Genomic DNA, 223,035 nt, shown 5'->3' with positions numbered 1-223,035 from the left:
TTGGCGGTAATGGCCAGTGATAGGGCGTAGAACAGCGCCGGCCACACCTGTCGGCGCCACAGCAGGCACACCAGCGCGCCGGCGCCGGCCAGCCACAGCAGCGCGGTGGCGTCGTAGGCCGGGAAGAACTGGGTGACGTGGCGGGTTTCCATCCTCGCTGCTGTGCCCCACGCCCCGCCGACGCCGAGATTTTCTTCCGGACGCCAGGACGCCACCTCGCCCGCCTGGGCGGAGCCAGCCAGCACCTGCGGCACGAACATGGCCACACCGGCGACTGCGGGCAGCCCCATCCACAGGGTGTCGGCCAGCCGGGAGCGCTCGGGGCGCACCAGTGTGGAGGTCAGCCAGTACAGACCCACAGCGAGCACCACGATGGTGACCGCGGACGGGTGCACGCACAGCACCGCCACGAACGCCAGCGCGGCAGGAAGTGCGCTGGCGCGGCGGCGGGGCACGGTGATCAGCAGCCAGGAGACGGTGCCGGTCAGCGCCACCGCGAACAGGTAGGGCCACATGCCCACGTAGTCCGGGATCCACAGCAGCTGCGGCGCCGCGTAGCCCATGATGGCGGCGAGTGCGGCCGCGATCTGCGCCGTCAGCCCGGTCGAGCGCAGGAAGGCGAACACGAAGCACGCCAGCGTCATCGGCAGCGCCAGCGCGGGCAGCACCGCGGAGGCGATGTTCAGCGCGGGGATGGGGTCGAGACCGGCCGCCTCCCCGAACAAGGCGATGCCGGCGTGGTAGGCGGACGGGTAGAACAGCTTCAGCTGGCTTTCCACGTTCTGCAGCTCACCCATCCGGGTAGCCGAGGCGATGCCGTCGTCCATGATGAAGCGCACGAGGTTGGCGTGCCACTGCGAGTCCCAGCCCTGCACGATGTTGTAGATGCCGTTCGGCATCCGCTCGAGCCACCGCAGCCTGACGGACGCAGCCATAAAGGCGCCGATACCCACGCCTGCGGCGGGCAGGACCCAGTACGGGTCGGCGATGCTGCCTATGCGGGCGTCACCCGGGTAGAGGGCGCGGCGCCAGCTCACTGCCCCGCCGCGGCGCGCCCGCCGCACGAACATGTACCGCCAGGCCGCGGCCACAAGGACGGCGGCGACCATGCTGACCCCGAAAGTCCACAGGTTGTACGGGGCGCTGGTCAACCCCCAGAACCAGGAGGTCACGCCGAAAAGCCCGAAGGACACCGGCACGGAGGCGGCGGCTGCTGCCGGGGCTTTCATGCCCGCGATCCACGACACCAGGAAGCCGGGGAGGGTGAAAAACACGGCGGCGAACCACGCGGCTGCAACTGTTGTCATGGCACCTCCCTGTTCTGGTGTAACCCAAGCATGCTACATCTCGCGCTTGGCTCTCGTCGCTTCGGCTCGCGCCGCCAACGCGTCTTCTGCTGGGTAGTCCACCCCCACAAGAGTGAGTCCGCGTGCAGGGGCGAGGGGGACGTCGGCGGCGCGGGCGTCGCGAAGCAAAAGCTCCTTAGGCCACTGGGGCGCGCGCCGGCCCTGGCCCACGGTCAGGCAGGTGGCCACGAGTGCGCGGACCATGTTCCAGCAGAAGGCGTCGGCGGTGATTCGCGCCTCGTACAGCATCGGTTCGACCTCGCGCCACGTGAAGGCGTGCACCTCGCGGATCGTGGTGGCGTGTTCCTTCGGGCGGCAGAAGGCGGCGTAGTTGTTCAAGCCGACGAGCGCGTCGGCGCAGGCCTGCACCGCATCCAGCTCGACGGGTTTCGGCCACACGGCGGTATCGCGCGCGCGGGTGGGCAGCGCGCCGGCCGGGTGGGTGGTCACGCGGTAGACGTACGTGCGGGCCAGCGCGGAAAAGCGGGCGTCGAAGCCGGCGGGTGCCTCGCGCACGTCGAACACGCGGACGTCTTCAGGCAGCAGCTTTGCTAAGCGACGCACCAGCCGCCCCGGATCCCCCTCAATCGAGCGCTGGTTCAGCGTTTCGGCGGGGATGTCCGCGTGGGCGACCTGCCCGGCGGCGTGCACGCCCGCGTCGGTGCGGCCCGCCACGGTCAGCGCAACGTCGGTGCGCAGCACCAGCGACAGTGCCTCCTCGATGGTTTGCTGGACGGTGCGCAGGCCCCCTTTTTGGCGCGCCCAGCCGTGGAAGTCGGTGCCGTCGTATGCGATGTCGAGGCGCAGGCGCAGCGTGTCGTCCATGGTCACGAATTGTATCGCCGGGGAACGCGCGCACAGCAAAGCGCCCGGCCGCACTGTCGTCGCAGTGCAGCCGGGCGCATTGTTCAGGGAGGCAGTCGCGTGGACTACTTCTCCTCTGCGGTCTCCTCAGCCGGAGCCTCTTCAACCTTGGCGTCCTCGGCCGGAGCCTCCTCAGCCTTGGCCTCCTCGGCCTGGCGGGAAGCGGCAGCGCGGGCTGCGCGGGTGGCCTCGGAAGACACGGTCTCCTCGAGCACCAGAGAAATCTGGGTCATCGGAGCGTTGTCGCCCGGGCGGTTCTCCAGCTTGATGGAGCGGGTGTAGCCGCCGTCGCGGTTGGCGAACTTCGGTGCGAGCTGGTCGAACAGGTAGGTCACGACCTCCTTGTTCGGCAGCTCGGCCAGGACGGCGCGGCGGTCGGCCACGGTGCCCTTCTTCGCCTTGGTGATCAGCTTCTCGGCGTAGGGACGCAGCTGGCGGGCCTTCGCGTCCGTCGTCTTGATAGCGCCGTGCTCGAACAGGGCCAGGGCCAGGTTGGACAGAATGTGCTTCTGGTGGCCGGCCGAGCCTCCGAGACGGGCGCCCTTCTTCGGGGTAGGCATTTTCGTACTCCTCGTGTGCGTTTAATTGAGCGCGTGCTCTGTGGTGTTACTCGGTCTCGTCCGCGCTGGTGTCGACGTAGTCTCCAGTCTCGGCGTCATAGCCTTCGATCTGGGTCGGGTCGAAATCTTCCGGAGCATCCTTGAGGGTCAGGCCCAAGCTAGCCAGCTTGATCTTGACCTCGTTGATGGACTTCTGGCCGAAGTTGCGGATATCCAGCAGGTCGCTTTCGGTGCACTCTGCGAGCTCACCGACCGTGTGGATGTCCTGGCGCTTCAGGCAGTTGTAGGAGCGCACGGAGAAGTTCAGGTCCTCGATCGGCGTGGAGTACGCGGCGATGTACTCGGTCTCCTGCGCCGACGGGCCGATCTCGATGCCCTCGGCCGCGGTGTTCAGCTCGCGCGCCAGGCCGAAGAGCTCCACCAGGGTGGAACCGGCCGACGCGAGGGCGTCGCGTGCGGTCATGGAGTTCTTGGTCTCCACATCGATGATCAGCTTGTCAAAGTCGGTGCGCTGCTCGACACGGGTCGCCTCAACCTTGTAGGCGACGCGGGTCACCGGCGAGTAGATCTGGTCGACCGGGATACGGCCGGCCTCGCCGCCGGAGTTAGGCATGGCCGGGACGTAGCCGCGGCCGCGCTCGACAACAAGCTCCATCTCCAGGCGAGCCTGCTCGTTCAGCGACGCGATGTGCAGGTCCGGGTTGTGGATCTCCACACCGGCCGGCGGCTCGATGTCGCCAGCGGTGACGTCGCCGGGTCCCTCAACGGCGAGCTGCATGACAACCGGCTCGTCGGAGTCGGAGGACAGCACGATGTCCTTGATGTTGAGGATGATCTCAGAGACGTTCTCCTTGACACCGTTGATCGTGGTGAACTCGTGGAGCACACCGTCGATCTTGATGGAGGTCACGGCTGCGCCCGGGATGGACGACAGCAGCGTGCGGCGCAGGGAGTTGCCCAGGGTGTAACCGAAACCAGGCTCGAGCGGCTCGATGATGAACTTCGAGCGGTTGGTGTCGATGTACTCCTCGGTCAATTCAGGACGCTGAGAGATGAGCATGAACTTCTCCTTTGTCGGCTCCCGCTATTTGAAGCCGGTAGGAATGGATATTCGGGAAGATTCCGTGCACCGAAGGACTGCGCCGATGGTGCGCGGGGTGAAGCAAACTGAAAGTCTACTTCGAGTAGAGCTCGACGATGAGCTGCTCCTGCAGGGGCACCTCGATCTGAGCGCGCTCGGGCAGCTGGTGCACGAGAATGCGCAGGGTGTCCGGAACGACCTGCAGCCAAGCCGGAACGACGGCCTCAAGCAGGTTGTCCTGAGCCTCTTCGAACCACAGCATGCTGCGGGACTTGTCGCGAACATCGATGATGTCGTACTGGGTCACGGCGAAGGACGGGACGTCGATCTTCTTGCCGTTGACGGTGAAGTGGCCGTGGGAGACCAGCTGACGTGCCTGACGACGGGTCTTTGCCAGACCAGCGCGGTAGACGACGTTGTCCAGACGGGACTCCAGCAGCATCAGCAGGTTGTCGCCGGTCTTGCCCGGGCGACGGTTCGCCTCTTCGTAGTAGCGGCGGAACTGCTTCTCCATCACGCCGTAGGTGAAGCGAGCCTTCTGCTTCTCCTGCAGCTGGAGCAGGTACTCGGACTCCTTGATGCGGGCGCGGCCAGCCTGCCCCGGAGGGTAGGGGCGACGCTCGAAGGACATGTCGCCGCCGACGAGGTCGACGCGGAGGCGACGGGACTTACGGGTAGCAGGGCCGGTATAACGAGCCATGTTTCTTTACCTCTTTTCCTTTCAGCCTTAAACGCGACGACGCTTCGGCGGACGGCAGCCGTTGAACGGCTGCGGCGTCACGTCGGAGATCGAAGAGACCTCCAGGCCGGCAGCCTGGAGCGAACGGATTGCGGTCTCGCGGCCGGAGCCCGGACCCTTGACAAAGACGTCGACCTTCTTCATGCCGTGGTCCATTGCCTTGCGGGCAGCGTTCTCGGCAGCCATCTGCGCAGCGAACGGCGTGGACTTACGGGAGCCCTTGAAGCCGACGTGGCCGGAGGATGCCCAGGAGATCACGTTGCCCTGCGGGTCCGTGATGGACACGATGGTGTTGTTGAAGGTGGACTTGATGTAGGCGTGGCCAGCGGCCACGTTCTTCTTGGCGGTGCGGCGTCCGCGACGCGCACCGGAACGAGTCTGAGGAGCCATAGGTTACTTCTTCTTTCCTGCGATGGTCTTCTTCGGGCCCTTGCGGGTACGCGCGTTGGTCTTGGTGCGCTGGCCGCGGACGGGCAGGCCACGACGGTGGCGCATGCCCTGGTAGGAGCCGATTTCAATCTTGCGGCGGATGTCTGCCTGCACCTCGCGGCGCAGATCGCCCTCCACGGTGTAGGAAGACTCGATCGCGTCACGCAGCGCAGCAAGCTGATCGTCGGTCAGATTATCAGTGCGCAGGTCCGGAGAAATGCCCGTCTTCTCGAGCAGTTCCTGAGCGCGGGTTGCACCGATGCCATAGATGTAGGTGAGAGCGATCTCCATGCGCTTGTTGCGCGGGAGATCCACACCAGCTAGACGTGCCATGAGGTACGTGCCTTTCGGGTTGTTACGGTGGTTTTCTCCCCACCCGTCCACGCCATACAACGCTTTGTCCGGGCCGTGCCGGAGATTGGGTTGTGGTTACGCGCGGCTCCGGCCACCGTGGCCAGAGGTGAGCGACCCGCCGTCAGACGGATCTGGGTGAGAAGGCTGAAATGCTTACTTGTAGCGGTAAGTGATGCGCCCGCGGTCCAGGTCGTAGGGAGAAAGCTCCACGACGACGCGGTCCTCCGGGAGGATGCGGATGTAGTGCTGGCGCATCTTGCCACTGATGTGGGCGAGAACCTCGTGCCCGTTGTCCAGTTCGACCCGGAACATCGCGTTCTTCAAGGGCTCGACAATGCGGCCCTCAACCTCGATTGCGCCTTCTTTTGCCATACACTCCACTTCCTACACTGCCCGCATTGCCTGAAAAGGTGCAGGCAGCAGACGTTTTTTACCGATACTTGCGGCGCATGTGCACGATACACAAACACCGCTGGACTACATTAGCCATTTACCTGCGAAAACGCAAAAAGCCCCAGCGCGAGCTGGGGCCTTCTATGCAGACGGTTTAGAACACGTAGACCTTGTCGCCGATCTGCAGGTCGTTGAAGTAACGCTCTGCATCGCCGCGGTACATGCGCACGCAGCCGTTGGACAAGTACTGAGGATCGCCCTGGTGGAACGCGATGCCGTTGTAAGTGAAGTACGTCGCGTACGGCATGGGAGCGTTGCCGAACTCCCAGGAGATCTCGTCTTTGACCTTGCGGTTGACGTAGAAGGTGCCGCGCGGGGTCTCCTGGCCGGGCTTGCCCGGGCCAATCAGACCGGACTGGTAGTACATCACGCCATTGTTCTGCAGCCAGGAGCGGCGGCCGTCGATGTCGACGCAGGCCTTCGCGTCAGCCGGGCACGGGCCGTAGTTGAAGTCGCCGCGCGGGTTCTGCTGCGGCGCCGGCGCTGGTTCAGAGGCCGGTGCCGGCTTCGGTGCGGGAGCGGGTGCCGGTGCGGGCTTCGGCTTCGGCTTCGGGGTCTTCTCCGCGATCAGGCCCGGGAAGAACACCTCGAGGATGTCGTCGATGCGCTGCTTGGCCTGGGCCGGCAGCTCGGGGTTGATCGACGCCAGGGCGTCTGCCTGCTGGCGCAGCTGGGTGCGGATGTTCCACGCGGCGTCACGCGCAGACTTGTCCAGGTTGGCGAAGGAGTTGTTTGCCTGCGTGGACAGCGCGTCCAGGCTGGACATCGCAACCGGGTTCTGCGCGGGCGCAGCCTGCGCGTTCACCGGGGCGGCCAGGGATGCGACGACACCGAGACCGGCGGCGAACGTGGTGGCGCGTCGCTTCAGCGGCGACTGCTTTGCGTGACGGGGGCGGTAAGACATGGCGGAAGTATAACCCTTTTGCCAACAAACGCTCTACAACGCGCCAGCGTTTTTCCCGCGCGGCGTAAGAATCCGCGGCCCTTCGGCGGTCGCTGCGACAGTGTGCTCCCAGTGGGCCGCGGGCGAGCGGTCGACGGACACCACAGTCCATTCGTCCTCGAGCACCTCGGTGTCCACTTCCCCGCCGAGGATGAGCATCGGCTCGATGGCGAGCACGGAACCATCCTGGATCACCGGCCCCCGGTTGGGTTTGCCCTCGTTTGCCAGGTACGGCTCCTCGTGCATCGTGTGCCCGATGCCGTGGCCGCCGTAGCCGTCGACGATGCCCAGGTCCACCCCGAAGCGTTCTTCGGCGGCGTAGGTGGCCCGCTCCAGGGCGTGGGAGACGTCGGTGAGCCTGTTTCCCGGCACCATCGCCTTCAGCCCCTCCGCCAGCACCCACTCCGTGGCCTTGTTCAGGGCATCTACTTCCGGCGCCAGCTCGCCGACGCCGAACGACCATGCGCTGTCGCCGACCCAGCCATCAAAGGTGGCGCCGCAGTCGATCGAGATTAAGTCACCTTCTTTGAGCACGATGCTTGACGACGGAATGCCGTGCACCACAACCTCATTCACCGAAGCGCAGATGGAGCCGGTAAAACCCTGGTAGCCCAAAAACGTCGGTACCGCCCCGTGGTCGCGGATCACTGCCTCGGCCACCTGGTCCAGCTCGAGCGTGCTCACGCCCGGCTTGGCGGCGGCGCGCACCTCTTGCAGCGCCACGCCGACGATGCGGCCGGCGGCCTCCATGGCGTCGAGCTCAGCCGGCGTCTTGGCCGCGATTTTGCGTTTGCGAAACACCATGGGTGGGTCTCCTTTGGTTCGTCGATAAGCAAAAATGCGAAAGGCCGGTGCGAACACACCGGCCTTCAGGTGAAAGGGCTACTTGCCCAGCGCCTCCATGGCGCGCTGGTTGATCTCGTCCACGTCGCCGACCGCGTCGATGGAGATGATCTGGTCGCCGTAGTGCTGGATCAGCGGGGCGGTCTCGTCGCGGTAGACGCCCAGACGGGTGCGGATGGTCTCCTCGTTGTCGTCGGCGCGGCCGCGCGCGAGCATGCGCTCGACCACAACGTCCTCGTCGACCACGAAGTTGAGCACGCCGTCGAGCTTCTCGCCCTTCTTCGCCAGCAGCTCGCCGAGGATTTCCGCCTGCTCCACGGTGCGGGGGAAGCCGTCCAGCAGGAAGCCGTCGGTCGCATCGTCCTGGTTCAGGCGGTCCTCCACCATGCGCGCGGTGACGTCGGTGGGCACGAGCTTGCCTGCGTCGATGTAGCTTTTCGCCTCAACGCCGAGCGGGGTGCCCTCGCCGATGTTGGCGCGGAAGAGATCGCCCGTGGAGATGTGCGGCACACCGAGCTTCTCGGAGAGGATAGCGGCTTGGGTGCCCTTGCCGGCACCGGGAGGGCCAAGGAGAACGAGACGCATTATCGCAGAAGTCCTTCGTAGTTGGATTGCAGGAGCTGGGATTCAATTTGCTTCACCGTGGTCAGGGCCACGGACACCATAATCAGGATGGCGGTGCCGCCGAACGCGCTCATACCCATGCGTCCGGAGCCGGTGATGCCGGCGTCCATGGCCAGGTTCGGAAGCACAGCGATCACGGCGAGGTAGATCGCGCCGACGAACAGCAAGCGGTTCATCACAAACGCCAGGTACTCCGCCGTCGGGCGGCCCGGGCGGATGCCCGGAATGAAGCCACCGTACTTCTTCATGTTCTCCGCTTGGTCCACCGGGTCGTACTGGATGGAGACGTAGAAGTAGGAGAAGAAGATAATCAGCACCACGTAGGCGAGGATGTACTGCCAGGAGCCCGGGTTCTGCAGCCACGCCATGACGTGGTTCATCCACCAGTTGTCCGGCGGGGTGGGCTGGTTCATGGTGACGATCTGGGTGATCAGCACCGGCACGTACATCAGCGAGGAGGCAAAGATCACCGGGATCACGCCGGCCTGGTTAACCTTCAGCGGCAGGTAGGTCGAGGAACCGCCGTACTGGCGGCGGCCCACCATGCGCTTGGCGTACTGCACCGGGATGCGACGCTGGCCCTGCTCGATGAACACGATGCCCACCACAAGCGCGATCAACGCGGCCACGACCAGGGCGAGGGTGACGCCGCCGGACTGCTGGAAGATGAAGGCGCCCTCGGACGGGATCTGGGTGGCGATGCCGGCGAAGATGAGCAAGGACATGCCGTTGCCCACGCCCTTTTCGGTGATGATCTCGCCGAGCCACATGATCAGCACAGCGCCGGAGGTCATCACGATGATCATCATGAGCAGCGTCCAGATGTTGCGGTCCTCCACCAGCACCGGCATACCCTGGCCGAGCAGCTGCTCACGGTCGGCCAGAGCGACGATGCCAGCGGACTGCAGCAGCGCCAGCGCCACCGTGAGGTAGCGCGTGTACTGCGTCATCTTGGCCTGGCCGGACTGGCCTTCCTTCTTCAGCTCCTCGAACTTCGGGATCACCACGGTGAGCAGCTGCACGATGATGGAAGCCGTAATGTACGGCATGATGCCGATGGCGAAGATGGACAGCTGCAGCAGCGCGCCGCCCGAGAACAGGCCGATGATGGAAAACATCGTCGCCCGGTCGCCCTGGGCGATCTCATCCAACCGTTGGTTAATCAAGCCGTAATCCACGCCGGGGGTCGGAATCTGGCAGCCGACGCGGTACAGAATCATCAGCGCAAGGGTGATCAGGATCTTCTTGCGAAGATCAGGGTCCTTGAACACCTGAGCAATAGCGGACACAAAGCCTCCTGGCCCCCGCCGTGCCACGGGCGGGAGGTAGCGGACATTCGACTCCTCGCGCGAGGTTCTCGGGCATGCGAAAACCGGCGGGGCCGTCTTTTGACCCCACTACACTAACAGCCCCCGGTGGAAAGTTGATATTTCAGGTTCCGCATTTGTCCCGCTCCCAGGGTCCCGCCAGGCAATTGGTCGGTGCCGCCAACGCTACGGCGGTGTTGCCGCCGCTGCGCCAATCGCGGCCGAATGCGTCAGGCGGCGCCCAAAACACCAGCTCGGAACTTGCGGCTGCCGGAACCGTCGAAGGCCTACACACTCAACGACGACGAACCCCCGTCCCGGTTGATCCGGAACGGGGGTTCGTTGTAAAGCTAACGCTAGAACGTCAGCTTCGGACTAGTTCTGCGCAGCGCGCTTGGAGAAATCAACGGTGGTGGCGGAACCGCCAGCAGCCTTGATCTTCTCCTCAGCGGACTTGGAGAACTTGTTTGCGGTGACGTTGAGTGCGACGTTGATGTCGCCCTCTGCCAGCACCTTCACCGGCTGCTTCGGGCGCACGAGGCCCTTGGCAACGATGTCGGCGATGGCGATGTCGCCACCCTGCGGGAAGGCCTCTGCCAGATCCGCGACGTTGACCACCTGGTACTCGACGCGGTTCGGGTTCTTGAAGCCCTTCAGCTTCGGCAGACGCATGTGCAGCGGCATCTGGCCACCCTCGAAAGCAGCGGAAACCTGCTTACGAGCCTTGGTGCCCTTGGTACCGCGGCCGGCGGTCTTACCCTTGGAGGCCTCACCGCGACCGACGCGGGTCTTGGCCTTGTTTGCGCCCTCTGCCGGGCGCAGATCATGGAGCTTGATGATGTCAGCCATGTGTTATCTACTCCCCTGCAACTTCTTCAACGGTGACGAGGTGACGCACCTTGAGGATCTGGCCGCGGGTAGCAGCGTTGTCCTTCTTAACCACGGACTGGCCGATCTTGCGCAGACCGAGAGCCTCGAGGTTCTTACGGGTAACCGGCTTCTCGCCGACCTTGCCGTGGTGCAACGTAATCTTCAGTGCCATGGTGCTTAGGCCTCCTGTCCTGCGCGTGCGCGCAGCATGCGAGCCGGTGCAACTTCCTCGACGGACTTGCCGCGCTTGGCAGCCACCTCTTCGGGGCGGACAAGCTGCTTGAGACCAGCGACGGTTGCCTGGACCACGTTCAGCGCGTTGTCGGAGCCGAGGGACTTGGCCAGGATGTCCTGGATACCAGCGCACTCGAGCACCGGACGTACGGCGCCACCGGCGATGACACCGGTACCCGGAGCAGCCGGGCGCAGCATGACGATGCCAGCGGCCTGCTCTGCCTGGACCGGGTGCGGAATGGTGCCCGCGATCATCGGGACGCGGAAGAAGTTCTTGCGAGCTTCCTCTGCGCCCTTCTGGATTGCGGCGGGAACTTCCTTTGCCTTGCCGTAGCCGACACCGACCATGCCCTCACCGTCGCCGACGACGACGAGTGCGGTGAAGGACATGTTGCGGCCGCCCTTGACGGTCTTAGCAACGCGGTTGATGGTGATGACGCGCTCGATGTACTTGTCGCGCTCGTCGTTGTGGTTGTTGCGACGGTCGTCGCGACGGCCACGGCCGCCGCGGCCACCGCGGTCGTTGTTCTTCTGGTTGTCGGCGGAGCGCCCGCCGTCACGCCGTTCACGTTCGGCCATTACGCGATCCTTCCGTTGATGGTGATGTTTGCGGTGATCATTAGAACTTCAGACCACCTTCACGAGCTGCCTCGGCCAGCGCAGCAACGCGGCCGTGGTACTTGTAGCCGCCGCGGTCGAAGACGATTGCTTCGATGCCTGCAGCCTTGGCCCGCTCAGCGACGAGCTGGCCAACCTTGGCGGCCTTGTCCTTCTTGTCGCCCTCCAGGTTGCGAACGTCCGGCTCGATGGACGACGCGGAAACCAGGGTGTGGCCCGCGAGGTCGTCGATGACCTGGACGTGGATGTGACGCGAGGAGCGGTGCACAACGAGACGCGGGGTCTCCGGGGTGCCACGCAGCGTCTTGCGGATGCGGCTGTGGCGACGTGCGCGAGCCTCGCGGCGGCGGGACGAGATGTCCTTGCCAACCGGAGTGCGCTTGGTGTTCTCTGCGGTATTGCTCATGATTACTTACCCGTCTTTCCGACCTTGCGGCGGATCTGCTCGCCGGCGTAGCGGATGCCCTTGCCCTTGTACGGGTCATCCTTACGCAGACGGCGGATGTTTGCCGCAATCTGGCCAACCTGCTGCTTATCGGTGCCTTCGATCGCCAACTTGGTGTTGCCGTCGACGGAGAACGTGATGCCTTCCGGCGCCTCGATCAGGACCGGGTGCGAGTAGCCGAGGGAGAACTCGAGGTCCTTACCCTTCTGCTGCACGCGGTAGCCGACGCCGAAGATCTCCATGTTGACCTTGTAGCCCTCAGTCACGCCCACAACCATGTTGTTGATCAGGGAGCGGGTCAGGCCGTGCAGCGAACGGTTGTCGCGGTGGTCGTCCGGGCGGGCAACCAGAATCTCGTTGTCCTGGACGGAAGCGGTGATCGGCTCCGGCATATCCAGGTCCTTGGTGCCCTTCGGGCCCTTGACCTCGACGTGCTGGCCGTCGATCTTCACCTCGACGTTGTTCGGAATAGCGATGGGTGCGTTACCTACGCGAGACATAAGTCTTTCAACCTCCCTTTACCAGACGTAAGCGAGGACTTCCCCGCCTACACCCTTCTCTTGAGCCTGGCGGTCGGTGAGCAGGCCGTGGGACGTGGAGATGATTGCCACGCCCAGGCCACCGAGCACCTGAGGCAGGTCGTTGGACTTCGCGTACACGCGCAGGCCCGGCTTGGACACGCGGCGCAGGCCCGCGATGGAAGACTCGCGGGTCGGGCCGTACTTGAGGTTGAGGGTCAGCGACTTGCCAACCTTCTCGTCCTCAACTTTGTAGTCTTCGATGTAGCCTTCCTGCTTCAAGATCTCGGCGATGTTCACCTTGATCTTGGAAGAAGGCATGGACACGGAGTCGTGCTGCGCATGTGCTGCGTTGCGCACGCGCGACAGCATGTCCGCGATCGGATCAGTCATGGTCATTGTGGTGACCGTTCCCTTTCTCGTTGCGGTTCCCATCCACCGGGTGACCTGCTGCGCCGGAGCGCAATCGGTCGCGTTTTCCGCGTGGTCTGTCGGGGGCTACTCACGCTGCCCGTGCTCAATAGCGCGGGCCGCTCGCCGCCTCCCTTGCACGCGGTCCGCATCATGGCGGGGGGCCTGCAACAAAGTTGGATGTTCAAATGTACTTCGGCTTGCGCACGCCGAAACGTCGGCGCGCAAGTCCGAGGCGGTAACTTACCTCTTTGCTGGGCAAATGAGCAAATCGCTTCTCGACGGCCACCTTCGGCCCCTCCCCGTCCCGGCGACGCCTGAGACTTCCCTAGACTTCCCTGCATGGGAACTGCTCTTGCACAGCTGGTTGGAACGCTGGACGCCACCCGCGACGAGCGCGAAGCGCTGTACGTGTGGTTCCACCAGCATCCAGAGTTGTCGCTGCAGGAGCTGCAGACGGCGTCGAAGATCCGCTCGCAGCTGGATGCGCTGCAGCTCGCGCACACACAGGTGGGCGAGACGGGCACGGTGTGCGTGCTGGAAAACGGCCCCGGTCCGGTGGTGGCCATCCGCGCCGACATCGACGCGTTGCCGGTGCAGGAGCGCTCCGGCAAGCCGTATGCCTCCACTGCAACGCAGCTCGACGCGGTCAGCGGCCACGAGGAGCACGTCGCCCACGCATGCGGGCACGACTTCCACATCATGGGCGTGCTCGGGGCGCTGCAGGCCTACGCCGCCCACCGCGACTGCTGGAGCGGCACGCTGGTGGCAGTGTTCCAGCCCGCTGAGGAGGCATACACCGGTTCCCGGGTGATGCTGGCCAACGGCATCGGCGAGGCGATGCCCACTCCCGACGTGTATCTGGGCCAGCACGTGCTGCCCATGCTGCCCGGCGGGTGCGTGGGCACGCACCCGGGGCCGTTTATGTCCCAGTCCTTTTCCGCGAAGATTGAGGTCTGGGGCAAGGGCACGCACGGCTCCATGCCGGACAAAGGCGTGGACCCGATCTTGTTGGCCTCCAACATTGTCACCCGGCTGCACACCGTGGTCTCCCGCGAGATAAAGGCGCAGGAGACCGCAGTGCTCACCGTCGGCGCGATCCACTCCGGCGTCAAAGCGAACGTGATCCCGGAGACCGCGCAGCTTTTGGTGGACACCCGGGCGTACACCCGGGAGGTCAGCGACCGGTTGCGCAGCGCGATTATCCGCATCGTGCGCGGCGAGTGCGTGGCGGCGGGCAGCCCCCGCGAGCCGGAGATCACGTTCTACGACGAGTACCCGCTCACGGACAACGACCCCATGATCACCTCGCGGGTGCGCGACGCTTTCGACGCCTATTTCGGCGACGAATCTGTGGAGCTGGACCAGGTGTCTGCCTCAGAGGATTTCTCCATCATCCCCGACGCACTGGGGGTGCCCTACACCTACTGGGGCCTGGGCGGTTTCGCGGACTGGGAGAATGCCCCCAGCAACCACTCCCCCAGCTTCGCCCCGGACCTGCAGCCCACGCTCGACCGCGCTGCTGAGGTGATGATCGTGGCGGCGGCTGCATGGCTGGTGGACGGTTAGAAGGGCAGCGCGGGCCGGGCGCGCACGCGCGTCTGCCCGATGTCGGAGCGCTCGCCCGCCTCGTGGCCCTGGCCGAACGCGTCCGGGTCGAATGAGCGCTTGGACGAGTAGTTGCCAAGGAAGTAGCCCATCTTGGCGGCGAATTCGTCGCGGGCTGCGGTGGCTTTCTGAAAGTCGTCGACAAGCACGAGCCCGTAGTCGCTGTCCGAGTCCTCGACCGTCTTTTCCGCCTGCGCGAGCCGCGCCCCAATGCTGGCCGCAAACCCCGACATGAAGCTGCGCCGGCGCACGACCGCTGATTCGCTCCAGCTGGTGGCGCGGACCTTCTGCGCGTCCGCCAGCATGACGGGCAGCAGCAACGCGTAGAGCATGTCCACGCGCTCCAGGTGGCGGGCGCAGCCGAAAATCACCGCATCTTTGATGCGCGTGGAGTTGTACACGCGCTGCGAAAAGCCCGTGCAGTGCAGGGCCCGCGCGATGGTGAGCAGCAGATTCGCCTGCATCTCCGTGTAGGCGCCCGCGAACTCGTAGGTGCACTGCCCTACCTCGCTGCCGTCGCCGTCTTCAAGGTCTTTCTGCTCGTACCCGTACTCGGCCATGAGCTCGAAGGCGCGGGCGTAAAACGCGTCGCCTTCCGGTGTGCCTTCTTGGTCGCGCGCCTGGTTGAGCAGTTTCTGCAGGCGCTGCTTGATCTTGTCTTCGGTACGCATCGGACGCACCCACCCCTTCCATGTAGTTCGGATTGGTGGGTGTAGTTCTAGCGGGCAACACACCCGCGTGGTTGCGCCCCTGTGAAATTCGCGAACTTAGCCCTGTGGATAACCCGCGTTTACGCAGCTACATTGGCCGTATGGTCGAACCCCGAAAGCAAATGCGCGGCGAGGCGATCCGCTCACTTCTTCCCATGGTCAAGCACTCCAAGCACACCGTGCCGGCCGGACTTGGGCACCTCATCGCCTTGCGCGCGTCCGTGCTCAACGACTGCAAAGCGTGCATCGCCACCCACCGCCGCGACGCACGCGCGGACGGGTTGACGCACGACCGCATACTCGCCGCGGAGGACTGGACCAACCACAAAGCCGAGTTCACCGAAACGGAGCGCGCGGTCCTCGCGCTCACAGACGCGATCACGCACATCGATGGCTACGACTCCGTCCCCGACGAGCTCTGGCACGCCGCCGTTTCCCACTTCGGCGACGAGGGCACGCACGACCTCGTGGTCTCTATCTGTGCCATCAACGCCTTCAACCGAGTGAGTATTGCCACCCGAACCGACCCGCAGCAGGTCAAGGGGACCACCGAGTTCGACCTGGACTTCTCAGCCCGCCGGCGCTAGCTCCACTCAATGATGATCTTGCCCTTCGTCGATAGGCGACCCCCGGCTCCGAGCCACTAGGATCGGTGCAATGAGCAGGACCAAGCGCAGTTTCGCAGTGACCAAGATCGCCGCCGACGGCACCCGCGACACCCGCGCGGGCCAGGTGGAAGTCGAAGAGCCGCTGGAAATCCGAGCTGGCGGCCAATCCGTCGCCACGCTTATGCGCACCCCGGGCCACGACGTCGAGCTCGCCCACGGCCTGCTGCTCGCCCGCGGGCTGATCAGCCGCGTCGACGACGTGGTGACAGCCCGCTACTGCGAGGGCGCGATCGGCGGCGAAAACACCTACAACCTGCTGGATGTCCAGCTCGCGCGCCCGGCCGCGCCCCGGTTCATCGACCCGATCCCCGGCGACGCCTGCGGCATCTCCTCCGAGCAGCGAGTGCGCGAACTCGCCGCGAGCTTGGACGTTCGCCCGGAGTTCGCCGCCGTCGCCCCCGACGCCATTTTCGCGGCCCCTGCGCTTCTTGCCGCACACCGCACTCGGGATCTGCCCACCGCCGTCGCGGGCGATGTGGGCCGCCAGGACCTCGTCGCCGTCAACGCGGTGCACAAGATCGCGGGGCATGTGCTTCTCGACGCCGTCGCGTCCCCCACCATTGCCCTCGACGCACGCGTGACGTTCGAAATCGTGCGTGCCGCCGCCGCAGCAGGCGCGGCCGCCGTGGTCACCACCGCGGGCGTGACCTCGATGGCCGTCGAGCTGGCCCGGGCAACCAACACCGTGCTCGTCGGCGAAGTTACGCCGGAGCGCTTCAGCGTCTACGCCGGGGCTGAGACGCTCTAGCCCCACACGCATCTGGGGCGCCATCACGGCGATCCCCACAGCCCAAAGACGCGAAAATACCCCCACCAACGACAAAACCTCCGGACCCGAGGGGCCGGAGGTATCGTCGTCAAGCAAAATGCGCTTATGCGCGCTTCATCTTGCCGTCCTTGTCGGCGAACGGGAAGCCGAGGTGCGTCAGCAGAGCGCGACCCTCGTCGTCGTTCGTTGCGGTGGTCACGAGCGTGATGTCCATGCCGCGCACGCGATCGATCTTGTCAATGTCGATCTCGTAGAACATGGTCTGCTCGGACAGGCCGAAGGTGTAGTTGCCGTTACCGTCGAACTGCTTGTCGTTCAGGCCGCGGAAGTCGCGAATACGCGGCAGAGCCACGGTGAGCAGGCGGTCCAGGAACTCCCACATGCGGTCGCCGCGGAGGGTGACCTTCGCGCCAATCGGCATGCCTTCGCGGAGCTTGAAGTTAGCGATGGACTTCTTCGCGCGGCGAAGCTGCGGCTTCTGGCCGGTGATGGCGGTGAGGTCCTCGAGCGCGCCGTTGATCACCTTGGAGTCGCGGGCTGCGTCGCCCACACCCATGTTCACGACGATCTTGGTCAGGCCCGGGATCTGCATGACGTTGTCGTAAGCGAACTGGTCGTTCAGCTTGGTGCGGATCTCGTCCTGGTAACGCGTCTTCAGGCGGGGGGTGTACTGAGTTGCTTCAGTCATCTTAGATGTCCTTCCCGTTCGACTTGGCCACGCGGACCTTCTTGCCGTCCTCGTCGAAGCGGTAGCCGACGCGGGTCGGCTTGCCCTCGGAATCCAGGATCATCACGTTGGACACGTGGATCGGAGCTTCCTGGGTGACAATGCCGCCGGACTCGGCGCCGCGCTCGTTGTAGGAGTTAGCGACGTGCTTCTTGATGCGGTTCACGCCCTCGACCAGGACCTTGTCACGCTGCGGGTACGCCTCGATGACGCGACCCTGAGCGCCCTTGTCCTTGCCGGCGATGACCTGGACCATATCGCCCTTCTTGATCTTCATAAGTTAGATCACCTCCGGTGCGAGAGACACGATCTTCATGAAGCGCTTGTCGCGCAGCTCACGTGCGACCGGGCCGAAGATGCGGGTACCGCGCGGCTCGGTGTCGTTCTTGATGATGACGGCAGCGTTCTCGTCGAAGGAGATGTAGGAACCGTCCGGACGACGGGTTTCCTTCCTTGCGCGGACGATGACCGCCTTGACAATCTCGCCTTCCTTGACGTTGCCGCCCGGGGCAGCTTCCTTCACGGTGGCGACAATCGTGTCGCCGATGCCGGCGAAGCGTCGAACAGAGCCGCCGAGGACGCGGATGCACAGCAGCTCGCGTGCACCCGTGTTGTCGGCGACCTTCAGACGCGATTCTTGCTGAATCACAGTTGGTCTCCTGACCTGGATCAATGTGCGCCAGATTTCCGTCCTGCACGCACGTGGTCAATGTTTCTGTCATGCCCATTGCTTATCGACGAACCCCGTACGCTCGTTCCTCGCGCACGAGGTGGACGAAACGCCAACCCTCGCGCACGAGGTGAGCGCCACACGGTCGAAGGGTCTCGGTTGCGCAGCTCGGAAACGCGCGTTGCAACCGACCAGCAGTGGACAACCCGGACATTCAATCATGAGCTGGGCCGATTCCCCAAATCCGGCTCTGGCCCTGCGCCGCACAGGCGCTGCGGGGACACGAAAACGCTACTAGTGTCTGTGAATCTAGACACACACCGCGATATCTTTCCGTTCTCGCAGGTCACAGCTCTACGGACCCCGTTCACAAGTTTCGCACTATGGTATGACCTCTTGTACGTTAAGTAACGTGAGTTTTTACGAAGCCGCCCCTACGGCGATCAAGAACAAGGTTGACCTCTTTTCCACAGAGCCCGCCCGGTTTGCCACTCGTGCAGTCTTGGCGGGCGTGTACCTGGGCATCATGACGGCGTTCGCCGCCTCCACTGCCCAGCTGCTGGACGAGTACGCCCCGGGCTGGGGCAAGTACGCGTTCGGCGCCATCTTCGCCTCCACGCTGTACATCATCATCGTGCTGCAAGGCGAACTCGCCACAGGTGACATGATGTTCATGACCTACGGCGCACTCCACAAGAAAAACACCGTTGTCAAGGGCTTTCTCCTTGTCTTGTTTGTCACCATCTTCAACCTCATCGGTGCAGTGGTCATTTCGTGGCTGATCTCCCGGACCACGATGGGCCACATGGTTGAGGCGGACGGATTCCTCCACGACCTACTGGTGGCCAAGCTGCAAAAGTCCAGTGGAACGCTGTTCGTCGAGGCAATCCTGGCCAACGTCGTGGTCAACATCGCCTTCATGCTGGCTACCCAAGCCGGCAAGGACTTCAGCGCGAAGCTGTGGGGCGTAATCTTGATCATCCCGTCGTTCGCCACCATGAGCTACGAGCACTCCATCGCTAACTTCATCCTCACCTCCCTGGGCGGCTTCACGCTCGGCCCGGACGCGATCGAAGGCTTCACCAACTGGAACGTCATCCGCAACTGGGTTGTGGTGTGGCTGGGCAACTTTGTCGGCGGCGGTTTCATCATGGGCGGACTCTACGGCTGGCTTAATCTGACCAAGACGGACTACAAGGACTAGTCCCCCTCCATCTGCCAGAATGGGACGGGTGAATGCTCCCGTCTCAACGCCAGATGTCCTCAACGCTGTCCGCGACGTGCGCGATGCCGTCGCGGGCACTTCTTTGCCTGTCGACGTCGCTTCCGAAGCCCGCGCCATAGTCAATCAGCTCGACGACTATGTGCTGCCGCGGCTGGCCAACCTTGATGCACCCCTGCTCGCCGTGCTCGGCGGCTCCACCGGCTCCGGCAAATCCACACTGGTCAACGCGCTGCTGCGGGAGCGCGTTTCCAATCCGGGCGTGATCCGCCCCACCACCCGCCAGCCGGTGCTGGTGGCCAACCCGTCCGACGCGGACTGGTTCAACTCCCCGCAGGTGCTTCCGGGCCTCGCGCGCTCCCATGGCGCCGGCGACGAGCGCTCCGCCACGCTGCGGGTTGTGGATACTCCCCGCATCCCCGAGGGCCTCGCGCTTCTCGACGCCCCGGATTTCGACTCCATCGACGACGCCAACCGCGCACTGGCTTCCCAGCTGCTCGCGGCGGCAGACCTGTGGATCTTTGTCACGACCCCGGCGCGCTACGCGGACCAGCTGGTGTGGAACTTCCTCAACGACGCCGCCGGCCGCGGCATCGAGGTCGCGGTCGTGCTCAACCGCCTCGACGACAAAGCCGCCGAGACCGTGCCGGACGACCTGCGCCGCATGATGAACGAGGCCGGCCTTTCCCAAGCCACGGTGTTCACCGTGCCCTTTGTGGCCGATCTCGGCGGTGAGCAGACCGGCGAGTTTCTCAACGAAGAGTTGCTCGCCCCGCTGCACGACTACCTGACCACGTTGGCCGAAGACACCGTCGCGCGCCGCGACGTGGCCGGCAAGACTGTCGCGGGCGCGGTGGAAAACGCACTTGCGCGCGTGGACGCGCTGGTGGGCCGACGCGAGAGCCAGGAAGACTTTGCCAACCAGTTGGACCAGGCCATCCACGAGCTCTACACCGCGGCCAACCGCCACGTCATCGACGCCACCTCCGACGGCAAACTGCTGCGCTCCGAGGTGATGGACCGCTGGCAGGACGTCGTCGGCACCTCCGACGTGTTCCGCGGCTTCGAGCGCTGGTTCTCCAGCGCTATGGACAAGGTGGGCAGCTTCTTCACCGGCGAGCCCGCCCCGTTGCGCGAAGTGGAAACGGAAATCGAGACCGGCCTGCACGCCGTGATCGTGGACGCCGCGGAGACCGCGGCCTCGCGTGCCTGGTCCCACACCGGCGCAGTGGCCCCGCAGCTGCGCGCGGACGCCGACCCGGCGCTGGCCCGCGCCAGCGCGGATATCTCCGATCAGGCCGCCCAGCTTGTACGGGCCTGGCAGCAAGACATGGTCACGCGCATCCAGGACACCGCGGGCGACAAGCGGCAGCGCGCCCGCCTGATGTCCTTCGGCCTCAACTTGGTCACCGTCGCGCTGATGCTGGCGGTGTTCGCATCCACCGCCGGCATCACCGGCGGCGAAGTGGCCATCGCTGGCGGCTCCGCCGTCGTGAGCCAAAAACTGCTAGAGACCATCTTCGGCGAAGACACCGTGCGCCGCATGGTCACCGAGGCCCGAGAGGACTTAAACCAGCGGCTGGGCGAGCTCTTCGCCGCAGAGCGCGACCGCTACCACGTCTTCACCGATCCCCTGCTGGAGGGCGCGTCGGCCGAGCAGCTGCGCGACGCCTCCGCGCAGGCGAAGCGGGCGGTCAACGTCAAGCTCCTCGGCATCGCGGACACGCCGCAGCTGCCCGCAGTGCAGGACGATGTTGCGGAAAGCTTCGAGCGCGGCACGCTGCGCGGCCTGTTCGACCAGCTGCGCGGCAATTTCGGCAAGGGGGACGGCAATGTTTAAGAAAAAGCCGGGACTTTCAGAGCGGCTTGAGGCGCTGGAAGAGGCCGCGCAGATCGGTGCACCGTACCTGTCTTCTACAAACCGCGAGGGGCTTGAGCGCGTGGCGCGCGCCGGCGCGGAGCGGCGTGCGCTGTCCGGCGACCACACCGTTGTCGGCTTCTTCGGTGCCACCGGATCCGGCAAGACCTCCCTGTTTAACGCCGTCGTCGGCGAGGACCTGGGCAAGGCCGCCGCGCGGCGGCCCACCACCTCCTCGCCGCTGGCCGCCATTTGGGAACCGGACGGGTCTGAAGAGCTGCTGGACTGGCTGGGGGTGGAGGATAGGCGCGCCCGCCCGGGCGAGTTCGCCCGCGGCGCTGGCCCGCTGATCCTGCTGGACCTGCCGGACTTCGACTCCGTGGAGGCGTCGAACCGCGCGGTCGCGGAGCGGCTCGCCGGCCAGGTGGACGTGCTGGTGTGGGTTTCCGATCCGGAGAAGTACGCCGACAGCGTCATCCACGACCAGTTCATCCGCCCCCACGCCAACCACTCCGCGGTCACGCTCGCGGTGCTAAACAAGTCCGACCTGCTCGCCGCCCACGACGTGGGCACCGTTGCGGACTCATACGCGGGGCTGCTGCGTGACGACGGCCTGTCCAACGTCCAGGTCGTCGCCACCTCCACCCTTTCCGGAGCGGGCGTCGAGGACCTGCGCGGAGCAATCGCCCGGGTGGCCAAAGCGCACACCGCGCAAACGGCTCGCATCGAGGCAGACATCCGTTCGGTGGCGCAAGGTTATGCCGGCGCAAGGGGTGCCGGAGGCGTCGACAAGCACGCGAAGCGCGACATGGACGCCGTGCTCGCGCAGGCGGCCGGCGCCGAGCGCATCGCAGACACCACAGCGGCGGCCTACCGCAAGCGGCTGCGAGAGCGCACCGGCTGGCTGCTCACCTCCTGGATTACCCGCTTCAAGCCCGACCCGCTGCGCCGGCTGGGGCTGCGCGAAGCACCCGACGAGCTGGGCGTGCACCGCACCTCCATGCCAGAGCTCGACGCCGCCTCCAAGGCCGTGGCCAACCGCGGCGTGCGCGACTACGCAGCCGAAGTGGCCGACGGCCTGCCACAGGAGTGGTCCGCCGCAGTGGCCGACCGCGCCGAAGAAGTCTCCACCGGGCTTCCGGCAGAGCTGGACCGCGCCGTCGCCCGCGCCTCGCTGCCCGCGGAGCCGTCGAAGGGCTGGTCGCTTTTGACCGTGGTCCAGTGGTTCGCCCTGCTCGCCGCGCTGGTGGGCGTGCTGTGGTACCTGCTGGTCGCATTCGTGCCGGGCGTGCTCACTCCCCTGCTGGGCACCGACCTTGTCCCCGACGTGGAGGGCTGGCCCATCCCGACGCTGTTGATCATGGCGGGCCTGCTCACCGGACTGATCATCGGGCTGATCAGTGCGGTCTTCGGTGGGATGCTCGGTGCCGGGGTGAAGCGGCGCACTCGCTCCGCAGTGCAGAAGCAGGTCGCGGAGGTCTCCCAGACCGCGGTGGTGGATCCTCTCCTGGCGATTCGTCAGGACTACTCGCGCTTCGCCGAACGTATCGCCCTCGCCGCCGGATAGTTTGGCGGTACGGTCGGCGGGCATGGCACGCATCCCGAGAGTTTTGTCCATCGCCGGCACCGACCCCACCGGAGGGGCAGGTGTCCAGGCCGACCTGAAATCCATCGCCGCCGCCGGCGGCTACGGCATGAGCGCCATCACCGCGCTGGTAGCGCAGAACACCCAGGGAGTGCGCGAAATTCACACGCCCCCGCAGCAGTTCCTGCTCGCGCAGCTCGACGCGATCTTCGACGACGTCGAGGTCGACGCGGTGAAAATCGGCATGCTGGGCGACGCGCAAACCACCCGCACCGTCGCCGAATACCTGGCAGCCCACCCCGTGCCGGTCGTGGTGGTGGACCCGGTGATGGTGGCCACCTCCGGCGACCGGCTGCTCACCGAAGATGCCGAGGAGGCGCTGCGCCAACTCATCCGCGACCACGCCACCGTAGTCACCCCCAACCTGCCGGAGCTGGCCGTGCTCACCGGCGCGGCGGTGCCTCATTCCTTCGGCGAAGCAGTCGCCGCCGGGCGCCAGTACGCCACTAAGGCTGGCGTGCAGGTACTGGTCAAAGGCGGCCACCTCAACGGCGACCGCGCCTCCAACGCGCTCATCTCCCCCGACGGCGAAACCCATGTCGCCGAGGTGGCGCGCGTGGACACGAAAAACACCCACGGCACCGGGTGCTCGCTATCGTCCGCGCTGGCCACGCGTATGGTGCTCGATACCACCCCCGATGCGCTCGCCTGGGCTTCGCAGTGGCTGCACGAGGCGATCGCCCACGCGGACGAGCTCAGCGTCGGCCGCGGCCACGGCCCCGTGCACCACTTCCACCGCCTCTACCGCCTGGCCGGCGGGGTGTAGCCGGCGGTTTCAGCGCTTTTTAGACCGCGGTCGAGCCCGCCGCGTCTTTGGCCTCGCCCTGCGCCACCGGCTTCGGCTCCACGGCGAACAGCGGCTCGCCGGCGGCCACGTCGCCAGGCAGCAGCAGCGCCGGGATGACGTCGCCGACCTTCTTGGATTTCGAGACCACCACCGGCGTGGTCGTTTCATAGCCCGCCGCCTCAATGGCCTCAATGTCGAAGGTGGCCAGCAGCTGGCCCGCGCTGACCTCGTCGCCCTTGTTCACATGCGCCGTGAAGTGCTCGCCCTTCAGGTTCACGGTGTCGAAGCCGATGTGCATCAGCACATCCACCGGCTTGCCGTCGCGGCCTGTGCCGCGGATGGCGTAGGCGTGGCCGGACGGGAAGGTCACCGCCACCTTGCCGTCGATCGGCGAACGCAGCTCGCCTATCGACGGCCTGACGGCCACCCCCTCACCGAGCTTGCGCTGCGCGAACATCGGATCCGACACGTCGGACAGGGCCACGGCCTCGCCGGTCAGCGGGGAGATGACGGGCAGCGCATCCGTAGATGCCTCGCGCGGGGAGTCGTCCAAGGCGGCTGCCGCGGCCGCATCGGCGCGCGTGTCGCCCGTGGTGTCCGGGTCGATGGAGCCACGCTGGTGCACCAGCTGGCGGCGCGCGGGCTCGACCGCAGCGGGATCGCCGCACTCGGCGAGGACGACTGGCGCGCGATCTTGTCCTTCGCGGCGCGCGCTGCGGCAATCACCGTCTCACGCACCGGCGCCCAGCCCCCGTATTTGAGGGAGCTGGGCGCCGAGTAGACCGCAGTTCGGTGGTGCTTACTCCACCGTCACGGACTTAGCCAGGTTGCGCGGCTGGTCCACGTTCAAGCCGCGGGCTTCTGCCACCGAGCAGGCGAAGATCTGCAGCGGGATGGTGGACAGCAGCGGCTGCATCAGGCCGGCGGACTGCGGGATGCGGATGATGTGGTCGGCGTAGGCCTCCACGTCCGTGTCGCCTTCCTCCGCGATCACGATGGTCACGGCGCCGCGGGCACGAACCTCCTGGATGTTGGAGACGACCTTGGCGTGCAGGTTATTGCGGGAGCGCTTGGACGGCACGATGATGAACACCGGCTGGCCTTCCTCCACAAGCGCGATCGGCCCGTGCTTGAGCTCGCCGGCCGCGAAGCCCTCGGAGTGCAGGTAGGCGACCTCCTTGAGCTTTAGAGCGCCTTCAAGAGCGACCGGGAAGCCCACGTGGCGGCCCAAAAACAGCACGGACTTCGCGTCCGCCATGTCCTGGCCCAGCTGCTTGACCTGGTCTTCGTTGTCCAGGACGCGCTGGATCTTGTCCGGCATCTCCTGCAGCTCGTCCACAATCTGGCGGATCTCGTCGGCGTATTTGTCGCCGCGCACCTGCGCCAGGTAGAGGGCCAACAGGTACGCGGCCACGATCTGGGAGATGAACGCCTTCGTCGAGGCCACAGCGATCTCCGGGCCCGCGTAGGTGTACAGGGAGGCGTCCGCCTCGCGCGGGATGGACGAGCCCACGGTGTTGCAGATGGCAATCACCTTCGCGCCCTGCTCGCGGGCGTGGCGCACCGCCATGAGGGTGTCCATGGTCTCGCCGGACTGGGACACGGCCACCACGAGGGTGTGCTCGTTGACAATCGGGTCACGGTAGCGGAACTCGTGTGCCAGCTCCACCTCCGTCGGGATGCGGCACCAGTGCTCGATGGCGTAGCGCGCCACCTGACCTGCGTAGGAGGCGGTACCGCAGGCGACGATGATGATCTTGTTGATGGAGCGCAGCACCGACTCGTCGATACGCAGCTCGTCGAGGGCGAGCTTGCCCTCCTCGTCGTAGCGGCCGTAAAGGGTGTCGCGGACGGCGGAAGGCTGGTCGTGGATCTCCTTTTCCATGAAGGAGTTGTAGCCACCCTTCTCGGCTGCGGTGACGTCCCACTCGACGGTGAACGGCTTTGCGGTGGCCGGGGTGCCGTCGAAGTCGCAGACCTCGTAGCTGTCGGCGGTGAGGGTGACAATCTGGCCGTTGTCCATCTCCACGGCGTCGCGGGTGAACTCGATGAAGCCGGCGACGTCGGAGCTGAGGAAGTTCTCGTCCTCGCCCACGCCGATGACCAGCGGAGAGTTCCAGCGCGCGGCGACGATGCGGTCCTGGTGGTCCGCGTGGATGGCCAGCAGCGTGAAGGCACCCTCCAGGCGCTGCGCGGTCAGCTGCATCGCGCGGGTCAGGTCGCCGTCGGTCTCCTTGTCGTAGATGTCCAGCAGCAGCGTGCCGGCAACTTCGGTGTCGGTTTCAGACTTGAAGGTGTAGCCCTTCTCTACGAGCTCCGCCTTGATGTGCGCGAAGTTCTCGATGATGCCGTTGTGGACGACTGCCAAACGGCCGTCGCCGACGACGTGCGGGTGGGCGTTGGCGTCCGTCGGGCCGCCGTGGGTGGCCCAGCGGGTGTGACCGATGCCCAGGTTGGATGCCGGAATGGGATTGTCCGCAATCTCAGCTTCCAGGTCAGCGACCTTGCCCGCTTTCTTCCGGCATTCGATTGTGCCGTCGTTGACCACGGCCACACCCGCCGAGTCGTAACCGCGGTACTCGAGGCGGCGAAGGCCCTCGATAATGACATTTTTGGCGTCGCGCTCATTCGCTCCGACGCCTACGTATCCAACGATTCCACACATGAGTCAAAAGTTTACAGAACGTGCGGCGAAACTCTGTGGTCGAGAACCCGGTAGGCGGGGTAAAAACTAGGTAAACAACGGCGAAACCCCGCCTCCGAGCCAACCGAAAGGCGGGGTTTACAGAGCGAAGAGGGGTGCTTAGGCCTTTTCCATACCGATCTTCTGACCGTCAGTGCGGAACACCTGAGCAACCGCCGGGCGCGGAACAGCGTTGCCGCCGTCCGGCCAGTGGGAAGCCGGCTTTTCAAAGGTGGCGTCGTCCGCCTCGCCCGGGTGCTGGACGTTGACCATCACGAGCTCGTCGGTCACGATCGGGCCGCAGGTCTCCGCCGCCACCGGCACGGTGAGGAAGCACAGCACCTGTCCGCGGTTCTCCCCCTCCAAACCCACGGCGTACAGGCCATCGTTAGTGCCGAGCGCGTTGCCGTCGGTGGAGATCCACAGGTTGCCGTGAGTGTCGAACGCCAGGTTGTCCGGGCAGGAAATCGGGGAAACCTGCTCCTTGGGGAAGCCGCCGAAGTAGGTCGACGCCGCCTTCGGGTCGCCGCATACCAGCAGCAGGTTCCACTTGAACTCGGTGCCCGCGTAGTCGTCGTCGAACTCCATGACCAGGCCGTTCTTGTTCTCGCGGATCGGCGCGTACTCGGTGACGTCTTCCTTGCTCTTCTTGGCGTTCTCGCCTGCAGCGCCGCGGTACTTGTTGTTCGTCAACGCGACGTAGAGCTTGCCGTTGACCGGATTGACCTGGAAGTCCTCCGGGCGGTCCATCTTGGTGGCGCCGGCTGCGTCCGCCGCGAAGCGGGTGTAGATCGCCACCTCCTCGCCGGTGAAGCCGTCGACGTGGGACTCGGCGGTGCCGTCCGCGTGTGCGGTCAGCAGCGGAATCCACGTGCCGTTGCCGTCGAAGTTGCCGTCCTTGGGCAGGTCGCCGTCGCCGGTGATCTCGCCTGCCGGCGAGTTGCCCTCCAGGTTGGCCACGTAGAGGGTGCCCTCGTCGAGGATGGTCATGTTGTGCTCGACATCGCCGTCTTTGACCTTCTTGGACGAGACGAACTTGTAGATGTACTCGAAACGGGAGTCGTCGCCGGAGTAGCACACCACGGTGCCGTCCTTGTCCACGTGGACGTTGCCAGCCTCGTGCTTGAAGCGGCCCAGCGCCGTGTGCTTGACCGGGGTGGATTCCGGGTCGTACGGGTTGATCTCCACCAGGTAGCCGAAGCGGTTGAACTCGTTCGGCTCCTTGGCAAGGTCGAACCGGTCGTGCAGGCGCTCCCACTTACGCTGAGACGCCTCCTCCGCCACGCCGAAGCGCTTCACATCTTCGGCAGCGCGCTCGCCGGTGACGGCCTTGGCGTTGGCCCAGTACTGGTCGATGTTCTCCTCGCCGGATAGGAAGGTACCCCACGGGGTCACGCCGCCGGAGCAGTTGTTGAAAGTGCCGAAGACTTTGGTGCCGGTCGGATCAGCGGAGGTCTTGAGCATCTCGTGACCCGCTGCCGGGCCGACGATCTTGAACTCGGTCTCGCCGGTGATACGGCGGTTCAACGGGCCGAACTCGCGCTTGAGCTCGCCAGTCTTGGCGTCGCGGGAGACCTCGAGGACGGTGTGGCCGTGGCTGGCAATGCCGATATTGATCTGCTCGTCCGTCGGGTTCTCCGGATCGTAGTTCGGCAGCATGTGCGGCTCGGTGGAGTACTCGTGGGAACAGACGTAGACCATGCGGTCCTTGTCGGTCGGGTGCTCCATCAAACCAGCGAAGTCATTGTTGAAGCCGAACTGGCGGGCGGCGGCAGCCGCAGTCTGGTTCTGCGGGTCGAACGCGGGAGCGTCCTCGTACACCGGGTCACCCCACGCGATTAGGACGGAGGTGGCGTAGCCGGCCGGAACGACAACCTCGTCCTTTTCGTTCGGCTGCACACCTTCGAAGCGCATGCCCGCAGCCGGGCGAATCTCAGCCTTGGCGGTGGCGGTCGAGGTAGCGGTCTCGGACACGGTGCTGGTGGCCTCCGTGTCCGTGTCGTCGACGCCGCAGGCGGCCAGCAGTGCGCCGCCGCCGAGGGTCACCGTGCCGGCGCCGAAGGCCTTGAGCACGCCGCGGCGTGACATCAGGTCGCCGAAGTACGGGTTGTCGGAGGTGTTGGTGCACTCACCGGCGCAGGCGTTGCCGCACTTGTAGGTGCAGGTCAGTGCAGAGCGCTTCGACTGGAACAACAGGTTCAAACCCTTTAAAGGCATTGCTTCTCCCCGAGAGATACGGAAACAGACATTGACCCACAAGACACTAGGAGACACGTGTTAACGTACGCCGACTTCTAGGTGAACAAAGCGCGAATTGCACCCCAAATACGAAAGCACCCGCCCAACACGGGGTTGGACGGGTACGTCGTCGAAAAGCGCGCTGCGTTTAGCGTGCCTTCTCGATGATCTCGACGAGACGGAAGTGCTTGTCCTTGGACAGCGGACGCGTCTCCTCGATCAGGACGAGGTCGCCGACACCGGCGGTGTTTTCCTCGTCGTGTGCCTTCACGCGGGTGGTCGTACGCACGATCTTGCCGTACAGGGCGTGGGACTTGCGGTCCTCAACCTCGACGACGATCGTCTTGTCCATCTTGTCGGACACAACGTAGCCACGACGACGCTTCTGCACTGCCTTGACCTTGGTGTTCTCAGTCACGTTTGCCTCACTCATGGTTATGCCTCAGCTCCCGTGGACTCCGGGACGACGGACAGGCCGAGCTCACGCTCGCGGAGCACCGTGTAGATGCGAGCGATGTCGCGCTTCACGGTGGAGATGCGGCGGTTGTTGGTCAGCTGGCCGGTCGCGAGCTGGAAGCGCAGGTTAAACAGCTCTTCCTTTGCCTCGGTAAGGCGGGTGCGCAGCTCGTCGTCGTTGAGCTCGCGGAACTCAGATGCGGGGGTACCGGTTGCCATTAGAACTGGTCCTCCTTCTTGATCACGCGGACCTTGCACGGCAGCTTCGCGCCAGCGCGGCGCAGAGCCTCAAGTGCAGTTTCCTCGTTGGGGTAGGACATTTCGAAAAGGATGCGGCCAGGCTTGACGTTGGCCACCCACTTCTCCACCGGGCCCTTACCGGAACCCATACGCACGCCGAGCGGCTTCTGGGTCAACGGACGGTCCGGGAAGATGTTGATCCACACCTTGCCGCCGCGCTTGACGTGGCGGTTGATGGCGATACGTGCGGACTCGATCTGGCGGTTGGTGATGTACGCCGGCTCGAGTGCCTGAAGGCCGTAGTCGCCGAAGGTGATCTTGTTGCCGCCCTTGGAAACGCCCGTGCGGTTCGGGCGGTGCTGGCGGCGGTACTTCACGCGCTTAGGGATGAGCATGAATTAGCCCTCCTTCTTCTGCTCTGCACGCTGACGACGCTGGCCGCCGCGGCGCGGGCGACGGTCGCCTCGGCGATCGTGCTTCGGAGCGTTCAGCTCAGACTCGCGGACACCGCCCACGACGTCACCCTTGTAGATCCACACCTTGACGCCGATGACGCCGAAGGTGGTGTGTGCTTCTGCCGTGCCGTAGTCGATCTCCGCGCGCAGCGTGTGCAGCGGAACGCGACCCTCGTGGTAGCGCTCGACACGGGACATTTCCGCGCCGCCGAGACGGCCGGACGTCATAACCTTGATGCCCTTGACCTGCGGGTTGCGCATCGCGGACTGGATGGCCTTACGCATGGCGCGACGGAACGCGACACGGTTGACCAGCTGCTCGGCGATGGACTGCGCAACGAGCGTTGCGTCGGCATCGATGTTCTTGACCTCGATGATGTTCAGCGCCACCATCTTGCCGGTGAGCTTCTCCAGCTCGCGGCGGATGCGGTCAGCCTCAGCGCCACGACGGCCGATGACGATGCCCGGACGAGCGGTGTGGATGTCCACACGCACGCGGTCGCGGGTGCGCTCGATGACAATGTCGGAGATGCCAGCGCGCTCGAGGTTCTTCTCGAGGTACTCGCGGACCTTGATGTCTTCGGCGACGTAGTCGGCGTAGTTCTTGTCGGCGTACCAGTGGGACTTCCAGTCGGAAGTGATACCCAGGCGCAGGCCGTGCGGGTGAATCTTCTGGCCCATTACTTGGCCCCTTCCTTGGACTCGACAACAACGGTGATGTGGGAGGTGCGCTTCCGGATCTGGAACGCACGGCCCTGGGCGCGCGGCTGGTAGCGGCGCATGGTCGGACCCTCGTTTGCGTAGCACTCGGAAATGACGAGCGTGCGCGGGTCCAGGCCGAAGTTGTTCTCAGCGTTGGCGGCTGCGGAGGCGACAACCTTCGCAACGTCCTTTGCAGCACCCTGCGGTGCGTACTTCAGGATCGCGAGGGCCTCGGCAACGTCCTTGCCGCGGACGAGAGCCAGCACGCGGCGGGCCTTCATCGGCGAGACGCGGACGAACTTGGCAGTCGCGGATGCAGTGGTGATTGTGTCAGCCATTGCTTATCGACGTCCCTTCTCTGCCTTCACGTGACCCTTAAAGGTCTTGGTTGGTGCAAACTCGCCGAGCTTGTGGCCGACCATGGACTCGTCGACGAACACCGGCACGTGCTTGCGTCCGTCGTGGACGGCGAAGGTGTGACCGATGAAATCGGGGAGAATGGTCGAACGGCGCGACCAGGTCTTGATGACCTGCTTGGTGCCTGCCTCGTTCTGAGCGTCCACCTTGTTGAGGAGGTGCTCATCGACGAACGGGCCTTTCTTCAGGCTACGTGGCATGTCTGTTTACCTCCTCTTAGCGCTTCTTCGAGCGGCGGCGCCGCACGATCATGTTGTTGGAATAACGGTTCGGGTTGCGGGTGCGGCCTTCCTTCTGACCCCACGGGGACACCGGGTGACGGCCACCCGAGGTCTTGCCCTCGCCACCACCGTGCGGGTGGTCGACCGGGTTCATGACCACACCACGCACGGTCGGGCGCCAGCCCTTCCAGCGCATACGGCCAGCCTTGCCCCAGCGGATGTTGATCTGGTCGGCGTTGCCGACCTCGCCAACGGTCGCGCGGCAGCGGATGTCCACGCGGCGGATCTCGGAAGACGGCATACGCAGCACTGCGTAGTTGCCTTCCTTACCCAGCAGCTGAATGGACGTACCAGCGGAGCGGGCCAGCTTGGCGCCAGCGCCCGGCTTGAGCTCCACAGCGTGGATGGTCGTACCGGTCGGGATGTTGCGCAGCGGCAGGTTGTTGCCAACCTTGATATCCGCGTTTGCGCCGGACTCGATGACGGTGCCCTGCTTCAGGCCCTTCGGGGCGATGATGTAGCGCTTCTCGCCGTCGTAGTAGTGCAGCAGCGCGATGTTCGCGGTGCGGTTCGGGTCGTACTCGATGTGAGCGACCTTGGCCAGCACGCCGTCCTTATCGGAGCGGCGGAAGTCGATCACGCGGTAGCGACGCTTGTGGCCGCCGCCGCGGTGACGGGTGGTGATGTGGCCGTGAGAGTTACGGCCGCCCTTCTTCGGGAGCGGGCGCAGCAGCGTCTTCTCCGGGGTCGAGCGAGTGATCTCGTCGAACGCGGAAACGGAGCTGGCACGGCGACCCGGAGTTGTCGGCTTGTACTTACGAATAGCCATAGTTGTTCCTTATCTATCGTCCTCTTCGCTGTGCGATAGCCGTTAGGCCGTCGCACCTCCGAAGATGTCGATGGAGTCGCTGCCCTCGCGGAGAGTGACGTAGGCGCGCTTGGTGTCCTTGCGCTGACCGTAACCGGTGCGGGAGCGCTTGCGCTTGCCCTCGCGGTTAGCGGTGTTCACCGAAGCGACGTCGACGCCGAAGATCTGCTCCACGGCAATCTTGATCTGGGTCTTGTTGGCCGACGGAGCGACGAAGAACGTGTAGGTGTTCTGCTCCATCAGGCCGTAGCTCTTCTCGGAGAGCACGGGCGCGATGATGATGTCGCGCGGGTTCGCGATCTTAGCCATTTACTTCTCCTCCTCAGCCGTCGCTGCCGCGCCGGCGGATACAGCCGCGGACTCGCGGTTGATGAAGGTGTGCAGCGCCTCGACCGAGAACACGACATCGTCTGCGTACAGCACGTCGTATGCGTTCAGCTGAGCCGGCTCAATGACGTGGACGCCCGGCAGGTTCCTTGCGGAAAGGCGGGAGTTCTGGTCATCACGGCCGATCACGAGCAGAACGGACTTGCGGTCCGTGAGGCGCTCGATGAAAGCGCGTGCGGACTTGGTCGACGGGGTCTGGCCCGGAACCAGGTCCTCCACGATGTGGATGCGCTCGTTCTGTGCGCGGTTGGTCAGGGCGCCTGCGAGGGCAGCCTTGATCATCTTCTTCGGGGTGCGCTGTGCGTAGGAACGCGGCTGCGGACCGTGCACAGTGCCACCGCCAGCGAAGTGCGGCGCACGGGTGGAACCCTGGCGAGCGCGGCCGGTGCCCTTCTGGCGGAACGGCTTCTTGCCGCCGCCGGAGACCATGCCGCGAGTCTTCGTCGCGTGGGTGCCCTGGCGTGCGGCAGCAAGCTGTGCGTTCACAACCTGGTGCATCAGCGCCACGGAAGCCTCGCGGTCGAAGTACTCGGCCGGGAGATCGACGGAGCCCTTGGTGGCTCCGTCAGCGGTGTGGACGTCAAGCGTCAGGTTCGTCATGCGTGAGCACCGCCCTTCACTGCGGTCTTGACGGTAACAACGGAACCCTTCGCGCCCGGGATGGCGCCCTTGATCAGGATGAGGTTGTTGTCGCCGTCGATGCGTTGGATCTTCAGGTTCTGGGTGGTAACGCGGTTACCGCCCATGCGGCCTGCCATGCGGGTGCCCTTGAACACGCGACCCGGGGTCGCGCAGGCGCCGATGGAACCCACGCGGCGGTGGGCGGCCTGGTTACCGTGAGCAGCACCCTGGCCGGCGAAGCCGTGGCGCTTCATTGCGCCGGCGTAGCCGTGGCCCTTGGTGGTGCCTGCGACATCCACGTAGGTGTCGCCTTCGAAGATGGTTGCGTTGAACTCCTGGCCGAGCTCGTAGCCGGAGGTGTCGTCCATGCGGATCTCGGCAACGAAACGGCGGGGGTTCACGCCGGCCTTCTTAAAGTGGCCGGCCTGGGGCTTCTTAGCCTTACGGGGATCGATGTCGCCGTAGGCGATCTGGATGGCAGAGTAGCCATCGGTCTCAGGGGTACGGATCTGGGTGACCACGCACGGCCCAGCCTCGACGACGGTAACCGGAATGACTCGGTTGTCCTCGTCGAAGATCTGGGTCATGCCGAGCTTCTTGCCCAGAATGCCCTTGATCTGGTTGTCAGACATGTTGTTAGTTCTCCACTACTTACGTTGGGGATTGCTCTACTGGATGTTCACGTCGACGCTTGCCGGCAGGTCGATGCGCATGAGCGCGTCCACCGTCTTGGGCGTCGGGTCGAGAATGTCGATGAGGCGCTTGTGAGTGCGCATCTCGAAGTGCTCGCGAGAATCCTTGTACTTGTGGGGAGAACGAATAACGGCGTACACGTTCTTCTGGGTGGGCAACGGCACCGGGCCGACGACACGGGCACCCGTGCGGGTGACCGTCTCAACGATCTTCTTCGCAGATGCGTCGATCGCCTCGTGGTCGTAGGCCTTGAGCCTGATGCGGATCTTCTGTCCCGCCACGCTTACCTCTTCCTCGCATCCCCACGTTCAACTCTCGCTTCGCTCGAAGTTGAACGAAGTGAAACGAGAGCGAAGCGGTGGGGTTTGTAGCTTCTAGTTTCTCTATAACGTTGTCCGGGCTGGGCCCTTGGCTCAACGCCAGTGTCGTTTCTGACTGCCATGACACGTCCGGAAGGTGACCGAGCAAAAACATGCTGTTCAGTGCTTCCGCCAAGGCACGTTCGCTCAAACGCGCGCGCCTGGGTGTCAGACTCGGAAGGGTGCGTGACCCTTGCGTACTGCCGCTGTGAATTTGCCATGGCCCTTCTCCGGTTCTTCCGGTTGGAAGGTGTCATGTTTGCCGAGCCACCGGCCGGTTCTGCCCGGCCCATGTCAAGGCAACCTGGGTATTAAAACACAAGGTTGCAGGAAACACAAGCCTGCTTATCGACGTTCCTTCGGCCCGCCCCAAACTGTTGCAACTTGATATCACCTGCATTCGTCCCCGGCTCAGCGGAATATATGTGTGTACCCTTTAGACACAGACCGCGCGTTTGCCCTCGAGCACGCGCGGAAATGCACTAATTACCTGTTGAAAGGACCATCATGGCCGACAAGAACGTGAACGAGACCACGAACAACACCGCTGCGAACACCCCGGCTCAGCACTCCACCTCCACCGCTGTGGAGCCGGAGAAGGCCCGCCCGCGCAACGAGAACCTGGAGACCGAGCACGGCTCCACCGTCATCGACGACAACGTTGTGGGCAAGATCGCCGGCATCGCGGCCCGCGAGGTCTCCGGCGTGAACAACCTCGGCGGCGGCGCTGCCCGCATGTGGGGTGCTGTGCGCGAGTCCCTCACCTCCTCCTCCAACGTCCAGCAGGGCGTCAACGTGGCGGTTGAGGACGGTCACGCCTCCGTCGCAGTTGCCATCATCGCCGAGTACGGTGTCGCCATTCACGAGCTGGCAAACGCCATCCGCGAGAACGTCACTGTCGCCATCACCCGCATGACCGGCCTGATCGTGGACCGCGTTGACGTCACCGTCCACGACGTGCACCTGCCGGAGCAGGAGAACGCTGAGCAGCAGGACGAGACCAACGCTAACTACCAGGCTGTCAACCAGCCGCTCAACCAGTAAGCCATGGCGTACACCCCCGTGAGCCGCGAGGTTGCGGAGGGCGTGCGCGATGCTGCCGTCGCCGTCGACGGGGTCGCCGCGTTGCACGGCGGCCGCGTCGGCGAGATCGCGACCTACCTGCCCAATACCCGGATCGAAGGCGTAAAAGCCATATCTAGGGACGGCCGGGAGGGCTTCGAAGTCCACTTCGTCTTCGATGTCGCCTCCGGCCGCAAGGTGCAGGATGTCGCCGAGGACGTCCGCAAAGCGGTGCTCGACGCATCGGACGCGGAGTTCGTCGACGTTGTCGCAGGCGACGCGCAGTAACAGCTTGCGCAGCCACGCTGTTCGCCCAACCTCATAACCCGAAACGTGGTTTTATTATGAATCTTTTCTCTAACAAGGCACTCGCCGGCATCATCATCGGTGCCGTCATCGCCTTCTTTGTCACCTTCGGCGGCTGGCCGGGCCTGCTCTGGCTGCTGCTGTTCACCATCATCGGCGGGGTTGTCGGGGCCCAGCTCGACGGCCGCCTGGATCTGTCCGCGGCCCTGGGTAATGGCACCGGCAGAGGCCGAAGCTAATGGATAACTCCTTCTACCACGTCAGTGAGCGCACCATCGAGCGCGTGGCTGAGGTGGCAGCTGCGGCGGTGCCGGGGTGCCGGACCATCGACGCAAAACTGGCCGGACTCGCGGGACGCAGCTTCCCGCGCATCAACGCCCGGCTGGACCAAGCGACGGGCTCTGTGGCGGTGGACACCGAAATTGCCACCTCCTACCCCGCTCCGGTCGCTGCCATTACCGATGCCGTGCGCGCGACCATCATCGCGCACATTCGCACGCTGGTGGGCTTGGACGTCTCCCGCGTGAAAGTCACGGTGGCCAACGTGGAAACCCTCCCCGACACCGGCCGCGTGACCTGGGACCAGGTGGCGGAGCACGAAGCGTTCGTGATCCCGACCCCCATCGAGGTCTCTTCCACCCGCGTGGAGCACCCCGTGACCAAGCCGCGCGAGGAACTCGCCGAAATTCAGGCGCGCTCCCTCGTGGAAGACATGCGCGGCGTTGTCGTTCCTGCCCCGCTCGAGGTGGCACACCCCAACACACCTGCTCCCGTCCGCGTTGAAGGCGTGGACACTCCGGAGCCGGTGCGCACGTTCTCCCCGGAGGTACCTGAGCCGCAGCGCCTCGCTGCGATCCACACCTCCCCCACCGAGGCGCGCGTGCCGTTCCCGCCCGAGCCGATTCAGCCGTGGGCGCCGCGCTCACGCGAGGTCGTGCCCAGCCACCCGCAGTTGCCGCCGTTGCAGGCGCTCAAGCCGGTGGAGGTCGTGCGCTTCGCCCCGCCGCGCGAGGTACCTGTGCCTCGCCGCGCTCCGCTGAAGCAGATTACGGTCAACCGCCAGCCGCTTAAACCCATCACGGTGGAACCGGTCAAGCGCACGCCGATCGCTTCCGCACCGGCCCCGCAGCCGGTGGTTGTCCCTACGGCGCCCGCGCCGAAGCCGCTTAAGCAGATCACGATTGAACCGGTGGTGAAGTACTATGACCGCTCCCGCTAACGCCACGCCCGCCGTGGCTGAGCAGAGCCGCGCCGTTGGACCGCACCCGGGCGACGAGCCGCTGGGCAACCCGGCGTCCCGTTGGCTCGCGGTGCTGACCAGCCTGCTGCTGCTCGCGCTGTCCGGTGTGGCCGCTCGAGACATCTGGTACCACTTCTACGGGGACGAGTCGCTGGCTGATTCCTGGCTCGGCCGCACGTGGAACTTCCTCGGATCGTTCGCTTCCGACGTCGTGGCGGTGACGGTGGGCATCATCCTTGTGTTGCTCGGTTTGATCCTTCTGTTTTTCACATTCAAGCCGCGTCCGCACGGCTACGTGCGGGTGAACTCTCCCGCCTCTATCTGGACCCGCCCGGTGGACGTCGCCCGCAAGGCCACGTACACCACGCGCGGGGACCTCGGCGGCGAGCAGGTTCAAACGAAGGCGAACCGCAAGTCTGTGAAGGTGCAAGTCGTGGATGACGGCTCCGGCCCCGCCATGCAGGAGCGCGTGACTCGTGCCCTGAACAACGAGTTCCACGCTTTGCGCACTCCGCCAGCAGTATCGGTCAAGTTGCTGTCCAACCCGGCCACGCAGCAGGCAGCGGCACAGCGCAACACCCGCCCGGCGGCGGAGCCCGCCCCGAACACCCCGGAGGTGACGCGATGACTAAGACGCTGAGTTTCTTCAACCGCCTGATCGTCTTCGTGGTGGCTCTGCTGCTCATCGCTGCAGGGCTCATCCCGGTCGCCGAGTATTGGGACATCCCCTACCTCATCGACGCGGCTGAGTACCTCGACCGCACCCGCTTGATCGACCTGGTCGACAGTGAGGCCTACGTCACCGCGCTGATCATCGCGGCGATCGTAGCCGCGGTGCTGGGGCTGTGGATTTTGTTGGCTAACATTCGCTCCCGCGCGTTTTCCAACCGCGGCATCGTGCCGGCGGATCCGGAGCACGGCGAGACGATTGTCAACGTCCAGCGCGTCTCTGAGGCGGCCTGTGCCTCCCTGGAGCACGCGAACGAGATCCAACGCGCGTCCAGCAAGGTGGCGATGGTGGGCCAGCGCCCGACCGCTACGTTCACCGTCGTTGGTAACCCGGACTATCCCTTTGAGGATGCCGTTCGCATGATCGAGGCCGCGGACCAGGACTTCCGCATGGCCAACCACACCATGGAGCTAGACACGGTGTGGAAGCTGCACCTGGACCGAGTGACTGCCTAGCGCTCCAACAGCAGCAGCTCCTGTAATCGCCCCAGCCGACGACGCTTTCCGCCGCCGGCTGGGGCTATCACCATTTCGCGCCCAGGCGCGCATTCCTCGACTCGCTCCCAGGCCGAAGTGGTAAGCACCGTTTCGCGTCCCTGCGTCTGCCAGAGGCGAAGACGCGGTCCAAGGATGCCGCGGGTGCCGTCCGCAAACAGCAGAAGCCAGCGCGAAGACCCAATCTCGTCGCTTGCGAGACCGGAAATCCCTTTCGAGTCCGCGGTGCGGTCTGCAAACGAGCTGGCCATCTCGACGACGCCCAGCCGGTGTTCCACCCCCTCCTCATCCGCGACCACCAACGGACGGCCCGGTCCGGTTGGCCTGAGCGCGGAGTATCGCCACACGGCCGGCATCCGCTGCGGATCCTCCGCGTTGCGCGCCACAAGGCACGGTTGGCCTGCACCGTTCGAATCAGCGCCGAACCGGGTTAGCGTCACCACCATGCGCGGCTGGTCAGTAGTCAGCAGCGTGGGTGCAGCGGGCGGGCTGTCGATGAGAGCGGGATGGGAGCACCGGAGGTCGTCGAGAAGCGCCAAGAGCTCCTCCTCGGACGTCGACCAAGACATCCCGCGGTGGGCCAGCATGCTCAGAAATGCTGGCAGGGAGAGATCGGGCTGCCCCTCCCATGCGTCTTGCAGCGCGGCCATGAGACGGGGAATTCGGGTGGGATCGTGCACCCATCCAACGTAGAGCACCGCGTGCGCAAACGGGCGTCCAGACGGTTCGAACGTTGCAGAAACGACGAAAACGCCGCCATCCCCAGCGGGAAGAGCGGCGTTAAGCGTCAGGCGGTTAAGCCAAGGCTCGAATTAGTCGAGGATCTTGGTAACGCGGCCAGCGCCGACGGTGCGGGAGCCCTCGCGGATAGCGAAGCGCAGGCCCTCGTCCATCGCGACAGCCTGGATGAGCTCAACGCTCATGTCGACGTTGTCGCCCGGCATGACCATCTCGGTGCCCTCCGGCAGCTTCACAACACCGGTCACGTCGGTGGTGCGGAAGTAGAACTGCGGACGGTAGTTGTCGAAGAACGGGGTGTGGCGGCCGCCCTCGTCCTTGGACAGGACGTAGACGGAACCCTCGAACTTGGAGTGCGGGGTGTAAGCGCCCGGAGCGATGACAACCTGGCCACGCTCGACGTCCTCACGCTTCAGGCCACGCAGCAGCAGAGCAGCGTTGTCGCCGGCCTCAGCGGTGTCGAGAAGCTTGTTGAACATCTCGATGGAGGTGACGGTGGTCTTCTGCGCCTTCTCGCGGATACCGATGATCTCGACCTCGTCGTTGAGGTTGAGCACGCCACGCTCCACACGACCGGTAACCACGGTACCGCGGCCGGAAATCGTGAAGATGTCCTCGATCGGCATCAGGAACGGCTTGTCGGTCTCGCGCTCCGGATCCGGGATGGCGTCGTCGCAAGCCTGCATGAGGTCCACGACGGACTGAACCCACTTCTCGTCGCCCTCGAGAGCCTTCAGAGCGGAGATGTGGACGATCGGAGCTTCCTCGTCGTAGTCCTGCTCGGCCAGCAGCTCGCGGACCTCCATCTCGACGAGCTCGATGATCTCCTCGTCGTCAACCATGTCGCACTTGTTCAGCGCAACGAGGATGTACGGAACGCCAACCTGGCGAGCCAGCAGCACGTGCTCGCGGGTCTGCGGCATCGGGCCGTCGGTAGCAGCAACCACGAGGATTGCGCCGTCCATCTGAGCAGCGCCGGTAATCATGTTCTTGATGTAGTCGGCGTGGCCCGGAGCGTCCACGTGAGCGTAGTGGCGCTTCGGGGTGTTGTACTCCACGTGGGAGATGTTGATGGTAATACCGCGCTCGCGCTCCTCCGGAGCCTTATCGATGGTGTCGAAGGCGAAAGCCTTGTTCTCATCCGGGTAAGCGTCTGCCAGCACCTTGGTGATAGCGGCGGTAGTGGTGGTCTTGCCGTGGTCGACGTGACCGATGGTGCCGATGTTCACGTGCGGCTTAGTGCGCTCGAACTTTTCCTTAGACAAGGTATGTCCTCCTGGACTTCAGGTGGCTACGGTCTTCGCAACCACGTGGTTTGTACACGCCCCGGCCCGTATCCGTTGATGGGTACGAAACGGGAGCCATTTCACAATGTGCCAGTTACAAGATCCTAGGTATTCAGCGACCAGTTTTCAAACCGGCGCCGCCGTTTCCCCCGGATCGACCTAGAGGGTAACGGCCGGCTCAAACACCGCCAACACGCTGGCGGTACTTCAGCACAGCCGCTGCCCTCCGGGGCTCCTTCCCCGGGACAATCGCCCTACACCGCTGGCACGCGATGCAGTTGCCCGGGGAGGAAGGGAGGCAACTTACTTGTTGCCGTTGCGCTCGTCGATGATGTCCTGCGCGACGGACTGCGGAACCTCAGCGTAGGAGTCGAACACCATGGTGAAGTTCGCACGACCAGCAGTAGAGGAACGCAGGTCGCCGATGTAGCCGAACATCTCGGACAGCGGCACCTTCGCCTTGACGACCTTCGCGCCGGAGCGGTCCTCCATTGCGTAGACCTGGCCACGGCGAGAAGAGATGTCGCCGTTGACGGTGCCCATGTACTCCTCAGGAGTAACAACCTCGACGGCCATGACCGGCTCGAGCAGAACCGGCTTCGCCTTTGCCACGGCTTCCTTCAGCACCTGGGAGCCGGCGAGCTTGAACGCCATCTCGGAGGAGTCGACGTCGTGGTAGGCGCCGTCCTCGAGGGTGGCCTTGATGTTCACCAGCGGGAAGCCGGCGAGGAAGCCGTACTGCATCGCGTCCTGGATACCAGCGTCCACGGACGGGATGTACTCCTTCGGCACGCGGCCGCCGGTGACGGCATTCTCGAACTTGTAGGAAGCGGACTCGCCCTCTTCCAGCTCTTCCGGGTCCGGGCTGTACGGCTCGATGGTGACGATGACCTTCGCGAACTGGCCGGAACCACCCGTCTGCTTCTTGTGGGTGTAGTCCAGGGACTCGACCTTCTTGCGGATGGTCTCACGGTACGCAACCTGCGGGGAACCGATGTTCGCCTCAACCTTGAACTCGCGCTTCATGCGGTCCACCAGGACGTCGAGGTGCAGCTCGCCCATGCCGCCGATGACGGTCTGGCCGGTCTCGTCGTCCAGCTTGACGGTGAAGGTCGGGTCCTCCTCGGCGAGCTTCTGAATAGCGGTGCCCAGCTTCTCCTGGTCAGCCTTGGTTTTCGGCTCGATGGCCACCTGGATCACCGGATCCGGGAAGTCCATGGACTCCAGGATGATCGGGTGGTCCGGGTTGCACAGGGTGTCACCCGTGGTGGTTTCCTTCAGACCGATGAACGCGTAGATGTTGCCGGCGTCAGCGTGCTCGACCGGGTTCTCCTTGTTCGCGTGCATCTGGAAGAGCTTGCCCACGCGCTCCTTCTTGGACTTCGTGGAGTTGAGCATCTGCTCGCCCGGGATGGCCTGGCCGGAGTAGACGCGCACGTAGGTGAGCTTGCCGAAGAACGGGTGGACGGCGATCTTGAACGCCAGAGCGGAGAACGGCTCCTCCACGGACGGCTTACGGGTCAGGTCCTCGGTGCCGTCGACAGAGGTGCCGTGCACCTCGCCGACATCCATCGGGCTCGGCAGGAAGTCCACAACAGCGTCGAGCACCGGCTCGATGCCCTTGTTGCGGTAAGCGGAGCCGCAGTAGACCGGGTAGATCTCGGAGTTGACGGTGAGCTTGCGGATAGCGCCCTTGATCTCGTCGATGGTCAGCTCTTCGCCGCCGAAGTACTTCTCCATGAGCTCTTCGTCGGACTCAGCAACGCTCTCGAGCAGCTTCTCGCGGTACTCCTCAGCCTTGTCCTTGAGCTCAGCCGGGATCTCCTGGATCTGCGGCGGGGTGCCGGTCTCGACCCTGCCCGGCCACACGAGCGCCTTCATCTCGAGCAGGTCGATGACGCCGTCAAAGTCGTCCTCGGCGCCGATCGGGATCTGCATAACCAACGGCTTCGCACCGAGGCGGTCAACGATGGTGCCCACCGTGTAGAAGAAGTCGGCGCCCAGCTTGTCCATCTTGTTAACGAAGCAGATGCGCGGAACGTCGTACTTGGCTGCCTGACGCCACACCTGCTCGGACTGCGGCTCAACGCCCTCCTTGCCGTCGAACACGGCAACAGCGCCGTCAAGCACGCGCAGGGAGCGCTCCACCTCGACGGTGAAGTCCACGTGGCCCGGGGTGTCGATGATGTTGATCTGGTTGTTGTTCCAGAAGCAGGTCACGGCAGCGGACGTAATGGTGATGCCGCGCTCCTTCTCCTGCTCCATCCAGTCGGTGGTCGCGCCACCGTCGTGGGTCTCGCCAACCTTGCGGTTGATACCCGTGTAGAAGAGGATGCGCTCGGTGGTGGTCGTCTTACCAGCATCGATGTGGGCCATGATGCCGATGTTGCGGACCTTTGCAAGATCCTTAAGCACTTCTTGTGCCACGTTGATTACCCCAACTTTGAAGTCGTCGACGCCTTGCGGCGCCGTTGTCGGTCAGTTGTCCTTTGTCAATTCTGCCACTTCATCTCTGAAACGGCAGCGTGAGGTTCGACTCAGCTGGAAAAACCCGGAAACGCAGTGGCTCGCTCCCTGTGGAAGCGGGTATGCAGTTTCCGGGTGCTCCAGCATCGCCGGGCTCCAGCGATTACCAGCGGTAGTGGGCGAAGGCGCGGTTGGCCTCGGCCATCTTGTGGGTGTCCTCGCGGCGCTTCACGGAGGCGCCGAGACCGTTGGATGCGTCCAGGATCTCGTTGGCGAGGCGCTCCATCATGGAGTTCTCGCGACGCTGGCGGGTGAAGGTGACCAGCCAACGCAGTGCGAGGGTGGTGGAGCGGGCCGGCTTGACGTCGACCGGCACCTGGTAGGTCGCACCGCCGACGCGGCGGGAGCGGACCTCGAGGTCCGGGCGGATGTTGCCGATGGCCTTCTCCAGGGTGCCCACCGGGTCGGTGCCGGTCTTCTCACGGCACTGCTCGAGCGCGCCGTAGACGATGCGCTCTGCGGTGGACTTCTTACCGTCCTGCAGGATCTTGTTCACGAGCATGGTGACCAGCTCGGAGTTGTAAACCGGATCCTTGACTACGGGACGCTTCGGTGCTTGCTGCTTACGCATTGTTTACTGTCCCTTCTTCGCGCCGTAACGGGAGCGAGCCTGCTTGCGATCCTTCACGCCCTGGGTGTCCAGCGCGCCGCGGATGATCTTGTAGCGCACACCCGGCAGGTCCTTCACACGACCGCCGCGCACGAGCACCATGGAGTGCTCCTGCAGGTTGTGGCCCTCGCCCGGGATGTATGCGGAAACCTCGATGCCGGAGGTCAGGCGCACACGGGCGACCTTTCGCAGAGCAGAGTTCGGCTTCTTCGGAGTGGTGGTGTACACGCGGGTGCACACGCCGCGACGCTGCGGGGAACCCTTCAGCGCAGCGGTTGCCACCTTGGTGGACTTGTCGTGGCGGCCCTTGCGGACCAGCTGCTGAATAGTAGGCATTGATGCCCTTTCTGTTGGCGCTTCCCGCACACACTAGGCCATACATGCAAAAATGGGGGCTCTTCTTCGGGGCCCTGCCGATTGCATGAACTACCGTGTGAACGAGTCGCATGGAGTTCGTCGTACTTCGCACCGCAAGATACGGGCGAAACCTCCGCAAAACTACCCCAAAGGTCTGCGGAAAAGCAAATGCGTGGCGACGTCCCTCCGGTTACACTGCTGCCATGACCGCCCCCGCGCTGCGCGATTTCGCCGCGGAAAGCCTTATAATTCCGGCCCGAGCTGCCGTGTTGTTGCTGCGCCACCTGCCCCAGTTGGTCACCGCAATCTGCCTCGGACTTGCCGGGCGCCAAGCCGTGGTCTGGATTGCTGTCTGGGTATCCAGCTACAGCAGCCTCGCCGCCAGCCTGATCATGCCGCTGGCACCGCTGTCGGTGATGCTGTCCATTATTGTTTCGCTCTGGCTGCTGCGGCCCTCCCTGCCGTTTCTGTCGGCAACATTTCCGGACCGGGCGGAGACGTCCACCCGAGTGCGCGTGTTGTCCGCCGGCGGCATGCTCATCTCCTTCCTCACCGTCTACGCCACGCACGGGCTGCTCAAGGAAGACCTCGCCGCCTTCCGGCGGGCGGTCACCAACGACGAGTACTTCAACCAGGGCTTCGACGCCGATTTCTCCCGCGCATTCGTCGACGACACTGCGGCGCTGATCGCGTTGATCGCAGGCACCATCGTGTTGCGCAAAATCATCGGCTACTTCGCGCTGGCGGAAAAGGGACTGGGATTTACTTACCTCGCCGCCTACCTGGAAGTGCTGTGGATGGCCACAGTGTCGGTGTTCATTACCAACCGCCTCAGCGCTGTGCAGGATTGGGCGCTGAGCCGCCGTGGGCTCGCACCAGCGCACCAGCGCTATGAAGAGCTCAAAACGGATCTTTCCGAACACACCGGTGTGCTTGGTAGCGCATGGGACTGGCTCGCCGCCCACCTGTCGGCACTGAACCAGCTGGTGACCATCCCGGTCGCGTGGCTCACGCTCGGTGCGGTGATCTTCGGCACAACCCTGGCAGCAAAAGAGGCTAAGGAGGAGAAGGGGGCACCGGAGGGGTCGACAAGCATGCGCTCCCGCATGCGCAAAGCAGCGCGGGGAGAGGCGAAACACGCGCTCGATGAGGCACTGCAGCCGGTCGCTGGCCCCATCAAGACCACCTGGAAGGGGCTGCGCACCCTCGCACGCGCGGGCCTTGTACCCATGACGGTGTTTTGCATCGTGTTCATGCTGGCAACCAGTGTGGAACTAGGCGTGGTGGAACTTGGCCGGATGGTCGTGGGCCCGCAGGACAGCAACGGTGTTGCGGAGCAGGTGATCGCGTACATCCTCGTTGTGGCGCGCGCGGTGTACCTGCTGGTGGTGGTATGCCTGATCGCTTCCGGGTTGGACTACTTCCTGCGCCGCAGCTACACCCCGGCGGGCGGCTCCGGGTCCACGAAGGCTGCCGGTGCCGGCAGCTCAATCGTGAGGTAGTGGGGAAAATCCCACCCGATGTGCAGCCTTGTCGGCTGCACCCCGTCTGGCAGCGCCCAGGGCGTGACCTTGCGCCACTGCTCCGGGCGCGGCGACCCGGCGTCGAGCTGCATCTCGTCCGTCCCGATGTCTGGCGCGCTCACGGTCGGGCCCTCCTCGCCCGGGGGTGTGCAGCCGTAGCGCGAGCTGAAGTCATCGACGACGGAGCCGAACACGGCATCCGTGCGCTGGTACTCCTTGCCGTCCGAACCCGTCACCCACATGCGGCAGCCAGCGAGCACGGATTCTGCCGGTGCACCCCACTGCGTAAGTACCGCCCAGATGGTGAAGCCGTCCGGGGCGTGCAGGCCGATCTGATGTCCGTCCTCCACGGACTGAAACCCCAGCACCTCAACGTCCGCTGCGTGGCGGGCGCCGTCGAAGTTGGCGACGGGAAGGTCGAAGTTCGCGGGGGCAGAAGCCTCGAACGCGCGCTCCTGCGACCACGACCACGGGCGCACCAGGCTGAAATACGGCTGCGATGAGGCCGCGAGCATGAGCGCGGCCGCGACCGGCGCACTGACCCACCAAAGCTTGTTCACAACCACACCCCCGAACGCACCACGTCTGCCTCCGCGGCCAACTGGCCCAACGGCACCACAAGCTGCGGGCCCATCTGGTTGCTCACGTACAACATCAACTTCGCGCCCTCCGCTTGTTCCGCGGGCATCTCAAAGACAAGCGTGCACTCGCTGCGCATCCCCGGGTAGGTGGATCCGCACGCGTTTCCCACCGTGTTGGCGGAGGCGTACACGGTGCCGTCGGCACTTTCAATCTCCGCGCCGAGCAGCACCTGCTTATCCGGCACGAATTGGTAATCCACCATGACCCAGTCGGCGTCGGTGGCGGTGCCGTTGAAGGTTTTCGCGGCCGCGACGTTCACATCCTGCACAGCGCCGATGATCGGCGCGGTGGATTCGGAGTAAAACGGCGCCGCCGCGCGCTCAGCGGCGCTGGGCAACGCGTCGCGGATTTGCATGCCGCCCACCAGCAGCGCCAGCGCCGCAGCGGTGGCCCACACTCGCCGGGATCTCATCGCAACCTCACTTCGGCCGCGGTATTGCCGGTCAGCCACGTCGTGTTGCCGTCCAGGAAGGACGTGCGGTACTCCATGGAACGCAGCACTAAAGTGTCCGCCTCAGCCGCGGGCTGGGTGCCGGGCTCTGCGCGGAACAGGACCACAACGTCCATGGGCACGCCCGGGTTCAAGGTGAGCGACTCCGACAGCGGGACCTCCTGCAACTGGTCGCCGTCGGTGACGCGATGGTCGGCAACCTGCATTCGCGGCTGCGTTTCGTCTTGCTCGGAGTACTCGAGCTGGAATGCCAAGTGCCACTGCTGCGCGTGGATCGGCCGGTCTGCCGTGTTGGTCAGCCGCATCTCCACTGCCCGTGCGTCGTCGACGACGTAGCTGCGCCGTACCTCCACTTCGAGCGGTGTGACCTGCAGTACCGTCGCTTCCGGCGCCGCGGTCAGCACGACGCCTTCCGGGTCTGCCTCTTCGAAGCCTCCGGCCAGCCCGGTCACTCCGGCAAGGGCGAGCAAGCCGGCTATGGAGGCGTTGGCGCGCGTGCCGATGTCGGAGGCGACCGATTTGGCCAACCCGCGCACCGACTGGCGCTTCGCCGACTTTTCATTCACAGGTGGAATATAAGCAGAGTATGGGCAGCTTCGCGCGGCATTCGCCTGCCGACGCCACCTTCGGCGACTACCGTATTCAATATGGACAACACGCCTGAGCCACGCAAACGCGCTACCGACTCCGACCGCGACAGCACCGCTAAACGCCTACAGGACGCGTTCGCCGACGGTCAACTCTCCATCACCGAGTTCGACGAGCGCTCCCGCGCGGTGTACAACGCCACTTACACTGATGAGCTGCCCGCTCTCACAGAGGACCTCTCCCCCGTCGAACATCCCCACCGCGCGGTGGCGTCCCACGCCTCGCACGCCCAGGTCACCGGGGAGCCCGGCGGCACCGCGTTTTCCGTGTCGCTGATGGGCGGCTCCGAGCGCACCGGCGAATGGCTCGTCGCTCCGGCGCACACCTCGTTGACGCTGATGGGCGGCAACTCCTTGGACCTGCGCGAGGCTCGGTTTTCTGCGCAGGAAACTGTGATCAATGCGGTGGCTTTGATGGGCGGCATCGAGATCATCGTGCCCGAAGACGTCCGGGTGGTGGACAACGGCGCCGCACTCATGGGCGGCTTCGGCATAGAGGACCACCCCTCCTGCACCATCTCCCGCGATGACCTGCCTGCCAACGCCCCCGTGCTGCGTATCCGGGGGTTCGCGCTGATGGGCGGGGTGGGCATCGTCCGCGCAGCCCGCGGCGCCAGGGTGGATTAGACACGGTTTAGACCCGACACAAAAGAAGCGCCCAGCTCCCCGTTAAAGGAGACGCCGGGCGCGTTACGCAGACCTAGCTAAAAGCCAGAAGTGCTGGGCCTTGCGTTTACAGCTCCTCGAAGCCGAACTCGTCCATCGGGACGGAGGCACCGGTGAACTCGCCGTAGCCGTCGTCGCCGTAGATGGAGTCGCCGAACGTCGGGATCGCGTACGCGGCGGAGCGTGCCGCCTCGGTCGGCTTGACCTGGATGTTGCGGTAGCGGGAGATGCCCGTACCGGCCGGGATCAGCTTGCCGATGATCACGTTCTCCTTCAGCCCGATCAGCTTGTCGGAGCGCTTGTTGATCGCGGCGTCGGTGAGCACGCGGGTGGTCTCCTGGAAAGAGGCCGCCGACAGCCAGGACTCCGTGGCCAGCGAGGCCTTGGTGATGCCCATGATCTCGGAGCGCATCTCCGCCGGCTCGCCGCCGTCCGCCACAGCTGCGGCGTTGACCTGGCGTGCCTCGGAGAGGTCAACCAGGGTACCCGGGAGGAACTCGGTGGAGCCCGAGTCGATCACGGTGCCGCGGCGCAGCATCTGGCGGATGATGATCTCGATGTGCTTGTCGTGGATGGACACACCCTGGGTGCGGTACACAGCCTGGACCTCGTCGATCAGGTGCTTTTCCACACCGCGGCGGCCCAGGACCTCGAGCACGTCGTGCGGGTCGGCCGCGCCGCGGAGCAGGCGCTCGCCCACCTCGACGTGGTCGCCCTCGCGCAGGCCGCGCTCGATCATGGCGTCCGGGTTGGACTCCATCGGGCGGCGCACCTGAGCCAGGCCCTGGCGCTTGGACAGCTTCTCGTAGACCACCACGTCGGAGCCGTCGTCCGGGTGGATGGTCAGGGTCCAGAAGTTGCCCTCGTCCTCGAGCGAGATGGTGCCCGCCACGGAAGCGATCGGTGCGCGGTTCTTCGGCACACGGGCCTCGAACAGCTCCTGCACACGCGGTAGACCGCCGGTGATGTCGCCGCCGACACCGCCCTGGTGGAAGGTACGCATGGTCAGCTGCGTACCCGGCTCACCAATGGACTGTGCAGCCACGATGCCCACGGCCTCGCCGATGTCGACGAGCTGGCCGGAGGCCATGGACTTGCCGTAGCACTTCGCGCACACGCCGGTCGGGGTCTGGCAGGTCAGCACGGAGCGGACCTTGATCTGCTCGACGCCGGCGGCCACGAGCTCGTCGATACGCTCCTCGCTCAGCTCGGTGCCGGCCTCGATGATCACCTTGCCGTCGGCGTCGGTGACGTCGGCTGCGACAACGCGGCCGGACACGGAGGTCTCCACCAGGTCGTGGCGGCCGAAACGGGTTTCGTCGCCCGAGCCTGCGAGTGCGACGGCAACCGGAACCTTGACGCCCTGGCGGGTGCCACAGTCCTCTTCGCGGACAATGACGTCCTGCGCCACGTCCACCAGACGACGGGTGAGGTAGCCGGAGTCCGCGGTACGAAGCGCGGTATCGGCCAGGCCCTTACGGGAACCGTGGGAGTTGTTGAAGTACTCCATCACGGACAGGCCCTCGCGGAAGGAGGTCTTGATCGGGCGGGTGATGTACTCACCGCGCGAGTTCACGACCATGCCCTTCATGCCGGCCAGGGTCCAGATCTGGCGCATGTTACCGGCAGCACCGGACTTCACGATCATCGGAATCGGGTTGTCGTCCGGGTACAGGTCCTCCACGGCCTGACCCACCTTGTTGGTGGCATCCTGCCACAGCTCCACGAGACGGTCGTAACGGTTCTCCTCCGTCAGCGCACCCTTCTCCCAGAACTTGCGCTCGATGGCCTCGGCTTCCTTCTCGTACTGCTCGAGTACCTCGATCTTGTTCGGCAGGATGAGCACGTCGGACATGGAGATGGTCACGCCGGAACGGGTCGCCCAGTAGAAACCGGCGTCCTTCATCTTGTCCAGCACCTGCGCGACGGTGATCATCGGGTACTTCTCAACCATGGACTGGATGATGTCGCCGAGCAGCACCTTGCCGGAGCCGCCGCCCTTGCGCACCATGGCGCCTTCCTGGTACGGGAAGTTGAACGGCAGCAGCTCGTTGAACATGATGCGGCCGAGAGTGGTCTCGGTCATCCAGGCCTGGCCCTTGGTCCAGCCGTCCGGGAACTGCTCCTTCTCAATCTCCGGCGTCGGACGCAGGTGGTCGATGCGGACCTTGATCGGAGCCTGCAGGCCGAGCACGCCCAGGTCGTAGGCCATGATGGCCTCGCGGTAGGACGAGTACACGCCGCGCTCCGGGCCGTTTTCGTCGGCAGGCGCGTATGCGCCCTCGCCGCCGATCTCCTGCGGGCCCTTCACCATGGTCAGGAAGTACAGGCCGGTGACCATGTCCAGGCGCGGCATAGCCAGCGGCTTGCCGGACGCCGGGGACAGGATGTTGTTGGAGGACAGCATGAGCACGCGGGCCTCCGCCTGCGCTTCAGCGCTCAGCGGGAGGTGGACAGCCATCTGGTCGCCGTCGAAGTCGGCGTTGAACGCCTCACAGGCCAGCGGGTGCAGCTGAATGGCCTTACCCTCGACCAGCTTCGGCTCGAAGGCCTGGATACCCAGGCGGTGCAGCGTCGGTGCGCGGTTGAGCAGCACCGGGTGCTCCGAAATCGCCTCTTCGAGCACGTCCCACACCTCGGGGCGCTGGCGCTCCACCATGCGCTTGGCGGACTTGATGTTCTGCGCGTAGTCGTTGTCCACCAGGCGCTTCATCACGAACGGCTTGAACAGCTCAAGCGCCATACGCTTGGGCAGTCCGCACTCGTGCAGCTTCAGCTGCGGGCCGACGATAATCACGGAACGGCCGGAGTAGTCCACACGCTTACCCAGCAGGTTCTGGCGGAAGCGGCCCTGCTTGCCCTTGAGCAAGTCGGACAGGGACTTCAGCGGGCGGGTGCCCGGGCCGGTGACCGGACGGCCGCGACGGCCGTTGTCGAACAGGGCGTCAACGGACTCCTGCAACATGCGCTTCTCGTTGTTCACGATGATCTCGGGCGCGCCCAGGTCGATCATGCGCTTCAAACGGTTGTTGCGGTTGATCACGCGGCGGTACAGGTCGTTCAGGTCCGAGGTGGCGAAGCGGCCGCCGTCGAGCTGCACCATCGGGCGCAGCTCCGGCGGGATCACCGGGATCGCGTCCAGGATCATGCCGGCCGGGTCGTTGCCGGAGCGCTGGAACGCGGCCACAACGCGCAGGCGCTTGAGCGCGCGGACCTTCTTCTGGCCCTTGCCCTCGGCGATGATGCCGCGCAGCTCCTCGGCCTCTGCGTCGAGGTCGAAGTTGCGGATCAGGGTCTGGATCGCCTCTGCGCCCATGCCGCCGGTGAAGTAATCCTCGTAGCGGTCAACGAGCTCCTCGTAGAGGTTTTCGTCGATGATCATCTGCTTCGGCGCGAGCTTCTGGAAGGTGGTCCAGATCTCGTCCAGGCGCTCAACCTCGCGCTCGCCGGCCTCGCGCAGGTGCTGCATCTCCTTGTCGGCAGCGTTTTGCACCTTCTTGCGGGCAGCCGCAGTTGCGCCGGAGGCCTCGAGCTCTGCGAGGTCCTCCTCCAGCTTCTGGGCGCGGTCCGCGATCTCGGAGTTGGTGTCGTCCTCGACATCCTTCTTCTCCATCAACATCTCCGCCTCGAGGGTGGACATGTCGGTGTGGCGAGCCTCCTCGTCGACGGAGGTGATGATGTTCGCCGCGAAGTAGATGATGCGCTCGAGGTCCTTCGGCGCCAGGTCCAGCAGGTAGCCCAGGCGCGACGGGACGCCCTTGAAGTACCAGATGTGGGTCACCGGAGCGGCGAGCTCGATGTGGCCCATGCGCTCGCGGCGCACCTTGGACTTGGTCACCTCGACGCCGCAGCGCTCGCAGATGATGCCCTTGTAGCGCACGCGCTTGTACTTGCCGCAGGCGCACTCCCAGTCGCGGGTCGGGCCGAAGATGCGCTCGCAGAACAGGCCGTCCTTTTCCGGCTTGAGCGTGCGGTAGTTAATGGTTTCGGGCTTCTTTACCTCGCCGTGGGACCAACGGCGGATGTCGTCGGCGGTGGCCAGGCCGATGCGAAGCTCGTCGAAGAGGTTTACGTCAAACACGTAAAAATTCCTTTTCTTCTAGGTGTGTGCTGTTCGTTCGTCGTGCCGTCGCAAAGCACTTGCTTTACGACGGCTACCTGGCGCTTAGGCGGTATCCGCCGCTGCACCCTCGTCACGGGAAAGGTTGATGCCAAGCGAGGAGCCGGCCTGATCGAACTCGTCGTCGTCGCCGTCGAGCTCCATCGGTGTGCCGTCGGTGGAGAGCACCTCCACGTTCAGACACAGGGACTGCAGCTCCTTGAGCAGCACCTTGAAGGACTCCGGGATGCCCGGATCCGGGATGTTGTCGCCCTTGACAATCGCCTCGTAGACCTTCACGCGGCCAACCACGTCGTCGGACTTGATGGTCAGCAGCTCCTGCAGGGTGTAGGCGGCGCCGTACGCCTGCATTGCCCACACCTCCATCTCGCCGAAGCGCTGGCCACCGAACTGGGCCTTACCGCCCAGCGGCTGCTGCGTAATCATGGAGTACGGGCCGGTGGAACGGGCGTGGATCTTCTCGTCCACCAGGTGGTGCAGCTTGAGCATGTACATGTAGCCCACGGAGACCGGGTACTTGTACGGCTCGCCGGAACGGCCGTCGAAAAGCCTGGTCTTGCCGTTCTCGTCCACCATCACATCGCCGTCGCGGTTCGGCTTGGAGTTTGCCAGCAAGCCGGCGATCTCCTCGTTGGTCGCGCCGTCGAACACCGGGGTTGCCGTCAGCGAGTCCGCCGGCACGTCGTAGAGGTGCTCCGGCAGGGTCTCCAGCAGCTTGGCGTTTGCCGGGTCGTCCGGGTTGACCGTCCAGCCGGCCTTGGCCAGCCAGCCGAGGTGGATCTCCAGGACCTGGCCGATGTTCATACGACGCGGCACACCGTGGGTGTTCAGGATGATGTCCACCGGGGTGCCGTCAGCCATGAACGGCATGTCCTCCTGCGGCAGGATCTTACCCACGACACCCTTGTTGCCGTGGCGGCCGGCCATCTTGTCGCCGTCCTGGATCTTGCGCTTCTGGGCGACGTAGACGCGGATCATCTCGTTGACGCCCGGCGACAGATCGTCGTCGTCCTCGCGGGAGAAGCGACGCACGGCAATGACCTTGCCCTGCTCGCCGTGCGGCACCTTCAGGGAGGTGTCGCGGACCTCGCGGGCCTTCTCGCCGAAGATGGCGCGCAGCAGGCGCTCCTCCGGGGTCAGCTCGGTCTCACCCTTCGGGGTGACCTTGCCCACCAGGATGTCGCCGTCGCGCACGTCCGCGCCGATGCGGATGATGCCGCGCTCGTCCAGGTCCTTGAGCACGTCCTCGGAGACGTTCGGGATCTCGCGGGTGATCTCCTCGGCGCCCAGCTTGGTGTCGCGGGCATCGATCTCGTGCTCCTCAATGTGCACGGAGGTGAGGATGTCCTCCTCCACCACGCGCTGGTTGAGGATGATGGCGTCCTCGTAGTTGTGGCCTTCCCACGGCATGAACGCAACCAGCAGGTTGCGGCCGAGGGCCATTTCGCCGTCCTTGGTGCCCGGGCCATCGGCGATGACCTGGCCGGCCTCGACGCGGTCGCCCGCGGAGACGATCGGGGTCTGGTTGTAGCAGGTGCCCTGGTTGGTGCGCTCGAAAGTGCGCAGCATGTAGGTGTCGCGGCCGCCCTCGTCGTCCATGACGGTGATGAAGTCGCCGGTGACGTTCTCGATCACGCCGGCCTTCTTCGAGATGACGGTGTCGCCGGCGTCGTATGCGGCGCGCTGCTCCATGCCGGTGGCCACGTAGGCGGCCTCGGCGCGCAGCAGCGGCACAGCCTGCTTCTGCATGTTCGCGCCCATCAGCGCACGGTTTGCGTCGTCGTGCTCCAGGAACGGAATCATCGCGGTAGCGACAGAAACCATCTGGCGCGGGGAGATGTCCAGGTAGTCCACGCCCTGCGGGCCGACGACGCCGATGTCGCCGTCCTTGAGGCGGACCTCGATGCGCTCACCGGTGAGGTTGCCGTCGGCATCCATCGGCGTGGCCGCCTGCGCGATGGCGTAGCGGTCCTCCTCGTCAGCGGTGAGGTAATCGATCTGGTCGGTCAGCTTGCCGTCGTTGACCTTCTGGTACGGCGTCTCAATGAAGCCGAACGGGTTGACGCGCGCGTAGGACGCCAGCGCGCCGATCAGGCCAATGTTCGGGCCTTCCGGGGTCTCAATCGGGCACATGCGGCCGTAGTGGGACGGGTGCACGTCTCGCACCTCGATGCCGGCGCGCTCGCGCGACAGGCCACCCGGGCCAAGCGCGGACAGGCGGCGCTTGTGGGTCAGGCCGGACAGGGAGTTGTTCTGGTCCATGAACTGCGACAGCTGCGAGGTACCGAAGAACTCGCGGATGGCGGCGGAGACTGGGCGCACGTTGATCAGGGACGTCGGAGTGATCGACTCCGCGTCCTGGGTGGTCATGCGCTCACGCACGACGCGCTCCATGCGAGACAGGCCGACGCGAACCTGGTTCTGGATCAGCTCGCCGACGGTACGCAGACGGCGGTTGCCGAAGTGGTCGATGTCGTCGGTGTTGATCGGGATGATCTCGCCCGCCGGCGAGGTCATCTCGGCCTCACCGGCGTGCAGGCGCACGAGGTACTCGAGCGTGGTGGCGATGTCCTCTTCGGTCAGCGTCATCAGACCGTCGTGGTCGCCGCCGAGACCGAGCTTGCGGTTGGTCTTGTAGCGGCCCACGCGGGCGAGGTCGTAGCGCTTGGCCTTGAAGAAGGAGTTCTCTAGCAGGGACTGCGCAAGGTCGCGCGTCGGCTGCTCGCCCGGGCGCTGCTTGCGGTAGATCTCCAGCAGCGCCTCGTCGGTGTTGGACACACCGTCGTTTTCCAGGGTGGACATCATGATCTCGGAGAAGCCGAAGCGCTCCGTGATCTGCTCGGTGGTCCAGCCCAGGGCCTTCAGCAGCACGGTGACCGGCTGGCGGCGCTTGCGGTCGATGCGCACGCCGACGGTGTCGCGCTTGTCCACGTCGAACTCCAGCCACGCACCGCGCGACGGGATGACCTTCACGGAGTGCAGCGGGCGCTCCGTGGACTTGTCAATGGTCTCGTCGAAGTACACGCCCGGGGAGCGCACCAGCTGCGAGACGACGACACGCTCGGTGCCGTTGACGATGAAGGTTCCCTTGTCCGTCATCAGCGGGAAGTCGCCGATGAACACGGTCTGGGACTTGATCTCCTGCGTGTCGTTGTTGATGAACTCCGCGGTCACGTACAGCGGCGCGGAGTAGTTGATGTCTTTGTCTTTGCACTCGTCGATCGTGTACTTCACGTCTTCGAAGCGCGGCTCGGACAGCGTCAGGCTCATGTTGCCGGAGTAGTCCTCGATCGGGGAGATCTCGTCGAGGATGTCCTCCAGGCCGGACGTGATGCGCGCATCGTCGCCGCGGTTGGCCTGCTCGCGTTCGCGCCACTCGGGCGTGCCCACGAGCCACGCGAAGGATTCGAGCTGTACATCCAAAAGTCCCGGGACGGTGATCGGCTCATTAATCTTCGCGAACGAGTAACGTTCGGGAGCCCCGGGGATATCAGCCATGTTCATGGTCTGGTCTGAGACTGCCAAGTTGGGTCCTTCCAGCACCTCTGGCGGAGGCTCGCCACACCGCGTCTGGCTTCGCGGCCCGGCGGCATTTCCGCAGGATAAGTTAGCATTCGGTCTGCTTTAGAAGACCCGCCCCCAGAGACAACAAAATCACCTTGTCAAATCGGATTTTCTCAATCCGTTGCACAAGGCTCTCTACGCGTACTGGAGACGGCTTCCAGCGCAAAGAACAACCATAGAGTAATCTCCCCCGTTTGTAAAGGCCCCCGCCTGCGGTCCGCCGGGTTGCCCGATGCCGTCTGGGTCACTCGTGCGGTTGCTGCCGGAAGCCTACCACCCGTCGTCCGCGCGCGGTCAATCGCGACGCGCCGCACGCCCCGGCCGCAGCGCGCCCGCCAGGCCCGCAAGGGTCAGCGCCGCACCGACCCAGGCCAGCACGCGCCACAGCCCGCGGTCCGCGGCGGCGGTCTGCGCATCATCCACTTTGCGCACAAGCTTCTCGACGTCCTGCCGGTCCATCACCCCGTCATAGGTGACCACGTTCTTCACGCCGTTGCCTTCTGCGTCGGCGTAGTAGTCGTCCACCTTCTCGTCGATGCCCACGACCACGCCGGTTTCCTGATCCACCAGGATTTCGCGCTCGGCGGCGTGGTGCAGGAAGGTGCGCTGCGGCTCGCCGTTGTCGTCCTCGAGCGTGAGCGTGTTGCGCGGGTCGGCGTAGCGCATGGCCACGTTCGTCGGCGCGATGCGTTGGGTATAGCGGTACACCGTACGCCCGGCGATCTCCTCTTCACCGGCAAACTCCGCAGGCGCCGCGCCACGCAGCACCGCGTCGAAGACCTGGACGGTGTCCTGCGGCGCGGGGGCGGGGAAGGTCAACCACGCGCCGTCGATAGGCACCTGTGTTGCGGGCATGCCCATGACCATCAGCGCCTCCGCCGGGCCTTGCGCGGCACCTGAAACGCGGTCCACGGCGTACGACCACGTCGACGCCGTGAGCAGGTCATTGAAGTCGGAACCGGACTCCCCCGCCCGCAGCGTGTCGCCCACGCGCACGCTCGCCGTGTCACCGTCGGACGGCTCCTGGATCTCCATGTGCAGCTGGCGCGTCACCGGCGCCGCCTCGCCCTCGCGGGTGCCGTTCGGGTCCGTGATGGTCCACGTGGCCTCCCCCAGCGCCAACGGCAGGCGGTTGCCGGAAAGCAGCACGCTCGGCGCCAGCAGCCCCGCCACCACCAGCGCAGCACCGACGCCGGCGAGTAGCACGGAAAGAATGCGGGAAGTGGGCAGCATGGTGGGAAAGTGTAGCGCAGCCGGTGGGCGCGCCAGCGCTGCGAACTACCGTTACTGATACAGGACAGGAACCAGCCGCCCGTCGCCAACCTTGCGGTATAGCGAGTGGATCACGTCCATGAACCACTCCGGCTTGTCGGTGAATGCGAGCTCGTGGACATACCGCGCGCCGCGGCTCTCGTCGTAGTCGAGCGAATCGTCGCTACTGAATCCGCTGTTGGAGCTGCGGGACAGCGATGCGTCCTGCGACAGGGCGTCGAAAACCTCGATGGACGCGTACTCGACCTTCTGGTCGGGACTCGCCATCGCCTCCCGAACAACCGAGTACACGTCGTTTGCGACCGACGCCCAATCCTCGACCACCAGCGCCTCGTCCTCCGGGGAAAGCTTCACGCGCTCCATCGGGATGCCCTGGAAACTGACGTTTTCCAGCTTGCACCCGGACAAGTCGACGCCGTCGAGCTGGTCGTAGCGGTAGTGCTCGCCAAAACCGACATTGCGCAGCTCGCCAGTAATCGTCGAATCCAGCACACGCGCGCGAATTGGAAACTGTGCACCGCGCCCCTCGATCACCACATCGCGCAGGGTGGAACCGGTAACGGTGCTCAACCAGTCGGCACGGAAGCCAAATTCTGGGGCCGACAAATCAGTATCTATGAACGCAATATCGTTGACCTTGCCCGGGTTCCCGCGCGGGCGGGTGATGGTGCAGGACTCGAATCGGACCGTCGAAAAGTTGATGTTGTCGACGCTGGGCTCGTCGAACGTGCGATCGTCGTAACGCACAGCATGCAATTCCATGATCTACAGCTCCACCCCGTAGGTGCGCATCCACTCGGCCATGCTGGGATACGGCCCGTCCAGGTACTGCCTGTCCCAGAAGTGGTAGCGGCCAAACTCGACCGAACCGTCGTCGTTGCGGTGGTACACGGCGTACGCGCCATCACCAACGATCGCGACCGGGAACCAGGCGTCAGGGTCGTCTCCGAACGCCTCGGCTTCCTCGCGGACACTGCTCAGGATCGACTTGATACTCAAAGGATCACCCGGCGGAATCTCCGGATAGAGCCACTCGCCGTGTTCGAAATTGAACGAGTTGTACGAGTCGAAAAATTCGCGGTACTCGGACGGCACCCAATCAGGCACACACGACAGTGAGAGCTCGAGCACATCCGGATCGATTGGCCACCTCCACGGAACGACGCGACCAGGTTGCTTTGCCGGGGTATCAGACATCTTTAATCAGCCCTAAGCAGCGGCGCTCAGCGGGTTCGGCAGCCCCAACGTCTCGCACCACAACGCAACGAGGTCGCCGCCGTCGCTGGCCGCGTCGTCAAACTTACTCTCGGTGTCCGTGGACATAATGCGGTACTTGCGCACAAACTCCGCGATGCCGTCCTTCGCCTCCGGGTAACGCTCGGCGAAGAATGCGTCGAACCTCTCGATGTCGTAGTCAGGGACGTGCTCCGGCTCAACCCCGTCCACAAGGGTGGGGTTCGCGCCGAAAAAGTACTCTTTATTACCGTCGGCGGTGCTGATGGTGATGAAACACATGTCCAGATCGGCGACGCTGATCATCCAGTCTTCCTCGGGGCCAATACCCGGATCGCCGATCTCCCAGTCACCGTCGATGTATTCAAACCCTGCATTAATACTCATCTTTAGTCCTCACTTTCTTCAAACGGGTCACGCATGAACTCCGCCCCCGCGTCGCGGTACAACCCCAACAGGTAGTCGTGACTATGCCCCCAGTCGGCCCAGGCATCGAGTTCAAGGCAATATCGGGCGCCACGGGGCCGTGGTGCTTCGTCGTGTTGTCCCCTGAAGTCGTCCTCCATGAAGATCAGCGCCAAGCTCGACTGCTTAAACGCTTCTTCCCCCTGGGAAGACGCCTCATGTAATTCCTTCACCAGCTCCACCACGCGTCCGCGAATATCCTCCCAGTTCAGCACAGTGAGGCGCTGCAGCTCTGCCGGGATTTTCACCTTGCGCATATCCACGTATTTGAAGCTGGCCGTGCCAAATTCAACCTCGCTGAAATCGCAGCCAACGAGCTGATCCCCCTCGACCGTCTCTTCAAGACTGCACTCTTTCCACTTGCCGCTCACCGTCACATTGGTCAACACCGGGTTGTTAAGTCCTCCGCCTACCGGCCCCTTCAACCGCATGTCAATGGCCTGGCAATTGTCGTAGCGCGCTCCCCAAGCAAAGACCTCCGGAAACTTGCACGCCCGAAACACGCAATTAGTCACAGTCGTCTTAAGCCAGGGCATCCTACCTTTCACCGTGCAACGCTCAAACTCGCAGTCAGCCACACTGCCATGCACCCAGTCGGCCACGAAGATCTTCGCCCGCTTAGCGTAACTATTAGTCAGCGTGAATTCTCGGGCTGTAAACGGACTGATCTCCGCATAACTGAGATCAACATTGTCAACCGTCTGCCCGCTGACCGAAAACACCTTCTTCGGAAACCCCCACTTATCCAACGGGTACGTCCAGTGAAAACCACGAAAATCTTCCCGGCCATCAAACAAGCCGAACGGCGACGGGGCGAGCAACATCTCAGGCGTGCAGGCGTCCTCCCAACGCTCCACAAGCTGCTTTCGGGTCGGACCACTCATCGCGTCGGCCTCCTGACGCTCATCGGAATCACACCATTGCGGTCAAGCGTGCCGAAACTCCGCAAAGATTTCCACCGTTTTCGGCAAACATCCTGTTCAGATGGTCCGCCATAACGGCAGTAGTGTCTAATGTTCGGAGCTGATTTGCCCGGGCAGCCAGGTATCGAGGCCGTTGGTATTGGTCTCTCTCGGCTTGTAAGACAAGGCTTTGAGCATATCCAGATCAGCCGCGGTGTTGGCGGTCCGCGCTACCGCATCCCAGTGATGCTGATGCCCCTTCGTGGCAAAGAGGTACTGGAATAAGCCCTTGATCTCTTCGCGTGGGTACGGCGCGTCGACCGTGCGGTGGTCTTGCTCGTAGAGTTCCAACATCTGGTCCAGCAATTCAGGGTCGTGCGCGGTCAGGCGGTCAAGGCACTGGAACATGTGGAAGCGCACTGCGAACCGCGGTTCCGCAAGATAGCAGCGGTAGATGGTGTCGAAGTGCTTCGTATGCCTTGGACGAAGATGCTCATCGACGACTCGGGCCAGGCCGGACACCGCATCTAAGTCACGGTCGGATACCGCGAGTTGATCAGTGAGATCGGAAACAAAGGCATCCAGCTCTTCGTCGCTGACCGTGTCGTATCGAGTAGGTAGTGCCGCCATCGCGAGAATCTCCTCTAGCTGAAGTACACCGCAACGGCGTCGCCACGCTGCGCTGCTGCTGTGTAGAACTCGATGAGTGTTTCCACGGCGTCGGGAGAGTCGAAGTCCTCCGGCTCAACGCTCTCCAACGCCTCGGCGAAGCTGCCTACCTGGTCTGGCGTGTTGATGCGCATCCCGTCGGTCAGGTTTTCGCCGTCCCAATCCGCGGCGCCGAAGACGATGCTGTTGGCAGTTTCCTCATCAAGGCTGGCTTTCAATTCCTCGACAACACCGCCGAAGAACTGGTCAATATCCGCCACCGGACGGTTCGACGTCTCAAGCGCCTCCGTGATCGTGTCCCGGCGTGACTCTGCTTCGGACGCTTGCGCTTGCTCGTATTCGTCCTGGCTAAATGCGACATAAAACGGAATGATCATTGGGGCTCCTAATCCTCAGTAGTGGGTGGGACGCTGATTACGCGTTGCGTGATATCAAGCTCAGGTATCCACGCATTCACACCGCGACGATCCAATTTCTTCTTGAACTTATTGGAGAACAGAACGAGCATCTCGATATCCCGCTGCGTATCCGCGGTTTGCGCGATGAGATCCCAGTGGCGCTGCTTTCCCTTGCGGGCCACCATGAGCTGGAAATACTCTTTGATCATTTCGCTAGTGGACCCGATGCTGCGACGATCCGTCATATACATCTCAAGCATCCGGTCCAGCAATGGTCCCTTCGTCCCCGCCAACCGGTCCAACGAGAAAAACACCTGGTCGCGGGGTGTCAGGGTAGGCACCGCGTAGTAGATCTCTTCAAACTCATCGAAGAAGCGATGATGCCGTGCCTTGAGAAACTCGTTGACGGCACACACCATCTGGTCAACCCCAATTGGCGTGTACTCATTTCGCCGAACAGCCTCCGTCATACCCACGATGTAATGCTCCAGCAAATCATCGGGCATTTCCTCCCAGCGCGACGGCACCGGGGTGTGGAGCCCTACGGATGCTGCGAATTCGTTTACCAACTCGTTCAAAACGCCTCCCTCCAGGCGGGTCACCGTTGCAACCCAGCGTGCCGAAATCCCAGACGGATGTCCAGCGTTTTCCGAAAACGCTCTAGGTGCGGTCCGGGCGGTAGAAGTATGGGTCGCGTTCCACCCTGTTGATGCTTAGCCCGCGGGTGTCGAAGTTCGCCTTCAGCCACTCCGCAAACTGCGGGGTGTAAAACTGCTTCCTCCACAGGTCAGGGTTCGACGGCGTAGTGCGGGTGCGGAACACCGGTGCCTCGGGCGTCTCCTCGTACAAGTTGAAGGCGCGGAACCCGTAGTAAGTGCCGAACTGGCTGACAAACGTCGCCTCCGCAATCTTCGCCCCACCTCGATTTAACGCCTCACGGATAGCGGGTGCCTTCTCTTCATCAGCCACCAATGCCCCCAGTGCCGCCGTCAGGCCATACTGCGGCATGTCCGAACCATCGACTTCCTTCCGGTCCTCCAACACCTCGAACGCCCGGCCGTCGAACTCGCTGAAGTCTTGAGTCTCAGTCACGCGCAACGCGTGGACAGACTCGTCATACATAAAGATGGCCGTTCGAATCGCGGGCAGAATCTCGTAGCAAATCAAAGGTGCACTCCTCCGGGTAGCACGTTTTGCGCCCGAAAATACACGCGTTTCGTCCCCCAGACACGCGAAACCCCCGCCCGCCGGTGTGAATACCGGCGACGGGGGTGTTCGTCGTCAAGCAAAAAGCTCTTACTTGAGGGTGACCTTTGCACCAGCCTCCTCGAGCTTGGTCTTGGCAGCCTCGGCGTCGTCCTTGTTGGCGCCCTCGAGGATTGCCTTCGGGGCACCCTCGACCATTTCCTTGGCGTCCTTCAGGCCAAGGCCCGGAACCAGCTCGCGGACAACCTTGATCACGCCGATCTTCTTGTCGCCAGCGTCCTCGAGAACGACGTCGAACTCGTCCTTCTCCTCAGCGGCAGCCTCGCCGCCAGCGGCCGGAGCGCCTGCAGCGACAGCAGCAACCGGAGCAGCTGCGGTCACGTCGAAGACCTCCTCGAACTCCTTCAGGAACTCGGAGAGCTCGATGAGGGTCATTTCCTTGAACTGCTCGATGAGCTCGTCCTTGGTGAGCTTAGCCATTGTGGCTTCCTTTCTGTTGGTGGGCGTTTACAGCCCGGATGTAAAAGTGTGTTTATGCGGCTTCCTGCTTGTCCTGCAGTGCAGCGACAAGGCGGGCCGTCTTGGATGCCGGAGCCTGGAACAGGCCGGCTGCCTTTGCCAGAGAGCCCTCGAATGCGCCAGCGATCTTGGCCAGGGTGGTCTCGCGGTTGTCCATCTCGGCCAGAGCGTCGATCTGGGAAGCGTCCAGGACGTTGCCGTCCATGTAGCCGCCCTTGATCACGAACGCGTCGTGGTCCTTGTTGAACTTCTTCATCACCTTCGCAGCGTCGACAGCAGCGTCGCCCTTGATGAACGCGACGGCGGTCGGGCCGGTGAGAAGATCATCGAGACCCTCGATGCCCTGCTCGTTCGCAGCGATCTTGATGAGGGTGTTCTTGGCGACGTGGTACTCGACATCGAAGCCCATATCGCCGCGCAGCTGCTGGAGCTGGCCGACGGTCAGGCCACGGTACTCAGTCAGCACGAGGGAATCCGCCTCAGCGAACTTCTCCTTCAGAGCTGCAAGGTCCGCAGTGTTCTTCGGGTTTGCCATGACACACGCCTCCTTCCGATACTTCATGTTGTTCAATCCGCCCGGAGCATATTGCTTGTCGACGTTTGCTTCGCAAGAAGCTGACGTATTCAAACAAAAATGCCCCGTGCAGAAGCACGAGGCATACGTTTCGTAGTGTGCCGCGTTTCTCCTGCGTGGGTCGGCCCCTGGAGTGGAGCACCTTCGACTCCCTCTCGAGAGTGACCGACGGTCTTCGGTGAAACTTGAGCTCGGCCTTTGCGGGCCGTTCAAACTTCGGTAGGGGATGTTAGCGGGTGGTTGGGTGTTTGGCCAAATCGCGAGTGCGGGGCGCGACTATGCGGGTTGTCGTTGGTGTCGCCTGCGCTCGAGGATTTCGTCGAGCTTCATCGGGTACCGCGCCCAGATTGCGCCCTCCTGCTCGGTAAACCCGAGGTATTGGTCCAGCGTCAGGCCCTCACTGTCCGCTGCGCATTCGTGCCAAGCATCCACCCAAGTGTCAATCTCGCTCGGCTTTGCGCTGCCCTCGAGGCACCGCTCAACGAAAGGTTTAAACATCGATCCGTCTCCCCCTCACTGCATCTCCGATTCTTCCTGCTGTTACGGCATCAAACACTCCAATATGTCTCCCTCGCAGGTTATTGCCCTCGACGTGGCCGTGTAAAGGGTCGTACTCAACAAGGAGTCCCTGCTCTACTACGAGCTCCGCTCCACCTTCTTCAACAACCGCGCCGCCGCGACGAACAGCACGCACCCGCCGAGCAGCGCCATGACACCGACGCCGATGGCAAGGCCCGCCCAGAACCCGCCCGCCGTAGCGGAGTTGTCTTGCGGCTCGTTTTGCGGCTGCTGGCCGCTGGTGTCGCTGGAGTCCAAAGACGAATGGATGCCGCCGCCAGCCGCACCACTCGCCGCACCGCCGGTGCTGCTCGGCGCTGCAGCTTGGGTTGCCAGCGCATGTTCCGTGGCCCGCTCGGAGGTAGGCGACGACCCCGAGGACTTCGCGCTGGACTTGCCGGACGCGGAACCGGACGAGCTGCCGTCAGAACGCGACTGCCGCGACGCGCTCCCGCTGCTGCCGGAGGATTGGGCCTGACGCTGCGAGCGCTGCGGGGCGGGCTGGGCTGCCCGATCCTGCTTTGGCTGCGCGGCCGAGGCCGCATCGGTTGCCGGGCGCTGCGGCGGTGCAGCGGGAGGCGCAGCCGCCGTTGCCGGAGCTGCCGGGGCTGCCGGTGCCGGGGCTGCCGGCGTCGGAGCGGCCGAGGACGTCTGCGGGGCGTCCTTCTTCCGTGCGAGCGGGGCGAGGGTGTCGCCGGCCTTTTTGATCTCCTTTTCCAGGGAGCGCAGGCCGGAGGCTAAAGCGTCGGGAAGCGTGAGCTTGCCGCCGCCACCTGCACCAGCGTCGGCCTCCAAGTTGCCATCGCGCGCCGCGGTGACAGCCTCGTCGCCGACGGCGAAGGTGGCCACGAGCTCCTTTGTAAACTCCTCGCCGGACGCCGCAGTGCCGCGGAAGGCAAAGGTGGCGGTGTACACGCCGGGGTCGGTGAATCCGAAGCCCTGGTGGTCGTGGGCGTTGACGGGGTACTTCAGCGTCTTGTTCTCGTCTGCGGAGTCGAGCTCGATGCGCAGCCCCTGCAGGTCCTCGTGCCAGGTAAAGATTCGCCCAGGACCGTTGACGTCGCGCATGCTCACATCGATCTTTGAGCCGTCTGCCAGCGCGTTCGCACCGACGCGGGTGGTGGAAAAGCCCAGCCACGGCAGGCCCTTTTCCTGCGCCTGCGGCAGGATCCACATCGTCTCGGGCTCACCGGGGAAGCTGCCTCGCGCGCTGTCCGGCAGAGTTTTGCGCGCCGCGTCCGGCACGGCGAACACGAACGAGCCGGATTCGCGTTTGGCCTGGTTGTGGGGGTCGGAGTCGTCGATAAGCATGGCGCTTAACTGCGACCCTTCGGCCGCCAACGCCATATCCATGTGGCCCGCCTCGATGAGCGTGCGCTTGTCCGCCGCTGCCGCCGGGCGCGACGTGGTCTGCTTCGGCGCGCGCGAAGTGGTGGGCGGCGCTGAAGTGGTGGTGTTCGACGTCGGCGCAGTCGTCGTCGGCGCAGTCGAGGTCGGCGCAGTCGTCGTCGGCGCAGTCGAGGTCGGCGCAGTCGCGGTCGGCGAGGCGGTCTCCTCCGCAGACTTCGGGGTGCGCAGATCGGTGGTGGTGCCCTCGGGCAGGCCGACGGTGGCGTCGTCGCCGACGAGCCAGTACTGGGTCACCGGCTCGGAGCGCTCCGTGCCGCCGCCGTCGAGCTCGGCGCGGCCCTGCCAGGTCATTTCGTAGATGCCCGGTTCAGAAAACGTCCAGGTGAAGTGGCCGTGGCCGCCGACGTCGTAGGTGATGGTGCGCATGTCCTCCTCGGCGGAGCTAAACAGCCGCTCCGGATCGCCCACGCGCGAGGAGAAAAACACGTTGACGTCGCCGGGGCCGTCCATGTCCACCAGGTCGAAGTGCACGACGTCGTCGACGAAGTTATCCGGGATCTCGCCCGCCTCGTGCGCGGGGTCGAAGGCGCCCAGGCCAGACCAGATGGGCCGCCAGCTGTCGGTCCAGTCCGCGGACTGCGGCGCGGCCCACACGGTGCTGCCGGGCTCGCCGAGGAAGTCCAGGGAGCCGTCCTCAGGCACGGTCAAGGTGGACACGTCGTTGCCGTCGGCGTCGGCGTCCGGGGCAAGGCGGAAGCAGACCTTTTCCTGGTCGGTGACCTGCTGGCCGTCCACCGCCATCACGGTGAGCTTGTCGTTTTTGTAGGTGCCGTAGAGCGCGTCGTTGTGGGAGTGGTAGAGCAGTTTGCGCCCAGCGCATGGGTGGTCGATCTTCCCCAGTTCCACGCTGTGGCCCGGGTCGCCGGGGTTGTGCTCCGCGGCCTGCGCAAGCGGCGCGGCCGCGAGCGTGAGCGCCACTACGGCTGCTGCTGCAACGAATCGCTTCATCGTTTCACCCCCTGAAGCCAGCCAGCGAGTGCACCGCGCTTCGGGGCGAACAGCCAGCTCAGCGCGAAGATGACGGTCACGGACAAAACGATGGTCGCGCCCGTGGGCGAGTCGTAAGACCACGCCAGCCACACCCCCGCCACGCTGCCGGCCACGCCGAACGCGGCGGCGATGCACATCATCGCGCCCAGCTTGTCCGTAAACAGCCGCGCCGCGGCGGCCGGGGTGATCAGCAGCGCCACCACCAGGATGTTGCCCACCGTCTGCACAGCCAGCACCACCGCGAAGGTCACGCACAGGTACAGCGCCAGATCCAGGCCGGCGACCGGCAGGTTCATCGCGCGGGCGGTCTCCCGGTCCAGTGCCACCGCCGTCAGCCACGGGCGAAGCGCCACCACCACGGCCACGATCAACGCGCCGGCGACGGCGTGGATGGCCAGTGTGGCGGAGCTGACGCCTGTCAGCGAGCCGAACAGGAACGAGCTGACGGAGGCGGTGTAGCCCTCCGCCCTGGAGATCACCACCAAGCCGAAAGCGAACGCGGCGGTGAACACGATGCCGATCACCGAGTCCTCTTTGATCGTGCGCCGCTGCGACATCACCGCGATCAGCACAGCGACAATCGCACCGGCCACCGCCCCGCCCAACAACACAGAGACCTGCCACGCAAACGCCACCGCGATGCCCGGAAAGACGGCGTGCGCCACCGCGTCGCCGATAAAGGCCATGCCGCGCAGCACCACAAAACAGCCCACCACCGCGCACAGCACCGCCGCGATTACCGCGGCCGCCAGCGCGCGCGGCAGAAACGCCAGCTGGGGGTTGGCCATGTCGGCCAGGAATTGCACAAACGAAATCTCAGGCACGGACAGCCTCCAAATGCGCTCGCACGCCGCGCAGCCACGGCGAATCCTCGTCGACGGAGAAGGTGCGGGTCCACGGGGCGTCATCGTTAAGCTCATGCGTCGCGGCATCGGCGACAACACCACGGTTGAACAGCACCAAGCGGTCGCAGGAATCGATGGCCTCGGCGATGTTGTGGGTGGACATGACCACGCCGAGTCCCCGGTCCACCAGGCGGCGGAACAGCCGCAGCAGGTGCTCGGTGGTGGGGATGTCCAGGCCGGTAAACGGTTCGTCGAGAAGCAGCATGCCCGGCCGCCGCACCAGGGCGCGCGCGATGAGCACACGCTGGCGCTGGCCGCCGGACAGGTCGTGGATTGGGCGCGCGGCCAGGTCGGTCAGGTTGACCATTTCCAAAGCTCGCTCGGCGGCGCGGTGCTCGCGCTCGCCAGCGCGTTGCCACCACGGGCGCTGGCCCAGGGTGGCGTTGAGCGTGGCGTCGTAGACGTCGATGGGGAAATCCCAGGCCACGTTGTGCGCCTGCGGCACGTACCCCACCACCTTGCGCACCGGGCGCCTGCCGGCGGAGACCGTCCCCGCGTCAGCGGGGATAAGGCCTAGCACCGCACGCATGAGGGTGGTCTTGCCCGCGCCGTTGGGCCCGAGCAGGCCGACGAACTCGCCGCCGCGCAGCGTGAGGTCCACCCCGCGGAACACGTCGCGGCCCGGATACGACACCGCCAGGTCGCGCACCTCAATCCTTCTCATCGGCGGCCCCGCACAACAAACAGCGCAATCAAAGCGAGAAGCAGCACGCCCGCGCCCGCCAGCAGCCCGATTTTCAGGCCGTTGTTCTGCTGCTCTGCGCCGGCCTGCCCCTCAGCCCGGAATTCGCCGAACGTCGCATCCGCCGCCTCCGCCGGGTCCACACCCACGGCGATACGCACGACCTGCTCGTCGGTGTGCACGGTGCCATCTTGGTCCTCCACCGTCGCGCGCACCCCCACCAGGTGGGCGCCCGGCTCGGTGAACACCCAGTTGGCGTGGGTGTGCGTGTTCGGCTCCACCCACATCGACTGCGTGCCGGGTTCCTGCTCGTTCCACAGCTGCTGCGGCTCGTGGAACCCGCCGGGCTGGACAAACAGGGAGAACTGGCCCGGGCCCTCGTGCCCGCCGAACTCCAGGCTCATCCCGTTGGCGGAGCGTTCCAGAAGCGACGGCGCCTGCGAGTTCCACCCCAGCCACGGCACGCCGGCAACCTCAGTCTGCGGGATCACCCACACCTCGGCCCCCGGCTTCGCACCGGTGAACGCAAACTGGTCGGTCTCCGGCAGAGTCTGCTTCGCGCCGTCGCCGACGGCGAAGACCACGTCCTCGAGGTGGCGCCACACGGGCGTGTCCTGCGTGTCGTCGCGCACCAGGAACTGCATTTTGCCGTCGGCGAAGACGGGGCCCAGGTCCGCGTGGCCAGCGTCGATGACGGCGCGCTCGCCCAGCGGGACGACCTGCTCGTCGGCGCCGACGACCTGCTGCAACGCCGGGTCGTTGTCCGGCACCTGCGCGGCAGCGACGGGTGCGGCCGCGATCATTGCGGCGGTGATAATGGCGGGAATCTTCATGGTTGTCCTTTCAAACATTTGCTTATCGACGCCCCATTGGCCCGCACCAGATCCACATACGTCTGCGCAGGCCCCTCCCCCGGCGGGTCCAAGGTGTCGCCCCAGATCGGGCACACCTCAACCCCGTGCGAGGCAGCGGTTTCGTTCAAAACGGGCGTTTCGTCTTCGTTGCCGTGCTCGACGAACACCGCCGGCACACCCAAGTTCTCCAGCGTGCGCGACAACGCCATCAGGTCGCGCGGGCTCGGCTCCACGCTCGGGTTCGGGGTGACAAACCCGGCCACGCGCAGCCCGTACGCGCGCGCCAGATACGCGTATCCGTGGTGGGTGGTGATCAGGTTGCGGTTGGCCTCCGGGACCTGGTCGAGCTGCTCGCGCACCTCCTGCGCCACCTGCTTGAGCTGGGCACGGTAGCGCTCCGCGTTGTCGGCGTACGCGCTGGCGTGGCGCGGATCCGCCGCGGACAGCTCGTCGCGCACCACCTGCACCACCGCGTCCATCGCGGCCGGGTCGTGCCAGATGTGCGGATCCAGCTCCCCGTGGACGTGGCGGCCCAGCACCGCCTGCGGCAGCAGGTACGTCTCCTCTCCCGGGTCGCCGAGGAAGCGGAACTCGCGCTGCGGCGGGATCGGCTGCAGCGTCTTCGACGGCACCACGACCACCGAGCCCGCGGGGTCCAGGTCGCCCTCATCGTCCGTGCGCAGGGTCAGCTGCGTGTTGTCGTTGTCGGCGACCGTGGCAATGTCCACGTGCCCGCGCTCCACCGCATGCTTGCCCGGGGCGGCCTGCGCCGGATCCTGGCCGACAACCAGCGTGACCGTCTGCTCCGCCTCACTGCGCATCGGCGCGCCGACGGCATCGCGCACCGTCGCGTGCAGCCGCAGCTCGTACACGCCGGGGGCCGAAAAAGCCCAGCTGACGTGGGTGTGCGCGTCCACCGGCAGCGTGGTCTCGCCTCCGGTGGAATCAAACAACAGCTCCGGAGTGCCAAACGTGCCCAGGATGAAGGCGGAAGCGGTGCCGGGACCGGAGGCGTCGACAAGCTCAAGCTCCGCCACCGCCGTGCGCGGCAGATCCGCCGCAAACCGCAACCCCAGCCACACCGTGTCCAGACTCGCGTCCTCCACCAGCGGAATCGGCGCGTAGCCGTAGCGCTGCGTCTGCTCCGCCAAAGCCACCACACGCGCCCCGGGCCGCGCCGTCGCATCGATCGTGCGGGTAAGCGACTGCGGCTCCAACAGCAGACCGTTCGTAAACACCGCGTCCGCGTACGCGATATCGCGGGTGTTATGCAGCGTCGGCTCGTAGGCGTGCGGATCCGCGCCGCGGCGCATCAGCGGGGTCACCTCCGCGGCGTCGCCGGCGACGTTGTCCACCACATCCGCAAGAATGCTTGTCGACGCCACCACCTTCACCCGCCCGTCCCCCTCCGCCGGGGACTGCGCACACCCCGCGAGCAGGCCAGCAGCAGCCAGCGCCGCCGCTACGCGTTTCACTGTTGGCCTCCCACAAGGCCGAGCAGGCGGCGGCGCAGCGCGGTATCCAAAAAGCACATCGCCGCGCCAAACACCGCCACACCCAGGCCGAGGACGGCGAACGGGACGGTCATCACCGTCGTGCCGGTCTCGGCGAGCTCGTCCGGGCGGGTGCCCTCGCTCGACAACGCCCCCGGCTGGGCAGGGCCGCCGCCGGCATTCGCGGCCGCCGCGGTGGACGAGGTCGCCGCCTGCGAGGGGGCTGACTTGGCAGCCGTGCTCGCCTTGGGCGCCGTGGTCGACTTGGTCGCTTTGGGCGCGGCCTCCTTTGACGCGGCCGCCTTCGACGTGGGCGTTGCGCTCGACTTGTCAGTGTCGGCGGCGGCCGCAGGCTTCGCCTCCCCATCGCCCACGACCCAGGTGTAGGTGGCCTCGTTGGAGCTCGCGCCGCCGCCGTTGGCCACCACGCGCATTTCGTAGGTGCCGGGCTCGGTAAACAGCCAGTTCGCGTGCACGTGCGCCGGGTGATCCTGCGCGATCACCGAGCCAGTGGCCAAGCGCGGCGAGCCATCCTTGAGCACCGGCTCGAAGGAACCGAAGCTGCCGGTCTGGAACAGGTAGACCTCGCCGGGGCCGGAGACCTCTACAAACTCCAGGTCCACCGCGCCTACATCGCGCGCCTCCTGCGTGTCCCACCCCGGCCAAATCAAATCAGCGCGCTGGGTCTGCGGCAGCATGTAGCCCGCCGCACCGATCTCCGGCACATTCGCCGTCTCCTCAGTGAACGAGTCGGCGCCGACAACTAGCTCCACGTCCGCCGGGTCGTGGCGCACGTGCGAGCCGGTGACATCTTCCTTCAGATCCAGGGTCAGCGCCCCACCGTCCGAGGTGACGTTGAAGGCGTCGATGTGGCCCTGATCCAGGCGTTGCGCCTCGGCCTGCGCCAGCGGAGACGCAACAAGGGCGACGAGCAGCAACGCGACACTAATGAAACCATTTTTCAACACTTAGTGAACATTAATCCCAATAAGAGTGAAGTGCGGAACCGTACCCCCGTGTCGGGGAAACCGCAAGAGGTCTCCCACGGCTGTGGACAACCTTTCAGCCTGCGTCGGGGGTTATCCACAGGCTGGGTCTGGGTGGGGTTGCGGTTGGTTTAGCGTGTGGGCCATGAACCCGTTCGCAGCACTCATCGAAGCGATGTCGACCAAGGCGCTAGCAACCTTGGCCGACTTCGACGTTGACGCTGCCCTCGCCGCAGGCTTCGCACCGGACAAGGCACGCGCGTTCGGCCGGCTGCGCGAGACCTACTACGGGAAAACCACTTTCACCCGCAAGCAAGCCACAGCACTCTCCCGGGCACAAGGCTTCTCCCTGGACGAGCTCGCCCTGATCGAACGCCGCCTCGCTTGCGTGAAGTCCGCTGCTGAGCGGTGGCGGCTGCGCCTGGAACTGCTCCACGTTGAAGGCGGGTACCGCGCCATTGAGCGCGCCGCCCGCAACCTCATCCCCAACAACGACACACCCGCACGCAGACAAGTGGCGTTTTCCGGCTCCCGCAACGGCCGGGCACGCATCACCATCGACACCACCGACCGCAACGCCGCAGACTTAGAGCACCGCCTGCACCAACACATCGACCCCACCCAGCCCGCCGCACCCCAGATGGAAGACGCCCTCTGGCGCATCCTGGACGGCACCGACAGCGGCGTCGTCGCGGCTGTACCCCGGCCGATCGTGATGGTGCCCCTGGATGCGCACACCCGCATCCTTACCGGTAGTGGTGACGACATCGAACTTGTGCTCACCGACGGCACCACCATGACCGGGGTGCCCCCGTATGGATCTCCCCACACGGACACCACATCCGCAACACCACCCGCGGAGCCCTCGACCAACTCTTCGGACCACACTAGAAAACGCAAAACGCCCCAGCCGAAGCTGGGGCGCGACGCGGGGATCGACTATGCCTTGTTGGCGTAGTTCTTCTCCACGGACGGGTCGACCGGGACACCCGGGCCCTGGGTTGCGGAAACCGTGATCTTCTTCAGGTACACGCCCTTAGCGGAAGACGGCTTCAAACGGATGACCTCGTCGAGGAGCGCACCGTAGTTCTCAGCGAGCTGCTCCGGGGTGAAGGAGGCCTTGCCGATGATCGCGTGCAGGTTGGACGCCTTGTCCACACGGAAGGCGATCTTGCCGCCCTTGGACTCCTGGATCGCCTTAGCGACGTCCGGGGTGACCGTGCCGGTCTTCGGGTTCGGCATCAGACCACGCGGGCCCAGCACGCGGGCGACGCGGCCGACCTTGGCCATCTGGTCCGGCGTAGCGATAGCCACGTCGAAGTCGATCTGGCCGGCGTTGATCTGCTCGATCAGCTCGTCGGTGCCGACGATGTCCGCGCCAGCCTCCTGGGCCTTGGTCGCGTTCTCGCCCTCGGCGAAGACTGCCACGCGGACGGTCTTACCGGTGCCGTGCGGCAGGTTGACGGTGCCGCGGACCAGCTGGTCGGCCTTGCGCGGGTCGACGGACAGGCGCATAGCAACGTCGATAGTGGCGTCGTACTTGTCGGAGGAGGTCTCCTTCGCAAGCGCAACGGCGTCGAGCGGGTGGTACAGGTTGTCGCGGTCGACCTTTGCCAGCTGCTCGATGTAGTGCTTGGACTTCTTAGCCATGTTGGATTCCTTTCAGGAGTTGTGGTCAGCGGGCCTGGCTAAAGGCCCTGCCACGTGAACGAGAAGTGTGTTCTTACTTCTCGACGTCAATGCCCATGGAACGGGCGGTACCAGCGATGATCGCGGCGCCGGCCTCGATGTCGCGGGCGTTGAGGTCGTTCTTCTTGGTCTCGGCGATCTCCTTGCACTGCTCCCAGGTGACCTTGCCAACCTTGTCAGTGTGGGGAACGCCGGAGCCCTTCTTCAGGCCTGCAGCCTTCAGCAGCAGGGATGCCGCCGGCGGGGACTTCAGGATGAAGTCGAAGGAGCGGTCTTCGTAGACCGTGATCTCCACCGGGACGATGTTGCCGCGCATGGACTCGGTAGCCGCGTTGTAGGCCTTGGTGAACTCGACGATGTTCACGCCGTGCGCACCCAGAGCCGGACCGACCGGCGGAGCCGGGTTTGCCATGCCAGCTTCGATCTGAAGCTTGATCAGGCCAGTGACCTTCTTCTTTGCCATCGCATTACCTCCTAGATACAGCGCCCGCAGCCACGATGAGCTGCCGCGGGGCTTCCGGATGCCGGGGGTGAACCCAGCCACCGGGGAAAACGAAACGAAAACGTCGCGCGTGCGAGCACGCGCGACGAGATAGATTACGCCGAAAGGACGCGGAAAAGCAAAACGCCCTTACATGATCCGCTCGATCTGATCCGCGGTCAGCTCCACCGGGGTCTCGCGGCCGAAGATGGACACGAGCGCCTCGATCTTGCCGGTCTCCGGGTCGATCGCGTTGATGGTTGCGGACACCGACGCCAGCGCGCCGGAGAGGATGGTGACGGCCTCGCCGACCTTGTAGTCGTGCGCGAGCTTCTTCGGAGCTTCCTCCTCCGGCATCGCCACGACGGTCTCGCCCTCCGCGTTGACTTCCGGCTTCGCGCCGGTTGCGGTGGACTTGGGCAGCAGGAACTTGGCCACGTCGCGGTGCTTCACCGGCGTCGCGTTGCCTTCGTTGCCCACGAACGACGTCACGCCCGGGGTCTCGCGGACCACGGACCACGCGGCGTCGTTCATGTCCATGCGCACCAGCACGTAGCCTGGCAGCAGCTTGCGCTTGACCAGCTTCTTCTTGCCGTCCTTGTTCTCGATGGCCTGCTCGATGGGCACGACCACCTCGTAGATGGAGTCTTCCACCTCGAGGGTCTGGGAGCGCATCTCCAGGTTGGTCTTCACCTTGTTCTCGTAGCCCGAGTAGGACTGGATGATATACCAGTCACCCGGCTGCTTCTTCAGCTCGCGGGTGTACTCGCGCAGGCGGCGGCGGTACTCGCCGTCGGAGTCTGCCTCCGCGTCTGCGGCGGCCTCCCCCTCGCCTTCAGCAGTCTCGGCGACGTTCAGGTCGGTCTCCTGGACCGGCTCCTCCACCGCGCCGTCGGCGTCGGTGTCAGCCGCCGCTGCGCCAACAGAGCCGTCGGTGTCATCGGTGTCGACGGAGGCCTGCGCGGCGTCGCGCACTTCAGCGTCGGAAAGCTCGGCGCCAGCTGCGGGACTGTCGCCCTCCTCGTCGGAGGAGTCACCGCCCTCGGTGCCGGCCGGGTCGTCGTCGCCGCCGTCGAGGACGGGGTCGGTGGACGGCTGCACGGGCGCGCCCTCGTCGATCATTTCCTGCTCGTTGTTCTCGATAGCGCCGCTGACGTCCTTGTTTGCCTCAGTCATGGTTTATCTCCTCATTCGTGCGAAACGTATGCGCCCCAGGGTACCGGGGCAAAAATTATCCCGCCCTCCTCGGCGTCCGAGGCGGCGGGAAACGTTGTGCGCGTAATTGTACTTACCGGATGAAGATCCAGCGAATCAGCATGGAGGACAGCGCGTCGGTGCCCCACACGAAGATGGTCAGCACGATGAGGAAGGCGAACACGATGAGCGTGTAGTTGAGCATCTGCTTGCCGGTGGGCCAGATGACCTTGCCCATCTCGGAGGCGACTTCACCCGGGAAGGCGGTGATGCTGGAGCCGTTCTTCTCGTCGGCATCGTCGGCGGTGACGGGGGTGCGCTTCGCCTCGTAGCCCTCGGAGGAGACGGGAGTTGCCCCGCGCAGCTGACGCTTACCGGTCGGCTGTGCCGGGTTTTGACCGTTGGGGTTAGTCACAAACACTCCTCCAGGTTGTTTTGGCAGGGGCGACAGGACTCGAACCTGCAACCTACGGTTTTGGAGACCGTTGCGCTACCAATTGCGCCACGCCCCTAGGGCACTCATTCAAGTGCGCCTAACCCTACCACGGACACCTTTCGGCACCCGTTCGAGGTGAGTAGCGATGGAGAGAATTGAACTCTCGACACAGCGATTATGAGTCGCTTGCTCTACCACTGAGCTACACCGCCATGTGTTCGCTGATGACAACCCCAGCAAACAACAGAGCCCCCTGACAGAATCGAACTGTCGACCTTTTCCTTACCATGGAAACGCTCTGCCGACTGAGCTAAGGGGGCACAGCTTCTCTGTTGTGGATCTTCGCTTTCGCTCTGACCCGCTCCGTTGAAGCCTTGGAAAGATTAACCCGATGTTGTTTTCAAACACAAATCGCCTGGCTATTGGGCGTTTTTGCGGGGTGCTATAGACGTCGTAAAGCGTTTGCTTAAACGCGAAACCCCGCCGGTGAAAACCGACGGGGTTTGTCTGCGGTGCCAGGTAGAAGATTCGAACTTCTGAAGGCAATGCCGGCGGATTTACAGTCCGCTCCCTTTGGCCGCTCGGGCAACCTGGCAAGCACGTTCAAAGTGCGGGATTTACTCTACAACACCGTCCCGCAAACGACGCAAATCGGCAGGTTAACCCACTCGTTCGACGGTCATGCGGGTCATGGTGCGAAGCGCTTCGCGCGCCGGCCCGGCGGGCAGGGCGTCGAGTTCGCGCTCCACGGTGTCGACGTAGCCGCGCACCGTGTCCAGGGCACGCTCGCGCCCGCGGGACTGCCCCAGAAGCTCCAGGGCGCGCGCAACGTCCTCGTCGGCGGTCAGCGGGCCGGTGAGCAGACCGCGCAGCTCTTCGCCCGCCGGGGAGTCCTCCTGCAGCGCGTAGAGCACCGGCAGGGTAAACACGCCCTCGCGCAGGTCGGTGCCGGGGGTCTTTCCGGACTGCTCCGGGTCGGAGAAGATGTCGATGATGTCGTCGACGATCTGGAAGACCATGCCCACCGCGTCGCCGATGCGCGAGCAGCGCGCCACGGTCTCCTCGTCGGCGCCGGCGTGGCGCGCACCCAGATAGGCCGCCGAGGCGATGAGCACCCCGGTCTTTTCCTCGATGACCTTGAGGTAGTGCTCCACCGGGTCGGCCTCGCCCGCGCCTTCCGCGCCGACGGTTTCTCGCATCTGGCCGGTGACCAGCTCGGAGAAGGTGTCGGCGAAGTGGGCGACGGTGTCGAGGTCCATCAGCGCCATCTGGCGCGAGGCATGGGCGAACAGGATGTCGCCGGCGAGGATGGCCACGGTGTTGTTCCAGCGCGTGTTGGCGGATTCGACGCCGCGGCGGCGCTCGGCTTCGTCCATCACGTCGTCGTGGTAGAGGGTGGCCAGGTGCACCATTTCGGTCACTGTGGCGCCGCGGATGACGTTTTGCGCCCCGGGGTTCGGCCCGAATTCGCTGCACAGCAGCGCCATCATCGGCCGGAAGCGTTTACCGCCGGCTTTGGCCAGGTGGGTGACTTTGTCGGTGAGGAAGCTTTCCCCGCGGCTGAGCTCCGCTATCAGCAACTCCTCCACCGCCTCGAGCCCCGCGGTCAGCCGGGTGTTGAGCGCGTCGTCGCCCAGGTCCAGGTTGAATCCGTGGCGCGGTGACGGGGTGGTGCCGTACGTCATAGATAACGTCCTTGCAGGTTGGATGGGCCCATGTATAACGCACTAACCGTAGCCCAATTACCCCGCGCCGTGCACCAACGGGTGGCGCTGGCACAATGTTGCGGGTGAGTGAGTTCTTCGACCTCGTCGTTGTTGGCGCGGGCCCTTCCGGTTCCGCCGCCGCTGTGGCCGCGCAGCGCGCCGGTTTAGCCACGTTGCTTCTCGACGCCCAAGGTCCTAACCGCGACAAGACGTGCGGCGACGGGTTGACGCCTCGCGCCGTCGATACGCTGCAGCGTTTGGGCCTTGAGGTGCCTGCCTACCGCAACTTTGGGTTGAAGCTGCACGGCTTCGGCGGCGATGTGGTCGCCCCCTGGCCGCGGGGTGAGGGCTCGGCGTCTGCGCGCGCGACGTTCGACGCGATGCTTGTCGACGCAGCCCGCGCCGCCGGCGCCACCATCCGCCAAAGCTGCGCCGCCACCGGTGTGCAGTTCGACGGTGGCGCGATTTCGGCGGTGGAGACCGACCAGGGCACGGTGCGCACGAAGTGGGTCGTGGTGGCGGACGGGGTGCGCTCACCCATCGGCAAGGAACTGGGGCGCACCTGGCACAAGGGGCAGGTCTATGGCATCGCGGCGCGGTCGTACTGTTCCTCGCCGTTGTCGCAGGAGCCGTGGATGCATTCGCATGTGGAGCTTCGCGACGCCTCCGGCGCCATCCAACCCGGCTACGGCTGGATCTTCCCGCTTGGCGACGGGCACGTGAACTTGGGCTGCGGGGCGTTGTCCACCGACGCACGCCCGGCGAAGGTGAACACGAAAAAGCTGCTCGCCTTGTACGCCTCGCAGCAGCGCGAAACGTGGCAGCTGGGAGCCGAGCAGCAGGTGGCCTCTGCCCTGCTGCCCATGGGCGGGGCGGTGTCGAACGTGGCGGGGCCGAACTGGGCGCTGATCGGCGACGCGGCGGCGTGCGTGAACCCGCTCAACGGCGAGGGCATCGACTACGGGCTGGAAACCGCAGTGCTGGCGGTGGAGTTGATCGCCGGCGGCGGGGATCTGACGCTGGCGTGGCCGGCGCTTCTGCGTGAGACCTACGGCGAGGCGTTTACCCTGGCGCGCAGCCTGGCGCGGCTGTTGACCTACCCGCAGTTTTTGCCGCTGGCGGGCCCGGTGGCGCTGCGCGGGCTGGGCGGGCGCTACCTCATGCCGGCGGCGGCGCGGTTGATGGGCAATCTGGTTACTGAGGAAGACACGGACCTCGTCGCAAGGCTGTGGCGTATGGCCGGTAAGGGCGCGCGGGCGGTGTCGGGCGACCAGCCGCTTTGGGGCGTACGCTAGGCAGGCTTGACCGCGCTGTGCAGCGCGACAATACCGCCGGTGAGGTTCTGCCAACTGGCGTCAGTCCAACCGTTGGCGTTAATTGCCGCGGCGAGCTCTTCTTGGCCCGGCCAGGCGCGGATGGATTCGGCGAGGTATTCGTAGGCCTCCGCGTTGGAGGAAAATAGCTTCGCCAGCGCCGGCACCGCCAGCGGCAGGTACTCCTTGTACAGCGTACGGAAGCCGGGCACGACGGGCGTGGAGAACTCGTTGACGGCGAGGCGCCCGCCCGGCTTGGTCACGCGCGCCATCTCGCGCAGGCCGGCCTCGAAGTCGTGGACGTTGCGCAGGCCGTAGGAGATGGTCACCGCGTCGAAGGTCTCGTCGGCGAACGGCAGGTGCATCGCGTCGCCGACGACCTTGGGCACGTCGCGGTCCTTGCCGGCGGCGAGCATGCCCTGGGAAAAGTCGCAGGCCACCACCCACGCGCCGGACTTGCCCAGCTCCACGGTGGACACGGCGGTGCCGGCGGCCAGATCGAGCACGAGCTCGCCGGGCTTTAAGTCCAGGCGCTCGCGGGTGCGACGTCGCCAGTACTTGTCCAAGCCGAACGACAGCACGGTGTTCGTCGTATCGTACTTCGCGCCGACATCGTCGAACATCCCCGCGACGTCGAAGGGCTTTTTCTCCAGATCCGCCTTGGCCATGGTGCGCAAGTCTACTTTGCCACCCACAAACGGAGGCCGTACGACAACACAACACTTGCAAGTTCGGCGTGCCGAACTTTATTATTCGCCGGTATGGGACTTGATGACTCCAACATGGGCGCATGGCTCGAAGCCATCGCATTGTTCGAGACCGCCCGCGAAGGCGACTACCTCGCGTCCGCGCGGCTCGTGCGCTCCAGCGCCAACCCGGAAGACGTCACGCTCAACCTGATGCGGCTGCTCGCCGTCTACCTGCACGACGAATCCCCGGAAAAGCTCGACCGATTCATTGCCACGTCCCACCGCGTCGGCCCGCCGCCGCTTCTCTAACCGCACGGAAAAGTACACAGAAAGAAAAGGACCAACATGCTGAAATCCAAGGTGCTCGCGCTCGCCGCCACGGCTGCGCTAACTGCCGGCCTCGCAGGCTGTTCGCAGGACAGCGCCGACGCCGCAGGCGGCAAAGACACCCCCGTGGTACTCACCACGTTCACGGTGATCCAGGACATCGCTTCGAACGTCGCCGGCGACCACCTGCGGGTGGAGTCCATCACCAAACCCGGCGCGGAAATCCACGGCTACGAGCCCACCCCGGGCGACATCTCGCGCGCCTCCGACGCCGACCTGATCCTGGACAACGGCATGAACCTGGAAAACTGGTTCTCCCAGTTCGTCGCCGACCTGGACGTGCCCCACGCCGTGGTCAGCGAAGGTGTCGACCCGATCGACATCGCGGAGGACGCCTACGCCGGCAAGCCCAACCCGCACGCCTGGATGAGTCCGGTGAACGTGCAGAAGTACGTGGACAACATCGTCGACGCGTTCAGCGAACTCGACCCGGAGCACGCCGATGATTTCAAGGCCAACGGCGAAACATACAAGCAGGAACTGCAGGCTGTGCAAGACGAGCTGGAAACCAAGCTCGCCGCTGTCCCCGACAAGCAGCGCGCCTTGGTCACCTGCGAAGGTGCGTTCTCCTATCTGGCTCGCGACGCGAAGTTGACCGAGCGCTACATCTGGCCGGTCAACGCTGAGCAGGAAGCCACCCCGCAGCAGATCGCCGGCGCGATCGAGTTTGTGAAGGAAAACAACGTCCCGTCTGTGTTCTGTGAATCCACGGTCTCTAACGCGCCGATGATGCAGGTCGTGAAGGCCACCGGCGCGGAGTACGGCGGCACCCTCTACGTCGATTCGCTTTCTGAGGAAAACGGTCCGGTGCCGACCTACCTGGATCTGATTCGCCACGACACGAAGGTGATCATCGACGGTTTGAACGGGGGCAAGCAGTGATCCCCGCAATCGCGGTTGACGATGTTGCGGTGCGCTACGGCGACGTCGTCGCGCTCGACGGCGCAACTTTGAGCGTCCAACCAGGCCGTATCTGTGGGCTGATCGGGATGAACGGCGCGGGCAAATCCACGCTACTCAAGGCGATCATGGGGTTGGTCAAGCCGGATCGCGGCACGGTTCGTATCAACGGCATCGACCCCATGCGCGCCCGCAAGACGCAGGTGCTGGGCTACGTCCCGCAGAGCGAGGACGTGGACTGGCAGTTCCCGGTCACAGTGCGTGATGTGGTCATGATGGGCCGCTACGGCCACATGGGCTTTACCCGCCACGCGCGTGCGGAGGACATTGCGGCTGTGGATCGCGCGCTTGAGCGCACCCACCTTGAGTCGTTCGCAGACCGCCAGATCGGTCAGCTTTCGGGTGGCCAGAAGAAGCGTGCCTTCATCGCCCGCGGTATCGCTCAGGGTGCGAGCATCATGCTTCTCGACGAACCCTTCGCCGGCGTGGACAAACATTCCGAGGCCACCATCACTGAGCTGCTGCGTGACCTCGCGGCAGAAGGCACCACTATTTTTGTGGTGACGCACGACCTGGTTGCCTTGCCCCAGCTCGCGCCGGAGACAGTGCTGTTGAACCGCCGGGTGTTGATGCACGCCCCGACTGAAGTGGTGTTAGAGCCGGACAATTTGGTACAGGGCTTCGGTATGGGGGTGTCAGCATGATTGCGCTGCTTACGGAGCCGTTTGGGTACGAGTTCATGATGCGTGCGCTTGCGACCTCGCTGGTGGCGTCGATTGTCTGCGCGCTGTTGTCGTGCTGGCTGGTGTTGGTTGGCTGGTCGCTGATGGGCGATGCGGTAAGCCACGCTGTCCTGCCCGGCGTGGTGCTGGCCTACATTCTGGGCGTGCCGTTTGCCGTCGGCGCGGTGGTGTTCGGGTTCCTTGCGGTGGCACTGATCGGGCTGGTGCGCGATACGTCCCGGGTGAAGGAGGATGCGGCCATTGGCATTGTGTTCACCACCATGTTCGCGCTGGGGCTCGTGCTCATTTCGGTAACCCCTTCGCACACGGATCTGAACCACATCATCTTCGGCAATCTGCTTGGTGTGTCCCGTGGGGACCTGCTGCAGGTGGCCATCCTGGGAGCGATCGTGTTGAGCGTGCTGGTGCTCAAGCGGCGCGACTTCACCCTCTACGCGTTCGATCCCACCCATGCACACGCGATTGGGTTGAATCCGCGCCTGCTCGGTGCGGCCCTGCTGGCACTGCTGGCGCTGACGTCAGTGGTGGCACTCCAGGCCGTTGGCGTGATCCTGGTGGTGGCGATGCTGATCATCCCGGGTGCGACCGCCTACCTGCTCACCAACAAATTCGGCACGATGCTGATCATCGCCCCGACCATGTCGGCGGCGTGTGCGATTGTGGGCCTGTACTGCTCCTACTACCTGGACACGGCCTCTGGCGGCATGATCGTGCTCGCCCAAGGTGTGGTGTTTGGTGTGGTGTACCTGTTCGGCCCGCATGGGGTGCTGCGGGGTCGTCGTTACGCATCCACGCGCACGAAGACGGAATCCGTGGCTTCCTCGCCGAGCGGCACCGCCTCCGCCGCGCCGGCAAGCCGGACCGCGACCGCGCCGGAGTAAGGGGCACCCTCTCCCACCTCGAGGGTTGCGCCGACGACGAGCCCGTGACTGTCGAAGAATTGCAGCAGTTTCGGGTCGTCGTCGGCAATGCGTTCAATCGTGGCCTTCTGCCCCGGCTGCACGCCGGTCAGTGGGACGGCCTCGGGGGCATCAACACGCCCGCTGGCTGAGGGGATGGGGTCACCGTGGGGGTCGCGGCTGGGGTAGTCCAAAAACGCGTCGATGCGGTCGACCATAAAGTCGCTCACCGAGTGTTCGAGGTTTTCGGCCTCGTCGTGCACCTGGTCCCAGGTGTAGCCCAACGCCTCCACCAAAAACGTTTCAATCAGGCGGTGGCGGCGGATCATCGCCACCGCGTACGTGCGGCCTGTGTCGGTCAGCTCGACGGCGCCGTAGGGCTTATGTTCCACCAGGCCCTGCTCGCCGAGCTTGCGCACCCCGTCGGAGACGGTGGATTTGCGCAGTCCAAGGTGCTTGGCCACTGACGACGGTGTCACCGGCGTATCTGACCACTCCGAAAGCGCCCAGATGCCTTTGAGGTAGTTCTGGGTACTGGTGGACAGGTCGCCGACGGACATGCTCGCCACTCTACTTGGCGGCGCGCATGCGCCTACGCGGTGTCGCCGCGCCGCGCTTGCCTGCGGGATTGGCCTAGGCGTGCCGGTGCCCAGCGCGGCAGGGCCACGTCGCGGCCGAACAGGCTGACCACCTTGCGCTCGTAGGAGTCCAGCACCTCGGTGTAGTAACCCAGCAGCTGGTCGCCGAGTGCGGCCCAGGTCTTGTCGGCCACGGACTCGCGGGCGGCGGCCTGCAGGGTGGCGTGGCGGGCGTCGTCGAGGATCCAGCGCGCGGCGTCCGGCAGCTCGTCTTCGAAGGTGTCCACCTCAAGCAGCAGGCCGTTGTCGCCGTGCTTAATCAGGTCGATGGGGCCGCCGGCGCGCGGGCCGATCGTCGGCACGCCCGAGGCCTGCGCCTCCTGGATGGCCTGGCAGAACGTCTCAAACTCGCCGGTGTGCACGAACAGGTCCAGCGACGCGTAGGCGCGGGCGAGCTCCTCGCCGGACAGCGCGCCGGTGAACACGGCGGAAGGCAGGGTCTCGGCAAGGCAATCCCGCTCCGGGCCGTCGCCGACGATGACGAGTTGGACCGCAGGGTCGTCGACAAGCGGGGCAAGGCGGTGCACCGACTTCTCCGCGGCCAACCTGCCCACGAAGCCGACGATCTTCTTCTCGCCCGTGGGATCCCACATGCGGCGCAGCACGTCGGAGCGCTTTGCCGGATTGAACAGCTCGGTGTCCACGCCGCGGCCCCAGTGGCGCACGTTGTTGATGCCGTGGGACTCGAGCATGCGGATATAGCTCGACGACGGCGCCAGCGTCATCTCGCTCATGTTGTGGATCGTGCGCGTCCAATCCCACGCCAAGTTCGCCACCATGGGCAGGTGGTACTTGGTGGCGAAGCCGGCGACGTCCGTCTGGTACAGCGCCACCGCCGGCACACCGAGCTGGCGCGCCGCGAACACGCCGGCCCCGCCGAGGACGAACGGGCTAGCCAGGTGGATGATGTCCGGCTTGAACCCGGACAGCGCCGCCGCGACGGTGGAGGTGGGCACGCCGATCGGCAGCGAATCCACCAGGGGGACCATGACGGTGGGCACGCGGACGATCTCGAAGCCCAAGTAGTCGGGGATCTCGTCCTGGAAGTCGCGCGCGCCGGGTGCGACGACCATCGCCTCGTGGCCTTCGCGCTTGAGGTGCTCGAGCACGCGCAGCACCGAATTGGTCACTCCGTTGACGTTGGGGAGGAAAGACTCCGCCACGATTCCCACTCGCATATCAGGCACTCTCCCACTGCAATCCAAATTTGCCGCCAATTTTGGTTGAACCAAACATGAATTTTTACCCCTCCGGCACCCACCGTCCGGCAGCGAACCACGCCGCGGCGGCGACGAGTGTGGCCACCGCCCACATCGACAGGGCGGGCAGAAGCGCCAGCGCCCAGCCGCGGCCTTCCACCTTGACCAGGTCAGGGTCGGTTTTGTCGTAGGTCACCCACACCTGCTGCCCCTCCCCTAGCCCGGTCGGGTACAGCAGCCCGCGCGGCGGGGAGACCAGCTGGCCGTCTTCGGTCTGGTACTCCACAAAGGTGCGCATGCGCCCGGCTTCGGTGACTATCGCGGTGCCGCGGCCGGGGTTGGCCTGGATGCGGGCGTCGTTGAGCGCGGGACCTGCGACCATGGCCACGCTGCCGAGGGTGGCAAAGGCGTAGAGCGCGAGCACCACCTGGTGCGCGCGGCGGCGCCACCTCATCGGTTCAGGCGCGCCGCCAACGCTCGGCGGGTGGTGCGTGTGGTGGCGGCCTCCACGACGGTGATCGGGCTCGGCTGCGCTTCGAGCTCCAGCAGCACCTCGTTGAGCTCGGCGAGGGTGTCGGCGCGCCGGTAGTCGGCCCCGTACGCTTCCGCAAGCTTCTCGACGTCCACGCCGTGCGGCGTGCCGAAGACCCGCTCGAACGCGCCGCGGAGATTGTCCGCGCCCGGTTCGAGGGCCTCGAAGATGCCTCCGCCGTCGTCGTTGGCCACCACGATGGTGAGGTTGCCCGGGCGCGGCTCGTCGGGCCCGATGAGCAGGCCGTTGGCGTCGTGGAGGAAGGTCAAATCCCCCATGAGCGCGACGGTGCGCGGGGCGCGGATCTCGTCCGGGCGCAGCGCCTGGGTGGCAAGGGCCACGCCGACGGCCTGGGAGACGGTGCCGTCGATGCCCGCGGCACCCCGGGCGGAATAGGTGTCCACCCCGTCGAAGGGCATGCCCACGAACGACGCGTCGCGCACCGGGTTGGACGAGCCGAGCACCAGCGTGTCGCCCACGCCTAGGGTGTCGCACACCGCGGCGGCGACGTGCAGGCCGGTGAACCCGAACTCGTCTTCGGTGAGCGCTTGGCGCACGGTTTCGGCGCCGACATCGCCGGCGGCCTCGCAGATCTTCAGCCACGTGTCCGTGGGCTGGCCGGTGGCGTTGACCCGCGAGCCGCGCTTATCCGGCTGCCCGGTGAACGTCTCGGTGCGCGAGATGCCGACGACCTCGATGTCCGGGTCCGCCAACAACGCCATCACGTCGCGGTGCAGCGTCGGGTGGCCCACCACGATGACCTGCTCCGGCTTGGTGTCGGCAGCGAAGTCGCCCCCGTCGTGGGAGATGGCCACCTCGGACTGGGCGAAAAAGCGCGCGGCCAGCGGGTGCACCTGGTGGAACGGCGTGGGCGCGGTCGGCTCAGCGATGGTGGGCACGTGCTCCAGTCCCGGCACCTCCCAGGCTTCGTCGCCGGCGATGACCAGGGTGTTTCGGGTCAGGTCCACGTCGACGGCGCCGTGGTCGACCCAGTCGCGCGACCCTTCGAGCGCTCCCGGCCCAACCCGGCGCGGCTGCCCCACCGGCTCCGGCAGCTGCTCCGGCACGAGCGGGGTGTCCAGGGCCACGTTGATGTGGACCTGGGTGGCGGTAAAGGAGGCCGCGTGGACGTCGTCAAGCGATTGCACCTGCTGCGTTTCGGCGTAGCGGCCGAAGATGCCCTGCTGCCAGATGGTTTGGCTCGCCCCGGTGCCGACGAGGCGCTCCGGGCGGTCCGCGCTGATCACCGCGAGCGGGGTGTGGGACATGTGCGCCTCGATCACCGCCGGGTACGCATTCGCCACGGCGGTGCCGGAGGTCATCACCACGCCGACGTGGCGGCGCTGCACGCGCGCCAAACCGAGGGCGGTGAAGGCGGCGGAGCGCTCGTCGATACGCATGTGCACCCGCACGTCGCGGCGCGCGAGCAGCGCGTATGCCAGCGGCGAGTTGCGCGAGCCCGGGCTCATGACCACATCGGTGCAATGCTTGGCGACGAGCTCCGCCACCGCCGCCGCAATCTCCATAGCTGCCATCTACTGCTCCTGTAGGTACTCGTCCGCGCCGCCGCGCAGCTGGTCCAGAATGTCGCGGGCGCCGTCGCGGATCTCGCGCTCAATCTCGTTCGGATCCGGCGTCGGTTCCGTCGGCTCCAGCGTGGCGGTGGGGTTGTCCCGGTCGCGGAAAATGGACGGGAACTTGGTGGTGGTCTCCGTCTTCGTCTCGCGCTCGGTGGTGGTTTGCACGATGGTGCTGGTCTCCGTCACCGGCGGCTTGTTCGCCTCCGCCGCCGCGCCGCGCCACAGCACGGCCAGCACCACCGCGGCGATGAAGCTCAGCGCCGCGAACACGCCGAGCGCAATCGCGCCTGCCGACGTGCCCTTCTCCGGCTCCGGCTCATACCCGTTGTCGTAGTACGGGTCCTGGTAGGGCTGCTGGTATTGCTGCTGCTCGTAGGCGGGCTGGGCGTAGCGCTCCTCGTAGCGCGGCTGCGGTTGTGGTTGCTGGTACTGGTTTTGGGACTGGTCCGGGAAGTACTGCCGGGGTCGCTCGCGGCGCGGCTCGCCACCCTGGGGGCCGTACTGTCTCGTCTCGTTATCCATGCGAAATACACTAGCGCGCCCCGCCAAAAGCTCTTGACGGGGCGCGGAAGTGTCGCAGCAGATTCGGGGCTTACAGCACGAGCCCGAACACCGGCACCGCGATGAAGTAGGTGGCCAGGGTGATCAGCACCATGGCGATCACGTTGAGCCAGACGCCGCCCTTGATCATCTCGCCCATGGTGACGTAACCCGACGAGTACGCGATCGCGTTCGGCGGGGTGGCCACCGGCAGCATGAACGCACAGGTGGCGGAAAGTGCCACTGGGATAGCGAGCAGCATGACGTTCATCTCCGTGGCGTCGGTAAGCCCGATGCCCACTGCGACGCCGCCCATGATCGGCAGGAAGGTTGCGGCGGTGGCGGTGTTGGAGGTCAGCTCCGTCAAAATCAGCACGAGTGCGGCGACGGCGAGGATGAGCAGGGACATCGGCAGCGACGACAGGCCCTTCGCCTTCTCGCCGATCCACAGGGACAGGCCGGTGGCGGTGAACATGGCGGACAGGGAAAGCCCGCCGCCGAACAGCAGGAGCACGTCCCACGGCATCTCGTTGGCCGTCTCCCAGTCCAGCAGGCGCTTGCCGTTGGAGGTGCCGGGCACGATGAACATGAGCAGGCCGGCGATGATGCCCACGATGGCGTCGTCGTACGGGAAGTCCCAGCCGAACTGGTTGATGCCCAGCGGGATGAAGATCCACGCCAGCGCCGCCACCAGGAAGATCAGCCCGACGGCGACCTGCGGGAAGGTCCAGGGGCCAAGCTTTTTCAGCTCCTCGTCGATGAGCTCGCGCCCGCCCGGGATGGTGTCCACTTCGGGCTTGAACACGGTGATGAGCACCCACCACGCGATGAAGGTGAACACCACGGCCACCGGCAGGCCCACCAGCATCCACTCGCCGAAGCCGATGACGATGCCGTGAGCCTCCTCCATGTACCCCTTCAGCAGCGCGTTCGGCGGGGTGCCGATGAGCGTTGCCAGCGAGCCGATGGACGCCGAATACGCGATCGCCAGCATCAGCGCGGTGGCGAAGCGCTTCTGGTTTTTCATCCCGCCGACGGTGTCCGCGGTGAGCATGAGCACCGAGGTGCCGATGGGCAGCATCACCACGGCGGTTGCGGTGTTGGACACCCACATGGACATAAAGCCGGTAGCAAGCATGAAGCCCAAGATGATGCGCTTCGGGCTGGTGCCCACCACCTTGACCACCATCAGCGCCAGGCGGCGGTGTAGGTTCCAGCGCTGCAGGCCCAGCGCCATGAGGAAGCCGCCCATGAAGAGGAAGATTGTCGCGGACGCGTACGGCGAGGAGACGTCCTTGAACGGCGCCACGCCTGCCAGCGGGAACACCGCGATCGGGATCAAAGCGGTCGCAGCCAGCGGGATCGCCTCGGTCATCCACCACGCGCCCATGAGCACGGTGGTGGCGGCGACGATGCGCATGGTGTCCGCGGAGTACTCCACGCCCTCCTTCGCGCCGGAGGACTGCGCGACGGTCTCCGCCGCGCCAGAGGGGAAGAAGATGTAGACGAGCACGGCCAGCACCACACCGGTGATCAGGCCGATGAGCTGGCGGCGCCACTCGCCGGGTTCGGGCGCTTTGGCCAGGTCGCCGTCTGAAAGTGCGGCGGAATCGTGGATCACGGGAGTCGACATGGCGCAAAGGTTAGCGGGCGCGCCCCCGATTCCAACACGATTGTCCGATTTTACACCCGGAATTGGGGATCTACTGATAGCACCTCTACGCAGGCGCGGACGCGGTCGAACCACCAGTCGCGGCGCTTCGCCGGCGCGCGCAGCCCGTGAAGCCTGTCCGGATCGGGGGTGGTGCGGGTGATCTCCAGCCGGCCGTTCGCGAGCTCGCGCGGCGCGGCGACATCTTCTACGAACAGCCGCTGCGTGGCCAGCCCCGCCGCGCGCGAGCCGGTCAGCTTCGCCGCCACCAGACCCGCGTCCATCCCGACGGCGGTATCCAACGCGCTGGCCACGGTCACATCGAGGTCCAAGTCGCGGGCAATACGCAGAAGCTTATCGACGCCACCTAACGGCGCCACCTTGCACACCGCCACATCAGCCGCCCCGAGTTCGGCCACACGGTACGGGTCGGCGGCGCGGCGGATGGACTCGTCCGCCGCGATCGCCGTGCTGGTGCGCCGTCGGACCTCCGCGAGTTCCTCCACGGTGGCGCAGGGCTGCTCGATGTACTCCAGCTCCCCGAGCTTCTCGGCGGCCTCGATGGCCTGGTCGACGCTCCAGCCGCGGTTGGCGTCCACGCGCAGCTTCGCGTCGGGGCGCAGCTGGCGGACGGCGGCGACGCGCCGGAGGTCGTCGTCAAGCGACTGCCCCTTCTCCGCCACCTTGATTTTGAAGGTGGAAACGCCGGGGTAGCGCGCGAGCACTGGCTGGACGTCCGCGACGGCGGGGATAGTGCCGTTGACCTCGACTTCGCCGTGAGCCTCGGGCAGCCCAGTGAACGCCGCTTCGAGCCCGGCGCGCAGCCACGCGGCGGATTCTTCGGGCCCGTATTCGGTAAACGGGGAAAATTCGCCCCAGCCGGCGGGGCCGTCGATGAGCAGGGCCTCGCGGGTGGTCACGCCGCGGAATTTCACGGCCATGGGCAGGGCGACGACGTGGGCGCGCTCGAGGATTTCGTCGGCAGAAGGCAGCATGGGTGCTTTATACCTCTTTATAGGTTGGGGTAGTTATAAAGAGTTATAAAGCAGGCGCATCGGCCAGTTCGCAGGACACTGCCCATCAAAGCAAAGCCGCCTGACTAGAAATGTCCGTGAGTACGATTACCCCATGCTGTACTCCACCGCCCAGCCCTTCGATCTCGCGCAGGGACCAACGGCAGGCAACATAACACTATGGGTCCTTTCAGTGATTCCGTCGAGGTCAGCACAGTTGGAATAACCTGCGACATCGTGAAGGCCCTCGCGTACACGCCCCATAACAATTGATTACGGCGCGGCATCCTCAGCCCATTTATAGAGACGCCCGCTGCCTGCAACGAATGCGTAGAGAAGAATCGGATAGAGCAAGGAAGCCGCAGAAAGTCCCCCCTGCCAAAACCCGATGACACCGGGGATGTACGCCGCAAACAATGGAGCAAAGGAACTGGGCAGAAATCGCCTGGGCTTCGTGCGGGAATACCTGGGAACCAAATAGAAGAGGGCTCCAAACACAATTACGGCTGCGGAGATGCCCCAACAATATTCAGCTGCAGACTGTGCATTGGTAATGCACGAATAAGCCAAGCCCAACGCGGGCACCGTCAGCGCGACCAGCCACGAGAGATTGAGGCCCCTCTCCCGCCTAGTGAGCCTGGCAGAGTGAAGATTTGCTCCAGAGATCGGCATCAGCTAAGCACATCCCTGCGTGTAGTGTTCCGGAGTTACTCCTAACGATGGAGGAGAAACGCTGCCCGTAGCGCCAACTTTGAGCGCGAGACATTTGTCCTGCGCCACCGCCGCTGTTGCCCAGACGGTCACGTTAACACTATTGTCTGCCCACCACGCCCCTAATACCTCGCCGAACGGGGGCGGAACCAGAACCCAGAAAGGTGAAATTGCTGCCCCCGCTGCCGATGAGGCAGCCATTCGCCGAGTTTCTTCCTTGCTGAAGTAAATATGACCGCTGACAATCCCCCAATTCACGCGGGGATCGGCTTCAATGGGATAGGCCACGTCGGGTTGATTCACCTCGACAACTTGGGTGAACGTATCGCCAGCGACTTCGTAGTGGGTGGGGAGCGCCTTTCCGGCAGCGTCGCGCGCCCACGGAGCGTCAATGAGCGCCACATCAGATCCGTCAACTCGGACGAGTAGAGCGCCACTGTTCCGATCGACATGCAGGTCAACCTGACCATCCGCCTCTACCCTGAACGACTTTTGATGTTCCTCTACGGGCGACTCAATACTCCACTCGAGTTGCACCCCCGAAGGAGTATCGATCTTCTCCCCGATCCCACCTCCCGAGGCATTCCGAATTGTAATGCTCTTTGCGGATGGAGAGACGCTACGCGCAGCGTCACTGTTGTTGTTCACGGTTACAATCTGATCTGAGTCGGTGACGTCTTTAGCATTCGCCTTTCGGTCACAAATCCGCCGGAAAGGATCACCGAAACACTGAGACTTGCGAGCAATTTCTTCATGGACTACTCCTTGTGTCGACGCGAATCCAATACTCACGCATTGAATTAGGGCTGTCCCCAAAACCAGGGACTGCGAGCTCCCTCTCCGAAGAGTCGGCCACTCGACTTAGGTTCTCCAGCCAAGAGGCTAGAACCCACATCCCGCGGGCGCAACCCGATTTTGAAAGTCGGCACTAAAGTAGATAAGAATTGCGTGAGTTTGCGCACGGGTGAGAATGATGGAAGGTATCGTCCGCACCCTTTACACGACAGTGGTGACGCCGTAAGCAAAAACCGACGCGAGCGATGTCGGAAAGGCCGTGGTTTTCACGATTACCCCCCGCCTGAGGTAAGCAATACCTAACTTCGGATTTCTCCACACTTCTGTTGTGAAATTGGCGACACGTAGGATGAGCCGCATGAGCTACTCCACCGCCCAGCCCTTCGACCCCAGCCAGTGGCGCGAGGTCGAGGGCTTCGATTTCACCGACATCACCTACCACCGCCACGTGGGCGACACGCGTGCCGACGGCACCGTGCGCATCGCGTTCGACCGCCCCGAGGTGCGCAACGCGTTTCGCCCCCACACCGTGGACGAGCTGTACCAGGCGCTCGACCACGCCCGGTGCGACCCGTCGGTGGGCGTGGTGTTGCTCACCGGCAACGGACCGAGCGAGAAGGACGGCGGCTGGGCGTTTTGCTCCGGCGGCGACCAGCGCATCCGCGGCCGCTCCGGCTACCAGTACGCGGGCGGCGAGACGGCGGAGACCGTCGATGAAGCGCGCGTGAAGGCCGAGGGCGGGCGCCTGCACATCCTGGAGGTCCAGCGTTTGATCCGCACGATGCCGAAGGTGGTCATCGCCGTGGTCAACGGCTGGGCGGCCGGCGGCGGGCACTCGCTACACGTGGTGTGCGACATGACCATCGCTTCGAAGGAGGAGGCCAGGTTCAAGCAGACCGACGCGGACGTGGGCTCCTTCGACGCCGGCTACGGCTCGGCGTACCTGGCCAAGATGGTGGGCCAGAAGTTCGCCCGCGAGATCTTCTTCCTGGGCCGGACCTACTCTGCGGAGGAGATGCAGCGCATGGGCGCGGTGAACATCGTCGCGCCGCATGCCTCGCTTGAGGACGAGGCGATCCAGGTCGCCCGCGAGATCAACGGCAAGTCCCCCACCGCGCAGCGCATGCTGAAATTCGCGTTCAACTTGGTCGACGACGGCCTGATGGGCCAGCAAGTCTTCGCCGGCGAGGCCACCCGCCTGGCGTACATGACCGACGAGGCCGTCGAGGGCCGCGACTCTTTCCTAGAGAAGCGCCCGCCGAACTGGGAGGAATTCCCCTTCTACTACTAGGGCTGCTCGGCCGCGCCGGCGAGCAGCTTCTCGACGGAGATCGCGCCGCCGGCGAGGCGGAACTCCTCCTGCGCGTCAGCGAGCAGCTGGGGGTCGTTGAGGATGTCCGCGATGGTTTGCGCCAGCCCGACCGCGGCGTCGAACGCGCCCTCAAACGCCTGGTCCGAGATCGCCGCCGCGGCGAAATCAGTGGTGTGCAGCGCGGTGCCCTCCGGCGCGATCTTCACCAGCGGATGGATGCCCGGAACCAGATGGGACACGTTGCCGAAATCGGTCGACGCGGCCTGCGAATCCGGCAGGGTGCCCGCCGGAAGCACGTCTCTTCCGCGTGACGCTTGCGTCGCACCCCACCGCCGAGCAAGCGTCGCGTTGTTGCGGACAGGCAGCGACATCGGATGTTCGTCCCACTGCGCATCTACGGTCGTGCCCGTCATCAGGGCCGCGCCTTTGAGGATGTCCTCCACGCGCTGGCTTAAGTCCATCAGCGTCTCGGTGTAGAGCGAGCGGACGTACATCTGCAGGGTGGCGGTCTCGGGGATGATCGAGGCGCGGGCTCCGCCGTCGGAAAGCACTGCATGCAACCTGTCCGAAGGCGGCATCTGCTGGCGCAGCAACCCGCACGCTTGATAGGCGAGCGTGGCCGCGTCGAGGGCGTTTCGCCCCATGTACGGCTGCATCGAGGCGTGCGCGGGCACGCCGGTAAACGTCGCGGTCAGGGTGCGGCGCCCCACCCACACGTGGGAGACAAGGTCGTAGGAAAACGGGTGGACCATCACCGCGCAATCGACGCCGTCCAGCATCCCGCCGCGGATCATGTACTCCTTGCCGGTGTGCCCCTCCTCCGCGGGGGTGCCCAGGAACACGATCCGGCCGCTGCCGCTTCCCACGGCACCGAGGAAGGCCCCCACCCCAGCGGCCGCAATGACGTTGTGCCCGCAGGCGTGGCCGATGCCGGGAAGCGCATCGTACTCGGCCAGCACGGCGACCGTGGGATGCACCGTCGAGTCGTAATCGGCGCTGGACCATTCGGCCCGCACTGACGTCGATACGCCATGTGCACCGCGTTCCACCTGGAACCCGTGGCGTTCAAGAACCCCGGCGATCACCGCTTGCGCGTGGTGCTCTTCAAACGCCTCTTCCGGGTGGGCGTGCAGGTCGCGAACGATGTGGTCGAGGTCCGCGCGGACCTTTTCCACCCGCGCCTCCGCGTCCTCCCAGGACTGCAGGTGCTCAGGGCTTCTGGTCCCAAGGTTAAAGTCCGGCTCCGCCTCCGCGAGCCGGTCCTGGACGGCTTCATCCATGCGCTCCAAGAACGCGCTGGAGGGGGCGGTCGGTCGGGCGGGTGGGTCGAAAGTAGACATTGGTGCTCAGCAGTGATCTTGTCGAAAAGGACATTTCGGCCGACGGTAACAAAAAGCCCGCGCACCACGTCGGAGCCAATTCCCCCGCTACTATTAGACACCTGTACGGGTATTTCAGGGCGCTTCAAGGTCCGCGGGTTACGCTCCGGGCATGTTGAGACGAACGATGACAGCCACAATCGTCGCCGCCTCGCTGACTCTGGCCGCGTGCGACGGAAACATTCCAGACACCCCGACCGCCGCTGATGCCGCCGATACCTCCGCGGAGGCGGCACCGCCTGCTGATGCCCCCGCCCCTGCTGAGCCTGCGACCCCGCCCGCCGACGATCCCGCTGCCGACCCTGTCGCGCCGGTTGCGGACGAAGACAACCTCCCCGCGCCCCCGCCATCGTCGGCGGTACCCAACAAGCGCGACGCGTACGCCGCAGCACTTGCGGACCCGGCGCAATACTTCGCCGACCAGGACGGCCTCGACGGCACGTTCACCTACGACCTCATCGATGTCGACGGCGACACCGAGCTCGAGCTGCTCCTGCGCGCCGGTAAGGAAGGCCCGGCACCGGTGCGCGTGCTGCAGCTTTTCGACGGCACCCTCACGGCCACCGCCGACTACCTGGTTGACGCCGCCGGCACCTACCCCACCGTGTTCACCGCCGGCGTGCAGCCGGGACTGACGCAATACGAAACGGACGGCACAACGCTGACCGCGACCCAGTTCGAACTGCACGGCAACCGCCTGGTCAAGGCGTTCGGCCCGGAGGAGACCGTCGTGGGCAACCCGCTGGACGACGTGACCCTGATCCACTGGACCCCCACCACCGACACCGCGCAGCTGGCGGAGATGGACCAGCCCGACCCTCTGAACGTGCCGCGCGAAGGCACCATGAAGCAGGTCTCGGACATCTCGGAGCTCAACGACCAGTCCTACCGCGTGCAGTTCGGCACCCGCGACCGCGGCGGCCGCATCCCGGTGACCTACCCGGACCTCGGCTGCGCAGGTCTCCTCGAGCCGGTGCACGCCTCCGCCGGCGCAGAGATCCAGGACGGTTTCCGCGAGAACATCACGGAAGGCACCTGCGACAACGGCGGCACCTGGCACTTCTCCATCAACGACTCCCGCGAGCGCGCCACCTACAACGCCCCCACCGGGCGCTACCACGCGGAAGGCCCGCTCAACCGCGCCGGCTGAGCGCGGCTCAGCGCCGAACCGGGCGCATCCCGCGCAGTACCCGGAGCAGCACAACCACCACCGCGGCCAGCAGAATGGCGCCAACCGCGAGCGCAACCCACCCCCGCAGGCCAGTCGCGGTCACGGGCCAGGCGGGCACCGCGGCGATCCACAGGAAGGACTCCGCCAGCACGTCACCGCCGATGGTGGCAGAAACGATCGTGACCAGGATTGTCGCCGCCAGCGTCCACATCACGCCGAAGCGCACAGTCACGGCGAGCGCGGCGAGGGTGAGGACGGTGCCGGCAATCACGGCGAGCACACCAAAACGCGCGCTCCCAGCCACCACACCCGCGAGCAGGCACACAAGCGCAACAATGCTGGTAAACCAGCTCATCAACGCGACGCCGACTCGCGGGTGCTCGACTTGCATCAGCGCCCATGCCGGGCGGATCCGCGGCCACACAAGCGTGGGCAATACGCCTGCGCCGACCGGGAGGATCGCGTACGCGAACAGCGCCTGGCGCACGTCCGCCGGATAACGTGTGGCGAGCAAAAGTACCAGTGCGGTGAGCACAAGCACCATGCTTAACGACGGCATCCGCCCCGCCCTCGCAACCCCCTTCCACGCGGACACAAACCCGGTGCGCGCGGGCCTCGGAATGGCTGGCCCAGCAGGCGCGGGCGCAACGACTTCGTGGGTGGTGCGGCGCCTAAAAATGGGTCGCGTGCGGCGCGGGGTGAGCACGGCAGCGACGAATCCGGCCGCGGCTAGAAGCAAGGTGAGCGCGAGCGCAGGAAACGGCGACTCGCCGGCCATGGGCGAGGTCTCCTCCAGCGGCAACAGGTTGAAGTGCAGTCCCATCGTGGGCAACGCCAAGCGCGCGGGCCAGGCACCGGGGTTGCACCACCACCAGCTTCGCTCCACGAAGTACCCGAGCTCGATGGTGAACACGAATGCGGCTACGAGCGTCGGCAACAGCCCAACACGGCGGGTGGCCGCGGCTGCCAGGCCCGCGGGGCCCAGCATGCCGAGCCACACAAACGCACCGACGAGCGCGACTTGCGCAGCGCCGTCCAGGCCGAACACTAGCGCCGCCGCAACGGGCACCACGAAGTCCAAAATGACGAACACGGCCAGGGCCAGCCACACCACTGTGATGCGGGCGGCGCGGGTGCCCGTGTAAGAGCCGGGCCGCCAGAGTGTGCCCCCGGCGCGGGTGTCGCGCTCGCGGTTTTCAGCCAGCCCCGCAAACAGCGCCGCTACGGGTGCGGCCATGCCGGTGACCAAAAGCCCCTGGGGATACAGCAGGGACTTCGCGGAGCCAACATCACCGACCAGCGAAAAAGCAGTCAGCAGCAGGCCAAGAAGCAGCCCCGCTCCTGCGAGCCACCACAGCGTTGAGCCTTTGGCGCGGATCCATTCGGCGCGAAGCAGACTCATTTCCTGCCCCCTGCGGTCAAGCGGAAGAAGGATTCCTCCAGGTTCGGGCCCAGCTCCGCAAGTTCCCCGGCGAAGCGGACGTCGCCGCCGGCAATGACGGTGGCATCGTCCGCCATGTGCAACACCTCGCCCAACTGGTGCGAGCTGACCAGCACAGTGCGCCCGGCGCGGGCGTAGTCCCTCAGGTAGGCGCGCAGGTGGGCGATGCCCTCGGGGTCGAGGCCGTTTTGGGGCTCGTCCAAAATGAGCACCTCCGGCTCACCGATGAGCGCCTGCGCCAGCGCCAACCTGCCCTTCATTCCGGTGGAGAAGGTGCCCGCCTTCTTCTTGCCTGCGCCCTGCAGGCCGACGAGTTGGAGCACCCGGTCAGCCTCCGAGTCGGGCAGGCCGAGCAGCGTCGTGTGCACGCGCAGATTGTTGCGCGCGCTCAGGTGGCTGTAGAAGGCGGGGTCATTGATCGAGGCGCCCACGTGCCGCAGCGCCTCGCGGGTGAACGGCTGGCCCATTAGTGTCACCTCGCCCCCGTCCGGCTGGATCAGGCCAAGCAGCACTGACATCAGCGTCGATTTCCCCGCGCCGTTGGGCCCCAACAACGCGTGGACGCGGCCCGGGGTGGTTGTCAGTGAAATATCGCGCAGCACCTGGTGCCCGCTGAACGAAACTGCGACACCGCGGCAGGCGAGTTGTGTATCGGTCATGCCCCTATCGTCCGCGGTGAGCAAGCCTTACACATCGGTCGGCGGGACCACTATCCCTCCTCCTCTAGGAGGAGATGCCGGCGCGTTGCGCGATCAGCGCCAGCGCCACCCGGTCGCGCGCGCCGAGTTTGGCTAGCAGGCTGGATACGTGCGTTTTCACTGTGGTTTCCGCGATGTACAGCGCGGCGGCGATCTCTGCGTTGGTCGCTCCGCGGCCGATCTCGGCGAGCACGTCACGCTCGCGGGTGGTCAGCCCCTCCAGCGCAGTGGCCGACGCCGGGCTACCTGGACCTTCGCGCACCCACTCCATCACCCTGCCGGTCACGCCGGGCGCGAGGACGGATTCGCCGCTGGCTACCGCGCGCACCGCTCCCGCGAGCACGTCCGGCTCTGCGTCCTTGAGCAAAAATCCGTGGACGCCAGCGGCGATGGCTGCGTGGATGAGCGCGTCGTCGTCGAACGTGGTCAGCATGATCACCCGCGGGCCCAGCTCCATGATTGTGCGGGCGGCGCCGATGCCATCGAGCACCGGCATGCGGATGTCGAGCACGGCGACGTCGATGCGGTGCGCCCGCGCCTTCTCCACAGCCTCCGCCCCGTCGGCGGCTGTCGCCGCGACGGTGATGTCGTCTTGCGCGCCCAGGATGGTCTCGAGTGCGCTGAGCAGCAACGGTTGGTCGTCCGCAAGCAAAATCCGGATCATGCCGCCAACTCCGCCCGCACGGTGAATTCCTCTCCTGCCTGCCATGCTTCGAGCGTGCCGCCGGCGCTCGCGGCGCGCTCGCGCAGGCCTTCCAAACCGACGCCGGTGCCGGGCTGCGGGCACACCCGCCCGGTGGAGACCACCTCCACCACAACAGTCTGCCCCGGTGTCACTTTTACAGAGACGACCGGGTCCACTTGGTGGCGGGCCGCGTTGGTCAGCGCTTCAGTCACGATGCGGTGGATGGCAAGGGAGGTCACCGGTGGGACGTCGATAGGCGGGGCGTCGAGTGTGACCTGCATGCCGGCGTCGCGGAAGCGCTGCACCAGCGCGGGCAGCTCCGCGATCCCCGCCACCGGCGCGAACCCGCGATCACTTTCGCGCAGGCCGCGCACGAGCAGGCGGATCTCCGCCAGCGACTCACCCGCGGCAGCGTTGATTCGCTGCAGCGCCTCCCGCTCGCGCCCGGACGCGAGCCCCGCGTTGGCCTGCGCCTTGATCAGGGTCAACGAGTGCCCGAGCACGTCGTGGATGTCCCGCGCGATGGCCTGGCGCTCGTCCACCCGCGCCGCCGCCAGGCGTTGCTCCTTCGCTTCCGCGGCCCTGCGGCGGGCGGCCTCCTCCCCTGCCAGATTCGCACCCAGAAGGTACGCCACTGCGAACGCTGCCCAATGCAGCGCCAGCGTGAGCGCGCCGTCTGCGCCACGGCGGTAGAACAACACGAGTTGCTCGTCCCACGTCCACATAAACGGGGAGAGCAACGCCCACCCGCACGCCGCCGCCAGCACCCCAAGTGCGAAGCGTTTGCCGGCGTACCTGCCGGCGACGAACACCGCCACCGGCACTGCCAGCACCCACAGCGAATACCCCAGATTCACCGGCGCAGCCAGCCACACCAGCGCCCAGGCGGTGTTGAGCACCACTAACGCAGCCGACGCCGCCCGCGGCTTGCCGGTGAGCACCGCGAACGCAGCGACGAACCCCCACGACAGCAGCGCCTGCGCCCAGGCGGCGGCGCCCGGGCCGCTGATCGCACTCACGGTGTAGACGGCGGCAAGTACCGCCGCCGCCACCGCAAGCACTGCGTCACCCGTTTTCACATGCACGGGTGTCTAGCTTATCGACGGCTCCGCGCACCCACCTCCTCCCCAAGGAGGAGACCTACTTGGTCAACCCCGGGATCTGCGGAATGGTGGGCAGGCCCTTGACGCCCGCGTTCTGCAGCAGCGCGAACAGCGCGCCCAGGGCGGCGAGCACTGCGGCGACGATGCCGATGATCTGCGCCAGCTTGGCGTCGAAGGTCTCCGGTGCCTTTTCGTCCGGTGTCTCCACCGGGTCCTTCGGTGCGGGGCCCGGCTCAGGCGCGGTGTCGCCCAGGTCGGCGTTTTCCAGCTTCGGCGTCTCCGGCAGCTTCAGGTCCTGCGTGGGGAAGATGACGTGGCTGGTGCCGTCGTGGCAGGTCTTGGCCTCCTCGAGCGCGTAGTAATACGAGCTTTCCAACGTGTCCTGTACCTGGCCAAAGTAGGTCTTCTTCATGTTCGCGGCGAACGCGTCGCGCTGCCAACCCTCCACGTGTCGCAGCCACTGCGCGGTGTTCTGACCGGTGCGGCCGAACACGTAATCGTCGCCAAGCGGCTGCACCTTCGGCACTCCGCCGTCAATGCCCACGAACCAGTCGGCGTTGCCCTTCAGCGCGCGGCCGGCCGGACCCAGCGGGATCTGGGCGCTTTCCTTCATGTCCAGGTAGAAGTCGGCGTCGGTGGTGTGCAGGCCCAGCGGCGCCAGCTTCTCCTTCGCGGCGGCGCGGACGTCGGCGCGGACGTCGCCCTCGGGCGTTTTGTCGTCCCGCAGCAGGCGCAAATGCTTGACGACGTCCGGCTCGGCCACGTATTCGTCGCCAAGCTTCTTCAGCTCTGGGAACATTGCCTCGAATGCCTCGGTGACCGAGGTGGCGTACATGCCGTGCGTGAGCGTTTTCGCGGCGCGCTCGGCTTGGTTGGCGGGGCCGCGCTCGACGTCGTTGAGCGTGACGCGGCAGTAGTTGGTGCCGTCCTTGGTAAACGGGGTCAAGGTGGCGGCGGTCGCAGTGACAGGGACGGTGAGTGAAAGGGCGGTCGCCGCAGCGACGGCCGGTGCGATGATCTTCCTCATGTCTATGTAATCGGTGGGGAGTGAGACCTGCGTTACAGGTGACCAGGAGCGGGCCTAGCCGGGTCGATGGCTCGATGTCGATACTTCCAGGTCGATAGTTCCAGGTCAGCGCGTCGGGGGTGATTTCGGCCAAAATTCGACGAAACGCTGTGACCAGCAACTATCGACATCGAGATATCGACCTCGCCGCAAACGCCCGTTTATCCGCCCCGTCGCACCGCCCGCTCCACCGCCCACCGCGACCCGCCACGACCGCACCGGTATCGTTTCTGCCATGACGATGGGCCTTCTCATTCTGCAATTCGTCGGCTTGGCCGCTCTCGTGCTGGCCGCGTGGTTCGTGGGGAGGCGCAGGCTCGGCTTCAGGTGGGCGTCGCTCGGCTGGGGCACACTGGCGTTCCCACTGTCCCAGGTGGCCAGGTTCGCGCTGGTTATTCCGCTGCAGTTCCTGTTCAGCAAGACATTCGATCCAGCGACGGCCACCGCCCTGACCGCTGCGCTGTTCCTGGTCACCTCCGGCCTGTTCGAGGAGACCGTCCGCTGGATCGTGCTGCGTTTCTGGGACAAAAACACCCGCGAGTGGAACGACGGCGTCGGCTTCGGCCTGGGCCACGGCGGCATAGAAGCGCTGCTACTCTTCACCAACCTGTTTGCTGGCAACATCATGCTGCTGACCACCGGCGACGCGATCACAGCGCAGGCCACTGGGAACGACGACCCTGCCACCGCGCAAGCCATTACCGAACAGATTGAGGCGCTGCAGAACATCGGCATCGGCATGATCGCCACAAGCTGGTACGAGCGCGCGCTCGCGATCGCCGCACACGTCGTGTTCACACTGATCGTGCTGCGCGCGGTGCGCGAGCGCCGCTGGCAGCTCTGGGCGCTGGCTGTGGTGTGCCACATCGGATTCAACGCCGTTGCCGTGCTCATCGCACCCCACAGTGTGCCGGTGATGTACGTGCTGCTCACCGCACTCACAGTCGCGGGGCTGTGGGCGACTATCGACGGCCCGTTGTCGCGCAATGCCTTCGCCCGCACCGCCCCTACGAACCCTCTCGAGAACGAAACGCCCGCCAAGTGACCCACCTGCTGGAACTTCTCCCCGTCGACCCCGCCAACCCGCTGGCCATCATGCCCGCGCTCGAGGAGGCCCTGACCGGCCAGCGCACGCTGTTGCCCGTGCCTGCTAACGACCCGGCGCGCACGAACCTGCTGCGCAACACGCTCAACCCCGGCGCGCCCATCGACGACAACATCGCCCTGGTCGTGTCCACCTCCGGCTCCACAGGAAAACCGAAAGGCGCGATGCTCACCACCGCGAACCTGATTTCCAGCGCAGACGCCACCCACCAGGCGCTCGGCGGCGAGGGCCAGTGGCTGCTGGCCATGCCCGCCGCGTACATCGCTGGCCTGCAAGTCCTCGTCCGCAGCATGGTCGCCGGCGTCGAACCCGCATACGTCGACCTTTCCCGCGGCTTCAACGTCGCCGAGTTCGCTGCCCGCGCCCACGAGCTCGCGCAAACTGGCGAGCGCACTTACACCGCCCTGACCCCGATGCAGCTGGCCAAGGCCACGTCCACACTCAAGGGCATCGACGCCCTGCGCACGTTCTCCGCAGTCCTCGTCGGTGGCGCAGCAACCAACCCGCGCCTGCTCGACTCGGCTAAGAAGCTGCGCATCAACGTGGTCACCACCTACGGCTCCAGCGAAACCTCCGGCGGCTGTGTCTACAACGGCCGCCCCATCGCGGGCGCGCACGTGAAAATCGTCGACGGGCGCATCCACCTCGGCGGCCCCATGGTCGCCCGCGGCTACCACCATCTCGACTCCCCCGACCTCCAAGACGGCTGGTTCCGCACCTCCGACGCCGGCTCCCTGGAAAACGGTGTGCTCACCGTCCTCGGCCGCACGGACAACGTCATCTCCTCGGGCGGCCTCAAGCTTCACCCCGAGGTGCTGGAAGAGGAGCTTTTGCGTATCGACGGCGTGACCGCCGCTTGCGTCGTCGGCAAGCAAGATGCCCGCTTTGGCCAGCGCATCTGCGCCGCCTACACCGGCTCCGCGGCAGTGCCGGACATCCTGGACGCGCTGGCTGATGCGGAAGATGCCGGCCGCATCGCGCACTGGCAGATCCCGAAGGAGCTCAAGTCGGTGGCGGCGCTGCCGCAGCTCGGGCCGGGCAAAGTGAACCGCACGGCCGTGCTGGAGTTATTCGACTAATTTAGCCGCCCGTCGACGTATGAGATGCGGTCACCGCCGACTTACCGGTTGGAATGGAGGGACGGTTTTTCGGGGGCCTGCATGTAAGCGGCAACACCCCAAACAGCAACACAGAAAAGAATCACCAGCACAGTGCCTGACCACTCGATGAGTGCCATACCGAATATCGCAAGCGCCGCTATCGAGTCTCGAATAAGAAGTGATTGAGCTGATTGCTGGGTCCCGTCCGCTTTCAACGCGGCCACAGCAACGAAGCACAGTGCCGCAACGGCCATGACTGCAAACAACACACCGATAACCACAGGTGCATCTGCATAGGTGCCATCATCGAGGTTGTGGTGTAGCGCAAGAGCAACGCCGCCTACTAGCGGCGGACTCCAAAACCGCAATCCCAGCATCTTTTGCATAGCGCACATCCTTCTCATTCAATCTTCGGTTTAACCGGCGTGAACCCCAACTAACGTACATTGCAACGCCTTTACTCATCAGTAGTCCTTGCGTTGGGAACGAGGCGCCGGGCCAACCTATCACCCGTATTGGTAGTGCTCTAAGCGAAGTTGCTCGGAAACTAAGGGGAATCGACTCGAAGTCACGGGGCACGAGCCCCCTACCCCGCCGTCAACTCCGACGCCCGCTGGTACGACACCCCCAGCACCTGCCCCATCTCGCGGAGCGTGAACCCCTCGTCTTTCATCTTGCGCGCCAACGCAAACCTCGCGGCCGCAGCTTTTTCCGACGCGGCTTTCGCCTTCACACCGAGGTCGTCGGCACGCTGCCGCAGCGTCTCAACCTCAGCAGGCAGGATAGGCACGACCTCGATCTTAAACTCGCCCGGCTGCAACCCGGACTGAAACGCGATCGCCTCCGCGGCCTCATCCTCCGCGCGGTCGAGCCTTCGAGTCTGCGAGACCACTCCCAGTTCGTCACATTCCAGCACCCATGCGCCACTCGGCCCACGCTCTGCAGTCACCGTGAACGCCTTCATCGCCACCACCCTTTTCCTAATTCACGCGCTTCCGAGTCACGCGCTTCCGCTCCAACCTCCTGATTACTGCATAACGATTAATAGTTCAACCTGCCCCGGCATATATCTGTCAACCGCAGATTGACAGTCAGCTGACAGCCCAACCACGCCAACCCTGCCGATACCCAAAGAAGCAGCGCAGTGGACCGTTTCCTGCTCTACTCTCGGAGACGAGACGCACCGCAACGCCGGAGGGAGAAGCGATGGACCAGAAGACAACCCGCACGGGACAGCCAGGCGATCCGCAGAGCAACGTATTCAGCCGAGTTCCGGAGCCCTTGCCTCCCCACGGTGCTCAGCTGGATCTGACTACACAGCCTCTCCAGTCGGCAACCAGCCGCCCCGTCGCCGAACCCCAGCAACCCGCGCCTTCCGACCCGACCCCCGAAGAGCTCCTCACCGCTGCGAACACTCCGCACTACACCCCTGCGCCGGTGCCCTCGTCTTGGAACGCCCCAGCTCCGACGGAACCCACTCCCGCGCCGGTCAAGCGCCCGAAGGCCGCCAAGGTGTTCAAGTGGTCCGCGGGCCTCGGCGTGTTGTGCTTCTTTCTTTTCGGCCTGTGCATCGAGACCTTCGACCCAGACGCCGAGTCGTTCATCGCCGGGGTGTTCGCAATCGGCTTCTTCTTCGGAGGCCTCACCGCAGCGATTTCTGGAGTGATGGCGCTGTTTAACTTGTTCCGAGGAAAGTAGCCGGGTAAGCAAAAAGAGAATGCCCCCGCGACACTGCAATGCCATTTGCGGAGGCTTGACCCCAAGGAGAAAGGAATATGACCTAGGGGCCGCCAACGATTATATATCGTTCTGCGATATGCCAATTTGACGGTTACGCTGGCACAAATCGTTAGGCCTCCGCACCGCTTCAGAGGCAGGGCGAGGGCTTGACGAGACTAGCTATCTGGCCAGCTCAGTAGCCCGCCTAAGGCTCGGATCCCGATCTGGACCATCGCGTTCCGGACCTTGCGCTTTGCGTGGCCCACCGAAGGCCCGTCCATAGGCAAAGGCCCCTAAGACTTCGTCGCGGTAATGGCGAATTGGAGCGGCAGGCGCTCGGGGTTGTCGCGGAGGATGAATCCGCGGGAGTCTGCCACCATCAGCTCGGGCCAGGGGCGCCACGCGGAGTAGGGGGTTTCTTCGAGGGCGGTGATGGTCAGGCCGGCGTCGATGAGCGCGGTGACAATCTCGCCGAGTGAGTGGTTCCACTGGTGGTTGCGCGGGCTAGCCAGCTTCGGCGCGCCCGGGGTGGTGACGTAGCTGTCCTCGTCCTCCCAGGTCAGCGGGTCGGGCATTTCGAAATACGGCTGCTCGATACGCAGGCCGTGGGACACGTCCTCGCCGATGGCCATGAACATTGGGTGGTCGTCGCGGATGAAGAAGGTACCGCCGGGAGCAAGTAGCTTTGCGACGACCTCCGCCCACCCCCGCACCTGCGGCAGCCAGCACAGCACGCCGGCGGAGGTGTAGACGAGGTCGAATTCGCCGTCGACAGCTTCGCGAGCGTCGTAGACGTTGCTCTGGATGAACTCGACGTCCGCGTCGGCCTGGGCAGCGAAGTCGCGGGCGTAGTTGATCGACTCGGCGGACAGATCCACGCCAACGACTCGGGACGCCCCGCGGCGGGCGAACCCGATGGTGTCCGTGCCCACGTGGCACTGCAGGTGGCACACGGACTTTCCGGTGAGGTCGCCGAAGCGGTCGATGTCCACCGCGAGGACGCTGCTGATTGCGGTCTTGTCCGCGATCAGCTCGTCCTTGCCGCCGTAGTTGCCGAACATGTGGGCGTGGGCCCGTGAATCCCAGTTGGCTTGGTTGTCCGCGAACCAGGATGCTGTTTCGGACTGCGGTGCGTTGGTCTGCTCGTCGCTCATGGTGGCAGATGTTACGCGCCGCGGGCTTCGTCGATGAGGCGAAGGAGCTTACTCACTGGAATTGAGGCCTCGGCCCCAGCCCGGTCATCCACTCCGGCTTCAATGAACCGCCGGAGCACATCGTTGGTAGAAACTCCCTCGGCTGCGGCCATTCCCCGCGCGGTGCGGAGAACCCGATTAGGCATGGTGACAGTAAACGCAACGCTAGCTTCGGGGTCTGCGACATTGCCCAGGTCTCCTGGTTGAGCATCTTCCATGAGATCGGAGGTGTCGGTGTTGTCGTAATAGGAACGTAGTTTTTCCGACTGCTGCTCGTTCATCGTTGCTCCTTCCTCCGGAATTGCCTGATTTCTTGGGCCTCGCACACTTGGTCGGCATTTTTATCACCCGCTGGCGAGACTAGCTTGCGCGAGAGTAGAAACCTACCCATTTAGCTGTCTAAAATGCGTAATTATCTTCCCCATCCTAAAAACTAAGAACGGAGGTGCCATGAGAAAGTCTCTGACCCCAGTTCGGAGAACTGTGGAGGAATTGGATGAAGAACTCGCCAGTTTGAAAGCCCAAATGGCACCTCTCACCGTCGAGCACCTTCGTCGCTTACGGGATGCTGGTGCGATTGAGTATGCGGAAGAGCGACTCTTAGAGCGGTACGAGGCCTGTATGTGGCTCCGATACGGAGTGGCGTGACTTCATCACGGGGCCTCGAAAACGCAGTGCGCGCCTTCATGCTGCTGACGGTGCAATTGCTCGAGAGGACCCTTGAGGGCTCATCGCCGATCGACGCGGAGATTCTGGCTGACGGACAACGAGCATTCGTCGAGGGTACTCATCCGGTCATTATTGCCCACTCTGGGAGCGACCGCCTAGTCCTCCGCTATGAGTATCTACTCAGATATGACGATGTCAACGACGATGTCGAAATAGAGAAAAGCACCTTCAAAATCGAGTTCAGGGCGAGAAAGAAGCCCGTCCCGGTCGTCCGGTTCGAGTACGAATCGCAAGCCAGGAACAAACCCGCTTCGCATTTCCAGTTCCACGCTGACTCGGTGCCACTAGGACTACTGCTTGCCCGTGCGGGAAGGTATGACACCGCAGCCCAGCAGCAGGACATCCATTTCCCGATGGGCGGACCTCAATTCCGTTTGCAACTCACGGATGTCGTCGAACTGCTTATCCGAGAGTTCGGCGCTGCGCCCGAGACAGGATGGGAAGAGTGGCTCGATTTTCACCGCACCCTCTACCACGACGCGGAGGTGGATCGGGTGATCCACGGAAATCTTTCCCGGGCGGTGGCCCTTCTGGAAGAGAGCGGGTACAGGGTCGAAGGACCAGAATAAGGACTGCTACCGGAGGATCGTCGCAAAGCAATTGCTCGCAAAGCACAATCGTGTAATTCGTGCCACAATGCGGTGGTGTGAGGCACGAGAAGCTACGCTCCCGCAAACCGTCCACAAATCCGAAGTACGCAACCTCCCCCTCCACCACCCACTACCGCGGCACCTCGCCGGCGCGCATGCAGGCGTCGAGGTTCCGCAACAAACAGCGAATCCCGATGATCCCGGCCAGGTGATAGTGCACGTTTGGGCCGGGCGTAGGGGTTAGGCAGTTTCAGTTGTTGTTTCAGCAGTCGGTGCCTTCGAGCGATCGAAGGCCAGCAGGAGTAGGCCGAGGAGAATCCAGCAGCACAACACTATCCAGGGCTGCGTGGACCCGGCACCATCGAAAAAGCTTAGCGAGCGAACGAGGAAGCCCGTCGCGCCAATCGGCATCAGCTGGCCGAGCGTGGACCAACCCGCCGGCAGCAACCACGGGCCCGTGGCCAGGCCGGACAAGGGGTTGGCAACGAAGATTGTCAGCACCGCGCCCAGGCCCGCACCCGGCATACCCATAAGCGCGCCGAGGCCCGCGGTCACCGACGACGTCGCGGCGATGCCGAGCGTCACAGCCAACCATTCCATGAACACGCTGCCGGAGAGGGTGCCGTATACGCCGTGCAGCATCCAGACCGCGACACCGGCGCCAATCATTGCAACACCAGCAATCACGGCAGCCTTCGACCACTTCTTCCCGCGAAGCAGCAGCGTCGGCAAGATGCCCGAGATCACGCCGCCGAACGCGAGCGGCAGTCCGAGCAGCGCGAGGCCTTGGGCCTGCGGGTCATCTTTGGTGGTGGGGGCGAGATCCTTCGTTTCCACAGGCATGCCGCTGGCCTCCATGTTTTGAGCGACACCGCTCAGCATTTGCACGTACGGTGCGCCATTGCCGGAGGCGGTATACACGGTCGCGCCGCCTTCACCGATCGCGATCGCGCCAACCGCCTCGCGGTCGCGCACCATCGTCTCCGCCTCCTCCGGCGAGCTCACGGTGATGAAGTCCGGGTGCTCCTCTTGCTGTTCAGCTTGAGCAATGAGCTTCTCGACGACAGGCCCCGGACCGGCCACCGCAACCGGCACCCCGTCCGGCCCGGACGCGAATGTCGGGGCCAAAAACGCCCAGAGCATCAGTCCGATGACGACGGGGATGCCAAGGATCATGGCGAGTGCCTTCTTTGTTGCGCCCTGCGTGGGTGCGGGGCGCGCCACGGTTGTGGACATAATCTCCTCCAAATGGAACAGTGTGTTTCAATTACACAAATGGATCATACTGTTCCACTTCTGGCGCGTCAACGGTAAGCTGCGGGTCATGCGAAAAGATGCTGCCGAAAACCGTCAAGCGATTGTGGAGGTCGCCTCCACGCTCATCGCCCAGATGGGGCCTGGCGTGTCGCTGCGCAACATCGCTAAGGAGGCAGGCGTGGGCGTGGCCACCGCGAGCCGCCACTTCCCCGACAGGGACGAGCTCTTCCGCGCGGTGCTCGAACACATCATGAACAGCATGCGCGACGTGGTGGACAAGCACCTCCTGCGTTTCCCCGACGCACCCGAAGACACCTGGCGTTCCGCGATCGGCGAGATGGTGAACTTGAACTTCCCCGCCGTCGGCCAGGAAATCCTGCCCAAACTGCTACCCACGTTGTCGCACGAAGACAGGGCTGTCGCCACCGCGCAGCTGCAAGCCATCTACGACCCGCTACTTGCGCAAGCCAAACAGCACGAACTGTGCCCCCCGGACCTCGACTACCTGTCGTTCCACTTCGCCATCATCGCGCTCTCACGCCCGCTGCCCGAGCCCGCGGAGGAAGCGTTCGCGGGCAGGCGCGCCTGGCTCGTCGACGTGTTCATTGATGGATTGCGCACCCAGCAAGCGAGCTAATGTACGGCTCCTACTAGCTCGTCGATAAGCGAACGCACACGGGCGTCAATGTCGTCGCGCACCAGGCGCATGCGCTCCATGCCCTCGATGCCGCGGTGCGAGGGTTCGTCGGTGTGCCAGCGCTCCAGCGTGCCGCGGGCGCCGTCAGGCATCTCCACCTGCGCGTCTTCGCCGAGCACCACGACGCGATCGACGTTGCGCAGCAGTTCCGGATCGATGGGTTTGGGCGTTCCGTGCGACATGTCGGCGCCAGCCTCTGCGATCGCTTCGACCGATTCCTGGTTCAGCTTCGTGCCGGGTTTGGTACCCGCGGAGTGGATGCCGAGCTTGCTACCAGCGTGCTTCTCGGCGAGCGCCGCCGCCATCTGGGACTTGCCGCCGTTGCCGACGCAGACGAACAGGACTGAGGGCTTCATGTAAGGCTCCTTTGGTTAGGCAGGGTTGGGTCACCGGGGAACAGTTTCGGGCCGATGGCGCGCATGAGGTAGACCAAGCCGACGAGCACCGGGATCTCGATGAGCGGGCCGATTGTGCCCGCCAGCGCCTGGGCGGAGGTGGCGCCGAAGGTGCCGATGGCCACCGCGATGGCGAGCTCGAAGTTGTTGCCGGCGGCCGTGAATGCCACCGAGGCGGACTGGGCGTAGTCCATGCCGGACAGCTTTGCCACTACAAGAGCCACAGCGAACATGCCCACGAAGTAGCACAGCAGCGGCAGCGCCACCGTGGCCACGGTCAACGGCCTGGACAGAATCTGGTCGCCCTGCAGCGAAAACAGCAGCACGATCGTGTACAGCAGGCCGACCAGCGCCAGCGGGGAGATCCGGGGCAGGAAGGTGTTTTCGTACCAGTCGCGGCCCTTGGTGCGCTCGCCGATGATGCGGGACAGCAGCCCGGCCAGCAGCGGGATGCCCAAAAAGACGAGCACGGAGGAGACGATCGCCCAGAAGGAGAACTCCACCGAGGTGGTCTCCAGGCCCAGCCAAGACGGAAGGACCTGCAGGTAGAACCAGCCGAGCACGCCGAACATGAGCACCTGGAACACCGAGTTGATGGCCACAAGCACGGCGGTGGCTTCCCGGTCGGCGCAGGCGAGGTCGGACCACACCAGCACCATGGCGATGCAGCGCGCCAGACCGACGATGATCAGGCCGGTGCGCAGCTCAGGCTCGTTGGGCAGGAAGATCCAGGCGAGCGCGAACATGAACGCGGGGCCGACAATCCAGTTCAAGATGATGGACACGGTCATGAGCCGTTTGTCGGTGGCGATCTCGCGGGTCTTGTCGTAGCGCACCTTGGCCAACGGCGGGTACATCATCACCAGCAGGCCGAGCGCGATCGGCAGCGAGATCCCGCCGACCTCCAGGCGCTCGAGTACGCCCGAAAGCCCCGGCACTGCGCGGCCGATGGCGAGGCCCGCCGCCATGGCGAGCATGATCCACACCGGCAGGAAGCGGTCAAGAAATGACATGCGCTCTACTGGCTGAGAGGTTGTGTCTTCCATCTGGAATCCTTATCTATTGACGATTATCAATACGAACACTAAAAGCCACATTTATCGCTGTCAATATGAAAAGGTAGGAAGCATGAAAGATTCTGTCGCCACGACAGCAGTCACTGGCCTCGACTGCTGCTCGCTGGGCTCCGGCTTGCTCTCCGCAGACGACGCGACGCGTTACGCGGCCCTGTTCAAAGTTTTGGCGGACCCCGGCCGGCTGCAACTACTCTCCTGGCTCGCCGAAGAGGGCTGCGAGCCGATGACCGTGAGCGAACTGACGCGACGCTCTGGGCTAAGCCAACCGACGGTTTCCCACCACCTCAAAAAACTTACCGAGGCCGGGCTCCTAGAAAAGAGCCGCCTGGGCAGGTCGGTCCTCCACCGGCTGCGCCCGGAGCTGTTCGCGGAACTTCGCACCGTGCTGCAGATGGACTGAGACTTACCAGCTGAGACAGAACCACTCCCAGCAGAACTGGTCCAAAGACTGCCACATGCCCCTACTGCTGGGAGAAACGCTCTAAGTCGTCCGGCGCACCCGCCATCACAATCAGGTTCGACGGGGAGAGCTCCTGGCCCGGCACAAACGGCTGCCACTCGCCGTTGCTGTTGCGCACGGAGACCACCTGCACGCGGTGCTTGTCCCACAGCTTTTCCGCGTCGCAGGGGCCGGACAGCAGCGCACGCGGCGGGGCCATCTTGATCACGCCGTAGTTCTCCGCCAGCTCTGCGAAATCCTGGAACCTCCCGCCGAGCAGATGCGCCACCCGGCGGCCGGTGTCGTGCTCCGGGCGCACCACGTGGTGCACGCCGAGGCGTTGCAAAATGCGGGCGTGGGACTCCGAATCAGCCTTCGCCCAAATGTCGGGCACCCCTAGATCCACCAGGTTGGAGGCGGTCAGGATGGACGCCTCCAGCGCGGAGCCGATGCCGAGTACAGCGCGTTTGAAGTCGTGAACACCGAGCTGGCGTAAGGCTTCGGGGTCGGTGGTGTCGGCGACGGTGGCGTCGGTAAGCAAAGGCGCATGCTCGCGTACCAGCCGCTCATCCGCGTCGACGCCTAGGACCTCCACGCCGTAGCGGGTGAGCTCCTGGGCGATCGCACCGCCGAAACGGCCCAGGCCAATGACCACCACGGGCGGGATATTCAAACGCTGCGTGGACGTGAAACGGGGGAAGTTAACCAATGAACGGCCTTTCTGTGGGGTAGTCGAACCTGCGGGAAACGGTGCGCAGCGCCAGCGCTGCGACGAGTGTGAACGGGCCGATGCGCCCGAGGTACATCAGCAGGCACAGCGCGAGCTGGGACGGGGTGGACAAATCCGCGGTGATGCCGGTGGAAAGCCCCGTGGTGGCAAACGCCGAAATGACCTCGAAGTTGACCTGGTCGGCGGTGAACTGGGGGTCGCAAATACGCAGCGTAGCTACGCCTGCGGTCACCGCTACCAGTCCCGCCGCGGCCACCGTCATCGCCTGTCGCACCACACTTTTTGGCACGGTGCGGTGGCCCACGGTGGTGGCGTCGCGGCCTTTGAATTCCGCGAGCATGGCCGCTAGCAGCACGGTCGCGGTGGTGATCTTGATGCCGCCGGCCGTGCCCGCGGACCCGCCGCCGATGAACATGTATATGTCCGTGACCATCAGTGTGATCGGGTGCGCCTCGGCGTAGTCGACAGAGTTGAACCCCGCGGTGCGCGGTGTCACCCCGGAGAAGAACGCGTTGAGGCACTTGACGCTGGCTGGCATACCGGCGAGGAAGCCGCGCCACTCCAGCAGCGCGATGATAAGCGTGGCGCTGACCACCAGAAACGCGGTCGCCTTCAGCGTCATGCGGGTGGTGATTGACAACCGCCGCGAGCTCACCGGCGCGCCGTGGACCAGACCGCGCACCCGCTCGCGGCCGCGGCGCACCAGCTCGGAGAGCACCGGGTAGCCCAGCCCGCCAATCATCAACGCACCCGCCAACGGGATGAGGATCCACCCATCCGTGTTGTAGGAGACCAGGCTGTCCGAACGCAGACCAAAGCCGGCGTTGTTGAACCCGGAAATCGCGTGGAACACGCCCTCGTATGCGGCACGCCCCGGCGCCATGCCGTAGACGGTGGCGAAGCGAATGCCCAAGATCACCGCCACCGCCCCCTCAAAGAAGAAGGTGAGCAGCAGCGTTGCCACGAGCGTCCGCCTCACCCCACCATCCAAAATCGGCCGCCCCTCAGCGGCCGTGGAATACCGCGAGCGCAGCTTCACCCTGCCGGTGAGCAGCATGCCGGTCAGCGAAGTGATGCTCATGATGCCTAGGCCGCCCACCTGGATCAGGGCAAGCACAATGAGCTGTCCGGCCAGGCTCCAGTGGCTGCCAGTGTCCTCGGTAACCAGGCCGGTCAAAGTGGTCGCGGACGTGGCGGTAAACAGCGCGCTCACCAGCGCCGTCGGCGCGCCGTCAGCGGAGGCGAACGGCATGGAAAGCAGCGCTGTGCCGGTGAGGATCAGAGCTAGAAAGCCCAGCGCAGTTAGTTGCGCGGGGCCGAGCCACCTCGTGGAGGCTGTGTCATTCACCGGCCAAACGCTACTCCGCGGCGCGCAGCTTGGCTACATCTTCCGCCGAATACGTCGCCGCGATTTGGACGTCGTTGCCACCGGAGAGGTTCACCCGCGACAGGCGCACACGCTGCGAACCCGGCACCAGCGGGAAGTTCGCCGAGCGCTCCGAAACTTGCTTCACCGGGAACCCGGCGCGCAGGGCGCAGTGGTTCAGCCACACATCGTCGGCGCGTGGGGCGAGGTCCAAAAACTCCGTGCCGCGCTCGGCGACGTAGCGCACCATCTCCTTCGGGTAGCGCACGCCGTCCACGCCGGTGGCGAAGTGCAAAATCGACGGCTCGGCGCTGCGCACCGGCTTCCACTTCTTATACGGGGCAATGCCGTTATCGTCCAGCACGACTCTGTGGGCGCGGTAGGCGGTGATGGTGGAGGCCGAAGGGGCGTCGATAAGCTTCTGCGCAAACGTGCGCGGGTAAAGCACATCGTCGTCGACGGTGATTACGTTGCAGCCCGGATACTGCTGGAACGTGCCGTAGTACTTGGTGTGCGGGCCCAAGCCGCCGGTGGATTCGTGCACCTGCAGGCCGCGATTCGCAAGCGACTGCAGCGCGTCCGGCCACCGGGCGTGGAAATCCACCGGGTCCAGCCACAGGTGCACCGGCAGGCGCACCGTGCCCACCAGCAGCGACGCAATCGCCGCGGCAGCCGAGCGCAAACGGGTGCCGTGGGTGGTTAAGGAAATGACGGTCTCGCCGTCTGCCGGGAAGCGCTTGTCCGAGTTGTGCGCCGCGTTGAGCAGCAACGGGAGACGAACGAATGCGCCGGTGGCCACGAACCCTTGGCGCACGGCGTAGTCAATCCACATGGCGCATTACCCTAGCCGACCGGCGAGGGAGGGTGCATGATGGAGGGCATGACTGACACTGGGACTCACACTGCCACGCCCCGCGACTGGTGGGACGCCGCCCGCCCCCACACCTGGCCCAACGCATTCGCCCCCGTCATCGCCGGTACCGGCGTGGCGGCCCTGACCTTGCAGGCCCACCCCGGCCGCGCCGTGCTGGCGCTTCTGGTGGCGTGGGCGCTGATCATCGGCGTCAACTACGCCAACGACTACTCCGACGGCATCCGCGGCACCGACGACGACCGCACCGGGCCGACGCGCCTGACCGGCTCCGGGCTGGCCGCGCCGGAGCAGGTAAAGCTGGCGGCGTTTATCGCGTTCGGCGCCGCCGCTGTGTTCGGCGTGATCCTGTCCGCGGTGGCGGGCGCGATGTGGCTCGTGCTGGTGGGCGCGCTGTGCATCGCCGCGGCGTGGTTCTACACCGGCGGCGACAGCCCGTACGGCTACTCCGGCTTCGGCGAGGTCTCGGTGTTCGTGTTCTTCGGCCTCGTCGCCGTGATGGGCACCGAGTACACCCAGTCCGGGATGGTGTCGTGGGAAGGCTTCCTGTGCGCGCTGGCCATCGGCGCGATCTCCGCGTCGGTGAACCTGGCCAACAACATCCGCGACATCCCCACCGATGCGGCCGCCGGCAAGCGCACACTCGCAGTAAGGCTTGGCGACGATAAAGCGCGCACCCTCTTCACCGTCCTGACTTTGTTCCCGTTCTTCATTTCCGTGGTGCTGTCGATGACCACCGTGTCTGCGCTTGCGGCACTGGTGGCGCTGCCACTGGCGGTGGCGAGCGTGCAGAAGGTGCGCGGCGGCGCTTCTGGTGCGGAGCTGATCCCGGTGCTGGGGCTCAACGGCAAGACGATGCTTTTGTGGGCCGTGGTCACCGCGGTGGCGTTCGCATGGTTCGGCTGGTCGTTCTGGGGCGGGTTCAGCGGCATCGGCGAGGCCGTGCCGTACGCGCCGTTGTCCTAAGTGTTGCGTTTGGGAATGTGGCAAATATTTGCCGCATTCCCAAACGCGACCACCCCCAGCGATACACTCAGCCGCATGCTTGACGTCCTCACCGGTTTTGCCATCATCTTCACCGTCATCGCGGCGGGGTGGTGGCTCGCGCACAAGCGCGTCATCGGGCCGGGCGAGGAGCGCCTGCAGCTCAACCGCATAGCGTTCTACGTGGCCACCCCGTCGCTGATCTTCTCCTCGGTGGCGGTCTCGGACACGGACGCGTTCTTCTCCCCGGTCATCCTGGTCATCGCCGTCGCCACGGTGGTGACCATGCTCATCTACTGGGCGATCAGCGCGGTCTTCTTCCGCCAGGACGCCGCGGAGACGATGGCGGGCGCGGCATCGGCGAGCTACTACAACTCCGTCAACATCGGCCTGCCCATCGCGACCTATGTGCTTGGCGACGCCACCTTCGTCGTGCCCGCCCTCGTCCTCCAAATGGCGGTGCTCTCCCCCATCGTCATCGCGGGGTTGGACCGTGGCGCAAAGGGTGTAGGCAAGTCCGTGGTGGCCGGCCTGACCGCACCCGTGGTGGTCGCGGCGTTCGCAGGCTTCGCCGTCTCCGCGTCGTCCTGGACGGTGCCGGAGCCGGTGCTCGCGCCGCTGGAGATCCTCGGCGGGGCGTCCATCCCGCTGATCCTCATGAGCTTCGGCGCGTCACTCACCGGCGAGAAGGTGCTGCAGAGCCACCGCGGCCCCACCATCACCGCCACCGCGTTGAAGCTGGTGGGTATGCCGGCGGTGGCGTGGGTCGTCGCCACGCTGCTGGGCTTGGATGGCCAGGAGATGTACGCCGCGCTGATCCTCTGCGCGCTGCCCACGGCGCAGAACGTGTACAACTACGCGGCGACGTACCGCTCGGGTGAAGTGATCTGCCGCGACACCGTGTTCCTGACTACCTTCCTGGCCCTGCCGGCCATGCTGCTGATCGCCGGAGTGTTCTAGCTGTACTGACCTCAAACGTTGGTCAATCGTGAAAACCCAGTGCAACCAGCCGTCGAGCTCGCCGCGGTAGCAAAGCGGTGGAGAGGTGTGAGGATGATGTTGGCGTGTCTTAGGTCTCTCATGCCTCGGCCAGCGTCTTCTGTGGCATCTTGAGTTGACCCAGGGCTAGGAGCAGTGCTGCCGTGGCCAGTGGCACCAGGCCGGCGGTGATGAACAGAGTTCTGGAGTCGATGAAGCGGCTGAAGAGTCCGGTGAGGGCGATGGACAGAGGCATGAAGGCGATGGAAATGAAGAAGTCGAGGCTGGCGACCCTGCCGAGCATCTCCAAGGGGACGTGCTCTTGAAGCACTGTTCCCCAGATGACCATCCCGATCCCGATCAGCGCCCCGTAGAACGCGAGTCCTGCACCGATGGCCCACGGATTGCTGGTGAGCGCCGGGATGGACAAGGGCAGACATCCGAGCGCCCAGACGCCGACCATTGCGGGCAGGAAGCGTTCCGGTGTGCGCCACGACCCCGCCAGCAGGGAGCCCACCAACCCGCCCGCGCCGAGGGCAGCCAGGACGGCCCCGTAGAGGGCAGGTCCATTGTCATGCGAGGAGCGCATAAGAGCGGGTAGGAGGACTTCGAGTGGTCCGGTCACGACCAGTCCCATGACGGCCGCGAACAGGACACTGGAGCGAACCCAGCGTGTGCGGGAAACGTAGCGGAAGCCATCGAGCAGATCGGTGATCGGTGAGTCTGCCGCAGCGTCGGCATTGGCCTCCGTTTCGGCGCGGGTGGGGGTGGGAAGCCGCAGGGCCGCGAGCAGGCCAAGTCCGATTGCTGCTGCGATGAGGTACCCGCCAGCGGCGGGCATGCTTGCGCCGATGAGCGCTCCGACGACAGCGGGCGCAAGTGCCTGCCCGACCAAGGGACGGGTGGCGCCTTCGAGGCCGTTGACGGCCATGAGGTCGTCGCTATCCACCAGGACTGGCACCAGTGCCGTGTAGGCGGGGAAGAAGAAGGCGGTTGAAGCGCCACTGATGAACGCGGAGACCGCGAGCATCCAGAAGGTGACAAAGTCGAGGATTGCTGCTGTGGACATCGCGGTCGCGATGGCGAGATTCAGGGCGAGCACACCCACGATGACGGATTTGTTGGGGATCCGGTCGGCAATTACGCCAGCTGGGAGGGATCCCGCAAGCAGGCCGATGCCGCTCCAGGCCACGACACCCGACAAGGTGGCTGGCGTGGCGCCCAGGTCGAGGGTCTGCATGGTCAGGTAGAGGGCCCAGGCGCCCTGGGCGAAGATGGTCAGCACCATCGCTGCGAACAACTGGCGGTACGTGGGGATGGTCAAGGGGTGAAGCGGGTTCATGGCATGTCCTTCAAGTCAAGGTTCAGGTGGGGCCAGTCGGAAAAGTCGTGGAGCATCTGCCGGTCATGGGTGGCGACGATCACCGCGCAGGAGGCCTGTTGGAGCTCGGTGGTGATGTCGTCGACGAGGTTCGATGACAGATGATTGGTGGGTTCGTCCAGGAGCAGCAGGTCTGGGTCCTGTGCCAGACACATGGCCAGGTGGAGTCGGCGTTGCTGTCCTTGCGACAGGCGCCCCACGGGCGTGTTGGTTGCAGAGGCCTCGAGCAGCCCGAGCGAGCCGAGAGTAGGCGCCTGAGATCGGCGGCCCAGCTTTGTTAGGTACGCCTCGTAGACCTCGTGTGCGGGGCTGGAGTGATCCCAGTCGGAGACCTCTTGAGACAGCAGAGTGATGCGTGCTCTCGGGTTCACTCGCACATGTCCCGTGGTGGGGGCCAGACGCTGTGCAAGAACTGCCAACAAGGTGGACTTTCCCGCGCCGTTTGGTCCGGTGACCACCAACCGGTCACCGCCGTTCACGTCAACCGACACCGGAGTGTCCAACCGGTCCTTCACAGTAACTTCGGTGGCGTTCATGATGCTCTGCCCGGCACGAGTTGTCGAGGCGGGCCACGCTAGACGCAGTGGCGGTGCCGGCACGTCGATCTCATGACGTTTCAGGTCTTCTATACGTCGGTTGAAGGCTTGGACCACTCCAGCAGCGCGTGTGGCGCGTTGGTGCTTGCCTGTGCCCTTGTCAGGTCTCCATCCCCCCTGAGACAGGCGGGAGCGTGCCTCGGCTGCAGCGCGTGTCAGTTCATTGTGCCGGGCGACCTGGGCGGCGTGGTCCTGTTCCCACACGAGGCGTTCTCGTCGGCGGCCTTCAATCCAGCCTTGGTAGCCGCCCGAGTAGGTTCGCGGCACGCCATCTCGGGTCGGGTCGAGATCCAGGAAGGTAGTCGCCACATCACGCAGCAGAGCGCGGTCGTGACTGACCAGAGCCAGGCCACCGGGGTGATCACGCAGTCGTTCGGTTAGGAAGGACAGTCCTGCAGCGTCGAGGTGGTTCGTGGGCTCGTCCAGCAGGAGCAGGTCAGGGGTCGATCCAAGTGCGACGGCAAGCCGGACCCGGTACCGTTGCCCGACCGACAAGGTCGACAGTATGCGAGCGCGGTCGCTGCAAGCGTCAAGGCCTGCAAGTGCGATGTCCACGCGCCTTTCTGCATCCCAGGCATCCAATAGCGTGGCGGTCTCGAGCGCTGCGGAATAGGCATCGGCCGCGTCGTTTCCTGCGGCGAGTGCTGCGCTCGCCACGTCGAGTGCCTCAAGTGCAGCCCTGGAGGGAGCTGTCGCTTCGGCGATGAGATCGCCGACGGTGCGGTTGCCTTCGGTGGGCATGTCCTGCTTGACCAGGACGAGGGAACCCATCTGGGTCACTACTCCCGAGTCAGGGGTCAGGAGCCCCGCCAAGATATGGAGCAAGGTGGTCTTACCACGGCCGTTGTCGCCGACGATCGCCAGGCGTGAGCCGGCGGAGACGGTGACATCCAGCCCGTTCAGGAGGTGCCTGTCTCCCAAGGTGATGTGGATTGATTCGGCACGGATGTGTGCGACTGGCCCGCGGGGCGTTCCGTTCCACACACATGACCGCAAGGTTGGTGTGATTGGCATTTCGTACTTTCAGCTCGTCATGGAGCCGGGCAGCACTAAATGACCGCCCGGCAGATGGCCAGGACGGCAGACGAGAGATCAGAAGGGGTCCCGCCGCCGTCAGCGGGCGGAACGCAGCTTCATGGAAGCGATGCCTGAGTACATGAGGCAGAGTTTACCCAGCGTGGCGGATCTCAGCCAATTAATTGACGTCTCCGGTCAATACGTCTAGTCCGCTTGACGCACCCGAGTGCAGTGGTTCACACTTTGGCAATGAGGAAGGCACGGAAAACTGTGGCAGCCGCGCTACTGACGGTGGCAGCGGTGTTGGGCGGATGCTCGTCGACAGGCGGAGCCCCCCGCAACGAAGACGGCGGCGGCACGGCGGGCGGCGTGGACACCCCGCGGTACGTGGTGGCGATGGTCACCCACGGCGCGCCCGGCGACACCTACTGGGACCTCGTGCGCAAGGGCGCCGAGGACGCCGCGAAGAAGGACAACATCGAGCTGCGCTACTCATCCGACCCGCAGGCGCCCAACCAGGCGAACCTCGTGCGCTCCGCGGTGGACGCGGGCGTGGACGGCATCGCCGTGACCATGCCGAATGCGGAGGCGATCGGCCCAGCGGCGCGCGACGCCGTGGACCACGGCATCCCCGTGGTCGGCCTGAACGCCGGCATGACCGCGTACCAGGACTACGGGTTGACCGGCTTCTTCGGCCAGGACGAGACCGTGGCCGGCCGCGCCGCCGGCGAGCGCCTCAAGGAGGAAGGCAAGAAGAAGGTGCTGTGCGTGATCCACGAGCAGGGCAACTCCTCGCAGGAGGCGCGCTGCGCCGGTGTGCGCGACGGCCTCGGCGGCGACTCAAACGCGGTGGAGCTGCTGTACGTCAACGGCCAGGACCTCACCGCCGTGCAGTCCACCATCACCTCGAAGCTTTCCCAGGACCGCTCCTTCGACACCGTGTTTGCGCTGCAGGCGCCGGTGGCGATGCGCGCCGTGGAATCCGTGAACCAGTCCGGCGCGAAGGCACAGGTGTCCACCTTCGACACCAACGCGGAGCTCGTTGGCGCCATCGCGGACGGGCGCGTGGCGTGGGCCGTGGACCAGCAGCCGTACCTGCAGGGCTACCTGGCGGTGGACTCGCTGTGGATTGCAAAACGCAACGGCGGCACCCTCGGCGGCGGGCGCCCCGTCTACACGGGCCCGAGCTTCGTGGACGCAAGCAACGTGGACAAGGTCGAAGAGGCCGCGAAGGCGGGCATGCGATGAGGGACGACCGCCTGAAAACCCGCACCGGGTTCGCGCGCCTGATCCGCCGCCCGGAGTTTGCCAGCCTCCTCGGCTTCATCGCTATCTTTGTCTTCTTCCTCTCCGTGGCGCCGGCGTTTCGCTCCTTTGAGGCGCTGGCCACCACGCTGTACGCCAGCTCCACCCTGGGCATCGTGGCGCTTGCGGTGGGCATGCTCATGATCGGCGGGGAGTTCGACCTCTCCTCCGGTGTCGCCGTGACCACCGCCGCGCTGGCCGCGACGATGCTGAACTACAACCTGCACCTGAACTCGTGGGTGGGCGCGTTCCTCGCGCTGGGGATCTCGCTGGCCATCGGCGCGCTCAACGGCTTTTTGGTCACGCGCACCGGCATCGATTCCTTCCTGATCACCCTGGCGGCCTTCCTCATGCTCCAAGGCTTGAACCTGGCGGTGACGAAGCTGGTCACCGGCCAGGTGGCCACCCCCACCATCGCGGACATGGAGGGCTTCCCGTCCGCCCACGCCGTGTTCGCCGGCGAGTTCCACATCGGCAACGTGCGCATCTCGGTGACCGTCCTGTGGTGGATCTTCTTCGTCGCCGTGGCATCGTTCGTGCTGTTCCGCACCAAGCTCGGCGGCTGGATCACCGCGGTCGGCGGCAACGCCGACGCCGCCCGCGCCGTCGGCGTGCCGGTGCGCCGCGTGAAGATTCTGCTGTTCATGGGCATCGGCTTCGCCGCGTGGTTCGTCGGCATGCACACCCTGTTCGCCTTCGACTCCATCCAGGCCGGCCAGGGCGTGGGCAACGAATTTCTCTACATCATCGCCGCGGTCATCGGCGGCTGCGCCATGACGGGCGGGCGCGGCACCGCCGTCGGCACCGCCATCGGCGCGCTGATCTTCGGCATGACCAACCAGGGCATCGTCTACGCCGGCTGGAACCCGGACTGGTTCAAGTTCTTCCTCGGCGCGACACTGCTGGTGGCGGTGCTCGCCAACACCTCCTTCGCTAAATACACCAAGGGGCGCTAAGTGGCTGTCATCGAACTGGAAAACATCACCAAGTCCTACGGCAGCTTCGAGGCGCTGCGCGGCGTCAACCTCGCCGTGCGCGAAGGCGAAGTCACCTGCGTGCTCGGCGACAATGGCGCCGGCAAATCCACCCTGATCAAAATCCTGTCGGGCCTGCATCAACCCACCTCGGGCACCATGCTTATCGACGGCTCCGCCTCCACCCTCACCTCCCCCCGCGACGCCATCGACGCCGGCATCGCCACCGTGCACCAAACGCTCGCGATCGTGGACGAGCTCAGCGTCTGGCGCAACTTCTTCCTCGGCCAAGAACTCACCGGCCCGCTCGGCGTCCTGCGCCAAGCCGAGATGAAGCGGATCTGCTCCGAGCAACTGCTGGAGATGGGCATTGACATCCCCGACGTCGACGTCGAAGCCGGCAACCTCTCCGGCGGCCAGCGCCAAGTCGTCGCCATCGCCCGCGCCGTCTACTTCGGCGCCCGGATGCTCATCCTCGACGAGCCCACCGCCGCCCTCGGCGTCAAACAATCCGGCATGGTCCTGCGCATGGTCGCCGCCGCCCGCGACCGCGGCATCGCCGTCGTGCTTGTCACCCACAACCCCCACCACGCCTACCTCGTCGGCGACCACTTCACCATCTTGAAGCTGGGCCGCCAGGAGCTCGACGCACCCCGCGCGGACGTGACGCTCGAAGAGCTGACCCACCAGATGGCCGGCGGCGGCGAACTCGAAGCGCTCAGCCACGAGCTGGGCCGGGGCTGACCTGTGGTCCGCGGCCAAGCAAACTAGCGCTCAGCCAGCTCCGTTTGAATCCAGTCCTTGCGCGCCGCGCGCTGCCGCTTCAGCTCCGCCACCGCCTCATTCGCACGGATGCGGTGCCGCTTGAACACGAGCATGGACAGCGGAAAAGCCACAATCAGCGCCAGCAGCGCCGACATAATCACCGGCACCGGCGCGCCCACGAGCACCGCCAGCAGCTGAATCGCCACAGTCAGCGCGAGAAACAACAGCAGGCGGTCCAAACCGTACAGCGCCACGGCCTTGGTGGCCCGGGATTTCGCCTCCGGATCCACCTGCGGAGAAACTTGGTCAGTCACGGTTATTTACCCTAACCGGCAGCCAAGTATGTTTAAAACCATGGGAAGGTTGCTTCTTTTCGCATTGGTTGTCCTGGCCGCCGTGCTGCTGTGGCGCGCGTTCGGCCCCGGCTCCGCCGAGCGCTATGGGTCCTTGCGACCCGGCAAGCAGGCGCAGCCCGGCGGCAAGCCCGCTATCAAGGGCCCCGACGACGACGAAGAGTTCCTCTGGAACATCGAGAAAAACCGGTTCAAAGAGCGCCGCGCCCGCGAAGAGGCGGAGCGCAAGCGCCGCGAGGAAGAGGAGCGCCGGCGCCGCCGCGGCGAGGGCTAGGATCGCCCGGCTCGGCGGTTTGAGCGGCCGAGTGCGGAAAAGTTCACAGACCCGACCCTGCTCGTGAATTTTCTTACAGTTGGACGGACGCATAGGCTGCATTTCCCCAGGTCGAGGAAACCCGGCTGCAAAATAGTTCATCGCAAGGGTCTGCGGACTTCCTGTGAACCATCGGTCGTCGGGATCGGAGTTCGAGGATGAGTTATCCGCCGGAGGTACGGCAGCGTGCCGTTGAGCTTTCGGGGCAGGGGCTTGCTGCTTCGCAGGTTCGTGCGCAGTTGATTCGGGAGGAATGTAGGTCTGTTCCTTCTACCGCTTCAATTTCGGGATGGGCACGCAACGCCCGTCATGGCAGCGGGGTCGATAAAGGTTGGCGTTCTGCCGAGTTGATTGCTGAGGTCGTTCGGGCGAATGTGACAACGTCGGCATCCACCCGCGAGATTGGATGGCGTTTTCGGGTCGCTGCGAGTTCCGTGGCGGCGTGGACGCACAAGTTCGCTCCGGATGCGGGTTCGCGGCGTGGGATGACACCGCAGGAGATAGAACAGGCGACACTGGCGCGTGTGAAAGAACACCACGAAGCCCAAAAACGCAAGCGCAAGAAGGCCGAAACACAACGTCAATCACAACGCGCCCCGCGCGATGAGAGTGCATATTCACGCAACCATGAGCAGCCAACAGCTCCGTTTGATGAGGCAGCGTTGCCGGATGACGTTGAGACCCTCAAAGACCTGTTGCGTCAAGAGCGGTTTATGCGTCTGGCGGATAAAGCGCTGTTTGAGGCGGTGATGGAATCTGAGGGAAAAGCGCAAACCCGGAGACGCTCGACAGCGTGGTCGTCGCTACGGCTGTCAGACGACTCCGGGACGTCGGATACCAAGTAACGCGTTGCTGCGCCTACTACGGATTGAAGTACAACACCTACAAGTCGGCATGCAAGCGGTTAAAACACCCTCTAGTCGACCGAAAAGGCCAGGCCAAGGCAATGGTTACCGCCGCCTGTGAGGGCAACCGCATGGTCTACGGCTACCGCCGCGTGAGTGAAGTGTGCAAAGCGAACGGTCTGTCGCTGGGGGAAAAATCGATTCGCACGATCATGCGCGAAGAACACCTGCAGCCGAAGATGAAACGCACGAAGCGCTACAGCTCGTACAAGGGCGAAACTGCGCATCGCCCAGCAAATCGATGTCTGGTTGGAGACATCGACACTGTCACCAAAAATGGCACCCACGTCTCGCAAAGATATCGTTCGCAGGCGCATCGTCGCAGGCAGGCGGGCAGGAAGGATCTGGTACACGATTTCTATGCCGATGCGCCAAATCAAAGACTCGGCACCGACATCACCGCGTTTCAATGCGCTGACGGCAAAGTCTTTTTTAGCCCGCTGATCGACTTCCACGACAACATGCCCATCGCGTACACCTGCGCAACGCGACCAGCGGCGTTGCTGACCAACACGATGCTTGAAGCTGGGCTCGAGCAAATACAACCAGGACAACGCCCCGAACTGCACACCGACCGTGGCTGGCACTACCGCCACATCGATTGGGTTGACCGACTGACTGATATCAGTCACGACAGGCAACAATGCACACATTGCACAGAGGAGAACCCGTGCGATAACGCCTGGTTGATGGTGCCGTCCCTATCCCGGCTCGGCAACAGCGGCGACAACGCCCGAGTAGAAGGGTTCTTCGGCACCATCAAGCGCGAACTTCACGCCAGTGGAATTCGCCCCGAAAAGCACACAACCGAGGAGTTTATGAAGTATCTTGACGATTATCTGGACTGGTTCGTCTTTGGCAGACTCACCACCGGACCAGACGGGCAATACACAACCCTGGCTAAACAACGAAACATAGCCAAAACCACCTAGCCAACAACACAACGGCCACCAGTGTGGTTCACAGGAAGTCCGCAGACCCGCAAGCGTCCCTGCGGGTGAACAATTCTGCGCGGGCCCGGACTGGCTGCGGCGGACGTTTGTGCCGTCCTGGGGTTTTGCCGGACCGCCAACAGATTCCGCCGCGATCCGGCAGCGGCACCCCGCGCGGGGCGCGCTGCAACACCTGCGCCGCCTACTTCTCGGTGAACACCATCCGCAGCCCCAGGGCCTCGGCGACGGCGATGACCTTCTCCCAGCGCACCCCGGCACCGCCGTGCTCGATGGTGTGCAGGGTGGAGCGGGAGACTCCAGCGGCGTCGGCGACGTCTTGTTGGAGGCGGCCGGAGGTGCGGCGTCGAGAGGCAATCTGCTCCCCCAGCGCGATGAGCACCGGGTCGTCGCTGGCGGGTTTGCCCTGCTTGTTGCGGGGCTTGTGGTGGGCGTCGCTCATCGGCGTGCCTCCTGGGCCAGGACGTCTGGCAGCTTGCGGGACCAGGCGAGGGAGTCGCGCACCCCCTCGACAAGTGAGCGCTGCGGGGACCACCCCAGCACTTCGCGGGCCTTGTCGGTGCGCGAGGCGCTGCCCACCACGTCGCCGGGGCGGGCGGGGCCGGTGACAACCTCAAGCGGCGTGCCACTGGCTTCCCCGAACGCCTCGGCGAGCTCGAAGACGGTCGTGCCCTGGCCGGTGCCGAGGTTGATCACCCCGTAGCCGCCGGACGCCGCCGCGTCGAAGCGCTCCAGCACTGCCACGTGGGCGCGGGCGAGGTCCCAGACGTGGATGTAGTCGCGCAAGCCGGAGCCGTCGCGAGTGGGCCAGTCCACGCCGGTGACGGTGAACGCTTGACCTGCCTCGTGGGCGGAGATCATCTTGCCCAGCGCGTGGGAGGGCGCCGGGTTTTGCAGCCCGGTGCGCAGCTGCGGGTCCGCCCCGATGGGGTTGAAGTAGCGCAGCGCGACAGCGCTCATGCGGCCCGTGGCGGCTTCGTCCGCCAGGACGCGCTCGAGCAGCCACTTCGACGCCGCGTAAGGACTCTGGGGGTTCACCGCGCTGGTTTCGTCGACCATGTAGTCCGGCCCCGGCTCGTACACGGAGGCGGTGGAGGACAGCACGAAGCGGCGCACGCCGAAGCGCTCCAGCGTTTGCAGCAGCGTGATCGCTTTGCCCACGTTGTTGTCGTAGTAGGCCAGCGGCTGCGCCACCGACTCGGGCACGACGATTTTGGCTGCGCAGTGGATGACGGCGTCGATGTCGGGGTGCTCGGTGAGTACCCGCTCGAGCAGCGCCACGTCGGCGATGTCACCTTCGTAGCAGTCGAAGCGGCGGCCGAAGGTGCGCAGCCCGGTGGAGAAATCGTCCAGAATCACAGGCGTGATGCCCGCGTCGGCGCAGCAGGAGGCGATGGTGGACCCGATGTATCCGGCGCCGCCGGTGATCAGTACTTTCACTAGTTCAGCCCCGCGTAGGAGTGGAGGCCGGCGATCACGGTGTTCACGAAAGTCATGTTGAACACGGTCATGGCCATGGCGAAGACGTTGATCCAGGCCGCCGCGGTGGACTTCCAGCCGGCGGTGGCGCGGGCGTGGAGGTAGGCGGCGTAGAGGATCCAGGTGATCATGGAGACGGTCTCCTTGGCATCCCAGCCCCAGAAGCGGCCCCAGGCCACCTCGGCCCAGATGGCGCCGAAGACAATGCCGATGCCGAACAGCGGCAGCGTCACCACAGCGGTTTTGTACGCAATCTGGTCCAGCGTCTTCGCGTCCGGCAAGGGGCGCGCGATGGCGCCGAAGAAGCCGTGTTCGCTGCCGCGCGGCTGCCGCATGCGCAGCAGGTACAGCAGGGTGAACGCGCCGGAAACCAGGCCGATGGACGCACCGATGGACACGGAGGAGACGTGCACCGGCAGCCAGTAGGACTGCAGCGCCGGCACGACGGGCGCGGCCTGCATGTGGAACACCGTGGAGTTCAAGAACATGGCGATGACCATGGGAAACAGCAGCCACGGCCACACGGTGTGCCAGCCTTTGCGCTGCACCACCACGGCGGCGACGACCATGATCACGGCGGTCATGAACAGGATGTATTCGTACAGGTTGCCCAGCGGGAAGCGGTTCGCGGCCAGGCCGCGGGTGACAAACGCCACCAGGTGCAGCGCCACGCCGACCCAGATCAGCGCCTGAGTCATACCGGCCCATTTGCGGGCGTTGGCGATGCGCGCCTCGGTGTCGTTGTCGAGCGGCTGCTTCTCCACGACCTCCGGCCCGCCCGCGCCAACCAGCACCTTCTGCTCGGCATTGGCCTTCTGCGCGGCCAGGGCTTCGCGTCGCGCCTCGATGACGCTGTTGACGCGGCCGTAGTAGATGAACGCCATGATCAGCGCCACGATGTAGACGATGAAAGCGGTGCGGAATGTCAGGTCAGACATCTCCGCCATGGTGGTGTTCACAAGCATGGCCCTTAACCTACTCCACTAGCAGGCGTTATCAAAGGTCATAGGGGTCGAACTCCCCCTCTTCGCCGTCCTCGTCGGAGTGTTCGGCGCCGAGGATCGCGGCGGCGATGTTGTCGAATTCGCGGCCCCATCCGGCGCGGTCGGTGCGCGCCAACCCCGCGATCTCCACTTGGGTGACTTCTTCCCCTACGTCCGAGGAACGAGGACGTAGGCGCACCCAGATGCGGCGGCGCTTAATCGCCAGCGATCCGGCGAGCGCGAGCAGCATCACCACAGACGACAGCAGCGCGGCCACCTGCGTCGGATCACGGGAGATCTGGTAGTTGGCGTACTCGGCGGCGCCATCGAAGCGCACCTTGACCTCGCCGTCGCCGGTGTCCACGGTCGCTTCGGAGCCGGGGGTGAGCCCCACGCGGCTGACCTTTTGCAGCCGCCCGTCCGCCACCAGGGACTGGTCCAGCACGAAGATGTTTTGCGGGCGGCCGGTGTCCAGGCCGGCGTCGCCGACGTAGACATCCGCGGAGATCGCCGGGTCATCCATGGCGGGGAAGTCGGACTGCAGCTGGTCGCCGTTAAGACCGGTCCAGCGGGCGGTGGGCGCGAAGTTGCCCTCCACGGCGATCTGGTGCTTGCGCCGCTCCGCCAAGTCCGGGTACATGCCGGCTGGCGGGTCGAAGCGCATCACGCCGGAAGAGAGGAAGGAAAACACGTCGGTGGGGCGAAACTGCACCATCTGCGTGCGGGTTTCCCCGTTCGGCCAGGTGATGGTCACCTGCGGGGCGAAACCGTGGCCTTGCAGGTAGACGCGGTCGCCGTTGATGCGCAGCGGATGGTTGACCGACAGGCTCGTCGGCTTCCACTGATCTTGCGGGGTGGAAATGTCGTCGGTGTAGGTGATGTCGGAGGAGAACTCGCTGGCCTGGCCGTTGTTGAGGTAGGTGGCCTGGAAGTTCTGTGCCTCGAAGCAGAAGGGGGTCAGGCCGGTGCCGTCGAAAAGCGGTCCGGCGCGGAAGACATCGAAGTTGGCCGGGGAGGTGTTGCAGAACACGCGGGACTGCTCCACCGGCACCGCCGATTCAGCCTTGGAGTTGGTCACCACGATGGCTTGACCTTCGTAAAAGACCATGCGGCCGGCGATGAACGTCAGGATCATCGCGACGATGCCGATGTGGAAGATCAGGTTCATCAGCTCGCGCGTGTATCCGCGCTCCGCCGAAATGGAGTACGCCCCGGCGCGGTCCTCGTCCGGCTCGTAGGTGGCCACATGCCAGCGCTTCAGCTGCGCGCGCAGCCGCTTCTCGACGTCCTCCGGCGCACCCTCCACCGTGCCTTCCACGTGGTGCGGCATGCGGCCTAAGTACTTCGGCGCACGGGTCGGCTTGGCGGTGTAGGCGCGCCAGTGGTCGATGGAGCGCGGGATGATGCAGCCGACCAGGGAGATGGTCAGAAGCACGATGATGGCGAGGAACCACGTGGACTGGAAGACGTCGAAAAGCTGCAGCTTGTCGTAGATCGGGCCGGTGGTGGGGTTGGCCTTGAGGTAGTCGTCCACCAGCGAGGACGACACGGTGCGCTGCGGCAACAATGCGCCCGGGATGGACGCCACGGCCAGCACGAACAGCAGCATCAAGGCGGTGCGCATGCTGGTGAGCCAGTGCCACGCCTTTTTCAGCCAAGTCGAAGCGGTGCGCATTTAGATGATCGTCCCTCCGAATCCAAAAACGAGTTGGCGCGACCAACCGATAAACACTTCCCAGGCGCCGGTGAGCAGCATGATGCCGACGACGATCATGGCGACACCGCCGGCGATCTGGATGGCGCGGGAGTGTCGCCGCAAAACGTCGATGCTGCGCACGGCCTTCGAAGAGCCGAACGCGACAAGCAGAAACGGCAAGCCCAGCCCGACGCAGTACGCGACGACCAGCAGCACGCCGCGCGCCGCGGTGAAGCCCTGGGTGCCCACGGACACCGACATGATGGCGGCCAGCGTGGGCCCCAGGCACGGTGTCCAGCCGAGCGCAAAGATCCCGCCGAGCAGCGGCGCGCCCACAATGGTCGTCCACTTCTTCGGGCTCATGCGGGTGTCTTTTTGCAGCGCGGGCACGGCACCCATGAACACCAGGCCCATAAGGATGGTGACCACCCCGCCTATGCGGGTGAGCGTTTGCGCATTCAGTGCGATGGCGCTGACCGCGCCGAACACGGTGACGGTGGCAAGCAGGAACACGACGGTAAAACCGGCGATGAACAGCAAGGCGGCTCCGGCAACTGCCCAGTGTTTGCGGGACACGCGGGGCCCGTCCTGGTCAAGCGTCATCTCGCCCCCGACCACACCGGTGAGATACGAGATGTAGCCCGGCACGAGCGGGATCACGCACGGCGAGGCGAAGGAGACTAACCCGGCAACCGCGGCGGCGAGCAGGCCGAGCAGCAGCGGCCCGTCGGCGACAAGATCGGCAAAGCCCACCTAGGCCTCCTCAGCGAGACGGTCGACGACCTCCAACAGATCGTCCGCGGTGATCTCACGGAGGAACACCGCCGCCGGGCGGTGCTGCTTGTCCAGCACGATCGTGGTGGGAATCACGGAGCTGGGCACGCCGCCCAGGCTGGCCGCGGTCTTAAACGGCGGGTCGTAGATGGACGGGTAGGTCACGCCGTTGTCCGTGAGGAAGTCGCGGGCGATCTGCGGGTTCGGGTCGCGCACGTTGATGCCCAGCACGGTGCCGGCGTTTTTCGCCTGCAGGTGCTCGTGGGTCTGCTGCAAGTCGTCCACCTCAGCGCGGCACGGCGCGCACCACTGCCCCCACGCGTTGAGCACCACGATCTCGCCGTCGAAATCGCTCAGGCGGATGGTCTCGCCGTCGTCCATCAGGGACTCGCCCTCGAAACCGGCCAGCGGCTTGCGGTCCGCTTCGTCGTAAAAGATCTCCGTCTGCCCGCCCGGCGAGTGGAAGGCGAAGTTGCCGCCGGTATCGGGACCGGAGCAGGCAGCCAACGTAAGCGCGACCGCTAAAAGCGGCGCGGCAATGAGCTTTCGCATGCAGTGTCGCCTCTCAAATGTGCTGGGCTGGGGTGTTGTAGGCCCAGTCAACAACACTGTCGCCGTCAAACACAAGTGAGGTCACGCTGGCCAAGTCGCAGTTGCGGCTCGCGTGCGCCAAGCGTTTGCCCTGCAGGTGGCGCTGCACCATGACAATCGGCAGCTGGTGGCTCACCAGCACCGCTTCGTGGCTCTCCGCCTTGCCGCGCGCGTCGGCCACCGCGGACCACATCCGCTCGAAGATCTCCTGGTAGGGCTCGCCCCAGCTCGGCTCCAGCGGGTTGGTCATGTGCCGCCACCGGATCGGGTTAACCAACTGGGAGCGCCACCCCTTCGTGCGCAGGCCCTCGAAGGTGTTGCCGGCCTCCAGGATGTCGTCGCGGGTATCGACCTCGCAGCCGGTCACCTCCGCAATCGGACGCGCCGTCTCCTGCGCGCGCACCAGCGGACTCGCCGCCAGGTACGTCACGTCCTTACCACGGAAAAACTTCGAGGTGGCCACCGCCATGGAGTTGCCGCGGGACGACAAGTGGTAGCCCGGCATGCGCCCGTAGAGGATCTTCTTCGGGTTGTACACCTCACCGTGGCGCACGAGGTGGACCGTCGTGCGAGTCATGCGTGCCCGCCTCCCCTACTCGGGCTGCGCCGCCGCAGCGGCCTTCGCTGCGCCGCGCAACGCATCCTCGATGCGGCCGAAGTCCTCCTCCGTCAACGCGGTGGAGACGAACCAGGTCTCAAACGCGCTCGGCGGGGCGTAGACGCCCGCGTCCAGCAGGGCGTGGAAGAACGGGGCGTAGCGGAACGTCTCGGCGGCCTGCATGTCCGCGAAGTTGTGGCCCTCGCCCTCGGCGAACCGGATAGAAAGCATCGTCGCGGCGCGCTGGATGTGGTGGGCGACGCCTTCGGCCGTCAGGGCGTCGCTTAGCAAACGCTCGAGCGTGTCCGCATTGCGGTTGAGCGTGGGGTAGATGCTCTCGGTGGCCAACTCCAGCGAGGCCAGGCCCGACGCCATCGCCACCGGGTTACCGGACAGGGTGCCCGCCTGGTAGACGGGGCCGTTGGGCGCGAGGTACTCCATGATGTCGCGGTGGCCGCCGAACGCCGCAGCCGGCAAACCGCCCGAGACGACCTTGCCAAACGTGGTCAGATCGCCCGCGACGTGGTCCACGCCGTACCAGCCGGCGTAGGAAGTGCGGAAGCCCGTCATCACCTCGTCGAGGATCAGCAGCGCGCCGTTCATGTGCGCCAGCTCCTTCAGGCGCGCGTTGAAGTCGTTCTGCGGGGCGACGGTGCCCATGTTGCCCGCCGCCGCCTCGGTGATAACCGCCGCGATCTCGCCCTCGTTTTCACGGAAGGCGCGCTCCACCGCCTGCAGGTCGTTGTACGGCACCACGATCGTGTCCTTCGCCTGCGCGCCGGTCACGCCCGGGGAATCCGGCAGGGAGAACGTGGCAAGACCCGAACCCGCGCTGGCCAGCAGCGCGTCCACGTGCCCGTGGTAGCAGCCCTCGAACTTGAGAATCTTCGGCCGGCCCGTAAACCCGCGCGCCAGGCGCACGGCCGACATGGTGGCCTCCGTGCCGGAGTTGACCATGCGCACCTCCTCCACCGAGGTGCGCTCCACGATGTGCTCGGCGATGGCGATCTCCGCCTCCGTCGGCGCGCCGAAGCTCAAACCGTTGTGCAGCGCGTTCTGCACGGCCTCCACAATCTTCGGGTGCGCGTTGCCGTGCACCATCGGGCCCCAGGAGCAAACCAGGTCGACGTAGGAGTTGCCGTCGACGTCGATGAGCTGGGAACCGTGCGCGCTCTGGATGAAGCGGGTCTGCCCGCCCACAGAGCCGAAGCCGCGCACCGGCGAGTTCACGCCGCCAGGGGTGGTTTTCTGCGCCCGCTCGAACAGCTCGCGGGAGCGCTGGGTATTAGCTGAAGTCGGCTTTTCCGCAGTCATGGTTGTCTATCCTAGGCCATATGAAAATCGCGTTTTTAGGCCTCGGTCGCATGGGCACGGAGCTCGCGCTCAAGCTCGTCGACGACCATGAACTGACCGTATGGAACCGCACCGCATCCAAGACGACACCGCTGGTAGAGCGCGGGGCTCGCGCCGCTTCCTCGCCGGCGGAGTGTGTCGAGGGCGCCGAGCTCGTGATCACTTCCCTGTTCGGCCCGGACACGGTGCGCGAAGTGGTTATCGAGCCCGCCTTGATCCCCGAGGGTGTCACCTGGGCCGACGCCACCACCATCTCCCCCGCCGACGCCGCCGACTTCGCGCAGGCCGTGCCCGGCTACGTGCACACCCCGGTCGTCGGTTCGCTCCCGCCGGCGCGCGAGGGCAAGCTCGGCGTGTACGTGGGAAGCGCCAATGCTTCTCGACGTCATACTGTCGCCACCGTCGTCTCCCCCTGGGCCGCGGCCAACCCGGAGCGCCTCAAGGAGGTCGACACCGCCGCCGGCGCCGCCACCGGCAAGCTGCTGGCCAACCTCGCCCTGGCCGTGACCATCGAAGGGTTCAAAGAGGCCCTCCTGCTCGGCGAATCCCAGGGGCTTTCGGAGCAGCAGGTGGTGGACATGCTCGGCTCCACCGGCCTGGAGTTCATCGTGAACATGAAAAAGCCGTTCCTGCTCGGCGAGCGCTCGGTGTCTCCAGGCGACTTCACCGCCGACGCCATTGCCAAGGACGCGCGGTTGATGCTGGACAGCGCCGATGCGGACCTGCCCGCCGTCGCCGCAGCGCTGGCGTCCCTGGAGACCCAGCAGGACGCCGGACGCGGCGACGAGGACTTCTCCACCGTGGTGGTCAACCGCTAGGGCCTGGTCCCGTCGGCGGTCTGTAGACGTCGGCAAGCAGTAGGCCCCGCCGAAGTCGAGTCCGGGAGGTCTACCTACTTCCCAGCCTCGATCTCGTTGCCCACGGCCTCCACAGCCCCGGACTTCTTCTTGCCCTGGTTGCGGAAGATACCGAAGAACACCACCACCAACAGCGCGATGGCGACCCAGTTAGCCACCTTGGCGTAGCCGTCGAGCACCTCGACCACCGGCTCGCCGATCCACCAGCCCAGGCCCAGGTAGAGAAAGGACCACAGCGTCTTCGCCACGAAGTCCAAGACCATGAACTTCCACAGCGGCATGCCGGTCATGCCCATGAGCACGAACACCACAAACGCGATCGGCAGCGGGATGGGCACATACGCCAGGAAGATGCCCACCCAGCCGAGTTTGACCGCCCAGCTTTCCACCCGCGCGATGTTTTTCGCCGCACGCGGGGAGTTCGCGGCTTGCACGTCCAGGATCCCGCGGCCCCACAGTTTGCCGGCCCACCAGTAGATCCAGTCGAACTTGATGTTCACGATCGAGCCGATGAGCAGGAACAACAGCCAGTGCGGCGCCTCGCCCACCGCGGCGAGCGCGCCCGTGGAGGCCGCGCCGAGGCGGGAGCCGGTCAGCGCGAGCATAATCGGCGGGTCCAGGCCCAGAAGCCACGCGCGCAGCGGGATCATGGCGAGGCCGAAGATGCCGACGAAGCCGAACCAGCCCAGGCACCAGTAGTCGGCCTTGGTGGGTTTGCTGTTCCACGGCAGGCCGTCTTCTTCCCACCATTCCTTCTCGGCGGTGGTTTCGCGTGTCTCCGCGTTGTCGTCCATAGCTGATCAACCTAGTGCACATTCACCTCCGCCCCCAACGGCAGTTGGGGGTGGGGCTAGGGCGTGTGCTTTGCGACGTCTACAGCTACCGCCCGCGCATCCGCAATCACTGCCGGCACGCCGACGCCTCCGGCCCAGGCACCGGTGATGGAGATGTTGGCGGCCTTTGGTTCGTCGTTAAGCAGAGTGCGCACCTGGGCGACGGTGGCGAGGTGGCCTTCGTCGAAGCGGGGCAGGCCGCCGAGCCAGCGCTGGACGTAGATTTCCTCCAGGCCGGCGGCGCGGCCGTCGAAGCCGGTGATGGTGTGCAGATCGTCGAGGGCCCAATCCACCAGGTCGTCCTCTGTGGTGGCGAAAGCGACGGTGTCGCCGAAGCGGCCGAAGCTGGCGCGCACGAGCGCCCCGCCGCGCTCGGCCAGGTGGGGCCACTTGCGGGAGGAGAAGGTGAACGCCTTGGCGTGGACGTCCTCGGCGCCGGTGGCCACGAGCACACCGGAGTTTTCGGGCAGGCCCTCGTCGGTGGCGAAGCGCATGCCCACCACGGCGGAGTTGGCCAGCTTGACGGTTTTCAGCTGCTCGGAGGCGGCGGGAGCGACCGACTTCAACAGCAGGGCTGCGGTGGGGGCGGGCACGGCGAGGATGACGTGGTCGTAGACGGTGTCCTCGCCGCCCTTGAGCCGGTACTTGGGGGCGTCGGCGCTGCCTTCGAGCTCGATGGAGGAGATGAACGCGTCGATGTAGATGTCGGCGCCGGATTTCTCCGCGAGCGTTTCGTAGAGCTCCTGGTAGCCGTCGCGGAAGGTCTTGAACACCGCGCCTTGGCCGGTGGGCATCTCCCGGCGGGAGCGCTCCAGGTTGGCCACGGCGGTGGACAGGTGGACGAGCCCGTCGGCGGCGAGGCGGTCGAACTCCCCGGCCAGCTGCGGGATGGTGGCGCGCACGCCCAGGTCGTCGGCGGTGCAGGAGTACACCCCGCCGAGCAGGGAGGACACGATGTTGTCCACCACCTCGTCGCCGTAGCGCTCGCGCACGAGCTGGCCCACGTTGACGTCGCCGCCTACTTCCCAGTCGAACCCGGCGCGCTCGGCTTCGGTGTCGATGCGCTCTGCGGTTTCCGCGCTGACCAGGTGCTTGACCGTTTCAGAGGACGACGGGATGCCCATCACGCCGCCGGTGGGCAGATCGCGCGCTTGGCCGTCCACCCACACCAGGGAGCGCAGGCCGGACGGCTCCACCAGGGAGTCCGCCAGGCCGAGCTCGGTGAAGAAGTCAACGGCGTCCTTCCGGCGCGCCATGAAGGCCTCCGCGCCCATGTCGGTGGGGCCGGCTTCGAAGGCGACGGTGTGCAGTTTGCCGCCGATGCGGTCGGTGGCCTCGTACACGTCGACCTTCACGTCCGCATCCGGGTTGCGCTTGCGCAGCTCAAACGCGGCGGTCAGGCCCGCCAGACCAGCACCGATGATGGCAATATTCATTAGCTCTCCTCGTGGATGATGCGCACGGCCTCAGTGATCGCGTCTGCGTCGGTGGTGGGCAGCACGCCGTGGCCGAGGTTGAAGATGTGGCCGGTGGCGTCCCCCGCGGCGATGGCGCGGGCGGCTTCCGCCTTGATGCGGGCCACCTCGCCGCGCACCACGTCCTCCCCCGCGAACAGCATGGCCGGGTCCAGGTTGCCCTGCAGCACGCGCGGGGAGGCGAAACGGGTAGCGGCGGTATCCAGCGGCACGCGCCAGTCCACGCCCATGACTTCGCTGCCGGCTGCGGACATGGCGCCGAGCAGCTCGCCGGTGGTCACCCCGAAGTGGATGCGCGGGATCTCGCCCGCCACGGATTCCAGGATCTTGGTGGAGTACGGCAGCACGAACTCGCGGTAATCGGCTTCGGTGAGAAAGCCCGCCCAGGAGTCGAACAGCTGCATCGCGTCAATGCCGGCGTCTACCTGGGTGCGCAAAAACGCGATGATGGTGGGCACCAGCCGGCGCATCAGCGCGTGCCAGGTCTCCGGCTCGGCGTGCATCATCGCCTTGGTTTTTTCGTGGTTCTTGCTCGGCCCGCCCTCGATGAGGTAGCTGGCCAGCGTAAACGGCGCGCCGACAAAGCCGATCAGCGCCTGGGTGTCGCTCAGCTCATCCAAGATGATGCGGATGCCCTCGGCGACTTCGGCCACCTCGTGCTCGAGCAGAGGCAGCTTGTCGACGTCGCTTCGCGTCCGCACCGCCTCCGCCATCACAGGCCCGCGCCCGGGGACGATCTCCACGTCCACGCCCGCGGCCTTGAGCGGCACCACGATGTCCGAAAACAGGATCGCCGCGTCAACGTCGTGGCGGCGCACCGGCTGCAGTGTGATCTCCGCGAGCAGCTCCGGCATGAAGCAGGAATCCAGCATGGGGATGCCCTCGCGCACTTTGCGGTACTCGGGCAGGGAGCGGCCGGCCTGGCGCATGAACCACACCGGGGTGCGCGAGGGGGCACGGCCGTACGCCGCCTCGAGCAGGGGTGCGTTGGTGAGATCGCGTCTGGTCATGGTGCCTCAGCCTACCGGCGAAGGCCCTGAACCCGGAACCTGCCGGCGCGGCGGGAGCTGTACTCCACAAGCAGGGAACTGCCCAGCATGAGCAGGGTCGCACCCACCGGCGGGAGCACTCCCGCGGCGGCGAGCACGATGGCGAGCGCGTTGTAGATGCCCGCGAACCAGAGGTTGCGGTCGGCGATGCCGTTGACGCGACGGGCGTGCTCTACAAGCTGGGCCACCGCCATGACATCGTTGCGCACCAGCACCACGTCGCACACGCTGTTCCAATTTGGCGCCTTGGTGCCGTAGAGGTCTTCCCCGGCGTAGAGGATGCCGGAATCCGCCACGCGCAGCACCGGCAGCACGCTGGAATCTCCCACCATGGCCACAATGCCGCCCTGGGTGTGCAGGGCGCGCACCGCGGCGGGCTTCTGCTGTGAGCGGATGCCGGCCAGCACTTGGGAGATGCCCAAAAAGTCCGCGAACCGGCGGGCCACCGGGTAGGTGTCGCGGGAGAGCATCACCGTTTCCACGCCCATGGATTCCAGGGTGTCCACCGCCTGGATCGCGTCCTCCTTGGCGGGGTCGAACAGGGTGATCACGCCGCGGTCCTTGCCGTCCCAGCGCACCACGACCGGGGTGCCGCCGGTGGTGGCCGCCACGGAGAGTTTGCCTTTCAGCTGCGACAGGTTGGTCGGGCGCCACAGGGAGGCGTCCAGGGTCTGCGTGCGGGCGTTATCGCCGGTGCCCCAGGTGGCAGTCACACGGCCGCCGAACTCGCCGTCCGGGGTGATCACGTCCTCGCTGACCTCGAGCCAGTTCGGCAGACGCGGATCCCCGGAGCGGGCATCGCGCACTTCGCGGGCAGCTTTGACAATGGCCCGCGACGCCGGGTGGTCCGAATCCGCGGACAGCACACCGGCGATGCGCACCACCAGCTCGCTGCTTTCGCCCTCGGCGGCGGTGACGGTTTCCACGCTCATCTTGGGCAGCACCAGGGTGCCGACGCGGTTGAACACGACCGTGTCCACCTTGGACAAAATGCGCAACGCATTGCCGTCGCGCACGAGCACACCGTTGCGCACCGCCGCCTCGATTCCCTGGCGGATCGCCAGCGCCGGCGAAATGGCCAAACTGAACGGCGCCACCACGATCAGGATGGCCAGCGCGGTGGAAGCGGCCGTGTTGATGTTGCCGGTAAACAGCAGCCATAAACCGAAGTCCAGCACCGCGATGGCGTACGCGGCCGGGATGAGCATGCTCGCGGAGCGGGTGGAGACCATCGTCGCCGCGTTCTGGTGCCGCGACGCCTCCTCCAGCCACCGCTGCACGGCGGTGAGCAGGGTGGTGTGCCCCACACGGCTGGCGCGAACCTTGATGTCGCCTTCGCGCACCACGGAGCCCGCCACCACGCGTTTGCCCACCTTCAGCTGCGGGTTGTCCCGGGTGTTCACCAACTCCCAGCCGGTCGAGCCCGAACCGCCCACCACTTCCCCGTCGACGGGGATGACCTGGCCGGCGCGGACGCAGACGTCGTCGCCACGCATGATCTCTGTGGCCGGCAGCATCTCGCTGCCGCCGCCCTTCTTGCGGTGGGTGACCTCGTAGAGGGCGTCCGCGCCGGGGCGGCGCGCCTCTAGCTCGTCGAGCAGGTTGGTGCGCACGCGCACGGAGAAAAAGCGGCCGAGCAGCAGCAGGGTGGTCACGGTGCAGGCGACCTCGAGGTAGAGCTCCGGGCCCTCCCCGATATCCAACGGCACCCAGTTGCCCGTGGATTCATAGCCGATGCGGCCAGCGTCCGTGAACAGCAAGGTGGCGAACGACCACAGGTAGGACGCCAAAATCGCAATCGAACTCGCGCCGTCCAGCGCGGACAGGCCCCGCCGCACGCCACCGGCCATCGCGCGGTGGAACGGGGAGGCGCACCACAACGCCACCGGGGTGGTCAACGCGAAAGCCACCCACTGCCAGCCGGGAAAGTTCAGCGCGGGCACGTACGTCAGCAGCAGCACCGGGATAGTCAGCAGCACCGCCAGCCACAGCCTGGCCGGGGTGACCAGGTCGCGGGCAGTAAACAGCACGTCGCCGCTGCGCCGCTGGGCGCGGGTCTTGTTCTGCACGAACCCCTGCGCGCGGGCGAGCAGGTGCGCCGCCTCTTCTTTGCGGTGGTGCTTCGCACGCCGCGGCATGGGGTGTTCCGTCCAGTAGCGGCCGTGCGCGCGGCGCTGCAGGGTGGAGTCCGTGACCACGGCTGTCACCCCGAAATCCTCGATGGTTTTGATCAGCTCCGGCAGCGGCATGGCCGCCGGCGCCGTCACCCATGCCATGCGGGTGGGATACACCAGGCGGGCGGAGACGCCCTCGAGGGATTCGAGCGCATCCTCGATTTCGGTCAGCTGCGGGCCGTCTTCCAGCCCCCTGAGCTCGAAGGCGTAGGAGGCGTTGGGGCGTACCAGCTCGCCGTCTAGGTCGCGCCGCGCGGTGGCGGGGTCGATGCCGACCTGCCGGGCGGCGTCGCGCGCCGCCGCGATGCACTCTTCGAGTTCCTCCCCGTCGAGCTCCGCCAGCTGGGCCCCTTCGCGCCCGGTCGTGCTCAGCGTCTCTAAGTCCTCGCCTTCGTACTTGCTCATTCCACGCCTTCCCACACATCGCCGCTGCGTTTATCCACGAACGCGTTGGCGTCGGGGCGGAACAGGAAAAACAGGGTGAAGACCAAAAGAACCACCACGACGAGCGACGCCCAACCGGCAACGCCGACGAAGAAGCCCGCGGCGTTGACGAACACCCCGCAGGCGATAAACAACGCCGCGAATCGGCGCGCGGTTTTGGACCCGCGCGGCAGGTACGCCGCAGCGGCCGCGAGCCCTAACGCGACGACGATGTTCGACCAGGTGAAGATGCGCAGGTTGGATGCGAAACGGTCGAACAGCTCCTGGTCTGCACCTTCGATCATCCATGCATCGGGCAACCGGTCCGGCACCCCGTTGGCCATGGTCACAAACGCGATCACCAGCATCAGCACCGCCGCCGCCAGGCTGAGGTAGTAGCCGGTTTTCAGCGGCCGCGGCCAGTCCGGCCCGACCTCACCGGTGTAGCGCCGGTTGTTGTCGTTCGGGTCCGACACCATGGTCGGAAACATCCCTGCCACCGCTATTTCTCCTCTGTCTCCGGCGCATCTTCATGTGCGGCGCCAGTGCCGGGCTTGCCTGATTTCGGCTTCGTCCACGCCACGGCATCCTTGTCCACTGAATAGATGATGCCCATCACGCCCGCAACACCGAGCACAATTTGGACCACACCGTCCACGCCGAACAGCGCCATGGGCACCGCCGTCGAGGCCGGGGCCATCATGAACAGCGTGAGCATGCGCAGCGCGAAGAAGCCGGAGAAGATCTGCAGCAGCCGGCGGGCATTTTCCGCCCACTTCGCCTGGTTGCGCACCGCGCGCAGCGCGAACGCGAACAGCACGATCACGCCCAGCTGCAACAGGGCCATCAGGAAGATAGAGCCGTACACGCTGGCGTTCATCAGCGCGTCCGAGACTTCCCCGTCGCCGTTTTTGGCGCGCTCTTTAGCCACCTCTTTCAGCGCCGACGGGTCGATGATGCTTGACACCACCGCAAAGATCTGGTGCACGACCTCGCCGCCGATCATCACGGCCCAGCAGGTGAGCATGTAGCGCACGGCTTCCGGCATGGAGCCTTTGCGCTTGTCCACGGCCTCCGGTTCCACCCTGCTCGGCGACCCCGGTGTCATTGGTGGCAAGCTAACCATTGAGCCTCTTTGCTGCCTCGATGGCGTAGTAGGTGAAAATCTGGTCTGCGCCGGCGCGCTTGATGGACATCAACGCTTCCATCATCGTCTCCTCGTAGTCGATCCAGCCGTTCTGGCCGGCCGCGTTCAGCATGGCGTACTCGCCGGAGACCTGGTAGGCCGCCACCGGCACCGGGGACGCCTCCGCAATCTTGGCCAGCACGTCCAGGTACGGCAGCGCCGGCTTGACCATGACAAAGTCCGCGCCTTCGGCGACGTCCAGCTCCGCCTCCAGCAGGGATTCGCGCACGTTGGCCGGGTCCTGCTGGTAAGTGCGGCGGTCGCCCTTGAGCGAGGAGCCGACGGCGTCGCGGAACGGGCCGAAGAACTTAGAGGCGTACTTGGCGGAGTAGGCCATGATCGCCACATCCTGGTAGCCAGCGTTGTCCAGCGCCTCGCGGATGGCGGCGATCTGGCCGTCCATCATGCCGGAGGGGCTGACAATGTGGGCGCCGGCGCGGGCCTGTGCGACGGCCATGTCGCAGTAGATGTCCACCGTGGCGTCGTTGTCCACGACCTCACGCCCGTGCGCGTCGGTGACCAGGACGCCGCAGTGGCCGTGGTCGGTGAACTCGTCCAGGCAGGTGTCCGTCATGATGATCAGTTCGTCGCCGAACTCCTTGCGCAAAAGCGCGATCGCACGGTTGAGCACGCCGTCTTCGCGCACTGCGACGGAGCCAGTGGCGTCTTTGTCCTCCTCGCGCGGCACGCCGAACAGGTCCACGCATTTCACCCCGGCGTCGAGCGCCTCGCGGCAGATTTCCACGAGGGAGTCCTCGGTGTGCTGGTACACGCCCGGCATGGACGGGATCTCGCGCGGCGCGTCGATGCCGTCGGCGATGAACACCGGGAGGATGAAGTCAGCCGGGTGCAGGCGCGTCTCCGTGACAAAGTCGCGGATAGCGGGGGTTTGCCGCAAACGGCGGGGGCGTCGAGTCAAGTCGTAATCAGCCATGCGCCACATCTTAGAACGCACCTCCGACACGACCCAGCCAGCGCACTTTCCCGGCCCCTGTCCAGCTGTCCCCAGAGCTATCCGGCTGCCGCCGCGGAACCTTCGTCCTTGCCCGTCGATTTCGCGGCGGCCTTGTCGGCGCTCGCAGCCGCGGACTTGCGGCGCTTCTTGCGCGGCGGCGGCAGCTGCCCGGCGGCGCGCAGGCCAGCCACGTGCTCCGCCAGAGCGTCGACGAGGTTGGGGATGTCGGCGACCTCCGGAACGACGTCGACACGCAAGCCCTGCTCCCGCGCCTCGGCTGCGGTGACCGGGCCGATACAGGCGATGATGGTGCGCGAATGCGGTTTGCCCGCGATGCCCACCAGGTTCTTCACCGTCGACGGGGAGGTAAAGCACACCGCGTCGAAGCCGCCGGTTTTGATCATGTCGCGCGTCTCCGGCGGCGGCGGGGCGGCGCGCACCGTGCGGTAGGCCACCACATCGTCGACCTCCCAGCCCTTGTCCACCAGGCCGTCGACCAGCACGTCGGAGCCTAAGTCAGCGCGCGGCAACAGTACGCGGGAGACCGGATCGATGTCCTCGACGTACTCCGGGAAGGCTTCCGCCAGCCCGGCCGCGTTCTGCTTCGTGCGGTGCGGCACCAACTCCGCCTGCATGCCGCGGGCGAACAACGCGTCGGCCGTCTTCTGCCCCACCGCGCCCAGGTGCACGCCCGCGAACGAGCGCGCGTCGAGACCCAGCTGCTCGAACTTGGACCACACAGCGTCGACGGCGTTGACGGAGGTGAACAGGATCCACTGGTAGCGGCCCTCCACAATGCCCTTGATCGCGCGGTCCATCTGCGCCGGGTTGCGCGGCGGCTCCAGGGAGATCGTGGGCACGGACTGCGGGATCGCGCCGTGCTGGGACAGGCGGGCGTTCATCGGCCCCGCCTGCGATTTCGCGCGGGGCACGAGCACGCGCCAGCCGTAGAGCGGGCGGTTTTCCCACCAGGAGTACTTCGAACGGTCGTCCGCCGTGGTGCCCAGCGTGACTACCAGCGGCCCTTCCAGTTCCGCGTCCAGCTTGCCCACGGTGCCCAGCGTCGCGTCGAAGGTGCGCTGCAGGCGGGTCGTGCCGCGCGTGGTCACCGTCAGCGGCGTTGCGCTTTGGAAGCCGCGCTGCGTGAGCTGCTCCACCATCTCGGCCAGGTTGTCCTGGGTGGCTTGGAACACCAGCGGCTGCGGCGCGGCGGCCAGCTGGTCCCAGTCCACGTTGCCGTGGTTCAGGTCGGCCTCCGTGTACGTCGAGCCCAGCGCAATGCCGGCGAACGAGGGCACCGTCGACGGCAGCGACATCCCCGGTACCACTTGGAATTCCATCCCTGCGGCGGCAACGGCGGAGATTTCGTCCATCACCGTGTCGCGGGTGAGCGGGTTGCCGCACACAAGCCGGATCACGTCGCCGTCGCCAGCCTCGCCGCGCTCGACCGCGTCCGCGGCTTCTTGCAGCGCTTGCTCAAGCTTTGCGACGATCGTTCCGCCGTCCAGCCCTACCTCCTGCAACTCCGCAGCGGTCGGGTCCTCCGGGCGGGGCGGCTTGCGCCGCGCACCGGCTTCCTTCGCCTTCGCGCACATTTGCTCGTAACAGGCGTCGGCCGCGTCCATCTTGGCTTTCGGCACTGGCAGCGCCGCCGCAACCACGTTGCGGACCCCCGTTGACACTTCCGGATCTACAAGGGCGATAGAGTTGGATTCCATCACCTCGCGGGCGCGGACAGTGAGCAACTCTGGGTTGCCGGGTCCTGCACCGACGAAAATCACCTTCCCCGGCTGGGGGGTGTGAGTGGGCTCTGTCATTCAGAAATCTCTTCTAGGCACAAATAAACCGCCCCCGCGCGGCTGGGTCAGGGCTGCATTCCGCCCTGCCTACCCGATTGCACGGAGGGTAATGAACGTATGGTATCTCCAACCATAAAAGGCTTCTGCCTAAGAACAAAACCATCATGTTGCCGGCGGGGTTTGCGCACCGGCGACGCGGGCCGCTAATCCATCAGATCGGCGGCGCCGCGCTGCAGCAGCGCCTGCGCAACCTTGCGGCCCAGCTCCACCGGGTCGGCGCCTTGGGCCTCCTCCACCAGCTGGCGAGAGCCGTCGAGGGCGAACACGCCGGCGCGCAGGGACACACCCTGTCCGTCGAAGGTGGCCGAGGCGGCAACCGGCGCGGTGCAGCCCGCCTCCAAGGTGGCCAGCACGGCACGCTCAGCGGCGGATTCGGCGGTGGCGGCGACGTCCACAATCTTGTCAACCGCCTCGCGCGCAGCAGCATCGTCCGCGCGGCATTCCACGGACAGCGCCCCCTGTGCGGGCGCGGGCATGAACACGTCCGTAGCGAAGACCTCGGTCGCGCGGTCGCCGTAGCCGCCGCGCACCAGGCCGGCATAGGCGAGGATGATCGCGTCCAGCTCCCCATTTTCCACGTAGCTCATACGGCGCTCGATGTTGCCGCGCAGGGGGCGGATGTCCAGGTCGGGGCGCATCGCCTTGAGCTGGGAGACCCGGCGCGGCGCGGAGGTGCCCACACGCGCGCCTTCGGGCAGCTCGGCCAGGGTGAGCCCGTCGCGGGCGATGAGCGCCTCACGGCTGTCCTCGCGCACTGGGATGACCATGTGGGCGCGCGGCTCGTCCGCGGTGGGCAGGTCCTTGAAGGAATGCACGGCAATGTCCACCTCGCCGTTGAACAGCGCCTCGCGCAGCGCGGAGGTGAACACGCCTACGCCGATGCGCTCGACCGGCGCCTGGGACAGGTCGCCCGGGGTGGTGACAATCTGCAGCTCGGCGGGGTGGCCGTGTGCTGCCAGCGCGTCGCGCACGTGGCCGGATTGGGTGGTGGCCAGGTGGGATCCGCGGGTGCCAATGCTGAACATCTACTTCTCCTTGCCGTGCAGTTGCGGGTTGAGTTCCTCAGGCAGCGGCAGGCGCTGCGCCTGCACCGCCACAGACGGGGTTTCCAGCCCGAACAGTTCGCTGACCGCCTCTTCCACGCTCACCGTCTGCGCTGTCGCCGCCAGCTCCTTGATCTTCACCGTCGGCTCGTGCAGCAGTTTGTCCACCACGCGCTTGACCATGCGGGAGACCTGGTCGAAGTCTGATTCGGACATCTCCGGCAGGCGGGTGCGCAGCCGCTGCAGCTCCTGCCCGGAAATCTCGGCGGCGTTGCGGCGCAGCCGGGTCACCGCCGGGGCGACCTCGCGCACGCGCTGCTCGGAGCCGAACGTGTCCACCTCTTCGGCCACGATCGCCTCGGCGCGGCGCAGCGCCCTGGAGTCCTCGTTGTCGCTGCCGCGCATCGTCTCGTGCAGGGACTCGATATTGACCAGGTCCACGCCGTCGATGTCGGCCACCGCGTCGTCGATGTCGCGCGGCAGGGACAGATCCGCCAGCACGAGCGGGCCGGGGATGTCGTCCGCGGTGATGGTGAATTCGTCGGAGGCGGTGGCCGAGACCACCAGGTCCACCTGGCCCAGCACGGTGGCGCGGTCGGCGAAGTCGACCACGTCCGCCGGCACGCCAGCTTCACGGGAATGCTGCGCCAGGCGCTCGGCGCGGTCGCGGGTGCGGTTGGCCAGAATCAGCGAATCAATCCCGTTTTTGCCCAGGTGAGTCGCGGCGAGCGAGCTCATGGCACCGGCACCGAGGACGAGGGCACGCTTGCCCCGGAGGTCGTCGACACGCAACAGCTCCATCGCCCGCTCAAGCGCGACGGTGACCATGGACGCACCGGAGTCGTCGATGCCCGTCTCCGAGTGCACGCGCTTGCCGGTGTGCAGCGCCGCCTGCGCCAACGAGTGCAGGTTCGGGCCGACAGTGCCGCGCTCGACGGCATCGACGTAGGAGGTGCGCACTTGGCCGATGATCTGCTGCTCGCCCACCACCATCGAATCCAGTCCGGAAGCGACGGTGAAGATATGCTCGGCCGCCGCATCCGCGTAGCGCACGTACAGGTAGCTACGCAGCTCAGCCACATCCACCCCGGATACGTCCCCCAGCACGCGCAGCACGTCTTCCACGCCAGAGTGGAACGCGTTGGTGACGGTGTAGACCTCCAGCCGGTTGCAGGTGGAGATGATCATCGCCTCAGACAACGACGGCTGCGCAATCAGGGCGCTGGCCGCGCCGTGCTGAACCTCCGAGTCCATGCTGAGCCGTTCTAGCAGGGCCACAGGCGCCGACCTGTGCGACATCCCTACAAGCAGAACACTCACGCAAAACCCTCCAGTCCGTTGAAAATCAAACTAAAGGATAGTCCTTTAGTTGGACAGCGCCGCGTCCAGGTCGTCGTTGTCCACTTCCCAGCAGGCAAACTCCTCACCGTCGATGACCACAACGGGCACGCGGTCGCCGTATTCCGCAGCGAGGTCGGCGTCCTGGTCCACGTCCACGAGCGCCAGCTGCACGCCGTGGTTGCCCACCACGGGCGCGATCTGTCTCGCCACCCGTTCGCACGAGCCGCACGTGGACCTCACCATCAGCTCGACCTTTTTCATCCCCGCTCCTCCTTCAAGCACCGGCGTTGTACGATTAGCTCACTGTAATACCCCACCCGGAAGGGCCGTTTTTCTCATGTCTGATCAGCGCGAACTCCTCGCGCAGTGGTCCCAGTCCCAAGGCAACCTGCGCCGTTTCCTCGAGGACCGCGTGATGCCTCCGCTTGACGACGACGCACAGCGCACCGCCGGCCGCGCCGCCGCAGCCGCCGCGGTGGAAGAGACCTTCGGCATCAACATCGACGACTTCGCCCTGGGCGTGGACTCCGTCGGCGGCGCCTTCGCCACAGCCGGGCGCCACAAGATCACCCAGCCCGACCCGGAGATCCCCCAGGACACCGAGGCCGCGGCCTTTTTCGACGTGGACAACACGCTCATCCAGGGCTCCTCGCTCATCCTGCTGGCGCAGGGGCTGTTTAGAAAGCGCTTCATCACCCTGTCCGAGCTCGCCCCCGCCCTGCGCAAGCAGCTGCGCTACCGCCTGTCCGGCTCCGAAAACGCCGCGGACATCGCCGAGGGCCGCGAACAGGCGCTGGCGATCGTCAAGGGCAAAAGCGTGGCACAGCTGAAGGAGGCCTGCCGCGAGATCGTGGACAACCGGATGCTGGAGAAGTCCTACGCCGACACCATCGAGTTGGCCTCCATGCACTTGGCGGCCGGCCAGCAGGTGTGGCTGGTCTCCGCCACCCCGGTCCAGATCGGCCAGGCGCTGGCGGAAACGCTGGGCTTTACCGGCGCGCTCGGCACCGTCGCGGAGGAGGAGGACGGCAAGTTCACCGGCCGCCTCGTCGGCGACATCCTCCACGGCCCCGGCAAGCAGCACGCCGTGGCGGCGCTTGCCGCGCTCCAGCAGCTCGACCTTTCCAAGTGCACCGCCTACTCCGACAGCATCAACGACTTGCCCATGCTGGAGATGGTCGGCTTCCCCGTGGCCGTAAACCCGGACCGGGCGCTGCGCAAGCACGCCAAGGCGCAGGGCTGGGCGGTCCGGGACTACCGCTCGGTGCGGCGGGTTCTCCGCGCCAGCGTCGTCCCGGCGGCGCTGGCCGGTGCCGGCGCGTGGTGGTGGCTGCGCAAGCGCCGGTGAGCGGTTTACGTGCCACCTCGGCGAGGGTGCTTACTCCTGGATGCTTATCCCTCGAGTGCCTTGTGGCACGATACGGCTCCGCACCTGCGAAGTAAGCATCCTCGGGTAAGCATTTGGGGACCGGAGGACGTCGATAGGCATCACCGCCCACGAAAAAGCCCGCCCTCTCAGGGGCGGGCCACACTCGGCTTACTTGCCGAGCTTACGACGCTGCACGCGGGTGCGGCGGAGCATCTTGCGGTGCTTCTTCTTGGACATGCGCTTGCGGCGCTTCTTGATGACAGAACCCATCGGGCTACCTCTTTTCTGCTTGAAGTACGTACGTACGTGGCCGGCGCAACCGCTTCCGCGGCACGTGGAAGGTGCACACTCCCACAGGTGGTGGCCAACCTGAACATGCAAAGCATACCGCCAGGGCTTTTCAGGGCCAAAAAGCCTTCCGCGGAAACGAGACACCCGCCGCGCCGGAAACCGGCGGCGGCGGGTGTCTTTCCTTGCTGCCCTGTAAACGGGGACCGGAGCTTATCCCACGTCGTAGACGGAGGACTCCAGGTACTCGCTTACAGCCGACTCGTTGACCCGGAAGGAGCGGCCCACGCGGACGGCGGGCAGCTCGCCGGAGTGAACGAGGCGGTAAACGGTCATCTTGGAAACGCGCATGATCTCCGCGACCTCGGCGACCGTCAGGAACTTTCCTTTATCTTCGTTAACCACTAATTCATACCTCTCGGCACGCAAACGCGCTGCAGGCTTCCCCTCCCGCAGGACGAACACGCACGTGCTTGAACCACCCTAACGTGAAATGAGCGTCGAGTGCGACTTAAGTGGAAGAAAATTTTCAAAGTGCAGGCAGTCAACCTACAGAAACGGTTGTGAAAGTTGTGATTAGGGCGGACGGGCCGCGGCTACTGGCCGAGCTCGTCCGAACGCTTCGCGCAGATCTCCGTCGCGCGGTAGAACGCGCCGCGGATGCCAGACTCCTCCAGCTCGCGGATCGCGCGCACCGTCGTCCCCGCCGGCGAAGACACCTTCGCCCGCAGCTGAACCGGACTGTCCTCGCCCTCGAGCATCACACCGGCGCCCGCAGCCGTCGCACACGCCAGCTGCTCCGCCAGCTCGCGCGACAGGCCGAGGGAGACGCCAGCGTCCACCAGCGCCTCAGCCACCAAGAAGAAGTAGGCCGGGCCGGAGCCGGAGATGGCGGTCACGGCATCCATCTGGGACTCGGCGATCTCGAACACCTGGCCCACAGTGGACAAAAGCTTGACGACGTCGTCCCGTTGCCCCTCATCAACAAACCTGCCGCACGCGGCGGCCAGCACACCCTTGCCCTGGAGCATCGGGGTGTTGGGCATCACGCGCACGATCGGCGTGCCGGCGGCAGAGACCGCCTCCTCCATCGAGGCGAGGGTGATGCCAGCGGCCATCGAGACGAGCACGGGGCACGTGTCGGCGACTGTCAGCTCCTCGCCCAGCTGCGCGATGACATCAAGGATCTGCGCGGGTTTGACGCACAGGAGCACCACGTCCACATCGCGCACCGCCTCCCGGTTGTTGGTGGTGGTGCGCACGCCGTAGCGCTGCGCCAGCTCGGCACCGCGGGATTCCGACCTGTTCGTCGCGGTGATCTTCGCAGGATCCACCCCGGCGCCGACGAGGCCGGAGATGAACGCTTCCCCGATGTTTCCCGCTCCGATGACGGCGATGCGGTCCATGGTGCTCCTCCTTACGGCGCTGCAGCCGTGTGTGCTATTACAGCAGGGACGGGCCGAACGCGATAACCGCGGCGGCCAGACCAGCGATGGTCATGGTGATCTTGTCGCGGTTGCTTCCAAGCGCGCCGACGGCTGCCACGACGCCAGCGATGAGGGCGATGCCCAGCAGCACCGCCACAATCGTCATGATGTTGGCCCACAGCCACTTAAACGCCAGGAACCCCAGCACGCCCAGCAGCACGCCGAAGAACACCAGCAGGACCAGCAGGATCGGGTTGACGGATGCCTCCTCAACCTCGTAATCGCCCACCTCATCGAGCTCGGCGGCGGGCTCGTCGAAGATGTCCTTCTCCGCGCGCTGCGGCTCCGGGGCGTCCACGGCACGGATCTCGTTGGTGTCGTCCGGCTGCGCGGTCGCGCGCTGCGCCTCCGGCTTGGCTTCAACCTTGCGCAGCACCGTGGTCTCGTCGGCGGCCGGCGCCGCAGCTGCCGCAGCTGGCGCTGCGGCGGGCTTGGGGGCGGCGGGAGCTGCGGCTGGCGCCGCGGCAGGTTTCGGCGCCTCCGGCTTCGCGGCCGGGCGCAGCTTCACAGACTCGCCCTGCGCGGGCTTGGCTGCGGCGGGCTTCGCCTCAGCTTGCTTCACCTCAACCTGCTTCACCTCAGCTGGGGCGTCCTCGGCACGCTTCGGCGCGGCCGGTTGCGCCTTGTCCGGCTTCGCCGGGACATGCGTGACTTCCACCCGCTTGGACTGCCCCGCCTGAGCATTCGAGGCGGCAGGTGCTGCGTCTGCCGGCTGAGCCGCGGCGGGCTTGGGGGTCTTTTTGGAGGTATCCGAAGGTGCGTCGATAGGCACGCTGGAGTGCTTCACCTCGGCCGGCTTGACGTCGACCTTCTTAAAGGAGTCCGTCAGCTCGGCGACAGAAACGCCACCGTCCTCGAGGCTGCGGCGACGGCGCGGGCGGCGCTCGCCGGACGGGTTTTCCTTCTCAGCGCGCGCGAGGAGCTCGGCAACAGTGAGCTGCTTGTCGGCCATGAGTTGTCGTCTCCTTTATCGGCTCGTTTTTTCGGTGCCCAGGGATCCCTGGTCGATGCGTTTCAAGATCACGCCCTCGCGCAAGGCCCACGGACAGATCTCTAACTTATCAACATTCAACGCGCGCATCGCAGCCTCCGCCACCAACGCACCTGCGACGATCTGGTGGGAGCGGTCCGAGTTGATGCCCTCGAGCTCCGCACGGTCCGCCGCCGTCATGCGGGAAATGAACGCGATGAGCTGACGCAGACCCGGCGCGGTCAGCGTGCGCTTCACAAACGGACCCGCGGACGAGGGGGCGGCACCCGTCAGACGCGCCAGGGAGCGGAAGGTCTTGGAGGTGCCCACAGCCAGGCCGGTCTCCCCCATCGCCTTGAACTGCTCCGCCGGGCCCGCAAGCTCCGCATCGATGTAATCGCGCAGCATATTGATCTTCTTACGCTCCGGCGGGTCGGTGTCGAACCACTCGTGGGTCAACCGGCCCGCGCCCAGATCCAGCGAGACTGCCAGGTCCGGCATCTCCTCAGTGCCCGAGGAGATCTCTAGGGAACCGCCGCCGATGTCGAAGTTGGTGAGGCGGCCGGCGGACCAGCCGTGCCAGCGGCGCGCAGCCAAGAAGGTCAGGCGCGCTTCTTCCTCGCCGGAGAGAATGTTCAGGCGCACCCCCGTCTTCTTCTCCACGCGCTTGAGCACGTCCTCGGAGTTGGTTGCGGAGCGCACCGCGGAGGTGGCAAACGCAACCAGCTCTTCGCACTTGAGGTTGTCCGCGAGGTCGGATGCCTCCTGGACAGCGTCGACAAGCTTGTCCACGCCCTTGTCCTCAATATTGCCCTTTTTATCCAGCAACTCCACAAGACGCAGCGGTTGCTTCCAATCGCTCATCGGCGTCGGCCTGCTACCGCTGTACGCGTCGACCGCCACGAGATGGATCGTGTTGCTGCCGACATCTAATACACCTAATCGCACCACCCCAGGGTAACGGGTCTACCGTGTCGAGGTGTGAATCAACCAGCCCCGAAACCCGTTTTTCTCGGCTTCCCCGCGGACTCACCCGCCGGCCGCTCCATCCTGGCGGGGCGCGAAACCCGCCCAGACTTCCCCCGCGAATGGTTCGAATTCGTCCACCCGGACGACCCGACGCACATCTTCTCCATCGATCTGACGTGGGCGGAATCCACCTGGTCCTGCCGCTTCGGCACCCCCGAGTGCCACGGCATCGACGAGTCCAACCCGGCGGTGGGCTGCTGCATCCACGGCGCCTACATCGCCGACGAGGAAGACCGCGACACCGTCTACAACGCCGTCAAGGAGATGCCGGCGAAATTCTGGCAACTGCGCCCCGCGGATACGGACGCCTACTTCGCCGCGAACGACCCCACCTGGCTCGAGCCGTGGCTGGAGTGGGACGAAGACGACGCCATGGAGGCCGACCCGGAAGACGAGGAGGCCGGCCCCCACATCAAGACCAAGGTCGTGGACGGCGCCTGCATCTTTGCCAACCGCCCCGGCCACCCGACCGGCGCCGGCTGCGCGTTCCACCAGTTCGCCATGGCTGAAGGCCGCAACATCGTCGGCACGAAGCCGGAAGTGTGCTGGCAAGTGCCGTTTTCGCGCGAGGACGCGTGGGAGGAGCGCTCAGACGGCCAAGAGATCCTGCGCACCACCATCGGCGAGTACCACCGCCGTCAGTGGGGCGGCGGCGGCGAAGACTTCGACTGGTGGTGTACCTCCGCGCCCGCCTGCCACACCGGCGGCACGCCGATTTGGCAATCCATGAAAGACGAGCTCATCGCGCTGATCGGGGAAAAGCCGTACGGTGTCGTGGCAACGCACTGCGAGAAGCGCTCGCAGCTTGACCGCGACCTCCGAGCCCCCCACCCCGCCACTCGCGCCGCGCACGAGACGCCCTAAGCGCTCCCGCGGCGGCACCGGCGAGAGGTGTTTTTAGGCCTCGAACTTGTAGCCCAAGCCGCGCACGGTGACCAGCTGGGTCGGGCGCGACGGCTCTGCCTCGATTTTGGTGCGCAGGCGCTTGACGTGCACGTCCAGGGTTTTGGTGTCGCCGACGTAATCGGCGCCCCAGATCCGGTCGATGAGCTGGCCGCGAGTGAGCACACGCCCCGCGTTGCGCATGAGGTACTCCAGCAGGTCGAACTCTTTGAGCGGCATGGGCACCGGCTGGCCGTCCACCATCACGGTGTGGCGCTCCACGTCCATGGTCACGCGCCCGCCCTGCAGCAGCTGCTCGTCGGCTTCCTCGACCGTCTCGGTTTCCGGGCCGCGGCGCAGCACGGCGCGGATGCGGGCGACCAGCTCGCGGGTGGAGTACGGCTTAGTTACGTAATCGTCCGCGCCGAGCTCCAGGCCCACGACCTTGTCAATCTCACTGTCGCGGGCGGTGACCATGATGATGGGCACCGACGACTCGGCGCGCAGCTTCTTGCACACCTCGGTGCCGCTCATGCCCGGCAGCATGAGGTCCAGCAGGACCAAGTCGATGTTGTGGGACCCGAACAGGTCCAGCCCTGTCTGCCCATCCGCGGCTACTACTGCCTCAAAGCCTTCCTTGCGCAACAGGTAGGCCAAGGGGTCTGACAGCGATTCCTCGTCTTCAACGATGAGAATGGTCGTCACTTCACTCTTCCTTTTCTGTTCTGCCGGCGGCTTCGGGGTCGTAGAGGGGCAGCTCGATGGTGAACGTGGAGCCCGTCCCAGGCCTCGACCACAACGTAATGCTACCGCCATGGTTTGCCACCACGTGCTTGACAATGGCCAAACCCAAACCGGTGCCGCCCGTGGAGCGCGAGCGCGCCTTATCCACGCGGTAAAAACGCTCGAACACGCGCTTTTGGTCCTCCGGCGCGATGCCGATGCCGCGGTCGGTCACACGGATGAGCACGACGTTGTCTCGCACCAGCTTCTGCGTCACGCTCACCGGTTGCCCGTTTGGCGAATAGTTGATCGCGTTGGTGATCAGGTTGGACACCGCCACGGTAAGCAGCGCGCGGTCGGCCATCACACGCAGGCCTGAATACTTGCCCCGGGTCAGTTCAATGCCGTGGTTTTCCGCCTTGACCAGGTTGCGCGCCACCGCGTCGTCGACGATGTCGTCCACCCGCACCGGCGCCATGTCAGGCAGCGCCTCGGCGCCCTGCAGCTTGGACAGGTTGATCAGATCCGTGATCATCTCCCCCATGCGGCGCGCCTCTTTGTGCAGCTTGGTGCCGAAGTACTCCACCATCTCCGGGTCCGTGGGGTCCTGCAGCAGCGCCTCCGCCAGCAGGGCGATGCCGCCCACCGGCGTTTTCAGCTCGTGGGAGACGTTGGCCACGAAGTCGCGCCTTGCGCTTTCCATGCGCACGTTTTCACTCTCGTCGCTGCCGTAGACGATGGCGTAGGAGTTGTCCGTCAACGTCAGCGGGGCAACCAAGGCGCGCACGTTCCGGATCCGGCTGCCGGTGGTGCGCTGCGGCAGGTCCAGGTCGAGCACGTGCTCATCTTGGCTCTCCAGCACCTCTTCGACCACCTCGAGCACGCGTGGGTTGACGCTGCCGTCGTGCACCAGCGACATGTCGTGGGCGCGCGCGTTGGACAGCATCACGTTGCCGCGGCGGTTGATCACCGCGATGCCGGTGGGCGAGCCCTGGGTGACCAAGTGCAGCACCTGGTTGACGGTGCTCACCCCGGAGTCTTCGCCGCTGTCCACGGCAAGGTTGCGGGCACGCCAGCGAAGCGCCCGCTGGCCAAGCAGCACAGCGGGCACGGTCAGCGCGGCGCCGACAAGGAAGGCGAGAATCGGCGTCACGTGGACGGCTTCTACTTCTGGCCCTGGTTGGCCACCGCAGCGGCGCCGGCCTTAGCGGCCTCCGGGTCCAGGTAGGTGCCGCCCGGGTTGAGCACCTTGCCGTTTTCGTCGATCTCGTAGACCAGCGGCATGCCGGTGGGGATGTTCAGCCCGGCGATGTCCTCGTCCGAGATGTTGTCCAGGTACTTCACCAAAGCGCGCAGGGAGTTGCCGTGCGCGGCGATCATCACGTTCTTGCCGGCCATAGCCTGCGGCGCGATGACGTCGATGTAGTACGGCAGGAAACGCTCCACCACGTCTTTGAGGCACTCGGTGCGCGGCACCTCGGGCAGGAAGGCGTAGCGCGGGTCGTTGGTCTGCGCGTACTGGTTGTCGGTGTCAATCTCCGGCGGCGGGGTGTCGTAGGAGCGGCGCCACTCCATGAACTGCTCCTCGCCGAACTCCTCGCGGATCTCCGCCTTGTTCAGGCCCTGCAGTTTGCCGTAGTGGCGCTCGTTGAGGCGCCAGTTGCGCTCCACCGGGATCCAGTGGCGGTCCGCGGCGTTGAGCGCGATATTTGCGGTGCGGATGGCGCGGCGCAGCAGCGAGGTAAACAGCACGTCCGGCAGGACGTCCTTGTCCACTAAGAGCTTGCCGGCGTTGACCGCCTCGGCCTCGCCCTGTTCGGTGAGGTCCACGTCCACCCAGCCGGTGAACTGGTTCGACTTATTCCACTCGCTCTGCCCGTGGCGCACGAGAATCAGCTTTCCGTTACCCATGCCTTCAAGCATGCCACGGATGGTGCAACGAGTCGGCCGTTACGGGGCGGGTTTAGGGTCTAAAGGCATGAGCAAAACTTCCCTTCCCGCCACTTTCGCCGCCGCCTGCGTCGCTCTCGGCGCCCTGACCGCACCTTCCGCAGCTGCTGCCCCGGCACTGGCCGCGCCCGGCGCGCCGATTGCCATGCAGTTCAACGACTCCGATTCTTTCGCCCACACCGCCCGCTGCAGCCAGGGACCGGCGGGCACCGTACGCACTCCTGACGGGCACACGCAGCAGGTGATGGTTACCGCGGCCCACTGCTTCGAGTCCAAGAGCAAAACCGTCTTGCCGGTCGTGTTCGCGCCGGTGCGCGAAGGCGGCGGAGTGCAGTACCCGCGCGTGGGCGCCGTGGACAAACAGCGCACACCCTTCGAGATCGGCAATGGCGAGCTGATGGATTTCTACCGCATCATCGACGAGCCGGACTGGGCAATGGTGCGTCTGGACCAAGGGGTGGACGCATCCGGCACCTCCACCTCCCGGGACCAGAAGGGCCGCGGCCCGTCTTCCCCTGTGGCAATTACCGGGGTGAAGGACTACCGCAACCTGCGCGCAGACGAACTGATCAGCTTCGACAACGCCGGCGAGCCGGTGTGCAAGGACGGTATGCGCACCGGCCGCTCCTGCGGCGTGCAAATGTTTCGCACTCAGAACTTCGTGTGGCACTTCGGCGTGGGCTACGAGCCCGGGGATTCCGGCGGCATCAACTACGACCCGCGCACGGGCGAGGCTGTGGGATTGAGCATCATCGGCTTCGGCCCGCTGGGTAATTCGCAGCAGGTGGACAGGGCGGTTGAGGACGCCTACGGCATTCCCGACGGCCAGGTCAACCAAGCGTTCACCCCGGCTGCGCCGGCCGACCGGGCTGATTTCGCGCCGCTGTACGAGGAGGTCGCGCAGTCTTCCCCGCAGGCTCCGGAAACGGTCGACGGCCCGCAGCCGCGTGAGATGCTGGACAACGCCGTGATGGGCGCCCAAGCCGATGCGGCGCAACTGAGCGCGGAGGCGGCGCAGCTGCCGTCCGCCCCCAATCCGGTTGCGGCGGCCCAGGATCTGGCCGGCCGCGCGGACGCGGCGGCGCGGGGCCGAGCAGGCGAGGTACGCGCGGCCATCGACGAGTACTTGCGCTAGACCACCCCCATTTTTTCGCCGCCCAAAAATTGCGGATCGCAGCGGTTATGCTCGAAGTATGCGAAACCCTGTACTGCTTACCGCCTCGACATTGGTGGCATCTTTGGCATGGGTGGCGGCTGCCCCAGCGCACTCCGCACCGCAGAAGACGCCCTTCGGGGCGCACTGAGCCCGGACGAGGCTGCCCGCCGTGCAGATAGGCGCATCAACGAGGTCGGCCTGTGGGGCGGGCTCGTAATAGAAGAAAAATTCGGAATCGGAGGATAACCATGAAAAAGACGCGTTTCTTGGCCGCCGCCGCGGCGCTACTGCTCACCCCGGCCCTGGCCGTCCCAGCCGCAGCGGCCGAGCCGGCACTCGCCGCCCCCGGCGCTCCGTTCCGCAGCTTCCCGGAGAAAGCACCTGAGACGATGACTCTGCCCAGCGGCGACGAGCTGAAGGTCTCGCCGATGGCTTGGCTGCGCACCTGCACCCAGGGCCCGACCGGCACCGTGCGCACGATGGAAGGCGACACGCAGCGTGTGATGCTGACCGCCTCCCACTGCATCAACACGACCCCCGGCTTGCCGCCGATCAAAAACGAGTTTTCCGTGCCAGTAGACGGCAAGTACCCGCGCATCGGCGAGCGCATCGCCTCCAACGACCTCAAGCCCGGCGCGATCGACCTGTCCGATCCGATGGAGAGCATCCGCACTGCGGACTGGGGCATCATGCGCATCGACGACAACGTCTCCGCCACCAACATCTCCAATTCGCGCGACTACAACGGCGGCAACGCAGGCGAGCCTGTGGCACTGAGCGGGATCAAGGACTACCGCACCCTGCAGCCCGGCGAGGTCTCGGCGGACAACTTCGGCCAGCCCATCTGCAAGGACGGCTCGACCTCCGGGCGCAACTGCGCCACCCAGATCGGGCGCACCCGAAACGGCGTGTGGAGCTGGGGGTTGAGCTACCAGCATGGCGACTCCGGCGGTGTGAATTTCGACCCGCGAGACAACTCCATCATCGGTGTCAGCTCCATGACGCTCGGCCCGCTCGGCAAGGCCCAGCCGGCGGACCGGATCCTCGAGGACGCCTACGGCATCCCCGACGGCCAGGTCAACGAGCACTTCACTCTGCCCGATTCCTCCGCCCCGCGCGCCGAGTTCGGCATCACCGCGGACGAGGAAAAGCAGGTGAGCCAGCAGATCGACGAGCTCAACCCGGACTTTGAGCTGCCAGAGCCGCGCGGGAAGCTCCAGGAGGCAGTGGGCAACGCGCAGCAAGACGCCGCCGCGTTGGCGGACAAGGCGACCCACGGCCAATTCAACCCGGCCGAGGTGGAGCAGGCGGTGGGACACCACTCCGAGCAGATCGGGTTCTGGCTCGGCGCTTCAGCCGCCCAGGAGATCACCAACCACCTGTAGTAGCGCCTCAGCCCGCTACATCCCTCCGGCGTCCCGGGTGGCCTCACCCGGGACGTACCCGTCGAGGGTGCCGGCGTAGACGCTGAGCAGCTGCTCCGCCGAGGCGGACCAGCTAAACGCCTTGGCGTGGGCGACAGCCGATTCGCCCATGCGGATGCGCGTTTCGTCGTCGATAAGCAACTGCTCCAACGCCTCCACCCACTCGGGCGTGCCGTGGCCCGCGACGAGCAGCCCGGTCTCCCCGTCCGCGACGGCCAGTGGCAAACCTCCGACGCGCGCGGCGATGACCGGCGTGCCCGCGGCCTGCGCCTCCACCGCGACAAGGCCGAAGCTCTCGTTGTAGCTGGGCACCGCGACAATGTCCGCGGCCTGGTAGATGCTGACCAACTCCTCCGGTGGGCGCGGACCCAGAAAGCGCGTGCAGCCGCCAATGCCCTCCTCGGCGGCGAGCTGGCGGTAGCGCTCCACCGACGAGCCCGCCCCACTCGCCCCGCCGCAGATGATGACCCGCAGCGGGCCCTCGACGCGGCCGCGGCGGACCACCTCCCCCATCGCGCGCAGGAGCACCTGGGGGCCCTTGAACTCCTGCAGCCGGCCCACAAACGCGACCACCTTCGCGTGCAGCGGAATGCCCAGGTGGCGCCGTGCGAGCTCCGTGTTGCGGTTCGTGCCCGGGGTGAACAGATCCGTGTCCGCACCTGGGCTGACCACGGAGATCTTGGCCGGATCGACGTCGTAGAAGCGGGCCAGCTCGCTCGTTTCATCCTCGGTGTTGACCACCAGCGTTTCAGCGTTGTCCACCAGCTGCTGTTCGCAGATGCGCCGGGCCTCCGACTCCGAGGCATCCGTGCTGTAGGCGTTTTTCACCGCCGCCCACGTATGCCCGGTGTGCACCAGCGGAATGCCCGCCAGATCCGCGAGCAGCCAACCCACCTGGCCGGACAGCCAGTAGTGGGAGTGGATGAGGTCGTATGCCAAACCGTTCGCGCGGACAAACTGCACCACCCCGCCGGAAAACGCGGCCAGCTGAGTGGGCAGGTCGTGCTTTTCCAGCCCTTCGTAGGGCCCGGCCACCACGTTGACCACCCGGTAGCCGGGCTCGACGTGAACCACCTCGCCCTGGCTGGGCCGGGTCGCGCGGGTGAACACATCCACCTCCACGCCCTTGCGGGCCAGCTGGGTGGCGGTGTTGTGGACGTAGACGTTCATGCCACCCGCGTCGCCGGTTCCCGGCTGCTCAAGCGGGGAGGTGTGCATGGAAATCATGGCGACGCGCATGCGGGCCAGACTAGCGCGCCGGGCTAGCAGGCAGCGTGGCGGTGCCAGGAACCGAAGTCCGTGGCGACCGTCGCCGCGAGGTGCTGGTAGGCCTTCAGCGTCGCCGGGGCCATGCGCTCCAGGTCCACCACCGCGCCTTCCGCCAGGTGGCGGTCGTACGGGATGGTGTGCACGGCCCGGGTGCGCGACGCGAAGTGCTCGGCGACCTTATCCATGTCGATGGTCGGCTTGCCGGGCGCGGACGCCGAAACCACCACCACGGCGTTGGCGGCGAGCTGGTCGTAGCCGTGCAGGTTGAGCCAGTCCAGGGTCGCGGAGGCGGACTGCGCGCCGTCGAGCGCGGGCGAGGTGACCAGCACGAGCGTGTTGGCCAAGTCGAGCACGCCCGCCATGGCGGAGTGCATCAAACCGGTGCCGCAATCGGTGAGCATGACGTTGTAGTGGTGCTGCAGGATGTCGATGGCGCAGCGGTAGTCGTGCTCCGAAAACGCCTCGCTGACTGCCGGGTCGCGCTCAGAACCGATGACCTCCAGGCGGGACGAGGCCTGGTTGGTGTAGGCGCGCACCTGCGGGTAGCGGTCCGTGTCGGGGGCTTGCAGCAGGTCGCGGATGGTTGCCGGCGGCGCGGTGGCGGCGCGCTGGGCGAGCGTGCCCAAGTCCGGGTTGGCGTCAATGGCGATGACGCGGTCGCCACGGGTCTGCGCGAACACCCCGCCGAGTGCCACCGTGGTGGTGGTCTTGCCCACCCCGCCCTTCAGGCTCATCACGGCGATGCGGTAGTCCCCGCGCAGCGGCGCCCGGATGGCGCCAAAAAGCTGCTGCTGCTCGAGTTCCTTGCGCGATCCGCCGGGGTTGATACGGCCGCGGCTGGCGGAGTGGACAAGCTTGCGCCAGCCCTGTTTCGGCGGCGCCTTCACCGGGTCGACCAGGTTGGACTGGTCCAGCACCGCAGGCGGCCGAAGCTCAAGTTCCTGCATTCTCGCAGGCTCGAATGAGGTGGTGGAAGCAGCCCCGGCAGTGCCGGAAGCGGCATCAGAAACGGTGCCGTAGGACGGCTCGAAATAGGTGGTCATGATTCCCCCAGAAATCCCCCGTTGACGTGTTCGCGCCACAGCCTAAAACAAACCTTCCGCCCGCGCAGTGCAACGAACTTACCCATCCGTAGGTTACACTTGTCGCTAATTGGTTTTACGCACCTAACAATGCAGGAGGAGCACCCCGTGGGAGCGTTTGAGAACAAGGCTTGGATCGACCACTACGCGGCGTGGACCAACCCGGTACCGGACACGGGCACAGACACGCTGGTCAGCTGGTTCAACCAGGCCGTAGCGATGCAGCCGAACAGCGTGGCCACCTGGTTCATGGGCAAGACGCTGACCTACAGCCAACTCAACGAGCAAGTCACCCGCGCCGCCGCAGCACTCACGCAACTGGGCGTGCACCCCGGCGACCGCGTGGCGGTGGCGCTGCCGAACTGCCCGCAGCACGTCGTGGCTGTCACCGCCACCCTCCGCCTGGGCGCGACCGTGGTGGAGCACAACCCGCTCTACACCGCAGCGGAACTGCAGCCCCAGTTCCTCGACCACGGGGCGCGGGTAGCAATTGTCTTTGACAAGGTGGCGGGCACGTTTACGTCGTTAAGCAACAGCACCCCGCTTGAGACCGTGGTGGCCGTGAACATGCTCGACGAGGTCCCGCTGCACCTGCGCGCCGCGCTGCGCCTGCCCATCCCGCCGCTGACCAAGGCGCGCGCCGAGCTGACCGCGCCCGCACCCGGCGCGATTGCGTGGCGCGAATTCATGCGCACGCGCTCACGCTCCGTGCACTTCCCGCGGATCACCCAAGACATGGCAGCGTTCATCCTCTACACCTCCGGCACCTCCGGAAAGCCCAAAGGCGCGCCCCTGACGCACGGCAACATCGTCTCGGTGCTCAAGGCGGGCATGGAATGGCTGCACAACTGGGGCGCCGTGCGCGAAAAGGTGCTCGGCGTGCTGCCCATGTTCCACATCTACGGGCTGGCGCTGAACTACGCGCTGCCGCTGAGCATCGGCGCGGAAATGGTGCTCGTGGCAGCGCCGAAGCCGAAGCTGTACCAGGCCGCAATCACCAAAACGCGCCCCACGGTGCTGCCGGGCGTGCCCACGCTCTACGACAAGATCATCGATTGGGCTCTGGAGACCGACGCGGACCTCTCATCCATCCACACCTCCATCTCCGGCGCCTCCACGCTGCCGGTGGAGACAATCGAGCGCTGGGAAAACGCCACCGGCGGGCGGCTGATCGAGGGCTACGGGCTCACCGAGACCTCCCCCATCCTGGCGGGCAACCCGCTCGACGGCACGCGCCGCCCCGGCTACATCGGCCTGCCGTTTCCCAACACGGAAATCCGCATCGCCGACCCGCAGGACCCCGCGCGCACCATGCCCGACGGCGAACCGGGCGAGCTGCTCGCGCGCGGACCGCAAGTCTTTTCCGGCTACCTCAACAACCCCGAGGCCAACGAGCGCGCCTTCCACGACGGCTGGTTCCGCACCGGCGACATGGCGGTGATGGAGCCGGACGGGTGGATCAAGCTGGTCGCGCGCATCAAGGAAATGATCATCACCGGCGGCTTCAACGTCTACCCCGACGAGGTGGAGGGCGTGATGCGCAACCACCCGGACATCGACGACATCGCCGTCGTGGGCCGGCCCCGCACGGACGGCTCCGAGGATGTCGTCGCGTGCATCACGCTTGTCGACGGCTCCGCTCTCGACCCCGACGGCCTGAAAGACTTCGCCCGGCAGCGTCTGACCCGCTACAAGGTCCCGCGCGAGTTTTACCACTTCGACCAGCTCAAACGGGACCAAACCGGCAAGATCCGCCGGCGCGAGGTGCGCGACACTCTCCTGCAATTTCTTACGCAACCGTAGGTTACGGGCCGTTAAGGGCGTAGGGTGGTGCGCATGGCTCTCACCCCATCCAACGTGAACGACGAAAAGCCCTGGCTGCAGTACTACCCCGAGTGGACAGCCCACTCGCTGGAGTACGGCGACCACACCCTCGGCGAGCTGTATAAGGACAACCTCTCGCGCAATGTCTCGCGCATCGCCACGCGCTTCTTCGGGCGCACCCAGACCTTCGGCGAGCTCGACCGCGAGGTCCGCCGCGCCGCCGCCGGCCTGAAAGCCTTCGGCGTGCGCCCCGGCGACCGCGTGGCCATCATGCTGCCCAACTGCCCCCAGCACGTGGCCGCGTTTTTCGCCGTGCAGATGATCGGTGGCGTAGTGGTTGAGCACAACCCGCTCTACACCGCCCACGAGCTGCGCCCGCAGTTTTTGGACCACGGCGCCCGCATCGCCATCGTGTGGGACAAAGCAGCCGACACTCTGGAGAAGCTGCGCAAAGACACCGCACTGGAGACCGTGGTGAGCGTGAACATGACCAAGGCCATGCCACGCGCCCAGCAGCTCGCCCTGCGCATCCCCCTGCCCAAACTCCTGGAAGCCCGCGCGGCGCTGACCTCCACCAGCAAGAACACCTCCCTGCACACGGTGCCCTGGGAATCGCTGACCAGCTCCGCCATCGGTGGTTTAGGCACGGACCTGAACACCCCCGAAGAGGTCACCCCTGATTCAACCGCCGTGATCCTCTACACCTCCGGCACTACCGGCACCCCGAAAGGCGCTGCCCTGTCGCACCGCAACCTCATTGCCAACCCGCTGCAGGGCCAGGCGTGGGTCAAGGAGCTGCAGGAAGGCAACCAGCGCATGCTCGCCACCCTGCCGTTCTTCCACGCCTACGGCCTGACGTTCTCGTTGACGCTGACCATGCTCGTCGGCTCTGAGCTCGTGCTGCTGCCCGCCCCGAAGATGGACCTGATCATGAAGGCCATCCGCATCACCCCGCCGAGCTTCATCCCAGGCGTGCCCACCGTCTTCGAGCGCATCGTCACAACCGCGAAGAAGAAAAACGTGGATCTGTCCGACGTGAAGATCGGTTTCTCCGGCGCGTCCTCCCTGCCAGAAGACGTGATTGAGGAGTGGGAGCGCGCCACCGGCGGCCGCCTGGTGGAAGGCTACGGGCTCACCGAGACCTCCCCCATCATCGTGGGCAACCCCGAATCCGAAGACCGCCGCCCCGGCTACATCGGCATCCCCTTCCCCGACACGCAGATCCGCATTGTCAACCCCGACAACCCGGACGAGGACATGCCGTTCGGCGAGGCCGGCGAGATCCTGGCCAAAGGCCCCCAAGTCTTCAACGGCTACTTCAACAACCCCGAAGCGACCGAAAAGGTCTTCCACGACGGCTGGTTCCGCACCGGCGACATGGGGATCATGGAGGAAGACGGCTTTATCAAGCTGGTCTCGCGCATCAAGGAACTCATCATCACCGGCGGCTTCAACGTCTACCCGGCCGAGGTCGAGGCAGTCATCCGCACCCACAAGGACGTCGCGGATGTCGCCGTCGTGGGCCGCCCACGCCCGGACGGCTCCGAGGATGTCGTCGCGTGCATCGTGCTCAACGACGGCTCCGCTCTCGACCCCGAAGGCCTCAAAGACTTCGCCCGCGAGCGGCTGACCCGCTACAAGGTGCCCCGCACCTTCTACCACTTCGACGAGCTGGCGAAAGACCAGATGGGCAAGATCCGCCGCCGCGAGGTGCGCGAGGACCTGCTAAACAAGCTCAACGAGCGCTAGAGGCCGGGGCCTGCCTGGCCCCGGCCTCTGCCCCCGCCTCTGGCCCGCCCCGCCCCGAAAACCGGCTACCTACATCCGGCTACCAACACGAAAACGGCGTGGTAGCCGGATGTAGGTAGCCGGTTGTTGCGATCTGCGGTGATCGACCAGGCTAATGGCTGGCGCCTACAGCCCCACCCAGACGGGCTCGGGGTGCAGCTCCACCCCGAACGCCTCGCGCACCTGGTCCTGCACCCGGCGGGCCAGGTCGGCGATGTCGGCGGCGCGCGCCTTGCCCCGGTTCGTCAGCGCCAGAGTGTGCTTGGTGGACAGGCGCGCCGGCGCGTCCTCTCCGGGGAAGCCGCGGGGGCAGCCGGCGCGCTCGATGAGCCAGGCCGCGGAAAGCTTTTCCTGCCCGTCGCCGGCGGCGAAGCGAGGCATGCGGTCCTCGCCGACCTTGGCCTCGATTTCATCGGCGACGGCGGTGGGCACCACCGGGTTGGTAAAGAAAGAGCCAGCGGACCAGGTGTCGTGGTCGGCGACATCTAAGACCATGCCCTTGGCCCGGCGGGTGCCCAGGACAGACTCGCGGGCCTGCGCCAACGGCACGCGCTCGCCGCCGAGGTGGCGCAGCGGGATGGACAGGTCCGTCGCCTCGAGCTGCAGCTCGATTTCCAGCACCACCGCGCGGGAGGTGAACTTCAGGTTGGAGTAGCGGTACGCCAAGTCCAGCGACTCGGCGGAAACCCACTCGTCCGCGCCGGTCTCGCGGTTGTACAGGCGAACCCGGGTGAGCACGTCGGAGATCTCCGAGCCGTAGGCCCCCACATTTTGCACCGGTGTGGCGCCCGCGGAGCCGGGGATGCCGGAAAGTGCCTCGATGCCGCCGAGGCCGTGCTCCACGGCGGAGGCGACCACCTGGTCCCACTCGGTGCCGGCTTGGACGCGCAACCGGAGGTCGTCGACAAGCGAGATGCCTTCGTTGCGCACGAGCACGGCAGAGAGAGCAAGATCACCGTCGGCGACTAAGAGGTTGGATCCGCCGCCGACGATCAGCAGCGGATCCCGGTCGCGGTCGAGCTTGGCCACGGTCTCGGCGAGCTGCTCGGCGCTTAAGCACTCGTAGGCCGCGGCCGGGGTGCCGCCGACGCGCAGCGTGGTCAGGGAGGCGAATGATGGGTCAGTCACGTGGACAACGGTAGTCTGTGACCCATGACTGCACGTAGTGAGATCACTGTGACCATCAACCAGCCGATCGAGAAGGTCGCGCAGGCGTACAACACCCGCGAGTACTGGGAGTTCATCGCCGAGAAGCTCTCCCCGGAGCCGGGCGAGCTCAACGAGTTCGCGGACAACACCGCCACCTTGTTCGAGATTTTGCCCAAGTCCATCCTCCCGGAGGCCGCGCAGGCCATGGTCTCCCAGGACCTCAAGCTCAAGCGCGTGGTCACCGTGGGCGCGCTGGAGGGCGACTCCGCGAAGCACACCATGACCGGCGACGTGAAGGGTACCCCGGTGGACCTGGGTGCCGAGTACACCGCCACCCGCGACGGCGACGCCACCAAGCTGGACTACGAGCTCGAGGCCAAGGTGAACATCCCGTTCATGGGCGCCGCGCTGGAGCCGAAGGTGGCCGACGCTCTGGAGGAGATCGTGGAAAACGAGGCCAAGCTCACCGAGCAGTGGATTAGCGAGAACCTCTAATTCCCCACTACCACAACCTGCGCGCCACCCCGTCCGCGGCGGGAAAGCCCTACGGGGTGATCACCCGCGGCACCACGGGGGTCAACCGGCTGCGCAGGTCAGACCGCTGGACCCGCTTTCACCCGCGGGTCCAGTCTCTTTTGCGCGCCGCACAGCACCCGTTGGCGGTGGACGTGGGCTACGGCGCCTCACACACCACCACAGTGGAGTGGGCCGGCTGGCTGCGCCAGATCCGCCCCGACATCGAGGTGGTGGGCTTAGAAATCGATCCCGCCCGCGTGCTGCCGCCGCGCGACGGGGTGCGCTTCGAACTCGGCGGCTTCGAGCTGGCCGGCTACCGCCCCCACATCGTGCGCGCGTTCAATGTGCTGCGGCAGTACGACGTGGACCAGGTGCCGGACGTGTGGCGCACCGTCAGCGAGCGGCTGGCCCCAGGCGGCGTGTTCATCGAGGGCACCTGCGACGAGCTGGGTAGGCGGTGCGCATGGTTGCTTATCGACGCCTCCGGCCCCCAAACCCTCACCTTGTCCTGGGACCCGCACCACACCGCACGGCCTTCCGACGCGGCGGAGCGCCTGCCCAAGGCGCTGATTCACCGCAACGCCCCCGGCGAATCCATCCACACGTTCCTCACAGACGCGGACGCCGCCTGGGACCGCGCAAGCGGCTGGGAGCCCCACGGGCCGCGGGTGCGGTGGCGCCACGCCCTAGAAGAGCTGGCCCAAGACTGGCCCATCGCGCCCCAGCGGCGCCGCCTGCAGGACAACGCTGTCACTGTGGATTGGCTGGCAGTCGCTCCTGCTTCGTAGACTAGCCCGCATGAATCGCATGAGTACTGCGTGGAAAGTAGCCCTCTCCATCGTCGCGGCGGTGCTGCTGCTGTTTGCCGTGGCGGAGATAGGCATCCGTGCTTTCGTGGCCCACCAGGTCACCTCCCAGTCCCCGGAGGGCACCTCCGTGTCCTTCGGCGCCAGCCCCGTGACGTTCGGGCTGCTCAGCGGAAAGTTCCCCCACATGACCGTGGACCAGCAGTCCGACCTGCAGATCAACGGCGACCAGATCACCGGCACCCCGGCGTCTGTGGTGGACATGGACAATGTGCGCCTCAACGGCGGCGAGCCGGTGGCGGAGTCGCTGCGCCTGACCACTGAGCTGCCGAACGACTTCGTGCGCGCGATGCTGAACCAGCAGATCCAGCAGCAGATGGGCGACAGCTTCCTGGGCAACTTCATCACCGTCTCCGACGTGACTTCCAACCCGGACGACGGCACGTTCACCCTCGTGTTCACCTCGGGCGCGGCCGGCATCGAGCTGCAGCCGACCATGCAGGACGGCCAGCTGCAGCTCCAGGCCCGCAGCACCGAACTGTTCGGCTTTGAGCTGCCGGAGGAGGTCGCCTCCGCCATCAGCTCCGCCATGTCCCAGGGTGTCGCGCAGGAGGCCACGGGCGGAATGAACGTGGACGACTTCACGGTCGTCGACGGTGGCCTCCGAGTGAGCGTGTCGGGCGACAACGTCAATTTCAAGGAGCTGCAGGACATGCAGCAGGGCCAGCCAGGCCAGCAACCCCAACCGCAGTCGCAGGAGCAGCCCCAGCAACAGTCGGAGCCGGAGCTGCAGTCCTAGGCTTTTTCCGCCAGCGGCGGCTGGCGGGCGCTAGTGCGCTTACCAGTCGTAGCTGCCGCCCAGGATGCGCTGGATCTGCGGGCGAACGTCGAAGAAATAGATGCCGATCGCTACCGCGCCGAACCAGGCGATGAACTGCAAGCGCAGCAGGCACGCCAGCGCCACCAGCACCAGGATGCCCACCCAGACACCCTTCGACTGGCGGTTGGCCGCCTCAAACGCGTCGGCGCGGGTGGTGCCCGCCAAGACGGCCCCGCCAATGCCAGCGACACCGACTACGAGCATGAGCACCATGCTCACGTAAGACGGAATCATCATGATCTGATGGATTTGGCTGACAGTGGCGGTATCCATGGTTCCTACTTCTGCTCGTCGATAATTTCGCCGTCGATGATATCGCCGCCGGACTTCTCGCCCGCGAACTGCTCCTGCACGCGCTCCACCAGGTTTTCAAAGCGGGAACGCAGGTCGTCGACGGTGCCCTCGATCCCCTCGGTCTGCGTGCCCTCCATGCGGTCGTTGAACGCGCTGCGAGCTTCCTCGATCGTGCTGCGTAGCTTCGCCTTCATCTCGTCGGTGAACTGCAGGTCGCGCTCGCGCAGGCTGTTAAACAGCTTCTCCGCTTCGTCCGTGAAGCTGGTCGCCGCGCCGCGGACCTCGCCCTCGGTAGTAGCCGAGCTCAGGTTCTGACGCGCGTCCTCGGTGGCGATCTTGAACCGGTCCGACAGCTCGCCGGTGGCCTTGCTCAGCGCCGCGCCGATGGCGGAACCGGCGGCCAGCAGCGCGTCGCCCGCCTCGCGCAGGTTGCTGCGCACCTCATTGTCGTCGCCGGTGGGGTTCTGGTCGTCGAAGATGTTGCCGGTGTTTTCAGTCATTGCTCACTCCTGTCATTAGTAAAAGACGATCTGGGACACAGTGTAAATAGCTAGGCCCGCCAGCGCACCGACGATTGTGCCGTTCAGGCGGATGAACTGCAGGTCCTTGCCCACCATGAGCTCGATCTTGTCTGCGGCTTCCTCACCGTCCCAGCGCTCGATGGTCTCGGCGATGATGCCCACAATCTGGTCCGCGCCGTTTTCAGCCGCGAAGTGCGTGGCCTTTTCCAGGGTCCGTTCGGCGTCGGCGCGCACCGAAGGGTCGTCGACAAGCTTTTGTCCCCACTCGCGCACAGACGCAGCTGCTTTACGACGCAACCCGCTTTGCCCGTCCGACGCCTGGGCCACAATCGACGCCGAGAGCTGCTCCCAGATCCCGCCGGCGGCGGACGTGACGGCCGTCGAGCCCATCACGTCGGCCTTGAGCGATTCGACCCGCGAGATCATCTCGCCGTCGAATTGGAGGTCCTGGGCGAACTGGTTGATCTGGCGGCGGATGGCGCGGCGCGCCTCGTGGTGCTGGTTGGTGTCCACGTCGGCCATAAACGCCACCATCTCGTCGTAGACGCGCTGGCCCACCAGCTCCTTGGCAAAACGGGGAGCCCAGCGCGGCATGCGCTCGTCGATCATGCTGACCACAGTGTCTTCCATGCCGTCGACCTTGCGCCGCGCCCAGGCGACGATGTCGTCCACCACGGGCTCGACCTTGCCGTCGTTGATCAGGCCCTCGAGCGCGCGCCCCAGCGGAGGTCCCCAGATCGGCTCCGCCACACGGTTAATCAGCTGGGCGTTGATGAAGGATTCCGCCTCCGCCGGGTCGATGCCTTCGACCATGCGCACGGTGAACTTGCCCGCTTCCGCGCTGACCCGCTCGGCGTTGTCCGGCTGCGCCAGCCAGCGCCCCACGCGCTCCGGGATGCCCGCGGCCATGACCTTATCCGTGATCGTGCGGGCGTTGAGGAAGTTCTCGCTGACGAAGTCGCTGAGCACCCCGGCAACCTGATCCTTCTTGTTCGGGATGATCGCCGTGTGCGGAATGGGAATGCCCATCGGGTACTTAAACAGTGCCGTGACGGCGAACCAGTCCGCCAAGCCGCCGACCATGCCGGCTTCTGCGGCCGCGCGGAGGTAGCCGATCCACCCGGCCGTGTTGCCCCGGGACTGCGCCCACGAACAGGCGATGAAGATGACGGCCATCAGCGCGAGCAAGCTCGTCACCGCGACCTTGTGGCGGCGCAGGACGCGGCGGCGCTCGGCCTCGTTGCTGGGGGTGGGCATCATCGAAAGCTGCTCGCTCATGCCCTCGATTAAAGCAGGCGCTCCGACACGGGCACGAAAAATGCCCCCTCCGCAGGTGGAGAGGGCATTTCGGCGCGCTGCCGGTTTAGTTCACGCGGCCGGTGCGCTTGCGGTACGCCTTGTACTCCTTGCGGCCGGAGACGATGAAGATCGCGCCCAGCACAGCGGTGATCACTGCCTCAGCGACACCCAGGATGAGCAGGCGCTGCGCCAGACCGTGCGTCTGGGAACCGAAGCCGAACGCCATCGCGCCGGCGCCCCACACGGCCAGGCCGATGCCGAAGAGGGTGGACAGAATCAGGCCCATGGCGATCCAGGTCTGGGTGTGCGACAGCGATGCGTGCGGCGCACCCAAAGAAACCGGGTCGTAGCCATCGATGTAGGTGTCATCGATGCGGCCGGTGTACTCCGGGTAGGACTCGTTGCGGATGTCTGCAACTGCGGTGGAACCCATTGTTCTTGTTTCCTTCTTCAGCGTTGTGGAGGATTCAGCGTGAGCTGCTGCGTTGGTTCGAGTATACGACAGGCCTAGTCGTCGCCGCCCTTGAAGGCGGCGCGAGCGCGCTCGGCGTTGATCGCGCCGACCGCATCCAGCGGAATGCCTGCCGGGCACACGTCGGCACACTCACCGTACAGCGAGCAGTGGCCGAAGTTGGTCTCCAGCTCGTCGACCATGTTGCGGGCGCGGCGGGAGCGCTCCTGCTTACCCAGCGGCAGCAGCTTCAGGTGCTTCAGCTTGGCGCCGGTGAACAGGTGTGCAGCACCGTTCGGGCACGCAGCCACACATGCGCCGCAGCCGATGCAGGCGGCGTAGTCCAGCGCGGTCTCCGCGTCGTGGTGGTTCACGGCCAGCGTGTCGGCGTCCGGTGCGGTACCAGCGTTGACGGAGACGTAGCCGCCCTGCTGCATCACGCGGTCAAGAGCGGAACGGTCCACAGCGAGGTCCTTGATCACCGGGAACGCGCCGGAGCGGAACGGCTCGATCTTCAGGGTGTCGCCGTCCTTGTAGTTGAACAGACGCTGCAGGCACGCAGTGGTGTTCTGGCCGGCGCCGTGCGGGCGGCCGTTGACCAGCAGGCCGCAGGTGCCGCAGATGCCTTCGCGGCAGTCGGAGGCGAAAACGAACGGCTCCTTGCCCTGCTCGACGTAGGTCTCGTTCACGTGGTCGAGCAGCTCCAGGATGGACATCTGCTCCACAGCGTCATCGACCTGGACGGTCTCGAAGCTGCCCTCGGTGTCAGGACCAGCCTGGCGCCAGATTTCAAGTGTCAGTTTCATTACTTGTAGTTCCTTGCCATCAGCGGGATCGAATCAAAGTGCAGGGGTTCTGCGTGGCGGATGAACTGGCCTTCGCCGGCCGGCTCCCACGCCGACACGAAGCACCAGTTGTCGTCGTCACGCTCTGCCTCGCCGTCATCGGTGAGGTGGTCCATACGGTAGTGCGCACCGCAAGACTCGTCGCGGTCCAGTGCGTCGATGCACATCAGCTCGCCGAGGTTGATGTAGTCGACGAGACGGAGTGCGGCCTCGAGCGTCTGGTTCATGTCGTTCGGCGAACCCGGAATGGAGATGTTGGTCCAGAAGTCCTCGCGCAGGGCGCGGATCTTGCGGATGCCCTCCTCCAGGCCCTCCACGGTACGGGACACGCCGCAGTGCTCGTAGAGGATGTCGCCGAGCTGCTCGTGGAAGTGCTCCGGGCCGTGCGGCTCCGGGCCGCGGATGGACATGATGCGCTCGATGCGCTCGGTGACCTCAGCCACCGCGTCCTGTGCCTCGCGGGAATCCTCCGGCAGGGCTTCCTCGCCGAGGTGGTCTGCCAGGTAGTTCGGCACAGTAAACGGCAGGGTGAACCAGCCGTCCACCGAAGCGGACAGCAGCGAGTTCGCGCCCAGGCGGTTCGCGCCGTGGTAGGTCCAGGAGCACTCGCCGGCGGCGAACAGGCCGTCGATGGAGGTCATCTCGTTGAAGTCCGTCCACAGGCCGCCCATGGTGAAGTGGACGGTCGGGGCGATGCGCATCGGGGCCTTGTACGGGTCCTCGCCGGTGGAGTCCTCGTACATTTCGAAGAGGTTGGAGTAGCGCTCGCGGATCGTGTCCTCGCCGAGGCGCTCGATCGCGTCGGAGAAGTCCAGGTACGCGGAGTTGTGCAGCGGGCCCACGCCGTAGCCGGCGTTGAGCTGCTGGGAGATAGCGCGCGAGGCCACGTCGCGCGGCACCAGGTTGCCGAAGGCCGGGTAGCGGCGCTCCAGGAAGTAGTCGCGCTCCTCCTCCGGGATGGTGTTCGGGTCACGGTCGTCGCCCTTTTCCTTCGGGGTCCAGATGCGGCCGTCGTTACGCAGCGACTCGGACATCAGCGTCGTCTTCGCCTGCCACTTCGCGTTGACCGGCAGGCCGGTCGGGTGGAACTGCACGAAGCACGGCGACGCCAGGTAGGCGCCGCGCTCGTAGGCGCGCATCATGGCCGAGGAGTTGGAGTTCTTGGCCAGCGTGGTCTTGTGGTACACGTTGCCGTACCCGCCGGTAGCGAGGATGACAGCGTGGCCGGTAAACGGCGCGATCTCACCGTTGATCAGGTTACGGGTGACAATGCCGGAGCAGTGCTTCTTGCCGTCCTTTTCGGTGATGATCAGATCCATCAGGTCGTGGTGGGTGAAGATCTCCACGTTGCCGAGGTGGATCTGGCGCTGCAGCGCAGACGCGGTGGACAGCTGCAGCTGCTGGCCTGTTTGGCCGCGGGTGTAGTAGGTGCGGGAGACCTGCACGCCACCGAAGGAGCGGGTGGCCAGCGTGCCGCCGTACTCGCGCGCGAACGGAGCGCCGATGGCGTTCATGTGGTCGATCACGCGGACGGACTCGATGGCCAGGCGCCAGCAGTCGGACTCGCGGCAGCGGTAGTCGCCGCCCTTGACGGTGTCCTTGGTGTGGCGGTACGCGCCGTCGTTGTCGACCTTCTTGCCACGGGCGGAGTTCACGCCACCCTGCGCAGCAATGGAGTGCGCACGGCGCGGTGCGTCGTGGTAGGTAAACGCCTTGACGTTGTAGCCGAGCTCGCCGAGGGCGGCCGCAGCGGCGCCGCCGGACAGGCCGGTGCCCACAACGAGGACGGTGAACTTGCGACGGTTCAGCGGCGAGACCAGGTTCATGTGGTCCTTCTGGTGCTGCCACATGTCCTTCATGCGAACTTCGTCGCGGTTCGGCTCGCTCGACTCGAGGATGTTGCCCGGGGTCACGCCTGCGGCAGCGGACTCGGGCTGGCGGAAGCCGCCGGTGCGCTGCTGGCCCTGTGCCTCAGCGGTGGTCTGCTCGCCGCGGTTGGAATCCTGCGCCCCGGAAAGACCGGAAATAGAGGTAGTCATAGTTTTTCTCCTAAAAAGCCGTTACCTGGAAAAATCCGGGACCCAGCCGAACGCGATGGCGAGCGGCATGACAACGTTGCCTGCGACAACGATGAACGGGAGGATGTAGGCGAGGATGACCATCAGGCCCTCGCCGCGCTTGCCCAGCCAACCCAGGTCGGACACCGCAAGGTAAACACCGTGCGTCAGGTGCAGCAGCAGCGCCAGGTTGGCAACCACGTACACCAGGGTGACCCACCAGCGGCCCGGGGCGAAGGTGGCGAGTAGGTTGTTGCGCACCGCGCCTTCCACGAACTCGTTGGACGCCACGACCTGGCCGAGGGTGAGGTCGAGCAGGTGGAAGATGATGAACAGCAGCAAGATGATGCCGGTCCAGATCATCGACTTCGTGGCGGTGGACTGCCAGCCGCCCATCAGGTTCGTGCGCTTGAAGCGGCCGCGGGACTGCGCGGAGCGGGCACGCAGGGCGAATGCGCCCCAGACGTGCAGCACCAAGCAGGCCAGCAGGACAATGCGGACAATCCACAGGAATCCCTCGCGCGGAAACAGCGGCTCGCCGATCGTGCGCAGGAACTCGCCGTAGTCATCAATCGGCGCGACGCCGCCGGCGTCCAGCGGCATAAAGATCTTCAGGTTGCCAACCATGTGGCCCAACACGAACAGGCCGAAGATAAGGCCAGTGATGGCCATGGTCAGCTTGAGAGCCCACGTGGGGTAGGACGGCCGCTCGCGCAGCGGCTTCTCAGTAATTTTTCCGTGACGAATGGCTTCACGGTCTGCGTTTTGTACAGTCATGGCACCTCCAGTGTCGCTAACACTCTAAGAGATAGCCCCCGCTCACACACACCGGATTGCCAGGATCACACCAGTCTCAACTGTCAGTTGAGCCATTCAACATGCACTCCGCACCGAATGTGACCTTTGACACCACACGGCCCTTCACCCCCCAATCCCACATTCCTCACCCTTTTCAGTGTCAATCTTTGGTTGGTTAGTTTCCCCTAACCCGCAGCGCCGCGGGATGGCGGAGAAATCGGTACGCTTGCTGCCATGGCTATCGACAAGAACACTGAGAACTCCGCAACCCGCCAGATCGACGCCCCCGCGGCCGAGATCTTCGACATCCTTTCCAACCCCCAGCGCCACGCCGAGACCGACAACTCCGGCATGGTCGTCTCCGCGGACCAGGGCGAGCGCCTGAAGAACGTCGGTGACACCTTCACCATGAACATGACCAAGGAGGACGGCGACTACCAGACCGTCAACGAGGTCTTCGCCATCCAGCAGGACCGCGTCATCGGCTGGAAGAACGTCGAAAACACCACCGCTGAGGTGAAGGTCGGCGCGAAGTGGCTCTACGAGCTCGAGCCCATCGACGCGGACAACACCAACGTCACCCTCACCTACCAGCGCGATGAGCTGGAAGAGAACCTGCTTTCCATGACCGAGACGTTCGACGACGAGTTCCTGGCCAAGTCCCTGGACTCCCTCGCGGCAGCAGTCGCGGGCGCATAAGCACCTGCTTGACGACGCACTAAAGGCGGGCCTGCTCCGGTGAGCGGGCCCGCCTTTGGTACGTCGTAAAGCGAGAGCCTAGAGGTTGATCATGTGGCCCTCGACGCCGTGGGAGATCTCCTTGAGCACCTCAGACAGCGTCGGGTGGATGTGGATGGAGCGCGCGATCTCGCCTGCGGTCAGGTCGAAGCGCTGCGCCAGGACAACCTCCGGCATGAGCTCGGAGACGTTCGCGCCGACCAGGTGGCAGCCGAGGATCTCGCCGAACTCGGCATCGGCGACGAGCTTGCCAAAGCCTGCGGTCTCCGCCAGGCCCATTGCCTTGCCGTTTGCGGTGAACGGGAAGGTAGCGACCTTGATATCGCGGTCCGGCCACTTCTCCTTCGCCTGCTCCTCGGTGTAGCCCATGGAGGCGACCTGCGGGTTACAGAACGTCGCGCGCGGGGTCATCATGTAATCCTCGATCTCGAGGGTCTCCGCGTCGGCGATGGTCTCGGCGGCGATGATGCCCTGGGCCTCGGCCACGTGCGCCAGCTGCAGCTTCGCGGTGACGTCGCCGATGGCGTAGATGTGCTCGACGTTGGTGCGCATGCGCTCGTCGATGGCGATGGCGCCGCGCTCGGTGAGCTCAACGCCCGTGTTCTCCAGGCCGTAGCCCTCGGTGCGCGGGGCGAAGCCGACGGAGATCATCACGCGGTCCGCGGTCAGCGTCTGGGTTTCGTCGGAGCCGTTCTTCTTCACGTCGACCTCGACGGAGTCGCCGTTGTCGCGCACCTCGGTGGTGGCGTGGCCGGTGAGCAGCTTCACGCCAAGCTTCTTGTACGCCTTGGCGATCTCCTTGGACACGTCCTTGTCCTCGTTGGGCAGCACGCGGTCCTGGTACTCGATAACGGTGACGTCCACGCCGTAGTTGGACAGCACGTAAGCGAACTCCATGCCGATGGCGCCGGCACCGACGATGACCATCTTCTCCGGAGCCTCCGGGTTGAGGATCTGCTCCTCGTAGGAGACGACGTTTTCCGAAAGCTCGATGCCCGGCAGGGTGCGCACAACTGCGCCGGTGGCGATGATGCAATCGTCGAAGGTGACAGTCATGCCCTTGTCGTCACCGTCGGTGATCTCGATGGCGTTGGCGTCCTTGAACGAGCCCAGGCCGTTGATCTCCTGGATCTTGTTCTTCTTCATCAGGTAGTGCACACCGCCAACGATCTTCTCGGAGACCTTGCGGGAACGCTTGTGGGCGTCCGTGTAGTCGAACTCCACGTCACCCTTGATGCCGAACGTCTTCGCATCGTGGTTGAAGATCGACGCCACTTCGGCGTTCTTAATCAGGGACTTGGAGGGGATGCAGCCCACATTGAGGCAGACACCGCCCCAGTAGTGCTTTTCAATGACAGCCACTTTTTTACCAAGCTGAGCTGCACGGATGGCGGCGACGTAACCACCGGGGCCGGCGCCGAGGACAACAACGTCAAAATGTTCTTTACTCACGATGCATATGGTACGTGCCCGTCTGGCAAAATGTTGCGGAGCACCTATTTCTTTCCTTGATTGAAAGCGAGCGAATCCCTGTGAAACTCACACGCTCCGCGGTGGCGATCGCTGCCGCAGCCCTTGTCGCTGCAGGTTCCGTCCCCGCCGTGCACCACCTCGCGGCCGACGGCGACGCCAGCAAGCCGGTGACCACGCTGGACCCGGCCGTCTCTGTGGTGGATTCCACCATCGCCGCGCCGACGTCCACCGAGGAGGCACCGAAGCCGTCGGTGGTTGATGCCACGCCGTCGAGCGAGGCCCCGGCAGTTGCCACCACCACGGAGATGACCGTGGTCGACGAGGTCTTCGCGGACGAGGACCCGGGGAAGCTGGCCAGCGACCCGGTGGACGGCGAAAACCCTGAGGTGCAGGGCTCCGAGCTGACCTCTGTGCCGGAGGAGCCGGTGGGCCACCCGGACATCAAGCCGCTGCAGGAGGCGCCGAAGACCTACAAGGGCGTCGACCAGCGGTGGGTCTCCATCATGGAGCAGAACAAGGACGTGTGGAAGAACGAGGCGATCAGCGTCCACTCCCCGTCCATGGACCGCGACATCCCTGTGGCTATCTTCCACGCCACCGACGAAAACGGCCAGCTGGTGGACAACGCGCCGACGGTTTACCTGCTCAACGGCGCCGGCGGCTCCGAGCAGGACTCCGACTGGATTGCGCAGGCATTCCGCCAGATGTTCGACACCTACGGCCGCGCGGGCGTGAACGTGGTGGTGCCGCAGGAGGGCGCATTCTCGTACTACGTGGACTGGGCTGCTGCCCCGCCGGTGAAGAACACCTTCTACAAGGGCAAGCAGATGTGGTCGACCTTCCTGGCGCACGAGCTGCCGCAGACGGTTGAGCCGTACATGAACGCCGACCAGGACCACCGCGCGGTGGCGGGCCTGTCCATGGCGGCGACCTCCGTGCTTTTGCTTGCAGAGCACAACCCGGGCTTCTACGACGCCGTCGGCTCCTTCTCTGGTTGCGCGGCCACCTCGACCCCGCTGCCGTGGGAGTTTGTGAACCTGACCGTGGACCGTGGCGCACCGGGCGTGATGACGCCGGAGCACATCTTCGGCGAGCGCGGCTCCGACTACAACCGGCACAACGACGCGCTGGTCAACGCCGCGAAGCTGAAGGGCACCGCGGTGTACCTGTCCACCGGCACTGGCCTGGCGGGCGAGATGGACACGGCGGGCTACCTGAAGGACCGCCTGGTCAAGCTCGGCGTGGACGAGGGCGACGCGTCCTCGCGCGCATTCGCCAACGCGTTGACGCTGCAGGTTGAAGGCGGCGTGATTGAGGCGGCGATGAACGCCTGCACCCACGACCTGATGGTGAAGATGCGCGCCAACGACGTCGAGGTCAACCACGCTGAGCTGCGCAATGTGGGCACCCACAGCTGGGGCACCTGGCGCGACGATCTCAAGCTGTCCTACGACAAGGTGTTCAAGCAGGCGCTGGGCCTGGACAAGTAGCACCCCCTGCTTGACGACGCTAAAGCGGCGCCTCCCGACATTCCGGGAGGCGCCGCTTTGTGGTTGCTGGCGGTGTCGCCGCTTAGAACATGCCCAGGCCGTAGGCGATGGTGGAGGACATGGAAGAGCCTGCGTGCACGAGCTCGCCGAGCACCTGGTTGATCTGCACCTGGATAGTTTCGATGGGGTTCATGTTGGGATCCTTTCGGGGTTGCACAAGCCTGTGACGCAACACGCCACACGCGTAACGCTGGCCACTACAGTAACGAATGTCCTTTAGAATGGCGCAATAGTGCCTGTCAGCTTAACCCCTCCCCCAGGACTGGATACACAGATGAAGAAGATCAAGGCGGCGGCGCTGTCCGCCCTCACCGCAATCTCCCTCGCATGCTCCGGCGCCCCCGCAGCGCCGGCCCAGACAGCGGCCCCGGAGGGGACGGTCAAGCCGTGGGACGCCCCGGCCGACCCGCCGCGGATCACCCGCACCGGCCAGGTGCAGGAGTGGGTCAACCAGGTCGACCACAAAAACGTGCTCTCCTACAAGGTCTTTTCCCCTTCCATGCGCCGCGACATCCCCGTGGCCGTCATCCCCGCGACCGACCAGGCGGGCAACCGCGTGCCAAACGCGCCCACCCTGTACCTGCTCAACGGCGCCGGCGGCGCGGAGCAGAACCAGGACTGGCTGAAGCTGTACCCGGCCAAGGACTTCTTCGCCGGCAAGCGGGTCAACGTGGTCGTGCCGCAGGCCGGCGCGTTTTCCTACTACACCGACTGGGTAGACGAGAACGTGCACTCCGACTACATCAACGGCCCGCAGAAGTGGGAGACCTTCCTAACCAAGGAGCTGCCGGGCCCGATCGAGCGCGTGGTGGGCGCCAACGGCCGCCGCGCCGTGGCAGGCGTGTCCATGTCCGCCACCTCCGCCCTGCTGCTGCCGCAGCACAACCCAGGGATGTACCAGGCCGCGGCGGCGTTTTCCGGCTGCGCGGCCACATCCTCGCCGCACGGCTACAACTTCGCCCGCGTAACGGTCAACCGCGCATCGGCCACCCCCGACTTCAAAACGGTCACTCCGGAGAAGATGTGGGGTCCGATGAACAGCCCGTACAACCGCTACAACGACGCACTGCTGGGCGCTGAAAAACTGCGCGGCACCAAGCTGTACATCTCCTCCGGCACGGGACTTGCGGGCAGGCCGGACCAGGTCAGCTACCTCATGGGCATCGGCGCCCCGCAGATCGCCGCGCAGGCCGGCTCCGCGGTGCTGCAGGTCGAAGGCGGCGTCATCGAGGCCGCAGTGAACACCTGCACCCACGACCTGAAGGCCAAGTTGGACGGCCTGGGCATCCCCGCCCACTTCGAGCTGCGCAACGCGGGCACCCACTCCTGGCCGTACTGGACCGAAGACATGAACCGCGCCTGGACCACCACCATCGCGCCCGCCCTGGGGGTCTAAATGCGCGACATCGAGCCGCAGCTTCTCGACGACCTCACGGGCACCCCCGCCCTCGAATGGGCCCGACAGTGGTCCAACGCGACGGAGGCCGGGCTCGACACCGACGCCCTGCGCGAACGCATCCTCGCCGCGCTCGATTCCGACGACCGCATCCCGTTTGTCACCCGGCGCGGCGACTACCTCTACAACTTCTGGCGCGACGCCGAGCACCCGCGAGGGTTGTGGCGGCGCTGCTCCTTCACCTCGTTCACTTCGTTCACCTCGTTCCTCGGTGAACGAAGTGAAGGAGCAGGAGGAGGCGGCACTGAGTGGGAGGTGCTGCTCGACCTCGACGCCCTGGCTGCCGACGAGGGCGAAGACTGGGTGTTCAAAGGCTCGTCGCTGCTTCCGCTGACCTGGGACCGGGCGCTGATCCGCCTGTCGCGCGGCGGCGCGGACGCGGTCGTGGTGCGCGAGTTCGATCTGGACACCCGCAGCTTCCTCAGCGCCGACGACGTCGGTTTCGTCTTCGACGAAGCCAAAACCGACGTCAGCTGGGTCGACCGCGACACCATTTTGGTCGGCACGGACTTCGGCCCCGGCACCCTGACCAATTCCGGCTACCCCATGCAGGTCGTGCGCGTCACGCGCGGCGGCGACGCAACCGTCATCTTCACCGGCGAGCCCGAAGACGTGGCGGTGGGCGCGGGGTATGAGGTGGGCGCCCGAAGGACCGTCGTCACGCGGGCGCTCGACTTCTACACCTCCCGCACCTGGGTCGACGGCGAGCTCATCGACGTGCCGGACGACTGCGACGCCATCTGCCACCGCGAGTGGTTGTTCATCCAACCGCGCACCGCATTCGCCGGCGTCCCCGCCGGCGCCCTGGGCGTGATCGAACTCGACGCGTTCCAGCAGGGCGAGCGCGAATTCACCGTGCTGGAACAGGACGCGACGGTGGAATCGATCGCGCTGACGCAAACAGCTGTGCTGGTGACCTGCCTGGCGGACGTGGCCACCCGCATCTTCCGCATCAGCCTGGGGTCGTGGCAGCGCACCGAGCTGGCGTTGCCGGAGGCCGCGAGCGCGCACGTGGTGGCCACGAGCCCGCTCGACGGCGACGAGTTCTGGATCGCCGCTTCCTCGTTTACCACCCCCACCACGCTGCTAGTGGGCGACGCCTCCGGCGAACTCACCGAAGTCAGGCGCGCCCCAGCGTACTTCGACACCACCGGGTTGGAAACGCGCCAGCACTGGATGGAATCCGCCGACGGCACGCGCGTGCCCTACTTCATCACCGGCGACTTCTCCCGCGGCGCGCGGCCGACGCTGGTGGGCGGCTACGGCGGCTTCGAGGTCTCGCTCACGCCGGCGTTTTCCAACGTGCGCGGCATCGCGTGGCTCGAGCGCGGCTTTTTCTACGTCCAGCCCAACCTGCGCGGCGGCGGCGAATTCGGCCCCGAATGGCACTCGCAGGCGGTCAAGACCAACCGGCACAAGGTCTGGGAGGACCACCGGGCCGTCCTGGAGGACGTCGTCGAGCGGGGCTACGCCACGCCAGAGCAGATTGCCATCCGCGGCGGCTCCAACGGCGGGCTGCTCACCTCCGGCGCGCTGGTGCAGTACCCGGAGTGCTTCGGCGCCGCCGTGATCCAGGTGCCTCTGACAGACATGCTGCGCTACCACATGCTTTCCGCCGGCGCGTCCTGGATGGCGGAGTACGGCGACCCGGACAACCCCGACGAGCGCGCCGCCATCGAGCGGTGGTCGCCGCTGCACAACATCCGCCCGCGCGAGGAGGTGGTCTATCCCCCAGCGCTGGTGACCACCTCCACGCGCGACGACCGGGTCCACCCCGCCCACGCCCGCACCTTCGCCCTTGCGCTGTGGAAGGCGGGCCAGCCGGTGGACTACTTCGAAAACACCGCAGGCGGGCACGCCGGCGCCGCCGATAATGCACAGGTGTCGCGGGTGGAGGCGTTGATCTACGAATGGATCTCCCGCCGGATCCACGACAAGGCGCGCGAGGGCCTGGCGTAGACTTCCCGGCGATGAAAAACCTCAGGCTGCGCTCCACACCTATCCCCGGCACTCGCGATCGTTACACGGGGGTTGAGTTCAACCTCGGCTTCCACGTCACGCACTACGACCTCAACTTCGACTACAAGGTCGCGCCGAACCGCCTCGACGCGGTGGCCACCCTGACGCTGACCACCTGGCGCGAGCTCAACCACCTCACGCTGGATCTGACCTCGGGGCTGTCGGTGCGCCGCATCGAGGCCACCAACGGCTTCGGCATCAAGCGCTACCGCCAGTCCGGCGGCAAGCTGCGCATCACCTTCGACCAGTTCATCCCGGTGGACACGGAGCTGCAGCTGACCATCCGCTACGCCGGCACCCCGCGCCCGCGCCGCACCGCCTGGGGGATGCTGGGCTGGGAGGAGCTGGAAAACGGCGCGTTGACGGCGAACCAGCCCAACGGCGCGCCCTCTTGGTTCCCCTGCGACGACACGCCGGACGAGAAGGCCACCTACTCCTTCAACGTGCGCGCGGACCGCGGCTACGTGGCGGTGACGAACACGACTGCGCGCCCCATGGCCACCTACCTGGCCACAGTCCAGGTGGGCCAGTTCCACCGCGTGGCGCTGGGCCGCAACACCGTCGCCTGGCTGCCGCCGAACACCTTGGTGGGCGACCTGGATAAGCAGCAGGCAATGCTGGACTGCTTCGAAACCGTCTTCGGCCCCTACCCCTTCGAGGACTACCAGGTGGTCGTGCACGAGGACGAGCTGGAAATTCCGCTGGAGGCGCAGGGGCTTTCCATCTTCGGCGTCAACCACCTGCGGGGCAACGAGCGCCTGATCGCCCACGAGCTGGCGCACCAGTGGTTCGGCAACTCGCTCGGCATCGCGCAGTGGGAGGACATCTGGCTCAACGAGGGCTTCGCCTGCTACGCGGAGTGGCTGTGGGCCGACTATTCGGGGCAGATGCCTCTCGACGCCTCCGTGCGCGCCCACTACAACAAGATCACCCCGATGCATTTCACGCTGCAGGACCCGGGGGCGCGCGACATGTTCGACGACCGCGTGTACAAGCGCGGCGCGATCGCGCTGCACGCTTTCCGACGCGCCGCAGGTGACCCCGCCTTCTTCGCCGCGGTGCGCGACTACGTCTCCCGCGGCGCCCACGGCGTGGTGGAGACCTTCGACCTGGTCAACGCCTTCGCGCGCCAGGGCGTGGAAATCAGCGACCTGCTGGACCAGTGGATCAACCACCCTGAACTTCCGGAGTGCCCGTGAAACACCTCTCCCTGGCCACCGTCTTCGCCGCGGCCAGCGGCTTTGTGGTCATGTGGATTGCCAGCTGGGCGCTCGACGCCGAGCACGGCTACCGCTACTTCTTGGCTTACTGGGGGCTGTTCTTCGCCGCCACCGGGCTCATCGACGGCATCACGCAGGAAACCACCCGCGCCGTGGCCGCCGCCCAGAACACGCAGGCGCGCGGCGGCGCCAACCCGTGGAAACTCGGCGCCGCGATAGGCGGCGGGCTCGCCGTGGTGGTGCTGGGCGCCGGGTTCGCCTCGATGAGCCGCATCGTGCCCACGCACCCCGGCACCGCCACCTCGCTGCTCGCGTTCGGGCTGTTTAGCTACGCCTTTCAGGCGGTGCTCTCCGGCATCCTCAGCGGCTCCGGCCTGTGGGAGCGCTACGCGGCGCTGGTAGCCCTGGACTCGGGCGTGCGGTTGGTCTTGGCCGTGGTGGTGTGGGCGCTCGGCGGCGGGCTGGTGGCGTTTTTGGCCATCACCGTCATCGGGGCGGTGAGCTGGGCGGTGATCCTGGCGCTTTCCCCGGTGCGCGTCTGCCTGGACGTGGACCGCGCCGCGTTTGCGCGCCGCGTCGGCTCCGCCATGGTCGCCTCCGGCGCCTCCGCCGCGCTGATCACGGGCTTTCCCACCGCCGCTTCCGCCGCCTTCCCGGCCGCGGCCTCGGGCGCTGCGGTGGCCGCGATCAACAACGCCGTCATGCTCACCCGCGCGCCGGTGCTGGTTCCGCTGCAGCGCTTCCAATCCGCCCTGGTGGTCCGCTTCGTGGAGCGCCGCAGCAACATCTACGCGGCGCTGGCGGCCCCCATCGGGGCGATCCTGGGCCTCGGCGCGCTCGGTTTCGCCGCGGCCTGGCTCATCGGCCCCTGGATTCTGCGCGTGGCCTACAAGCCGGAACTGTTCGTCGGCGGGCTCACGCTCGGCCTGCTCACCTTCGCCTCCGCGTTCATGGGCATGCTCATGATCACCGGCGTGGCCGTGCTCGCGCTGGAAAAGCACGCGTTTTACGTCGCCGGCTGGCTCGCCGCCACCGCCACCTCCTTCGCCGTGCTCTTCCTCGCACCGTGTGGTGTGGCCGCCACCGTGGTGGTCGCGCTGTTCGCCGGGCCCATCGTCGGCGCGCTCGTGCACCTGGCGGGCCTTGTAAAGTAGCGGGCCATGAAACGTTTGCTGGTCACCGGGGGCGCGGGCTTTATTGGGGCGAATTTTGTCCGTCAGGCGTCGCAAAGCTACCGCATCACTGTCGTGGACAAGCTCACCTACGCCGGCAACCGCGACAGCCTGCCGGAAGGCATCGAGTTCGTGCGCGGCGACATCTGCGAGCAGACGCTTATCGACGAGCTCGTCTCCGCCGCCGACGCCGTCGTCCACTTCGCCGCCGAATCCCACAACGACAACTCGCTTCGCGCCCCCGAGGCGTTCGTACACAGCAACATCATGGGCACGTTCACGCTGCTCGAGGCGGTGCGCAAACACAACACGCGGCTGCACCACATCTCCACCGACGAAGTGTTCGGCGACCTCGAGCTCGGTGGCACCGACGCGTTCACAGAAACCACGGCGTACAACCCGTCGTCGCCGTACTCGGCCACCAAGGCTGGCTCGGACCACCTCGTGCGCGCCTGGGTGCGCTCCTTCGGCGTGCGCGCGACGATTTCGAACTGCTCCAACAACTACGGCCCCTACCAGCACGTGGAAAAGTTCATCCCCCGCCAAGTCACCAACATCCTGTGCGGCGCACCCGCCAAGCTCTACGGCAGCGGCGCGCAGGTGCGCGACTGGATCCACGTCGACGACCACAACGCCGCCGTGCTGGCCATCCTCGAGCGCGGGCGCATCGGCGAAACCTACAACATCGGCGCGAGCCTGCCCGGGCAGGCGCACGTGACCAACAAAGAGGTCATCGAAGCCATCTGCGAGCTGATGGGCGGCACCTACGAGCACGTCGCGGACCGGCCGGGCCACGACCAGCGCTACACCATGGACGCCACCAAGATCCGCCGCGAGCTGGGCTGGAAGCCGCGCTACACCGACCTGCGCGCAGGCCTGGAGCAGACCATCGAGTGGTACCGCGAGAACCGCTGGTGGTGGGAAGCTGACAAGGCGGGCATTGAGCAGCGTTACGCGGAAAGGGGACAGTGACATGGAAACCACCATCGACGGCCTCGAGGTCCACACACTGACCGTCCACGAGGACAACCGCGGCTGGTTCAAGGAGAACTGGTCCGGGCAGCACCTTCTCCCGAAGCAGCACAACGTCAGCTTCAACGCCCGGCGCGGCGCCACCCGCGGCATGCACGCCGAGCCGTGGGACAAGTGGGTCTCCGTAGCCACCGGCCGGGTCTTCGGCGCCTGGGTGGACATGCGCGAAGGCTCCGCCACCTTTGGGGCGAAGTACACCTGCGAGATCGGCCCGGACACCGCCGTGTACGTCCCCCGCGGCGTGGCCAACGGCTTCCAGGCGCTCGAGGACGACACCACCTACATCTACCTGGTCAACCAGCGCTACCGCCCCGGTGGGGCGTTCTGCTCCTACCGTGAGATCGACTGGCCTCTCGAGCCCACCGAGCTCTCCGCGAAAGACCTCGCGCACCCCATGCTCGCGGACGCCTCCCCGCTTCCCCCGCGCCGCATCCTGGTCACCGGCGCGAACGGCCAGCTGGGCCGGGCGCTGCGCCAGCTCTGGTCGGATGCGCAGGCTCATTTTGTGGGCCACGACGAATTCGACATCTGCCGCGCCGCTGACGCGGCGGACAGCGCGGGGATCGACTGGTCGGACTACTGGGCGATCGTGAACTGCGCCGCTTACAACGACGTCAACGGCGCGGAGGACGACCGGGCCGGGGCATGGGCGGTGAATGCGGCGGCGCCGGCGAAGCTCGCGCAGATCAGCAACGCGCACGACCTGACACTCGTGCACGTCTCATCCGACTACATCTTCGACGGCGGCACCGAGGTCCACGACGAAACCGAGCTGCCCTCGCCGCTGAGCGCCTACGGCGCGTCCAAGGCTGCCGGCGACACGGCGGCGCAGGTGGCGCGCAAGCACTACGTGGTGCGCACGAGCTGGGTGTTCGGCGACGGGCGCAACTTCATGTCCGTGATGGCAGACCTGGCCGCGCGCGGCGTGTCACCCAAAGTGGTCTGCGACCAGCGCGGGCGCCCCACCTGGGCCGAAGACCTGGCAAAAGGGATCGCGCACCTGTTGGACACGGGCGCGGACTACGGCGTGTACAACATCTCCTCCGACGGGGACGTGGCCACGCGCGATGAGATCGCCATGGCGGTGTTCGTCGCCGTCGGCGGCGACCCGGCGGACGTGCACCCCGTGACCACCGAGCAGTACGGCGCCGAATTCGGCGTGGAGGCGCCGCGCCCGAAAGAATCCACGTTGTCGCTGGACAAGATCAAGGCCACCGGCTTCGCGCCCACGAACTGGCGCGCGGCGCTGGCGCTGTACGCGGCGCTGCGGTAGCTAGACTGCGCAGACATGAAGGGCATCATCCTCGCCGGCGGGTCGGGCACGCGCCTGTACCCGATCACCCAGGGCATTTCGAAGCAGCTCATGCCCATCTACGACAAGCCGATGATCTACTACCCGCTGTCCACGCTGATCAGCGCGGGCATCCGGGAGATTTTGATCATCACTACCCCGGAGGACCGGCCCAACTTCGAGCGTTTGCTTGGCGACGGTTCACGCCTCGGCATCATGCTCCACTACGCCGAGCAGCCGAAACCGGAGGGGCTGGCGCAGGCGTTTTTGATCGGCGAGGAGTTCATCGGCGACGACTCGGTGGCCTTAGTCCTCGGCGACAACATCTTCGACGGCGGCGGCATCGCCCAAGCGCTCGGGCAGATCCACGACATCGAAGGCGGCGCGATCTTCGCCTACGAGGTCTCCGACCCGCAGCGCTACGGCGTGGTCGAGTTCGACGCGGACGGCACCGCGCTGTCCATCGAGGAAAAACCCGCGCAGCCGAAATCCAACTTCGCCGTGGTGGGGCTGTACTTCTACGACAACGACGTCATCGAGATAGCCAAATCGATCACGCCGTCCGCCCGCGGCGAGCTGGAGATCACCTCGGTCAACGAGGCCTACCTCGACCGCGGCGACCTCAAAGTCCACCGCCTGCACCGCGGGGACGTGTGGTTAGACACCGGCACCATCGACTCCATGAGCGAGGCCAGCGCCTACGTGGAGGTGCTGCAAAAACGCACCGGCACCGTCATCGGCTCGCCGGAGGTGGCGGCCTACCGCGAAGGCTTCATCAGCGCCGCCCAGCTTCAGGCGCTCGGCGAGCAGGTGCTCAAATCCGGCTACGGCCGCTACCTCATCGACGCAGCAAGGGATTAACCAATGGCCACGATTACTGCTCTGGTGACCGTCTACCACGGCACGGACGCCGACGACCTCGCCCGCGCGCTCGACTCGCTTCGCGCGCAGACCCGCCCGGCGGACGAGCTGGTCATTGTGGCGGACGGTCCGGTCTCGGAAGCGGTCCGAAGGGTCGTCGACAAGCAGAAAGCCCGCGTGCTGTGGCTGCCGGAAAACTTAGGCGCAGGCCCCGCATCGCAGGCAGGCTTAACGACGATCGATTCCGACTACACCGCCCGCCTCGACTCCGACGACGCCGCCAAACCCGAACGCTTCGCCCGGCAGCTGGAATACCTGGAAGCCCACCCGGACGTCGGGGCGTTGGGCACCGCCGTCGAAGAGTTCGCCCGCGAACCGGGCGATACCGGCAACGTGCGCGCCCTGCCGGAAAACCCCCACACTTACGCGAAGATGAACTCGCCGGTGAACAACCCGTCGGTGATGCTGCGCACCCGCGCGGTCAAGGAGGTCGGCGGGTACCACGACGTGCACTTCATGGAGGACTACGACCTCTACGCGCGACTGATCGCCGGCGGCTGGCAAGTGCGCAACCTACAAGAGGCACTGACGGACTTCCAGGTCACCGACGCGCAGTTTTCCCGCCGCACCGGCCGCGACATGTTCGCCGCGGAAGCGCAGATGCAGCGCAACCTAGTCGCCTACGGGCTGATCGGCCGCCCACGCGCGGTGTTCAACCTGGCGGCGCGCTCGGCGTACCGCGCGCTACCCACAGGTCTTCTTCGGCGCGTGTATGCCGCGTTGTTCCACCGCGGGGAGTAACCTAACGCTCGATATGAGTGGTTTCGAGGACACCTGGCTGATCGTGCCCTGCTACAACGAGGGCACGGTCATCTTCGACGTGCTTACCCACGCGCGCGAGACGTTCCCCAACATCGTGGCGGTCAACGACGGCTCCCGCGACAACTCCGCGGCCCAAATCCGCGCCGCCGGCGCCCACCTGGTGGACCACCCGGTGAACCTGGGCCAGGGCGCCGCCATCCAAACCGGCGTGGAATACGCCCGCGCCCAGCCCGGCGCCGAGTACTTTGTCACCTTCGACGCCGACGGCCAGCACCAGGTCAAAGACGTCAAGCGCATGATCGAGCGGCTGCGCACCGAACCGCTGGACATCATCGTGGGCACCCGCTTCGCCGGCCAGGACAACTCCCAGGTGCCCTGGATCAAGCGCGCCGTGCTGAAAACCGTGGTGATGCTCTCCCCGCGCACGAAGCGCCTCGGGCTGACGGATGCGCACAACGGGCTGCGCGCCTTCAACCGCACAGTCGCCGAGGAGATGAACATCCGCATGAACGGCATGTCGCACGCCTCCGAGATCGTGAACATGATTGACAAGTGTGGCTGGCGCGTGGACGAGGAACCGGTGGACATCCTCTACACCGAGTACTCCATGTCCAAGGGGCAGAGCCTGATCAACGGCGTGAACATCCTCGCCGACGGACTCGTTGCAAGGAGGCTGCCATGATCCAAGCGTTGTTGCTGCTCGCGGTTGTCGCGTTGGCCTGGTACTTCTTTGCCAACCGGCGTAAGGCGAACGCCAAAGCCTGGGTGAAAATCGGCTTCGCGCTGATGATCCTCGCGGCGATCTGGGCGATCGCGCGCCCCGACGACGTCACCGTGCTAGCCAACTGGCTCGGCGTCGCCCGCGGCACGGACCTGATGCTGTACGTGCTGGTGGTGGCGTTTTTCTTCACCACCATCTCCACCTGGACGCGCTTCCGCGAGCAGGAGCTGCGCTACGCCCGCCTGGCGCGCGCGGTAGCGCTGCAAAACGCGCAGGCGCCGGGGCAGGTGCTTGGCGACGAACCGAAGGAACGTCGCTAAGCAACCGCCTAGAAGCCGCGGCGGATCCACTCCTCTAAATGCGGTGCCTCCGCGCCGACGGTGGTGTGGTCGCCGTGACCGGTGCGCACCACCGTCTCCGCCGGCAGGTCCAGCACGGACTTTTGCAGCGAGTGGATGATGGTGTCGAACGAGGAGAAAGACCTCCCCGTCGCGCCCGGCCCGCCCTGGAACAGGGTGTCGCCGGAAAACAGCTCGCCGGCCTCCTCGGCGTAGATCACCACAGAGCCCGGCGAGTGGCCCGGGGTGGACATCACGCGCAGCTCGGTGCCGGCGATGTCGAACGTGGCACCGTCGAGCAGCTGGCGGTAGTGCGCGCCCGGGTTCTGGCGCTGCCACAAAAAGCCGTCGGTCGGGTGCAGGTACACCGGTGCGTCGACTAGGCGGGACAGCTCGGGCGCGGCGTCGATGTGGTCGGAGTGGCCGTGGGTGGCCAAAATGCCTTTGACGCGTCTGTCCCCCACCGCCTGCGCGATCGCTTCGGCGTTGTGGGCGGCGTCGATGATGTAGACCTCGGAATCGTCGCCGACGATCCAGACGTTGTTGTCCACCTCCCACTCGCCGCCGTCAAGCTTGAACAGCCCGGAAGTGACTACGTTGTCGATGCGCATTAGAACTCCACCACGCTTCGCAGCACGTCGCCGCGCTTCATCTTGTCAAAGGCTTCCTCGATGTCGCCGACGCCGATGCGCTCGGAGACGAACTCGCCGAGCGGGAAACGGCCCTGCTTGTACAGCTCCACGTAGGCGGGGAAGTCGCGCTCCGGCAGGCAGTCGCCGTACCAGGCGGGCTTGATCGAGCCGCCGCGGGCGTACAGGTCGATCGCGGGGATGTCCACATGGTCCGTCTGGTTGGGCACGCCGACCATGACCATGCGTCCGGCGAAGTCACGGGCGTAAAACGCCAGGCGCCAGGTGGGCTGGATGCCCACCGCGTCGATGGTCACGTCCGTGCCGAAGCCGCCGGTGAGCTCGCGCACGCGCTCGATGACTTCGTCTTCGCTCATGTCCTTGGAGCAGATGGTCTCCGTCGCGCCGAACGTGGTGGCGGCGTCGCACTTTCGTTCGTCCACGTCGACGGCAATGACCTTCGTCGCCCCCGCCAACGCAGCTCCCGCCACGGCAGCCAGGCCGACGCCGCCGAGGCCGAAGACTGCGACCGACTCGCCGCGCTGTACCGCGCCGGTGTTCGCCGCCGCGCCAAGGCCGGCCATGATGCCGCAGCCGAGCAGGCCAGCGGCGGCGGGGTCGGTGTCCGGGTCGACCTTCGTGCACTGCTTTTCGTGCACGAGGGTCTTCTCCGCGAACGAGCCGATGCCGAGGGCGGCGGTCAGGGCGGTGCCGTCCTCGAGCGTCATGGGCTGCGAGGCGTTGTGGGTGTTGAAGCAGTTTTTCGTGTCGCCCTTGCGGCAGGCGCGGCACTCGCCGCACACGGCGCGCCAGTTCAGCACCACGAAGTCGCCCGGTGCGACGTGGGTGACGTCCTCGCCGACCTGGTCGACGACGCCGGCCGTTTCGTGGCCGAGTAGGAACGGGAACTCGTCGGCGATGTCGCCGTTGCGGTAGGCCAGATCCGTGTGGCACACGCCGGTGGCCTGCACCTTGACCACCACGTCGTTCAGGCCGGGATCTGGGATGACAATGTTGGCGACCTCGACGGGTGCGCCTTGCTCGCGGGCAATGACTCCTTGGACTGTCTGTGTCATGTCCACAAGGCTACGAGCGCGCGATGACATTCGCCACGTGCTCGTGGCCGCGCTGGTTCACGTGGATGGGCAGGTTGCCCGGACCGCCGTAGAAGTCCACCAGCCCGGCCCACATGCGCTGGTTGTCGGGCGCGCACATGTTGTTGTTCCACGTGGACGGCTTCAGGTCCAAAAACTCCGTGCCGGTGGCGCGGGCGGCGTCCACCTGCATCCACTGCGCGAGGTTCTCCCAGCGCTGCACGTCCGCGAAGCGGGTGGCGTCGGCGACGTTCGGGGCGACATGGAACAGGCACACGCGGTCGCCGGCGGTGACCTTGGGGTAGCCGACGAACTGGATACGCGCGTTCGGGGCGGCGGCGCGGATGCGGTTGATCTGCGGGACCATGTAGTTGACAAAGTCTCGGCGGATGTCCGCGTCCGGGCGGGAGGTGTTGTTGTACGTGTCGTTGAACCCAACGGAGATGATCACGCGCGCGGTCGCCGGGGACAGGCCGCGGTCGGCGATGGCGCGGTCGACCTGCTGGAAGAAGCCGGGACCCTTGGAGACGGTGACCACGCCGGTGCAGGAGTAGTCGCGCGCGGCCAGGCCCAGCTTGGCGGCGGAGCGCTTGCCCCAGTTCGTCGGGGAGGTCGGGCACCAGGTGCCGTTGTCGGAGCGGCCCCGCGGGTCCAGGCCCAGCTTGCCGGCGGCCCATTCGGGCACGTTCGGGTCGGAGATGACGGAGTCGCCGAAGATGACCATGTTGCGGTCCTGGGCGTCGGCGGCAGGCGACAGGGGCGCGAACAGCGCTGCGGCCGCAGCAACAGTGGCGGCGATGCGGCGGGAAAGAGACACGGCAATCCTTTCACAGGGGAAACTTACGTAACGGTAGGCTACATTACTCTCATGCGTCCCACCCACCGTCCGATGTTCTTACTCAAATCTTTCGCCCGCTTCGTGCCCGCCGTTACACGCGCAGGCCTCATCAGCGCCGAAGGAGGCCCCCGCGCAGCCCTCGCGCTCGCCCCCAACCTCGCGCGCTACTGGTTCACCACCGCCCGCGAAGTCGAACAAGGCGCCGCCGCGGTCCCCGACCGCATCGCACTTATCGACGACGCAGGCGTGCTCACCTACCGCCAACTCCGCGACGACTCCCGCCGCCTCGCCTCCTGGCTGCTCACCCTCAAAGAACAACGCGGCCTCGCTGAGCTGCGCATCGGCGTGATGGCCCGCAACGGCCGCGGCATCATCCTGCCGCTCGCCGCCAAAGGCTACGCCGGCGCCCACATCTTCCTGCTCAACATCGGCTCCTCCCCCGAACAGCTCGCCGGCATCTTCGCCGAAAACGACATCAACGTGCTGTTCATCGACGACGAATTCGCCGACCGCCTCCCCGCCACCCCAGGCATCACCATCGTCCGCGCGGACGAAGACGGCGGCACCGGGCTGAGCATCAGGCAGGTGGTGGGCCGAAGGGACGTCGATAGGCAACTGCCCCGCTGGCCCAAACACGGCAACCTCGTGCTCATGAGCTCCGGCACCACCGGCATCCCCAAAGGCATCGTGCGCCCCGAACCGCGCCTGCCGTTCGTGGTCGCCGGCTACCTCGAAGCCATCCCGTGGCGCGCCGGCGACACCGTCCAACTGACCGCCTCCCTGTTCCACACCTGGGGCTGGTCCGCGCTGCAAGTGGCGTTAGCGACGCGCTCCACCATCGTCACCCAACGCATCTTCGACGCCGAGAAGTGCTTCCGCCAGATTGAAAAGTACCGCTGCGACGGGCTGATCTCCTCGCCCATCTTCTTCAAACAGATGCTGGACCTTCAGGAAAGCTACGACACGTCCTCGCTGCGCTACCTCGCCTCCGCCGGCAACGCCATCACCCCGTCGCTGTTGCGCCGCACCACCGAACGCTTCGGGCCGATCCTGGCCAACATCTACGGCTCCACCGAACTCGCGCTTGCCGCCGCCGCCTCGCCCGAACAGATGCAGGCCGACCCCACCACCGTGGGCAAAGTCCCGCCCGGCACAGTGCTCAAGCTTTACGACGACCAAGGCCACGAAGTCCCCACCGGACAAACGGGACGCATCTTCCTGCACAACGAAACGGCACTGCGCGGCTACACCAACCCAGAGACCGAAACCGTGGAAATCGACGGGCTGATTGAGATGGGCGACCTCGGCTACTTCGACGCCGACGGGTTCTTGCACGTGCAGTCCCGCTCCGACGACATGATCATCGTCGGCGGCGAAAACGTCCACCCGCAGTCCGTGGTGGAAGTGCTCGAAGACATGCCCGGCGTGGGCGAGGTCTACGCGCACGGCGTCGACGACGACGACACCTTCAAACGCATCGCCGTGTGGGTGGTGCGCAGCGCCGACATCGCCTCCGACATCAGCGCAGAGGCGGTGCGCGACTGGGTGCGCTCGCACCTGGCCGACCACTCCGTGCCGCGCGACGTGCACTTCGTGGACTCGCTGCCGCGCAACGCCGTGGGCAAGGTCGTGCCGCGCTTCTTGCCGGGTTTAGGGCAAAAAAATTGAGCCACCTGCGAGAATCGAACTCGCGACCTTCTCATTACGAGTGAGATGCTCTACCGACTGAGCTAAGGTGGCCGGGCATACGCGATGCACCAGACAGGGAGTTTATCGCAGCGCGACCGGCTAGAGAAACCAGCAGGTCAACGCACGTTGCAGGCGAGCCGGATGCGGCCGAGCATGCCGTTGAACGCCACCGCCGGCTGCACCTGCTGCGCCAGCCGCAGCCGGCACTGCGCAATCGCCTCCTGACACTCCACCAGGCCGTCCGCGGTGGTGCGCTCGGCGATCTCGCGGGCCAGACCCTCGTAGTCCGGGTGGATCAGCGGCAAGTCGGCGCCGGACTGGATGATCATGGCGTCGCGGTACACCCCGGCCAAATCCACCAGCACCAGGTCGAACATGTCGCGCTTGCGGCGCGTGCCGCGCTTCTTCTGCTCCTCTTCGAGCGCTTTTATCGACGACGCCACGCCCCCCAACGCCCTCGCCGCGCCTTTGCCCTTCGCGCCCATGCCGAGGGCGTTTTCCAGCTTCGCCCGCTCGGCCTCGTCTTCGGCTTTGTGCGCCTCCACGGCCTCGCTTTCCGCCGCCTTCACCAGCGCGCCGACGGCTTGGAACGCCTGCGCGCCGTGGAAGACCAGCTCCGCCAAGTTGATGGCCATGGAACGGCGCTGTTGCACCTTCTCGGAGCGCACCAGAAGGCGGGCGCGGCCCACGTGCCGCATGGTCGCCGCGGCCGCGAGGCGGGCATCGTGCTCGCTGGCCCCCTCCTCGTCCACCAGGATGCGCACCACCTCGTCCTCCGTCGGCGCCGGCACGTACAGGTGGCGGCAGCGCGAACGCAGCGTCTGCGAGAAGTCCTGCGGGTCCGTCGAGGGCGCGCACATGATGATCACGGTGTGCTCCGGCGGTTCCTCCACCGTCTTCAGCAGCGCGTCGGCGGCGTCAGTGTTCAAACGGTCGGCGTTTTCGATGATGATCACGCGCCACGGCGCCACCGTGGGCAAGCGCGCCGCCTGCGGCACGATCGTGCGGCGTACGTACTCCACCGGGATGTTCACCCGCTGCGGCACCACGTGCAGCAGATCCGTGTGCGTGCCGGCCAACGCCAGGTGGCACGCCTCGCAGCGCCCGCAGCCGATCTCGTCCGGGTCCGTGCACATCAGCGCCGCAGCGAACGCCAGGGCGGCCTGAGAACGGCCCGCGCCCGGAGGGCCGGTGAAAAGCCAGGCGTGGGTCATGGCGTAGCCGTCGCCAAGCCTCGCAGCCTTGGCTGCAGACATGATCGTGTCGCGCACCGCCGGGGTGCCGGCGAGGCGCTCGCTGACGCTGCGGGTAGTCACGAATGATCAGACTACCCGCGCGCTAAGGTGATAGACCATGGAACGATTCTGGCGCGAGCTGCGGTGGCTCTGGGGCACGTCATGGCCCCTGTATGCCGCGACCGTGCTAGGCACAAACGTGCTGGCAGCGATCGGGTCGATGCTGTTCGTGCGCTACCTCATCCCCATGCCGGAAGTACAAGAGCTCGACTTCGACGGGCAACTGGGCGCAATCGGCGTGATCTACGCCGCCGTCGCGGTCGTGCTCGGCGTGGTGGTCACCCTCTACCTGTTCCGCCCCGTGCTGGAGTGGCAGCGCCACCCCGAAGGCCACGACCCGAACATGGTGCGCCACCTGGTCATGCGGCTGCCGGTGCTGCAAACCATCATCGTGGTCGGGGTGTGGGGCATCGGCACCGCCATCGTGACCGTTGGCGCTTGGCGGGTGGACGTCCGCCTGGCCACCGTGGTCCTCGCCACCGCCGCGCTGACCACCTTCGTCACCGCCGTTTTGACCTACCTGCAGGCCGAGCGCCTCGTGCGCCCCATCGCCGCCTCCGCGCTGGCGCGCCGCTTCGAGGACTCGACCCTGCAGCCGCCGATCAAGTGGCAGCTGTACCTGACGTGGTTCACCACCTCCGCCGTGCCGATGGTGGGCGTGCTGCTGCTGACCATCGCGCAGCGCTACGGCTACTTCGGCGGCACCGTCGGCGAGCTCACCTCCGCGATCGTGGCGCTGATCACCGCCGGCATGGTCACCGGGTTCGTGGGCACCGCGCTGGTGATCATGAGCGTGGTGGATCCGATCAAGGAGCTGCAGTCCGCCATCAACCGGGTGCGCCGCGGCGAGCAGAACACCCAGGTGGACATTTACGACGGCTCCGAAATCGGCGTGCTCCAGGCCGGGTTCAACGAGATGATGAAGGGCCTGCGCGACCGCCAGCGCGTGCGCGACATCTTCGGCCAGTACGTCGGCGCCGAGGTGGCGCAAAAGGCGCTGGAGGAGGTGCCGGAGCTCGGCGGCGAGGAGCGCAGGGTCGCGGTGCTGTTCATCGACGTTGTCGGGTCCACCACCTACGCCGTCGACCACACTCCCGAGGAGGTCGTGGCGGCGTTGAACGACTTCTTCGACGTGGTGGTCGAGGTTGTGCACCGCAACAAGGGCGTGATTAACAAGTTCCAGGGCGACGCGGCGTTGGCCGTGTTCGGCGCGCCCGCCTCGCTTCACGACGCTACCTCGCACGCCCTCCAGGCCGCCCGCGAACTCCAGCGCGATTTAGCCGGGCTGGAGCTCAAGGCCGGCATCGGCGTGGCCTCCGGGCACGTGGTGGCCGGCCACGTCGGCGGTTCCGACCGGTTCGAGTACACCGTCATCGGCGACGCGGTCAACGGTGCCGCGCGCCTGACCGACATGGCCAAGGACACCCCGGGGATGGTGCTCACCAATGCCGCCACCCTGCGCGCCGCCAACGAGGTGGAGCAGCAGCGCTGGACCCTGATGAAGTCGGTGGAGCTGCGCGGCCGCGGCAAGATGACGCAGCTGGCGCGCCCGGTGCGCTCCACCATGGCGGATCGCGCGTAGCGTTTTCGGGCATGCTGATTCTCCCACCCTGTGTGGGGCGGGTGTTGTGTGTGGGGGTTAGGTGGGGTCGAAAAGCAGTTCCATGGCGCCGGGGGTGGTCATGGGCACCTGTGCGCCGTTGGGAGCGACCCAGCGGATGCGCCCGTTCGGGTTGTTGATGTAGCCGAAGGCGCCAGCTTGGTTGTCGGCGTTGACGCCGTTGTGGAAGGGGCACAGTTCGGCGAGGTTGTCCATGTTGGTCATCCCGCCGTAGCGCCACGCTCTGATGTGGTGGGTCTGGGTGGTCTCGGCGGAGTGTTTGCAGTCGGGAAACGCACACGCCGGGCAGCACAGCTTCGACATCGTCTTCTGTTTCGCGTTGGCGAAGCGCTCGGCCTGATACAGGTTGACCGGGCCGTGCTGGGGGTGAAACGCGGCGACTTCGAGGACGTCGCCGAATTCATGCTGGAGGTAGTCCGCTCCGGTCATGGTGGTGCCGTCGGTGCAGGTGAGGGTGACGTCGTCGCCGGTGCCGGCGTGGATGCGCGCGAAGTCCGCGATCGGCACCAACACGATCGGTCGGAAGGTGGCGTGCGGGATGGTGTCGCCGTCGCGCAAAAGCTGCATCAGCGCGTCGGCGAGTTGGGCGCCGGCGGGGGTGGTGTTGTCGATCATGGCGCGAAGCGTGTGTTCGACATCGGCGAGGTCGCGTTCGTTGTAGGTGAAAATCATGGTGCGCATCCCGGCCCGTGAGCGGGTGAACCGGCACGCGGCGGCTGGGGGTTTGACCGGTTGTTTGATCAACCGTGCGATGCGTTTGGTCAAGGTGCGAAAGGCCCCGCGGTGGCGCACCAAATCAAGGCGGATGCGCCAGCGCTCGGCAGGGTCGTCGACGGCGCGCAGCTTCTTCTCAATCAGGATGAGCTGATCAATCGGCATGCCCTCAGCGAGCGTGAGGGCTTCGGCTTGTTTGCGGGTGTAGCGCGTCGGGCCGTAAAACGCGTGGTGCACCCGGGCCAGGTCACGCACCCGACCCGGCGACAGCCCGGCGGCCATCGCCACATCACGGTCGAAGTCGGCAAGCACCGCCACACCGGCGGAAACAAAGGACATAAAGTTCATGCCCCGGAAGCTATGGCGCGACCGCAACCCCGACAAGGCCCGGTCCCGGAGGCTGTGGACAACCGGGTTGAAGCATCAACAACCACGCCGCCTTATCCACAGCAACGAACAACGCGGTGGCGCAACAGCACCACCGCGACCTACGCTGCCAAGTTTTAGCGCTTGCGGGCCTTGACCACGCGCTTGGTGGTTTTCTTCGGCTTCGTCGCCTTCTTCGCGGCCTTTTTCTTGGTGGACTTCTTCTTCGTCGCCTTCTTGCCGCCGTTTTCGGCCTCGCGGGCGCGGCGTGCGGACAGCAGCTCGTTGGCGCGCTGGTCCGTCATGGTCTCCGGGGTGTCGCCGCGCTGCAGGGACGCGTTGGTTTCGCCGTCGGTGACGTACGGGCCGAAGCGGCCGTCCTTGATGCTCATGGGCTTGCCGGAGACGTCGTTGTCGCCGAGCATCTTCAGCGGCGGCTTCGCGGCGGCGCGGCCGCGGCGCTTCGGTTCGGCGTAGATGCGGCGCGCCTCCTCCAGGGTGATGGAGAAGATTTGGTCCTCCGAAGCCAGCGAGCGCGAGTCGGAGCCCTTCTTCAGGTACGGGCCGTAGCGGCCGTTTTGAGCGGTGATCACTTCCCCGTCGGCTGGGTCGACGCCGACTTCGCGCGGCAGGGACAGCAGCTGCATCGCCTCGTCGAAGGTGACAGTAGCCGGCTCCATCGAGGAAAACAGGGAGGCGGTGGCGGGCTTGAGCTGCTCGTCCACCAGCTGGGCCATGCGCTTTTCCTTCTGCGCGGCGGCCGTTTTGGTCTCCCAGTTCTTGGCGCGCTTGCCTTCCTCGGCTCGCTGCTTGTCCTCTTCGGCGCGCTCGGCGGCGATGATTTCTTCGGCGCGGGCTTCGGCGACGGAACGCTCGTCGTCACGCACGAGCTCTGTGACGTAGGGGCCGAAGCGGCCCTCCTTGGCCACGACGGTGCGGCCGTTGGCGGGGTTGGCGCCGAGCTCGCGGCCGGACTGCGGGGTGGCGAAGAGCTTCTCCGCCATCTCGAGGGTGATCTCGTCCGGGGTGGCGGATTCGGGCAGGTTAGCGCGCTGGTACTCGGGCTCGCCGTCTTTCTCGCCCACCACGCGTTCGATGTAGGGGCCGTAGCGGCCGACGCGGACGATGACGGGGCGGCCTTCGGAGTCGTCGAAAAGCTTCAGCGAGTTGGCCTTGCGCGCGTCGATGGATTCGAGGTTGTTCTCGATCATGTGCTTCAGCCCGCCGCGGCGCGCGAGCGCCTGCGCCATGGATTCCTTGGCGTCGGCGTCGCCGAAGTAGAAGCCGGACAGCCACTTCGTGCGGTTTTGGTTGCCGTGGGCGATCTCGTCGAGCTCGTCTTCCATCGAGGAGGTGAAGTCGTAGTCCACCAGAGCGTCGAAGTTGTTCTCCAACAGCCCCACCACGGAAAACGCGACCCAGGACGGCACCAGGGCGTTGCCGCGGACGAAGACGTAGCCGCGGTCCTGGATGGTTTTGATGATGGAGGCGTAGGTCGACGGGCGCCCAATGCCGAGCTCTTCCATCTTCTTCACCAGCGACGCTTCGGTGTAGCGCGCCGGCGGGTTGGTGGAGTGGCCGTCCGCGGTGACCTTGGTGGTGTTCAGCTCGTCGCCTTCGGCAAGCTGCGGCAGGCGGGTTTCGTTGGCTTGGCGGTCGGCGTAGGCGCGCAGCCAGCCGGGGAAGGTGACGGTGCGGCCGGTGGCGGCGAATTCGCACTTCTCCCCTGCGGCGTCGCCGGCGACTGTGACCTTCATGGAGGTCCCGCGTGCGTCTTGCATCTGGGAGGCGACGGTGCGCGCCCAGATCAGCTCGTAGAGCTTGAACTCCTCTGCGTCCAACGCCCCGGCGAGCTGGCCGGGGGTGGCGAAGCGCTCGCCGGCGGGGCGGATGGCTTCGTGGGCTTCCTGCGAGTTTTTCACCTTGCGGTCGTAGATGCGTGGGGCGTCGGTGACGTAGTTTGCGCCGTAGAGTTCGCGCGCGGCGGAGCGTGCGGCGTCGAGGCCCTGCTTGGACAGGGAGGTCGAGTCTGTACGCATGTAGGTGATGTGGCCGTTTTCGTACAGCCGCTGCGCGATGCGCATGGTGCGCGCGGAGGTGAAGTGCAGTTTGCGCCCGGCTTCCTGCTGCAGGGTGGAGGTCATAAACGGCGCGTAGGGCTTGCGCGAGTACGGTTTTTCCTCCACCGCGGTCACGCGCATGGATGCCGTGCCCAAAGCGTCGGCGAGCTCGTGGGCTTTTTGCTTGTCGACGACAACAGCTTCGCTCTTCAACCGCCCCCGGTCGTCGAAGTCGCGGCCCTGGGCGATGCGCTTGGCGTCGACGGCGACGAGCTTGGCGTCGAATTCGGTCTGGTTCTCCTTGACGGCATCGCGAGGAACGAGCGAGGCCGTCAAGTCCCAGTATTCGGCGGAGATGAACGCCATGCGCTCGCGTTCGCGTTCCACGATCACGCGGGTGGCCACGGATTGCACGCGGCCTGCGGACAGGCGCGGCATGACCTTCTTCCACAGCACCGGGGAGACCTCGTAGCCGTAGAGGCGGTCCAGGATGCGGCGGGTCTCCTGCGCGTCGACGAGGTCCATGTCCAGCTCTCGGGTGTTTTCGGCGGCTTCGCGGATGGCGGTTTCGGTGATCTCGTTGAACACCATGCGCTCCACCGGCACCTTGGGTTTGAGCGTTTCCAGCAGGTGCCAGGCGATGGCTTCGCCTTCGCGGTCCGGGTCTGTTGCTAGCAGCAGCTTGTCGGCCTGCTTGAGCTTGGCTTTCAGGTCCGAGACCTTCTTTTTCTTGTCGCCGTCGACGACGTAGATGGGCGTGAAGCCGTCTTCGGGGTTCACGCCGAGTTTCGCCCACGGTTCCTTCTTATACTTCGCCGGGATGTCGGCGGCGCGGCCAGGAAGGTCGCGGATGTGCCCGACGGAGGCCTCGACGATGTAATCGTCGCCCAGATACTTCTGTATCTTCTTCGCCTTCGTCGCGGACTCCACGATGACCAGAGTCTTGCCGCCTGCAGTCACGTGACTGACACCTCGTTTCGCAGAAAGTTTTTGCCTAACAGACAACTAGCACACGATTGTGCACCCGAGTAATACGACTACACTGCTCGGGTACCCCGAATCCGCGTTTGTCGGGGGCGGAAAGGATGCCTCTTCGTGGTCGATTCCCTGATCAATTTCCTGCACACGCTCATGGCGATGCCGGTGTTTTACCCCATCGTCACCGTCCTCATCGTCGCGGACGCCCTGGCACCGGTGGTGCCGTCGGAGACGGTGCTGAACTTGGCCGGCGCGTTTTCCGCGTCCCGCGGCGTGCCCAGCGTGTGGGGGGTCATCTTCGCCGCGATCATCGGCGGGATCATCGGCGACAACATCTGCTTCGCGCTCGGCGGCAAGCTCATCCACCGCGTCGAGGCCCTAGACCCGGAATCCAAGGCGGGCCAGGCGATCCGGTGGGTGCGGCGCAACATGAACCGCGGCGCGGGCGCGACCATCATCGTGGCCCGCTTTTTGCCGTGGGCGCGGTGGGTGGCCACGATCGTGCTGGGGTCGGTGCGCTACAACTGGTTCAAGTTCTTCTTCTTCGACACCGTCGGCGTGATCGTCTGGGCGCTGCTCAGCGTCGGTGTGGGCTACCTCGGCGGGCGCATCCTGCAGGACTACCCGCTGCTGGCCATGCTGCTGGGTGTGGCGCTGGGCTCGATGGTGGGTTTTGTCATCCAGAAGGCGCAGAACAGGCTGGCGGAGTGGCGCGACGTGCGCCAGGGCATCAGCGCCACATAAAAAACGGGGCCTTACCGCAAGGCCCCGTCGTAAAGCTTCTGTTGCTAGATCGCGCGCACCTGCTGCGCCTGCGGACCCTTTGCGCCCTCGCCGACCTCGAACTCGACCTGCTGGTTTTCCTCCAAGGTGCGGAAGCCCGAGCCCTGAATCTCGGAGTAGTGGACAAAGACGTCGGAGGAGCCGTCGTCCGGGGCGATGAAGCCGAAGCCCTTTTCGGCGTTGAACCACTTAACGGTGCCGGTTGCCATGGCGAAACCTTTCAAAGTATTGCGTGATGATGTCGTCCACCAGGGCCTAACGGGTCCTGGTGCCCGCGTGCACAATCCTCGCGAGCACCTCTTCGGGCGCACACAAAATCTGTGACCGACACCTAGTGTGCCACGAAGTGCGGGCTTTAGCACTGGAAACTGGCATACTTGCCTGTCATCATGGTTTCCACCTTCGGCACTGAGCTTATGGGCGCGCTCGAACGCCGCCACCCCGCGGCGACCATCACGCACGTCGAGCATGTCCCCGCACGTCAAGCGCGCTACGCCGAGTGGCCCGAGTGGGTGGAACCGCGGCTGAAGCAATTGCTTGTCGACGAAAATGTGTCCCGCCCCTACCTCCACCAAGCCCAATGCGCCGAGCTGGCCTGGCAGGGCACGGATGTGGTGGTAGCCACGGGGACGTCGTCGGGCAAGTCCCTGGGCTACCAGCTGCCGGTGCTTACCGCGCTGGCCCAAGACCCGACCGCGTGCGCGCTGTACCTGACCCCGACCAAGGCGCTGGGCTCGGACCAGCTGCAGGCCACGCTGCGCATGACCCGCGGCGCGGGGCTGGACGGCATCCACCCGGCGCCCTACGACGGGGACACGCCCGCAGAAGCCCGCTTAGGGATCCGGGAACAGACCCGCTACGTGTTTACCAACCCGGACATGCTGCACGCGGGCCTGCTGGGATCGCACGCCAGGTGGGCTCGGCTGCTGCGGCACTTGAAGTACGTGGTGGTCGACGAGTGCCACACCTACCGCGGGGTGTTCGGCGCGAACGTGGCGCTGGTGCTGCGCAGGCTTTTGCGCATCGCGAAAGCCTACGGGTCGGACCCGACGTTGATCTACGCCTCCGCCACCGCCGCGGACCCGGCGGGCCAGGCGCGCCGGCTCAGCGGGCGCGAGGCGGTGGCGGTGACCGACGACGCCGCCCCCGCCGGCGAGCGCACCGTCGTGCTGTGGGAGCCCGGGTTCATCGAGGGCGCCGAGGGCGAAGGCGGGGCGCCGGTGCGCTACCCCGCCACCACGGAGGCGGCCTCGATCTCCGCCGAACTTCTGCTGCAAGGCGCGCGGACGCTGACGTTCGTGAGGTCCCGGCGCGCCGCGGAGACGGTGGCGATGCGCACCCAGGAGCACCTGGTGGTGGCGGGCCGCGCCGACATGGCGGACCGGGTCGCGCCCTACCGCGCGGGCTACCTGGCGGAGGACCGCCGCGAGCTGGAGCGCCGCCTGGATGAAGGCGAGCTGCTCGGTGTCGCATCCACGAACGCGCTGGAGCTGGGCATCGACGTCGGCGGCTTGGACGCGGTGGTCATGGCTGGGTTCCCGGGCACGGTGGCGTCCTTCCGCCAGCAGGCGGGGCGTGCGGGCAGGCGCGGGCAGGGCTCGGTGGCGGTGCTGGTGGCGCGCGACGAGCCGATGGACACCTACCTGGTCCACCACCCGCAGGCGCTGCTGGGCACACCGGTGGAAAACAGCGTGTTCGACCCCTCCAACCCGTTTATCTTGCGCGGGCACGTCTACTGCGCGGCGGTGGAGCGCCCGCTTTCGCAGGCCGACGTCGACGCGTTCGGCGCGCGCGATGTGGTGGACGACCTGACTGCGTCGGGCCTGTTGCGCCGGCGTCCCGCGGGGTGGTTTGCGGTGCCGCAGCTCGAGGGCGACATCTCGCCCGAGTCGGCGCACGCCTCGGTCTCGCTGCGCGGCGGTGTCGGCGAGCAGGTGATGGTCGTGGATGTCACCGATGGGCGCCTTTTGGGCACCGTGGACGCCGCGCGCGCCATGAGCCAGGTCCACGACGGCGCGGTCTACATCCACCAGGGCGAGTACTTCGTGGTGCAACGCCTCGACCTGGACGACTACGTGGCACTGGTCGCGCCCGAGCGGCCCGACTACTCCACCCAGGCCCGCTCCACCACCGACATCTCCCTTCTGGGCAAGCCCCACGAGCTGGTGAACCCCTCGGCGGGGCTCTGGGTGGCCAGCGTGGATGTTGAGGTCGTCGACCGCGTCACCGGATACGTGGTGCGGCTCGCGGACGGCACCGTCAGCGAGCACATCCCCTTAGATCTGCCGGAGCAGCGCCTTGTCACCCGCGCGGTGGCCTACACCATCGACCCGATGGTGCTGGAGGAGCTGGGGATCACCGCCGGCGAGATCCCCGGTGCGCTGCACGCCGCCGAGCACGCGGCGATCGGGCTGCTGCCGCTTCTGGCCACCTGCGACCGGTGGGACATCGGCGGGGTGTCTACCGCCTTGCACCAGGACACGATGCTGCCCACCGTCTTCGTCTACGACGGCCACCCCGGGGGCGCGGGCTTCGCCGACGAAGGCTTCGCCCGTTTCCACGAATGGATCGAGGCCACCTGGGAGACCGTGCGCTCCTGCGGCTGCGAGGACGGCTGCCCGTCGTGCGTCCAGTCGCCGAAGTGCGGCAACGGCAACCAGCCGCTGGACAAGCGCGCCGCGCAGAAGCTGCTCGGCGCGCTTGTGACCATGACGGCGGGAACCACTGCCCGTTAGGGGCGGTTACGGCCCGGCGCGGGCGGCGGCCTCCGCACGGCGGCGGGTGGCCTCCACGATGACGTCGCCGCCGACTACTTCGCAGGAGGCGAGGCGCGCGCCGTTGAGGTCTGCCGTGCGCTGGGCCGTCGCGCACGCGTCCGCGCCCCGGTAGAGCGCGCTCGCCCCCGCCACAGCGGCTAAGTCGGCGGCCACGCGCGCCCGGTGGGTATCGGCGGTGCGCACCCCCACGGCGACCACCGCCAGCGCCAGGGAGACGATCGCGGTGATGATGCCGGTGGCGGTGACGGTGGCGGAGCCTTCGTCGTCAAGCGCACGCATCTTAGAACTCCACAGGGAACACGGCGGTGGCGCGCATGGTGCCGATGGGTGCCGGGATGGACGCCGTGGCCGTGGCCAGGCCGGCATGCTCGCTCACGGCAACCTCGCCGCGGGGTGCGGAGTAGTCGACGCCGATCGCGTAGGCGCGCGCTGCGGCCCCGGCGACGTCTACCGCCGCGACGTAGGCGGCGACGGTGGCAATGCCGCCGACGATCGCTGCGGTGACCACGACGAGCGCGGCGAGCGACAGCGCTGTTTCGACCGTGCTCATGCGCTTATCAGCCCGGGGTGTTGCTCAGCGCGTCGGTGATCACGCCTTCGATGGCGCTGGTGACGGCGTCGCCGTTGACCACGAGGTAGAGCACGCCGGCAAGCGCCGCGGCCGCCAGGGAACCGAAAGCATATTCGATAGTTGACATGCCCTGGTCAGAGCGCATTTTTCGGGTTTGATACACAGCATAGAGGTAGACAGAGGTGAGTGCAGAATTGAGGTGGTGCATGGGAAAACTCCTTCTATTTGATCAGTGTGGCGCCGAGGCTGATCACCGCGGGCGCGAGCCCGAGGACGAAAAACGCCGGCAGGAAAAAGGCGGTCAGCGGAATGGCGATGAGCACGCCCGCGCGTTCCGCTTTGGCTTTGGCCCGGTCTTCTGCGCCGGCACGCAGCTGGGCAGCGATGCGGCCGCAGCCTTGTGCGAGCGAGGTCCCGGAGGTGGCGGAAAGGGTCACAAGCCCGGCCAAGTCCTCGCCACCAGGCAGGTGGCGCAGTTCGGCCCAGGCGCGCTGGGGTTCAACGCCCAGCGCCGTCAGCGAGGCCACGGTGTGCCACGGACTGCGCACACCGGCGTGGGTGTCCGCGACCGCAGCGGCCGCGGTGGCGGCCGGCAGGCCCGCTGAGACGCATGCCGCGAACAGCTCGATGTCTGCTGCGCAGCGCTCCGGGTCGGCCGCAAACGGGCCGTCGCGCGGAGCCTTCGGGTCAGTGCCGCCGCCGACGCGTCCAGCGGGCCCGGCCGGGGCGACGACGAGCGCGGCCGCGACCAACACGGCGGGGAAAAGCCCGATCATGCTGCTGCTCCTTCGACGATTCGGCGCGAGACCACCACACCCGCGCACACAAGCGCCGTTCCCACCACCAGCAGCACCCCGCCGAGCCCGCCACCGGTGAGAAACGCCAGCGGCGACGCCCCCATCGCGGTGCCCATGAGCACACCGGCGACAGGCAGCGCGGCCAGCACCGCGGCTGTGGTCCGCGGCCCGGCGAGCGCTGCGCGGGTGGCGTCGCGGTGGCGGTTGGCGTGGTCGATGTCGTCGCGCAGCGCGGCCACAAGGTGCGCCAGCGGCACACCGCGGGCAACGGACAGCGCCCACAGCGCGCCGAGGCGCTCAAGTTCCGGCACCTGCGTTTCCAGCCGCGCCCCAGTGCGGGCCTGGTGGGAGATGCGCGTGGCCTCCCGGTGCAGCTGCCCCTCCCCCACGCTGTGCACCGCACGCGCCAGCGCTTCCGGCATCGTGGCCCCCGCCTCCAGATTGGTCGACACCGCGCCCAGGTAGGTCGCGGCGGCCGCGCTGCGGCGCCGCTCGGCCCCCGCGGCGCGGCGGGCGCGCAGGACGTGTATGCCCGTCGCCCCAGCCAGCCCCGCAGCCACCACGAGGCTGACCCGCCCGAACACCACCGCGCCCACGGCAGTCAAAAGCACCGTCGCGGGGATGAGTTGGGGCGCGCGCTTGCGGTTACGCCCGGCCATCCGCCCGGCGGGGGCTGGCGCGGCCACCGCTACGGCGGCGGCGATGAGCATCGCGGCGATCATCGGGCCAGCTCCTCGTAGCCGTCGAGCGCTCCGCGCTGCGCGTCCCACACCACGCGGGCGCGCACCGGCTCGCCTTCAAGCACGCCGATCTGCTGGAGGTAGCGGGTGCCGTCTGCGCGGCGTTTGACCACCAGCACCACGTCGATCGCGGCGGCGAGCTGGGCGTGCAGCCCGGCGCGGTCGAGCCCGCCCAGCGCGGCGAGCGCTTCGAAGCGGGCGGGCACTTCCTCGATGGAGTTGGCGTGCAAGGTCCCGGCGCCGCCGTCGTGGCCGGTGTTGAGCGCGGCGAGCAGGTCGACGACCTCCCCGCCGCGGATCTCACCGACGACGATGCGGTCTGGGCGCATGCGCAGCGACTGGCGCACCAGGTCCGCGATCGTGATCGCCCCCGCGCCCTCGGCGTTGGCGCCGCGGCTGGTCAAGTTCACCACGTGCGGGTGGTCCGGGGTCAGCTCCAAGGTGTCCTCGATGGCGAGGATGCGCTCTGCCGGTTCCACCTCCGCCAGCAGCGCAGACAGCAACGTGGTCTTGCCGGAGCCGGTCCCGCCGACGACCACGAAGGCCTTTCGCGTGGCCACGATCCGCCGCAGCACCTCTGCGCGCTCCTCGTCCAGCGTTCCGCGGGCCACCAAGTCGCCCAACGTGGCCGAGGCGGTGCGCAGCACCCGCAGGGAAATGCAGGTGCCCGCCTGCGAGGTGGGCGCGAGCACGGCGTGGAAGCGCAGCAGGGTGCCGTCGTCGCGGGTGACGTGGCCGTCGCAGAACGGTTGCGCGTCGTCTAGCCGCCGCCCACAACTTACGGCCAGTCGGGTGGCCAAGCGGCGCACGGCAGCTTCCGAATCGAAGGTCAGCGGCGAGCGAGCCAGCCCCTGCCCGGTGTCGACGTAGACTTCGTGCGCCCCGTTGACGCAAATGTCGGTCACGGCCGGATCCGCCAGGATGGACTCTAAGGGGCCGGCGCCTGTGGTGTCGTCGCGAAGCTTGCGCATGATGTCGAGCACCCCGATGTCGCTGATCACCACCGCCTCTTCGCGGATGATGGCGGCCACACGCGCCGGGTCGGGCTGCGCAGGTTCGTCGGCCAAGCGGCGTTTCACGCGGGCGAGGATGTCGTCCATCTAGGCCGCCTCCCCCAAAACAGCCTCGGCGGCGCGGGTCAGCGTGCGCGGCAGCCGCACCGGCAACCCGGACTGGTCCACCTGCTTGGTCAGCCCGCGCACCTCCTGCACCTGCGCCACCACAGCCGACTTTGCGGTCTCTTCCACCTGCCCCGGCTCCAACGACGCCCACGCGCCGCGCCGCAGCACCAGCGCAGTGGCGACACCGGCGGCGTTGCATTCGGCGACCATCCGGGCTGCCGCCGCCGCGGCGCGCAGCTCCGGGCGCAGCACGATCACCGCTAAGTCGCAGCGGTCCGGCAGCAGCGCAAGCGGCGCGTCGACCACGGTGAGACCCTCCGTGCCCGCGGCGGAGACCACCGCGTTGAGCTCGTCCAGGGACAGCTGGTACGGGTCGGCGACCTTGGTGCGCGGGAAGGTCAGCAGCGCTATGCCGTCGTCGGTGGCGGGCAGCGCCCCGCGCAGCTCAGCGCGCGAGACCGTGCCCGAGGAGGAAAAGTCGATCTCGCCCCAGCGCGCGCCGGGGACGTCCTCCACCCCTAACAGCAGGTCCAGCCCTCCGGAATAGCGGTGGGCGTCCACCAGCGTGGCCTCGCCCGCTGTCCGGCACACCGCCCCGGCCAGGAGTGACGCCCCCGCCCCGCCGCAGGCGCCCAGCACCGCAATCACGCGGCCGTCAACCGCGCCCGGTGCGCCGGCGAGCGTGAGCGCGCCGATGCCGCGCAGCAGGTCGGCGGCCTGAGCGGGCAGGGCGAAGACGTCCTCGCGCAAAGCACCCGTTGCGGTGTCGGCTGCGACGGTGAACACGTTCGGTACGCGGGTGGTGCCGAGGGCGGGGGCCCGGAGGTCGTCGATAAGCACGGCATGCGCTTTGGCGGCGTGGCGGGTGAGTTGGGCGTCGTCGGCGGCGTCGATGACGGAGCGGCCGGTGGCGGCGGCGATGTGGATGGCTTCGGAGTGCAGTGCCGGTTCGCCGACGGCGACGACGATGGGGCCTGTGTTCGTGTGGTGCATGCCGGTAGCGTGCAACCGCGCATCCCCTGAAACAACGGCTGAAAATTTTTCTGTGGATAACCCACCCAGTTTGTTTATGCCTCAACATTTTTCTTGTGAATAAGTCGCCACAACCGTCACACTGGTTTCACAGCCGAGAGCTACGCGCCCGTAGGGTTCGGCCGCTACACTGCGAACCATGCCTTCAAACAGACCGGTGGCGGCGTTTTTCGACCTGGATAAGACGATCATCGCGACGTCGTCCGCGTTCGCCTTCGGCAAAGAGTTCCTCCACAACGGCATGATCACCCGCCAGGAAGCCTGGGAGCTCTACCTGAGCAAGGCGCAGTACATGCTGGTGGGACAGTCCAGCGAAAAAATGGACTCCACCCGCGACGCGCTCGCGCAGATGGTCGCCGGCTGGAAGGTCGAAGACATTCAGCGCATCACGCGCGAGACCTTGCGCGAGGTCGTCGCCCCCGCCATTTACGCGGAGGCGCGCGAGCTTATTCGCGACCACAGGACCAAAGGCCACCGCGTCATCATCATCTCCGCGTCCGCCAAGATCCTGGTGGAGCCCATCGCCGCGGAGCTGGGCGTAGACACCGTCGTCGCAACCGAGATGGCAGTTGAAAACGGCAAGCTCACAGGCGAGATCACCCGCTACCTCAAGGGCGAGGCGAAGGCGGAGGCGGTGCGCCAGTTCGCTGCCGAACACGGCTACGCCCTGGACGCCAGCTTCGCCTACTCGGACTCCGCCACCGACATCCCCATGCTGGAGCTGGTGGGCAACCCGGTGGCGGTCAACCCCGACCGGGCGCTGAAAAAACACGCGCTGGCAAACGGCTGGCAGGCCCGCACCTTCAAAAACCCAGAGCCGCTGATCCAGATGCCCAACGCGCGCGAGGTGGGCATCGGCGCCGGCGTGATCGCAGGTGTGACGGCGCTTGCGGTGGCCGGCGTGCTCATCGCGCGCGCCGTGGGCGGCAAAGATTCGGGCAAGGACGACAAACGCCACTCGGCGTAGTTTTACCCCGATTCGGGCAAATGGCCCCATACATGGCTAACATCGTGTGAAGAATTTCCAGGCACCTTCCCGGGTGCCGTGCAAAAGCCACCCAGGAAGGTGAGAAAACAGTGAGCAACGAAGGCCTCTACACCAGCGGCTCCACCGCCGTGAACGCCAAGGTGGATTCCATTCCGCTGCGCGACACCTACGCCACGCAGCCGGGCAACGACTCTATCGGCACCCTGATTTCCAACGCGTCCCAGCAGGTCTCCACCCTGGTACGCGGCGAGATCGAGCTGGCCAAGGCCGAGGTCGTCGGCGAGGTGAAGAAGGGCGCGATGGGCGGCGGGCTGTTCGCAGTCGCCGGCGTGATCGCGCTGTACTCCACCTTCTTCCTCTTCTTCGCGTTCGCAGAGATGCTCGCTTCCTGGATGCACCGCGGCTGGGCGTTCCTGATCGTCTTTTTGATCATGATTGCCCTGGCTGGCCTGCTCGCCTTCATCGGCTTCAAGAAGATCAAGAAGATCAAGGCGCCGGAGAAGACCATCGAGTCCGTCAACGAACTGAAGAACCTCAAGCCGGGTCAGGCGCAGAAGAACCTGGCCAAGGACGAGGCTGGCCTGTACACCTCCTCCGGCACCGGTTCTTCCCTGCCGCGCACCGGCTCCACCGCGGTTAACCGCTAACGCACGCTTGCGTATCCGCGGGGCGAGTCAGGCTCCGCACATCCCCTACGCGCTGCTGCACTTGATGTGCAGTCAGCGCGTATCCCGTTTCTGAGGTGTCCAGGGACGCGCCGAAGATCATGCCGGCGGCCTCGCCTTCCGGGGTGAGCAGCGGCCCGCCGGAGTTGCCTTGGCGGATGTTGCCGCGGATCGTGTACGCCTCGCGCTCCACGCGGCCGGTGGTGTAGATGTCCGGACCGGCGATTTCCAGCTTGCCGCGGATGCGCACCGGCGCGGCCTGAAACGGCCCGGACTTCGGGTGCCCCATCACCACGGCGTCGTCGCCCATCGCGAGCTCGTCTTCGGCCCAGCGCAGCGCCGGCAGCCCCAGATCTTCGGCGCGCAGCACCGCGATGTCGGTGTCGGGGTCGTAGAGCACCACCTGCGCGGGTTTGACCCCTACCACGGTGTCCAGCGCCACCCGTTCCGTGCCGGCCACCACGTGCGCATTGGTGAGCACGTAGCCGTCCTCGATGACGAAGCCCGAGCCCATCAGGCGGCGGCGGCAGCTTTCTGCGTCCCCCATCACGTGCACGACGCTCGGGCGCAGCTTCTCGACGACCTCCGGTTCCACCACACCGTCGTCCGGCGCCGCCACATTAGCGCCGCGCGGCGACTCGAACGGTGAGACCAGAGGCGGCAGCCCCGACTCGTCGAGAAGCGCCGCCAGCTTTGCGGGCAGTTTCGACGCGCTGGCGGGAGCTGCGGCGTTGATGGAGCTGAACACGCGGGACGAGCGGATGCCGTCGCCGAGTGAGCCCGGCACCGAGGCCGCGAGCGGGATGGAGATAAACCACAGCACCGCCGCCACGGCCACGGACTGGAACGCCGCGCCGAGCACCGAATCCACGACCCGGCGCCCCTTCGAGCGCATGCGCCCTCGCAGGTTGCCGCCGACCGTGATGCCGACAAGGTTGCCCACACCGACAAACAGCACGATCAGCGCGACCAGCAGTACGATGCGGACGGTCTGCGAGTCCGCGACCTCCAGCGCAAACGGCGCAAGCGCGAGTCCGACAACCAGACCTGCGACGACGCCGACGGCGGAGACCACCGCCGAAAGAGCCCCCTGGCGCCAACCGCTGATGAAGGCAGCGACGACGGCGAGCACGAGCAGGACGTCGATAGCCAGGTACATTCCGCAGATGTTACCGCTCGCGGTTGGCAGAACGCGCCAGCGCAGCCCGCAAGTCGCCCGGCTTTTCGTCCCACGGCAGCACCCAGCCGCCCAGCTGCAGCACCACCGCCAGCAGCACCCCTGTAAACCCCCACACCAGGTATTTGCCTGCCCAAAACGCCGGGCCCGACCACTCTTGAATTCCCAGCATCGCGCGGTTGACCGGGTCCACCAACTCGCGCACGGGGACGAAAAACACCGCGTCAGTCTCTTCCTCGCTGGCCGGGTACACCTCGCCGGGCTCCGGGCTAAAGGCCACGACAGGCCGCACGCGCCGGTTGCTGCCGCCAACAGTCGCCGCGTCCAGCACCGCCAGCGGAATCACCCGGTCCGGGTCCAACCCCGTCTCCTCCTCCGCCTCGCGCAACGCAGCGCCTATGGGCCCGCCGTCGCCGGGGTCGATGTGCCCGCCGGGAAAGGCCATCTGGCCCGAGTGGCTGCGCATGCGCGGGGTGCGGTGCGTGATCAGCACCCGCGCGTTATCGGGCAGCTGCGTCGCCCGCGGGTCGCCGGCGAAGAGGATGAGCACCGCGGCCTGGTCCTCGCCGTCGCGCTGCACCACGCGCGGGGAAAGCAGCTTCCGGGGGATGGCGCCGCCGCCGTTAGCTATGCCGTCGAGCAGGGTGTTGAGCCACACCGGCGCCCGGTCGGGTCTGAGCGGCACGTCCATTTACAGCACCCCTGCCACCGCGTCGGCCAGCTCGGCGGCGGAGGTGAACTCGCGCGCGAACACCGCCACTTGTTGTCCGCCGCGCAGCACGACCGTCACCGGCACCACAGGCGGCAGGCCCTGCACCGCGGCGAACGCGCCGGAGTCGTCCTGGTAGCTGGGCAGGCCCACCCCCAGGTCCTCCAGCAGGGCCGCTCCGTTGGCGGCGTTGCCGTCGGCGTGCACGCCCACCACGGAGTACTCCGGGTGGGTGCGGGCGAACTCGTCCACCGCAGGCAACTCGGCGCGGCACGGCTGGCACCACCAGGCCCACACGTTGACCACGGTGACGTCCTTGGCCTGGCCGGCCACCTCCCCACCGAGGCACGGCAGGTCCAGCGCCGCCGGGCAGTCGGGACGTTCGGGCATGTGCTTATCGACGGCCACAGGTTCCTCCGAAGGTTGATCGTCGACAAGCAAACTGCGCGCGCCTAAGGCCACAAGGGCGGTGACCACGACGATGACCACCGCGCTCAGCCACACCGTACGTTTCATGCCATCCCCAAAATGTGCTCGCGCTCGGGGCCGGTGACAAGGTCCGCGGCCGCCTCCGGCTCGATCGGGCCGGCGCCGAAGCTCGGGCAGTCGTACGCAATCGGGCAGACCCCGCAGGCGGGTTTGCGGGCGTGGCAGATGCGGCGGCCTTGGAAGATGATGCGGTGGGAAAACATCGTCCACTCGCGGCGCTCGATCAGCTCGGCGATCGCGTGCTCGATCTTGACCGGGTCCGTCGCTTCCGTGAGCATCAGCCGCTTGACCAGGCGCTGGAAGTGGGTATCCACCGTCAACCCCGGCATGTCGAAGGCGTTGCCGCGCACCACGTGCGCCGTCTTTCGGCCCACCCCCGGCAAGGTGACCAAGTCCTCCAGCTTCGTCGGCACCTCACCACCGAAGTCCGACACCAACTTCTGGCCCAGGCCAATCAAGTTCTTCGCCTTCGAGCGGAAAAAGCCGGTGGAGCGGATGATCTCTTCCACCTCTGCCTGGTTCGCCTCGGCGTAGGCGTGCGCGGTGGGATAGGCCGCAAACAGCGCGGGCGTGACCATGTTGACGCGCGCGTCCGTGGTCTGCGCTGAAAGCACTGTCGCCACCAACAACTCCAACGGATTAGAAAAATCTAGCTCAGCGTGGGCGTGAGGGAAGGTCTGCGCCAACGTGCGGTTGATGCGGCGGGCGCGCCTGGTGCGGCCGATGTCTGTCTCTGCACCCCGCGCCGCCGGATGGGAACCAGGGCGACGGTGCTTTCTCGGGGTGGTGGACGGCATAACGGCCATGGTAGTTGTGGCTACCGTAGAATGACACTTATGAATCTGATTCTCGTGCTGTTGGTTCCGCTGGTGCTGGGCGCATTCCCGCTGGCGATGGAGCGGCTCGAGTCCAAAGTGGTGGATTAAAACCAACTTCCCCAACCACCTGCCCACCAACCATGTTGGTGGTAAAGTTCGGGGAGCACTGTGACGGCTGCAAAAAAGTTACCCGAAAGTGACTGCAACCACTGCCCCCTGGCCGTCCAAACCAAGGAGGACTCATGGAAGGCGTACAGGACACGCTCGCCCGCGCCGGCATCTTTCAGGGGGTGGACCCCGAAGCCGTCGCCGCACTGATCAACGAGATGGACACGGTGACCTTCCCCAAGGGCACCACCATCTTCGACGAAGGCGAGCCGGGCGACCGCCTCTACATTATCGTCGAGGGCAAAATTAAGCTCGCTCGCCACGCCCCCGACGGCCGCGAGAACCTGCTGTCCGTGATGGGGCCGTCCGACATGTTCGGCGAGCTGTCCATCTTCGACCCGGGCCCGCGCACCTCCTCCGCCGTCTGCGTCACCGAAGTCACCTGCGCCACCATGGACTCCACCATGCTGCGCACCTGGATCGACTCCCACCCGGAAATCTCCCAACAGCTCCTGCGCGTGCTGGCCCGCCGCCTGCGCCGCACCAACGCCTCCCTTGCAGACCTCATCTTCACCGATGTGCCCGGCCGCGTGGCCAAGACCCTGTTGCAGCTGGCCAACCGCTTTGGCACCCACGAAGGCGGCGCGCTGCGCGTCAACCACGACCTGACGCAGGAAGAAATCGCCCAGCTCGTCGGCGCTTCCCGCGAGACGGTGAACAAGGCGCTGGCCACCTTCGCCCACCGCGGTTGGATCCGCCTGGAGGGCAAGAGCGTGCTCATCGTGGACACCGAGCACCTCGCCCGCCGCGCGCGCTAAGTCCGGCTCCTTTCAACGCCCTTTCAACGGCGGCGCCCCGGCCTTCCCAGGAGGGAAAAGCCGGGGCGCCGTCGTTTGCGCAGGTAGCGGGTTAAGGCTTGGCGTTCAGGTAGCGCAGCGCCACACGGGTGGACTGCTCGGCAGCGCCGCGGAGCACGGGATCGACATCGTCGTAGATCGCGTCCACGAGGGTGTTAATGTCCACGTTCTCGCCGTGGACCTTCATCGCCTCACGGATCTGGTCCAGGCGCTGGTTGCGGCGGTCGATGTACTTGCGCGCGTAAGCGGACAGGTCCTGCCCCTCCGGGCCGTGGCCCGGCAGCAGCGGGATGTCCTTGCCTTGCTCCTCCAGCATCTCCAGAGAGTCCAGGTACGCACCCAAGTCGCCATCCGTCTCGGAGATCATGGTGGTGTGGCGGCCAGCGATAGTGTCGCCGGTGATGATGCCCTCCAGCTGCGTGGAGTCCGGGTCCCCCGGGTAAACAAAGAAGCACACCGAGTCGCTGGTGTGGCCCGGGGTAGCCACAACCTTCAGGCGCGGGGTGATGCCGTCGACGGCGATCACCTCGCCGTCGGCAAGCGGCTCAGCGCCGTGGCTGTACTGCGGCGCGAACGAGCGCACCGGAGCACCGGTGAGCTGGCGGAAGCGCTCCGCGCCATCCGCGTGGTCGTGGTGACGGTGCGTGAGCAGAATCAGCGCAACGTCTCCCGCCTTCGCCTGGAGAACATTGAGGTGGCCCTCGTCCTCCGGGCCCGGATCAACGACGATGCTTCGCTGGTCCCCCTCCCCCTTGATCACCCAGGAGTTGGTCCCCTCGAGCGCCGCGTAGCTGGGGTTCGGCGCCAGGACCACCGCGGCGTTGGCGGTCACAGGGCGCAGTTGGCTGTAAGCGGGATGTTGCATGTGTCCCAGCGTACCCGCTTAACAGCTGTGTTTTGGTGTTCTAACCCTTCAGCTCGACGACGAGCTCGACCTCCACCGGCGTGTCCATCGGCAGTGCGGCCACGCCCACTGCGGAGCGGGCGTGTGCACCGGCCTCGCCGAAGACTTCCTGCATCAGCTCGGAGGCGCCGTTGATCACGGCCGGCTGGCCGGTAAACGTCGGGTCCGAGGCGACGAAGCCGACGATCTTGAGCACGCGGGCCACGCTGTCGATGCCCACGAGCGCATCCACCGCCGCGATGGCGTTGAGCGCCGCCTGCCGGGCGTAGTCGTAGGCATCCTTCTCGGAAACCTCCGCGCCGACCTTGCCGGTGGCCGGCAGCTTGCCGTCCACAAATGGCAGCTGACCGGACGTCCACACCTGGTTTCCGGCCTGCACGGCAGGCACGTAGGCCGCCACGGGTGCGGCGACAGCGGGCAGCTCGATGCCCAGTTCCTTCAAACGCTCAGACCACATTTACTCGGCCTCCCGCTTCATGTAAGCGACAACGTTGTCCTGGGTCGGGCCCGGAATGACAGAGACCAGCTCCCAGCCGTCCTCGCCCCAGGTATCCAGAATCTGCTTGGTGGCATGCGTGAGCAACGGAACCGTTGCGTACTCCCATTTCGTCATGGCGCCCAAGATTACCTACAGGCCGACAACTTCGCCGCCGGCAGACAGGTGCTCCGCCCAATCCGTCACGTGCGGGTTCTTGCGCAGCACCGCACGGCGCTGACGCTCCGTCAGCCCGCCCCAGACGCCGAACTCAACCTTGTTGTCCAGCGCGTCCGCGCGACACTCGGTGAGTACCGGGCAGGCGCGGCAGATGGCGGCCGCCTTGCGCTGCTCTGCGCCGCGAACGAACAGTGCGTCCGGGTCCGTACCCCGGCACTGTGCGTGGGTGACCCAATCCTCCCGGTCAAACACGAGGTGACCGGATGCATCGCACTTACGGGACGTGGTTCGTTGTCCGTTGCGCTGCGCGGCGTTGCCCAATGCCGTGGTCATTTCCGTGCTCCTTTTCCGGTTCGCCCGCGCCGTGCCCTCGGCGCGGTTTATTCACTGCACCACATATCTGCGGTTCCATGTAAATGTAATCACACAGAAAAGATTTCTGTCGAATGGGTCACAATTTTGGGGGGTCTTTTCTATTCCCTCGCACGGGCCGCGTCATTTAAGGTATTGGCGTGTCCGCACTGAAATCCCTAGGAAGCCTGCTGGTCGCCCTTCTCGCGACAGCACTGGCCATCACCCTGTGCCTCGCTCCCGTCGCAGGCTTAGGCGGTGCCGCGATCGCGCGCACCGACGAAACGATGCAGTCCAACCTGTCCGACCTCACACACGGCAACGTGCCGGGCGTGACCACGATCAACGACGCCAACGGCGACCCCATGGCGTGGCTTTTCAAGCAGCGCCGCTACGAGGTGCCCAGCGACGGCATCTCCCAGTTCGCCAAAGACGCCCTGGTGGCCACCGAGGACCGCCGCTTCTACCAGCACGAAGGCGTGGACATGCAGGGCTTTGCCCGCGCGATGGTGACCAACGTGCTCGCAGGTGGCGTGCAGCAGGGTGCGTCCACCATCAACCAGCAGTACGTGAAGAACTACCTCTGGCTCATCGAGGCGGAAAACAAAGACGAGGCCAACGCCGCCACCGAGCAGTCCATCCCGCGCAAGCTGCGAGAGATGCGCATGGCCTCGGATCTGGACAAAACGCTGGAAAAGGACGAGATTCTCACCCGGTATCTCAACCTCGTCTCCTTTGGCAACCACGCCTTCGGCATCGAGGCGGCGGCGCTGACGTACTTTGACGTCCCCGCCCGCGACCTCAACCCGGCGCAAGCGGCGCTGCTGGTGGGCATCCTCCAGTCCGTGGAGGCACTCAACCCTTACACCAACCCGGAAGGCGCCACGAGCCGACGCAACGTCGTGCTCAACAACATGGCCGCCGAGGGCTACTTGGACCAGGCGGAGGCCGACCGCCTCGCCGGCACCCCGCTGGGCATCCTGGAACAGCCGAAGACGCTGCCGCAAGGGTGCATCACCGCCGGCGACAAGGGCTTCATGTGCGATTACGCGCTGCGTTACCTGGAAGATAAGGGCCTGGACACGGAGACGATCCTCAACGGCTCCTACACCATCACCACCACCTTGGACCCTGCCGTGCAGGAGACCGCCAACAACGCGGTGCGCCGCAACGTCAGCCCGTACACCCCGGGCGTGGCTGAGGTAATGGATGTCATCCGCCCCGGCACCGAATCCCGCGACATTTTGGCCATGGCGTCTTCCCGCTTTTACGGCTTGGATCTGGATCAGAGCCAGACCATCCTGCCGCAGCCCGCCTCCCTGGTCGGCGCGGGCGCAGGCTCGGTATTCAAGATCTTTACCGCGGCCGCCGCACTGGAGCAGGGCTACGGACTGAACACCATGTTGGAGACCCCGGCCCGCTCGGTGGTCTACGGCATGGGCGACGGCGGCGCCGCGAATTGCCCGCCCGGCGCGTACTGCGTGGAAAACGCCGGCACCTACGCGCCGCGCATGACGCTGCAGGACGCGCTGGCGCAGTCGCCCAACACCACGTTCATCGAGCTGATCCAAAAGACCGGCGTGGCACCGGTGGTGGACACTGCGGTGCGGCTGGGGCTGCGTTCCTACGCCGACGAGAACTCCTTCGGCGACGGCCGCTCCATCGTTCAAGCAGCGAAGGACGAGAACATGGGCGCGTTCACCCTCGGCCCGTTGGCCGTCAACGCCTTGGAGCTGTCCAATGTGGGCGCGACCCTGGCCTCGGGCGGCCGCTGGTGCGAGCCGAACCCGATCAAGGAGGTGCTCGACGAAAACGGCAAGCAGGTCTTTATCAACCGCCCCGCCTGCGAGCAGGCCGTCGCACCGGAAATCGCCGGCACCCTCGCCCAAGGCATGTCCAAGGACATTGTCAACGGCACCGCCTCCGCCTCTGCCCGCAACAACGGCTGGTCCGCGCCCACGGCGGCGAAGACGGGCACGACGGAGTCCCACCAGTCCACCGCCTTCCTCGGCTTCACCCGGGGCATGTCTGCAGCGCCGTACATTTACAACGACGGCGTGCAATCCACGCCGCTGTGCACCGCTCCGGTGCGCCAGTGCCAGGAGGGCACGCTGTTCGGCGGCAACGAGGCCGCAGATACGTGGTTCCAGGCGGCCGCCGGCATCCCGGGTGCCGCGGCGGGCGGCCTTCCGCCGACCAGCCCGATCCACGAGCGCGGCACGAAGCGCGCGGCGTTAGACGCGGTAGTGGGACAGTACTCCGCAGCAGCGAAGTCGCAGCTTGAGGCGCAGGGCTACGCCGTGACACTAAACACTGTCTTCGGCAACGGCGCGCCTGCAGGCACGGTCGTGTCCGCCGTCCAAGACGGCCCAAACGCCGCGGTCACCCTCAATGTCTCCGACGGCACCGGCGGCGCCCCCAGCACCAGCCCCTCCGCACCACCGACCGCGACCGGCGCCCCCACCTCGCCGACCGCACCGCCCGCGCCGAGCCCCGCCGCGCCAATTGACCTCGGCGGCATCGAGCAATCGCTTAACGACGCCCGCGATGCGATCGCCGACGCCTTCGGCAGCAATTAGCCCAGCCGGGCCTTGACGGCTTCGGAGATGCGCTTGCCGTCGGCGCGGCCCTCCGCCTTGGCGGTCGCGGCCTTCATGACCTGGCCCATCTGGGCCATGGACTCGGCGCCGGTCTCAGCGACAGCTTCGTCGACAAGCGAGGCAAGCTCGTCGTCCGTGAGCTGCTTGGGCTGGTACGTCTCGAGGATGGCGGCCTCGCCCAGCTCAGTCTCCGCGAGGTCGTCGCGGCCGTTGGTCTTGTAGATCTCCGCGGACTCGCGGCGCTTTTTAATCTCGCGGGCGATGATCTTCTGGATCTCCGCGTCATCCACCTCGTGCTTGGAGCCTTCGGTCTCAGCGGTCTGGATGGCGGCCAGCAGCATGCGGATGGTGCCGGTGCGCTCCTTTTCCTTCGCCTTCATGGATTCTTTGAGGTCTGCGCGAATCTGATCTTTCAATGCACTCATGGTTGCGAGACTACAGCGGTCGCCTCGTAGGGAGCGGTTACAGTGGTGCGGGTGAAGAAGTTGACGCGAATCGGAGCACTTGGCCTGACAGCGGGGGCCTCCGCGGCCGCCTGGGGGTATGCGGAGCGAAACAATTTCGAGCTGCGCGAATACACCCTGCCGCTGCTTGCGCCGGGCGTGTTGCAGGGGCGCGAGGAGTTCCGCCTGCTGCACGTTTCTGACCTGCACATGATCCCGGGCCAGCGCAAGAAGGTGTTGTTCGTCTCCAGCCTGAACGCCCTCGAGCCGGACCTGGTGGTCAACACCGGCGACAACCTGTCCGACAAGGCGGGTGTGCCGTGGGTGCTCGACGCACTGGGGCCGCTGTTGAACCGCCCGGGCGCATTTGTCTTCGGCACCAACGACTACTGGGCGCCGCGCCCGGTCAACCCGCTGAAGTACCTGGTGGGCGGCAAGCGCGAGCCGTCTTACGACGACCTGCCGTGGGAGGGCATGCGCGCCGCGTTCATCGAACGGGGCTGGCGCGACGCCACCCACCAGCGCCTGGAGTTCAAGGCGTCCGGCGTCAGGCTGGCGCTGGCCGGGGTGGACGACCCGCACCACGATCTGGACCGCTACGACGAGGTCGCCGGGGCGCCGAACCGGGACGCCGACTTGTCCATCGGCCTGCTGCACGCCCCCTACCGGCGGGTGCTCGACGCGTTCGAGGCCGACGGCTACCAGCTGGCGCTGGCCGGCCACACGCACGGCGGGCAGATTTGCCTCCCCGGCGGCCGCGCAATTGTCACCAACGCCGATATCGACCGCCCCCGCGCTTCCGGCCTGCACCAGTACGGCCGGATGTGGATGGAGGTGTCCAACGGCCTGGGCCAGTCCAAGTACGCGCCGGTGCGGTTGTTCTGCCCGCCGTCAGCGACGCTGATCCGGGTGGTTGAGCGCGACTAGCCCCTCTACCGGCTTTCAGCCCCGTGAGCAGCCGTTTTGGCCAACTGGGAACCCGGGGGTATTGTGTTTCGAGTACCGCGGGCAACCGCCTGAGATACAATCGGGATATGGCGCAGCTTGGTAGCGCGCTTCGTTCGGGACGAAGAGGTCGCAGGTTCAAATCCTGTTATCCCGACCACCACAAACCCGCCTTCGAGGCGGGTTTTCTTTTGCCCGCAATACGCGTTAACGCTCTCGCAACATCGCCTCCGCCACACTGGCCCCTGTACCCAATCGAGTACACAACCGCACCTTTGAGGAGGCTTACATGAAACGAATCATCACCAGCGCCGCAGCATGCGCAATCGCACTCGGCACCGTCGCTGTCCCGGCGCACGCGGCAACGCTCGGCGCCAAGGACCAGGACGGCAACTGCGCTGTCACGCTCACCGATGTGGAGAAGGAGTTCGCGATGGACACCTTCGACATGTCCAAGAAGATTGGCGAGCACGAGCGCGCACGCGACTTCGCGGCCGCTGTAGAGACCGTCTACCCGGGCGTGATGGAGGCCAACGAGCGCGACCTCAAGGGCGAAATGCCGGACTACTCCAAGATCCTGCCGGCCGATCTGGTCAAGCCGTACACCGATGCAATGCGGATGCTCGACGAGACCGAACCGACCACCGACACCACCCTCGAGGACGTCGACGTGGACGCGTGGAAGGTCGGCCCCTCCACCATGCCGATGGCTGAGACCCCGTTCACCGAGGGCTCCGAACTCTACGAGGCATGGTCCGCCACCCCCAGCGGCATGCTCTTCATGAACCAGCAGCTTATCGACGTAGCTAACGCCGCGGCCGCCGCTTCCTGCGCCAGCGGCGACGTGAAGGAGCTGGACTTCCCCACCGCCCCCATCGCGCTGGATAAGACCAAGCCGGGTGACAAGGACGGCATGAAGCCGGGCGACAAGGGCTCGTCTGATAAGGGCGACATGAAGGACACCCCGAATGTCGCCGCCATCGTCGGCGGCGTGATCGCTGCCCTGTTGGCGCTGGCTGGCATCGTGGCGGCGTTGCCGATGCTAGGCATCAACGTGCCCGGCATGAACATGCCGCGCATGTAGTCCCTACAGTCGCGTCAACGACATATCCCGCCCACCCCTGAGCATTACGGGGTGGGCGGGACGTGGCGTCGATAGGCGGGAGGCGTCTAGCGCTTCGCGATCGGGCCGAGCACCTCATCGACCGGGAACGGGAAGAGCAGCGCGATGAGCGATAGCAGGCCGATGATGCCCGAGATGGACAGCACCGCGATCAGCAACGGGCTGGTGATCGAGGAGCCCTGCGCAGAGCCCTCGGAGTCGCCCTCCGGCTGAGCCTCAACCGGCGTCATCGTGGTGTCGAAGGTAAGACCGTGGTTGATGCTCTCGATGCCGAGGGCATTGTTGACCAGGAAGAACAGGTCAGTCTGGTCGATCTGGCCGGTCACGTTCGCCGCACCCGGGCCGGACGCCGCGACGCGCAGCTGCGCGCCGGTGTGCTGCTGGCCGCCAAGGGCGTCCTCATCCTCGTTTGTCTTGGAGGTGGCGAAGTTGACCGCCATGGTGGAGCCGTCCACCGTGGTCAGCTGGGTCACGCGGCCGGCGGTGTTGGCGTTGTCGTAGGTGATCTGTGCGGTGTGGGCGTGATCGGCGGTGGCGACGATGAGGGTCTCCTCGCCGGTCTCCTCGACCCACTTCTGCACAGCCTGGACCGCCTCGTCCAGCTGGCCGACCTCACCGATCAGGCCGCAGGCGTCCGCCTGGTGGTCGGCCTTGTCCGGGGACGCGGACTCGACCTGGAGCAAGAAGCCGTTGTCGTTCTGCAGCAGCTCGAGTGCCTTGGAGGTCATCGCGCCCAGTCGCGGGGTCTCCTCGGTGAACTCCGGGTTGGCCACACAGGTCGCCGGCTGCAGGTCGCCACCGTCGGTCGTCGGGATGGACTGGTTGAGCACGCGCGGCATGTTGCCCTCGGAGAACAGGCCCAGCACCGGCTTGTCGGCGTTCGCCTCGGCGATGGCCTCGAGCTCGGACGCGTTGGTCACCACCTGGTAGCCGTTGTCCTTCGCGTTGTCCAACACCGACTTGCCGGCGGACCAGGTGTTGCCGCTGGCGTTCCACTTGCCGCCCTGAACGACCTCGGTGTCGAAGTACTTGCGGCCGCCGCCGAGGGTGACGTCGGCACGCAGGTCCACGATCTGCTCCGAGATGGAGCCCAAGCCGCCGTTTTCACGCAGCTGCTCGCCCTTGGCCACCTTCTTGTCGCCGGACGGTGCGTAGTAGGAGCGGTCGAGCGCGTGCGCGGCGAAGGCAGCCGGGGTGGCGTCCTGGATCTCGGCGGTGGAGACGTTACCGATCTTCATCCCGCGGGCCTTGGCCAGCTCACCCATGGTGGCGACCGGCTTACCGGCGTTGTCCACACCGATGGCGCCGTTGTACGACTTCACGCCGGAGTTCCACGCGGTGCCGGTGGCGGCGGAGTCTGCCACGTAGTTTGGCAGGCCGGTCTCCTTATCCAGGGAGAAAGTGGTCAGGTACCCGGTGTAGTCCAGGTTGTCCAGGCCCTCGAAGCGGCCAGCGGAGCCCTTCAGGTAGTTGCGGGCTGCGGTGATCTCGGAGTCGCCGGTGCCGTCGCCGATCAGGACCACGACGTTCTTCGCCTTGGCGTTGTCGATGCCCTGGCCGTCCTTGCCAAACTGGGCGCAGTCGCCCACCTTCGGAGCTTCGCCGGCGGCGACGAGGTAGCACAGCTGATCGCCCGGCTTCGCCTTGGAGCGGTTGGCCAGGGATACGACCTTGTTGTCCTTATTGATCTTCCACGGCTTCTGGCCACCGTCGGTGCCGCCGTTGAGTCCGAGCGCGTTCGCCATGACGTAGAAGGCGTCGGTCTGATCGAGCTGGCCGTTGACATTCTCGGAACCCGGGCCGAAGCCTGCGATGCGCACCTGGGTGCCGGTGTGCATCATGGAGAAGTCCGGAGTGTCGAACGGGTCGCCGTTGGCCTTCTTGTCAAAAACCGGGTTGCCCTCCTCATCCAGCCACGGCTGGGTGCCGAAACCGACGGACATGACCGCACCGCCGTCCTTCGGGGACTGCAGGCGGGTCACGGCGGACACAGACGGGCGGCCGTCCGGAATGATCTCGGCGGTGTGCGCGTGGTCGGCGGTGACCACGATCAGGGTGTCCTTGTCCTTCTTGGCAAAGTCCAGGGCTTCCTTGATCACTTCGTCGATCTGATCGGTCTCGCCGATCATTCCGCAGGCGTCGGCCGCGTGGTCCGCCTTGTCGATGGATGCGGATTCGACCTGCAGGAAGAAGCCCTTGTCCGCCGACGGGTCGTCGAGAAGCTCGATGGCCTTCTTCGTCATTTCAGCTGCGGACGGCTCGTCGCCGCGATCCGCTTCCTTGCAGACCTCGGGCTCGGTGGTGCCATCGGACTTCACCGGCACGGTCTGCTCAAACTTGCGGGTCATGTTTTTGTCGTGGAACAGACCGAGCACCGGCTGGTCCTGGTTCGCGACGGTGATGCCCTCGAGGCCCTGCTTGTCGTCGACAACCTGGTAGCCCTTGGCAATCGCGTTCTCACGGACGGACTTGCCGGCCTCCCAGTCGGCGCCGCCGTCGTTCTTCTCGGTCAGGAACGGGTTGCGGTTCTCGCCGCCCTCAAGCACCTCGGCGTCGAAGTACTTGCGGCCGCCGCCCAGAGTGACGTCGGCGCGGGTATCGATGATCTGCTCGGAGATGGAGCCGAGACCGCCGTTTTCGCGAGCTTCAGCGCCCTTGACCGGCTTCGCGTCGCCGGACGGCGCGTAGTAGCCACGCTTGGAGATGTGGGAGTGCATCGCGCCCGGGGTGGCGTCCTGGATCTCCGCAGTGGAGACGTTGCCGGTGCGCATGCCGGCGTTCTTGGCCATCTCCAGGAGGTTCTCGTGAGGCTTGCCTGTGATGTCCACGGACAGCGCGCCGTTGTAGGTCTTTCCGCCGGTGGACCAGCCCGTTGCGGACGCGGCGGAGTCGGTAACGTACTGACGCTTGCCGTCCTCACCGATTGCGAAGGTGGTGTACGCGCCGGACGCGGTGAGCTCGTCGAGGCCCTCGAAGCGGCCGTTCGCGCCCTTGAGGTAGTTGCGCGCCGCGGTGATCTCCTGGTGGCCCATGCCGTCGCCCAGGATGAAGATGACGTTACGGGCCTGGGCATCGGAGTTGCCCTGGCCACCCTTGCCAAACTGGGTGCAGTCGCCCGGCTGCGGCGCGACGACGTTGCCTTCGGAATCAATGGTGATGCAGGTGTCCTTGCCGTTGAACGCCTGCTCCGCGGACTGAGCGAGAGAAACCGGCAGGTTCGCCAGTGCCAGCGCGGAGACGCTGACGACAGCTGCCACTGCCTTGGAGGAGAAACGCATAAGAATTCCTTGAGGTAAGAGGGACGGTTTTTGTAACCACGGCGCAAGCTACTCCCAGGTTGCGTACAGGAGGCTACATTCAGGTTAATTTCAGGTTACGCCCGCATCATCGCAGCTCCCGGGCCCTATATGTGTTGCAGGTAAGTGAAATCGGTGTTCAACTAGCGGCGCTTTTTCATCACAAGGGGTTTAACTACTCCCCCAGCAACCGGACCTTCAATGCAAAAAACGGCCCCCGGATCGCTCCGGAGGCCGTCTTTCTTCGCGCGGGCTAGCGCGGATGTCACCACGTTCCAACAGAGAGGTGACAGTTAACATCACATTTTAGAGATTGGGAAAACAGCTGTCTACCTAAGCGTTTGCTTAACGACGCCCCCGTGCCCCAACCAGGCCCGCCACCGCAAGCAGGGCGGACAGCAGCACCGCCGAGACGACGCCGCTGTAGTCGCCGCCGTTGCCCGCCGCGGACACCGCAGTCGATACCCAGTGCATCGGAGCTGCCTGCGACAACGCCACCCACACAGCATCGACCTGCGCGGTGGTCGCGGTGCGCCACACCCAGCCGACGAGTCCGGTCTGCACCAAGGCAAGCACGCCGGCCGCGCCAAGACCGCCCCCAGCGCCGAGCAATCTACCTAACATGGATGCCAGTCCCGCGCTGGCGAGGGTGCCCGCCAGCAGGCCTGCGAAGGCAACCCCGTATTCCTGCACACCAAACCCGGATCCGATCACCCCGGCCAGGATGGTGCCCGCGGCGGCGATGACTACGGAACCGGCTCCGAGGATCCACCAGCGTCCGCGGGACGCAAACCACGACGCCCCCGCCAGCGCGGTACCGCCGAGCACGGCCATCGCCGCGAGCAGCATCGCCGCCACCGGCGCAAGGGTCGGGCCGGCTGGCTCAGCCCCGGCAGCACCCGGCGCGGCCGCCGGCACCGGCAGGGCCGCGCGAACGGCGCCAACCTTGTCGGCGTTCATGCCCGCAAGCTGGTTGATCTTTTCCACGCCGGCAACCAGCTCATCGATGCCACCGGTGGCCTGCCCGGTCTGCGCCTGCAGCTCACGCAAGCCCGCGGCCAGCTCGGCCGAGCCGTTGGTGGCTGTATATATACCGTCGTGGTAGCCGTAGCCCGGTACAGCGAGTTGGTTGGCCAGGTCGCGGGAGCCGTCACGCAACTGGTTCATCTTCGCCACCACGTCCGGCGGCAGCTGGGCGGTCTCAGCCTGGGCCCGCAGGTCTTTCAGCGACTCGCGGGCCTTGACCGCCTCCGGGTCCTTCGCACCCTTGAGCTCCTCCAGGGAACGGTCGATCGCGCCGACCACCTGGCCGCGCACCGCCTCAAACCCGGAGACCTGGCCCACTACCTCGCCGATGGAATCCGCCAGCTGCGTCGCCCCCGCCCCAAGTTGGCCGGTGCCCGCCTGGAGCTGGACCATCCCGTCGGAGAGCTGCTGGGAGCCGGTCTGGGCGGCTGTGAGGGCGTCGATAAGCTGCTGCGTTTGCCCCTGCGCATCCCCGATGCCGGCGGCGAGCTGCCCCGCGCCCTCCTTGAGCACCTTCGCCTGCTGCCCGGCCTCGCCGGCGGCGCGGCGCGCATCCCCCAAATTGTCCGGGCCCACCTGCGGGGCGCCGGAGACCTCAGCGTCACGGCCTGCGTTCGCCCACGTGTCCGCCGGATTCATCGGTAAAAACGCCCCGACAACCAGCGCAAGACCCGCACACACTAACCGCCAACCGTTGCCCGATTTCATGGGACTGTTCTTAGCACCCGCGCGCGCCGTGCTGCGGGAGGCGCACCGCCAGCGCGAATACGGGGTTTGCGCGTCGTTATCGTCAGGCCCGTGAGCTTGATACTGTCGTAAGGGTTCTTGCCAAAATCATGCATTGAAAAGGGTTCACCATGACTCTTCCCCTTGTCATCGGGCTCGTCGCAGCAACGGTGGTGCTCTCCCCGCTGCTCGTACGCGCCATAGACAAGAAGGCCGGGTACCCGCTCGCGGCGTTACTGTTCGCCGCCGCGGCTGTGCTGGGCTCGAAATTCACCGACGTTTCCCGCGGCACGGACCTGGAGTGGTCCGTGGAATGGGCGCACGACGTGATGGGCACGGGCACGTCCGTGGACTTCGCGTTGCGCGCGGACGGGCTCGGCATCTTCTTCGCCCTGCTCGCACTCGTCATCGGCGGCGTGGTGTTCCTCTATTCCGCGGCGTATCTGCCCGCAAAACAGGGCAACACCAGCTTCTACACCATCATGACGGCCTTTACGCTGTCCGTGCTGCTGCTGGTGCTTGCCGACGACGCAGTACTGCTATTCATCGCCTGGGAGCTCGTCTCCATCGCGTCGTTCCTGCTCATCGCGCGTTCCGGCTCCTCCGGCGAGGCTGGGTCCTACCGCACCCTGATCCTCACCTTCTTCGGCGGCCTGACGCTGTTGGCTGGCTTGGCTGTGGCGTCCGCGCAGACCGGCACCACGCGCCTGCAGGACATCCTCGCTTCCGACGTGTGGGGCGACAACCGCATCACCGTCGTGGTCGCGCTGCTGATTGCGTTTTCCGCCTTTACCAAGGCCGCGCAGTTCCCGTTCCACTTCTGGCTGCCGGAAGCCATGGCGGCCGCCACCCCGGTCTCCGCGTTCCTGCACGCCGCCGCCGTGGTCAAGGCCGGCGTGTACCTGCTGCTGCGCTTTTCCACCATCTTCCACGACGTCGCCGCCTGGAACTACCTGCTGGTGGTCACCGGCCTGTTCACGGCGCTGATGTCGGCGCTGTTCGCCATTACAAAGACGGACTTGAAGCACCTCACCGCGTACTCCACGGTCTCGCACCTGGGCTGGATCGTCGCCGCCATCGGCGTGGGCACCCCCATCGCGCTGGCCGCGGCGCTGACGCACACGCTGGCGCACGCGCTGTTTAAATCCTCGCTGTTCATGCTCATCGGCGTGGTGGACCACGAGGCCGGCACGCGCGACATGCGCCGGCTTGGCCCCATCTACGACAAGATGCCGTTCACGTTCGTCTCCACCATCGTCGCCGCGGCCTCAATGGCCGCGATCCCACCACTGTTCGGCTTCGTGTCCAAGGAATCCATCCTGGACGCGTTCCACGAGACGCAGTACGGCGCCCTGCTGCTTACAGTGGCTGGCATCGCCGCGTTCCTCACCTTCGTCTACTCGGCGAAGATCGTCTTCGGCGCGTTTATCGACGGACCGAAGGACCTCCCCGACGTCCACGAAGCCCCGACCGCCCTGTGGCTGCCCGCAGCGCTTCCGGGCTTCAGCTCCGCGGTGCTGCCGTTCGTCCTGTTCTGGGTGGACAACCCGGTCTCCGCGGGCGTGCGCGCCATTACTGACGACGCCGCCTTCGGCACCCACCTCGCCCTGTGGCACGGCGTGACCGCGCCGTTCCTCGTCTCCCTTGCGGTGCTGGTGGCCGGCGTTGTCTTCGTGCTGTTCTTCCGCAAGTCCGTCTTCGCCGCGGTGGAAAACAAGGCGCTGCTGCCCGCCGACGGCCCCGAGGTGCTGGCGTGGATCACCCGCGGCCTGTCGGACATGGGCAAGCAACTCGGCTCCCTGGCGGACGGCTTCAACCCGTCGCGCCACCTGTTCCCCCTGCTCGCCTCCGTGGTGGGCATGGGCTTGAGCGTGCTGGTGCTGACCGACGGCATCGACGGTGTCACCCCGGCCCCGCGCGCCGAGGGCCTTGACGTGTGGTGGGACCTCATCCCGTTCGCCATCATCGCGATGTCGGTGCTGGGCATGGTCTTCACCCGCTCCCGGTTGGCCTCCGCGGTGCTGCTGGGCACCGTCGGCGTGGGCATGACCCTGCAGATGCTCATGCTCGGCGCCCCGGACGTGGCGCTGACCCAGTTCCTGGTGGAGGCGCTGACCGTGGTGGTCATCCTGGTGGTGCTGCGCTACCAGCCGCGCATGTTCCCGGAGACGAAGCCGCGTCGCAAAGCTCTTGCCTCCGTGTTCGCAATCGCCGCAGGTGTGGTCACCTTCTTCGGCGTCTACGGCCTGACCGGCCGCCGCGACCGCTCGGAGCTTGCCGAGTGGTACCTCAATGAGGGCGGCGAGCTCACCGGCGCCGACAACATCGTCGCCGTGATCATCGTGGAGTTCCGTGGCTTCGATACCTTGGG

The 223,035-nt window shown here is 65.8% G+C and carries 231 protein-coding genes, 6 tRNA genes and 2 pseudogenes (2 of these 239 cut by a window edge); 72 read left to right on the top strand and 167 right to left on the bottom strand.

Translation table 11 applies throughout. From position 1 onward, the window contains the following. The 18 genes from CFOUR_RS01905 to rpsH form a co-directional block, all read right to left on the bottom strand. On the bottom strand, positions 1–1,307 hold the 5' portion of the coding sequence (locus tag CFOUR_RS01905; RefSeq protein WP_290179762.1) for a DUF6541 family protein. The gene continues 811 nt to the left of window position 1, outside the view; the window shows 1,307 of its 2,118 coding nt (coding positions 1–1,307); its start codon is at positions 1,305–1,307; the stop codon falls past the left edge of the window. Between the two features lie 33 nt (positions 1,308–1,340). After that, positions 1,341–2,171, bottom strand: coding sequence for a tRNA pseudouridine(38-40) synthase TruA (truA, locus tag CFOUR_RS01900; protein ID WP_085958338.1), 831 nt, complete (start codon positions 2,169–2,171; stop codon positions 1,341–1,343). 104 nt (positions 2,172–2,275) lie between these two features. Beyond that, positions 2,276–2,770, bottom strand: a complete 495-nt coding sequence (gene rplQ / locus CFOUR_RS01895; protein WP_085956776.1) for a 50S ribosomal protein L17 — start codon at positions 2,768–2,770, stop codon at positions 2,276–2,278. A gap of 46 nt (positions 2,771–2,816) precedes the next feature. Next, positions 2,817–3,830: a DNA-directed RNA polymerase subunit alpha gene (locus CFOUR_RS01890; RefSeq protein WP_085956777.1), complete on the bottom strand. Its 1,014-nt coding sequence runs from the start codon at positions 3,828–3,830 to the stop codon at positions 2,817–2,819. A gap of 115 nt (positions 3,831–3,945) precedes the next feature. Next, positions 3,946–4,551 carry a 30S ribosomal protein S4 gene (rpsD, locus tag CFOUR_RS01885; RefSeq protein ID WP_085956778.1) on the bottom strand — a complete coding sequence of 202 codons (606 nt, stop codon included), beginning with the start codon at positions 4,549–4,551 and terminating at the stop codon, positions 3,946–3,948. Between the two features lie 27 nt (positions 4,552–4,578). After that, positions 4,579–4,980 (bottom strand): 30S ribosomal protein S11, encoded by a 402-nt coding sequence (rpsK, locus tag CFOUR_RS01880; RefSeq protein ID WP_085956779.1) that lies wholly within the window; start codon positions 4,978–4,980, stop codon positions 4,579–4,581. A gap of 3 nt (positions 4,981–4,983) precedes the next feature. Continuing rightward, positions 4,984–5,352, bottom strand: a complete 369-nt coding sequence (gene rpsM / locus CFOUR_RS01875; protein WP_085958339.1) for a 30S ribosomal protein S13 — start codon at positions 5,350–5,352, stop codon at positions 4,984–4,986. A gap of 174 nt (positions 5,353–5,526) precedes the next feature. Then, a complete protein-coding gene (infA, locus tag CFOUR_RS01870; RefSeq protein ID WP_019193979.1) occupies positions 5,527–5,745 on the bottom strand; it encodes a translation initiation factor IF-1 in 219 nt (72 codons plus the stop codon). 175 nt (positions 5,746–5,920) lie between these two features. Beyond that, on the bottom strand, positions 5,921–6,730 hold the full coding sequence (locus CFOUR_RS01865; protein WP_085956780.1) for a L,D-transpeptidase: 810 nt from the start codon (positions 6,728–6,730) through the stop codon (positions 5,921–5,923). Between the two features lie 33 nt (positions 6,731–6,763). Then, positions 6,764–7,573: a type I methionyl aminopeptidase gene (gene map, locus CFOUR_RS01860; RefSeq protein WP_085956781.1), complete on the bottom strand. Its 810-nt coding sequence runs from the start codon at positions 7,571–7,573 to the stop codon at positions 6,764–6,766. Positions 7,574–7,651: 78 nt separating this feature from the next. Next, entirely contained in the window at positions 7,652–8,197 is a 546-nt protein-coding gene (locus tag CFOUR_RS01855) for an adenylate kinase (RefSeq protein ID WP_085956782.1), read from the bottom strand. Then, positions 8,197–9,525, bottom strand: a complete 1,329-nt coding sequence (secY, locus tag CFOUR_RS01850) for a preprotein translocase subunit SecY (protein WP_085956783.1) — start codon at positions 9,523–9,525, stop codon at positions 8,197–8,199. Before secY ends, CFOUR_RS01855 begins: the two co-directional genes overlap by 1 nt. Positions 9,526–9,918: 393 nt before the next feature. Further along, a complete protein-coding gene (gene rplO, locus CFOUR_RS01845) occupies positions 9,919–10,392 on the bottom strand; it encodes a 50S ribosomal protein L15 (RefSeq protein WP_085956784.1) in 474 nt (157 codons plus the stop codon). Between the two features lie 7 nt (positions 10,393–10,399). Continuing rightward, a complete protein-coding gene (gene rpmD / locus CFOUR_RS01840; protein ID WP_019249595.1) occupies positions 10,400–10,585 on the bottom strand; it encodes a 50S ribosomal protein L30 in 186 nt (61 codons plus the stop codon). A gap of 5 nt (positions 10,586–10,590) precedes the next feature. After that, positions 10,591–11,226 (bottom strand): 30S ribosomal protein S5, encoded by a 636-nt coding sequence (rpsE, locus tag CFOUR_RS01835; RefSeq protein WP_085956785.1) that lies wholly within the window; start codon positions 11,224–11,226, stop codon positions 10,591–10,593. Positions 11,227–11,266: 40 nt separating this feature from the next. Next, on the bottom strand, positions 11,267–11,671 hold the full coding sequence (gene rplR, locus CFOUR_RS01830) for a 50S ribosomal protein L18 (protein ID WP_085956786.1): 405 nt from the start codon (positions 11,669–11,671) through the stop codon (positions 11,267–11,269). Positions 11,672–11,673: 2 nt separating this feature from the next. Next, the gene (gene rplF / locus CFOUR_RS01825) at positions 11,674–12,210 is read right to left on the bottom strand and encodes a 50S ribosomal protein L6 (protein WP_085956787.1); all 537 of its coding nucleotides are present in this window, start codon (positions 12,208–12,210) and stop codon (positions 11,674–11,676) included. 18 nt (positions 12,211–12,228) lie between these two features. Continuing rightward, entirely contained in the window at positions 12,229–12,627 is a 399-nt protein-coding gene (gene rpsH / locus CFOUR_RS01820; RefSeq protein WP_085956788.1) for a 30S ribosomal protein S8, read from the bottom strand. A gap of 354 nt (positions 12,628–12,981) precedes the next feature. Here rpsH and CFOUR_RS01815 point away from each other — a divergent pair, with 354 nt between their 5' ends. Further along, on the top strand, positions 12,982–14,208 hold the full coding sequence (locus tag CFOUR_RS01815) for an amidohydrolase (RefSeq protein ID WP_085956789.1): 1,227 nt from the start codon (positions 12,982–12,984) through the stop codon (positions 14,206–14,208). Here the strand turns inward: CFOUR_RS01815 and CFOUR_RS01810 are convergent. Continuing rightward, positions 14,205–14,918: a DUF2786 domain-containing protein gene (locus CFOUR_RS01810; protein WP_085956790.1), complete on the bottom strand. Its 714-nt coding sequence runs from the start codon at positions 14,916–14,918 to the stop codon at positions 14,205–14,207. The genes CFOUR_RS01815 and CFOUR_RS01810 overlap by 4 nt on opposite strands. Before the next feature lie 140 nt (positions 14,919–15,058). Here CFOUR_RS01810 and CFOUR_RS01805 point away from each other — a divergent pair, with 140 nt between their 5' ends. Together CFOUR_RS01805 and CFOUR_RS01800 are read left to right on the top strand one after the other, a co-directional pair. Further along, on the top strand, positions 15,059–15,544 hold the full coding sequence (locus tag CFOUR_RS01805; protein WP_085956791.1) for a carboxymuconolactone decarboxylase family protein: 486 nt from the start codon (positions 15,059–15,061) through the stop codon (positions 15,542–15,544). A 70-nt stretch (positions 15,545–15,614) separates the two neighbouring features. Then, a complete protein-coding gene (locus CFOUR_RS01800) occupies positions 15,615–16,373 on the top strand; it encodes a formate dehydrogenase accessory sulfurtransferase FdhD (protein ID WP_085956792.1) in 759 nt (252 codons plus the stop codon). 124 nt (positions 16,374–16,497) lie between these two features. On the opposite strand, the gene rplE is transcribed toward CFOUR_RS01800, so the two are convergent. From rplE to rplN, 3 genes are read right to left on the bottom strand one after another with little or no spacing between them, the layout of a single operon-like run. After that, entirely contained in the window at positions 16,498–17,082 is a 585-nt protein-coding gene (gene rplE / locus CFOUR_RS01795) for a 50S ribosomal protein L5 (protein WP_085956793.1), read from the bottom strand. Between the two features lies 1 nt (position 17,083). Beyond that, a complete protein-coding gene (gene rplX / locus CFOUR_RS01790) occupies positions 17,084–17,398 on the bottom strand; it encodes a 50S ribosomal protein L24 (RefSeq protein ID WP_085956794.1) in 315 nt (104 codons plus the stop codon). Between the two features lie 3 nt (positions 17,399–17,401). Further along, a complete protein-coding gene (gene rplN / locus CFOUR_RS01785; RefSeq protein ID WP_085956795.1) occupies positions 17,402–17,770 on the bottom strand; it encodes a 50S ribosomal protein L14 in 369 nt (122 codons plus the stop codon). 433 nt (positions 17,771–18,203) lie between these two features. On the opposite strand from rplN, the gene CFOUR_RS01780 reads away from it, so the two are divergent. The 4 genes and pseudogenes from CFOUR_RS01780 to thiD form a co-directional block, all read left to right on the top strand. Beyond that, on the top strand, positions 18,204–18,995 hold the full coding sequence (locus CFOUR_RS01780; protein WP_179154770.1) for a formate/nitrite transporter family protein: 792 nt from the start codon (positions 18,204–18,206) through the stop codon (positions 18,993–18,995). Positions 18,996–19,023: 28 nt separating this feature from the next. Continuing rightward, positions 19,024–20,853 (top strand): GTPase, encoded by a 1,830-nt coding sequence (locus CFOUR_RS01775; RefSeq protein WP_290179746.1) that lies wholly within the window; start codon positions 19,024–19,026, stop codon positions 20,851–20,853. Then, a complete protein-coding gene (locus CFOUR_RS01770; RefSeq protein WP_085956797.1) occupies positions 20,846–22,438 on the top strand; it encodes a GTPase in 1,593 nt (530 codons plus the stop codon). The genes CFOUR_RS01775 and CFOUR_RS01770 overlap by 8 nt, the downstream gene beginning before the upstream one ends. Positions 22,439–22,460: 22 nt before the next feature. Next, positions 22,461–23,270: pseudogene (gene thiD / locus CFOUR_RS01765) on the top strand (bifunctional hydroxymethylpyrimidine kinase/phosphomethylpyrimidine kinase); the annotation flags it as partial. A gap of 31 nt (positions 23,271–23,301) precedes the next feature. Here thiD and CFOUR_RS01760 read toward each other — a convergent pair. Continuing rightward, positions 23,302–23,928, bottom strand: a complete 627-nt coding sequence (locus CFOUR_RS01760; protein ID WP_435383878.1) for a PTS sugar transporter subunit IIA — start codon at positions 23,926–23,928, stop codon at positions 23,302–23,304. Here CFOUR_RS01760 and CFOUR_RS01755 point away from each other — a divergent pair. Then, positions 23,923–24,084 (top strand): hypothetical protein, encoded by a 162-nt coding sequence (locus tag CFOUR_RS01755; protein ID WP_290179743.1) that lies wholly within the window; start codon positions 23,923–23,925, stop codon positions 24,082–24,084. The two genes, CFOUR_RS01760 and CFOUR_RS01755, sit on opposite strands and share 6 nt — an antisense overlap. Before the next feature lie 18 nt (positions 24,085–24,102). Here CFOUR_RS01755 and glmS read toward each other — a convergent pair whose 3' ends face one another. The 13 genes from glmS to rpsJ form a co-directional block, all read right to left on the bottom strand. After that, positions 24,103–25,968, bottom strand: coding sequence for a glutamine--fructose-6-phosphate transaminase (isomerizing) (glmS, locus tag CFOUR_RS01750; protein WP_085956800.1), 1,866 nt, complete (start codon positions 25,966–25,968; stop codon positions 24,103–24,105). Positions 25,969–26,106: 138 nt separating this feature from the next. Then, positions 26,107–28,203: a PhoX family protein gene (locus tag CFOUR_RS01745; RefSeq protein WP_085956801.1), complete on the bottom strand. Its 2,097-nt coding sequence runs from the start codon at positions 28,201–28,203 to the stop codon at positions 26,107–26,109. 169 nt (positions 28,204–28,372) lie between these two features. Next, positions 28,373–28,657 (bottom strand): 30S ribosomal protein S17, encoded by a 285-nt coding sequence (rpsQ, locus tag CFOUR_RS01740; RefSeq protein WP_085956802.1) that lies wholly within the window; start codon positions 28,655–28,657, stop codon positions 28,373–28,375. 2 nt (positions 28,658–28,659) lie between these two features. After that, positions 28,660–28,899: a 50S ribosomal protein L29 gene (rpmC, locus tag CFOUR_RS01735; protein ID WP_085956803.1), complete on the bottom strand. Its 240-nt coding sequence runs from the start codon at positions 28,897–28,899 to the stop codon at positions 28,660–28,662. Continuing rightward, the gene (gene rplP / locus CFOUR_RS01730; RefSeq protein WP_085956804.1) at positions 28,899–29,315 is read right to left on the bottom strand and encodes a 50S ribosomal protein L16; all 417 of its coding nucleotides are present in this window, start codon (positions 29,313–29,315) and stop codon (positions 28,899–28,901) included. The genes rpmC and rplP overlap by 1 nt, the downstream gene beginning before the upstream one ends. Positions 29,316–29,318: 3 nt before the next feature. Continuing rightward, the gene (rpsC, locus tag CFOUR_RS01725) at positions 29,319–30,056 is read right to left on the bottom strand and encodes a 30S ribosomal protein S3 (protein WP_085956805.1); all 738 of its coding nucleotides are present in this window, start codon (positions 30,054–30,056) and stop codon (positions 29,319–29,321) included. Further along, entirely contained in the window at positions 30,056–30,415 is a 360-nt protein-coding gene (gene rplV, locus CFOUR_RS01720; protein ID WP_070475001.1) for a 50S ribosomal protein L22, read from the bottom strand. The genes rpsC and rplV overlap by 1 nt, the downstream gene beginning before the upstream one ends. A 3-nt stretch (positions 30,416–30,418) precedes the next feature. Further along, complete coding sequence (gene rpsS / locus CFOUR_RS01715; RefSeq protein ID WP_038588258.1) at positions 30,419–30,694, bottom strand: 30S ribosomal protein S19; 276 nt, start codon at positions 30,692–30,694, stop codon at positions 30,419–30,421. Positions 30,695–30,710: 16 nt separating this feature from the next. Next, a complete protein-coding gene (rplB, locus tag CFOUR_RS01710; protein ID WP_085956806.1) occupies positions 30,711–31,544 on the bottom strand; it encodes a 50S ribosomal protein L2 in 834 nt (277 codons plus the stop codon). A gap of 42 nt (positions 31,545–31,586) precedes the next feature. Further along, entirely contained in the window at positions 31,587–31,892 is a 306-nt protein-coding gene (rplW, locus tag CFOUR_RS01705) for a 50S ribosomal protein L23 (protein ID WP_070475003.1), read from the bottom strand. Next, positions 31,893–32,570, bottom strand: coding sequence for a 50S ribosomal protein L4 (gene rplD, locus CFOUR_RS01700; RefSeq protein WP_085956807.1), 678 nt, complete (start codon positions 32,568–32,570; stop codon positions 31,893–31,895). It lies immediately after the preceding gene. After that, the gene (rplC, locus tag CFOUR_RS01695; RefSeq protein WP_085956808.1) at positions 32,567–33,223 is read right to left on the bottom strand and encodes a 50S ribosomal protein L3; all 657 of its coding nucleotides are present in this window, start codon (positions 33,221–33,223) and stop codon (positions 32,567–32,569) included. Before rplC ends, rplD begins: the two co-directional genes overlap by 4 nt. Positions 33,224–33,259: 36 nt before the next feature. Next, on the bottom strand, positions 33,260–33,565 hold the full coding sequence (rpsJ, locus tag CFOUR_RS01690; protein ID WP_034997227.1) for a 30S ribosomal protein S10: 306 nt from the start codon (positions 33,563–33,565) through the stop codon (positions 33,260–33,262). A gap of 585 nt (positions 33,566–34,150) precedes the next feature. Here rpsJ and CFOUR_RS01685 point away from each other — a divergent pair. The 6 genes from CFOUR_RS01685 to CFOUR_RS01660 are packed head-to-tail and all read left to right on the top strand — an operon-like array spanning position 34,151 to position 37,436. Further along, on the top strand, positions 34,151–34,687 hold the full coding sequence (locus CFOUR_RS01685; protein WP_085956809.1) for an Asp23/Gls24 family envelope stress response protein: 537 nt from the start codon (positions 34,151–34,153) through the stop codon (positions 34,685–34,687). Positions 34,688–34,690: 3 nt separating this feature from the next. Further along, positions 34,691–34,993: a hypothetical protein gene (locus tag CFOUR_RS01680; protein WP_085956810.1), complete on the top strand. Its 303-nt coding sequence runs from the start codon at positions 34,691–34,693 to the stop codon at positions 34,991–34,993. A gap of 56 nt (positions 34,994–35,049) precedes the next feature. Further along, positions 35,050–35,250, top strand: coding sequence for a hypothetical protein (locus CFOUR_RS01675; protein ID WP_085956811.1), 201 nt, complete (start codon positions 35,050–35,052; stop codon positions 35,248–35,250). Next, positions 35,250–36,230: an Asp23/Gls24 family envelope stress response protein gene (locus CFOUR_RS01670; RefSeq protein ID WP_085956812.1), complete on the top strand. Its 981-nt coding sequence runs from the start codon at positions 35,250–35,252 to the stop codon at positions 36,228–36,230. The genes CFOUR_RS01675 and CFOUR_RS01670 overlap by 1 nt, the downstream gene beginning before the upstream one ends. Further along, positions 36,214–36,879, top strand: a complete 666-nt coding sequence (locus tag CFOUR_RS01665) for a hypothetical protein (RefSeq protein ID WP_290179727.1) — start codon at positions 36,214–36,216, stop codon at positions 36,877–36,879. The genes CFOUR_RS01670 and CFOUR_RS01665 overlap by 17 nt, the downstream gene beginning before the upstream one ends. Next, positions 36,876–37,436, top strand: a complete 561-nt coding sequence (locus tag CFOUR_RS01660) for a hypothetical protein (RefSeq protein ID WP_085956814.1) — start codon at positions 36,876–36,878, stop codon at positions 37,434–37,436. Before CFOUR_RS01665 ends, CFOUR_RS01660 begins: the two co-directional genes overlap by 4 nt. Here the strand turns inward: CFOUR_RS01660 and CFOUR_RS01655 are convergent. The 5 genes from CFOUR_RS01655 to rpsL all read right to left on the bottom strand — a co-directional run bounded on the left by CFOUR_RS01655 (position 37,433) and on the right by rpsL (position 42,971). After that, positions 37,433–38,125, bottom strand: coding sequence for a hypothetical protein (locus CFOUR_RS01655; protein ID WP_085956815.1), 693 nt, complete (start codon positions 38,123–38,125; stop codon positions 37,433–37,435). The two genes, CFOUR_RS01660 and CFOUR_RS01655, sit on opposite strands and share 4 nt — an antisense overlap. 162 nt (positions 38,126–38,287) lie before the next feature. After that, positions 38,288–39,478 (bottom strand): elongation factor Tu, encoded by a 1,191-nt coding sequence (gene tuf / locus CFOUR_RS01650; protein ID WP_085956816.1) that lies wholly within the window; start codon positions 39,476–39,478, stop codon positions 38,288–38,290. Between the two features lie 324 nt (positions 39,479–39,802). Then, positions 39,803–41,926 carry an elongation factor G gene (gene fusA / locus CFOUR_RS01645; protein WP_085956817.1) on the bottom strand — a complete coding sequence of 708 codons (2,124 nt, stop codon included), beginning with the start codon at positions 41,924–41,926 and terminating at the stop codon, positions 39,803–39,805. A 202-nt stretch (positions 41,927–42,128) separates the two neighbouring features. Next, on the bottom strand, positions 42,129–42,596 hold the full coding sequence (rpsG, locus tag CFOUR_RS01640) for a 30S ribosomal protein S7 (protein ID WP_085956818.1): 468 nt from the start codon (positions 42,594–42,596) through the stop codon (positions 42,129–42,131). A gap of 3 nt (positions 42,597–42,599) precedes the next feature. After that, entirely contained in the window at positions 42,600–42,971 is a 372-nt protein-coding gene (gene rpsL, locus CFOUR_RS01635) for a 30S ribosomal protein S12 (RefSeq protein ID WP_085956819.1), read from the bottom strand. Between the two features lie 224 nt (positions 42,972–43,195). On the opposite strand from rpsL, the gene CFOUR_RS01630 reads away from it, so the two are divergent. After that, on the top strand, positions 43,196–44,494 hold the full coding sequence (locus CFOUR_RS01630; RefSeq protein WP_085956820.1) for a hypothetical protein: 1,299 nt from the start codon (positions 43,196–43,198) through the stop codon (positions 44,492–44,494). Here the strand turns inward: CFOUR_RS01630 and CFOUR_RS01625 are convergent. From CFOUR_RS01625 to CFOUR_RS01615, 3 genes are read right to left on the bottom strand one after another with little or no spacing between them, the layout of a single operon-like run. Next, a complete protein-coding gene (locus CFOUR_RS01625) occupies positions 44,428–45,075 on the bottom strand; it encodes a hypothetical protein (RefSeq protein WP_085956821.1) in 648 nt (215 codons plus the stop codon). The genes CFOUR_RS01630 and CFOUR_RS01625 overlap by 67 nt on opposite strands. After that, complete coding sequence (locus tag CFOUR_RS01620) at positions 45,072–45,569, bottom strand: hypothetical protein (protein ID WP_143338947.1); 498 nt, start codon at positions 45,567–45,569, stop codon at positions 45,072–45,074. Before CFOUR_RS01620 ends, CFOUR_RS01625 begins: the two co-directional genes overlap by 4 nt. Next, a complete protein-coding gene (locus tag CFOUR_RS01615) occupies positions 45,566–46,174 on the bottom strand; it encodes a hypothetical protein (protein WP_085956823.1) in 609 nt (202 codons plus the stop codon). Before CFOUR_RS01615 ends, CFOUR_RS01620 begins: the two co-directional genes overlap by 4 nt. 81 nt (positions 46,175–46,255) lie before the next feature. Here CFOUR_RS01615 and CFOUR_RS01610 point away from each other — a divergent pair, with 81 nt between their 5' ends. Then, on the top strand, positions 46,256–46,882 hold the full coding sequence (locus CFOUR_RS01610; protein ID WP_085956824.1) for a DUF1707 SHOCT-like domain-containing protein: 627 nt from the start codon (positions 46,256–46,258) through the stop codon (positions 46,880–46,882). A 106-nt stretch (positions 46,883–46,988) separates the two neighbouring features. Here the strand turns inward: CFOUR_RS01610 and CFOUR_RS01605 are convergent, their stop codons facing one another. The 21 genes from CFOUR_RS01605 to CFOUR_RS01510 form a co-directional block, all read right to left on the bottom strand. Beyond that, positions 46,989–51,002: a DNA-directed RNA polymerase subunit beta' gene (locus CFOUR_RS01605; protein ID WP_085956825.1), complete on the bottom strand. Its 4,014-nt coding sequence runs from the start codon at positions 51,000–51,002 to the stop codon at positions 46,989–46,991. Positions 51,003–51,086: 84 nt separating this feature from the next. After that, positions 51,087–54,584 carry a DNA-directed RNA polymerase subunit beta gene (rpoB, locus tag CFOUR_RS01600; RefSeq protein WP_085956826.1) on the bottom strand — a complete coding sequence of 1,166 codons (3,498 nt, stop codon included), beginning with the start codon at positions 54,582–54,584 and terminating at the stop codon, positions 51,087–51,089. A gap of 315 nt (positions 54,585–54,899) precedes the next feature. Further along, positions 54,900–55,838, bottom strand: coding sequence for a cell envelope lipid trafficking protein PgfA (pgfA, locus tag CFOUR_RS01595; protein WP_085956827.1), 939 nt, complete (start codon positions 55,836–55,838; stop codon positions 54,900–54,902). Between the two features lie 51 nt (positions 55,839–55,889). Further along, positions 55,890–56,639 (bottom strand): hypothetical protein, encoded by a 750-nt coding sequence (locus CFOUR_RS01590; protein WP_085956828.1) that lies wholly within the window; start codon positions 56,637–56,639, stop codon positions 55,890–55,892. Between the two features lie 3 nt (positions 56,640–56,642). Beyond that, a complete protein-coding gene (locus tag CFOUR_RS01585; RefSeq protein ID WP_143338948.1) occupies positions 56,643–56,984 on the bottom strand; it encodes an SMI1/KNR4 family protein in 342 nt (113 codons plus the stop codon). 102 nt (positions 56,985–57,086) lie between these two features. Continuing rightward, the gene (locus tag CFOUR_RS01580) at positions 57,087–57,497 is read right to left on the bottom strand and encodes a hypothetical protein (protein WP_085956830.1); all 411 of its coding nucleotides are present in this window, start codon (positions 57,495–57,497) and stop codon (positions 57,087–57,089) included. Between the two features lie 2 nt (positions 57,498–57,499). Beyond that, positions 57,500–58,459 carry a hypothetical protein gene (locus CFOUR_RS01575; RefSeq protein ID WP_143338949.1) on the bottom strand — a complete coding sequence of 320 codons (960 nt, stop codon included), beginning with the start codon at positions 58,457–58,459 and terminating at the stop codon, positions 57,500–57,502. 126 nt (positions 58,460–58,585) lie between these two features. Then, on the bottom strand, positions 58,586–59,107 hold the full coding sequence (locus CFOUR_RS01570; RefSeq protein ID WP_085956832.1) for a hypothetical protein: 522 nt from the start codon (positions 59,105–59,107) through the stop codon (positions 58,586–58,588). 14 nt (positions 59,108–59,121) lie between these two features. Then, positions 59,122–59,523, bottom strand: coding sequence for a DUF1877 family protein (locus CFOUR_RS01565; protein WP_085956833.1), 402 nt, complete (start codon positions 59,521–59,523; stop codon positions 59,122–59,124). Positions 59,524–59,531: 8 nt separating this feature from the next. Next, complete coding sequence (locus CFOUR_RS01560; RefSeq protein WP_085956834.1) at positions 59,532–60,146, bottom strand: hypothetical protein; 615 nt, start codon at positions 60,144–60,146, stop codon at positions 59,532–59,534. Between the two features lie 58 nt (positions 60,147–60,204). Continuing rightward, positions 60,205–60,636, bottom strand: a complete 432-nt coding sequence (locus tag CFOUR_RS01555; protein ID WP_143338950.1) for a hypothetical protein — start codon at positions 60,634–60,636, stop codon at positions 60,205–60,207. Positions 60,637–60,840: 204 nt separating this feature from the next. Continuing rightward, a complete protein-coding gene (gene rplL, locus CFOUR_RS01550) occupies positions 60,841–61,230 on the bottom strand; it encodes a 50S ribosomal protein L7/L12 (RefSeq protein ID WP_034997198.1) in 390 nt (129 codons plus the stop codon). 52 nt (positions 61,231–61,282) lie between these two features. After that, positions 61,283–61,804, bottom strand: a complete 522-nt coding sequence (gene rplJ, locus CFOUR_RS01545; RefSeq protein WP_085956836.1) for a 50S ribosomal protein L10 — start codon at positions 61,802–61,804, stop codon at positions 61,283–61,285. Between the two features lie 315 nt (positions 61,805–62,119). Continuing rightward, the gene (locus tag CFOUR_RS01540; protein WP_085956837.1) at positions 62,120–62,341 is read right to left on the bottom strand and encodes a hypothetical protein; all 222 of its coding nucleotides are present in this window, start codon (positions 62,339–62,341) and stop codon (positions 62,120–62,122) included. Further along, positions 62,334–62,537 carry a colicin E3/pyocin S6 family cytotoxin gene (locus tag CFOUR_RS11355; protein WP_101706345.1) on the bottom strand — a complete coding sequence of 68 codons (204 nt, stop codon included), beginning with the start codon at positions 62,535–62,537 and terminating at the stop codon, positions 62,334–62,336. The genes CFOUR_RS01540 and CFOUR_RS11355 overlap by 8 nt, the downstream gene beginning before the upstream one ends. Next, positions 62,480–64,759 (bottom strand): choice-of-anchor M domain-containing protein, encoded by a 2,280-nt coding sequence (locus CFOUR_RS01535; RefSeq protein WP_290179719.1) that lies wholly within the window; start codon positions 64,757–64,759, stop codon positions 62,480–62,482. Before CFOUR_RS01535 ends, CFOUR_RS11355 begins: the two co-directional genes overlap by 58 nt. Next, positions 64,756–65,589 carry an anchored repeat-type ABC transporter permease subunit gene (locus CFOUR_RS01530; RefSeq protein WP_230471873.1) on the bottom strand — a complete coding sequence of 278 codons (834 nt, stop codon included), beginning with the start codon at positions 65,587–65,589 and terminating at the stop codon, positions 64,756–64,758. Before CFOUR_RS01530 ends, CFOUR_RS01535 begins: the two co-directional genes overlap by 4 nt. A gap of 28 nt (positions 65,590–65,617) precedes the next feature. Further along, the gene (locus tag CFOUR_RS01525; protein WP_085956841.1) at positions 65,618–66,370 is read right to left on the bottom strand and encodes an anchored repeat-type ABC transporter ATP-binding subunit; all 753 of its coding nucleotides are present in this window, start codon (positions 66,368–66,370) and stop codon (positions 65,618–65,620) included. Continuing rightward, entirely contained in the window at positions 66,367–67,221 is an 855-nt protein-coding gene (locus CFOUR_RS01520; RefSeq protein ID WP_290179715.1) for a choice-of-anchor M domain-containing protein, read from the bottom strand. Before CFOUR_RS01520 ends, CFOUR_RS01525 begins: the two co-directional genes overlap by 4 nt. After that, positions 67,218–68,717 (bottom strand): anchored repeat ABC transporter, substrate-binding protein, encoded by a 1,500-nt coding sequence (locus CFOUR_RS01515; protein WP_290179713.1) that lies wholly within the window; start codon positions 68,715–68,717, stop codon positions 67,218–67,220. The genes CFOUR_RS01520 and CFOUR_RS01515 overlap by 4 nt, the downstream gene beginning before the upstream one ends. Then, a complete protein-coding gene (locus tag CFOUR_RS01510) occupies positions 68,714–69,703 on the bottom strand; it encodes a choice-of-anchor M domain-containing protein (RefSeq protein ID WP_290179712.1) in 990 nt (329 codons plus the stop codon). Before CFOUR_RS01510 ends, CFOUR_RS01515 begins: the two co-directional genes overlap by 4 nt. Positions 69,704–69,866: 163 nt before the next feature. Between CFOUR_RS01510 and CFOUR_RS01505 the strand changes: the two genes are divergently transcribed. Then, the gene (locus CFOUR_RS01505) at positions 69,867–70,679 is read left to right on the top strand and encodes a hypothetical protein (RefSeq protein ID WP_085956843.1); all 813 of its coding nucleotides are present in this window, start codon (positions 69,867–69,869) and stop codon (positions 70,677–70,679) included. Here CFOUR_RS01505 and rplA read toward each other — a convergent pair. The 9 genes from rplA to CFOUR_RS01460 all read right to left on the bottom strand — a co-directional run bounded on the left by rplA (position 70,661) and on the right by CFOUR_RS01460 (position 75,206). Next, positions 70,661–71,371, bottom strand: a complete 711-nt coding sequence (rplA, locus tag CFOUR_RS01500; RefSeq protein ID WP_085956844.1) for a 50S ribosomal protein L1 — start codon at positions 71,369–71,371, stop codon at positions 70,661–70,663. The two genes, CFOUR_RS01505 and rplA, sit on opposite strands and share 19 nt — an antisense overlap. Positions 71,372–71,444: 73 nt before the next feature. Beyond that, positions 71,445–71,873 (bottom strand): 50S ribosomal protein L11, encoded by a 429-nt coding sequence (rplK, locus tag CFOUR_RS01495; RefSeq protein ID WP_034997189.1) that lies wholly within the window; start codon positions 71,871–71,873, stop codon positions 71,445–71,447. A 168-nt stretch (positions 71,874–72,041) separates the two neighbouring features. Next, a complete protein-coding gene (gene nusG, locus CFOUR_RS01490) occupies positions 72,042–73,067 on the bottom strand; it encodes a transcription termination/antitermination protein NusG (RefSeq protein ID WP_085956845.1) in 1,026 nt (341 codons plus the stop codon). A 112-nt stretch (positions 73,068–73,179) separates the two neighbouring features. Then, positions 73,180–73,500 carry a preprotein translocase subunit SecE gene (secE, locus tag CFOUR_RS01485; protein WP_085958341.1) on the bottom strand — a complete coding sequence of 107 codons (321 nt, stop codon included), beginning with the start codon at positions 73,498–73,500 and terminating at the stop codon, positions 73,180–73,182. A gap of 21 nt (positions 73,501–73,521) precedes the next feature. Beyond that, positions 73,522–73,597, bottom strand: a tRNA-Trp gene (locus CFOUR_RS01480). 64 nt (positions 73,598–73,661) lie between these two features. Further along, a tRNA-Met gene (locus CFOUR_RS01475) sits at positions 73,662–73,733 on the bottom strand. A gap of 35 nt (positions 73,734–73,768) precedes the next feature. Further along, positions 73,769–73,841, bottom strand: a tRNA-Thr gene (locus tag CFOUR_RS01470). Positions 73,842–74,034: 193 nt separating this feature from the next. Beyond that, positions 74,035–74,116 (bottom strand) — tRNA-Tyr (locus tag CFOUR_RS01465). Between the two features lie 64 nt (positions 74,117–74,180). Beyond that, a complete protein-coding gene (locus CFOUR_RS01460; protein WP_085956846.1) occupies positions 74,181–75,206 on the bottom strand; it encodes a polyprenyl synthetase family protein in 1,026 nt (341 codons plus the stop codon). 95 nt (positions 75,207–75,301) lie between these two features. Between CFOUR_RS01460 and CFOUR_RS01455 the strand changes: the two genes are divergently transcribed. After that, entirely contained in the window at positions 75,302–76,522 is a 1,221-nt protein-coding gene (locus CFOUR_RS01455) for a geranylgeranyl reductase family protein (protein WP_085956847.1), read from the top strand. On the opposite strand, the gene CFOUR_RS01450 is transcribed toward CFOUR_RS01455, so the two are convergent. After that, positions 76,519–77,208, bottom strand: coding sequence for a demethylmenaquinone methyltransferase (locus CFOUR_RS01450; RefSeq protein ID WP_085956848.1), 690 nt, complete (start codon positions 77,206–77,208; stop codon positions 76,519–76,521). The two genes, CFOUR_RS01455 and CFOUR_RS01450, sit on opposite strands and share 4 nt — an antisense overlap. A 93-nt stretch (positions 77,209–77,301) precedes the next feature. On the opposite strand from CFOUR_RS01450, the gene CFOUR_RS01445 reads away from it, so the two are divergent. The 4 genes from CFOUR_RS01445 to CFOUR_RS01430 are packed head-to-tail and all read left to right on the top strand — an operon-like array spanning position 77,302 to position 80,140. Next, complete coding sequence (locus tag CFOUR_RS01445) at positions 77,302–77,538, top strand: tudor domain-containing protein (RefSeq protein ID WP_038609556.1); 237 nt, start codon at positions 77,302–77,304, stop codon at positions 77,536–77,538. 36 nt (positions 77,539–77,574) lie between these two features. Continuing rightward, entirely contained in the window at positions 77,575–78,498 is a 924-nt protein-coding gene (locus CFOUR_RS01440) for a metal ABC transporter substrate-binding protein (RefSeq protein WP_066529067.1), read from the top strand. Next, positions 78,495–79,220: a metal ABC transporter ATP-binding protein gene (locus CFOUR_RS01435; protein ID WP_034997179.1), complete on the top strand. Its 726-nt coding sequence runs from the start codon at positions 78,495–78,497 to the stop codon at positions 79,218–79,220. The genes CFOUR_RS01440 and CFOUR_RS01435 overlap by 4 nt, the downstream gene beginning before the upstream one ends. Continuing rightward, positions 79,217–80,140 carry a metal ABC transporter permease gene (locus CFOUR_RS01430; protein ID WP_051952118.1) on the top strand — a complete coding sequence of 308 codons (924 nt, stop codon included), beginning with the start codon at positions 79,217–79,219 and terminating at the stop codon, positions 80,138–80,140. Before CFOUR_RS01435 ends, CFOUR_RS01430 begins: the two co-directional genes overlap by 4 nt. On the opposite strand, the gene CFOUR_RS01425 is transcribed toward CFOUR_RS01430, so the two are convergent. The 8 genes from CFOUR_RS01425 to CFOUR_RS01390 form a co-directional block, all read right to left on the bottom strand. Next, positions 80,041–80,718, bottom strand: a complete 678-nt coding sequence (locus CFOUR_RS01425; protein WP_038609549.1) for a metal-dependent transcriptional regulator — start codon at positions 80,716–80,718, stop codon at positions 80,041–80,043. The two genes, CFOUR_RS01430 and CFOUR_RS01425, sit on opposite strands and share 100 nt — an antisense overlap. Positions 80,719–80,750: 32 nt before the next feature. After that, entirely contained in the window at positions 80,751–81,974 is a 1,224-nt protein-coding gene (locus CFOUR_RS01420; protein ID WP_290179705.1) for a glycosyltransferase family 4 protein, read from the bottom strand. 64 nt (positions 81,975–82,038) lie between these two features. Then, complete coding sequence (locus tag CFOUR_RS01415) at positions 82,039–82,449, bottom strand: DUF3592 domain-containing protein (RefSeq protein WP_085956852.1); 411 nt, start codon at positions 82,447–82,449, stop codon at positions 82,039–82,041. Then, positions 82,446–84,062, bottom strand: coding sequence for a 2-succinyl-5-enolpyruvyl-6-hydroxy-3-cyclohexene-1-carboxylic-acid synthase (gene menD, locus CFOUR_RS01410; RefSeq protein WP_290179702.1), 1,617 nt, complete (start codon positions 84,060–84,062; stop codon positions 82,446–82,448). Before menD ends, CFOUR_RS01415 begins: the two co-directional genes overlap by 4 nt. Beyond that, entirely contained in the window at positions 84,063–84,629 is a 567-nt protein-coding gene (locus CFOUR_RS01405) for a hypothetical protein (RefSeq protein WP_101706347.1), read from the bottom strand. It abuts the gene before it with no gap. Between the two features lie 70 nt (positions 84,630–84,699). Next, positions 84,700–86,280: an SLC13 family permease gene (locus CFOUR_RS01400; protein WP_085956854.1), complete on the bottom strand. Its 1,581-nt coding sequence runs from the start codon at positions 86,278–86,280 to the stop codon at positions 84,700–84,702. Between the two features lie 50 nt (positions 86,281–86,330). Continuing rightward, positions 86,331–87,293: an o-succinylbenzoate synthase gene (locus CFOUR_RS01395; RefSeq protein WP_085956855.1), complete on the bottom strand. Its 963-nt coding sequence runs from the start codon at positions 87,291–87,293 to the stop codon at positions 86,331–86,333. A gap of 693 nt (positions 87,294–87,986) precedes the next feature. Next, complete coding sequence (locus CFOUR_RS01390; RefSeq protein ID WP_143338952.1) at positions 87,987–88,814, bottom strand: hypothetical protein; 828 nt, start codon at positions 88,812–88,814, stop codon at positions 87,987–87,989. A 361-nt stretch (positions 88,815–89,175) separates the two neighbouring features. Here CFOUR_RS01390 and CFOUR_RS01385 point away from each other — a divergent pair, with 361 nt between their 5' ends. After that, a complete protein-coding gene (locus CFOUR_RS01385; RefSeq protein WP_085956856.1) occupies positions 89,176–90,108 on the top strand; it encodes a 1,4-dihydroxy-2-naphthoyl-CoA synthase in 933 nt (310 codons plus the stop codon). Here the strand turns inward: CFOUR_RS01385 and CFOUR_RS01380 are convergent. After that, entirely contained in the window at positions 90,105–91,469 is a 1,365-nt protein-coding gene (locus CFOUR_RS01380) for a M20 family metallopeptidase (protein WP_085956857.1), read from the bottom strand. The genes CFOUR_RS01385 and CFOUR_RS01380 overlap by 4 nt on opposite strands. Before the next feature lie 166 nt (positions 91,470–91,635). On the opposite strand from CFOUR_RS01380, the gene CFOUR_RS01375 reads away from it, so the two are divergent. After that, complete coding sequence (locus CFOUR_RS01375) at positions 91,636–92,658, top strand: hypothetical protein (protein ID WP_269952428.1); 1,023 nt, start codon at positions 91,636–91,638, stop codon at positions 92,656–92,658. A gap of 7 nt (positions 92,659–92,665) precedes the next feature. On the opposite strand, the gene CFOUR_RS01370 is transcribed toward CFOUR_RS01375, so the two are convergent. From CFOUR_RS01370 to CFOUR_RS01350, 6 genes and pseudogenes are all read right to left on the bottom strand, one after another. Continuing rightward, positions 92,666–94,081, bottom strand: a complete 1,416-nt coding sequence (locus tag CFOUR_RS01370; protein WP_290179695.1) for an ABC-2 family transporter permease — start codon at positions 94,079–94,081, stop codon at positions 92,666–92,668. Continuing rightward, on the bottom strand, positions 94,078–94,380 hold the full coding sequence (locus CFOUR_RS11375; RefSeq protein WP_435383889.1) for an AAA family ATPase: 303 nt from the start codon (positions 94,378–94,380) through the stop codon (positions 94,078–94,080). Before CFOUR_RS11375 ends, CFOUR_RS01370 begins: the two co-directional genes overlap by 4 nt. Further along, a pseudogene (locus CFOUR_RS11370) lies at positions 94,366–94,707 on the bottom strand (ATP-binding cassette domain-containing protein); the annotation flags it as partial. The gene CFOUR_RS11375 and the pseudogene CFOUR_RS11370, both read right to left, overlap by 15 nt. Before the next feature lie 136 nt (positions 94,708–94,843). After that, positions 94,844–95,482, bottom strand: coding sequence for a response regulator (locus CFOUR_RS01360; protein WP_085956860.1), 639 nt, complete (start codon positions 95,480–95,482; stop codon positions 94,844–94,846). Further along, on the bottom strand, positions 95,479–96,588 hold the full coding sequence (locus CFOUR_RS01355; protein WP_143338953.1) for a sensor histidine kinase: 1,110 nt from the start codon (positions 96,586–96,588) through the stop codon (positions 95,479–95,481). Before CFOUR_RS01355 ends, CFOUR_RS01360 begins: the two co-directional genes overlap by 4 nt. Before the next feature lie 55 nt (positions 96,589–96,643). After that, positions 96,644–97,633, bottom strand: coding sequence for a hypothetical protein (locus CFOUR_RS01350; RefSeq protein WP_085956862.1), 990 nt, complete (start codon positions 97,631–97,633; stop codon positions 96,644–96,646). 274 nt (positions 97,634–97,907) lie between these two features. Here CFOUR_RS01350 and CFOUR_RS01345 point away from each other — a divergent pair, with 274 nt between their 5' ends. After that, entirely contained in the window at positions 97,908–98,717 is an 810-nt protein-coding gene (locus CFOUR_RS01345) for a YhfC family glutamic-type intramembrane protease (protein ID WP_085956863.1), read from the top strand. Next, positions 98,714–99,856 (top strand): o-succinylbenzoate--CoA ligase, encoded by a 1,143-nt coding sequence (menE, locus tag CFOUR_RS01340; protein WP_085956864.1) that lies wholly within the window; start codon positions 98,714–98,716, stop codon positions 99,854–99,856. Before CFOUR_RS01345 ends, menE begins: the two co-directional genes overlap by 4 nt. A gap of 41 nt (positions 99,857–99,897) precedes the next feature. On the opposite strand, the gene CFOUR_RS01335 is transcribed toward menE, so the two are convergent. Next, the gene (locus CFOUR_RS01335; protein ID WP_085956865.1) at positions 99,898–100,263 is read right to left on the bottom strand and encodes a hypothetical protein; all 366 of its coding nucleotides are present in this window, start codon (positions 100,261–100,263) and stop codon (positions 99,898–99,900) included. A gap of 200 nt (positions 100,264–100,463) precedes the next feature. Continuing rightward, the gene (locus tag CFOUR_RS01330) at positions 100,464–100,841 is read right to left on the bottom strand and encodes a hypothetical protein (RefSeq protein WP_085956866.1); all 378 of its coding nucleotides are present in this window, start codon (positions 100,839–100,841) and stop codon (positions 100,464–100,466) included. 242 nt (positions 100,842–101,083) lie between these two features. Here CFOUR_RS01330 and CFOUR_RS01325 point away from each other — a divergent pair, with 242 nt between their 5' ends. Further along, complete coding sequence (locus CFOUR_RS01325) at positions 101,084–101,575, top strand: hypothetical protein (RefSeq protein ID WP_143338954.1); 492 nt, start codon at positions 101,084–101,086, stop codon at positions 101,573–101,575. 314 nt (positions 101,576–101,889) lie between these two features. On the opposite strand, the gene CFOUR_RS01320 is transcribed toward CFOUR_RS01325, so the two are convergent. Both CFOUR_RS01320 and CFOUR_RS01315 read right to left on the bottom strand, forming a co-directional pair. After that, complete coding sequence (locus CFOUR_RS01320; RefSeq protein ID WP_085956868.1) at positions 101,890–102,750, bottom strand: class I SAM-dependent methyltransferase; 861 nt, start codon at positions 102,748–102,750, stop codon at positions 101,890–101,892. 11 nt (positions 102,751–102,761) lie between these two features. After that, positions 102,762–103,070, bottom strand: a complete 309-nt coding sequence (locus CFOUR_RS01315; protein ID WP_038609488.1) for a hypothetical protein — start codon at positions 103,068–103,070, stop codon at positions 102,762–102,764. Between the two features lie 405 nt (positions 103,071–103,475). Here CFOUR_RS01315 and CFOUR_RS01310 point away from each other — a divergent pair, with 405 nt between their 5' ends. Next, a complete protein-coding gene (locus CFOUR_RS01310) occupies positions 103,476–104,087 on the top strand; it encodes a hypothetical protein (RefSeq protein WP_255711044.1) in 612 nt (203 codons plus the stop codon). Between the two features lie 261 nt (positions 104,088–104,348). On the opposite strand, the gene CFOUR_RS01305 is transcribed toward CFOUR_RS01310, so the two are convergent. Beyond that, positions 104,349–105,344 (bottom strand): membrane protein, encoded by a 996-nt coding sequence (locus tag CFOUR_RS01305; RefSeq protein WP_038609485.1) that lies wholly within the window; start codon positions 105,342–105,344, stop codon positions 104,349–104,351. Positions 105,345–105,432: 88 nt separating this feature from the next. Between CFOUR_RS01305 and CFOUR_RS01300 the strand changes: the two genes are divergently transcribed. After that, positions 105,433–106,002, top strand: a complete 570-nt coding sequence (locus CFOUR_RS01300; protein ID WP_179154772.1) for a TetR/AcrR family transcriptional regulator — start codon at positions 105,433–105,435, stop codon at positions 106,000–106,002. Here CFOUR_RS01300 and CFOUR_RS01295 read toward each other — a convergent pair. Together CFOUR_RS01295 and arsB are read right to left on the bottom strand one after the other, a co-directional pair. Beyond that, a complete protein-coding gene (locus CFOUR_RS01295; protein WP_070475257.1) occupies positions 105,999–106,418 on the bottom strand; it encodes an arsenate-mycothiol transferase ArsC in 420 nt (139 codons plus the stop codon). The two genes, CFOUR_RS01300 and CFOUR_RS01295, sit on opposite strands and share 4 nt — an antisense overlap. Then, entirely contained in the window at positions 106,415–107,503 is a 1,089-nt protein-coding gene (arsB, locus tag CFOUR_RS01290) for an ACR3 family arsenite efflux transporter (protein ID WP_085956869.1), read from the bottom strand. Before arsB ends, CFOUR_RS01295 begins: the two co-directional genes overlap by 4 nt. 82 nt (positions 107,504–107,585) lie before the next feature. On the opposite strand from arsB, the gene CFOUR_RS01285 reads away from it, so the two are divergent. After that, positions 107,586–107,933, top strand: coding sequence for an ArsR/SmtB family transcription factor (locus CFOUR_RS01285; RefSeq protein WP_070475259.1), 348 nt, complete (start codon positions 107,586–107,588; stop codon positions 107,931–107,933). Between the two features lie 61 nt (positions 107,934–107,994). On the opposite strand, the gene CFOUR_RS01280 is transcribed toward CFOUR_RS01285, so the two are convergent. From CFOUR_RS01280 to CFOUR_RS01270, 3 genes are read right to left on the bottom strand one after another with little or no spacing between them, the layout of a single operon-like run. Continuing rightward, the gene (locus CFOUR_RS01280; RefSeq protein WP_070475260.1) at positions 107,995–108,681 is read right to left on the bottom strand and encodes a potassium channel family protein; all 687 of its coding nucleotides are present in this window, start codon (positions 108,679–108,681) and stop codon (positions 107,995–107,997) included. Next, complete coding sequence (locus CFOUR_RS01275) at positions 108,674–110,050, bottom strand: TrkH family potassium uptake protein (protein ID WP_070475261.1); 1,377 nt, start codon at positions 110,048–110,050, stop codon at positions 108,674–108,676. The genes CFOUR_RS01280 and CFOUR_RS01275 overlap by 8 nt, the downstream gene beginning before the upstream one ends. A 10-nt stretch (positions 110,051–110,060) precedes the next feature. Then, positions 110,061–110,900, bottom strand: coding sequence for a glycosyltransferase (locus CFOUR_RS01270; protein ID WP_085956870.1), 840 nt, complete (start codon positions 110,898–110,900; stop codon positions 110,061–110,063). Between the two features lie 39 nt (positions 110,901–110,939). On the opposite strand from CFOUR_RS01270, the gene CFOUR_RS01265 reads away from it, so the two are divergent. Together CFOUR_RS01265 and CFOUR_RS01260 are read left to right on the top strand one after the other, a co-directional pair. After that, entirely contained in the window at positions 110,940–111,905 is a 966-nt protein-coding gene (locus CFOUR_RS01265) for a 1,4-dihydroxy-2-naphthoate polyprenyltransferase (protein WP_085958344.1), read from the top strand. Positions 111,906–111,980: 75 nt separating this feature from the next. Next, positions 111,981–112,883, top strand: a complete 903-nt coding sequence (locus CFOUR_RS01260; RefSeq protein WP_085956871.1) for an AEC family transporter — start codon at positions 111,981–111,983, stop codon at positions 112,881–112,883. Positions 112,884–113,001: 118 nt separating this feature from the next. Here CFOUR_RS01260 and CFOUR_RS01255 read toward each other — a convergent pair whose 3' ends face one another. Both CFOUR_RS01255 and CFOUR_RS01250 read right to left on the bottom strand, forming a co-directional pair. Further along, complete coding sequence (locus CFOUR_RS01255; protein ID WP_070475265.1) at positions 113,002–114,243, bottom strand: MFS transporter; 1,242 nt, start codon at positions 114,241–114,243, stop codon at positions 113,002–113,004. Further along, positions 114,240–115,892, bottom strand: a complete 1,653-nt coding sequence (locus tag CFOUR_RS01250; RefSeq protein WP_070475266.1) for an ABC-F family ATP-binding cassette domain-containing protein — start codon at positions 115,890–115,892, stop codon at positions 114,240–114,242. Before CFOUR_RS01250 ends, CFOUR_RS01255 begins: the two co-directional genes overlap by 4 nt. 252 nt (positions 115,893–116,144) lie before the next feature. Between CFOUR_RS01250 and CFOUR_RS01245 the strand changes: the two genes are divergently transcribed. Genes CFOUR_RS01245 through CFOUR_RS01235 form a run of 3 tightly spaced genes read left to right on the top strand, consistent with a single transcriptional unit; the run spans position 116,145 to position 118,918 of the window. After that, entirely contained in the window at positions 116,145–117,143 is a 999-nt protein-coding gene (locus CFOUR_RS01245; protein WP_085956872.1) for a substrate-binding domain-containing protein, read from the top strand. Then, entirely contained in the window at positions 117,140–118,156 is a 1,017-nt protein-coding gene (locus tag CFOUR_RS01240) for an ABC transporter permease (RefSeq protein WP_085956873.1), read from the top strand. The genes CFOUR_RS01245 and CFOUR_RS01240 overlap by 4 nt, the downstream gene beginning before the upstream one ends. Beyond that, positions 118,157–118,918, top strand: a complete 762-nt coding sequence (locus CFOUR_RS01235; RefSeq protein WP_085956875.1) for an ATP-binding cassette domain-containing protein — start codon at positions 118,157–118,159, stop codon at positions 118,916–118,918. 23 nt (positions 118,919–118,941) lie between these two features. On the opposite strand, the gene CFOUR_RS01230 is transcribed toward CFOUR_RS01235, so the two are convergent. Beyond that, entirely contained in the window at positions 118,942–119,253 is a 312-nt protein-coding gene (locus tag CFOUR_RS01230; protein ID WP_085956876.1) for a DUF4229 domain-containing protein, read from the bottom strand. A gap of 40 nt (positions 119,254–119,293) precedes the next feature. Here CFOUR_RS01230 and CFOUR_RS01225 point away from each other — a divergent pair, with 40 nt between their 5' ends. The 3 genes from CFOUR_RS01225 (at position 119,294) to CFOUR_RS01215 (ending at position 121,442) form a co-directional block, all read left to right on the top strand. Continuing rightward, a complete protein-coding gene (locus CFOUR_RS01225; RefSeq protein WP_085958345.1) occupies positions 119,294–119,566 on the top strand; it encodes a hypothetical protein in 273 nt (90 codons plus the stop codon). Between the two features lie 197 nt (positions 119,567–119,763). After that, complete coding sequence (locus CFOUR_RS01220; RefSeq protein ID WP_143339056.1) at positions 119,764–120,450, top strand: hypothetical protein; 687 nt, start codon at positions 119,764–119,766, stop codon at positions 120,448–120,450. Further along, positions 120,399–121,442 carry a DDE-type integrase/transposase/recombinase gene (locus CFOUR_RS01215; protein WP_290179092.1) on the top strand — a complete coding sequence of 348 codons (1,044 nt, stop codon included), beginning with the start codon at positions 120,399–120,401 and terminating at the stop codon, positions 121,440–121,442. Before CFOUR_RS01220 ends, CFOUR_RS01215 begins: the two co-directional genes overlap by 52 nt. 202 nt (positions 121,443–121,644) lie before the next feature. Here CFOUR_RS01215 and CFOUR_RS01210 read toward each other — a convergent pair whose 3' ends face one another. From CFOUR_RS01210 to hemL, 8 genes are read right to left on the bottom strand one after another with little or no spacing between them, the layout of a single operon-like run. Next, on the bottom strand, positions 121,645–121,902 hold the full coding sequence (locus tag CFOUR_RS01210; protein ID WP_085958568.1) for a helix-turn-helix domain-containing protein: 258 nt from the start codon (positions 121,900–121,902) through the stop codon (positions 121,645–121,647). Beyond that, positions 121,899–122,900 (bottom strand): UDP-glucose 4-epimerase GalE, encoded by a 1,002-nt coding sequence (gene galE, locus CFOUR_RS01205; RefSeq protein ID WP_290179680.1) that lies wholly within the window; start codon positions 122,898–122,900, stop codon positions 121,899–121,901. The genes CFOUR_RS01210 and galE overlap by 4 nt, the downstream gene beginning before the upstream one ends. Next, positions 122,900–123,904: a c-type cytochrome biogenesis protein CcsB gene (gene ccsB, locus CFOUR_RS01200; protein WP_085956878.1), complete on the bottom strand. Its 1,005-nt coding sequence runs from the start codon at positions 123,902–123,904 to the stop codon at positions 122,900–122,902. Before ccsB ends, galE begins: the two co-directional genes overlap by 1 nt. 31 nt (positions 123,905–123,935) lie before the next feature. Then, the gene (locus tag CFOUR_RS01195) at positions 123,936–125,597 is read right to left on the bottom strand and encodes a cytochrome c biogenesis protein ResB (RefSeq protein WP_085956879.1); all 1,662 of its coding nucleotides are present in this window, start codon (positions 125,595–125,597) and stop codon (positions 123,936–123,938) included. Then, complete coding sequence (locus tag CFOUR_RS01190) at positions 125,598–126,371, bottom strand: cytochrome c biogenesis CcdA family protein (protein ID WP_085956880.1); 774 nt, start codon at positions 126,369–126,371, stop codon at positions 125,598–125,600. Beyond that, positions 126,372–126,944: a TlpA family protein disulfide reductase gene (locus CFOUR_RS01185; protein WP_085956881.1), complete on the bottom strand. Its 573-nt coding sequence runs from the start codon at positions 126,942–126,944 to the stop codon at positions 126,372–126,374. It lies immediately after the preceding gene. A gap of 13 nt (positions 126,945–126,957) precedes the next feature. Next, positions 126,958–127,560: a histidine phosphatase family protein gene (locus CFOUR_RS01180; protein WP_085956882.1), complete on the bottom strand. Its 603-nt coding sequence runs from the start codon at positions 127,558–127,560 to the stop codon at positions 126,958–126,960. Positions 127,561–127,575: 15 nt separating this feature from the next. Next, complete coding sequence (gene hemL / locus CFOUR_RS01175; RefSeq protein ID WP_085956883.1) at positions 127,576–128,895, bottom strand: glutamate-1-semialdehyde 2,1-aminomutase; 1,320 nt, start codon at positions 128,893–128,895, stop codon at positions 127,576–127,578. A 20-nt stretch (positions 128,896–128,915) separates the two neighbouring features. Between hemL and CFOUR_RS01170 the strand changes: the two genes are divergently transcribed. Then, complete coding sequence (locus CFOUR_RS01170) at positions 128,916–129,752, top strand: NAD(P)-dependent oxidoreductase (RefSeq protein WP_085956884.1); 837 nt, start codon at positions 128,916–128,918, stop codon at positions 129,750–129,752. 74 nt (positions 129,753–129,826) lie between these two features. Here the strand turns inward: CFOUR_RS01170 and CFOUR_RS01165 are convergent, their stop codons facing one another. The 11 genes from CFOUR_RS01165 to CFOUR_RS01115 form a co-directional block, all read right to left on the bottom strand. Further along, positions 129,827–130,585: a DedA family protein gene (locus tag CFOUR_RS01165; RefSeq protein WP_085956885.1), complete on the bottom strand. Its 759-nt coding sequence runs from the start codon at positions 130,583–130,585 to the stop codon at positions 129,827–129,829. 56 nt (positions 130,586–130,641) lie between these two features. Beyond that, positions 130,642–132,060, bottom strand: a complete 1,419-nt coding sequence (locus CFOUR_RS01160; protein ID WP_085956886.1) for a protoporphyrinogen oxidase — start codon at positions 132,058–132,060, stop codon at positions 130,642–130,644. Then, complete coding sequence (gene hemE / locus CFOUR_RS01155) at positions 132,060–133,109, bottom strand: uroporphyrinogen decarboxylase (protein ID WP_085956887.1); 1,050 nt, start codon at positions 133,107–133,109, stop codon at positions 132,060–132,062. Before hemE ends, CFOUR_RS01160 begins: the two co-directional genes overlap by 1 nt. A gap of 11 nt (positions 133,110–133,120) precedes the next feature. Then, the gene (locus tag CFOUR_RS01150) at positions 133,121–135,727 is read right to left on the bottom strand and encodes a heavy metal translocating P-type ATPase (RefSeq protein ID WP_085956888.1); all 2,607 of its coding nucleotides are present in this window, start codon (positions 135,725–135,727) and stop codon (positions 133,121–133,123) included. Beyond that, entirely contained in the window at positions 135,724–136,236 is a 513-nt protein-coding gene (locus CFOUR_RS01145) for a hypothetical protein (RefSeq protein WP_230471874.1), read from the bottom strand. The genes CFOUR_RS01150 and CFOUR_RS01145 overlap by 4 nt, the downstream gene beginning before the upstream one ends. 11 nt (positions 136,237–136,247) lie before the next feature. Continuing rightward, entirely contained in the window at positions 136,248–136,853 is a 606-nt protein-coding gene (locus CFOUR_RS01140) for a hypothetical protein (RefSeq protein ID WP_143338955.1), read from the bottom strand. A 10-nt stretch (positions 136,854–136,863) separates the two neighbouring features. Beyond that, the gene (gene hemB, locus CFOUR_RS01135) at positions 136,864–137,865 is read right to left on the bottom strand and encodes a porphobilinogen synthase (RefSeq protein WP_413540767.1); all 1,002 of its coding nucleotides are present in this window, start codon (positions 137,863–137,865) and stop codon (positions 136,864–136,866) included. A gap of 77 nt (positions 137,866–137,942) precedes the next feature. Beyond that, positions 137,943–139,703, bottom strand: coding sequence for a bifunctional uroporphyrinogen-III C-methyltransferase/uroporphyrinogen-III synthase (locus tag CFOUR_RS01130; protein ID WP_290179675.1), 1,761 nt, complete (start codon positions 139,701–139,703; stop codon positions 137,943–137,945). 185 nt (positions 139,704–139,888) lie between these two features. After that, complete coding sequence (hemC, locus tag CFOUR_RS01125) at positions 139,889–140,770, bottom strand: hydroxymethylbilane synthase (RefSeq protein ID WP_085956893.1); 882 nt, start codon at positions 140,768–140,770, stop codon at positions 139,889–139,891. Beyond that, on the bottom strand, positions 140,771–142,087 hold the full coding sequence (locus CFOUR_RS01120) for a glutamyl-tRNA reductase (protein ID WP_230471747.1): 1,317 nt from the start codon (positions 142,085–142,087) through the stop codon (positions 140,771–140,773). It abuts the gene before it with no gap. Between the two features lie 66 nt (positions 142,088–142,153). Continuing rightward, complete coding sequence (locus CFOUR_RS01115; RefSeq protein ID WP_085956895.1) at positions 142,154–142,390, bottom strand: glutaredoxin family protein; 237 nt, start codon at positions 142,388–142,390, stop codon at positions 142,154–142,156. A gap of 76 nt (positions 142,391–142,466) precedes the next feature. Between CFOUR_RS01115 and CFOUR_RS01110 the strand changes: the two genes are divergently transcribed. Then, positions 142,467–143,477 (top strand): HAD family hydrolase, encoded by a 1,011-nt coding sequence (locus CFOUR_RS01110; protein WP_290179672.1) that lies wholly within the window; start codon positions 142,467–142,469, stop codon positions 143,475–143,477. Positions 143,478–143,666: 189 nt separating this feature from the next. Here the strand turns inward: CFOUR_RS01110 and CFOUR_RS01105 are convergent, their stop codons facing one another. The 5 genes from CFOUR_RS01105 to CFOUR_RS01085 all read right to left on the bottom strand — a co-directional run bounded on the left by CFOUR_RS01105 (position 143,667) and on the right by CFOUR_RS01085 (position 147,191). Then, positions 143,667–143,768: a 30S ribosomal protein bS22 gene (locus tag CFOUR_RS01105; RefSeq protein ID WP_003855542.1), complete on the bottom strand. Its 102-nt coding sequence runs from the start codon at positions 143,766–143,768 to the stop codon at positions 143,667–143,669. Between the two features lie 231 nt (positions 143,769–143,999). After that, the gene (locus CFOUR_RS01100; protein ID WP_085956897.1) at positions 144,000–144,191 is read right to left on the bottom strand and encodes a helix-turn-helix domain-containing protein; all 192 of its coding nucleotides are present in this window, start codon (positions 144,189–144,191) and stop codon (positions 144,000–144,002) included. Positions 144,192–144,382: 191 nt separating this feature from the next. Continuing rightward, positions 144,383–145,192: a pyrroline-5-carboxylate reductase gene (proC, locus tag CFOUR_RS01095; protein WP_290179671.1), complete on the bottom strand. Its 810-nt coding sequence runs from the start codon at positions 145,190–145,192 to the stop codon at positions 144,383–144,385. A gap of 37 nt (positions 145,193–145,229) precedes the next feature. After that, positions 145,230–146,225, bottom strand: a complete 996-nt coding sequence (locus CFOUR_RS01090; RefSeq protein ID WP_290179669.1) for a DUF308 domain-containing protein — start codon at positions 146,223–146,225, stop codon at positions 145,230–145,232. A gap of 15 nt (positions 146,226–146,240) precedes the next feature. Beyond that, positions 146,241–147,191 (bottom strand): Ppx/GppA family phosphatase, encoded by a 951-nt coding sequence (locus CFOUR_RS01085; protein ID WP_085958346.1) that lies wholly within the window; start codon positions 147,189–147,191, stop codon positions 146,241–146,243. Between the two features lie 33 nt (positions 147,192–147,224). Between CFOUR_RS01085 and CFOUR_RS01080 the strand changes: the two genes are divergently transcribed. After that, complete coding sequence (locus CFOUR_RS01080) at positions 147,225–148,136, top strand: DUF3109 family protein (protein ID WP_085956898.1); 912 nt, start codon at positions 147,225–147,227, stop codon at positions 148,134–148,136. A 33-nt stretch (positions 148,137–148,169) separates the two neighbouring features. Here CFOUR_RS01080 and CFOUR_RS01075 read toward each other — a convergent pair whose 3' ends face one another. From CFOUR_RS01075 to CFOUR_RS01065, 3 genes are read right to left on the bottom strand one after another with little or no spacing between them, the layout of a single operon-like run. Next, a complete protein-coding gene (locus CFOUR_RS01075) occupies positions 148,170–148,859 on the bottom strand; it encodes a response regulator (RefSeq protein WP_179154773.1) in 690 nt (229 codons plus the stop codon). 1 nt (position 148,860) lies between these two features. Further along, entirely contained in the window at positions 148,861–150,030 is a 1,170-nt protein-coding gene (locus CFOUR_RS01070; protein ID WP_085956900.1) for a sensor histidine kinase, read from the bottom strand. 11 nt (positions 150,031–150,041) lie between these two features. After that, entirely contained in the window at positions 150,042–150,788 is a 747-nt protein-coding gene (locus CFOUR_RS01065; RefSeq protein WP_085958347.1) for a phosphoglyceromutase, read from the bottom strand. A gap of 67 nt (positions 150,789–150,855) precedes the next feature. Between CFOUR_RS01065 and CFOUR_RS01060 the strand changes: the two genes are divergently transcribed. Together CFOUR_RS01060 and CFOUR_RS01055 are read left to right on the top strand one after the other, a co-directional pair. Next, on the top strand, positions 150,856–151,962 hold the full coding sequence (locus CFOUR_RS01060; protein ID WP_085956901.1) for a chymotrypsin family serine protease: 1,107 nt from the start codon (positions 150,856–150,858) through the stop codon (positions 151,960–151,962). A gap of 269 nt (positions 151,963–152,231) precedes the next feature. Further along, positions 152,232–153,368, top strand: a complete 1,137-nt coding sequence (locus tag CFOUR_RS01055; RefSeq protein WP_085956902.1) for a chymotrypsin family serine protease — start codon at positions 152,232–152,234, stop codon at positions 153,366–153,368. A gap of 15 nt (positions 153,369–153,383) precedes the next feature. On the opposite strand, the gene mshA is transcribed toward CFOUR_RS01055, so the two are convergent. Both mshA and CFOUR_RS01045 read right to left on the bottom strand, forming a co-directional pair. Continuing rightward, complete coding sequence (gene mshA, locus CFOUR_RS01050; protein ID WP_290179665.1) at positions 153,384–154,646, bottom strand: D-inositol-3-phosphate glycosyltransferase; 1,263 nt, start codon at positions 154,644–154,646, stop codon at positions 153,384–153,386. Positions 154,647–154,669: 23 nt separating this feature from the next. Next, the gene (locus CFOUR_RS01045) at positions 154,670–155,719 is read right to left on the bottom strand and encodes a MinD/ParA family ATP-binding protein (RefSeq protein WP_413540768.1); all 1,050 of its coding nucleotides are present in this window, start codon (positions 155,717–155,719) and stop codon (positions 154,670–154,672) included. Between the two features lie 147 nt (positions 155,720–155,866). Between CFOUR_RS01045 and CFOUR_RS01040 the strand changes: the two genes are divergently transcribed. Together CFOUR_RS01040 and CFOUR_RS01035 are read left to right on the top strand one after the other, a co-directional pair. Beyond that, positions 155,867–157,561 (top strand): long-chain-fatty-acid--CoA ligase, encoded by a 1,695-nt coding sequence (locus tag CFOUR_RS01040; protein WP_085956903.1) that lies wholly within the window; start codon positions 155,867–155,869, stop codon positions 157,559–157,561. 33 nt (positions 157,562–157,594) lie between these two features. Continuing rightward, on the top strand, positions 157,595–159,331 hold the full coding sequence (locus tag CFOUR_RS01035) for a long-chain-fatty-acid--CoA ligase (RefSeq protein WP_085958349.1): 1,737 nt from the start codon (positions 157,595–157,597) through the stop codon (positions 159,329–159,331). 165 nt (positions 159,332–159,496) lie between these two features. Here the strand turns inward: CFOUR_RS01035 and CFOUR_RS01030 are convergent, their stop codons facing one another. After that, on the bottom strand, positions 159,497–160,498 hold the full coding sequence (locus CFOUR_RS01030) for a UDP-N-acetylmuramate dehydrogenase (protein WP_230471748.1): 1,002 nt from the start codon (positions 160,496–160,498) through the stop codon (positions 159,497–159,499). 24 nt (positions 160,499–160,522) lie between these two features. Between CFOUR_RS01030 and CFOUR_RS01025 the strand changes: the two genes are divergently transcribed. The 3 genes from CFOUR_RS01025 to CFOUR_RS01015 are packed head-to-tail and all read left to right on the top strand — an operon-like array spanning position 160,523 to position 162,640. After that, positions 160,523–161,014: a DUF2505 domain-containing protein gene (locus CFOUR_RS01025; protein ID WP_085956904.1), complete on the top strand. Its 492-nt coding sequence runs from the start codon at positions 160,523–160,525 to the stop codon at positions 161,012–161,014. 56 nt (positions 161,015–161,070) lie between these two features. Beyond that, positions 161,071–161,823 carry a class I SAM-dependent methyltransferase gene (locus CFOUR_RS01020; RefSeq protein ID WP_290179663.1) on the top strand — a complete coding sequence of 251 codons (753 nt, stop codon included), beginning with the start codon at positions 161,071–161,073 and terminating at the stop codon, positions 161,821–161,823. Between the two features lie 10 nt (positions 161,824–161,833). Next, a complete protein-coding gene (locus CFOUR_RS01015; protein ID WP_085956906.1) occupies positions 161,834–162,640 on the top strand; it encodes an LmeA family phospholipid-binding protein in 807 nt (268 codons plus the stop codon). A gap of 39 nt (positions 162,641–162,679) precedes the next feature. Here the strand turns inward: CFOUR_RS01015 and CFOUR_RS01010 are convergent, their stop codons facing one another. The 7 genes from CFOUR_RS01010 to CFOUR_RS00980 all read right to left on the bottom strand — a co-directional run bounded on the left by CFOUR_RS01010 (position 162,680) and on the right by CFOUR_RS00980 (position 168,965). Next, positions 162,680–162,955, bottom strand: a complete 276-nt coding sequence (locus CFOUR_RS01010) for a DUF2516 family protein (RefSeq protein WP_085958351.1) — start codon at positions 162,953–162,955, stop codon at positions 162,680–162,682. A 44-nt stretch (positions 162,956–162,999) separates the two neighbouring features. Then, complete coding sequence (locus CFOUR_RS01005; protein WP_085956907.1) at positions 163,000–163,515, bottom strand: CGLAU_01105 family protein; 516 nt, start codon at positions 163,513–163,515, stop codon at positions 163,000–163,002. Between the two features lie 15 nt (positions 163,516–163,530). Further along, entirely contained in the window at positions 163,531–164,814 is a 1,284-nt protein-coding gene (locus tag CFOUR_RS01000; protein WP_085956908.1) for a DUF445 domain-containing protein, read from the bottom strand. An 85-nt stretch (positions 164,815–164,899) separates the two neighbouring features. Continuing rightward, positions 164,900–165,268 carry a hypothetical protein gene (locus CFOUR_RS00995; protein WP_085956909.1) on the bottom strand — a complete coding sequence of 123 codons (369 nt, stop codon included), beginning with the start codon at positions 165,266–165,268 and terminating at the stop codon, positions 164,900–164,902. A 74-nt stretch (positions 165,269–165,342) separates the two neighbouring features. Further along, the gene (locus CFOUR_RS00990) at positions 165,343–166,092 is read right to left on the bottom strand and encodes a succinate dehydrogenase/fumarate reductase iron-sulfur subunit (protein WP_085956910.1); all 750 of its coding nucleotides are present in this window, start codon (positions 166,090–166,092) and stop codon (positions 165,343–165,345) included. Next, the gene (locus CFOUR_RS00985) at positions 166,092–168,170 is read right to left on the bottom strand and encodes a fumarate reductase/succinate dehydrogenase flavoprotein subunit (protein ID WP_101706349.1); all 2,079 of its coding nucleotides are present in this window, start codon (positions 168,168–168,170) and stop codon (positions 166,092–166,094) included. Before CFOUR_RS00985 ends, CFOUR_RS00990 begins: the two co-directional genes overlap by 1 nt. A 21-nt stretch (positions 168,171–168,191) precedes the next feature. Beyond that, positions 168,192–168,965 carry a succinate dehydrogenase cytochrome b subunit gene (locus CFOUR_RS00980; RefSeq protein WP_085956911.1) on the bottom strand — a complete coding sequence of 258 codons (774 nt, stop codon included), beginning with the start codon at positions 168,963–168,965 and terminating at the stop codon, positions 168,192–168,194. A gap of 255 nt (positions 168,966–169,220) precedes the next feature. On the opposite strand from CFOUR_RS00980, the gene CFOUR_RS00975 reads away from it, so the two are divergent. Beyond that, positions 169,221–169,685, top strand: coding sequence for an SRPBCC family protein (locus CFOUR_RS00975; RefSeq protein ID WP_085956912.1), 465 nt, complete (start codon positions 169,221–169,223; stop codon positions 169,683–169,685). Positions 169,686–169,763: 78 nt separating this feature from the next. On the opposite strand, the gene lpdA is transcribed toward CFOUR_RS00975, so the two are convergent. Continuing rightward, positions 169,764–171,176 (bottom strand): dihydrolipoyl dehydrogenase, encoded by a 1,413-nt coding sequence (gene lpdA / locus CFOUR_RS00970; protein ID WP_085956913.1) that lies wholly within the window; start codon positions 171,174–171,176, stop codon positions 169,764–169,766. Positions 171,177–171,256: 80 nt separating this feature from the next. On the opposite strand from lpdA, the gene CFOUR_RS00965 reads away from it, so the two are divergent. From CFOUR_RS00965 to CFOUR_RS00915, 11 genes are all read left to right on the top strand, one after another. Next, complete coding sequence (locus CFOUR_RS00965) at positions 171,257–172,687, top strand: alpha/beta hydrolase (RefSeq protein WP_230471749.1); 1,431 nt, start codon at positions 171,257–171,259, stop codon at positions 172,685–172,687. 334 nt (positions 172,688–173,021) lie between these two features. Continuing rightward, positions 173,022–174,143, top strand: a complete 1,122-nt coding sequence (locus CFOUR_RS00960; protein ID WP_290179654.1) for an alpha/beta hydrolase — start codon at positions 173,022–173,024, stop codon at positions 174,141–174,143. Further along, the gene (locus CFOUR_RS00955; RefSeq protein ID WP_085956915.1) at positions 174,144–176,162 is read left to right on the top strand and encodes a prolyl oligopeptidase family serine peptidase; all 2,019 of its coding nucleotides are present in this window, start codon (positions 174,144–174,146) and stop codon (positions 176,160–176,162) included. 11 nt (positions 176,163–176,173) lie between these two features. Then, positions 176,174–177,421, top strand: a complete 1,248-nt coding sequence (locus CFOUR_RS00950) for a M1 family metallopeptidase (protein WP_085956916.1) — start codon at positions 176,174–176,176, stop codon at positions 177,419–177,421. Beyond that, positions 177,418–178,596 carry a hypothetical protein gene (locus CFOUR_RS00945; protein WP_085956917.1) on the top strand — a complete coding sequence of 393 codons (1,179 nt, stop codon included), beginning with the start codon at positions 177,418–177,420 and terminating at the stop codon, positions 178,594–178,596. Before CFOUR_RS00950 ends, CFOUR_RS00945 begins: the two co-directional genes overlap by 4 nt. 6 nt (positions 178,597–178,602) lie before the next feature. Beyond that, on the top strand, positions 178,603–179,586 hold the full coding sequence (gene rfbB, locus CFOUR_RS00940; protein WP_085956918.1) for a dTDP-glucose 4,6-dehydratase: 984 nt from the start codon (positions 178,603–178,605) through the stop codon (positions 179,584–179,586). A gap of 1 nt (position 179,587) precedes the next feature. Beyond that, a complete protein-coding gene (locus CFOUR_RS00935) occupies positions 179,588–180,919 on the top strand; it encodes a sugar nucleotide-binding protein (RefSeq protein WP_085956919.1) in 1,332 nt (443 codons plus the stop codon). A 15-nt stretch (positions 180,920–180,934) separates the two neighbouring features. Beyond that, on the top strand, positions 180,935–181,798 hold the full coding sequence (gene rfbA / locus CFOUR_RS00930; protein WP_085956920.1) for a glucose-1-phosphate thymidylyltransferase RfbA: 864 nt from the start codon (positions 180,935–180,937) through the stop codon (positions 181,796–181,798). A gap of 3 nt (positions 181,799–181,801) precedes the next feature. Then, entirely contained in the window at positions 181,802–182,599 is a 798-nt protein-coding gene (locus tag CFOUR_RS00925; protein WP_085956921.1) for a glycosyltransferase, read from the top strand. A 13-nt stretch (positions 182,600–182,612) separates the two neighbouring features. Then, positions 182,613–183,302, top strand: a complete 690-nt coding sequence (gene ppgS / locus CFOUR_RS00920; RefSeq protein WP_101706350.1) for a polyprenyl-phospho-N-acetylgalactosaminyl synthase PpgS — start codon at positions 182,613–182,615, stop codon at positions 183,300–183,302. After that, entirely contained in the window at positions 183,299–183,661 is a 363-nt protein-coding gene (locus CFOUR_RS00915) for a DUF2304 domain-containing protein (RefSeq protein WP_085956923.1), read from the top strand. Before ppgS ends, CFOUR_RS00915 begins: the two co-directional genes overlap by 4 nt. Before the next feature lie 8 nt (positions 183,662–183,669). Here CFOUR_RS00915 and CFOUR_RS00910 read toward each other — a convergent pair whose 3' ends face one another. From CFOUR_RS00910 to CFOUR_RS00900, 3 genes are read right to left on the bottom strand one after another with little or no spacing between them, the layout of a single operon-like run. Further along, positions 183,670–184,290, bottom strand: coding sequence for an MBL fold metallo-hydrolase (locus CFOUR_RS00910; protein WP_085956924.1), 621 nt, complete (start codon positions 184,288–184,290; stop codon positions 183,670–183,672). Then, a complete protein-coding gene (locus tag CFOUR_RS00905; protein WP_290179647.1) occupies positions 184,290–185,384 on the bottom strand; it encodes an S-(hydroxymethyl)mycothiol dehydrogenase in 1,095 nt (364 codons plus the stop codon). The genes CFOUR_RS00910 and CFOUR_RS00905 overlap by 1 nt, the downstream gene beginning before the upstream one ends. Positions 185,385–185,394: 10 nt before the next feature. After that, the gene (locus tag CFOUR_RS00900) at positions 185,395–186,225 is read right to left on the bottom strand and encodes a GDSL-type esterase/lipase family protein (RefSeq protein WP_413540795.1); all 831 of its coding nucleotides are present in this window, start codon (positions 186,223–186,225) and stop codon (positions 185,395–185,397) included. A 45-nt stretch (positions 186,226–186,270) separates the two neighbouring features. Here CFOUR_RS00900 and CFOUR_RS00895 point away from each other — a divergent pair, with 45 nt between their 5' ends. Continuing rightward, positions 186,271–187,908: an AMP-binding protein gene (locus CFOUR_RS00895; protein ID WP_085956927.1), complete on the top strand. Its 1,638-nt coding sequence runs from the start codon at positions 186,271–186,273 to the stop codon at positions 187,906–187,908. On the opposite strand, the gene CFOUR_RS00890 is transcribed toward CFOUR_RS00895, so the two are convergent. Both CFOUR_RS00890 and CFOUR_RS00885 read right to left on the bottom strand, forming a co-directional pair. Beyond that, a tRNA-Thr gene (locus CFOUR_RS00890) sits at positions 187,908–187,980 on the bottom strand. The genes CFOUR_RS00895 and CFOUR_RS00890 overlap by 1 nt on opposite strands. 65 nt (positions 187,981–188,045) lie before the next feature. Beyond that, positions 188,046–189,245, bottom strand: a complete 1,200-nt coding sequence (locus CFOUR_RS00885; protein WP_085956928.1) for a DNA polymerase III subunit delta' — start codon at positions 189,243–189,245, stop codon at positions 188,046–188,048. A 37-nt stretch (positions 189,246–189,282) separates the two neighbouring features. On the opposite strand from CFOUR_RS00885, the gene CFOUR_RS00880 reads away from it, so the two are divergent. After that, positions 189,283–190,806, top strand: a complete 1,524-nt coding sequence (locus CFOUR_RS00880) for an adenylate/guanylate cyclase domain-containing protein (protein WP_085956929.1) — start codon at positions 189,283–189,285, stop codon at positions 190,804–190,806. 57 nt (positions 190,807–190,863) lie between these two features. On the opposite strand, the gene CFOUR_RS00875 is transcribed toward CFOUR_RS00880, so the two are convergent. Continuing rightward, entirely contained in the window at positions 190,864–191,907 is a 1,044-nt protein-coding gene (locus CFOUR_RS00875; protein ID WP_085956930.1) for an HNH endonuclease signature motif containing protein, read from the bottom strand. 155 nt (positions 191,908–192,062) lie between these two features. Next, entirely contained in the window at positions 192,063–194,945 is a 2,883-nt protein-coding gene (gene topA / locus CFOUR_RS00870) for a type I DNA topoisomerase (RefSeq protein WP_101706352.1), read from the bottom strand. A gap of 135 nt (positions 194,946–195,080) precedes the next feature. Between topA and CFOUR_RS00865 the strand changes: the two genes are divergently transcribed. Then, positions 195,081–195,707: a DedA family protein gene (locus tag CFOUR_RS00865; RefSeq protein ID WP_085956932.1), complete on the top strand. Its 627-nt coding sequence runs from the start codon at positions 195,081–195,083 to the stop codon at positions 195,705–195,707. Between the two features lie 44 nt (positions 195,708–195,751). Here CFOUR_RS00865 and CFOUR_RS00860 read toward each other — a convergent pair whose 3' ends face one another. After that, positions 195,752–195,955, bottom strand: coding sequence for a cold-shock protein (locus CFOUR_RS00860; protein ID WP_038609309.1), 204 nt, complete (start codon positions 195,953–195,955; stop codon positions 195,752–195,754). Between the two features lie 180 nt (positions 195,956–196,135). Between CFOUR_RS00860 and CFOUR_RS00855 the strand changes: the two genes are divergently transcribed. Beyond that, positions 196,136–198,481, top strand: coding sequence for a DEAD/DEAH box helicase (locus CFOUR_RS00855; RefSeq protein ID WP_290180252.1), 2,346 nt, complete (start codon positions 196,136–196,138; stop codon positions 198,479–198,481). Between the two features lie 6 nt (positions 198,482–198,487). Here the strand turns inward: CFOUR_RS00855 and CFOUR_RS00850 are convergent, their stop codons facing one another. The 7 genes from CFOUR_RS00850 to ssd all read right to left on the bottom strand — a co-directional run bounded on the left by CFOUR_RS00850 (position 198,488) and on the right by ssd (position 202,745). Continuing rightward, positions 198,488–198,802 (bottom strand): Rv3654c family TadE-like protein, encoded by a 315-nt coding sequence (locus CFOUR_RS00850; protein WP_290179640.1) that lies wholly within the window; start codon positions 198,800–198,802, stop codon positions 198,488–198,490. A gap of 1 nt (position 198,803) precedes the next feature. Next, positions 198,804–199,073 (bottom strand): hypothetical protein, encoded by a 270-nt coding sequence (locus tag CFOUR_RS00845; protein WP_290179638.1) that lies wholly within the window; start codon positions 199,071–199,073, stop codon positions 198,804–198,806. A 7-nt stretch (positions 199,074–199,080) separates the two neighbouring features. Further along, positions 199,081–199,239, bottom strand: coding sequence for a DUF4244 domain-containing protein (locus tag CFOUR_RS00840; RefSeq protein WP_230471875.1), 159 nt, complete (start codon positions 199,237–199,239; stop codon positions 199,081–199,083). 76 nt (positions 199,240–199,315) lie between these two features. Further along, the gene (locus tag CFOUR_RS00835; protein WP_085956934.1) at positions 199,316–199,870 is read right to left on the bottom strand and encodes a type II secretion system F family protein; all 555 of its coding nucleotides are present in this window, start codon (positions 199,868–199,870) and stop codon (positions 199,316–199,318) included. After that, the gene (locus CFOUR_RS00830; RefSeq protein WP_290179635.1) at positions 199,867–200,613 is read right to left on the bottom strand and encodes a type II secretion system F family protein; all 747 of its coding nucleotides are present in this window, start codon (positions 200,611–200,613) and stop codon (positions 199,867–199,869) included. Before CFOUR_RS00830 ends, CFOUR_RS00835 begins: the two co-directional genes overlap by 4 nt. Continuing rightward, on the bottom strand, positions 200,610–201,731 hold the full coding sequence (locus tag CFOUR_RS00825; protein WP_290179633.1) for a TadA family conjugal transfer-associated ATPase: 1,122 nt from the start codon (positions 201,729–201,731) through the stop codon (positions 200,610–200,612). The genes CFOUR_RS00830 and CFOUR_RS00825 overlap by 4 nt, the downstream gene beginning before the upstream one ends. Then, positions 201,732–202,745 (bottom strand): septum site-determining protein Ssd, encoded by a 1,014-nt coding sequence (gene ssd / locus CFOUR_RS00820; protein ID WP_290179632.1) that lies wholly within the window; start codon positions 202,743–202,745, stop codon positions 201,732–201,734. It abuts the gene before it with no gap. Positions 202,746–202,923: 178 nt separating this feature from the next. On the opposite strand from ssd, the gene CFOUR_RS00815 reads away from it, so the two are divergent. Next, positions 202,924–203,751, top strand: coding sequence for an HAD family hydrolase (locus tag CFOUR_RS00815; RefSeq protein ID WP_085956935.1), 828 nt, complete (start codon positions 202,924–202,926; stop codon positions 203,749–203,751). Positions 203,752–203,861: 110 nt separating this feature from the next. Further along, a complete protein-coding gene (locus CFOUR_RS00810) occupies positions 203,862–204,419 on the top strand; it encodes a phage holin family protein (protein ID WP_085956936.1) in 558 nt (185 codons plus the stop codon). Here the strand turns inward: CFOUR_RS00810 and CFOUR_RS00805 are convergent. From CFOUR_RS00805 to nth, 4 genes are read right to left on the bottom strand one after another with little or no spacing between them, the layout of a single operon-like run. Beyond that, entirely contained in the window at positions 204,409–205,596 is a 1,188-nt protein-coding gene (locus CFOUR_RS00805) for a MarP family serine protease (protein ID WP_085956937.1), read from the bottom strand. The genes CFOUR_RS00810 and CFOUR_RS00805 overlap by 11 nt on opposite strands. A gap of 10 nt (positions 205,597–205,606) precedes the next feature. Next, on the bottom strand, positions 205,607–206,305 hold the full coding sequence (locus CFOUR_RS00800) for an NUDIX hydrolase (protein ID WP_085956938.1): 699 nt from the start codon (positions 206,303–206,305) through the stop codon (positions 205,607–205,609). Beyond that, positions 206,306–206,839 carry a TlpA family protein disulfide reductase gene (locus CFOUR_RS00795; protein WP_085956939.1) on the bottom strand — a complete coding sequence of 178 codons (534 nt, stop codon included), beginning with the start codon at positions 206,837–206,839 and terminating at the stop codon, positions 206,306–206,308. Then, positions 206,836–207,609, bottom strand: a complete 774-nt coding sequence (nth, locus tag CFOUR_RS00790; RefSeq protein WP_085958356.1) for an endonuclease III — start codon at positions 207,607–207,609, stop codon at positions 206,836–206,838. The genes CFOUR_RS00795 and nth overlap by 4 nt, the downstream gene beginning before the upstream one ends. Before the next feature lie 263 nt (positions 207,610–207,872). On the opposite strand from nth, the gene glxR reads away from it, so the two are divergent. Then, positions 207,873–208,556 carry a CRP-like cAMP-activated global transcriptional regulator GlxR gene (gene glxR / locus CFOUR_RS00785; RefSeq protein ID WP_085956940.1) on the top strand — a complete coding sequence of 228 codons (684 nt, stop codon included), beginning with the start codon at positions 207,873–207,875 and terminating at the stop codon, positions 208,554–208,556. A 91-nt stretch (positions 208,557–208,647) separates the two neighbouring features. Here the strand turns inward: glxR and CFOUR_RS00780 are convergent, their stop codons facing one another. The 4 genes from CFOUR_RS00780 to CFOUR_RS00765 are packed head-to-tail and all read right to left on the bottom strand — an operon-like array spanning position 208,648 to position 210,487. Then, positions 208,648–209,460: an MBL fold metallo-hydrolase gene (locus CFOUR_RS00780; RefSeq protein WP_085956941.1), complete on the bottom strand. Its 813-nt coding sequence runs from the start codon at positions 209,458–209,460 to the stop codon at positions 208,648–208,650. Positions 209,461–209,500: 40 nt separating this feature from the next. Beyond that, positions 209,501–209,956, bottom strand: a complete 456-nt coding sequence (locus CFOUR_RS00775) for a RidA family protein (RefSeq protein WP_085956942.1) — start codon at positions 209,954–209,956, stop codon at positions 209,501–209,503. Beyond that, positions 209,957–210,112: a Sp36 family protein gene (gene sp36, locus CFOUR_RS00770; protein WP_143338959.1), complete on the bottom strand. Its 156-nt coding sequence runs from the start codon at positions 210,110–210,112 to the stop codon at positions 209,957–209,959. 15 nt (positions 210,113–210,127) lie between these two features. After that, positions 210,128–210,487 (bottom strand): WhiB family transcriptional regulator, encoded by a 360-nt coding sequence (locus tag CFOUR_RS00765; RefSeq protein ID WP_085956943.1) that lies wholly within the window; start codon positions 210,485–210,487, stop codon positions 210,128–210,130. 179 nt (positions 210,488–210,666) lie between these two features. On the opposite strand from CFOUR_RS00765, the gene CFOUR_RS00760 reads away from it, so the two are divergent. Beyond that, positions 210,667–213,084 carry a transglycosylase domain-containing protein gene (locus tag CFOUR_RS00760; RefSeq protein WP_085956944.1) on the top strand — a complete coding sequence of 806 codons (2,418 nt, stop codon included), beginning with the start codon at positions 210,667–210,669 and terminating at the stop codon, positions 213,082–213,084. Here the strand turns inward: CFOUR_RS00760 and CFOUR_RS00755 are convergent. Continuing rightward, positions 213,081–213,530, bottom strand: a complete 450-nt coding sequence (locus CFOUR_RS00755) for a GatB/YqeY domain-containing protein (protein WP_085956945.1) — start codon at positions 213,528–213,530, stop codon at positions 213,081–213,083. The two genes, CFOUR_RS00760 and CFOUR_RS00755, sit on opposite strands and share 4 nt — an antisense overlap. A gap of 51 nt (positions 213,531–213,581) precedes the next feature. Here CFOUR_RS00755 and CFOUR_RS00750 point away from each other — a divergent pair, with 51 nt between their 5' ends. The 3 genes from CFOUR_RS00750 to CFOUR_RS00740 all read left to right on the top strand — a co-directional run bounded on the left by CFOUR_RS00750 (position 213,582) and on the right by CFOUR_RS00740 (position 215,577). After that, positions 213,582–214,475 carry a metallophosphoesterase gene (locus tag CFOUR_RS00750; RefSeq protein WP_085956946.1) on the top strand — a complete coding sequence of 298 codons (894 nt, stop codon included), beginning with the start codon at positions 213,582–213,584 and terminating at the stop codon, positions 214,473–214,475. A 101-nt stretch (positions 214,476–214,576) separates the two neighbouring features. Continuing rightward, a tRNA-Pro gene (locus CFOUR_RS00745) sits at positions 214,577–214,653 on the top strand. Positions 214,654–214,782: 129 nt separating this feature from the next. Next, positions 214,783–215,577: a hypothetical protein gene (locus CFOUR_RS00740; protein WP_085956947.1), complete on the top strand. Its 795-nt coding sequence runs from the start codon at positions 214,783–214,785 to the stop codon at positions 215,575–215,577. Between the two features lie 86 nt (positions 215,578–215,663). Here CFOUR_RS00740 and CFOUR_RS00735 read toward each other — a convergent pair whose 3' ends face one another. Together CFOUR_RS00735 and CFOUR_RS00730 are read right to left on the bottom strand one after the other, a co-directional pair. Next, positions 215,664–218,894 carry an alkaline phosphatase gene (locus CFOUR_RS00735; RefSeq protein WP_085956948.1) on the bottom strand — a complete coding sequence of 1,077 codons (3,231 nt, stop codon included), beginning with the start codon at positions 218,892–218,894 and terminating at the stop codon, positions 215,664–215,666. Positions 218,895–219,257: 363 nt separating this feature from the next. Next, positions 219,258–220,577, bottom strand: a complete 1,320-nt coding sequence (locus tag CFOUR_RS00730) for a hypothetical protein (protein ID WP_230471751.1) — start codon at positions 220,575–220,577, stop codon at positions 219,258–219,260. A 218-nt stretch (positions 220,578–220,795) separates the two neighbouring features. On the opposite strand from CFOUR_RS00730, the gene CFOUR_RS00725 reads away from it, so the two are divergent. Next, a protein-coding gene (locus CFOUR_RS00725; protein WP_290179620.1) for a DUF4040 family protein crosses the window boundary here: on the top strand, positions 220,796–223,035 show its 5' portion. 667 nt of this gene lie beyond the right edge of the window; only the first 2,240 of its 2,907 coding nucleotides appear in the window; it begins with the start codon at positions 220,796–220,798; its stop codon lies off the right edge, out of view.

Source organism: Corynebacterium fournieri (assembly GCF_030408775.1).
Classification (GTDB): Bacteria; Actinomycetota; Actinomycetes; order Mycobacteriales; family Mycobacteriaceae; genus Corynebacterium; species Corynebacterium fournieri.
Note: the sequence above shows the minus strand (reverse complement) of the source record. Positions and strands in the feature narration are given on the sequence as shown.

Excerpts from the sequence above, each read along its gene's own strand:
- CFOUR_RS01260 (WP_085956871.1), top strand. The coding sequence starts at position 111,981 with ATGCTTGACGTCCTCACCGGTTTTGCCATCATCTTCACCGTCATCGCG.
- rfbB (WP_085956918.1), top strand. The coding sequence starts at position 178,603 with ATGAAACGTTTGCTGGTCACCGGGGGCGCGGGCTTTATTGGGGCGAAT.
- rpsM (WP_085958339.1), bottom strand. The coding sequence starts at position 5,352 with ATGGCACGTCTAGCTGGTGTGGATCTCCCGCGCAACAAGCGCATGGAG.
- CFOUR_RS01810 (WP_085956790.1), bottom strand. The coding sequence starts at position 14,918 with ATGCGTACCGAAGACAAGATCAAGCAGCGCCTGCAGAAACTGCTCAAC.
- rfbA (WP_085956920.1), top strand. The coding sequence starts at position 180,935 with ATGAAGGGCATCATCCTCGCCGGCGGGTCGGGCACGCGCCTGTACCCG.
- glxR (WP_085956940.1), top strand. The coding sequence starts at position 207,873 with ATGGAAGGCGTACAGGACACGCTCGCCCGCGCCGGCATCTTTCAGGGG.
- rplC (WP_085956808.1), bottom strand. The coding sequence starts at position 33,223 with ATGTCTGACAACCAGATCAAGGGCATTCTGGGCAAGAAGCTCGGCATG.
- CFOUR_RS01525 (WP_085956841.1), bottom strand. The coding sequence starts at position 66,370 with ATGAGAAGGATTGAGGTGCGCGACCTGGCGGTGTCGTATCCGGGCCGC.
- CFOUR_RS01400 (WP_085956854.1), bottom strand. The coding sequence starts at position 86,280 with ATGTCGACTCCCGTGATCCACGATTCCGCCGCACTTTCAGACGGCGAC.
- CFOUR_RS01425 (WP_038609549.1), bottom strand. The coding sequence starts at position 80,718 with ATGTCCGTCGGCGACCTGTCCACCAGTACCCAGAACTACCTCAAAGGC.
- CFOUR_RS01445 (WP_038609556.1), top strand. The coding sequence starts at position 77,302 with ATGGGACTTGATGACTCCAACATGGGCGCATGGCTCGAAGCCATCGCA.
- CFOUR_RS00990 (WP_085956910.1), bottom strand. The coding sequence starts at position 166,092 with ATGAAACTGACACTTGAAATCTGGCGCCAGGCTGGTCCTGACACCGAG.
- CFOUR_RS01120 (WP_230471747.1), bottom strand. The coding sequence starts at position 142,087 with ATGTCGCACAGGTCGGCGCCTGTGGCCCTGCTAGAACGGCTCAGCATG.
- rplP (WP_085956804.1), bottom strand. The coding sequence starts at position 29,315 with ATGCTCATCCCTAAGCGCGTGAAGTACCGCCGCCAGCACCGCCCGAAC.
- rpsE (WP_085956785.1), bottom strand. The coding sequence starts at position 11,226 with ATGGCCGAACGTGAACGGCGTGACGGCGGGCGCTCCGCCGACAACCAG.
- CFOUR_RS01655 (WP_085956815.1), bottom strand. The coding sequence starts at position 38,125 with ATGGCCGCGCTGCAAGACGCATGGGAGGGGCAGCCCGATCTCTCCCTG.
- rplO (WP_085956784.1), bottom strand. The coding sequence starts at position 10,392 with ATGGCTGACATCATCAAGCTCCATGATCTGCGCCCGGCAGAGGGCGCA.
- glmS (WP_085956800.1), bottom strand. The coding sequence starts at position 25,968 with ATGTGTGGAATCGTTGGATACGTAGGCGTCGGAGCGAATGAGCGCGAC.
- CFOUR_RS01405 (WP_101706347.1), bottom strand. The coding sequence starts at position 84,629 with ATGGATAACGAGACGAGACAGTACGGCCCCCAGGGTGGCGAGCCGCGC.
- CFOUR_RS01335 (WP_085956865.1), bottom strand. The coding sequence starts at position 100,263 with ATGCAAAAGATGCTGGGATTGCGGTTTTGGAGTCCGCCGCTAGTAGGC.
- rplK (WP_034997189.1), bottom strand. The coding sequence starts at position 71,873 with ATGGCAAAGAAGAAGGTCACTGGCCTGATCAAGCTTCAGATCGAAGCT.
- CFOUR_RS00925 (WP_085956921.1), top strand. The coding sequence starts at position 181,802 with ATGGCCACGATTACTGCTCTGGTGACCGTCTACCACGGCACGGACGCC.
- CFOUR_RS00980 (WP_085956911.1), bottom strand. The coding sequence starts at position 168,965 with ATGACTGTACAAAACGCAGACCGTGAAGCCATTCGTCACGGAAAAATT.
- CFOUR_RS01315 (WP_038609488.1), bottom strand. The coding sequence starts at position 103,070 with ATGAACGAGCAGCAGTCGGAAAAACTACGTTCCTATTACGACAACACC.
- pgfA (WP_085956827.1), bottom strand. The coding sequence starts at position 55,838 with ATGCTGCCCACTTCCCGCATTCTTTCCGTGCTACTCGCCGGCGTCGGT.
- menD (WP_290179702.1), bottom strand. The coding sequence starts at position 84,062 with ATGGCAGCTATGGAGATTGCGGCGGCGGTGGCGGAGCTCGTCGCCAAG.
- CFOUR_RS01160 (WP_085956886.1), bottom strand. The coding sequence starts at position 132,060 with ATGAATATTGCCATCATCGGTGCTGGTCTGGCGGGCCTGACCGCCGCG.
- CFOUR_RS00895 (WP_085956927.1), top strand. The coding sequence starts at position 186,271 with ATGCGTCCCACCCACCGTCCGATGTTCTTACTCAAATCTTTCGCCCGC.
- rplL (WP_034997198.1), bottom strand. The coding sequence starts at position 61,230 with ATGGCTAAGCTCACCAAGGACGAGCTCATCGAGCAGTTCAAGGAAATG.
- CFOUR_RS01060 (WP_085956901.1), top strand. The coding sequence starts at position 150,856 with ATGAGCAAAACTTCCCTTCCCGCCACTTTCGCCGCCGCCTGCGTCGCT.
- CFOUR_RS00935 (WP_085956919.1), top strand. The coding sequence starts at position 179,588 with ATGGAAACCACCATCGACGGCCTCGAGGTCCACACACTGACCGTCCAC.
- CFOUR_RS01415 (WP_085956852.1), bottom strand. The coding sequence starts at position 82,449 with ATGAGGTGGCGCCGCCGCGCGCACCAGGTGGTGCTCGCGCTCTACGCC.
- CFOUR_RS01535 (WP_290179719.1), bottom strand. The coding sequence starts at position 64,759 with ATGAAGCGATTCGTTGCAGCAGCAGCCGTAGTGGCGCTCACGCTCGCG.
- nusG (WP_085956845.1), bottom strand. The coding sequence starts at position 73,067 with ATGACTGAGGCAAACAAGGACGTCAGCGGCGCTATCGAGAACAACGAG.
- CFOUR_RS00995 (WP_085956909.1), bottom strand. The coding sequence starts at position 165,268 with ATGGGTTCCACCGCAGTTGCAGACATCCGCAACGAGTCCTACCCGGAG.
- ppgS (WP_101706350.1), top strand. The coding sequence starts at position 182,613 with ATGAGTGGTTTCGAGGACACCTGGCTGATCGTGCCCTGCTACAACGAG.
- CFOUR_RS01675 (WP_085956811.1), top strand. The coding sequence starts at position 35,050 with ATGAATCTTTTCTCTAACAAGGCACTCGCCGGCATCATCATCGGTGCC.
- CFOUR_RS01620 (WP_143338947.1), bottom strand. The coding sequence starts at position 45,569 with ATGAGATCCCGGCGAGTGTGGGCCACCGCTGCGGCGCTGGCGCTGCTG.
- CFOUR_RS01025 (WP_085956904.1), top strand. The coding sequence starts at position 160,523 with ATGACTGCACGTAGTGAGATCACTGTGACCATCAACCAGCCGATCGAG.
- rplR (WP_085956786.1), bottom strand. The coding sequence starts at position 11,671 with ATGAGCAATACCGCAGAGAACACCAAGCGCACTCCGGTTGGCAAGGAC.
- CFOUR_RS01265 (WP_085958344.1), top strand. The coding sequence starts at position 110,940 with ATGGAGGGCATGACTGACACTGGGACTCACACTGCCACGCCCCGCGAC.
- rpmD (WP_019249595.1), bottom strand. The coding sequence starts at position 10,585 with ATGGCACTGAAGATTACGTTGCACCACGGCAAGGTCGGCGAGAAGCCG.
- rplV (WP_070475001.1), bottom strand. The coding sequence starts at position 30,415 with ATGGCTGACACAATCACCACTGCATCCGCGACTGCCAAGTTCGTCCGC.
- CFOUR_RS00950 (WP_085956916.1), top strand. The coding sequence starts at position 176,174 with ATGAAAAACCTCAGGCTGCGCTCCACACCTATCCCCGGCACTCGCGAT.
- CFOUR_RS00755 (WP_085956945.1), bottom strand. The coding sequence starts at position 213,530 with ATGAGTGCATTGAAAGATCAGATTCGCGCAGACCTCAAAGAATCCATG.
- CFOUR_RS01805 (WP_085956791.1), top strand. The coding sequence starts at position 15,059 with ATGGTCGAACCCCGAAAGCAAATGCGCGGCGAGGCGATCCGCTCACTT.
- CFOUR_RS00765 (WP_085956943.1), bottom strand. The coding sequence starts at position 210,487 with ATGACCACGGCATTGGGCAACGCCGCGCAGCGCAACGGACAACGAACC.
- CFOUR_RS01140 (WP_143338955.1), bottom strand. The coding sequence starts at position 136,853 with ATGACACCGGGGTCGCCGAGCAGGGTGGAACCGGAGGCCGTGGACAAG.
- CFOUR_RS01380 (WP_085956857.1), bottom strand. The coding sequence starts at position 91,469 with ATGTCTACTTTCGACCCACCCGCCCGACCGACCGCCCCCTCCAGCGCG.
- rpsC (WP_085956805.1), bottom strand. The coding sequence starts at position 30,056 with ATGGGCCAGAAGATTCACCCGCACGGCCTGCGCCTGGGTATCACTTCC.
- CFOUR_RS01565 (WP_085956833.1), bottom strand. The coding sequence starts at position 59,523 with ATGATCATTCCGTTTTATGTCGCATTTAGCCAGGACGAATACGAGCAA.
- CFOUR_RS01305 (WP_038609485.1), bottom strand. The coding sequence starts at position 105,344 with ATGTCCACAACCGTGGCGCGCCCCGCACCCACGCAGGGCGCAACAAAG.
- CFOUR_RS01665 (WP_290179727.1), top strand. The coding sequence starts at position 36,214 with ATGACCGCTCCCGCTAACGCCACGCCCGCCGTGGCTGAGCAGAGCCGC.
- CFOUR_RS00740 (WP_085956947.1), top strand. The coding sequence starts at position 214,783 with ATGAAACGAATCATCACCAGCGCCGCAGCATGCGCAATCGCACTCGGC.
- CFOUR_RS00905 (WP_290179647.1), bottom strand. The coding sequence starts at position 185,384 with ATGACACAGACAGTCCAAGGAGTCATTGCCCGCGAGCAAGGCGCACCC.
- rpsD (WP_085956778.1), bottom strand. The coding sequence starts at position 4,551 with ATGGCTCGTTATACCGGCCCTGCTACCCGTAAGTCCCGTCGCCTCCGC.
- CFOUR_RS01310 (WP_255711044.1), top strand. The coding sequence starts at position 103,476 with ATGCTGCTGACGGTGCAATTGCTCGAGAGGACCCTTGAGGGCTCATCG.
- CFOUR_RS01440 (WP_066529067.1), top strand. The coding sequence starts at position 77,575 with ATGCTGAAATCCAAGGTGCTCGCGCTCGCCGCCACGGCTGCGCTAACT.
- ccsB (WP_085956878.1), bottom strand. The coding sequence starts at position 123,904 with ATGCTTGTGAACACCACCATGGCGGAGATGTCTGACCTGACATTCCGC.
- rpsS (WP_038588258.1), bottom strand. The coding sequence starts at position 30,694 with ATGCCACGTAGCCTGAAGAAAGGCCCGTTCGTCGATGAGCACCTCCTC.
- rpsQ (WP_085956802.1), bottom strand. The coding sequence starts at position 28,657 with ATGAGTGAGGCAAACGTGACTGAGAACACCAAGGTCAAGGCAGTGCAG.
- hemL (WP_085956883.1), bottom strand. The coding sequence starts at position 128,895 with ATGACTGCGGAAAAGCCGACTTCAGCTAATACCCAGCGCTCCCGCGAG.
- ssd (WP_290179632.1), bottom strand. The coding sequence starts at position 202,745 with ATGCACCACACGAACACAGGCCCCATCGTCGTCGCCGTCGGCGAACCG.
- CFOUR_RS00835 (WP_085956934.1), bottom strand. The coding sequence starts at position 199,870 with ATGATCGGGCTTTTCCCCGCCGTGTTGGTCGCGGCCGCGCTCGTCGTC.
- hemE (WP_085956887.1), bottom strand. The coding sequence starts at position 133,109 with ATGACCAGACGCGATCTCACCAACGCACCCCTGCTCGAGGCGGCGTAC.
- CFOUR_RS01240 (WP_085956873.1), top strand. The coding sequence starts at position 117,140 with ATGAGGGACGACCGCCTGAAAACCCGCACCGGGTTCGCGCGCCTGATC.
- CFOUR_RS00915 (WP_085956923.1), top strand. The coding sequence starts at position 183,299 with ATGATCCAAGCGTTGTTGCTGCTCGCGGTTGTCGCGTTGGCCTGGTAC.
- CFOUR_RS01145 (WP_230471874.1), bottom strand. The coding sequence starts at position 136,236 with ATGTTTCCGACCATGGTGTCGGACCCGAACGACAACAACCGGCGCTAC.
- CFOUR_RS01300 (WP_179154772.1), top strand. The coding sequence starts at position 105,433 with ATGCGAAAAGATGCTGCCGAAAACCGTCAAGCGATTGTGGAGGTCGCC.
- CFOUR_RS01115 (WP_085956895.1), bottom strand. The coding sequence starts at position 142,390 with ATGAAAAAGGTCGAGCTGATGGTGAGGTCCACGTGCGGCTCGTGCGAA.
- CFOUR_RS00815 (WP_085956935.1), top strand. The coding sequence starts at position 202,924 with ATGCCTTCAAACAGACCGGTGGCGGCGTTTTTCGACCTGGATAAGACG.
- CFOUR_RS01170 (WP_085956884.1), top strand. The coding sequence starts at position 128,916 with ATGAAAATCGCGTTTTTAGGCCTCGGTCGCATGGGCACGGAGCTCGCG.
- rplF (WP_085956787.1), bottom strand. The coding sequence starts at position 12,210 with ATGTCTCGCGTAGGTAACGCACCCATCGCTATTCCGAACAACGTCGAG.
- CFOUR_RS01575 (WP_143338949.1), bottom strand. The coding sequence starts at position 58,459 with ATGAGTGGTCCGACCCGAAAGCAGCTTGTGGAGCGTTGGGAGGACGCC.
- CFOUR_RS01130 (WP_290179675.1), bottom strand. The coding sequence starts at position 139,703 with ATGACAGAGCCCACTCACACCCCCCAGCCGGGGAAGGTGATTTTCGTC.
- CFOUR_RS01165 (WP_085956885.1), bottom strand. The coding sequence starts at position 130,585 with ATGGACGACAACGCGGAGACACGCGAAACCACCGCCGAGAAGGAATGG.
- map (WP_085956781.1), bottom strand. The coding sequence starts at position 7,573 with ATGGTGTTTCGCAAACGCAAAATCGCGGCCAAGACGCCGGCTGAGCTC.
- CFOUR_RS01420 (WP_290179705.1), bottom strand. The coding sequence starts at position 81,974 with ATGCGAGTGGGAATCGTGGCGGAGTCTTTCCTCCCCAACGTCAACGGA.
- CFOUR_RS01580 (WP_085956830.1), bottom strand. The coding sequence starts at position 57,497 with ATGAGTATTAATGCAGGGTTTGAATACATCGACGGTGACTGGGAGATC.
- CFOUR_RS01295 (WP_070475257.1), bottom strand. The coding sequence starts at position 106,418 with ATGAAGCCCTCAGTCCTGTTCGTCTGCGTCGGCAACGGCGGCAAGTCC.
- CFOUR_RS01430 (WP_051952118.1), top strand. The coding sequence starts at position 79,217 with ATGATTGCGCTGCTTACGGAGCCGTTTGGGTACGAGTTCATGATGCGT.
- rpmC (WP_085956803.1), bottom strand. The coding sequence starts at position 28,899 with ATGGCAACCGGTACCCCCGCATCTGAGTTCCGCGAGCTCAACGACGAC.
- rpsG (WP_085956818.1), bottom strand. The coding sequence starts at position 42,596 with ATGCGTAAGCAGCAAGCACCGAAGCGTCCCGTAGTCAAGGATCCGGTT.
- CFOUR_RS01245 (WP_085956872.1), top strand. The coding sequence starts at position 116,145 with ATGAGGAAGGCACGGAAAACTGTGGCAGCCGCGCTACTGACGGTGGCA.
- CFOUR_RS00840 (WP_230471875.1), bottom strand. The coding sequence starts at position 199,239 with ATGCGCTCTGACCAGGGCATGTCAACTATCGAATATGCTTTCGGTTCC.
- CFOUR_RS00730 (WP_230471751.1), bottom strand. The coding sequence starts at position 220,577 with ATGAATCCGGCGGACACGTGGGCGAACGCAGGCCGTGACGCTGAGGTC.
- CFOUR_RS01890 (WP_085956777.1), bottom strand. The coding sequence starts at position 3,830 with ATGCTCATCTCTCAGCGTCCTGAATTGACCGAGGAGTACATCGACACC.
- rplE (WP_085956793.1), bottom strand. The coding sequence starts at position 17,082 with ATGACTGAAGCAACTCAGTACACCCCCCGCCTGAAGACGCGTTACCAG.
- CFOUR_RS00910 (WP_085956924.1), bottom strand. The coding sequence starts at position 184,290 with ATGCGCATCGACAACGTAGTCACTTCCGGGCTGTTCAAGCTTGACGGC.
- CFOUR_RS01090 (WP_290179669.1), bottom strand. The coding sequence starts at position 146,225 with ATGGCCGACAAGCAGCTCACTGTTGCCGAGCTCCTCGCGCGCGCTGAG.
- CFOUR_RS01350 (WP_085956862.1), bottom strand. The coding sequence starts at position 97,633 with ATGAGGAAGATCATCGCACCGGCCGTCGCTGCGGCGACCGCCCTTTCA.
- CFOUR_RS00805 (WP_085956937.1), bottom strand. The coding sequence starts at position 205,596 with ATGTACCTGGCTATCGACGTCCTGCTCGTGCTCGCCGTCGTCGCTGCC.
- CFOUR_RS01270 (WP_085956870.1), bottom strand. The coding sequence starts at position 110,900 with ATGTGGATTGACTACGCCGTGCGCCAAGGGTTCGTGGCCACCGGCGCA.
- CFOUR_RS01685 (WP_085956809.1), top strand. The coding sequence starts at position 34,151 with ATGGCCGACAAGAACGTGAACGAGACCACGAACAACACCGCTGCGAAC.
- CFOUR_RS00955 (WP_085956915.1), top strand. The coding sequence starts at position 174,144 with ATGCGCGACATCGAGCCGCAGCTTCTCGACGACCTCACGGGCACCCCC.
- CFOUR_RS00845 (WP_290179638.1), bottom strand. The coding sequence starts at position 199,073 with ATGAGCACGGTCGAAACAGCGCTGTCGCTCGCCGCGCTCGTCGTGGTC.
- CFOUR_RS01345 (WP_085956863.1), top strand. The coding sequence starts at position 97,908 with ATGACGATGGGCCTTCTCATTCTGCAATTCGTCGGCTTGGCCGCTCTC.
- truA (WP_085958338.1), bottom strand. The coding sequence starts at position 2,171 with ATGGACGACACGCTGCGCCTGCGCCTCGACATCGCATACGACGGCACC.
- CFOUR_RS01015 (WP_085956906.1), top strand. The coding sequence starts at position 161,834 with ATGAATCGCATGAGTACTGCGTGGAAAGTAGCCCTCTCCATCGTCGCG.
- mshA (WP_290179665.1), bottom strand. The coding sequence starts at position 154,646 with ATGCGCGTCGCCATGATTTCCATGCACACCTCCCCGCTTGAGCAGCCG.
- infA (WP_019193979.1), bottom strand. The coding sequence starts at position 5,745 with ATGGCAAAAGAAGGCGCAATCGAGGTTGAGGGCCGCATTGTCGAGCCC.
- CFOUR_RS01220 (WP_143339056.1), top strand. The coding sequence starts at position 119,764 with ATGAGTTATCCGCCGGAGGTACGGCAGCGTGCCGTTGAGCTTTCGGGG.
- rplW (WP_070475003.1), bottom strand. The coding sequence starts at position 31,892 with ATGGCTAAGATCGCGAACCCGCGCGACATCATCATCGCGCCCGTGCTC.
- CFOUR_RS01855 (WP_085956782.1), bottom strand. The coding sequence starts at position 8,197 with ATGCGTCTCGTTCTCCTTGGCCCTCCCGGTGCCGGCAAGGGCACCCAA.
- arsB (WP_085956869.1), bottom strand. The coding sequence starts at position 107,503 with ATGGAAGACACAACCTCTCAGCCAGTAGAGCGCATGTCATTTCTTGAC.
- CFOUR_RS00830 (WP_290179635.1), bottom strand. The coding sequence starts at position 200,613 with ATGATCGCCGCGATGCTCATCGCCGCCGCCGTAGCGGTGGCCGCGCCA.
- hemB (WP_413540767.1), bottom strand. The coding sequence starts at position 137,865 with ATGGCTGATTACGACTTGACTCGACGCCCCCGCCGTTTGCGGCAAACC.
- CFOUR_RS00880 (WP_085956929.1), top strand. The coding sequence starts at position 189,283 with ATGGAACGATTCTGGCGCGAGCTGCGGTGGCTCTGGGGCACGTCATGG.
- CFOUR_RS01285 (WP_070475259.1), top strand. The coding sequence starts at position 107,586 with ATGAAAGATTCTGTCGCCACGACAGCAGTCACTGGCCTCGACTGCTGC.
- CFOUR_RS01065 (WP_085958347.1), bottom strand. The coding sequence starts at position 150,788 with ATGGGTAACGGAAAGCTGATTCTCGTGCGCCACGGGCAGAGCGAGTGG.
- sp36 (WP_143338959.1), bottom strand. The coding sequence starts at position 210,112 with ATGACGAAATGGGAGTACGCAACGGTTCCGTTGCTCACGCATGCCACC.
- CFOUR_RS01455 (WP_085956847.1), top strand. The coding sequence starts at position 75,302 with ATGTTGCGGGTGAGTGAGTTCTTCGACCTCGTCGTTGTTGGCGCGGGC.
- CFOUR_RS01800 (WP_085956792.1), top strand. The coding sequence starts at position 15,615 with ATGAGCAGGACCAAGCGCAGTTTCGCAGTGACCAAGATCGCCGCCGAC.
- CFOUR_RS01105 (WP_003855542.1), bottom strand. The coding sequence starts at position 143,768 with ATGGGTTCTGTCATCAAGAAGCGCCGCAAGCGCATGTCCAAGAAGAAG.
- rplJ (WP_085956836.1), bottom strand. The coding sequence starts at position 61,804 with ATGGCAAACCCGAAGAACACTGCGGACCTTGCAGCTCTGAAGGAGAAG.
- CFOUR_RS01745 (WP_085956801.1), bottom strand. The coding sequence starts at position 28,203 with ATGCCTTTAAAGGGTTTGAACCTGTTGTTCCAGTCGAAGCGCTCTGCA.
- CFOUR_RS01630 (WP_085956820.1), top strand. The coding sequence starts at position 43,196 with ATGACCGCCCCCGCGCTGCGCGATTTCGCCGCGGAAAGCCTTATAATT.
- CFOUR_RS00735 (WP_085956948.1), bottom strand. The coding sequence starts at position 218,894 with ATGCGTTTCTCCTCCAAGGCAGTGGCAGCTGTCGTCAGCGTCTCCGCG.
- CFOUR_RS01395 (WP_085956855.1), bottom strand. The coding sequence starts at position 87,293 with ATGCTGCCTTCTGCCGACGAAATCCTCGAGCGCGCCCACGTCGTCGCC.
- CFOUR_RS01195 (WP_085956879.1), bottom strand. The coding sequence starts at position 125,597 with ATGCGCACCGCTTCGACTTGGCTGAAAAAGGCGTGGCACTGGCTCACC.
- CFOUR_RS01150 (WP_085956888.1), bottom strand. The coding sequence starts at position 135,727 with ATGAGCAAGTACGAAGGCGAGGACTTAGAGACGCTGAGCACGACCGGG.
- hemC (WP_085956893.1), bottom strand. The coding sequence starts at position 140,770 with ATGTTCAGCATTGGCACCCGCGGATCCCACCTGGCCACCACCCAATCC.
- CFOUR_RS00780 (WP_085956941.1), bottom strand. The coding sequence starts at position 209,460 with ATGCAACATCCCGCTTACAGCCAACTGCGCCCTGTGACCGCCAACGCC.
- CFOUR_RS01865 (WP_085956780.1), bottom strand. The coding sequence starts at position 6,730 with ATGTCTTACCGCCCCCGTCACGCAAAGCAGTCGCCGCTGAAGCGACGC.
- rplX (WP_085956794.1), bottom strand. The coding sequence starts at position 17,398 with ATGAAGATCAAGAAGGGCGATATGGTCCAGGTCATCGCCGGCAAGGAC.
- CFOUR_RS01210 (WP_085958568.1), bottom strand. The coding sequence starts at position 121,902 with ATGAGCGACGCCCACCACAAGCCCCGCAACAAGCAGGGCAAACCCGCC.
- CFOUR_RS00875 (WP_085956930.1), bottom strand. The coding sequence starts at position 191,907 with ATGAACTTTATGTCCTTTGTTTCCGCCGGTGTGGCGGTGCTTGCCGAC.
- CFOUR_RS01110 (WP_290179672.1), top strand. The coding sequence starts at position 142,467 with ATGTCTGATCAGCGCGAACTCCTCGCGCAGTGGTCCCAGTCCCAAGGC.
- rpsL (WP_085956819.1), bottom strand. The coding sequence starts at position 42,971 with ATGCCTACTATTCAGCAGCTGGTCCGCAAGGGCCGCCACGACAAGTCC.
- CFOUR_RS01005 (WP_085956907.1), bottom strand. The coding sequence starts at position 163,515 with ATGACTGAAAACACCGGCAACATCTTCGACGACCAGAACCCCACCGGC.
- CFOUR_RS01570 (WP_085956832.1), bottom strand. The coding sequence starts at position 59,107 with ATGGCGGCACTACCTACTCGATACGACACGGTCAGCGACGAAGAGCTG.
- CFOUR_RS01010 (WP_085958351.1), bottom strand. The coding sequence starts at position 162,955 with ATGATTCCGTCTTACGTGAGCATGGTGCTCATGCTCGTAGTCGGTGTC.
- CFOUR_RS01505 (WP_085956843.1), top strand. The coding sequence starts at position 69,867 with ATGAACCCGTTCGCAGCACTCATCGAAGCGATGTCGACCAAGGCGCTA.
- CFOUR_RS01530 (WP_230471873.1), bottom strand. The coding sequence starts at position 65,589 with ATGGCCAACCCCCAGCTGGCGTTTCTGCCGCGCGCGCTGGCGGCCGCG.
- rpsH (WP_085956788.1), bottom strand. The coding sequence starts at position 12,627 with ATGACCATGACTGATCCGATCGCGGACATGCTGTCGCGCGTGCGCAAC.
- CFOUR_RS01770 (WP_085956797.1), top strand. The coding sequence starts at position 20,846 with ATGTTTAAGAAAAAGCCGGGACTTTCAGAGCGGCTTGAGGCGCTGGAA.
- CFOUR_RS01610 (WP_085956824.1), top strand. The coding sequence starts at position 46,256 with ATGGACAACACGCCTGAGCCACGCAAACGCGCTACCGACTCCGACCGC.
- rplB (WP_085956806.1), bottom strand. The coding sequence starts at position 31,544 with ATGGCTATTCGTAAGTACAAGCCGACAACTCCGGGTCGCCGTGCCAGC.
- CFOUR_RS01670 (WP_085956812.1), top strand. The coding sequence starts at position 35,250 with ATGGATAACTCCTTCTACCACGTCAGTGAGCGCACCATCGAGCGCGTG.
- CFOUR_RS01250 (WP_070475266.1), bottom strand. The coding sequence starts at position 115,892 with ATGCCAATCACACCAACCTTGCGGTCATGTGTGTGGAACGGAACGCCC.
- CFOUR_RS01325 (WP_143338954.1), top strand. The coding sequence starts at position 101,084 with ATGGACCAGAAGACAACCCGCACGGGACAGCCAGGCGATCCGCAGAGC.
- CFOUR_RS01055 (WP_085956902.1), top strand. The coding sequence starts at position 152,232 with ATGAAAAAGACGCGTTTCTTGGCCGCCGCCGCGGCGCTACTGCTCACC.
- proC (WP_290179671.1), bottom strand. The coding sequence starts at position 145,192 with ATGGACCGCATCGCCGTCATCGGAGCGGGAAACATCGGGGAAGCGTTC.
- rplD (WP_085956807.1), bottom strand. The coding sequence starts at position 32,570 with ATGACGAACCTGACGCTTGACGTCCACACCGCTGACGGAGCCACCAAG.
- CFOUR_RS01375 (WP_269952428.1), top strand. The coding sequence starts at position 91,636 with ATGACAGCCACAATCGTCGCCGCCTCGCTGACTCTGGCCGCGTGCGAC.
- CFOUR_RS01035 (WP_085958349.1), top strand. The coding sequence starts at position 157,595 with ATGGCTCTCACCCCATCCAACGTGAACGACGAAAAGCCCTGGCTGCAG.
- CFOUR_RS00860 (WP_038609309.1), bottom strand. The coding sequence starts at position 195,955 with ATGGCAACCGGCACCGTTAAGTGGTTCAACGCCGAAAAGGGCTTCGGC.
- CFOUR_RS01225 (WP_085958345.1), top strand. The coding sequence starts at position 119,294 with ATGGGAAGGTTGCTTCTTTTCGCATTGGTTGTCCTGGCCGCCGTGCTG.
- rplQ (WP_085956776.1), bottom strand. The coding sequence starts at position 2,770 with ATGCCTACCCCGAAGAAGGGCGCCCGTCTCGGAGGCTCGGCCGGCCAC.
- CFOUR_RS01370 (WP_290179695.1), bottom strand. The coding sequence starts at position 94,081 with ATGAGTCTGCTTCGCGCCGAATGGATCCGCGCCAAAGGCTCAACGCTG.
- CFOUR_RS00985 (WP_101706349.1), bottom strand. The coding sequence starts at position 168,170 with ATGACTACCTCTATTTCCGGTCTTTCCGGGGCGCAGGATTCCAACCGC.
- nth (WP_085958356.1), bottom strand. The coding sequence starts at position 207,609 with ATGCCGTCCACCACCCCGAGAAAGCACCGTCGCCCTGGTTCCCATCCG.
- CFOUR_RS01000 (WP_085956908.1), bottom strand. The coding sequence starts at position 164,814 with ATGAGCGAGCAGCTTTCGATGATGCCCACCCCCAGCAACGAGGCCGAG.
- rplA (WP_085956844.1), bottom strand. The coding sequence starts at position 71,371 with ATGGCTAAGAAGTCCAAGCACTACATCGAGCAGCTGGCAAAGGTCGAC.
- CFOUR_RS01815 (WP_085956789.1), top strand. The coding sequence starts at position 12,982 with ATGGGAACTGCTCTTGCACAGCTGGTTGGAACGCTGGACGCCACCCGC.
- CFOUR_RS00975 (WP_085956912.1), top strand. The coding sequence starts at position 169,221 with ATGGCTATCGACAAGAACACTGAGAACTCCGCAACCCGCCAGATCGAC.
- CFOUR_RS00960 (WP_290179654.1), top strand. The coding sequence starts at position 173,022 with ATGAAGAAGATCAAGGCGGCGGCGCTGTCCGCCCTCACCGCAATCTCC.
- CFOUR_RS01450 (WP_085956848.1), bottom strand. The coding sequence starts at position 77,208 with ATGGCCAAGGCGGATCTGGAGAAAAAGCCCTTCGACGTCGCGGGGATG.
- CFOUR_RS00800 (WP_085956938.1), bottom strand. The coding sequence starts at position 206,305 with ATGGACGTGCCGCTCAGACCCGACCGGGCGCCGGTGTGGCTCAACACC.
- CFOUR_RS01540 (WP_085956837.1), bottom strand. The coding sequence starts at position 62,341 with ATGTTTAAACCTTTCGTTGAGCGGTGCCTCGAGGGCAGCGCAAAGCCG.
- CFOUR_RS01590 (WP_085956828.1), bottom strand. The coding sequence starts at position 56,639 with ATGGAATTGCATGCTGTGCGTTACGACGATCGCACGTTCGACGAGCCC.
- CFOUR_RS01320 (WP_085956868.1), bottom strand. The coding sequence starts at position 102,750 with ATGAGCGACGAGCAGACCAACGCACCGCAGTCCGAAACAGCATCCTGG.
- CFOUR_RS01255 (WP_070475265.1), bottom strand. The coding sequence starts at position 114,243 with ATGAACCCGCTTCACCCCTTGACCATCCCCACGTACCGCCAGTTGTTC.
- CFOUR_RS00775 (WP_085956942.1), bottom strand. The coding sequence starts at position 209,956 with ATGTGGTCTGAGCGTTTGAAGGAACTGGGCATCGAGCTGCCCGCTGTC.
- CFOUR_RS00795 (WP_085956939.1), bottom strand. The coding sequence starts at position 206,839 with ATGAAACGTACGGTGTGGCTGAGCGCGGTGGTCATCGTCGTGGTCACC.
- CFOUR_RS00825 (WP_290179633.1), bottom strand. The coding sequence starts at position 201,731 with ATGGACGACATCCTCGCCCGCGTGAAACGCCGCTTGGCCGACGAACCT.
- CFOUR_RS11375 (WP_435383889.1), bottom strand. The coding sequence starts at position 94,380 with ATGAAGGGCAGGTTGGCGCTGGCGCAGGCGCTCATCGGTGAGCCGGAG.
- CFOUR_RS00855 (WP_290180252.1), top strand. The coding sequence starts at position 196,136 with ATGGTTTCCACCTTCGGCACTGAGCTTATGGGCGCGCTCGAACGCCGC.
- CFOUR_RS01360 (WP_085956860.1), bottom strand. The coding sequence starts at position 95,482 with ATGATCCGGATTTTGCTTGCGGACGACCAACCGTTGCTGCTCAGCGCA.
- CFOUR_RS00850 (WP_290179640.1), bottom strand. The coding sequence starts at position 198,802 with ATGCGTGCGCTTGACGACGAAGGCTCCGCCACCGTCACCGCCACCGGC.
- CFOUR_RS01330 (WP_085956866.1), bottom strand. The coding sequence starts at position 100,841 with ATGAAGGCGTTCACGGTGACTGCAGAGCGTGGGCCGAGTGGCGCATGG.
- rpsK (WP_085956779.1), bottom strand. The coding sequence starts at position 4,980 with ATGGCTCCTCAGACTCGTTCCGGTGCGCGTCGCGGACGCCGCACCGCC.
- CFOUR_RS01660 (WP_085956814.1), top strand. The coding sequence starts at position 36,876 with ATGACTAAGACGCTGAGTTTCTTCAACCGCCTGATCGTCTTCGTGGTG.
- CFOUR_RS01460 (WP_085956846.1), bottom strand. The coding sequence starts at position 75,206 with ATGACGTACGGCACCACCCCGTCACCGCGCCACGGATTCAACCTGGAC.
- CFOUR_RS01680 (WP_085956810.1), top strand. The coding sequence starts at position 34,691 with ATGGCGTACACCCCCGTGAGCCGCGAGGTTGCGGAGGGCGTGCGCGAT.
- CFOUR_RS01185 (WP_085956881.1), bottom strand. The coding sequence starts at position 126,944 with ATGCGAAAGCTCATTGCCGCGCCGCTTTTAGCGGTCGCGCTTACGTTG.
- CFOUR_RS01180 (WP_085956882.1), bottom strand. The coding sequence starts at position 127,560 with ATGACTCGCACGACGGTCCACCTCGTGCGCCACGGTGAGGTGTACAAC.
- CFOUR_RS01385 (WP_085956856.1), top strand. The coding sequence starts at position 89,176 with ATGAGCTACTCCACCGCCCAGCCCTTCGACCCCAGCCAGTGGCGCGAG.
- CFOUR_RS01520 (WP_290179715.1), bottom strand. The coding sequence starts at position 67,221 with ATGAAGATTCCCGCCATTATCACCGCCGCAATGATCGCGGCCGCACCC.
- CFOUR_RS01045 (WP_413540768.1), bottom strand. The coding sequence starts at position 155,719 with ATGACCACCTATTTCGAGCCGTCCTACGGCACCGTTTCTGATGCCGCT.